The sequence below is a fragment of the Arthrobacter sp. ZGTC131 genome, assembly GCF_002929275.1.
Taxonomy (GTDB): domain Bacteria; phylum Actinomycetota; class Actinomycetes; order Actinomycetales; family Micrococcaceae; genus Arthrobacter.
Genome location: NZ_PJIK01000008.1, coordinates 1 through 216420, shown reverse-complemented (window position 1 = coordinate 216420; position 216420 = coordinate 1). Strand labels below are relative to the sequence as shown.

The following is a 216420-nucleotide window of genomic DNA, read 5'->3' as shown; positions in this document are numbered from 1 at the left end:
CAGCGCTGGGCGGACAAGGGCTGGCTGAAGCGCCCGTCCTTCCGGATGTTCGGCGCCCCCTACACCGGCTACCTCTCGCTGCTGTTCCTGGTGGGCGTGCTGGTCATGGTGTTCATCGACTCCCCGCTCACGCTGCTGGTGACCCTCGTGGCCTGCGCCCTCATGGTGGCCGGCTGGTACGCCTGCCGGAAGCGGATCCACGAAATCGCCGAAACCCGCGAGGGCTTCACGGGGACGTCTCCCGTGGTCGCAAACCGGACTCCAATCCGGTAGCAAGTCCCGCGGCCGTCCCGGTTTCCGGTGGCGCGGACCGCATCTAACCCCACCTGAGCGCCCGGTGAGCGCGAACGGACACTTGAGACCCCGGATTTGTGGGCCCCAAGTGTCCGTTCGCGCTTAGGCCGGATTCCTGAACCACGGCCGCACCGGGGGTCCCTGACCACGGAACCCGGGTACCGCCGTCGTTCCTTAAATCCTCTTGACGCATGAAGTCCACAGGTCTACCGTCAGCCCCGTCCCGATATTCAACGGCGATTCAATTCAGGGAGTGTCATCATGCCGGAATTCATGGATGTCCATCGCAATATGGCAGGAATTACCAAAGAGGACCTGCAAACGGCCCATGATGCCGACCTTGCGATTCAGGGCGAGGAAGAGGTCGAATTCAAAAGTGCCTGGGCAGATCCCGAGGCCGGAGTTGTCTACTGCCTGTCGGAGGCCCCTTCTGCGGACGCGGTGAGGCGCATTCACGAGCGCACCGGCCACCCCGCGGATGAGGTGCACCCCGTCCCGATAAGGGTCTGAACCAACAAATTCCGGCATTTCTGCACCGCTTTATGCCGCTGCCGGGCACACACGTGCTGTGGTTTCGGGCCTCTGCGCCCGGGCCGCGCGCGTAAGTGGTGCAGAAATGCCAGAGTTTCCTGTGCGACAGGCCGCTTCTGGCCACAATCGGCCTACGATTGAGGAATCCGGGGGCGCGCAACGCCGCATGCGCCCGGACGTCGAAGGACCGGGACCAATGGACGTCGTCGTCATCGAAACCCCGCAGCTGGGGGACCGCAGCTATTTGGTCCATGACGGCCGTGTCGGGCTGGTGATCGACGCCCAGCGGGACACGGACCGGATCGAGGAAGCCGCGCGCCAGGCGGGCGTGGAGATCACCCACGTCGCCGAGACCCACGTTCACAACGACTACGTCACGGGCGGACTGATCCTGGCCCGTGCGCACGGCGCAAGGTACCTGGTCAACGCCGCGGATCCGGTGGCGTTTGAACGCGAGCTCATCACGGACGGGCAGTCGGTGCAGATCGGCGGGCTCTCGCTCAGGGCCGTGGCCACCCCCGGCCACACCCACACCCACCTGGCCTATGTGGTGACGGACGGGAGCACGCAGGCGGTCTTCTCCGGGGGCAGCCTGCTCTACGGTTCCGTGGGCCGCACGGATCTTCTCGGCCCTGCTGACACAGCCGGACTCGCCCGGGACCAGTACGCCTCGGTGCGCCGGCTGGCCGATGAGGCCGGACCTGATGCCGCCCTGTTCCCGACCCACGGCTTCGGGTCGTTCTGCTCGATCGGCCCGGCGGCGAGTGCAGCGGAGTCCACCATCCGGGAGCAGCGCGCCACCAACCACGCGCTGACCGATCCGGACCCCGAGCATTTCGTGGCCGAACTGATGGCCAACCTCACCGCCTATCCCTCCTATTACGCACACATGGCCCCCATCAACATGACCGGCCCCGAGCCCGCGGACCTGAGCCTGCCGGAGTCCTTGGATGCCGCTGAACTCACCGGCCGGCTGGCCAGGGGCGAGTGGGTGGTGGATCTCCGCCGCCGGGTGCTGTTCGCGAGCAGCCACCTGCAAGGGACCGTGAGCTTCGAATACGGGTCCGGGTCCAGCTTCAGTTCGTACCTCGGCTGGGTCCTTCCGTGGGGAGAGAAGCTGACGCTCGTGGGCGACCGCAGGGATCTGCGGAACGCCATCCGGGACCTCTCCCGCATCGGCATCGACCACCCGGACGCCGCGTTCGGCAGCGAGCCCCAGGTACTCGCACCAGCGGCCCCGGTCGCCTCCTATCCCCGCGCCGGGTGGGCCGCCGTCGTCGCCGAAAAGCCGGACGGCGAGACAGTGTTGGATGTCCGGCGGACGGAGGAGTTCGCCGCCTCCCACGTGGCGGACGCGGTCAACGTCCCGCTGCACGAACTGCTGGGACGCCTGGGCGAGCTGCCGTCCGGCAGGATCTGGGTGCACTGCAATTCCGGATACCGGGCCGGCGTGGCGGCCAGCCTGCTGCAGCGGGCGGGGAGGGACGTGGTGCACATCGATGCCCGGGTCCGGGACGCCGCCGCGGCGGGAGTCCAGATGCACCTGCAACCCGCGCAGCGACTCTGAGCGGCTTAGCAAGGATCGGCATTTCAAAGGAGAACGGTGATGGATGCTGAAGGCAAAGTGGTTGTGGGCGTTGACGGCTCGGAGTCCTCCATAGAGGCGCTGCGCTTCGCGGCCCGGGTGGCGCCCGCCCTGGACGCCCGGGTCCACGCGGTGGGCTGCTGGCATTTTCCCGAGATGTACGCCGGGTATGTGCCGCCGGACTTCGACGCGTTTGAGGCCTCCGCCGCCAAAGTACTGGCGGAAGCCATCGACAAGGCCTACGGGCCGGACGCTCCCGAGGGCCTGACCACCGAACTGGTGCGCGGGCCCGCACCGGAGAAGCTGGTGGAGGCCGGCGCCGGAGCGCGGATGCTGGTGGTGGGACGCAGGGGCCACGGCGGCTTCCTGGGCCTGCACCTGGGGTCCGTTAGCTCGGCCTGCGTGGCGCATGCCGACTGCCCGGTCCTGGTGATGCATGAGAAGGAAAATCACCGCCAACACCGTCTCTGGAGGGGCTCCAAGGCCAAGAGCGACGGGACCGCCAAGCCCTGACCGGGTTGGGTGAGGCCGGTCCGCGTAACGCAACGCCGCCGCAACCCCCTGCCCGGCCGGTTCGCATATGCTCAGCAGACAGGCTCAAACTGGCTCAGCGACGAACCATCCGGGAGACACTTCATGACCAACTGGCGGATCAGGGATTTCCACTCAGCGGACCTGGACGGCATCCTGCACCTCTGGGAGTCGTTGAAGGCCACCAACGTTGAACCCGTCTACGCGCTCTCCGAGGTGCTGGCGTCCTGCGAAAAGGACCACGCCGTCGTGGCCGTGCAGGGCGATCAGGTGGTGGGCGCCGCCATCGGACGCGCCGCGCACGACCAGGGCTGGATCGTCTTCCTGGCCACGCTGCCGGAATACCGCGGCCGCGGGATCGGCACCTCCCTGCTGGCCGCCGTCGAAAACCGGATGGCGCCGCACGGGCTGAACAAGCTCTCCGCGCTCATGCCGGAGTCGGAAACCCGGGTGGAGGCCTTCCTGAGCCGGGGGTTCATGCTCAAGAAAAACCTGCGCTACTTCGAGCGCACCATCCCCGTCCAGCGCCAGGAGCTTGAGCCGCTGGGCCTGCTGGGCGGCCGGATCCTGGCCCGGGACCTGTGGGAGAACGTGGCCGGCATGCGCCGCGAGAAGGAGCTGCTGGAACGCCGGCTGGTGCTGCCCCTCGCCGAAGCGGACCTCGCGGACGAGTACGGCGTGGTGCCGCCGCGCGCCGTGGTGCTGTTCGGCCCGCCCGGCACCGGCAAGACCACCTTCGCCAAGGCGATCGCTTCCCGGCTGGAATGGCCGTTCGTGGAGGTCTTCCCCTCCCGGCTGGCTTCCGACCCCAAGGGTCTGGCCGGCGCGCTGCGTGAAACGTTCCTCGAAATCGCCGAGCTGGAGCACGCCGTGGTGTTCATCGACGAAGTGGAGGAGATCGCCTCGCAGCGCTCGGGCGAGCCGCCGTCCCCGCTGCAGGGCGTCACCAACGAGCTCCTCAAGATCATCCCGGCCTTCCGTGAACAGCCCGGGCGCCTGCTGGTCTGCGCCACCAACTTCATCCGCGCCCTGGACTCTGCCTTCCTGCGCCACGGCCGGTTCGACTACGTCATCCCCATCGGCCTCCCCGACCGGCAGGCCCGCGAGGCCATGTGGCAGCGTTTCATCCCCGCCGCCGTGGTGGACGACGTCGACGTGGAGCTTTTGGTGGAGCGCACCGAAGGCTTCTCCCCGGCGGACATCGAGTACGCCGCCCGCAGCGCCTCCCAGCGCGCGCTGGAGAAGGCAGTGTACGACGACGGCGGGCTGGCTTCCGGTGGCACCGTGGCAGTCCGCGAGGCCGTCCGGAAGGGCCCCGCGACCCAGGACTACCTCGACGCCATCGCGGACACCCGGACCACCGTCAGCGACGAGGTGCACGAAATCTTCCTCGAGGACATCGAGGCGCTGGGCCGGGTGTAGTTCCGCCCCGCCGCCGCTTCGACGGTTCCGTGCCCACTAGACGTCGGCCAGCGTCCAGCGGGGAACGCTTCCATCGAAATGGCCGCGGGAGGGGGTAGCCGTGATCCTGTTCCTGACCGTTGTGGGCTGGCCTGGACCGTGGTGTACGCCGAGGCTGTCCGGCTTGGCTTCCGCGACCGCACCTATGCCATCCCGGCGGCGGCCCTGGGCCTGAACTTCGCCTGGGAGGTCGTCCACGCCTCGCATTCCATAGCGACCGGGATCTCCGTGCAAGGCGTCTTCAACATTGTGTGGGGGCTGGCCGACGTCCTGATCGTGTATACGTTCCTCAGGTTCGGCCAGGCCGAGCTGCCGCCGTGGGTCACGCGGCGGCTCTTCATCGGCTGGGCGCTGCTGCTTGGCGCCATGGCCTTCGCGGTGCAGCTGCTGTTCGTGGTGGAGTTCGGCTGGGACGACGCCGCCCGCTACGCCGCGTTCCTGCAGAATCTGCTGATGTCCGGCCTGTTCATCGCGATGTTCGTGGGCCGCCGTGGCAGCCGGGGACAGTCGCTCGTGTGGCGGGCACGGACTGTCCCGGTGGTTACCGCTCCCGTCTCTTTGTGACCTGCTCCGGGCGGAGCTGGAGCCACTGCGTGCTCCGGCGGTATTCTTTGAGCCATGTCCAACAATCGCCTCCGGCATGCCGTTGCCCGCATGGGCGGGCGCGACCCGCATGAGCAGCACCGTGCCGCCACCCCGCTGGAGCTGTTCTTCGACCTGACGTTTGTCATTGCTTTCGGAGTCGCGGGAAGCCAGTTCGCCCACGAGATCGCGGCGGCCCACTTCGGTGCCGGGCTGCTGGCCTTCTCCTTCGCGATGTTCGCCGTCATCTGGGCCTGGATCAACTTCACCTGGTTTGCCAGCGCCTACGACACCGACGACTGGGTCTTCCGGGTGGTCACCCTGATCCAGCTGCTTGGCGTGCTCATTCTCGCCATGGGGATCGAGCCGCTGTTCCACTCGTTGGTGGAGGGCGACCACGTGGACAACGCCGTGATCGTGGGCGGCTACGTGATCATGCGCCTTGCCCTGGTGTTCCAGTGGCTGCGCGCGGGGCAGCAGGACCCGGCCCGCCGGCAGACCTGCCGACGCTACGCAACCTACCTTGGCGTAGTGCAGCTCGGCTGGATCGCGGTGCTGGTCATTCAGGCCGACCTGGTGACGACTATCCTGATGACCGTCCCCCTCTACGTGCTGGAAATGGCCACGCCCTACGTCGCGGAGCGCTCAATGCGGACCCCGTGGCACGCGCACCACATCGCCGAGCGCTACGGGCTACTCGCCATCATCGCCCTCGGCGAATGCCTGATCGGTGCGATCGAAACCCTCCGCGCCATCGTGGCAAACCATGGCTGGAGCGTCGATGCGGCGCTCGTGGGGTTCGGCGGCACGGCCTTGGCCTTCGGAATGTGGTGGATCTACTTCATGTTGCCCGCAGGCAGCGCGCTCCACCTTCAGCGGCACCGCTCCTTCTTCTTCGGCTACGGGCACATCCCGATCTTCGCTGCCATCGCCGCGACAGGCGCAGGACTGCATGTGGCCGCCTACTACATCGACCACGAGGCTCATATCAGTGCCGCCGTGGCGGTTGCCAGCATCGCGGTACCGGTAGCACTGTTCAAACTCTCCCTGACGTGGCTCTTCAGCGTCATGATCTGCGTGGACCGCACCGTCATTGCCGTTGCCGCCGGAGTGGTGGTGGTGCTTGCCGGCACCGTCGCCCTCGCCGAAGCCGGGGTTTCCGTGCCCGTCTGCCTGATGGTGATTGTCCTGGCTCTTGGCGCATCGATCGTCATTGATGAGCGCCGCGGCACTGAGCGGCTGGCCGCCGCGTTGGAGCACGTGGAACGCAGGGCTACCGGGGCGGGGCCGGCAGGGTGACCACGATTTTCCCCTTGGCATGCCCCTGCTCCAGGGCTGCGAAGGCGTCGGCGATGCTGGCGAACGGATACTCGCTGTCGATGACAGGCTGAAACTTCCCTTCATCCACCAGCGCGGCGAGGAAGCGCAGGTCATCGGCGCTGGGATGCATGAAGAGGTAACGGTAGCCAACGCCCGCCCGCTTTGCCCGCAGCCGGAGCGGAAGGCTGATGGCCCAGAAGAGCGCCGCGACCCAGCCGGGAGCGGCCAGGTCCTTCCGCGCGGTCAGTGGCTCGGGGACTCCGGCGATCGACACCACCATGCCGCCCGGTTTGAGGATCCGGAAAGACTCCTTCAGCGTTTCGCCGCCCACCAGATCCAGCACGGCGTCATAGTCCTGAAGTTCGTCGGCGAAGCTCTTCCGCGTGTAGTCGATCACCCGGTCCGCGCCCAGCCTCCGCACCAGTTCGTCGCCGCGCGGAGACGCCGTGGTGGTCACCTCGGCGCCGAAGTGCTTGGCCAGCTGGATTGCCAGCGTTCCCACGCCCCCAGCGCCGCCGGAGATAAAGAGCCTGGTGCCTTTCCGGACGGAGAGTTCGTCGCGCAGGGCCTGCAATGCCGTCAGACCGGCCAGCGGCAGTCCTGCAGCTTCGCTGAATTCCAGCGAGACCGGCATGGGGGCGACCATCCCCTGCTGTACGCACACAAGTTCCGCAAAAGCGCCGAGGGTGGACTTGTCCACGCGCGCATACACGCGGTCCCCGACGTCGAATCCGGTGGCTCCGGGGCCCACGGCGTCCACCGTGCCAGCCACCTCGCAGCCGGCAATGATGGGAAGCCGGTATCCGCTGATGACCCGCAGCTTTCCCTGCCGCAGCTTGTAGTCGACCGGGTTAAGCCCGGCGGCACCCACCCGGATCCGCAGTTCGCCGGGTCCTGGACACGGTTCGGGGACGTCCCGGAGCTCCATGGCGTCTGCCGCTCCGTACCGGGTGAGGACGTAGGCGAGCACGGCTAGTCCTTGGGTGCTCCGTCCGGCTCGGCGGCCTCGTCCGGTTCGTCCAGCACAGGCCCGGCTAGCGGTTCCCGCCCGGCCTGCGGGGCATCTTCGTAGGAGAGATTCTCGTAGTCGGTGTCGTCCTCCTCGTCCAGGCGGTCGTCCAGTTCCTCGAGCAGCCAAGGGTTCACCCTCGCCAGGATCATCCGGATCTCGGCCTCCGGAACGGCGGCGTACAGGACCGGACGGGCGTCGGCATAGCGGGTCACGGGCGGCCTCTCCGGCCACTTCTCGGCCAGGGCCTTCACGCGTTCGGGCAGGGAATTGTGCGCGTTGTCGGCGATTTTCACCAGGGCAGCGTCATGGTCCTGGGCGATGAAGCGGATGCCTTCCTGATAATCGTCGGGGTTGTCGTGGAGCCGCTTGGTGACCCGTTCGATGATGCCCACCGCCCGCTCCGAGACGCCCATGTCCAGCAGCGCCTGCCGTGTCATGGGCGTGTCCTCGGCGATGTCGTGGAGGTACCCGGCGATCCGGATGTCGTCGTCGAAATCGGCGAGCGCATCACCGACCGCAATAACGTGCTCGCGGTACGGGCGCTTGAGCTTGTCCTTCTGGCGGTTGTGCGCCACTTCGGCAAGGACCTTGGCGGTCTCTACTGTGAAGCGTGGTTGCGGCAATCCTTGTTCTGGCATGCATTCAGCGTACCCACCGCCACAAACTACACGCCCTGCCACACCCACGGATCCCGCGGCAGGGCCGCGGGATGGAACGAATCGAGCGCCGTCTCCAAGGACCCGCCGGGCAGGCCCAGCGATTCAAGGATGGTCCGGCGGACGGCGTCAGCGGGAATCCCGACGGCGGCGAGGTCGGCCAGCGTCACCGCGCCGTCCCGCTTGGCCAGCCGCGCGCCGTCGGCGTTCACCACCAGCGGGACGTGCGCATATTCTGGAACCGGCATATGCAGGAGGGAGGCGAGATATGCCTGCCGCGGCGTGGACGGCAGGAGGTCGTCACCGCGGACCACCTGGTCGATGCCTTGGTCGGCATCGTCCACCACCACGGCGAGGTTGTAGGCCGTCACGCCATCGTTGCGGCGGAGCACGAAATCGTCCACCAAGCCCGCGTAGGTGCCGTGAAGTGTGTCATCGACCGCCCACTCCGTGACCGAAGAACGCAACCGGATGGCAGCGGGGCGGGTGGACCGTTTGAACTCGAGTTCCGCCGTCGACAGCTCCCTGCAGGTCCCCGGGTAGGCGCCCTGCGGCGCATGCGGCGCGGACGGCGCCTCCTGGATCTCCCGCCGGGTGCAGAAGCACTCGTACGTGAGCCCCGCCGCCGCGAGGTCGCTGATCGCGGCCGTATAGAGCGGCTCACGGTCGGTTTGGCGGACGACGGCGCCGTCCCAGGTCACGCCGACGGCCGCCAGATCGCGGAGCTGCTCGGCCTCCGCCCCCGCGCGGGCACGGTCCAGGTCTTCGATGCGCAGCAGGAACCGCCGGCCGGTGGAACGGGCGAAGAGCCACGCAAGGATAGCCGTCCGGAGGTTGCCGACGTGCAGCTCACCGGACGGGCTGGGGGCGAATCGGCCAGCGCTGGTCATGCCCTCCAGCCTATGCCGAACAACACAAGAGCCCCTCAGCTACCGCGCGCTCCGGCGGATGGCCGGGGCTCGGTGGCTCAGGGGCTCTTGCCGTGCCGGTTCCGGGCTTCAGGGCTCCGTTCCCGGAGTTCCGTCCCTCAAAACCTGGCACTGCTTAGCGGAAAGACGATGCGTGAACAAGTGTCAATCAGCGGCGGCTTCCTTGCGGGAAGCGTGGTCCAGGGGCCGGGTGGTGTGCCGGGGTCCTGTAGCCTGCGGGCATTGGCGGTGGCCGCTGCCTTGTTGCCATAATTTGAGCAGAAGTCCTACAGTTGGCGCAACGGACAACCTCCCGGATGGTCAATCTGACTAACTCCAGCGTCCTTGATCGGCAGGAAGTGATCAGATTGCAGCAACTCGACGCCACCGACCGACGGATCCTCGCCGCCCTCGACGACGATCCGCGGGTGCCCATCATGGTGCTGGCCCAGCGCCTCGGCCTGGCCCGAGGAACCGTCCAGTCGCGTCTGGAGCGGATGACGGCGTCTGGCGCGCTCCGTCCCAACAGCAGCCGCGTGCTTCCCGCCGCCCTTGGCCGCGGCGTGGCGGCGGCGGTGAGCGCTGAACTGGACCAGAGTCACCTCAACGAGGCCATCGCCGCTCTCCGCGAGATCCCGGAAGTGCTGGAGTGCCATGCCCCGGCCGGGGATACCGATCTCCTGATCCGAGTGGTGGCCACCAGCCCGGATGACCTTTACCGGGTTTCCGAGGAGATCCGGCTGTGCCCCGGGATCGTGCGGACGTCCACCAGCATGTTCCTGCGCGAGGTGATTCCCTACCGGACCACGGGCCTTTTAGGCGATTAACGCGCGGCGGTCGGCGCGCCACTCCGATCTTGCGCAAATCATTGGATAAAACTGCGGATATTCTGCCGGGAGTCCTGCGCTGCCGGCTGTAGCCTGATCCTGCATCAGTTGCGGCGCCCGTTACCGTCAGCCGATGCGTCCTCCATCCCAGGGTCTCCGCCAGGGTTCGGTCTCAATAAGGGAACTCCATGCGCTCATTCTCCCGTTCAGTCGCCGCTGCGACCGGACTGCTGGTACTCGCCGCCGGGCTGGTTGCCCTCCCGGCCAGCCCGTCGCTTGCGGCGTCCGATCCGGCAGTGGACGGTCCCGCCGCGCAGTTCGTCGAAGGCACCCCGCACGGGGACCACATGTTCGAATCCGCCCCGGGCGTGCCCATGGACGGTCTTCCCAGTGGTACGGCGCTCCAGACGGAGGCCGGCGGGACCGCCGCTGCGGCCATGAGCGTCAAGCTGGTCATCGCCACGTTAGTAGACAACCGGTCCAAGGTGGACATGGCTGCCGCCGAACGTGCAGTGGCTGCATCCAGCAACTACTGGAAGGCGATGTCCAACGGCCGCATCTCCATGACTGTCACCGAACGCGCCACGTGGAATTCGCCCACGGCAAAGTCCACAGACTCGTACTACTCCATGATCAACAAGATCACCAATGAGCTGAAGTGGACCTACGGCACCAACAGGGCATTGGTCGTCTTCGTTCCGACTGCCACGCTCTCCGACGGCGCCCTGGGCGCCGGCTACAGCAGCAACGGCAACAGCGGACGTGTCCTGATGCCCCAGATCGGCAGCTACACCAACAGCGTGATCGCCCACGAGTTCGGCCACGTTCTGGGGTCGATGCATGCTGACGCGCTGCAGTGCAACAGCGGCGCCTCCGACGTGGGCACCACCAGCACGGGGCAGTTCACCGATTCCTCCTGCTACATCCGCGAATACGGCGACACGGCCGATCTCATGGGCGCATCGCACCCGAGCATGCCGGTGATCAGCTCCCCCTTCTGGGACTGGCGGGGCCTGGGCTTCGGCACCGAAATCCGGGATCTCGGTGTTGCTGCCGGCGTGAAAACCTACACCCTGAAACCATGGGGCGGAACCGCCGCCGGCCGTGCGGTCAAGTTCACCGATCCGGTCAGCAGGGAGGTCTACTACCTTGAGCTGAGGCAGCCGGCCGGGTACGACTCCTACCTTTCCTCTGGATCGGCAGGCAACCGGGGCGTGAAGATCGTCCAGCGCGGCGGGGCAACGTCGGCGTCCTCCCTGGCCCTGATGCCGTCCACCATTCCGTTCAGCGGCTACTACAGCCCCAACCACGCATGGCAGGCCGGCCGCACGTTCACCACCCACGCCGGGACGCGCGTGACCATCAACACCGTCACGGCGACTTCAGCCACGGTGACCATCAACGCGGACCTGGCGCTGCGCACCAAGATCCAGTTCTCCGCCGGTGACTTCAACGGCGACGGCCGCGCTGACGCGATCTCCCGGGAAGCGGACGGTTCGCTGCTGATGCTCCCGGGCCAGGTCGGAAACAAGCTGGGTGCGCCGGTCAGGATCGGCACCGGGTGGAACATCTTCAACACCGTCTTCGGCGACGGCGACTTCAGCGGCGACGGCAAGGGTGACCTCATTGCGCGGTCCTCCGACGGCGCCCTGTGGCTGTATCCCGGCAACGGAACCGGCGGTTTCCAGGCACGGAAGCAGATCGGGGCCGGCTGGAACATCTTCAGTCGCATCATTGCGGCCGGCGATTTCGACGGCGACAGGCGCCGGGACCTGCTCGGCGTGCGCACCGACGGATCATTGTGGCTCTACCCGGGCAGCGGGACCGGCGGCTTCCTTCCGGCGAAGCAGGTGGGGGCAGGCTGGCAGGGATTCACTGCCGTCGCAGCGGCCGGCGGACTCACCGGCGGGGCCCCCGGCCTGCTGGCACGGAGCAGCGACGGCACCGTATACCTGTACCCGGGCACCGGGACCGGCGGATTCCTGGCCCGCACCACCCTGGCGACCGGCTGGAACGCCGCAGCCGACCTGATGGGCGGACACGACTTCACCGCCGACGGCCACACGGACGTCCTCGTTGCCAGCAAGACCGGCGCCCTGATGGCGTACCCCGGAAACGGCGGCGGCGGCTTCGCGGCCAAGCTGAAGATCGGCGCCGGCTGGAACGTGTTCAACCAGGTCTGGGAGGCCGGCGACTTCGATGGCGACGGCAAGCCGGATGTCCTGGCCCGCTCCGCCGAAGGCGCGTTGAGGCTTTACTCCGGAAACGGTTCCGGCGGATTCCGTGGCGCCCGCCAGATCGGCGGCGGCTGGCAGGTCTTCGACCAGGTGCTCTCCGCTGGCAACTTCAACGGCGCAGGCGGCCCGGACCTGGTGGCCAGGAAGCCGGACGGCTCGCTCTGGCTCTACCCGACCGACGGGAAAGGAACCTTCCAGACCCCCAAGAGGATCGGCAGCGGCTGGAACATTTTCACGCGGATGCTGGCCCCGGGTGACTTCTCCGGCGACGGACGCAACGACATCATCGGCCAGACCGCGGACGGCAAGCTCTGGCTGTATCCGGGCAACGGGACCGGCGGCTTCCTGACTCGCAAGCAGATCGGCTCCGGCTGGGGCGGCTTTGACCAGGTAATTGCGGCAAACGACTTCAACGGTGACGGCAAAGCCGACATCATGGCCCGCGCCGCGGACGGCAACCTCTGGCTCTACCCCGGCAACGGAGCCTCCGGATTCCTTTCCCGCAGGCACCTCGGTACCGGCTGGAACGCCTTCCAGTCCATGGTCAGCGTGGGCCGGTTCGCCGGAACAGCCAACCCGAACGTCCTCACCACGGCGGCCGACGGGACCCTCTGGCTCCACGCGGGCACCGGAACGGGGTCCTTCCAGAACGTTGTCCTGAATCCCCGCTGAGCCCGGGGCTGACAACAAACGGGCCGGCCGCGGAAGTCACCTTCCGCGGCCGGCCGCATTTAAGCCAGGCTCCCGACTAACCCAAGCTCAAGGTCAGAGGGACCGCGCTCAGAGCGGCGGGCCGGCGTTCGACTTCAGGTTCTTCATCACCAGCGTCGAGGTCAGCCGTTCCACGCCCGGAAGCGACGTCAGTTCGCTGTCGTAAAAGCGCTGGTACGACGGAAGGTCCTCGGCGATCACCTTCAGCAGGTAGTCCGGGGAGCCGAACAACCGCTGGGCCTCCACGATGTTGGGATTCCCGGCAACGCGGTTTTCGAAGATCTCCATGGTGGGCCGGTCCACCTGCCGCAGCGTCACGAAGACGATCGCCTCAAAACCGAGCCCGACGGCGGCCGGGTCAATGTCCGCTTTGTAGCCGCGGATTACGCCGGACGACTCCAGGTCCCGGAGCCGGCGGTGGCACGGCGCCACGGTCAGTCCCACCTTCGCGGCGAGGGCCGTGGCAGTCATCCGCCCGTCCTCTTTGAGGTAGCGCAAAATATTTCTGTCGATGTGGTCGATCACGCAAAAACCTTACCCCCGCAGCGGCGATCTGCGCGAAAACAGTGAACACTTATGGCGGTGATTTGCCTAGGCTTTTCCTGTACCCGTCAGTCAGGAGCCCGCCGTGAACCTTCAGCTATTCCTCGCGTTCGTGGTGGTCGCCGCCGCCCTCGCCTGCACCCCCGGCGTGGACTGGGCCTACTCCATCACGGCAGGCTTGGGGCGCCGCAGTTTTGTGCCCGCGGTGGCCGGGCTCTGCAGCGGCTACGTCCTGCACACCGTCCTCATGGTGGCGGGCCTGGCAGCGCTCCTGGCCGGCATGCCGGGAGTCCTGGGCTGGATCACCGTTGCCGGAGCCGCCTACCTGCTGTGGCTCGGGACCGCCACCATCAGGTCCTGGCGAGGTGCGAGCTTCACCGCAGCGACCGCCGTCGACAGTCCCGGGCAGAACCAGCTCCGAACGTTCCTCCAGGGCATGGGGACCAGCGGAATCAACCCCAAGGGCCTGCTCTTTTACGTGGCGCTCGTGCCGCAGTTCGTGAGTGCCGAGGCGCCGCTGCCCGTGCCGGTGCAGTCGGGACTGCTCGGCCTGACGTTTGTGCTGCTGGCAGCCATCGTCTACACATGCGTGGCTTTGCTGTCGCGGAAGCTCCTGCAGTCCCGCCCGGGCGCAGCCCGCAAGGTGACACTGGCCAGCGGGATCATCATGGTGGGCCTTGGCGCGGTACTTCTCTCCGAGCAGCTGCTCCCCCTCATCGCGAGCCTGGCCTAGTTCGGGCTGTCTCAGGTCTTGCGCTCCATGAACCACTCGGTGAAGGCGCTGGCGCGTCCATCGTGGCCAAGCCGGATCACCCAGAGGTTCTCGTAGCTGGGCCTGTCATCGAGATAGGTGGTGCGTCCCTGCACGAAGGCGAGGTCCTGGTCGGTTCCGAGGACGGACCACTCAAACCTCCAGTCCTCGGGCTCGTCCGCGGAGGCGATCCACTTGTCCACGATCTGCTCGCGGCCGCGCCAGGCCTCCGGATCATAGGGGCGGGTGGCGTAGACGGCATCCTCGGTGAACAGCGCCCGGATGTCGTCGGGCGCGTTGGTGGTCCACGCCGCGATGTACTTTTCCATCCACTGCCTGATTGGGTCGGTCATTTGTCCGTTGTACCCCGGCGGCGGGCCGCTCACAAGAGGCGCCGGCTTCTCTTGGAGGCCACGGCCACGGCGGCAGCGCAGGCGTCAGTCCCCGTCCAGTTCCTTCCACTCCTGTTCCCAGAGCCGGCGCTCCTGCACGTCCTTGCGGATGACCTCGAACGTCTCGAGCTCGGCACGTCGGCGCCGCCAGTCCCGCGGGTTCAGGGACTTGCGGCCGTTATCCAGCACCAGCAGGGCCCGGTCGGTCAGTGCGTCATTGCGCAGCGCCATGCTCGTTTTGCGCCGCCGCAGGACTTCTTTCAGTGCCCGCTGGGCGTGCTCGTGGGCGCCGAGCCGGCGCAGCGAACGCGCGCGGACCAGCAGCAGGGCGGCGGAGAGGTCATCCGCGTTGAGCAGTCCGTCCGTCCAGACCACCACCTCCTGGTCCCGTCCGAGGGTGTAGGCCAGCGCGCACTTCGCAAGAGCGGTGGGCAACGACGGCGGCAGCATGGCGAGCGCTTCCAGCGCAGCTTCCGTCTGGCCCGTCTCGCGCAGCGACTGGGACAGGGCCAGGAAGACCGACTCCTCGCTGAACAGCACCGGGACCTCGACGCGTTCGGCGATTTCCACCCGGGTGACCACGCGCGTGAGGTAGCTGGCCGCGAACTGGTTCGCGTCGTCGTCGTTCCTGATGCTGAGGCCCCGCTGCAGCAGCTCCACGGCGCGCAGGTGGCCGCCCTGCTTGTGGGCGAGCAGCCCGGCCATCACGTAGCACAGGCCCGCCCAGCCGGGGTATTCGCGGGCCGCGGCAATCAGCCGGTTGGGGTCGGTGCTGGCGAAGATGGCGTCGTAGACGGCCCTGGCGGGTTTGCCGGGGAGGAGCTTGAGCCGGGGGACGCTGCCGTCCACACTGATCCGGGCGGAGTCCCTGCCGCCAAGCACGCCATGGAGCAGCCCGCCGACCCCCTCGGCAATTTCCTTCACCGGGGTCCGGACCTGGCCGCTGCCGAACGGCGTGAGGTCGCGGGTGTCGCGGTAGATCGGTCCTGGAATCTGCCCCGCGGTCATTCCTCCATGCTAGTAGCCAGGCGGACCTAGCCCGAAGCGGCGGCCACCCACACGCCGATCACCCAGGTGCTGGCGGCCAGGCAGGCCAGGCCGAACTCCGCGAGGATGCCCAGGCCGGTGGCTTTGAGCGCCGCCCAACTGGTGGTCAGGGCCGTGCGGAAGTCGCGGGTGCGGTGGAGTTCGCTGAGTAGGAGCCCGGCGGCGAAGCCCACGAACAGGCCCACCACGGGAATGACGAACATGCCCGCGATGCCCAGCACGATGCCTGCCGCGACGCTCCGGTTGGGGATCCTGTGCTGCCTGAGTTTGCGGCCGGCAAGCACTGCACTGGCCGCCATGCCGGCGAGCACGAACACCATGCCGACGCTGAAGACGACCCAGCCGGTGGTGCCTTCGCCGCCCCAGATGGCCCAGGCCAGCAGGCTGATACCGATCAGGAAGCTGCCGGGCAGCACCGGGATGACGGTGCCGGCCACTCCCACGAGGATGGCCAGGCCACACAAAACGGTCACTAGGGTCTGGGGGTTCATTACCCCAGTCTAGGGTTCCAGTCCGTGGTGGGCGGGCCGGCGGCGGCGGGACGGCGTCACTGCAGCACGGCGCGCCCCGCCCTCCGCCCGGGGGAACGGACGACGGCGGCGCCTCCCCAGCACGGGAGGCGCCGCCGTCGGGCCTTCGGTCAGCCGCGTTCAGCGGCCGTACGGGTCAGCGGTTCTCAGACTCCGTCTTCCGCCGCCGCGGCGGCCACGGCGGCGGTGACGGCCGGTGCCACCCGCGGATCCAGCGGGCTGGGCACGATGTAGTCTGCGGACAGGTTCTCCTCGGCCAGCCCGGCGATGGCGCGGGCTGCGGCAAGCTTCATGGCCGGGGTGATGCGGCGGGCGCCGGCGTCGAGCGCGCCGCGGAAGATCCCCGGGAAGGCCAGGACGTTGTTGATCTGGTTGGGGAAGTCGCTGCGGCCGGTGGCCACGACGGCGGCGTACTTGACGGCAACTTCCGGCAGAACTTCGGGGTCCGGGTTGGACAGCGCGAACACGATGGAGCTGTGGTTCATCAGTTTCAGGTGCTCCTCGGCCAGCTTCGAGGAGGAGACGCCCACGAAAACGTCCGCGCCGAGCAGGGCCTCGGCCGGGCCGCCCGCGATGCCGCGGGGATTGCTGCGCTGCGCCATCTGGGCCTTCTTGCTGGCGGGATCGGCGGCGATGTCCGGGCGAGCGGCGTTGATCACGCCGCGGGAGTCCAGCAGCACCACATCGCGGATGCCCGCGGTCAGCAGGATTTCGGCGACGGCGATGCCCGCGGCTCCGGCGCCTGAGACGACGACGCGGAGTCCTTCGAGTTCGCGCCCGGTGACCTTGGCGGCTCCGGTCAGGGCTGCGAGGACCACGACGGCGGTGCCGTGCTGGTCATCGTGCATGACGGGGCAGTCCAGGGCCTCGATGAGCTTTTCCTCCAGCTCGAAGCAGCGCGGGGCCGCGATGTCCTCGAGGTTGACGGCGCCGAAGCTGGGGCGCAGCCGGACCAGGGTCTCCACGATCTCGTCCACGTCCGTGGTGTTGAGGACCAGCGGGATGGAGTCCAGTTCGCCGAAGGCCTTGAACAGGGCGGACTTGCCCTCCATGACCGGGAGGGAGGCGCTGGGGCCGATGTTTCCGAGGCCAAGGACGGCGGTGCCGTCGCTGACCACCGCGACCAGGCGCTGCGCCCAGGTGTGGGTCTTGGCAAGCTTCGGGTCGGCGTGGATGGCGCGGCTGACCTCGGCAACGCCCGGGGTGTACGCGATGGAGAGGTCGCGCTTGTTGGCGAGCGGGACGGTGCTGGCGATGGAGAGCTTGCCGCCCTCGTGGGCGGCAAAAATTTCCTGGTCCGTCAGCGCTTCGGCTGCGGAGTTGTCGGTGGGGGCAATCGTTTCAGTGGACACGTCGTTGTCTCCTGGGCTAGCCGTGGGCGCACGGCACAGGGGGCTCAAGCATTGGAGCTCAAGATGGTCAGGTGCGCGCTTCCCTGACGGCCCAAAGGGTGGCGGGGTCCGTCCGGAAGCCCGCTGGCACGGGTTGCTAGCCACTCCGGTCCTGCCATGGTAAACACTGCGGAACCCCTCGTTTGGCCACTTGGGGCGCCGTGGGCGCCCCTGCAGCGGTCTACGGGTGTTCCTGTGGCCTAATTCACCGAATTTAGCGCTTCAGGACGCTCAATGGTCTAGACCGGTTACGCTGTGTGGCGCATGGAACGGGGACGCGGCACCAGCAGGGAGCAGGCTTTCTTCAGGTCCTCTTCGGCCTCGAACAGCGATAGGCGGCGGCAGCGGACTGACTGGACTAGACCTGTGACGGTCAGCAGCAGGACCCGTGAGACGGCGGCGTCGCCACTCGCGGCCGTGACGGCACGCTCGGCCAGGGCGTCGATCTCCCGCAGCAGCGCCGTAGTGTCCCGGTCCTGAAGGTACACGCCCTGGGTGAGGCACTGCTCGACGGCGGGCTGCATCACCCGCATGTGGAAGATTTCCATCACCACGCCGGACAGCGCATGAATCCGGACCGTCCCCGCGCCCGGCCAGCTGCCCACTTTCAGGTCACTCAACTGGTGCCTGTAGAGGGCCAGCATGAGATGAGTGGCGGAGGGGAAGTAGCGGTACAGGGTGCCGAGGGGGACGTCGGCCTTCGCGGCCACCTCGGACAGGGTGACGGATTTGAGGCCCTTGCGCGCGAACCCGGCTGCGACGTCCAGGATGCGGGCGTAGCGAAGCTGTTGTCGGGGCAGGGAGGGCGGGGCGGCCATGGGCGGAAGATCTGGATTAAATTCAAGCATCATCAGTCCGGAGGTTGAGATTCCTGCGGCAGCCAGGAGAGTCCCCATCCCGATCCCGCCGCAATTCGCAATCAACTATACGGCACCGGCCATCTGCGACGCCGGTCGGGGGCCCGGCTTGCTAGCTGTAAAGCACGCTGTCAGTCGACGCCCTTGATCTTCACCACGAACACGGCACCCAGCAGGCCGATCACCGCCGCCGCGACGTAGAGCGAGACGTAGCCGCCCCAGAGCGTCAAAAACGGCCAGGCCAGGGCCGGAGCAATGACCTGCGGCAGGGAGTTGGCGATGTTGATGACACCGAGGTCCTTGCCCCGGTCGGCTGCGTGCGGCAGCACCTGGGTGATGAGCGCAAAGTCCACCGCCAGGTATGCGCCGAAGCCGATCCCCAGGACGCTGGCGCCCACGAGGCCGCCGATCCACGTCGGCGCGAACGCCAGGATCAGTGAAGCGAGCGCAATGATCACGGAGGAGGCTATGACCAGGGGCTTGCGCTTGCCCATGCGGTCGCTGAGCCGGCCGCCGATCACACTGGTGATGATCACGAACACGCAGTAGAGCCCGGTCAGCACGAGCACTCCAACTGCCGGCTCCATTCCCGTGGTCTCCTTCAGGTGAACAGCGTCCGCGAGGAAGAACAGCAGGTACAGCGTGACCATGTGGTTGCCGATATTGACGAGCAGCCGGGTGATCCACGCCCACGCGAAATCCGGGTGCCGCAGCGGCCGGATGAAGCCGAGCAGGAAATCGGTCCAGTTCAGCGGCGGCCGGCGGCTGGCGGGGAGCGGCTCGTCGTCGCTCTTGAACAAATACATGACGACGCCGGCCAGCAGGGCAATTGCGCAGACGATGTACCCCAGGGCGAAGTTTCCGGTGACGACGGCGGCAATCACCGCGCCGATGAGGATGCCCACCGTTTGGCCCATCGCCGCGAGGCCGCCGACTGTGGCGCGCTGCGGCACGGGAACACGGTCAGGAACGGCGGCGGTGATGGCCGCGTACGCGCCGTTGCAGCCGGCCTGCACGAGGCACCAGAGCAGCGTCATGACGGCCACATTCGGCGCACCTGCCAGGCCTATCAGCGCGGCCGCCCCCAGGACCGCCCCCACCACGACCCACGGCACTCGCCGGCCGAAGCGGGACGTAGTGCGGTCGCTGAAGGCACCGACAAGGGGGTTGGCCACGAGGGAGACCGCCGCGCCGGCACCGGTGACGAGTGCCAGGATGGCTTCCTTCTGGCCGGCGTCGAAGTGTTCGGCCTGCTGTCCGAGCAGCACCTGGAGGGGCCCGAAAAACGCCGCGTTGACCCCAAGGTTGACCAGGACCACGCCGGTGGTCCACAAGGGCCGGACCCGGACTGTGGGTTCGGCGAGCGCCGCGGCAGATCGCGTCCCCACCAGCCCGGGATCGGGAACTGCACCGGGAATGTCGGACAGACTCATGGCAGGCTCCCCCTGGAACGTTTTGATCGTGTGAAATCAGACTATCGTGGGCATCACCGACCCGCCCGTCAAAACTGCGCGGCACCCACTCGGCCGCGCAATATCGCCTGAGGAGAACCCATGACTGCCAATCCCGCCAGCACGTCCCAGCCGGAACAGACAGCACAGCCCGCACCGGCGGAGGCCGCCGTCAACACGGCCGACCTCTACGACGAACGCGGCGAGGAACTCAGCTCCATCTCCCTGCAGTTCCAGTCACTGGGCGGACGCTCGCACTTCAGCGGCCCGGTCCGGACCATCCGCTGCTTCGAGGACAACGCGCTGGTCAAGTCCACGCTGGCCACGCCCGGCAACGGCGCTGTGCTGGTGGTGGACGGCAACGGCTCGCTGCGCACGGCGCTGATGGGGGACATGATCGCGGCGAGCGCCGTGCAAAACGGCTGGGCCGGCGTCGTCATTAACGGTGCCATCCGCGACCGCGAGGCCATCGCGGAACTGCCGCTCGGCGTCAAGGCGCTCGGCAGCAATCCGCGCAAGAGCGCGAAGGCCGGCGCCGGAGAGACGGACGTGGACCTGCTGATCGACGGCGTGACCATCCGCTCGGGTGCCACCATCTGGTGTGATCCGGACGGCATCCTTGTGGAGCGCTGAGAAACCTTGCGGTGATGCGCGAGATCTCGGCGCTTAGGGTGCTGCTAATGGCCGAGATCTCGCCCCTCGAAAGAGGGAGGAGGCGCAACAGCCGCCCCGATTCCGGTCCGGCCTGGAAGTTTTCGTTGCCCTAGGGAACAAATCACCACGTAAGATAGTTACTGAAAGCAACTATCAAGCTGGATCCCCTTTTTGTAATGGAGCAGTCATGTCCAAAACCGCCACCGGGCCCGTAGCCGGGGACGTCCTGACCAAGCGTCAGACCATCACAGTGATGGTGGGTCTCATGCTCGGCATGTTCCTGTCGTCGCTGGACCAGACCATCGTGTCCACGTCCATCTACACCATCGCCAACGACCTCGACGGGCTTTCCCTGCAGGCTTGGGCCACCACCGCGTACCTCATCACGTCCACGGTGAGCACACCGCTGTACGGCAAGCTCAGCGACATCTTCGGCCGCCGCCCGCTGTACCTGGCTGCGATCGTGATCTTCCTGGCGGGCTCCCTGTATGCGGGATCCGTGCACTCGATGACCGAACTCGCCATCGCCCGCGGCATCCAGGGCATGGGCGCCGGCGGCCTGCTCGCCCTCGCGCTGACCATCATCGGCGACATCGTCGCCCTCAAGGACCGGGCCAAGTTCCAGGGCTACTTCATGTCCGTCTTCGGCATCTCCTCCGTCCTCGGCCCCGTGGTGGGCGGCGCCTTCGCCGGTTCCGCGAACATCCTGGGCTTCGACGGCTGGCGCTGGGTGTTCTTCATCAACCTGCCCATCGGCCTCGCCGCCCTGGCCGTCGTGTTCCTGTACCTGCACCTGCCCGCCAAGCACGTGAAACAGAAGATCGACTACTGGGGCGCGGCCGCCATCACCCTGGCCATCGTTCCGCTGCTCCTGGTTGCCGAGCAAGGCCGCAGTTGGGGCTGGACCTCCCCGGCATCCCTCCTGTGCATCGGCCTGGGCGTTGTGGGCATCGTCGCGTTCCTGCTGGCCGAGAAGCGCGCCGGCGATTATGCCCTGATCCCGCTGCGGCTCTTCCGCAACCTCACCTTCGGCCTGTCCTCGCTGCTGAACTTCATCATCGGCATCGGCATGTTCGGCGCCATTGCCATGCTGCCCATGTACCTGCAGCTCGTGAAGGGACTCACCCCCACCGAGGCCGGCCTGATGATGATCACGTTCACCGTGGGCATCCTCACCGGCTCCATCACCGCGGGCCGGACCATCTCGTCGTCCGGCACCTACCGGATCTTCCCCATCGTGGGCACGGCGGTCCTGACCGCCGCCGCCGTCGCCATGGGCTTGTCGCTCGGCGTGGACACCGGGCTCTGGGTTCCCGGCCTGATTGCGGTGTTCTTCGGCCTGGGCCTGGGCTTCTGCATGCAGCCGCTCACGCTCGCCATGCAGGTCTCCGTTCCGCCGAAGGACATGGGCGTGGGCACCTCATCGGCCGCGTTCTTCCGCTCCATGGGCGGCGCTGTGGGAACCGCAGTGTTCATTTCCATGCTGTTCAGCCTGGCGGCGGACAAGATCGCCAACGGCATGAAGGACGCCATGCAGAACCCCGACTACCTCGAGGTCCTCAAGGATCCCGCCGTGGCCGCCGACTCCGCGAACGCCAAGCTTTACGAGTTCTTCCGGAACGGCGCCACCAAAGACTCCCTCAACGACACCAGCTGGCTGCACTCGGCGAACCCCGCGCTGACCCGGCCGATCACCGAGGGATTCGCCCAGTCGATCGACGCCGTCATGCTCACCGCGGCCGTGCTCACCGGCATTGCCTTCCTGATCAGCTTCGCTCTGCCGAACAAGAAACTCACCGACCCCAAGGCAGTCGCACAGGGAGCAGGATCAGAGTCCGTGCCGGCGCACTAGCGACCAGCCCACTCCGGCGAAAACGTCACGGCAGGCAGCCTTTCGGGCTGCCTGCCGTTTCGTGTCCGCGGAATTCGGGACGCACCGCCGCCTCGGCCGGCAAAAGCCTGCGCTGCGTGACGGCCGGAGCCAGGCCGGATGACGACGACGGCGGGACGTGCCGCCGTCGTCGTCTTCCGTGCACCGAGTGGAACCTCGGTCGGTGACATGGCACACTGTTAGGCGCGTGTGCGCCGGCCGTCTGGGCCGGTACCGCAGCCGACGACGTCCGCACCGCATCCACCCAACCCCCAAACCCAGGGAGCACCATGCCTACCGCCAAGGAGCAAACCACCGCCAAGATCCCGCAACGGGTCATATGGCTGGCCCTTGCGGGCGCCGTGGGCGGCTTCCTGTTCGGCTTCGACTCGTCCGTGGTCAACGGCGCGGTCGACGCCATGAAGGACGAATTCGCCCTCAGCGAGGGCGTCACCGGATTTGCCGTGGCTGTAGCCCTGCTCGGCTGTGCCGCCGGCGCGTACATGGCGGGCAAGGTGGCCGACCGTTACGGGCGCATTCCCGCGATGAAGCTGGGCTCGCTGCTCTTCCTGGTCAGCGCCATCGGCACGGGCTTCGCGTTCAGCGTCTGGGACCTGATCTTCTGGCGGCTCGTGGGCGGCCTTGGCATCGGGCTGGCGTCGGTGATCGCCCCGGCGTACATCTCCGAGATCTCCCCGCGGCACGTCCGCGGCCGGCTCGCCTCGCTGCAGCAGCTGGCCATCACCACCGGTATCTTCGCCGCACTGCTCTCCGACGCGCTGTTCGCAACGGCCGCCGGCGGCGCCGACCAGGCGCTCTGGCTCGGCATCGAGGCCTGGCGCTGGATGTTCCTGGCCGCCGCGGCCCCGGCCGTCGTCTACGGCCTGATCGCCTACACCCTTCCCGAGTCCCCGCGCTTCCTGGTGTTCCAGGGCAAGGAAGACGAAGCCCGCAAGGTCTTCGATTCCATCGCGCCGGACGAGGACACGGACCGCCATCTGCGCGAGATCCGTGAGGCCATCGAAGAGGACCAGCTGGCCGGCAAGAAGGGCTCGCTGCGGGGCAAGACCTTCGGGCTGCAGGCCGTGGTGTGGATCGGCATCACGTTGTCCGTGCTGCAGCAGTTCGTGGGCATCAACGTGATCTTCTACTACTCCACCACCCTGTGGAAAGCCGTGGGCTTCCAGGAGAAGGACTCGCTCACCATTTCCGTGGCAACGTCCGTCACCAACATCCTGGTAACCCTCGTGGCCATCGCACTCGTGGACCGGATCGGCCGGCGCCCCATCCTGCTGGCCGGCTCCATCGGCATGGCCGTTTCCCTCGGCGTCATGGCCCTGGCCTTCGCCTCCGCCACCGGCACCGGCTCCGAGATCTCCCTCCCCGGCGCCTGGGGCCCCGTCGCCCTCGTGGCTGCCAACATCTTCGTGGTGAGCTTCGGTGCATCCTGGGGACCGCTCGTGTGGGTGCTCCTGGGTGAGATCTTCCCGTCCCGGATCCGTGCACGCGCCCTGGGCCTGGCCGCGGCCGCGCAGTGGATCGCCAACTTTGCCATCACCCTGAGCTTCCCCGTGATGGCCGCAGGTTCGCTGCCGCTGACGTACGCCATGTACGCACTCTTTGCGGCGGCATCGTTCTTCTTCGTCATGTACAAGGTGCCGGAGACGAACGGCATGTCGCTGGAACAGGCCGAAACCCTGTTTGTTCCGAAGGGTTCCGCCAAGGTCTGACCGGCACTTGGCTCCCCCGGTATGAAAAAGACGCCCAGGTTCCCGAGGAACCTGGGCGTCTTCTGCTTTGTCAGTTCGGGTCGTGTCCATAGGTCTGGCGTGATGCGGGCACGCCCTGGGGTACCGCAGAGGCGTCAGGCCTGGTCTTTGGCGGTGCCACCGCCAGCCTTGGCGCGCGGTTCCGCCGCGGCCTTCACCGGCCGCACGGCCGGCCCAGCCTGCGCCGGATGCCCTGCCTGCCCCACCGCCTCAGCCTGCGCCGACTGCTCGGCCTGCTCAGCCTGCTCAGCCTGCTCGAGGGTCGCAGCCCAGCTCGCCAGAAGCCGCAGCGCGTCCTCGGTGGCGGAGCCGGGCTCGGCGGTGTAGACCAGCAGGGACAGGCCGGGATCGGCGGAAAGGTCCAGCCCGTCGAACATCAGGTGAAGGTCTCCGACGACAGGGTGGTGGAAGTGCTTGAGCCCGGTGTAATGCTGCCGGACGTTGTGCGCCGCCCACCTGGTGCGGAACTCCTCGCTGCGCATGGAGAGTTCGCCCACCAGGTCGGACAGGGCCCGGTCGTAGGGGTCGCGGCCTGATTCCGTTCGCAGGATCGCAACGGTATCGTTCGCTGCCCGATTCCAATCCGGATAGAAGTCGTGCGAGCGCGGGTTGAGGAACGTGAACCGGGCGTGGTTCACCGGCCTGGCCGGATCGGTGTACATCTCCGAATACAGCGCGCGGCCCAGCCTGTTCGTCCCCAGGACGTCCAGGCGTCCGTTGCGCACGAACGCCGGAGCGCCGGTCATCGCGTCGAGGGCGAACTGAACGCTTGGCCTGATCTGCTGCTTCCTCGGCGTGCGGCGCGGCCGCGGTGACGCTGCTGCAGCCCGGGCCAGGTCGAACAAGTGGGCATGCTCGGCCTCGTCCAATTGCAGGGCCCGGGCCACCGAATCCAGCACGCTTTCGGATACGCCGCTCAGGTTTCCCCGTTCCAGGCGGATGTAGTAATCGATGCTCACCCTCGCGAGCATGGCCACCTCCTCACGGCGAAGGCCGGGCACCCGACGGCTGCCGCCATAATTGGGCAGCCCCGCCTCGCCAGGGGTGATCCTGGCACGCCTCGAAGCCAGGAACTGGCGAATCTCATTACGGTTATCCACGCCTTCAACCATAGGAGCCTTCCGCAGCCGCTGGGAGGCCCTGTCACTACCTGTATCACCAGGCCCTTCCCCGCAATCACGGGTCACCGTTTGCCGGCTAGGCAGCCAAGACAAACCGACGACGGCGGTGCACGCCAGGCACACGGCCAGGCAAGCGGCGCCGCGAGCCAAAGGGGGTACTGCCAGTACCCGGATCAGCAGGGACTCCCACGCCTGGTTTGACTCCTGTTTTATTAAATAAGGGAGCTTTCGAAGGACGGAGACCGCTGCTGGACATCCTCAGTGGAACAATTCAGCCCGGCACAGTGTTTTACGGGGCTGTGGGCGCAACAACGTCACGTCCCTGCCGGCGACGCTGCCATGGCCCACCGCGAAGCACTCACAGTGCCCATCCGCCCCTAAGACTGCCGGACAGACCGGCCATGCGCCGTTCACCCGAACCAACATCCACCCAACCAAACGGATCACTCACCCAACACAGGAGAAGCATGCTTACCGTTAACGCTTACGCCGCACCGTCCGCCACCGGCGACCTCGTCCCCACCACCATCGAGCGCCGCGCCGTCGGCCCGCAGGACGTCCTCATCGACATCAAGTACGCCGGAATCTGCCACTCGGACATCCACACCGTCCGTGGCGACTGGGGTCCTCAGCAGTATCCACTGGCTCCCGGACATGAAATCGCCGGCATCGTCACCGAGGTCGGCGCCGAAGTCACCAGGCACAAGGTCGGCGACCGTGTCGGCGTCGGCTGCATGGTGAACTCCTGCCGTGAATGCGCCAACTGCAAGAAAGGCGAGGAGCAGTACTGCCTGGCGGGGATGACAGGCACCTACGGCGCCGTCGACCGCGACGGGACCATCACCCAGGGCGGCTACACCACGCACGTGGTGGTGACCGAGGACTTCGTCGTGCGGATTCCGGACAGCCTGGAGCTCGACGTCGCGGCGCCGCTGCTCTGCGCCGGCATCACCACCTACTCGCCGCTGCGCCACTGGGGCGCCGGTCCCGGCAAGAAGGTGGCAGTCGTCGGGCTCGGCGGGCTCGGACACATGGCCGTCAAGCAGGCCCACGCCATGGGCGCCGAGGTGACCGTGCTGTCGCAGTCGCTGAAGAAGATGGAAGACGGCCTGCGCCTCGGCGCGGACGCATACTACGCCACGAGCGATCCCACCACGTTCGAGGCCCTCGCCGGCACCTTCGACCTGATCATCAACACTGTCAGCGCCGCGATCGACATCAGCTCCTACCTGCAGCTGCTGTCTCTCGACGGCGCCCTGGTGAACGTGGGCGCCCCGGCAGAACCGCTCCCGGTGAACGCGTTCGCGCTCATCATGGGACGCCGCTCCTTCGCCGGATCGGCGATCGGCGGCATCCGCGAAACCCAGGAAATGCTCGATTTCTGCGCCGAGCACCAGCTGGGCGCCGAGATCGAAGTCATCCCCGCTGACAAGATCAACGAGGCCTACGAACGCGTCCTGGCCTCCGACATCCGGTACCGGTTCGTCATCGACACGGCAACCATGAGCTAACCGCACAATCCTCAGCGGAAGCGGCCCGTCAGCACTGCTGGCGGGCCGCTTCCGTCATTCCCCGCAAAGCGGCCCTCCTCAAGCGGCCGGTCGCCGTGCGGAACTATTGCGGAACTGGCTGTGAACCTGCAGGCCTCAACATGCCAAAAAGCAAGGCTGCTTAGTGTTTAATGCTAATCATGCTTACTATATTTTCCCGGGCAATATCCGGGTGGCGGGTGCCGGCTCCTGCGGGAATCCATGGCCTCACTATTGTCAGCAGGAACCGAGTAGGAGGATCAATGCGCAGAATTCTCGCCGCGCTTACGCTGGGGCTGATCGTCGCGGCCGGCACTCTTTCATTCGCGTCCGCGTCGACGGCTGCTCCGGCCAGGGCGGGCACGGTGTATTCGGCGGACGCCTTGTCATCCGTCCAGGCCGCGACCTCCGCGGCCAGCTCGCCGTCGCCGTCCGCAACGGCGCCGTCGGACAACCCGGTGAACCCCGGAACGGGCGAACCGGCCGAAGACGAGGCAACCAGAACAGACTTCGCCCCGTACGTCATCGGGGCAGTACTTGTGGTCACCGCCGTCGTGGTTCTGATCTGGTGGCGCAGGCGCGGAAACAAGACGGTGGTCTAGCTGCATGAAGATCCCTGAACCGCGGGGCCCCATCAGCGCGGGACTGCTCGCCATCCTCGCCGGGCCGCCCGGGAGCGACCCATCGGCGCATGCCGGCCTCTCGCAGCTCGTCCAAGATCGGCTGCCCCTGGTCGAAGACCTCATCGACGATGACGACATCCAGCTGGCATTGTTTTGCCTCTACGAGCTGCACTACGGGGGCCTGGACGGGGTGGACGAGCGCTGGGAATGGAACCCCGGACTGATCGGCATCCGCCAACTGCTGGAGGAACCCTTCGAAGAAGCCCTGCGAACCGCCGCGGGGCTGGCAGTCCCCGCGGCCGAGGCCATGTCCACGGAGCAGCCGGACAGCGACGGCGTTGCGGCCCTGCTGTTCGCGCTGGCGGCAGAGGACAGCGGGCCCAGCCTGTCGCGCTATGTCGCCAAGAAGGCGTCGGTGGAGCAGCTCCGAGAATTCCTGATCCACAAGTCCATCTATCAGCTCAAGGAAGCCGACCCGCACACGTGGGCCATTCCGCGGCTGACCGGGCGGGCCAAGGCCGCGCTCGTGGAGATCCAGGCTGACGAGTATGGCGGCGGCCTCCCGGACCGGATGCACAGCGCAATGTTTGCCCGGACCATGAGGGGCCTCGGGCTGGATGACCGCTACGGCGGCTATGTGGATACCGTGCCGGCACTTTCCCTTGCATCCGTGAACATGATGTCCCTGTTCGGCCTGAACCGGAGACTGCGCGGTGCCATCGCCGGACACCTTGCCATCTACGAAATGACGTCTTCGCGGCCCAATCAGCTCTACGGCAACGGCTTCCGGCGCCACGGCTTCGAAGCGAGCGTGACCGGATACTTCGACGAGCATGTTGAGGCGGACGCCGTCCATGAGCAGATCGCCGGCCGGGACCTCGCCGGCGGGCTGGTGGAGGCGGAACCCGGCCTCCTCGCCGACGTCTTGTTCGGCGCGACGGCGGCACTCGCCATTGACGCCCGGTTCACCCTGCGGATCATGGACGCCTGGGAAAGCGGTCGGTCCTCGCTGCGCACCGCCCTCCCGGCAGCGGCGTGACCGGCCCGGCGGACACGGGGGTGCCCCGACCCGTGCCGCAGACAGACGAAGGAGTTTGGATGAACCAGGAAACCGCCGACGGCTCGATAGTGGTCTGCCCCGACGGGCCCCTGATAATCCGCGGAGAGTTTGAAATTGTCACCCCATCAGGGGAACCGGTGCCCAGACAGCGGAAAACCGTGGCCCTGTGCCGGTGTGGCGCCTCGGCGATCAAACCGTACTGCGACGGAACCCACAAGATGATCGGTTTCCGCACCGAATTTCCTCCTGATTCGCGGCAGGGCAGCACCTCTTAACCCTGAGGCAGCTCTCTGCACAAAGGCGTCCCCGGAACGCCGGCCCACAACGAACGACGCCGGAACTCACCTACTTGAGTTCCGGCGTCGTGCGTTGGGTTGCGCTGCGTAGCAGCAGGGTCAGGCCGGAGCGGTGACGCCTTCTGCCTGGCGCTCCTCCACCAGGCCGCAGACGGCCGCGAACAGCGGGTGGTCCGCCGGCAGTCCCGTGATCCGCTCGGTCGCTTCGGCGGGCGCGGAGGCGGACAGGATCTGCCCGAGCTCCACGGCCTCGGCGTCGGCGGGATCGTTGAAGCGCAGGGCGGCGGCGATCGCCCCGAGGAGGGCCTCGGGCACGATCCCCCGCTCCGCCAGCTCCGCCGCCGGGCCAATGAACCGCTCATGCCGGCTGAGCTTGCGCAGCGGCGCCCGCCCCACGCGGTTCACGGTGTCCGGCAGGTGCGGATTGGAGAAGCGGCCGAGGATCTTCTGGACGTAGGCTTCCTGTTCGTCGTGGTTGAAGCCGTGCTTGGACACGAGCAGCTGCTTGGTTTCGTCGAGCACTGCCCGCACGTCCGCCGCGACGTCCTGGTCCGCCATGGCCTCGGAGATCTTCTCCACACCGGCCTGGTACCCGAAGTACGCGGCGGACGCGTGGCCGGTGTTGACCGTGAACAGCTTCCGCTCGATGTAGGGCCCCAGGCGGTCTACGAACGTGGCACCGGGAATATCGGGCGCGGCGCCGCCAAAGGGCGTGCGGTCGATGACCCACTCGTAGAAGGTCTCCACCGTGACATCCAGCCCCTGGCCGGGTTCCTGGTTGGGCACGATCCGGTCCACGGCCGTGTTGGCAAACACCGCCGCTTTGTCCAGCGACCCGGCGGCGTTATCCCAGGACTGCGCGATGGATACCCTCAGGATGTCCGTGGCGTTGATGGCGTTCTCGCAGGCCATCACCTGCAGCGGCGCCTTTCCTGCGGCCCGGGCGGCAATTCCCTTCGTAATCGCAGGCGCCACGAACTTGAGGATATGCGGCCCCACGGCGGTGGTGACGATGTCCGCCGTCGCGATTTCCTCAATCAGCTGTGCCTCGTGGGTGCCGGAATTGACCGCCCGGAAGTTGTCCACGGTGCGCACGGTGGGGTTCTCTCCCACCTCGTGGACGGCATAGCTGTCCGCGGCGGCAAGCTGGGAGATGAGGGCGTCCGCAACGTCCGCGAACACCACCTCATACCCGGCATCGTGCAGCAGCAGCCCGACGAATCCGCGGCCGATGTTTCCGGCGCCAAAATGTACAGCCTTCACTATGCGTTGACCTTTCCGAACAGCTCCAGCACTTCCTCGACGGAGGTTGCGGCCTCAAGCTGCGCCACCTGCGCCTTGTTCGTGAAGACCTTCGCGATCGAGGAGAGGATGTGGAGGTGTTCGTTGTTGATGCCGGCCACGCCCACCACGAACTTGACCTCCTTGCCGTTCCAGTCGATGCCGTCGGGGTAGCGCACCACCGAGACCGCGGACCTCTTGATGTGGTCCTTGGCGGCGTTGGTGCCGTGCGGAATGGCCAGGAAGCTGCCCATGTAGGTGGACACGGATTCCTCGCGCTCGTGCATTGCGAGGATGTAGTCGTTATCCACGGCGCCGCGGGCCAGCAGCAGCTGGCCGGCCTCGTCGATCGCGGCATCCCGGGTTGTGGCGGAGCCGGTGAGGACCACGCTGTCAGCCACCAGGATGTCCGACGGCGGGGCGCCGGCTTCCGCAGGCGCCCCGGCGGCCTGCGCCCCCGGCACGGCCGTGGCGCCGGCAGCGGCGGCGGTTGCGGGAGCAGCTGCGCCGCCGGCGTCGGCGGTTCCTTCGGCGTTGCTGCTCTTGACCAGTTCCACGATCTCGTCATAGCGCGGGCTGTTCATGAAATTGTCCACGGAATAATGGACGGCGCTGGCCGTGGCCGGCTTGGCCCGCTCGGTGAGGTCCTGGTGCGTGATCACGACGTCGTAGGTGTCCGTGAGGTTCGCGATGGACGCGTTGGTGACCTTGACGTCCGGGAAACCGGCCGCCTTGATCTTGTTCCGCAGCACCGAGGCGCCCATGGCGCTGGAGCCCATGCCGGCGTCGCACGCGAACACGATGTTCTCGACGGGACGAGTCAGGACTGCGGTGCCGCCGGCACCCGCACCCGTGAGGGAGGAGGCGACGGAGCTCTTCTTGCCCTTCATGTCCTCCATGCGGCTGGTGGCGGCGCTGAGATCGCCCTCGTCACTGTGGCGGGTGGTCCTGAGGATCACCGAGGCGACGAGGAAGGAAACTGTTGCCGCGAGCACGACCGAAAGGATCACGCCAAGGTAGCTGTCACGGGAGGTCTGCGCGATCACCGCGATGATGGAACCCGGGGCTGCGGGAGCTACGAGTCCGGAGTTGGTCACGGCCAGGGTGGCGATACCCGTCATGCCGCCTGCGATCGCGGCCAGGATCAGCAGCGGGCGCATGAGGACGTACGGGAAGTAGATTTCGTGGATGCCGCCGAAGAAGTGGATGATGGCCGCACCCGGCGCTGAGGCTTTCGCAACGCCGCGGCCAAAGAACATGTAGGCAAGCAGGATGCCCAGGCCCGGGCCGGGATTAGCCTCAAGCAGGAACAGGATGGACTTGCCCTGCTCCAGCGACTGCTGGACGCCCAGCGGGGTCAGCACGCCGTGGTTGATGGCGTTGTTGAGGAACAGCACCTTGGCCGGTTCGATGAAGATGCTGGTCAGGGGCAGCAGGCCGTTGTTCACCAGGAACTGGACCACGTTCCCCGCCCCGGTACTGAAAGCCGTGACCAGCGGAGAGATGCCATAGAAGCCAAGCATCGCCAGGAGGGCGCCCCAGATGCCGGCGGAGAAGTTGTTCACCAGCATCTCGAAGCCGGGGCGGATCTTCCCGTGCCAGATAGCGTCGAGCTTCTTCATGGTCCAGCCGCCGAGGGGGCCCATGATCATGGCGCCGATGAACATCGGGATGCCGGCACCGACGATGACGCCCATGGTGCCGATGGCGCCCACGACGCCGCCCCGGACGTCGTAGACCATCTTGCCGCCGGTGTAGGCAATCAGGAGAGGCAGAAGGTACGTGATCATGGGACCGACGAGGCCCACATTCGGCTCACCTGCGGAGTTGGTGCCGAAGCCGCCAAGCGCAGGCACCGGAAGCCATCCCTTCTCGATGAAGAGAGCCGTGATGAGGCCCCAGGCGATGAACGCCCCGATGTTGGGCATGATCATTCCGGACAGGAACGTCCCGAACTTCTGGACGTGAACCCGCACGCTGGTGCGGGGTTTTGCAACTGTCTCTGTTGCCATGTGATTTCCTAACCGTGATTCCTGCTGCACCGCAGGATGGTCCGATATTTTCGACGACTAGCTGGTGGAACTGTTGGAGATCCTGTGGAGCCATTCGAGAAAGAGCTTGAGTTCCGAGCTGGACAACTGGTCCGAGTGGGATGCCTGCAGCGCCGCGTTCAGCGCGATGGCGGCCACTACCACGGATGATTTCCCGGAATCCTCCGGTTCGGCATCCCTGCCCTGGTCGCTGGACACCGCGAAGATCATGGCGTCCCGCGTCATGGTTGACAGTTCGAGGTTCCGCTCCGCCGCCGGTTCCGCGATCAGCATGAGCGTGACCCCCACGTTGGCCGCCAGGATGCTTCTGGCAGCTTCCCGCGGCTGGACGTTCAGCTGCCCGGCCGCGGCGGCCTTGTTCAGCATCTCCTCCATAAGGGCCTCCGCATCGGCGACGATGGACGGGCGGCTCTCGGGGCGGATGTTACCGAACATGACCAGATACAGTTCCGGCTGGTTAAGCCCGAACTGCACATGGTTGTCCCACATCCGCCGGATGTCTTCCAGCGGATGCCCGGACGGGGCGAAGTCGCGTTCGCCTGCCACATATTCCTCGAATCCGGCGGCCACAACCGCGTCAAACAGGCCCTCCTTGTCACCGAAGTGGTGGTACAGGGTGGGTGCCGTGACGCCTGCCAGCTGCGTGATCTGGCGTGTTGATACAGCTGCTCCCGCGGAGTTGGCCAGCAACTCGGCTGCCGCACGCAACAGCCTCATTTTGGGCGGGAGCTGGCCATCGAAACTCATAACCGCTACCCTATCACCTATAGCAACGCTATATGAATTGCATCACATACAATTTTTTCAGGCACCGCACATCAATATCGGACGTAGCCGTTCGGAACGCCCGGACCACTGTCCTGGCAGAGACCGGCGGGCCTGGCTACCGGCAGAGAATGAGGACCTTCAGTGCAGAACTTCACAGGAGTTGGCGTCAGCCCCGGCCGCATCATCGGCACCGTCCGGCAGATGCCCAAACCCATCAGTGAACCTCCCGCCGGCGAGCAGCTGGCGGCCGGAACGTCCCCCGAAGACGCGACGGCGGCGCTGAAGGCAGCGGCGAGCGCCGTCCACGATGACCTCAAGGCCCGCGCCAGCCACGCCACCGGCGACGGCAAGGCCGTCCTGGAAGCAACGGCACTGATGGCCAAGGACACCATGCTGATCAAAGGCGCGGCCAAGCTGATCGCCCGCGGCATGTCCGGCCAGCGCGCCATCTGGGAGTCTGGTTCCTCGGTTGCGGAAATGCTGCACAACCTTGGCGGGTACATGGCAGAGCGCGCCACCGACATCCTCGACGTCAGAGCCCGCATCGTCGCCGAACTCCGCGGCGTACCCGCCCCGGGCATCCCCTCCTCGGAGACCCCCTTCATCCTCGTGGCCGAAGACCTTGCGCCCGCCGACACCGCGACCCTGGACCCGAACAAGGTCCTCGCGCTGGTGACGGCCGGCGGCGGCCCGCAGTCACACACCGCCATCATTGCCCGCTCTCTCGGCCTGCCGGCCGTGGTGGCCGCCGTGGGTGTGGACGAACTGCCGGACGCCACTGAAATCTACGTTGACGGCGCGGCAGGCACCATTACCGCCGAACCGGACGCCTCGCTGCACGCCGCGGCGGAGGCCTGGGCGGCCACCGCATCCCTCCTTGCCGAGTTCAGCGGCACGGGTACGACGGCGGACGGCCACCTGGTCCCGCTCCTCGCCAATGTGGGCGGCGCCAAGGATGCCGAAGCCGCAGCCAAGCTCGGAGCGCAGGGCGTCGGGCTCTTCCGTACCGAGTTCTGCTTCCTGGAGCGCGATACCGAGCCCAGCGTGGACGAGCAGGCTGCCGCCTACAAGGGCGTCTTCGATGCCTTCCCCGGCAAGAAGGTGGTGCTCCGGACCCTGGACGCCGGCGCCGACAAGCCGCTCCCCTTCCTGACCGACTCCACCGAGCCCAACCCGGCCCTGGGCGTCCGTGGCTACCGCACCGACTTCACCACCCCGGGCGTCCTGGAGCGCCAGCTGGAGGCAATCGCCCGTGCCGAAAAGGAATCCGCAGCGGATGTCTGGGTGATGGCACCCATGATTTCGACGGCGGAGGAGGCCGCCCGGTTCGCCACCATGTGCGCCGAGGCAGGAATCAAGACGCCCGGCGTCATGGTGGAGGTCCCGTCCGCGGCATTGACGGCCGACACCATCCTTCGCGAGGTTGCCTTCGCCAGCCTGGGCACCAACGACCTCACCCAGTACGCCATGGCGGCGGACCGCCAGCTCGGCCCGCTGGCCGGCCTGAACACCCCGTGGCAGCCCGCCGTCCTGCGCCTCGTCGGCCTGACCGTGGAAGGCTCGGCGACCGAGGGGCACAACAAGCCCGTGGGCGTCTGCGGTGAGGCCGCGGCGGATCCGGCCCTCGCCGTCGTACTGACCGGGCTCGGCGTCACCACGCTGTCCATGACCGCCCGCTCGCTGGCCGCCGTCGCCGCAGTGCTCAAGACCGTCACGCTGGCCGAGGCGCAGGAGCTCGCCAAGCTGGCCCTGTCCGCGCCGAGCGCCACGGAGGCCCGCGCGTGGGTCCGGGAGAAGCTGCCTGTCCTGGAGGAGCTGGGCCTCTAGCCGGGGAGACTGCCGCGGAGGCCGTCCGCCGTCGTTTCGGCCCAACGGGCAATGGCATGTGCCACGGCGGAGGGCGCCGTGTCCTGAACCACGTGTCCGCGGGCCGGCACTTCGGCGAACGTGCCGTGCGGTGCCTCTGCCGCGAGGTACTCGCACCACGGGCGGCGGGCAATGGGGTCCCGGCCACCGCGGAGCACCAGCACGGGCTGTTGCACGCCGCGAATCCTCGTTTCCAACGGAAAGCCCAGCATCACCGGCAGTTGGGTGAAGTACCACCGAAGCCCGGTCCGGAAATAGTCGGTAAACACCACGGCATTGGTGGTGGGCGCTTCGCAAAGGAGTGAATCCCGGGTCAGGGCGAGCGCGTGCCAGGTGGCACTCCTCCGGGAAGGATCCACCACCGGCCCCATGAGCACCACGCCACTCACCAGGTCCGGCTCCTGGAGGGCCAGCTCCACCGCGAACTGAGTCCCCATGGAATGGCCCACCACCACGCAGGACTGCACCCCGGCTTCCGCGAGCACGGCGGCCACGAAGGCGGCATATTCGCCCACTGACACCTGCCGGCCGGGGCGGGGAGTATCGCCGAAGCCGGGCAGATCGAAGGAATACACCACCGCGCCGGGCGCCTGCTTGCCGCGCGACAGTTCAAGGTGCAGCTTGGCAAAGTAGCGGTGCGTGACGCCGATTCCATGAAGCAGCACAAACACCGGCCGGTCTCTCTTGGGAGACCCGGGCCGGGAAGTCCCGTGCTGTAGAGCCGCGGGATTAAGATCCGCGGGCTTGAACGGCCCGTGCTCCGACGTACTGGGAGACTCGCCGCGCGACTGGTCCGGACCCGCTTCAGCGGCATAGAGACGACCCGTCAGGCCGTTCGCCGTCACAACTGTTCCACTACCGAGTTTCATCCGCCGAGCATACCCGTCCTGGGCGGTCCGACCACATGAGGCGAAGCGGCAGCCGCTAGGCTTCTGCCATGGCACTGATAGCTCCCAGGGTGACCCCCGCCCTTCCCGCCGAGGACTCGCTGAACCTGCAGCGTGCCCTGGATGGCAGCAACGACATCACCGTGTTCGTGGACGGCACCGTCCACCGGCTGCCGCCCCAGGCGAGGGACGCCGTCGTCGACCTTCTGGCAAGATTCAGCCGCGGCGAAGCCGTAACGGTGAGCAGCGTGGAGGAAATGCTCACCACGTCCCAGGCCGCGGAACTCGCCGGAATCTCCCACACCTACCTGCGGAACATGACGGACCGCGGCGAGATTCCGGTGGAATACCGGGGGACGCACCGCCGGATCCGGCTGGCCGCCATCATGGCTTGGCTGGAGGGGCAGAAGAAGAAGCAGGCCGCCGCGGAACCGGCCGGTGACGCCTCCGGCGAGGACCGCTGACGGCAGGTCCGAAGGCGCTAGGTCCGAAGGCGGCACAGCCCGTAATTGCCGGCACGTCCAAATGACAGGCCGCCTGCACTGGATGACGGTGCGATAAGGATCAAGCAACGATCCCGCGAACGCAGGGATTCCGGCCTGCGGGCGGGGTTACTCTTTATTCGTGGCGAGATTCAGGGGATTGCACATCGTGGCGGGTATCGTCGCCATGGGTGTCACTGCTGTCCTCGGAAGCGTCATGGGGCTGAACAACACCGCCGTTTTCACCTCGAGCTGCGTAGCTTACGTGGCCGTCTCCATGTGGGCGGAAAGCCGGTTCTCACGGCGCCGCGGCGAGATTCCCGGTCCCGCCCAGCTGCAGCCGCAGATTACGGACCCTGGCAAGCTGGACCGCACGCCAGACCAGATTCCCCGGCAGGAGGGGAACGCCGCTTGACCCGTCAGCGGCGCATGGCGCTGGCGCCGGCCTGCGCCTAGACCGGTGCGTGGGCCGGTGCATCGGGGATTGACAGTATCGGAAGTCCCCTGAAGTATTGTTAGCGGTAACATTTTGCCGGATCGCCTCCGGCCAGAAGGGGGATCATGCGCACTGCAACGACGCAACTGGGCGGCACGGGCGAACTCAACTGGGCCGGAAACTACCGTTACGGCGCCGCGGCAATCCATCGCCCGCGCACCGTCGATGAGGTCCGGGGCTTCGTGTCTGCTGCGCCCAAAGCGCGGGCCGTGGGGTCGCGGCACTCGTTCAACTCCATCGCTGACTCCTCCGGCGTCCTGATCTCACTGGAGGACCTGGAACCGGACATCAGCATCGACGCCGCCGCCCTCACCGTCTCCGTCTCCGGCGGAACCCGCTACGGAACGCTCGCCGCGGAACTGGACCGGCAGGGGTTCGCCCTCGCCAACCTCGCCTCCCTGCCGCACATCTCCGTGGCCGGCGCCATCGCCACCGCCACCCACGGATCGGGCGACACCAACGGGAACCTGGCCACATCGGTGGCGGCCTTGGACATCGTCTGCGCGGACGGTTCCGTGCGCACCCTGACCCGCGGCAGTTCCCCCGGCTTCGACGGCGCCGTGGTGGGCCTGGGCGCCTTGGGCATCGTCACCCGGGTGACCCTGGATATCGAGCCGCACTTTGAGGTGCGCCAGGACGTCTTCGAACAGCTGCCGTGGGAGACAGTCCTGGCGGACTTCGACGCCGTCACCTCCAGCGCGTACAGTGTCAGCCTGTTCACGGACTGGAGCGGGAGCACCGTGGCGCAGGCCTGGCTCAAAAGCAGGATTCCCGACGGCGGAACCTCCGCCGGCGCCCACGCCGCCGTCCGAACCGGCTTTTTTGACGGCCCGGACGGGGCAGGCGCCACTGACCCGGCGCTCCGCACGTTCTTCGGCGGCACCGCCGCTCCGCAAGGACGCCACCCGCTGCCGGGCGTTTCCGCGGAAAACTGCACCGAACAGCTCGGCGTCGCCGGCACCTGGGCGGAGCGGCTGGCTCACTTCCGCATGGCATTCACCCCCAGCAGCGGCGACGAACTGCAGAGCGAATTCTTCGTGCCGCGGGAGCACGCTGTTGCGGCCATCGGCACCATGCGCGGGCTGTCGGAGGCGGTGACTCCGCTGCTGCAGGTGGCCGAGATCAGGACCGTGGCCCATGACCGCCTCTGGCTCAGCCCGTCATACGGCCAGGCTTCGGTGGGGCTGCACTTCACCTGGAAGCCGGACCAAGAGGCGGTGGAGCGGGTGCTGCCGCTCATTGAAGAGCGCCTTGCCCCGCTGGGCGCGCGCCCGCACTGGGCCAAGCTGTTCACGGCCGACGCCGCGGCCCTGGCGCCGCTCTATCCGCGCTTTGCCGACTTCCGCAAGCTGGCGGAGGGAATGGACCCGGAGGGCAAGTTCCGGAACGAGTTCCTGGAGCGCAAGGTCTTCGGGTAAGCAAGGTTTCGGCTAAGGGGTTCGGCTAGATCCGCGGCCGGCCGGCCCAACGCCGCGCCTTGAGCGCGCCGTGGAGTTCCAGCCGGACCATGCCCTTCAACGGGTCCACGCCCAGCAGTTGCCGGATGCGGCCCAGCCGGTTGTAGATGCTGCTCCGGTGCAGGTGGAGTTTCTCGGCGACGTCCTGGACCGAGCCGTCGTTGTCATAGAGCAGCTCGAGCACCGGCAGCAGTTCCCCGTTCCGATCATGGTCCTCGAGGGTCCGGAAATTCACCGAACCCGCATCACCCCAGACGCCGGCCCCGCCGCCGGCGGACGCCAGCAGCTGGTACACACCGGCGGCCCGGCAGTCCACGAGCTCCCCCAGCTGCGGATCCACCGCCGCGGCCTGTGCCGCCAGCTTGGACTGGCGGTATGCTTCGGCCAGCTCCTTGGTGCGGGTGAACCCCTCGCTGATGCCCAGGATGATGCGCTCCACGGGACGCCCGGAACGCTTGGCGAGTTCCAGCTGGTAGTGCACCAGGACCTGCGCGTGGCTGGCGCGTCCGGTGGACTCCCGGAACAGGACCACGGCATGGGTTTCGGCCCCCGCGCTGAACAGGGTGGCGTCCACGCCGATGGTTGCCTGGAGCGCCGCTGCCCGGTGGATGAGCGTTGAGGCGATGGGATCGGGCCCGGCGGACCAGCCGTCGGCGTCGAGGACGGTCACCAGCTGCCACGGTCCCCGGTCCTGCACTTCCTTCCAGCCGGCCACGGCTGCCACGGCATTGGCTTCCCCGGCGCAGGCCGCCAGAAATTCCCGTTCGCGGCTCCGGCGGAACTCGGATTCCGCGGTATTGGAGTCCAGCAGGAGGCCGGACAGCAGATCAAGCTCGTCCCGGACGTCCGGCAGCTGGGTGAGGATCGCCGTCGCGCTTTGCTCCTCCGCGTCCTGCTGCACCCAGAGGTAACCCACGCGGAACCCGCGGACCATCAGCGGGACGCAGACGCGCCCCAGCATCCCCAGGTCCTCGTTGGCAGGAATGACGACGGGACGCACCGCGGTGGCGATCCCGTGCGAGAGCTGCCACGCCTTGACGTCCAGGGGTACGCGTTTGCTGAGCAGGAAGTTCACCCGCACCCTGTCCGCGTGCGACTGGTTTGAACTGTAGGCGAGAAGCAGGCCGTCCAAGTCCTCCAGCGATAACCCACGGCCCAGCTTCAATGCCACCCGCTCCACGAGCTGTTCCACGTCCTGCTGTTGCATGCTGCAAGACTACGTCCCGGAAGTCCTGCCGGGCGAACGGACAGCAGGCGACACCTGCCGCTCAGCAGCTCGACAAACGTCGAGCGGTGATCGCAAAAATCCGCGGAATCATGCGGTTCTTGCAGCCGGGCACCAGGCATTTGCTGTCGCCTGCCTCACAACCGGATCTATTCTGGAATCACACCTCCCCCGCAACTTTCGGCCTCAAGAGCCATCGAATATGGAGCCCAAAATGATCATCGGTGTCCCCAAAGAGATCAAGAACAACGAATTCCGCGTCGCCATCACCGCTGCCGGCGTCCACGAATTCCGCACGCACGGCCACACCGTTCTGGTCGAACGCGGCGCAGGCCTGGGCTCGGGCATCACCGACGAGGAATACGCCATCGCCGGCGCCGAGATCGTCGCTGATCCGGATGAGGTCTGGTCCCGGGCCGACATGGTGATGAAGGTCAAGGAGCCCATCAAGGCCGAATACCACCGCTTCCGCAAGGGCCTGATCCTCTTCACGTACCTCCACCTGGCCGCCGAGCCCGAGCTCACCCGCGAACTCATCAACTCCGGCGTTACGGCCATCGCGTACGAAACCGTCCAGGAAGGCCGCACCCTGCCGCTCCTCGCGCCGATGTCCGAGGTCGCCGGCCGGCTGTCCGTCCAGGTCGGCGCCACGTCCCTGATGGCCCCTGCCGGCGGCAAGGGCGTGCTCCTGGGCGGCGTGCCCGGCGTCCGCCCGGCCAAGGTTGTGGTCCTCGGCGCCGGTGTCGCAGGCACCAACGCCGCGGCGATGGCAATCGGCCTCGGCGCCGACGTCACCATCCTGGACATCAACATCAACCGGCTGCGCGAACTAGACGCCCAGTACCAGGGGCGCCTGAAGACGGTCGCGTCCAACAAGTACGAGATCGAGAAGTCCGTGGTGGACGCGGACCTCGTCATCGGTTCCGTGCTGATCCCCGGCGCCAAGGCTCCCAAGCTGGTCACCAACGAACTCGTGGCCCGCATGAAGCCCGGCTCCGTGCTCGTGGACATCGCCGTGGACCAGGGCGGCTGCTTCGAGGACACGCACCCCACCACGCACCAGGAACCCACGTACAAGGTGCACAACACCATCTTCTACTGCGTGGCCAATATGCCCGGCGCCGTCCCGAACACGTCCACCTACGCGCTGACCAACGTCACCCTGCGCTACGGCGTGGCCCTGGCCAACCTGGGCGTGAAGGCAGCGTTCGAGAACGATCCCGCCCTCGCCGCCGGCCTAAACATCGCCGCCGGCCACGTGGCACACCGCTCCGTCTCCGAGGCGCACAACCTGCCCCTCGTAGCGGACTGGCACGAGCTGGTTTCCGCATAACCTCTTGGTTGCCGTTTGAACGGCAGTCATCCAACGCGTGCTGCTCCTTCGTCGCTTTGACGCACGCTTTCTGGATGGCTGCCGTTCAAACGTTAAGCCCGGAGGTGGGGAGCGAAACCGAGCTCACCCAGCGGTTCACTTTGAGTTATTAGGCGAGCGTGCGGGCCTGCTCTATCAGTTTCAGGACTTCGACCGGGCCGGCCGGATCAACCGGGAGGGGGAGCGCGGAGGCCGTGCCGCCGTCGGAGATCTTGGCTGCGAGGATGCGGTAGAACTCCGGGTAGGCGCCGCGCTCGGTGGACAGCCGGTCGATGTGGCCGTCCCGGCCGAGCTGCCCCGCCCACTCGGGGTCCTCCACGCCGTACTCTTCATCCAGCGGGCCACCGCCGGCAACTATGTAGGGTTCCTGCGGGTCGATGCCGTGCTTGGTGTAACCGGCTTCGGATCCCAGCACGCGGTAGCGCGGCCCCTGCTGGGCGCACAGCATGTTCATCCACAGGTGGCTCTGCACCCCGGACTCGTGCTGAACCACCAGGAAGCAGTCGTCGTCCACCTTTTCGTCTGGCCGCCGCGCCAGCAGTTCCGTATGGACCACAGCCCCGGGCCCGAAGAGCAGCAGCGCCTGGTCCAGCAGATGGGTGCCGAGATCGAAAAGGACCCCACCCCCGTCGGCCGCCGTGGCCTCCGCCTTCCAGGCCTTGGACACCTCGGGCGACCACCGCTCAAACCGCGATTCAAACCGCATTACCTGCCCCAGGGAGCCGCCCTCCAGCAGCGCCTTCACGGTCAGGAAGTCCCCGTCCCAGCGGCGGTTCTGGAACACGGTGAGGACCCTGCCCAGCTGGTCGGCGAGCCCGATCAGCTCCTGCCCCTGCGCACTGGTCACGGCGAACGGCTTGTCCACCACGACGTCGAGCCCGGCCTCGAGGGCGGCTTTCGCCAGCGGGTAGTGCGTGGCGGGAGGCGTCCCCAGGACCACAAGATCAAGGTCGGCGGCCAGCGCAAGGACGGCATCGCCGTCGGGCACTGTTTTCACGCCGGGGTACCGCTCGACGGCGGCGGCCTGGCGTCCGGCGTCGGACGTCGCGATGACGTCCAGCGAATAGCCCTGGTCAGCGGCGATCAGCGGCGCGTGGAAAACGCTGCCGGAGAGGCCAAAACCCACAACTGCGGTGCGGATACGGGAGGAAGCGGCATCGGTGCTCATGGTGCAACGCTACTCCGCTGGCCGGACCAGCCGCGTAACAAGCTGGCGCCAAGATTCCTCCAGCCGCTCCGGGGACACACCCTGCACACGGACGGCATACAGGAGCCGCTCCGGATCGAGGGTCGCGCTGAGCGACATCGCCATGAGCCAGGGGTCCGCCTCCAGGCCGGCTTCGCGCAGCAGATACTCGAGGTGCCGGTGCCACAGCACGGCGGCGGGGACCTCGAAGCGGTTGTACACCGAGTGGTCGGCGGCCCGCGCAAGGTCCCCGTATTCCAAGACGTAACCGATGCGCCCGGCGCCGAAGGCGATGAGCCGCTCCAGCGGCGGCGCCCCGGGGCCGAGCGGCGGTGGCCCGAACATGAAACGCCCCTGGAATTCGGCCTCGGAGTCACTAAGGAGCGTCATCATGAGCCCGGCGCGGCTGCCGAAGCGGCGGAAGACCGTTCCCTTGCCCACGCCCGCGCGCTCGGCCAGCTTGTCCATGGTGAGGCCGTCGGCACCGCACTCCTCGATCAGCTGCCGGGCCGCGCACAGCAGCAGTTCCCGGTTCCGGGCGGCATCGCTGCGTTCGGGGCCGGAACCGGGTGTCCCGGAGCGGATTGGGATGAGGCTCACAAGAAACATTCTAGACCGGGGAATATTATCCGGACCGTAGTCCGTTTAGTATCGGTGAAGGCATTAAGCGCCTCAACACCCAGCCAGCCGGCGGACCCCCGCGGCCTGATAAAAGGAGTTCAAATGTCCAAGAACACCGTCCTCATCCTCGTCGGCAGCCTCCGCGCCGATTCCACCAACCGTAAACTGGCCGAGGCCATCCAGCTGAACGCGCCGGAAGACCTTGAAATCGTCATCCACGAGAGCCTGGGCAACATCCCCTTCTACAACGAGGACATCGACGTCGAGGGCCAGGTCCCCGAAGCCGCTGCTGGCCTCCGCGCCGCAGCCAACACTGCCGACGCCCTGCTTCTGGTGACGCCGGAGCACAACGGCACCATGCCCGCCTCGCTGAAGAACGCCATCGACTGGCTGTCCCGCCCGTTCGGCGCCGGCGCGCTTGCCGGAAAGCCCACCGCCGTCGTCGGCACCGCCTTCGGCCAGTTCGGCGGCGTCTGGGCCCAGGACGAGGCCCGTAAGGCGGCAGGCATCGCCGGCGCGAAGGTGCTCGAGGACGTCAAGCTTGCCGTTCCCGGTTCCATGGTCCGCTTCGCCGAGACCCACCCGAAGGACGACGCCGAGGTTGTTGAGCAGATCAAGGGCATCTTCGAGTCCCTGGCATCCGCTGAGCGGGCCACCGCAGCAGCCTGATCCAGTTAGCTCCGCGCACGCCCCCGGCAACCTGACCGTTGCCGGGGGCGCGCGTCGTTTAAGCCCGCGGGCGCGCCGGGCTGCACGGGTTACGGGGCGCCGGGGCGCCGGGGCGAAACCAATCCGTGACTGAGCTGCGGCCGAACTGAAACCCGCGGCGACTCCCTCCGCCGTAACGTTGATGTACCGGGCGGACCGGGGCAGGAAGTGCGGTGCACTCATGAAGACCAGCCAGGGCGGCAGGGCACGCAGGGCAGGGGCTGTTGCCTGCTGCCTTCTGCTTCCGTTGTGGCTCGGCTCCTGCACACCGCTTGCGGCGCCTACGGGAGGTTCTGCGGACGCCGGTGCCGCGGCCCCCGCTCCCCAGCCACGCCCGGTCCCGCCCGCCAGCCCGCCGGAGGAGGCCGCCGGCCCGCCTGGGGCCGCCACAGGTCCCGCCGAAGGGTCCGGATCCGCCGCGTCCGGCCCCGACATCGGCGCGGGCACCGCGGCCGACGCGCCGGCGCAGGGCTTCGGGTCACCTGCCGGCCCGCCCCCGGCGGCGGACGGCCCCGCCGTTCAGGACCTGCCGTCCGCCGGCACGCAGGAGGCGCCCGTGGGCGCGGCGCCGGAGGCCGTTCCGCCTGAGGCCGCCGCACCGAAGGCCACAGAACCGAAGGCCACCACACCCGGAGCAGGCGCCGCCGCAGGCGCACAGGCCGGCGCCGGAACCGCGGTGTACTACGTTGCCCTCGACGACGGCGGCACGTCGGGCGTGCGCTTCGGCTGCAACGACAGCCTGGTTCCCGTGCGCGACGCCGATCCCTCCATCCGGGAGCCGCTGCACGCTGCCATGAGCCGGCTGCTGTCCGGCCCGGGGGCGCCGCCGGCGTCAGGCCTCTATAACGCCCTGTCCTCGTCCACGCTGCAGTATGTTTCCGGGTACCTTGACGGCACCACGGTGGTGGTCAACCTCACCGGCTCGGTGCAGCCGGGCGGGGTCTGCGATGTCCCCCGGATCGAGGCGCAGCTCACCCAGACCGCCGTCACGGCTGTGGGTGCCACCCGTGCGGAGATTTACGTCAACGGCGTCCGTCTGGCCGAGGTCCTCAGCCTCCGCTAGCTGCCGGGCAAGCCTTCGCTAGCGCCGGGGTCCTTGACGGGCTTCCCCGCGGGTAACCCCTGCTTCATTCTGCGGTGACGCATTCTCCGGCGCCGCCTTTGCCGGCGTCTCATTTCCCCGGGTCACGCTGCCGGGCCTTCACCGGGGCAAACAGGGCGTCCATCTCGGCGTGGCTGCGCGCTCCGGCCAGTTCCGACCAGTTGCCGTCGCCGAGGACCTCCGCGGCCACCCGGGACACGGTCGCGTACGCGGCCTTCGCCGTATTGCCGCCGATACTGATCCGCCGCACGCCGGCGTCGTGCAGTTCCCCAACCGAAGCGGCCCCGACGCCGGCCAGCGCGTTCAGCGGCGCCGCGATTCTCCGCGCGAGTTCGTGCAAAACATGGAGGTCCGTGGCGCCGGGAACGAATATACCGTCGGCTCCGGCCGCCAGATAGGCGCCGGCACGCTGCAGGGTTTCTTCGAAGGCCGCTTCCGGGAAGCGGCCTGACAGATAGGTGTCCGTCCTGGCGTTGATGAAAAGCGCCACGCCGAAGTCTTCAGCCGCGTCCCGAACAATGCCGATCCGGCGCGCCTGTTCCGCCACGGCGGTGAGCGGATCCCCGCCGGAGTCCTCGAGGTTCACGCCCACGGCACCGGCCTCGAGCACCGCCGTGATGGTCTGGCGGAACATGCCATCGTCAAAGGCGCCGTCGGAGCCCGCGTACCCGGTTTCGATGTCCGCCGTGACAGGTAGGGTGGTGGCCGCCGCGATCCGCCGCACCGCCTCCACGGCAAGGCCAGTAGGCAGGTGGCTGCCATCCGGAAATCCCAGGCTCCAGGAGATGGCGGAGCTGGAGGTTGCGAGCGCCGTCGCTCCGGCCTCCTCTACGAGCTTTGCCGACGCCGCGTCCCACACGTTCACGAGCACCAGCGGCGCCGCCGCGGCCGAGTGGAACTGACGGAAGGCGGCCGCCTTGGCTGACTGGGCGCTGGCAGAAGGGTGCGGTGTCATGGCTCCATTCCATGCCCTCGGCGAACGGAGGTAAAGCCTGCCGGGAAACCTGGGGTTTCATTGTCAACAACTGTTGCCTTCCCGGCAACAGTTGGCTGTATCCTAGGGAATGTGACCCACGAAACACTTGATGCCGCGGCAGCCGTCCTGCCGGCCGAAGCCATTGATGCAATCGAACGCGCGGCCACGTCCGCCCACCGCCACGACGAACTCTTCTCGGAGCGCGCAGCAAACATCAAGCAGTCGGCCGTTCGGGACGTCTTCGACATCTCCATGCGCCCGGGGCTCGTCTCCCTCGCCGGAGGCAGCCCCTACCTGCAGTCCCTGCCCCTGGAAAAACTCGCCCAGACGGCCGCGCGGATCATCGCCGAAGACGGCCTGACGGCCCTCCAATACGGCGGTGGCCAGGGCACGGAGGAACTCCGCACGCAGATCTGCGAGGTGATGGCCGCCGAGGGTATCCTCGATGCCAAGCCGGAAAACGTGGTGATCACCGCGGGCTCGCAGTCGGCCCAGGACGTGGCCACCAAGGTGTTCTGCAACCCCGGCGACGTCGTCCTCGTGGAGGAGCCCACCTACGTGGGCGCCCTCAACACCTTCGAGGCGTATCAGGTGCAGGTTGAGGCGGTGGTGATGGACGACGACGGGCTGGTGCCCGAGCTTCTTGAGGCCAGGATCGCCGCGCTCCAGACCGCCGGAAAGAACATCAAGTTCCTGTACACCATCCCCAACTTCAACAACCCGTCCGGGATCACCTTGGCGAGGGAACGCCGGCAGCAGATCGTGGACATCTGCCGCAGGGCTAACATCATTGTCCTGGAGGACAACCCCTACGGCCTGCTGAGGTTCGACGGGAAGCCTCTGGAACCGCTGCGGGCGGCCAATCCGGACGATGTCATCTACATGGGGTCCTTCTCCAAGATCTTTGCGCCTGGCCTGCGCATCGGCTGGGCACTCGTGCCGGCACACCTGCAGCGCCGCTACTACCTGGCCTCCGAGGCCGTCACGCTGTGCCCGCCCACCCTGAACCAGATGCTGGTCTCTGCCTACCTCCGGGATTACGACTGGAAGGGCCAGATCGAGACGTACCGCGGGCTGTATGCCGAGCGTTGCCACGCCATGCTGGCCGCGCTGGAGGAGCATATGCCGGAGGGGCTCACCTGGACCCGGCCCGAGGGCGGATTCTTCGTGTGGGTGACGCTTCCCCCGGGCGTGGACACCTACCCGCTGCTGCGGAAGGCAATCGACGCGGGTGTGGTCTTCATCCCGGGCGCCGCCTTCACGCACTCGGACGAGCCGTCCAACAAGCTCCGCCTGGCCTTCAGCGCAGTGCCGCCGGAGGCCATCGCCGAGGGCGTGCGCCGCCTGGCGCCGGTGCTGCGGGAGGCAATCGACGCACTCGCGTAGGCCGCACTGCCCGCACTGCCCGCAGGGTGGCCGCACCTCAGGGGTAGGCTGAGAACGGCTGCCGGATACCGGTGCAGACGCAGGAGACAATGAGGCGCTGCGGACGCAGAGCCGGCGAACGAAGAGGAGCAGGGCATGGGCGGAACCATCGTTGTAGGCGTGGACAAGAGCGGGACCGCCAAGAAGGCGGCGGAAGCAGCCCGGGACCTTGCCCTGGCGCTTGGGGCAAGGCTGCACGTCGTGTCGGCCTTCGAAACCGACCGGACCGAGGTCTACGGCAGCGGCAGCGACAGGTGGATTGTCTCGGATGCGGGCGAAGCCGAGAAGGTGGCCAAGAACGTCGCCACAGACCTGAGCGGCGGCGACCTCAAGATCACCTACTCCTCGGCCCGGGGGAAGCCGGCCGAGGCCCTCGTCAAAGAGGCCGAACGGCTCGACGCGCGGATGATCGTGGTGGGTAACCGGCGCATGCACGGCCTGGGGCGGGTCCTGGGCAGCGTGGCGAACAGCGTTGCCCACACTGCCTCCTGCGACGTCTACATCGCCAACACCTACGGCGCCGACTAGGCTGCAGCCGGCGCGAGTAAGAGCGCGAAGCCGCCGCCGACTTGACGCGGGTCACCCCGCGTGGTGCGCAGTCTCACCCCGCTTTCCGGCAAGCCGCGACGAACCCGACGGTAAAATTGGAGGTGCCCCGATGGAGCGGACATCCGAGAATCTACCTTCAGGGGAACACTTTGCTTACACTCCAGCGGCGCCAGCTCGTGGGTCATGACATCCTTCTTGCCCGTCACGGCAACCACATCAGCGCGATGCGCATCGACCGTTCGGCGGGCCGCGTCATCGCCCTGCTGGATGACGGCTCCGTGGACAGCGCGCCGAACCTCATCTCCCCCGACCTGCAGCTGCCCGATACCATGCAGAGCGTCCTGCGCGAGGACTGGAAGTTCCTGGCTGCCGTGTCAGGCACCGTCGCCGCCGTATCCGGTGCGATGATTGTCGCGGCCGTTGCCTTGGCGGGTATGACTTCCGATCCCGTCCTGGCCCAGCTGATGACCACCTACGCGGCCTACTGAGGCTCGGCTCCGGCGGCGTCACGCGCGGCGGACTGTCAGTTCCAGGAGCAGCCACCACAGCAGCGTGGTGACGCCGCCGCCAACCACCGCGCCGGCCACCACCTGGGCCACCGTGTGCGCGCGGAGCACCACCCGGGACCAGCAGACCGCGGGGATCAGCAGCAGCACCGGACTCCACGGGGCGCCCAGCGTCAGGACCGCGACGGCCGTGGCGAAGGCGATGGACCCAGCGTGCCCGCTGATTTTCCAGAAGAGGCTGATGACAGCAAGCACCGCCACTCCGCCCACGGTCGCCAGCATCATCGCTATCACGCTGCGCGGAGCGTCGATGGCTAGCAACAGGCATAGTCCGGCCAGCAGCGACACTGCTGCCATGGCCAGCACCGGGGCGCGCTGCCGGCGGTCGCTGACGTGGTGGTCCGTCACCTTCCCCAGCCGGACCAGCAGTACGACGGCGGCCAGCGGCAGCACGCACACAAACAGCACCGCCACGGCACCGAACCACGCCGTACCCGGGAACCCCGGTTCAACGGCGGGGCTGAACAGCAGCAGCAGGGCCACAGTGACCGTTGGCTGAAAGAGCTCCGTGATCACCCTGGCCGCAAGGTTCATGGCACGAATGTTCACGAAGGTGCCGTTCCGCCCACAGTTCCGCCTTCCGCTTCCGCGACCCCCGGCCGCGGCCCTTGCCCCGGCCGTGGCCTTGGCAAGGGCCGAATCAGTCAAGCAGCAGGGCCGGCTCCTCAAGGATGGAGGCAACGTCGGCCATGAAGCGGGCTGAGAGGTCGCCGTCCACCACACGGTGGTCGAAGGAACCGCCGAGCGTGGTGATCCACCGCGGAATGACCTCGCCGTCCAGCACCCACGGCTTCTGCTTGATGGTGCCGAAGGCCACGATGGCCACTTCGCCGGGATTGATGATGGGCGTGCCGGTATCGATGCCGAGGGCCCCGATGTTCGTGACGGTCAGGGTGCCGCCCTGCATCTGGGACGGCTGGGTCTTGCCCGCACGGGCCGTGGTGGCGAGGTCGTTCAGCGCCAGTGCAAGCTCCTTGAGCGAAAGGTCCTGGGCGTTCTTGATGTTCGGGACCATCAGGCCCCGCGGCGTGGCCGCGGCAATGCCGAGGTTCATGAAGTGCTTGACGTGGATCTCCGCGGTATCGCTGCCGTCCGGGTTGTCCACCCACGTGGCGTTCACGCTGGGATTGCGCGCCGCGGCCCAGACGACTGCCTTGGCAAGAATCAGCAGCGGGGAGACCCGGATACCCTCGAAATCGCGGGAGGCCTTGAGCCGCTTGACGAACTCCATGGTGCGGCTGGCGTCCACATCCACGAAGATGCTGACGTGCGGGGCGGAGAACGCCGATTCCACCATGGCCTTCGCGGTGGCCTTCCGGACGCCCTTGACCGGGATCCGTTCGATCCGCTGGTCCTGCGGCCGGCCCGACTTGCCCCAGAACGTGTCGGCCTTGTCCAGCTCCGCGTCCCGTTGCGACTGGTAGCTGACCAGGTCCTCCCGGGTGACCTCGCCACGGGCGCCGGTGGCGACGACGTCGGCCAGGTCAATCCCCAGGTCCCGGGCGATCTTGCGCACCGGCGGCTTGGCCAGGACCTTGTTTACGAGCCCGGTGATGGTACCGCCGAGCGTGGGTTTGTCAGCCAGCCCGCTGATGGAGCCTGCCGGACCCGCCGCAACCGGGCCGCCGGTTGAGACCGGCGGAACCGGGGCGTCCAGCACAGCCTCCGCAGACCGGGGCTGGACAGGCTCGATCTCCGGAGCACCGTGGATCGGGTCCGCCGGAATCTCGGTCCGCGCCCTGCGCGGGCGGCGCTTGACGGCGTCGGCCTTGGGCCCGGACCCCACCAGCGGACCGCTGGCCAGGCCGCCGTCGGAAGCTCCGCCGTTGGAAACGGGCCCGACGTCGGCCGCAAGCTTTCCGTACATCGGTGCCGCAGGTGCGGCTGTCGGCGGGACCGGCGCCGGCACATCCGCCGGGGTGGGGTCGCCCGCGACGACGTCGGACACGCTGATGATGGCCGTCCCGACGTCGACGGTCACGCCTTCGGGGACCAGCAGCTCCGTGACGGTGCCGGCGAACGGCGACGGCAGCTCCACGAGGGACTTCGCGGTCTCAATTTCGCAGAGGACATCGTTGATGGCCACGGTGTCGCCCGGCTTGACCTTCCAGGAGACGATCTCGGCCTCGGTCAGGCCCTCGCCGACATCGGGGAGGTTGAACTTGTTCAGCGTCATGGGGTCCTCGGGTTCGAAAGCTCAGGCGGTCCGGCCAGTGCACGGAGACGCCGGTAGGCGAAGGTGACGGTAAAGGCGCAGGCTTCAGTACGTGAAGGTGCGGTCCAGCGCCTCAAGGATGCGGTCGATGTCCGGCAGGTAATCCTCTTCGACCTTTGCCACGGGGTACGGCATGTGGAAACCGCCCACGCGGATGACCGGGGCCTCCAGGGAATGGAAGGCGCGTTCGCTGATCCGTGCTGCGATTTCGCCGCCGATGCCGCCGAATGTGGGGGCCTCGTGGGCCACGATCAGGCGGCCCGTTTTCTTGACCGACGCTTCGATCGTGTCGAAGTCGATCGGCGAGATGGAGCGGAGGTCGACGACTTCGACGCTGCGTCCGTCTTCCTCGGCGGCGTTGGCGGCTGCAAGGGCCACGGGAACCAGCGGGCCGTAGACCACCACGGTGGCGTCGGTGCCCCCGCGGACCACGTGGGCCTTGAAGGGATCCTCGGCCAGGCCGGCCGCCCCGGTGTCCACCTCGCCCTTGAGCCAGTAGCGGCGTTTCGGTTCGAAGACGATCACCGGGTCCTGGCAGGCCACGGCCTGCTGGATCATCCAGTAGGCGTCGTGCGGGTTGGACGGGGTGATGATGCGGAGCCCGGCGGTGTGGGCGAACAGGGCCTCGGGCGACTCGGAGTGGTGCTCGATCGAGCCGATGCCTCCGCCGTAGGGGATGCGGATGACCACGGGAACGGTCAGGTTTCCGCTGCTGCGCGAATGCATCTTGGCCAGCTGCGTGGTGATCTGGTTGAAGCCCGGGAAGACGAAGCCGTCGAACTGGATCTCACAGACGGGCAGGTAGCCGCGCAGCGCCAGGCCGATGGCCGTGCCGACGATCCCGGACTCCGCGAGCGGCGTGTCGACCACACGGTCCGCGCCGAACTCGGCGATCAGGCCGTCGGTGACGCGGTAGACGCCGCCGAGCGGTCCGATGTCCTCGCCCATCAGGAGGGACTTCGGGTTGTTGCTGAGGGTGGCGCGCAGGCCCTCGTTGATGGCCTTGGCGATGGTCATGGTGGTCATCAGTTGCCTGCCCCTTCTGCAGCGTCCTCGCCGGCGAATCCCGCACTGTAGTCCTCGAACCAGGCCAGCTCTTCGGCCACAAGCGGATGCGCCTCCACGTACGTGTTGGCGAATGCCGTCCGGATGTCCGGGGCGTCCGATTCGTAGGTGGATTTGCGGATGTAGGCGGCGAGTTCGTTGCCGTCGGCAGTCACCTGCTCGAAGAAAGCGTCGTCGGCCATGCCCTCGGAGCGGAGGTACTTCTCCAGCCGCTCCAGCGGGTCCTTGGCCCGCCACAGCGCCTCTTCCGAGGACTCGCGGTACTTCGTGGGATCGTCGGCCGTCGTGTGCGCCCCGACGCGGTAGGTGAAGGCCTCGATCAACACCGGGCCGTTGCCCTGGCGTGCGTGCTCGAGGGCCCACTCCGTGACGGCGTGCACGGCGATGACGTCGTTGCCGTCCACCCGGATGCCCGGGAATCCGTAACCCTTGGCGCGGTTGGACAGCGGGATGCGGGTCTGCACGGCCGTGGGCACGGAGATGGCCCAGTGGTTGTTCTGGCAGAAGAAGACCACCGGCGCATTGTAGGAGGAGGCAAACACCATGGACTCATGGACGTCCCCCTCGGAGCTGGCGCCGTCACCGAAGTAGACCATGACGGCGGCCTTCGGCTCAGCCGTTCCGGACTCCGCCAGGCCGTTGGCCTCCGCGAGCCGCTGGTCGCGCTGGATCCCCATCGCGTAGCCGACCGCATGCGGGGTCTGGGCAGCAAGAACCAGCGTGTACAGGTGGAAGTTCGTGTCCTTGGGGTTCCAGCCGCCGTTGGAGATGCCGCGGAACTGCCGGAGGAGCTCGGCCAGATCCACGTTCCGGGTCAGGGCCACGCCGTGCTCACGGTACGTCGGGAAGATGTAATCCTGGGGCTGGCTGGCGCGGCCGGAACCGATCTGCGCGGCTTCCTGCCCGGTCAGTGGAACCCACAGCGCCAGCTGGCCCTGGCGCTGAAGCGCCGTGGCCTCCTGGTCGAAGCGCCGGATCGCGGCCATGTCCGCATAGAAGCCGCGAAGCTTCTCCGCGTCCAGCCGTTGGGCGTACTCGGAGAACACGGAGTCCGTGCCGAGGGTGCCGTCCGGCCCCAATAACTGGACCATCTCGGCCGCCGGCTCGCCAAGGGCGGCTTCGGCCTCCGCCTCGAGCTGGTCGTCCAACCCTGTTCCGTCGAACTCGGTGGAGGGCAGATGTGTGGCGCCCATACCGTCTCCTTGCTTGCCGCATCCGGATGCGCTGCAATGTCGCTGGGATATATGCCTCAAACGGAATGCATTCCGGGCGGGGCATATATTTCTGGCTTACTGTTCCTTACTTTATCCGGCGTAACCCCCAAGGGGCGTTTGTTAACCGCTAGGAACGCTGCGGGGGTTTTGTATAGATCGCACAGAGCTCGAGGAAGCGGGTGTTGGCCTCGGCCTCGCCGATGCTGACCCGGACGCCCTCGTTGCCGAAGGCACGCACGGACAGGGCGTGTTCCCCGGCCAGCTGGGCGAACTCGGTGCTGTTCTCGCCCAGATTCAGCCAGACGAAATTCCCTTGCGCCTCCGGAACGAACCAGCCGAGCTCCCGGAGGCCGGCCGTCACGCGGTCCCGCTCATCCACCAGGCTTTGTACCCTTTCTACAACTTGATCAAAATTCTGCAGGGACACCACCGCGGCCTGCTCTGCGATCTGGGACACGGCAAACGGCGTCGCGGCGACGCGCAAGTACTGGGTGAGTTCCGGCTGGGAGACGCTGTAGCCCACGCGGAGGCCGGCCAGGCCGTGCGCCTTGGAGAAGGTCCGGAGCACCACGACGTTCGGGTACTTCCGGTACATGCGGATGCCGTCCACGGCGTCTTCCGCCCGCACGAACTCCTGGTAGGCCTCATCGATGACCACCACCACATCCGACGGCACCGCGTTGATGAAGCGCTCCGTTTCCTCTGCTGTGAGGATGGGGCCGGTGGGGTTGTTCGGCGTGCACAGCAGGATCACCTTGGTGCGCACGGTCACGGCGGCCACCATGGCGTCGAGATCATGGCGGCCGTCCGGCGTCAGCGGAATCCGCACGCTCTCGGCTCCGGCGAGGCCGACAGAAATGGGGTAGGCCTCGAAGGAACGCCAGGCGTAGATCACTTCGTCGGCTTTGCCGTCGTCGTTCTGTCCGGCAAAGGTGGTCAGCAGTTGGTTGAGGGCCCCCAGGCTGCCGGCACCGGTGACGATGTCCTCGGCTGGCACGTCCAGGAAGTCGGCGAGCGCAGCCCGGAGCTTGGTGGTCAGGGGGTCCGGGTACCGGTTGAAGTCGGTCTGGGCCGCGATGGCCTCGGCCACGGCCGGAATCGGCGGCAGCGGGTTTTCGTTGGATGACAGTTTGTAGCTGGCCAGGCCGTCGACGGCGACGGGCGGTTTGCCTGCGGCGTAGCGGGGCAGCCGGTCAACGACCGGTCTCGGCCTGACGCTGCCCGCCGTGGTCTCTGATGAGGTCATGCCAACTAGCCTACTTCGCGGCACTCCTCTCCTGCGGGCCCTGCGCCGTTCACCAATATGTGGCCCCTTCGTCACCCAGCGCTGGTGGACTGGGGAACCCACGAGGACCAACCAGAAAGACACCACACGATGATGCGAAAACTAGCCGTGACCCTCTCTGCTGCCGCCCTGGCCGTCGCCAGTGTGCTCGCCGCCACCGCTCCGGCCACCGCCCAGGACGACGCAAACACGACCCGCCTGAGCGAGATCCGGGTCATGTCGTTCAACATCCACCACGGGGCCGACGGCGGAGATGTGCTCGACCTGGACCGGATCGCGCGCGAGATCGAATCCAGCGGGGCGCAGATTGTGGGCCTCCAGGAAGTGGACCGGCACTGGTCCGCCCGTAGTGCCTACCAGGATCAGGCGGCATGGCTGGCTGAGCGCCTCAACATGCACTACGCCTACGCCCCCAACCTGGATCTGGACCCGGAACCGGGTCATACGGACCGGCGCCAGTATGGCACGGCCGTCCTGAGCAAGTACCCCATCCTGAGTTCGGAGAACCACCTGCTCACCAACATCCAGTACGCGGAGAAGCCCACGGAGCAGCGCGGCCTGCTGGAGACGGTCATCAACGTCGAGGGCAACCACATCAGCTTCTACAACACCCACCTCGACCACCGACGCAGCGAGCAGCGCCAGCTGCAGGTCAAGGAAATCCTGGGCATCACCTCCGGATCCGGCCGGCCATCCCTGCTCGTGGGCGACCTGAATGCGATTCCGACGTCCACGGAGATGCAGCAGCTCATGACGCGGTTCACGGATGTCTTCGCAGCGCTCGGCCAGGACACGGACTACACCATGCCTGTGGAAAACCCCGTCAGCCGCATCGACTACATTCTGGGCCACGGCGACATCCGGCCCCGCTTCGCGGAGGTCCTTAGGACGACGGCGTCCGACCACCTGCCCATCATCGCCGACGTGTCCGTGGCGCAGAAGCCCAACGGCCTCGTTCGCTAGCTGTACTCGGCCTGGACTCGGCCCGTCCGGGACCACCCGGAACGCCCGGCGGAGCGGAACAACGCACCGCCGGGCGTTCGTCCGGGGGGCGCCTGCGTTCTTCAGGCCGGTGTGAAAGCATGGGCGCATGCGGTCTTTCATCGTGCGGGTCATCATCAACGGCCTGGCGCTGTGGGTTGCCAGCTGGATTCTGCCCGGGCTGGAGATCTCGACGTCCGCCACCACGGAGGCGGTGGCGAAGTCGGGTGTCAGCCAGGGAACCGATGCGGTGGGCGTCATCCTGGCCTACCTGTTCATCGGCCTTATTTTCGGGCTGGTGAACGCCTTCGTGCGGCCGGTGATCAGTTTCCTCTCCCTCCCCATCACCATCCTCACGCTGGGGCTATTCACTATCGTGATCAACGCGGCCATGCTCTACCTGACGTCCTGGATCAGCAGCAACACGCCGGTGCATTTCACCATCGACTCCTTCTTCTGGACCGCCGTACTGGCCGCTATCATCATCACCATCATTTCCCTCGTGGCCGACAGGCTTCCCGGCGCCCGTCGCCGCTAGCGGCGCGGACCGGCACAACACGGCGCCGGCGGCGGCAAAGACGGCCGCCGGACAGACAGCCCGCCGCGGAATCCGCGCTACCGGCCGCCGGGCGGGCGGACGTCCGACCATTCCGCACGGCGCCCAGCCACGTCAGATCGACCGGATTCCTGCGGCTTCGGAGCGCGGACCAGCTGGAAGCGCGTGGCGGTAGCCGCTCCGCCGGCACCCACGACGCCAGCAAGAGCGGCGGTGGACGCCACGAGGGACGGATCGTTGCTCGCCGCCACCGCCCGTGCCCCGGCCTCATAGTTGGTCAGCCTGTGGCCTGGCCCCAGACCGGGGTCCACCCCCACAGGCGTCAGCACCCGGTTCTGAAGCGTGACGGTGACGCGGTCCCGGGTGTCCGGGCTGGGCGCCCCGTCCGCTCCCGGAACCCAGTCCTGCCGGTGCTCCAGATGGAGGCTGCTGATCCCGGGCTCCGGGTTGATGCCGCCTATCGGTGACCCTGCCGTCAGCACGTACTTGAGGTCGAATTCCGCGAGGAACGCCTTGTCCTGGCTGAGGTTCATGGCGTGGATTCCGCCCTGGCTGTAGCCGACGGCCACCACCTGGGCGCCCGCCTCCGCGCCTGCCTGCCGGAGGGAGTCCCGGATCGCGGCACTCGTGTGTGCAGAGCCGTAGCCCAGGCCTTCGGCGATGCCGTGCTCGTCGAAGGGGTTCGGACCGCCTGCGTCACCCGGCTGGGTGCCGGGGACGATGACGACGAACGCCTCCTGGCCGCCGTGTTCCGTCCTGATGACCTCGATCCTGCCGCGGCCGTCCTCATCCACACCTTTGGCCCTGGCCAGAAGACCGGCAGGAGAGGCGTCAAGGGTGATCTCCATCGTCGAGGTCGCCGTCGCCGAAACAGGGCGGGGCCTGAGGTGGGGCATCACACCGCCGGCAAGCATGCGGACGACATCGGGGACGCCGGATCCCTTCATCCCGGTGGCTGCCGCCATGGTGACGGCACCGAGGACGGCCTGAGAATTCACCCCTAGCAGGGCCATGATGACCAGGTAGTTGCCCGTCAGCCCTTCCATGCTGTCCCGGTTCAACAGCCTGCTGAAGTCCGCGCGGAAGGGTTCACCAAGTCCGCCCAGATGCAGGTCCGTCAGCTGGGCCGGTAGGAGCCTGAGAGCATCGGTTCCGGAGCGGAGGTTGCCCCGGCTTCGTTGTTCGGCGACTTCATAGTCCCGCTGGCATGCCTGAACCCGGGTTGCCATGTCCTGCAGTTCCTCGCGCACAGCCGCGACCGCCCGCCGCCCTTCCCAAACGGCCGTAACCGCTTCGGTCCCGCTGGACGGCGGATCGTTCTGGTAAGAGCCCAGTTCCGTCCAGACCCGGTGGGCGTCAAGCTCCACGGATGCCAGGTCCCTGGCGAGGCCGTCCAGCTCGACCGCACCTGCTGCGAGCTCCTCCAGCTGGAAGGCGATCCCGCCCACACCGCCGCGGACCGAAAGAGCTGTGTCCGGGGCTGGCTCGACCGGCCGCGGCGGGCCTCCGCTTCCGGGCGGGATCAGTGCAGCCATCAGAACCCGCCGGCCGCAGTCCGCGGAGAGGACAAGGACACATTGTGGGCGTGCCTTCGCACGGACGCTGCGGCCGAGTCCATCTGCTCCCCGGCCCGGCGCAGGGCTGCGGCGTGCCGACCTGCGCTTTCCCGGTAGGCCCTGCCCGCCGGCGACTGCCACTCTGCCAGCTGCAACCGCGATAGCCGGGCAAGCACCTCGTCAAGCCGTGCCGCGCACGCCTCCACGCGCCCCGCCAGCAATTGGACTTCAAAGCTGCGCGACGAACACGCCGCGGCGTCAGCCGCTGTGACGCTGGCCCTCATCCGGTTACTCCTCCCCCTTTTGCCGTACCCGGCATCCGACCGGTCTTCCTCCCGGCCACGACGCTACGGACTCCGGCAGCGCACCGGAACGGCCGCCGTCGGCTATGTGGAAAGGTGTCCCCGGCAACGGCTGTTGGGGAGAAGTCACAACCGACCGCCAGCTTCAGCGGCCGCTGGAGTTCATGAAAGAATCAGGGCATGCCTGAAACTGCCGCCACAGCTGACACCCGTACGCCCTCCGGACGCCTGGCCCTCGCCGCGTCGCCGGAAAAGATTGCGCTCGGCCCGCTGGACGGCCGCTACCAGCCCGCCGTCGCACCCCTGGTGGACTACCTGTCCGAGGCCGCCCTCAACCGCGACCGCGTCGCCGTCGAGGTGGAGTGGCTCATCCACCTGACCAGCAACAACGTCCTCCCCGGCGCAGGCCCCCTGACCTCTGAGCAGCAGGAGCAGCTCCGCAGGATCGTCACGGAATTCGACGCCGCCTCCGTCGCGGAACTTGCCGACATCGAGGCCGTCACCGTTCACGACGTGAAGGCCGTGGAGTACTACATCGGCCGCCGGCTGCCGTCGATCGGCATTGAGCACCTCACGGCCATGGTGCACTTCGGCTGCACCTCGGAAGACATCAACAACCTCTCGTACGCCCTGGGTGTCAAGGGAGCTGTGGAGGACGTGTGGCTGCCCGCCGCCAAGGCGCTCGTGGCCCAGATCAGCAAGATGGCGGAAGAGAACCGCTCCGTGCCCATGCTGTCCCGCACGCACGGCCAGCCCGCCACGCCCACCACACTGGGCAAGGAACTCGCCGTCATCGCCCACCGCCTCACACGCCAGCTGGACCGCATTGCCAGGACCGAGTACCTCGGCAAGATCAACGGCGCCACCGGCACCTACGCCGCCCACGTGGCCTCCGTCCCGGGCGCCGACTGGCAGCAGGTTTCCAAGTCGTTCGTCGAGGGCCTGGGCCTGACCTGGAACCCGCTGACCACCCAGATCGAAAGCCACGACTGGCAGGCCGAGCTTTACGCCGACGTGGCCCGCTTCAACCGGATCCTGCACAACGTCTGCACGGACATCTGGAGCTACATCTCGATCGGCTACTTCGCGCAGATCCCCGTGGCCGGCGCCACCGGCTCCTCCACGATGCCGCACAAGGTCAACCCGATCCGCTTCGAAAACGCCGAGGCCAACCTGGAAATCTCCTCGGGGCTCCTGGACGTGCTCGGCTCCACGCTGGTCACGTCCCGGTGGCAGCGCGACCTCACGGACTCCTCCAGCCAGCGCAACATCGGCGTGGCGTTCGGCCACTCGCTGCTGGCGATCTCCAACGTGGCCAAGGGCCTCGACCGCCTTGACGTGGCAGAGGACGTGCTGGCCGGCGACCTCGACACCAACTGGGAAGTGCTGGGCGAGGCGATCCAGATGGTCATGCGCGCAGAGGCGATTGCCGGCGTCGAAGGCATGGAGAACCCCTACGAGCGCCTCAAGGACCTCACGCGCGGCCAGCGCGTGGACGCTGCCCGCATGCAGGAGTTCGTCCAGGGCCTGGGGCTCTCGCCGGAGGCGGAAGCCCGGCTGCTGGCGCTGACGCCCGGCAAGTACACGGGCATCGCCGACCAGCTGGTGGACCACCTCAAATAAGTACGACGGCGGTGCCGGGCTTCGCTGCCCGGCACCGTTTCCGTTACCCGGCAGCTTCCGCGGAAGCGCCCCGCTCACCTTCACGAAGACGAAAAGGAATGCGAACCATGAAGCTCCTGCTCATCCGCCACGGAGAGACCCCCGGAAACGTGCTGGGGCAGCTGGACACGGCGCACCCCGGCCCCGGCCTGACCGAGCTGGGCGAACGGCAGGCCGAGGCGTTGCCGAGGGCGCTCGTGAATGAGCCGATCAACGCGCTGTATGCCTCCACCCTGCTCCGGACCCAGGTCACGGCCAAGCCGCTTGGCCGCGAACTCGGGCTGGATGTCGAGGTGCTGGACGGGATCCACGAAATCGAGGCGGGTTCCCTCGAAAAGCTCACGGACCATGAGGCCCACCGCCGGTACATGACCACCGTCTTCGCCTGGGCCGCCGGGGACTTCGACCGGCGGATGCCCGCCGGCCCCGACGGGCACGAGTTCTTTGAACGCTATGACGCCGCCATCGCAAAGGTGGCCGCCGACGCCTCGGACGCGGGCGCAGTGGCCGTCGTGAGCCACGGTGCCGCCATCCGCGTCTGGGCCGGCCTCCGGGCGGACAATATCGACATGGAATTCGCCGCCAGGCACGTCCTGGCCAACACCGGCATCGTGGCGCTGGAAGGGGATCCCGACGCCGGCTGGCAACTGATTCATTGGGATGCCAGCCCGGTGGGCGGCCTGGCTCTGGCAGATCCCACCGCGGAGGACCCGATGGGGCGGTCCGCCGGGTAGCTCCCGCACCGCCGCGGCACTGTTCTCGAGGCGCTTACCCGCAGGAAACACCGCGGTAACGGCGCGCTCCTAGGCTTGATCTGCATAACCCTTCGGCGAATCGAGGCAGAGATGCAGACCAACCCCAGGCTCAACATCAGGAAAGTCAGCTGGAGCAACCCTGTGGGTGCGGACCTGCGGGCGGCCCAGCAGGCGGAGCTCGACGCCCGGTTCGGGCGCGCCGACCACGAGCCGGGGCCGAAGCCGTCCGAGGTGGACACCGCGGTGTTCCTGGTGGCGTACGACAAGGGTTCCGGGCAGCCCGTGGGCTGCGGCGGTCTCCGGCTGCTCGATTCGCAGACTGCCGAGATCAAGCGCCTGTACGTACTGCCCTACACGCGCGGCTCGGGCGTGGCCAGCTCGATCCTGGCGGCCCTTGAGGCGGAGGCGTTCGCGCAGGGCATCACCCGCGTCACGGCCGAGGCCGGGTCCGCCCAGCCCGACGGGCGGAACTTCTACCAGAACTCCGGCTTCGAGCCGGTGCCCAACTTCGGCCCGTACATCGGCGTCGAACACTCGTACTGCTACGCCAAGAGCATCGATTCGCACAGCGCGGCGCACACGGCCATGGCCTGAGCCCCCTCTTCCGCCGACAACCGGCTTGGCCCGCGTGACCGGCCTCGGCCGCGTGTGCGGGGCAGGGCCGCCGTCACACTCGGAGCCGGGCCGCCGCCGTCGACTAATCTCTCGGTATGGAAACTAAGGACATCACCTTCCGCACCCGCAAGTGGGTCAGGCCCGAGGACCTGAACGCCAACGGCACCCTGTTCGGCGGAAGCCTGCTGAAGTGGATCGACGAGGAAGCCGCGATCTACGCCATCCTCCAGCTCGGCAACGGCCGCGCCGTCACCAAGTACATCTCCGAGATCAACTTTGTCAGCTCGGCCGTGCAGGGCGACCTGATCGAGATGGGGCTGACCGCCACGCGCTTTGGCCGCACCTCGCTGACCATGCGGGCAGAGGTGCGCAACATGATCACCCGCCGGAGCATCCTCACCATCGAGGAGATCGTGTTCGTGAACCTCAGCCCCAACGGCAAGCCGGAGCCGCACGGCTACACGGAAATCACCTACGACCGTGACCGCATCCCCACGCATCACCTCACCGAGACGCTCGAGCAGGACTGACGGGCCGCCGTCGTCCGCCTCAGCTCGCGTCACCGGCCCCGCCCAGCTTGACCGGCCCGCCCAGAGCCATTCGTGCGGGTGAGGGCCGCGTGTATGTGGACGGCCGACGGCGGCTGCCGGACTTAGCGGGCAGCCAGCCCGAGCAGGCGGTCGCGGAGCGGCTGGGCGTGTTCGGTGAGCGCCAGGCCGGTCATGGCCGAGGAAGCAACCCGCAGCAGCTGCGTCCGGACCACCCTCTGCCGGTTGTAGGCCCTCAGTGCCTCGCCCATTGGCTGCGCGTTCAGGAGTTCGGCCAGGTTGGCGGCGTCCACGATGGCCTCACAGGCTCCCCGCCCAAGGTTGGGAGTCATCCCGTGCGCGGCGTCGCCGATCAGGACTGCGCCCGGCCGGACAAAGCTGCCGAGCGTCGGAACAGTCCAGATCCGCTGGGCGAGGGTGGATTCCGGCGCGGCCTTCGCCAAGACGCGCCCGATGGCGGGGGCGCTTCCGGCGAACCGTTCCCGGGTCCGCTGCAGCGCCTCGGCGGCGTCAATTCCGGCCGGCCCCAGGTCCGAACGGAACGACGCGTACCAGTAGGTCCTCCCGCCCGACGCCGGCGTGATGCCGAACAGCTGTCCGCGGCCCCAGTATTCGCCGCCCGCATCCGGGGCGATCGGCTCGGCGAGGACGCCCCGCAGGGCGAGGTACGGCGTCAGCTTGGCCGCGGCCCGCTTGCCCCAGAACGTGCGGCGGACCACGCTGTGCACGCCGTCGGCGCCCACCAGCAGCCCTGCCGCCAACGGGCCCGACGCCGGCACGTCGTCCACCCGGCCTGCCACCCGCTGCACGGCGTGGGGAACGGCGGCATCAAGGATCATGAGGAGATCAGCCCGGGAAACTCCGAGGACCCCGCGCACCTCCGGCGAACCCCACGCATTTCCGGCGCTGTCCCGCAGGGCCATGCCGCCGAACCCGGTGCTTGCTGCGCGGACGTCCGGCAGGATGCCGAGCAGTGCCAGGGCGGCCTGCGCTTCGGGCCACATGGCCAGAGAGGTTTCCACGGGCGGCACGCCGGGACGCTGCTCATGGAGTGTGACGTCGAAGCGCTGCGGATCGAGACCGGCGGCGAGCGCCAGGCCGGCGATGCCGCCGCCGATGATGGTGATGGGGTCCATGGACCGATGTTAAGCCCGACGGCGGTTGGCCGGCTTCTGCGGCCGGGGTGGGTGCGGACTGCCTAGGCGGACGGCCAACCGGTGTAGGCCTCGGCGAGATAGGCCTGGCCGTGGCGTGAGGAGACCACGGAGTTGAGTTCGCCGAGCTGCCGCGCCCGGGAGAAGTCATCGGCATCCACCGGGGTGTGCAGCATGGACGTCATCCAGTAGGAGAACTGCTGCGCCTTCCAGACCCGGTCAAGGGCACGGTCGCTGTACGAATCGAGGAGCGCGGTGGAGCCCGACTTGTAGAAGCTGTCCAGGCCCTCGAACAGCACCTTGACGTCGTGGATGGCGAGGTTCAGGCCCTTGGCGCCCGTGGGCGGGACCGTATGGGCGGCGTCCCCGGCCAGGAAGAGTTTGCCGTGGCGCATGGGCGTGTGCACGAAGCTGCGGAACTTCAGCACCATCTTGTCGATGACCGGGCCCTCCTTCAGTTCGAAGCCGTTTCCGTTCGCCCGGCTGCGGAAGGCGTCCCAGATCCGTTCCTCGCTCCAGTTGTTCACGTCCTCGTTCGGGTCGCACTGGAAGTACATCCGCTGCACGGTCTCGGTGCGCTGGCTGATCAGGGCGAAGCCGTTGGCCGAGTTGGCGTAGATCAGCTCGTCCGAGCTGCGCGGGGCCTCGGCGAGGATGCCGAACCAGGCAAAGGGGTACTCGTGGAAGTACCACTTGCGGTGCGCCTCGGGGATCTGCAAGCGGCAGTGGCTGCGGGAGCCGTCGGCGCCGGCGATGAAGTCGGCCTGCAGCTCGTACTCCGTGCCGTCGGCGTCCGTGAACCAGACTCTGGGCTTGGCCTCGATGTCGTGGACCGTGGTGTCCGTGACGCTGTAGCGGACGTCGCCGCCGTCGGCCTCCCGGCGTGCGGCGAGGTCCATGAAGACGTCCGTCTGCGGATACAGCCAGACCGACTCCCCCACAAGGTCCTTGAAGTCGATGCGGTGGCTCTCGCCGTTGAACCGCAATTCGATGCCGTCGTGCCGGTCGCCGTCGCGCAGAACCCGGTCGGAGACGCCGCTGTCCACCAGCATGTTGACGGTGCCGTGTTCCAGGATGCCCGCCCGGACTGTTTCGGAGATCTCCTGGCGGCTGCGGATTTCGATCACTGTGGACTCGACGCCGGCCTTGGCCAGAAGATGGGACAGCATGAGTCCGGCGGGGCCGGCGCCGATGATGGCAACCTGGGTGGTGATGACCTTGCGTGCTGGCATGACGTTCCTCGCTTCGTCGCGGGGCCCTCGGCTTGGGGGACTGGGGCCGGAAGTTCGTTCTAGCTAACAGTGTGCGCCGGGCGGTATGTCGGGCGTTACATGGATTCCATTCAACGGAAATCGGGGCCGGTGGCCGACTCGCCAAGCCTGCGCCCGATCCCCCTCGCTGCCGTCTGCAGCGCCGGCACCAGCGCCTGCATCCGCATCTCCCGCAAGGGAACGACGACGCCGAGGGCCGCAACCGCCCGCTTCTGGCCATCCAGCACGGGAACCGCGATGCCCCACGTGTCCGGATCGATCACCCCGGCCAACTGCGCATAGCCCTCTCGGGCCGCTTCACCCAGCAGGGCGCGCAGGTCCTCCGGAGTCACCTTTCCGGCGGGATCGGAGAACTGTTCCAGGTATTCCGCCTGGACGGACCTCGGCTGGTGTGACATCAGGGCCAGTCCGGCCGACGACACGTGCACGGCCATGCGGCCGGCAATCTGCGCTCGGTTCGCCACGGAGCCGCGTCGGGAGAGCCGTTCCACGAAGAGAGCTTCCCAGCCATCCAGAACGGCGAGGTTTACGTTCTGGTTGAGCACGTGCTGAATGTCCTCCATGAAGGGCATCGCGGCCTGGCGCAGCGCGAGGGTCGGTGAATTGCGGTTGACCAGCTCCCACAGCCGCAGTCCCAGCCGCACCGAACCTCCGGCCCCGGCTTCGAGGAGACCATGGGCTGCCAACTGCCTGACCAGCCGGTGCGCCGTGGTCAGGGGAAGCCCTGCGCGGTCCGCCAGCTCCGTAAGTTGAAGGGCGGTGACGCCCTCCGGGAAGGCTGCAATGAGGCGCACCACCCTGTCCACCACGGAGTCGCCGGAGGTTGAGTTGGCCACAGCACCCGCTTCCGTTCAATGGTTTTTGTTGTCACAGATTACACCCGCGAGTGATACAACTCTCATGTCGAAACGTCCCCGCGGTCCATTCGGCCGCCAACACGCCTTGCCGGTTCGGCTGCCGGATGTCACTCCGAACAAATGTGCTCGGATCAGCTGGCCGCAGCGGCCTCCATTCATGAACAGTTCTCCAAACCCGAACAATGAGGTTCCCATGTCAACGCTTTCAGTTGCCCGCCGTTCCCAGTGGCCCGTTTGGCTGTGTTGGCTGGCCATGGTGCTGGACGGATTCGATTTGGTGGTGCTGGGCACTGTCATTCCCACCCTGATCAAGACCCAGGACCTTGGCTTCGACGCTGTGGGGGCGACGTATGCGGCCACGATCTCCCTGGTGGGCGTGGGCATTGGGGCGCTCTTTATCGCGCCGCTCTCGGACCGCTTCGGACGCCGCCGGCTGCTGGTTGCCTGTGTGGCCTGGTTCTCCCTCTTCACCCTCGCTGTGGTTTTCGCGCCCAACGTCGCCATGTTCGGCATCTTCCGGCTCCTCGCGGGCGTGGGACTCGGTGCCTGCCTGCCCGCCGCCCTTGCCTACATGAACGACTACGCCCCCGCCGGCACGGCAGGTAAGTCCACCACCCGGACCATGACCGGCTACCACGTGGGCGCCGTGGCCACCGCGTTCCTGGCCATCCTGGTGGTGCCGGACTGGCGGATCATGTTCGTGGTGGGAGGAATCGCCGGGTTCGTGCTGGTGCCGTTCCTGTGGTTCCGGCTGCCGGAAACCCTGCCGCCCGTCCACGCCGAACGCGGGGCCGAAGCCAACCGCGCGGAGAGTGAACCCGCGGAAACCCACCATGCCGGGTCCGCCCGGGCGCACCGACCCATCGCTGTGCCGGCGGCCGAGCCCGAGGCCGCGCCCGCATCGCTGGTGGCTGCCGACCAGGCCGGCGAGCGGGCCAGCTTCCGCGACCTCACCCGCAAGCCGTATCCGCTGGTCGCCCTGGGAATTGCCGTGGCATCGTTCATGGGGCTCCTGCTGGTGTACGGCCTGAACACCTGGCTGCCGCAGCTCATGTCCTCCGCCGGGTATACCGTCAGCACGGGCCTGGTCCTGCTGCTGGTGCTCAACGTAGGCGCCGTGGTGGGTCTGATCGTGGCCGGCATCCTCGCCGACAAACATGGCACCAAGAAGATCGTGCTCCTCTGGTTCGGCCTGTCCGCGCTCTTCCTTGCCGTCCTCAGCATCAAGATCCAGAGCGAATTCCTTCTCAACGCTGCCGTGTTCGTGACCGGCGTCTTCGTCTTCAGCTCGCAGGTCCTCGTCTACGCCTGGGTCAGCCAGCTCTTCCCGGCCAGGCTCCGCGGCACGGCCCTCGGCTTCGCGGCGGGCGTGGGGCGGCTCGGCGCCATCATGGGACCGGCCGTTACCGGGACACTCGTGGCCGCCGGCATCGCCTACCCGTGGGGCTTCTACGTCTTCGCAGCCGCCGCGCTGCTGGCGGTACTGGCCCTGGTGACCGTCCCCCACGCGATCGCGCCGGCACCCGGCCAACCGTCCGACGTCGGGCGTTCCTAGCGGCGCGCACTGGCGACCGGCTGAGTCCCTTTTAGGGCGACCCTCCCCCGCATGACCGGCCCCGGCCAAGGCCGGTCAGGCGGGCCAAGGCCGGTCAGGCGGGCCCAGGCCGCTTTAGTGGTGCGGGTAGGCGTCCACCACAACCGCTTCGAAGGTGGTGGCATTCGCGACGCCAAATTTCGCGTTGACCACGGCGAGGGAGTCATGGAAGAGGGCGGCCGTCGTCGGAACGTTGAAGTCCGGGCTGGTGATGACCTCCCTCACGGTCCCGGTCGACTCATCGAAGTTGACACGGATGCGGCTCACCTGGTTCATGAAGTTCTGGACCACCCAAACGACGCCGTCCTTCACCACAAGACCGTCGGCGTTGGGCACAGTGATCCCGCCGATTTTCGTGCTTGCCCCGGTCCGCGGGTTGACTGTGTACAGGGCCTGGTTGGCGGAGTGGGCCACCACCAGCCTGCGCGCGTCAGGGGAATAGGCGATGCCGTTGAGGTTGAAGGCTCCGGGCAGTCCGGCCGCCGGGCCTTTGAGCGCCAGCGTGCGGACGTTGCCGAGGTCGCCGTCGTCGTCCACGGGCACGAAGTACAGCTCGGCCTGCCGGGAGTTGGTGAACCAGGCGCCGTCGTTGGTCAGTGCGACGTCGTTGATGAACGCGGCCTTGTCCGTCAGCTGGTAGGTCTTGACCGTCTTCTTGGTCTCGGTGTCATAAACGTAGGCCTGGCCGGTGGGGCCGCCGGCCACGAACAGCAGGTCGTTGCGGGTATCGGCCTTGAGACCGACGGCAACCCTGCCGTCGGGCGCGTCGATGAACTTCTTGGCCGTGTCCTTGTGGATATCGCCGCGGTAGATGTCCCCCGTGACGAGGTCGCCCGCGTAGAAGGTGCTGCCTTCGCCGGCCGTGATGCCTTCGGCGCCCTTGGCTCCGTCCAGCAGGATGACTTCGGATTCGTCTTCGGACTGTGCCTGCCCGGCCGATGCGACGGGTGCCGGGATCAGGAGGGCGGCGAGGGCAACTAACCCTGCGGCCGCACGGCGGCGTGTTTTTCCTGAAACTAATCTGGGATGCATGATGCTCTCCGGAATCGACTCTTCCGTGCGCGCTGGCCGTTGTACGGGGCTCCGCACGCTGGTCTTTTCAGTGTAGGTACGTCGGTGAGGGGCTGGCCATAGCGCCGCGGAACAGGCTTCAGGCGCCGGCCGGAAATCTTCCCGAGATCGGAACGCGGGGGCAACGCGCCCGTAACAGCTGCCCGGCAGGCTGGCATCATGAAGCCTCAAGCACCCTCCCCTGCCACGGCTGAATTAAGCTGCGAGGTCTGCGGCCAGATGCCCGAGCCTCCCAAGACCCGCCTCACGGTGGCGAATGTCGCCGTCATGCTCCCCATCGAACTGCTGGTGCACGCCCTCGTGGTCCAGACCCACCTGCCGTACCTCGCCAAGGTCCTGGTGCTCACGCTCACCGCCACCGTCCTGGTGATCTGGGTGGCCGAACCGTCCGCGGCACGGATCCTGCGGCGCTGGCTCCACGCACCCGCGCTGCGGCATCGCCGCCGGCTCGGTGCGGCCCCCGCCCTGTGGCGGGCCAGGACCGTGCTGCGCGACCAGCCAGGTTCGCTGAAGAAGATCACCCGGTCCTTGACGCTGCTGGACACCAACATCCTCAGCATCCACGTCCATCCCGTCCGGGGCGGCGTCATGGATGAATTCGTGTTGTCCGCTCCGGGTGAAGTGACCGAGCGCCAGCTCCTTGAGGCGCTCAAAGACGGCGGCGGCCGGCAGCCGCACGTCTGGCCCACCACGGCGCTGGCCATGGCCGACGGGCAAACGAAGGCCCTGAGCCTGGCGGCACGGATCGCCGCCAGCCCGCAGGAGCTCCCGCTCGCTGTCGCGGAACTGCTGTCCGCACGGATCCTGCCGGCGGACAGTGAAACCGCCCGCCATCCGGCCGAAACGAACGACGCCGGGACCGTCCTCAAGATCCCCACCGCCTGGCACGGCCCCATCACCTTCTACCGCCCCGGCGAACCGTTCACACCCGCCGAATCTGCCCGGGCGCACCGGCTCGCGGAGCTCGCCGAGATCCTCGCCCACGTGCCCGCCGACCCCCGGACCGGCAGTTCGATCCCGCCGTGATGCGCGCAGCGGCCCAGCTGCTCGCGACGGCGGACGTGGACGTCATCGCTTGGAACGGCACCTCGGGATCGTGGCTTGGCGCGGACCACGACCGCGAACTGGTCCGTGAAATCGGAGACGCCACCGGCATCCCGGCCACCACGTCCACGCTCGCGTACATGGCGGCCTTCAAGGCCTTCGGCACCGAGCGGATCGGCCTGTTCACCCCGTACACGGAGGACGTCAACCAGGCCATCGTGGCCTCCTACGAGCGGGACGGCATCAAGACCGTCGGCCAGCGCTGCCTGGGCCTGAGCGACAACGAATCCTTCGGCCGGGTCACGGACGACGAGATGCGCCCCGGCTCGCTGGCATTGGCCGCCGCCGCGACGCCCTGATTTACCTCTGCACCAACCTGTACGGCGCCAACATCGCGGCGGAGATCGAGGCCGGCACCGGCGTTCCGGTGCTGGACTCGGTGGCCGTGACCCTGTGGCACTGCCTGAAACTTGCCGGGTCCCCCTTGCTCGCACCGAGGTGGGGCCGGCTGCTCGCGGACTGATTGAGCCCGCAGGCCCTGCCAATCCCCCAAGGCACGGTCGCAGCCCAGGCAAGGCAGACGGCGGGGGCCCGCCCACTGGGAGCGGGCCGCCGCCGTCGAACTACATGCGGATCTTGAGCGCCCCGGGATCCACCCTGACGCTCAGGTGCTTTCCGGTCCCCACATGGTCGCCGTCCAGCTGGAACTCCTGCCCGTGGTGGAGGGTCACCTCGGCCGACTTGCCCTGGAAGTACTCGGCGGACTGGGTGCGGTTCTTACGGCGGCCGAAGATGCCCTTCACCACCCCGAGCCAGCCGAGCCGGCCGCGGGGCGCGAGGATGAGGACGTCCAGGACGCCGTCGTCCGCCTTCGCCTCGGGAAAAATTTCGATGCCGCCCATGATCCGCCCGCAGTTGCCGATCATCACGCTGCGGATCCTGCGCTTCACCGGATGCCCCCCGTCAACCGTGATGGTGGCCCGCACCGGCTTGCCCGGCAGCTTACGGATGCCGGCCTCCACGTAGGCGAGCCAGCCCATGCGGTCCTTGAGCACGTCCACGGTGTCGGCCATGATCGCGGCGTCGTAGCCCACTCCGGCCATGACCAGGAAGACGTTCTCGTCCTCGGACTGGTCAAACCTGCTCCTGACCACGTCCACGGTTCGCTCCGTGCCGTTTAGGACGTCATATGCGGCGGAAACGGGGTCGGCAATTTCCGCGCCCATGTTGCGCGCCAGCAGGTTGCCGGTCCCCAGCGGCACGAGTCCCAGCGGCGTGTCCGTCCCGGCCAGGACCTCCGCGACGCACCGCACGGTACCGTCGCCACCGGCGGCAATGACGACGTCGACCCCCGCGTCCAGCGCCTGACGCGCCTGGCCGACGCCCGGATCCTCTACGGTCGTTTCCAGCCACAGCGGCTCGGCCCAGCCCTGCGTATCGCAGAGCCTGACCAGGGAAGCGCGGAGGTCGGAACCCACGGCCTTGGCGGGGTTGATGACAACGGCGGCCCGTTTCGGCGCGGAGTCGTTTTTGGCTGTCATGGTGTCCTTCGACTGCAGTGGGGAGGTTGAGGCGGGAAATCACATCGTAGCGCCGTTCGCCGGCTACCCGTAGTGGTCCGGCAAGACACGGCTGGCTGGCAATGGCATCCTCAGAGCGCCTTCACGGCCCCGAGCACCTTCGTGAGGGACTCCTTCGCGTCGCCGAACAGCAGCGTGGTCTGCGGCTCGTACATGAGTTCGTTTTCGATCCCGGCGAATCCTGGCCGGAGGGAGCGCTTGAGGAACACCACCTGCCGCGCATCGGCCACCTCGAGGATCGGCATGCCGTAAATCGGCGAACCGGCGGACGTCTTGGCCGCGGGGTTGACCACATCGTTGGCGCCCACCACCAGTGCGACGTCGGCGGTCCGGAATTCGGAGTTGATCTCGCCCATCTCCTTGAGCGATTCGTAGGGCACGTTGGCCTCGGCGAGCAGCACGTTCATGTGGCCCGGCATGCGCCCCGCCACGGGGTGGATGGCGAAGTCCACGCGGATGCCGCGGGCCTCGAGTGCCAGCGCCAGTTCTGCCGCTGTGTGCTGGCCCTGCGCCACGGCAAGGCCGTAGCCGGGCACAATGATGACCCGCTGCGCGTAGCCCAGCAGCACCGCCACGTCCTCCGCGCTTGACGAGCGCACGGGTCGGTCGCTCACTGCCGTGGATCCCGCCGTCGAATTTCCCCGGAACGCCCCGAACAGGATGCCCGCAACGCTGCGGCCCATGGCCGCGGCCATGGCACGGGTGAGGATGGTGCCCGAGGCGCCCACCAGCGTGCCCGCCACCACCAGCAGCACGTTGCCCAGCACCAGGCCCGAGGCCGCGACGGCCAGGCCGGTGAACGCGTTCAGCAGGGAGATGACGATGGGCACGTCCGCGCCGCCGACGGGCAGCACCAGCAGCACGCCGGCCAGCAGTCCCAGCACTAGAAGCACCAGGGCCAGTGCGAGCGAACCCCCAAGAACGACGGCGGCACCGGAACCCACCGCCGCGAGCAGTACAACCCCCATGAGCACGGGCAGCCCCGGGAACACCACGGGCCGGGTGGTCATCAGCTCCTGCAGCTTCGCGAAGGTGACGGCGGAGCCAGCGAAGGACACCGCGCCCACCAGCAGCGTGAAGACGACGGCGAGACGCATCCAGCCGTCGTCGGCATGCGGAAGCTCAAGCAGTGCCACAAGGGCTGCGGCCCCGCCGCCCACGCCGTTGAAGAGGGCCACGAGCTGCGGCATCTGCGTCATCTTGACCCGCCGGGCCACGGGCGCGGCCACGCCGGACCCCACCGCAATGGCCCCGAGGATCCACGGGACGTTGTCCAGCCTGACCGAGAAGAACACGGTGACCACGGCGAGGAACGCCCCGAAGGCGCCGATCAGGTTGCCGCGCCGGGCTGTGCGGGGCGAGTTGAGGCCCTTGAGGGCGAGAATGAAGAAGACGGCGGCGGCGAGGTAGAGCAGCGAAGTCAGGGTGGGATCGAGGAGGGTCACCGGACGCTCCCCTCGCCCTCAGGCGCCTTGCCTTCGCGTGAGATGCCGCCCTGGGACTTACTGACCTGTGACTCGATGCCCTGCGCTTTGCCGCCCTGGGACTTGCTGACCTGCGCGTGGCTGCGGGAGGGCGTCTCCGGTCTTTCCGCCGCACCCCGGCGGCCGCGGAACATCTCCAGCATGCGGTCCGTCACCACGAAGCCGCCCACCAGGTTGGCGGTGGCGAGGACCACCGCGAGGAGCGCCACGGCGAGCACCCAGGGATGAGTGGCCTGGCCGGCAACGATGATGGCGCCCACCAGGATAATGCCGTGGATGGCGTTGGCGCCGGACATCAGCGGGGTGTGCAGTGTGCTGGAGACCTTGGAAACCACTTCGAAGCCGACGAAGACGGCCAGCACCGTGATGGTCAGGAGGCTGATGCCGTCCATCACGCCACGCCCTCGTTCTCGGACGCCTTCTCCCCGGAGAGCTCGCTCTTCGGGGGCGACGCCGGTTCGGGGACCGCCTGTTCGGCGGGCGACTGTTCGGGAGCCCCCTGTTCAGGGGCCGCCGTCTGCCCGGCAAGCGACGCGAGCGCCTCCGCCGTCGGCGCATGCCGCACCACGCCGTCGTGCGTCAGGCAGGCGCCCGCCACGACGTCGTCGTCGAAGTCGGGCGAGACGGTGCCGTCGCGGGTCATCAGGGCGAGCAGGTTGGCCACGTTCTTGGCGTAGAGTCGCGAGGCGTCGGCGGGCATGGCGGACGGGGCGTCCTTCAGCCCCACGAGGGTGACGGCACCGTGGCCGTCGGCGGTGGGGACGTGGATGTCCCGGCCAGGCATGGACCCCTCCACGTTGCCGCCGGATTCCGCGGCGAGGTCGACGACGACCGATCCGGGGCGCATGCCCTGCACCATGGAGCGGGTCACCAGGAGCGGGGCGCGCCTGCCGGGGACGGCCGCCGTCGTGATCAGCACGTCGGCGTCGGCGACATGCGGCGCCAGGAGCTCACGCTGCAGGGCGCCGCGGTCCGCGCTGAGTTCACGGGCGTAACCGCCCGACGCCTCCGCCGTCTCAAGATCGAGTTTGATGAACGTGCCGCCCATCGAGGTGACCTCTTCGGCCGACGAGGGCCGGATGTCGTTGGCCGAGACCCGCGCGCCGAGCCTCTTGGCGGTGCCGATGGCCTGCAGTCCGGCCACGCCGACGCCGAGCACCAGCACCCTCGCCGGCGGGACCGTTCCGGCGGCCGTCATGAAGAGGGGGAAGAAGCGCGGCAGCCGGATGGCGGCCTCGAGCACGCAGCGGTAGCCGGCCACCAGCGCCTGCGAGGAGAGCGCGTCCATGGACTGCGCGCGGGAGATGCGCGGCACCAGCTCGAGGGCGAAGGACGTCACGCCGCCCTCGGCGAGCGCCTGGACGGCGGCCAGCTCGGTCGACGGCGAGGCCAGGCCGACGGTGACGGCGCCCCACTTGAGGGACCGGGCGGTTGCGGGGTCGATCGGGCGGACGTGGGCCAGGACGTCCAGTTCTGCCGGGTCAAGGTCCGGGACGATCTGCGCTCCGGCCTGGCGGTAATCCTCGTCGCTGTGCCCGGCGGCCGCGCCTGCCCGCGATTCGACCAGCACCTCAAGGCCCAGCCCGGCCAGCTGCTGCACGGTTTCCGGCGTCGCAGCCACCCGCCGCTCACCCTCCCGGCGCTCCCTCGGTATTCCTAGCCTCACCCGCCACTCCCCTTTCGGACGAACGCAGCTGCGGCGCCTGCCTTGTTGCCGTACTGGCGGGGCCTGCCGTTCTGGCGGGCTTGCCGTTCTGGCGGGACCCGGCGAGCGGCGCTGCTGCACATGGTTGGCTTGAGTCTATGACCCAGCGGGGCTGTGCGGCAGTAGGGCGGGCGCAACAGACCGGACCCGCCGGGCCCATTCCGGGTGACCGGGCTGCCGGCTACGTTCCGTCGCGGTACCTGACGGTGCTGTTGCGGCCGTACTGCTTGGCCCGGTAGAGGGCTTGGTCGGCGCGGTCCATCAGGTGCGCCTTTCCGGCGTCGGCCAGTTCGCAGACACCGGCAGAAATGGTGAGCGCGCCGATGCCCGGAAACGGAGCGGTCGAGATCGACCGGCGGGCCCGTTCCGCCGCCTGGACGGCGTCCTCGCCGCCGGTTCCGGGAAGCATCCAGACGAATTCCTCGCCGCCCAGGCGGGCAAGTACCTCGCCCTTCCGGGACGTGTCCCGGAGCCGTGAGGCCACTTCGATGAGCACTTCGTCGCCTGCCGGATGGCCGAACGAATCGTTGACCTTCTTGAAGCTGTCAATATCGAGGACAACGAGGCTCAGCGGGGCCCCGCTGGTGTCGGCGGCCTCAAGCTCCCGGGCCAGGCGGGACTCGAAGGCACGCCGGTTGAGGAGCCCGGTCAGCGCATCGGTGCTGGCCTTGTGTTCCAGCATCTCCCAGGCCTCGGTGTTTCCGATGGCGATTTCCACCAGTTCCGCGAACTCCGCCAGCCTGTCCAGCATGGATCCGGACACCCCGTCCCTGGCACGGGAGGTCAGCACGATGGCGCCCCACAGCTCCCCGTGCACCCGGATGGGGGCGGCCGCACCGGCCCGGAAGCCGCCGGCAAAAAGCTGCTCCCCGACGGGACCTCTCCCGGGTTCGTACGCCACTATCGCGGGTTTCCCGGTGAACGCGACCGTAGCCGCTGCGGACGTGTCCCCCGGCGCGAATGTCTGGACCCGGTCCACTTCCGCCGGCAGGCGCGGTGCCATCGCGACGATGTCGGCTGACCTGGATCCCGTGAAACGGACCACGGCCGCTGAGTCCACGGCGAACAGGCGCTGCAGGATCGCGGCGACCCTCACGGAGATGTCCAGCGGGGCGGCGCTGCGCGCCACGGCGGTCGCTATCTCATGCAGTGCGGCCCAGGTCCGCTCGCGCTGGAGCCGGTCCGTGATGTCAACGGCCACCACCATGCCCGCAGAGATCCCGTCCGCCGCGTCCACAGGTCTTGCGGTAAGGCTGAACGTCCGCTGCCCGATCTTCCGCGTCCAGCCCACTTCCTCCCCCGCCAGCGCGGCACGGTAGCGCGGCTCAAGCTCCGCGGCGAGTTCCGGGCTGAGCACCTCGTGGATTGTCCGGCCCTCCAGCTCGGCGGGCGCGTGGCCGAAGGCGGCGAGCTCCTGGCCTTCGGCGATGATGTACCGGAGATCGGCGTCGAAGAGCAGGACGAACACGCTCGGAATGCTGCTGGCGAGCGCCCGGTAGCGTGAGGCGTCGCGATGCTCCCGGCGTTCGGCCAGCACCCTGTCGGTGATGTCGGTGACCATGACGAAGAAGCCCTGGACCTGGCCGTCCTGCACGTCCGGCATGTAGGAAATCTGGGCCTGTCGCGTCTGGCCCGATGCGTTGACAATTGTCTGGCCGAACAGCTGCTGCTTGCCGGCCAGGACGCCGGCGAGGTACGACTGGTTCTCCCGGAACGCCTCCTCGCCAACGACGTCGCGCATATGGAGTCCGCGGATCTGCTCCGGCGTCCGGCCGATCCAGCCGACGTACGCATCGTTGGCAAACCTGCTCCGCAGCTCCCGGTCCCAGTAGCCGATCATTGCGGGAAGACTGTTGAGGACCGCTGATATCTGCCGGGCCGTCGCGGCAACCGGGGCGGACGGGTCGCCGTCGGTAGGTTCTGATTGCCGCTTATCCACCCAACCAATAGTCACAGCCGGGGCCCGCGCCGACAATCTCCCACACCGGGGAACGCGGCCCGATCTGCCGTTCGCGCCTAGCGTCCCGTGGAGAAGTCCGAAGAAATCCGCTCCGCGGTGGCCACGATTTCCTTGCGCACCGAGTCCAGGTAGGCGTCCGGGTCCGGCCGGGCCGCGACGCTCTGGGCCTGCAGGGAAACGTTGACGGCGGCCACCACCTTGGGGCCGTGGTAAACGGGCGCCGCGACGGACATGAGCCCCAGCTCGAGCTCCTGGTCCAGCAGGCACCAGCCCTGGGCACGGACGGCGTCCAGGACGGCCAGGAGCTCCGGAACGGTGCCGACGGCTCGCGGCGTGAGCGGCTTGATCTCGGCCGCCGCCAGGTATTCCTTCAGTTTGGCGGGCGGAAGGGCGGCGAGCAGCACCCTGCCCATCGACGTCGCGTAGGCCGGGAAACGGGTGCCCACCGTGATGCCGATGTTCATAATCCGGCGCGTGGTCACACGGGCAATGTAGGCGATGTCCGTGCCGTCCAGCACCGCGGCTGACGTGGATTCCCCGAGTTTGAGGGACAGCTCCTCGAGGTGCGGCTGGGCAAGCTGGGGCAGGGACAGGCCGGACAGGTAGGCGTACCCGAGCTGCAGCACCTGGGCGGTGAGTGCGAACGTCTTCCCGTCCGTCCGCACGTAGCCCAGTTCGACGAGCGTGTGCAGGAAGCGGCGTGCCGTGGCCCGGGTCAGGTCGGTGCGCGCGGCCACCTCGGTCAGTGTCATGACGGAGTGGTCGGTATCGAACGCGCGGATCACGGCCAGCCCCCGCGCCAGGGACTGCACATACTGGTCGCTGGCCGCCGGAGCGTCGGTCTTCGGCGGCCGGCCGGCCCTCGATGCGGTCCCTGCTGCTGCGTCGGTCATGGTTACCAATCCTATTCGCGCGAACGAACACTTCCGGCCCCTCCCCGAAGCGCGAACTGGCAGCTAATGACCTCTAAGCGGGGATTTGAGGGCGTCTGCTGCCAGTTCGCGCGGTGGCGGGGGTTAGCGTTCGACGGCGGGGGCTGCCGTGAGGGGGACGGGCACCAGGGCCTGGAGCTCCTCGAGGGTGCAGCCGAACGTCTCGCGGACCTGGACGCCGTCCGGGCCGGTCAGGAAGACGGCCTTGTCTGTGTACACGCGGGTCACGCAGCCCACGCCGGTGAGCGGGTAGGTGCAGGCCTCGACGATCTTGGAGGCGCCTTCGCGGGTGAGCAGGGTCATCATCACGAACACGTCCTTGGCGCCGGTTGCCAGGTCCATCGCCCCGCCCACGGCAGGAATGGCGTCCGGGGCACCGGTGTGCCAGTTCGCGAGGTCGCCGGTCGCGGACACTTGGAACGCGCCGAGCACGCAGATGTCCAGGTGCCCGCCGCGCATGATCGCGAATGAATCCGCGTGGTGGAAGTAGGACGCCCCGGGCAGTTCGGTGACGGGGATCTTGCCGGCGTTGATGAGGTCGCCGTCGATCTGGTCCCCTTCGGCGACCGGCCCCATGCCCAGCATCCCGTTCTCGGTGTGCAGCGTGATGTCCTGCCCGGGCTCGAGGTAGTTGGACACCAGGGTGGGCTGGCCGATCCCGAGGTTCACGAACGAGCCGGGTTTGATGTCCCGTGCCACCAGGCGGGCGAGGTCATCGCGGCCCATCGGCTTGTCACTGGTCTGGAAAGATGCTGTCTGGATGCTCATGTCAGGCCACCTGTTCTGTTGTGCCGGCGGCGGTGTTCACGCGGACAATGCTGTTCACGTAGATGCCGGGAGTTGCCACGTTCTCTGGGTCCAGCCCGCCGGTGGGCACGATCTCCGAGACCTGGGCGATGGTGTGCTTGGCGGCGGCGGCCATGATGGGGCCGAAGTTCCGTGCAGTCTTGCGGTACACGAGGTTGCCCTTGCCGTCAGCCTTGAGTGCCTTGATCAGGGCGACGTCTGCGTGAATGGGCGTCTCGAAGACCTGCCCGCGGCCGTCGATGATCCGGGTTTCCTTGCCCTCGGCCAGCATGGTGCCGTAGCCGGTGGGGGTGAAGAACCCGCCGATCCCGGCACCTGCTGCCCGGATCCGCTCGGCCAGGTTGCCCTGCGGCACGAGCTCCAGTTCGATTTCGCCGGCCTTGTACTTGGCGTCGAAGTGCCAGGAGTCGGACTGCCGCGGGAAGGAGCAGATCATCTTGCGGACCCGGCCTTCCTTGATCAGCAGCGCCAGGCCCTGGTCGCCTTGGCCGGCGTTGTTGTTCACCACGGTCAGGTCCGTGGCGCCGCCGTCGAGCAGGGCGTCGATCAGCTCGAACGGCTGCCCGGCGTTGCCGAACCCGCCGATCATCACGGTGGAGCCGTCCTTGATGCCGGCCACAGCCTCACCCACGGTGTCAATGAAATTCAGCATGCCCTAACCCTTTACGCCAGCAGTTACGTTTTCGAGCACCACGGCCAGGCCCTGCCCGACGCCGATGCAGATCGCTGCGACGCCCCAGCGCTCACCGGAGGCCTGCAGGCTGCGGGCCAGGGTGCCGAGGATGCGGGTGCCGGAGGCACCCAGCGGATGGCCCATGGCGATCGCGCCGCCGTGCCGGTTCACGATCGCAGGATCGATGCCCCAGGCGTTGATGCACGCAAGCGACTGTGCGGCGAACGCTTCGTTCAGTTCGACGGCGCCCACCTGCTCCCAGCCAATGCCCGCCTTCGCGAGGGCCTTGTTCGCGGCCTCCACGGGGGCGTAGCCGAAGAACTGCGGATCGTTGGCGTGCGCGCCGCGGCCCGCGATCCGGGCCAGCGGCTCCTGCCCCAGCAGCCCGGCGGCGTTCTCGGAACCGATCCAGGCCGCGGAGGCGCCGTCGGACAGCGGGGAGGCGTTGCCGGCGGTGACGGTGCCGTTCTCGGTGCGGAACACGGTCTTGAGCCCGGCGAGCTTCTCGGCCGAGGAGCCGGCGCGGATGCCCTCGTCGCGGACCAGGTCCGTGCCCGGCACCGGGGCCACGAGGTTGTCGTAGAAGCCCTCATCCCAGGCCGCCGCGGAGAGGTTGTGCGAGTTGGCGGCGAATTCATCCTGCTGCTCGCGGGTCACCCCGTACTTCTCGCGGAGCCTTTCGGTGGCCTCGCCCAGGGAGATGGTCCAGTCCTTGGGCATCGCCTTGTTCACCAGGCGCCAGCCCAGCGTGGTGGAGGCCAGGGTCATGTCCCCGGCCGGGTAGGGCTTCTCGGTCTTGGGCAGCACCCACGGCGCGCGGCTCATCGACTCGGCACCGCCCACGAGCATCAGCTCGGCGTCGCCGGCATTAATCTGGCGGGAGGCGATGATCGAGGCATCCAAGGACGAGCCGCAGAGCCGGTTGACCGTGGTGCCGGGGATCGAGACGGGCAAACCGGCCAGCAGGGTGCCCATGCGCGCGATGTTGCGGTTCTCCTCACCGGCGCCGTTGGCGTTGCCGAACACCACCTCGTCGATCCGCTCGGGATCGAGCTTCGGCGCGCGCTTCACGGATTCCGTGATCACGTGCGCGGCGAGATCATCCGGGCGGACGGCGGCGAGGCCGGACCCGAACTTCCCGAACGGGGTGCGTACGGCGTCGTACACAAAAGCCTGGTTCATGACTGTTCCTCTGATTTTCGTCGGTGAGTCCCAACTAGCTCGAAGTTGATGTCGTTATGAGGGCTCAAAACGACATCTGCTGCTAGCTAGTTGGGCGGGGTGGCTGCGTCAAGCGCTGCGTTGTCCATTTCATGGAAAACCTGCTGCGCGGTCTTGAATGCGGTGTTGGCGGAGGGGACTCCGCAGTAAATGGCGGTCTGCAGCAGGATTTCCTTGATCTCGTCCCTGCTGAGGCCGTTGGTGATGGCGGCGCGGATGTGCATGGCCAGTTCTTCCCAGTGCCCGTGCGCCACCATGGCGGTGATGGTGACGGCGGAGCGCATCTGGCGCGGGAGGCCGGGACGGGTCCAGATGCCGCCCCACGCGATGCGGGTGATCATGTCCTGGAAGTCTTCGGTGAAGGCGTCCTTGTTGGCGTTGGCGCGGTCCACGTGCGCGTCGCCGAGGACTTCGCGCCGGACCACCATGCCGCCGTCGTAGATTTCCTGGCTCGTGGCGTCCGGCTGCACGACGCCATGGCGGTCCGAGTCGTGCCGTTCGGGGCCGGTCACTTGGCTGCCCCGCGGGATTCGCTCCACGTGATGAGGGTGCGCAGCAGGTCGGCAACGTGGCCCGGCGCTTCGGCGGGCGCCAGGTGGGCCACGCCTCCGAGGGTGACGGCCGAGGCCGTGCCTCCGCCGGCGGTGATGCCTTCCGCGATTTCCTCCGCCATCGACGGCGGCGCAACGGAGTCCTCCGCGCCGGCCACCGCCTGGGTGGGGACGGCGATGCTGCCGAGCTGGTCGCGGACGTCGAAGCCGGCCAGGGCCTCGCAGCAGAAGGCGTAGCTGAAGCGGTCGGTGTCGCGCAGGGAGTGCAGGAGGCGGCTGCTCAGCTCCGGTTGGCGGTCCATGAAGCCGGGTGCGAACCAGCGCCCTGCCGAGCCCTGGATCATCACGGGCGTGCCCTGGGTGCGGACGGTTTCGGCGCGTTCCTGCCAGGCTTCGGGCGTGCCGAGCTTGGCGCCCGAGCACTGCACGGAGAGGCTCTTGAGGCGGTCGCCGTGTTTGATGCCGAGCTGCAGGCCGGTGGCCCCGCCCAGCGAAACGCCTGCGTAGTGGAACCGCTCGCCGGGGGCGATCGAGTCCGCAAGCTCGACGACGGCGTCCGCCAGTTCCGCGACGCTGAACGGTTCGGTGGCGGCGGGAGAGACGCCGTGCCCGGGCAGGTCCCAGGCGATGACGTCGACGTCGCTGGCCAGCACGGAACCGGCCTGCGTCCACAGCACCGAGGAGGTGCCGAGCGACGGCCCCACAATCAGGAGGGGTTTGTCGCCGAGGGTGCGCTGGGGAGAAAGCAGCACTGCCTTCAGTGTTGGTCTAGCCACGGGAGTCTCCGTTTCCGTCTTTTTCGGTTGGGGTAGGCGCATAGTCTGGGAAGGCGGCCACGATCCGCCGCGAGATCACGGCGGCCTGGCCGAGGTAGCTGGCAGGGTCCAGCAGCTCCTCGAGCCTGCCGTCGGAGAGCCGGTCCGCCGGGACAGCCTCGCGGAGCAGCCGCCGGTAGGTTTCCGCCTGCTCGGCAGCGGGTGTCTGCAGTGTCCGGTCCACCACGGCCTGCAGCTGCTGCTTGCCGTCCTTGCCGGATCCGTCAACAGCGAGCAGCGGCGCCACGGCGGCGGACACGCCCTCGCTCAAGAGCAGCGGCCCGGACAGGTCCAGGTTGCGGCGCATGCCCGCCGGGAAAACCTGCAGCCCTTCGGCCAGTTCGCGGAGGTGTCCGGCCGCGCCGAGGGCCAGGCCGAGCAGCTCGCGCAGGGCCGGCCACTCGGTGTGCCAGGCGCCGTCGGGTCGTTCGTCGTTGAAGTTGGCGGCGGCGAGGTGCAGCTGGGCGGCCAGGGCCGGGGCCCGGAGCGCTGCGCTGCGGACCAGCACCGACAGCACCGGGTTCTGCTTCTGTGGCATGGCCGAGGAAACGCCTCGGCCGGGCACCCGGGGTTCGGCCAGTTCGGCCACCTCGGGCCGGCTCAGGAACAGGACGTCAGAGGCGATCTTGCCGAGCACATCCGTCACACCGGCCAGGGCGTCCCCCAGTGAGGTGACGGCGAGCCGGTTGGTGTGCCACGGGACCGGCGTGGCAGCGAGGCCCAGCTGCGCGGCGAGTTCGTCCGACAGTCCGAAGGGATCCGAAGCCGACCCGGCGGTGAGGACCGTGCCGGCGGCCAGGGTGCCGGCGGCACCGCCGGCCTGCACGGGCAGCTCCAGCGCCTCGAGCCGGCGCGCGGCGGCGGCCAGCCCGTGGAACCACTGCGCGGCCTTGAGCCCAAACGTGAACGGCAGCGAATGCTGCGTCAGGCTCCGGCCCACGCACAGCGTGTCCGCATGCTGTTCCGCCAGGCGGGCGAGCGCCGTCGTCGTGCCCCGGACGTCGGCCAGCAGGGCCGAAACCGTGTTCCGGGCCAGCAGCATGAGCGCCGTGTCCAGCACGTCCTGGCTGGTCAGCGAGGTGTGCACCGCACGCAGTGCACCAAGACCGCCGGTGTCCAAGATTTTGACCTGGGCCCGGAGGTCCGCCAGCAGGGGGATGACCGGGTTGCCGCCGCCCTGCGCCCGCAGCGCGATGCCGGCAACGTCGTAGCGCGACGCGTCGGCCGCGTGGGCCACCACGGCCGCGGAACCGGCCGGCGCCAGGCCGGCCTTGTCCAGCACGGCTGCCCAGCCGGCTTCGACGGCGAGGATCGCCGCCAGGACAGCCCGGTCCCCGGTCAGCGCCGCCACCAGGGGCGACGCCGATACGGGACTGAGCAGCCCGACGTCGCCGTCGGTGCCGGCTGGCTGGAAGTCGGTCACTGTGAGGCACCCTCGGTTCCGGTTCCCTCGAAGTCGAGGAAGACGGTTTCACCGTCGCCCTGGAGGCGGATGTCCCAGGTGAGGCCGCCGTCGGCGTCGCGGCGGGCGATCAGCGTCTTGCGGCGCTCGGGATCCAGCGAGGACAGCAGCGGGTCCTTGGCCAAGGCCTCTTGGTCCTCGGGCAGGTAGACGCGCGTGAAGAGGCGGTTCATCAGGCCGCGGGCAAAGACGGCCACGGAGATGAACGCCGCGGCGCCGGGCTCGGTGGGTCCGGGGTTCACCGTGGTGAACGTGTATACGCCGGTGTTGCCCACGGCGCTGCGGCCGAAGCCGGTGAAGGTGTAGCCGTCGCGGACCAGGGAGCCGGTCCGGCGAACGATATTGCCGTCGGCGTCCGGCTGCCAGATTTCCAGGATGGCGTCCGGGATCGGGTGCCCGGCGCCGTCGAACACGGTGCCCTGCAGGCGGATGGAGCCCGGGGAGCCGGGGGCGAGCAGTTCGCGGTCCTTCTCGTAGGGCAGCGCGTAGCCGTAGAAGGGGCCCACGGTCTGGCCAGGTGTTGCGGTGAGTTTACTCATGGTCATCGCCTTCCGCGCCCAGCGCCTCGTTTTCGGTCCAAGTCCGCTTGGAGCCTGTCAGGACGATGTCCCAGTTGTAGCCCAGGGCCCATTCGGGCTGGGTGAGGTCGTGGTCGTACGTGGCCACGAGGCGGTCGCGGGCGTCCTGGTCCACGATCGACTGGTAGATCGGGTCGAGCGGGAAGAGCTGGTCGCCCGGGAAGTACATCTGGGTGATAATCCGCTGGGTGAATTCCGTGCCGAACAGGGAGAAGTGGATGTGCGCCGGGCGCCAGGCGTTGAGATGGTTCTTCCACGGGTACGCGCCGGGCTTGATGGTGGTGAAGCGGTAGGAGCCGTCCGGGCCCGTGATGCAGCGGCCCACGCCGGTGAAGTTCGGGTCCAGCGGGGCGGGGTGCTGGTCGCGCTTGTGGATGTAGCGGCCGGAGGAGTTGGCCTGCCAGATTTCCACGAGCTGGCCCGCGACCGGGCGGCCGTCGCCGTCGAGCACGCGGCCGGCCACGATGATGCGTTCGCCCTGCGGCTCGCCGTTGTGCTGGATGGTGAGGTCCGACTCCAGGGCGTGCACGTCCTGGTGTCCGAACGCCGGCGAGTGCAGCTCGATGGTTTCCGGGTCCGCGTGGTGCAGGCTCTTGGTGGGGTGGCGCAGGATGCTGCTGCGGTACGGGGCGAAGTCCAGCCGGGGTTGGGTTTCCTTGGGTGCGCCGTCCTTCAGCGCCCGTGCATAGGCGTCTCCGAGTGCCTTGATCTCCGCGCTGAGATCCTGCTGCGTTTCCACGCGGGGCACTTCAGCCGGGACGGCCTGCGGTGCGGTTCCGGATGCGGCAGGTGCTGCGTCGGACAGGTCCTCGGTGAGCGCGTCGGCGTTGTACGTCGCGAGATTCACGTCGTCAGGCACGGCAGCCTCCTTTCAATCGGTGGTGCTGGTTGGTCGGTTACTTGGTCAGCTGGTGCAGGTGGTCGTACTGGACGGCGTGCCGGACCGGGGCGTTGGGCGCCCCGTAGCCGTCGTAGCTGCCGCGGCGTTCCACCATTTCGAAGAAAACGCTGCCCACGGTGGCGGTGTAGAAGTGCAGGAACTCGCCGTCGGCATCGCGGTCATAGAGCAGGTTGAGGTCCTGGAGTTTGGCCAGGAAGTCCGGGTCCAGCCCGAACCTGGCGTCCAGGTCTTCGTAGTAGTTCGCCGGGATCTGCAGGAAGTCCAGTCCCCGGTCCCGGGCTGCCCTGGCGGTGGCCACCAGGTCATCCACGGCGAACGCGATGTGCTCCTGGTAGGTCTTGTGCCGGGTTCCGTCCTGCTGCAGGAGCGGCGCCAGGTTGAGGACCAGGCGCACAGCCCGGTCGGAGGTCTGCATGACCTGGGAGCGGACCAGTCCGCTGGGGCTGGCCACCTCCGCGTAAGGCTGCGGCTCCAGGGCCAGGGCGCTCGTGTAGAAAAGGACGGCCTCGTCGAAGTGCTGCCACGGCTGGGCCAGGTTGACATGGTCGATTACGGCGCTGCGGGAACCGGACGGGACTTCCAGCCCCTCGCCGAACTCGCGGGTCCATGCGGCGGTGCCGTCGGGGCTGCCCTGGCACAGGAAGATCTCGGTGGAGTCCGGGGCTGCGAAGCCCTGGAACACTTCCTCGTTGGCCTGGCTCTTGCGCGGGACAACGGGGGCCTTGAGCTGCTGGGCGCGGGCCGAGGCAATCACGGGGGAATCGACGTCAAAGCCAATGGCAGCAATACCGGCGGCGATCGCCGGGGCGGGCGTGCCGTCCCCGGCACCCGGGCCCTGTTCGTTGATGATGACCCGGGCATGGCCCATGGTCCACAGCTGCACGTCCTTGGTCCGGTGCCGGCCGTTGAATTCGAAGCCGAGCTGTCCCAGGACGGTTTCCAGCGCGGCGGTGTCCGCGGCCTTGACCTCGGCAAAGTTGAATCCGGCCGGTTCGGCGACCTGCGGGAGCGTGGCCAGCTCCATGGGATAACGACGGCGGCCAGGGGCCGGAGGACCACCAGCAACAGTGCCCGTCGCGCCATTGGCGGCACCCCCCGCGGCAGGGTTCGCCTCGAGCCACTTGGCGCTCTGCTCCTCCAGCCAGATCAGCGAGCGCATGGCGTCAACGGCGGTGCGTTCGACGTCCGACTGGCGGAAGACGTCATTGAAGACCTCCAGGGACACGGGCCCGGTGTACCCGGCGCGGACCACGTGGCCCATGAACTTGGCCAGTTCGAACTGCCCCTCGCCGGGGAAGACGCGGTAGTGCCGGCTCCAGGAGAGCACGTCCATGGAGAGCTTGGGGGCGTCCGCCACCTGGACGAAGAAGATCTTGCCTGGGTTGAAGTCCTCGATGGGCGCGGTGTCCCAGTCGCGGGACAGGATGTGGAAGGAGTCCAGGCAGGTGCCGAGGTTGGGGTGGTCCACCATCTCCACGAGCCGGTGGGCGTGCTCGTAGTCGTTGACGTACTTGCCCCAGGCCAGCGCCTCGTAGGCCACCTTCACGCCGTGGTCCCCGGCCAGTTCCGCCAGGGCGGCGAGCTGCTTGGCGCGGAGGCCGTCGTCGTCAATCGTGGCTGTGGCGACGTTGGAGCAGACCAGGATGGTGTCCATGCCCAGCCGCGACATGAGCCGGAACTTGGCGTCGGCCCGGTGGAGGTTCGCGGCGAGCAGGTCCTCGGAAACGCCGTCGAAATCGCGGAACGGCTGGTAGAGGTCCAGGGTGAGGCCAAGGTCGGCGGCCATCTTCCGGACGTCCTCCGGGCTCAGCGGCGAGGTCACCAGGTCCTGCTCGAAGATTTCGATGCCGTCGAAGCCGGCGATGGCGCAGGCCTGCATTTTTTCCTTCAGCGTGCCGGAGAGGCACACGGTGGCGATTCCCGTGCGCATCAGACGGACACCTCTTCGGCGGCGATGAGCTCCAGGAAGTGGTCGCGCATCCGCTCCGCGTCGGCTTCGAGGCCGGTGAAGATCCGGAAGGCGTCGGCGGCCTGGCCCACTGCCATGCGTCCGCCGTCGAGAACGTCGCAGCCCTTGGCCCGGGCCTCGCGGACCAGTTCGGTTTCGATGGGGCGGTAGACGATGTCCGCCACCCAGTGGCGCGGTTCCACCAGGGCGATGTCCAGCGGAACCCCGGGGTGGGCCGCCATGCCCACGGGCGTGCAGTGCACCAGGCCGTCGGCCAGCGGCATGAGCCGCGGCAGCTCCGCCGTCGTGCGGGCCGTGACGGTCCGGTCCGGGAAGAAGCCGGCCAGTTCGGCGGCGCGTTCGGCGCCGCGCTGCGGATCCATGTCCACGAGGTCCAGCACCTGGACGCCGGCGGTGAGCAGTGCGTACGCGACGGCGGAACCGGCGCCTCCCGCACCCAGCTGCACCACGCGGTCCAGCTTCGCATCCGGAAGGCCCGAGGCGAGGGCGGCGGCGAAGCCGGAGAAATCCGTGTTGTGTCCGATGAACCGGCCGTTCTGGATGACCACGGTGTTCACGGCGCCCAGCCTGGCGGCGTCCGGGGTGATCTCGTCCAGGTGGTCCAGGACCAGCTGCTTGCACGGGTGCGTGACATTCAGCCCGTTGAAGCCCATCCGGTAGGCGCTCTGCAGCAGGTCCCCGATGGTGGCGCCGGGAAGGCCCAGCTCGTGGAGGTCGATGGGGCGGTACAGGTACCGGAGGCCCTGGACGTCGCCTTCGCGTTCATGCATGTGGGGCGTGAGTGACGGCATTACGCCATCGCCGACCAGTCCCACGAGGTAGGACTCAGTTCGATTGCTCATGCGTGCGGGCTCCTTTGGCAACGGCACTCGGCTGGCGGGGCGCCCCGTGGCGCCGGCCGCTGGCCGGGTGATAGGGATTACAGTACAGCAGAAGTTCATATGTTGCACTCTTGTTCTAGATGCGAACAATTCTGGCAGATCGGGCAGCAGATACTCAGCGCTGGGGCAGCCGGGCGGCCAGCTCCGCGGCGGCAGCCTGGAGCAGCGGCACGAGGGCGACGAGCGCCTCCATGCTGAGCCGGAACACGGGAACCGCAGTGGCCAGCGAGGCGAAGGCGACGCCCTGGGAGTTCAGGACCGGCACGGCCACGGCGCGCATGCCGAGCTCGTTCTCCTCGTCCATGACCGCGTACCCCTGCCGCCGGACCTGGTCGATTTCTGCCCGGAAGACGTCGCGGTCCGTGATGGAGAGGCTGGTGAGGGGTTCCAGCGGCAGCTCATCGAGCAGCCGCTCGCGTTCGCCGTCCTCCGCGAAGGCCACCAGCGCCTTGCCCACCGAGGTGGTGTGGAGCGCGCCGAGGTGGCCGGGGTCGCTGGTGACCCGGAAGGTCTGCGGCCCGTCCACCTTGTTCACGGTGAGGTGGTGGTGGCCGTCTCGGACGGACAGGATGGTGGCCTCACCCGTCTGCTCCGTGACGCGCCGCAGGATGGGCAGAGCGGTGCCGGCGAAGCCGTGGTGGTTGGACACGCGCTGGCCCAGCTGGAAGATGCGCAGGCCCAGGTGGTAACGGCGGCCTTCGGATTCGTAGTCCACGAAGCCGTCCCGGGTCAGCGAACCCAGGAGCCGGTACGTGGTGCTGAAGGGCAGTTCGGCCCGGCGGGAAAGCTCCGAAGCGCTCGCGCCGCGGGGTTCATCACCCAGCAGCACGAGCAGGCCCAGGGCCTTGCCCACCATGTCCGTCCGGGAATCGTCCTTGCCCGCCTTGACCGGCTTGGGCGATGCCTCGGGGCCCTCTACTGAAGCTTCTTCCGGGGACTGGATGCCGGCGTCGTTGCCTGTGGCTTCTTTCACACTCATAACTCGATGTTGCCACAATGTGAGAGCTATTTCTAGATGGTGAATAAAATTCTTGACAGGTGACTGCCCTCACAGTCATCATTGCTGTATCGCACAAGTAGCTCCCACCATGTGGCTACTTCGTCCGGGTCTCTGCAAGGACCTCCAGCCGCCCCTTCCCCATCCCGGACCGCGGCTGCAACACTCCTGATACATCCGCGACAACGTCGTCACACCGAAGGAACACCATGAGCCAGACACTCCCGTCCGCAGAGCCGGGCACCGTTGCCCCGGCCGGGACCCCGAAGAAGGCAGCCCTTGCCAGCTTCCTCGGCAGCGCCGTCGAGTACTACGACTTTTTCATCTTCGGCTCTGCCGCCGCCCTCATCTTCCCCACGGTCTTCTTCCCGAATGCGGACGCGAATGCGGCCATCATGTCCTTCGCCACCTTCGGCTTCGCCTACGTTGCCCGGCCGGTCGGCGCCGTCATCCTGGGCCACTTCGGTGACCGGGTGGGCAGGCGGAAGGTCCTCATGTTCACCCTGCTGCTCATGGGCGCCTCGACGTTCCTGATCGGCTGCCTTCCGGACTTCAACACCGTGGGCTGGTGGGCTCCCGCCCTGCTGGTGCTGGCGCGTTTGTGCCAGGGCCTGTCCGCCGCGGGCGAGCAGGCCGGCGCCTCCTCCATGACCCTGGAACACGCACCGGACAACCGCCGCTCCTTCTTCACGTCCTGGACCCTCACCGGCACCCAGGGCGGCCAGATCCTCGCCGCGCTCGTCTTCATCCCGGTCCTGGCCCTGCCTGACGAGATCAAGTACGGCATCGGCTGGCGCGTTCCGTTCTGGCTCAGCGCGGTCGTGGTGATCGTGGCGTTCTTCATCCGCCGCACGCTGCACGAGCCGCCCGCCTTCGAGGAAGCCCAGAAGACCGCCCAGATCGCCAAGCTGCCGGTGGCCGACCTGCTGAAGACCCACTGGCGCGACGTCCTCCGGGTCATCTGCTGCGCCTTCATCGCCGCCGTCTCCACCGTGTTCGGCACCCTCGCCATCAGCTACGCCAAGACCGTGGCCGGCGTGGACGGCACCACCACCCTGTGGCTCGTGGTGGGCGCAAACCTGGTGGCCCTGGGCACCCAGCCGCTGTTCGGAATGCTGGCCGACAAAATCGGCCGGAAGCCCGTGTTCATCTACGGCGCGCTGGCCAGCGCGGTCATGACCCCCGTGTTCCTGCTCAGCCTCGAATCAGGCAGCGTCCCGCTGATGTTCCTGGCCGCCATCGGCTTCTTCTCCTGCGGCTATGCAGCCTCGAACGCCGTCTGGCCGTCCTTCTACGCCGAGATGTTCAGCACCAAGGTCCGATTCTCCGGCCTGGCCATCGGCACCCAACTCGGCTTCCTGATGGCCGGGTTCGCGCCGGCCATCGTGGCTGCCATGGGCGGCATCAGGCCCGGCGGCTGGGTCCAGATCAGCATCTTCACTGCGGTCATCTGCACCATCGCCGCGGTCTCGGCCCTCACGGCCAAGGAAACCTTCAGGACCCCCACCAAGCAGCTCGGCCTGAAGTAACCCGACCGGTTTAGGTGCGTCCCGCCGTCGTGACCCCGTTTGCCCGGCAAACAGCCCACGACACGGCGCGTCCCCCGCCTATTCGGCCGGTTTAGCTCCAAAGAAGGTCACGACGGCGGCCCGCCCCTCATGAGGGGCGGGCCGCCTTGTCATGTGGCCGGCACTGTTTAGGTGGCCAGGACCTCTGCGAGGTCGAACTTCACGGGCTCCTCGAGCTGCTCGTACGTGCATGACGACGGGTCCCGATCCGGGCGCCAGCGCACGAACTGCGCAGTGTGGCGGAACCGCGCGCCCTCCATGTGGTCGTACTTCACTTCCAGCACCCGCTCGGGCCGCAGGGGCGTGAAGGACAGGTCCTTGCCGGCGCTCCAGCGGCTGCCCTCGGCATTGCGCGGGGTCCGCGCGCCTTCCTCCTGTTTGGCCCAGGCCCACGGATGCTCGTCAAAGCCGGTCACCAGCGGCTGGAGCTCCTCGAACAGGTCCCGGCGCCGCTGCATCGGAAAGGCGCCCACCACCCCCACGCTGGCGAGTTCGCCGTCGGGCCTGTACAGGCCCAGCAGCAGCGATCCGATGGCGTCCGGTCCGCTCTTGTGCACCCGGTAGCCGGCAAGGACGCAGTCGGCGGTGCGTTCGTGCTTGACCTTGAACATCGCGCGCTTGTCCGGCTGGTACTCGCCGTCGAGGGGCTTGGCGATGATCCCGTCCAGGCCGGCCCCTTCAAACTGGTTGAACCACCTCCCGGCGAGCTCCCGGTCCAGCGTCGCGGCGGTCAGGTGGATCGGCGAACGCGCGGTGGCCAGTGCCGCTTCCAGGGCGGCACGCCGCTCGGCGAAGGGCCTGCCGCTGAAGTCGTCCTCGCCCAGGGCCAGCAGATCGAAGGCCACGAACTTGGCCGGCGTCTGTTCGGCCAGCAGCTTGACCCTGCTCGCGGCCGGATGGATCCGCTGCTGCAGGGCGTCAAAGTCGAGCCGGTCCCCCGAGGCGCCCACCAGGACGATCTCGCCGTCGAGCACGCACCGCGGCGGCAGATTTTCCTTCAGCGCCTCCACCAGCTCCGGAAAGTACCGGGTCATGGGCTTTTCGTTGCGGCTGCCGATCTCCACGTCGTCGCCGTCGCGGAAGATGATGGACCGGAAGCCGTCCCACTTGGGCTCATAAATCATGGCACCGTCCGGAATGGACGTCACCGATTTGGCAAGCATGGGCGCAACGGGGGGCATGACAGGCAGCTGCATAGGCCCCATTCTTGCCCGGGGGCCCGCCCGGGCGCCACCCCCTGCCCTCGACACGGTGACCGGCCCCCGGTAGACATTAACGATGGCAGCCATCGGATTTCACGCATCGCATGAACAGATCAGCCCCGGACAGCTCCTCAAGGACGTCCAACACGCCGAGGCGGCCGGCTTCGACGCCGCCATGTGCTCGGACCACATCGAGCCGTGGTCCGCCCGGCAGGGGCATTCCGGCTTCGCGTGGTCCTGGCTGGGCGCCGCCCTGGCCACCACCGGGCTGCGGTTCGGCGTGGTCAACGCCCCGGGCCAGCGGTACCACCCCGCCGTCATTGCGCACGCCTCGGCCACGCTGGCCTCCATGTTCCCGGGCCGCTTCTGGGTGGCCCTGGGCAGCGGGGAGAACATGAACGAGCACATCACCGGTGACCCCTGGCCGCTGAAGGAGACGCGGCAGCAGCGGCTCGAGGAGTGCGTGGATGTCATCCGCCGCCTGCACACCGGCGAGGAGGTAACCCACCACGGGCTGGTCACCGTGGAGCAGGCCCGGATCTGGGACGTTCCGGAGCCCCCGCCGCCGCTCATTGCCCCGGCCATCAGTGTGGAGACGGCGGGCCGCTCGGCGGCCTGGGCGGACGGGCTGGTCACCGTGAACCAGCCCCACGACAAACTCAGGGAGATGCTCGCCGCCTACCGCGACAATGGCGGCCGCGGCAAGGCGATCCTGCAGATCCACCTGTCCTGGGCGCCCGATGAGAGGGACGCCGTCGGAATTGCCATGGACCAGTGGCGGTCCAACATTTTCGCGCCGCCCATACCCTGGGACCTGCCCACGGCGGCGCATTTCGACGGCGTCAGCGCGGACGTCGGCGAGGAACAGCTGCGGAAATCGGTGAACATATCGGCCAGCCTGGACCAGCACGCGCAGTGGCTCGGCGAGTACGCCGACCTCGGCTTCGATGAGCTGTACCTGCATTTCGTGGGCCAGGAGCAGGCACCGTTCATCGATGCTTTCGCGGACCAGGTGCTGCCTCAGCTGCGGAAGGTGCGCGTCGCATGAGAATCGCCGAAACGTCGGACCTGTGGTGGAAGAACGCCGTGATCTACTGCCTCGACGTCGAGACTTTTTTCGACGACGACGGCGACGGCACCGGCGATTTTGCCGGCCTCACCCAGCGCGTGGACTACCTCGCGGCGCTGGGCGTGAGCTGCATCTGGCTGATGCCGTTCTATCCGTCGCCGGACCGCGACGACGGCTATGACGTCACGGACTTCTACGGCGTGGACCACCGGCTGGGCACCATGGGCGACCTTGTGGAGTTCATCCGCACGGCCAAGGACCGCGGCATCAGGGTGATCGCGGATTTCGTGGTCAACCACACGTCCAACCAGCATCCGTGGTTCCAGGAAGCCCGCAAGTCCGTGGACAATCCGTACCGCGACTATTACGTGTGGCGGAAGGACACCCCGCCGGACACCTCCTCGGAAGTGGTGTTCCCGGGCGAGCAGACGTCCCTCTGGACGCAGGACGACGCCACCGGCGAGTGGTACCTGCACATGTTCGCCGAGCACCAGCCGGATCTCAACGTCACCAACCCCAAGGTCCGGAACGAGATCGCCAAGGCCATGGGACTCTGGCTGGAACTGGGCCTGGACGGTTTCCGGCTCGATGCCGTCCCGTTCTTCCTGGAAACCCGCGGCCAGCCCAAGGATGAGGCGGCCAGGATTGACCCGCACGACTACCTGTCCGCCCTGCGCAGCTTCGTCAGCCGGCGCAACGGCAGCGCGGTGCTGCTGGGTGAGGTGAACCTGCCGTACAAGGAGCAGCTGGAGTACTTCGGCGGCGCCGAGGGCGATGAGCTGAACATGCAGTTCGACTTCATGTCCATGCAGCACATTTACCTGTCGCTGGCCCGCGGGGACGCCCGGCCGCTGGCGGAGACGCTGAAGAGCCGGCCGGCGCTGAATCCAGACAACCAGTGGGCCATGTTCGTCCGCAACCATGACGAGCTCACGCTCGACAAGCTCAGCGACGGCGAGCGTGAGGAGGTCTTCGCCGCGTTCGGCCCGGAGAAGAACATGCAGGTCTACGGCCGGGGCCTTCGGCGCCGGCTGCCGCCGATGCTCAACGGCGACGCCGGCAGGATCCGCATGGTGTACTCGCTGATGTTCTCCCTGCCGGGCACACCCGTGCTCTATTACGGCGAAGAAATCGGGATGGGCGAGGACCTGCGGCAGAAAAGCCGGTCTGCCGTGCGCACGCCCATGCAATGGAACGACGAAAAGAACGGCGGCTTCTCCAACGCGCTGGTCTCGGACCTTGTGCAGCCGGTGGCTCGCGGGGAGTTCGGCCCGGACAAGGTCAATGCCGCGGCCGCCAAGCGGGACCCGGAGTCCCTGTGGAACTTCATCGCCACGCTCATCCAGCGCTACCGCGAATCACCCGAGCTGGGCTGGGGCGACTTCGCCGTCATCGACCAGCCCGAGCCGGCGGTCTTCGCGCATACCTGCAGCTCGACCGGGGCCACCCTGGTGCTGCTCCACAACCTCGGCGAGGACACTGTGAAAGTCAGCGGCAACGCCGGTCCCAAGGACGGCCCGCCCCGGGCGTTCAAGGGCGCAGTACTGCTGGACTTGTTCGACGGCGACAACGTTCCGCTGGAGCCCGACGGCGGATTCACGGTTGAGCTGGGCCGCTACGGCTACCGCTGGTTCCGGGTACACAAGACCGGCGACCGGCTCGCGCCCTGAGGGCGCGCTCTGAGGGCCACCGCTAAGGGGCCGCCCCCGCCTGGCGGGGGCGGCCCGCAGGCGGGCCGGCCGGCGGGGCGGTCGGCTGGCGGGGCGGTCGGCTGGCGGGCTACAGGCTGCGGCGGAAGACCTTGACTTCCCAGGGACGCAACCTCAGGCCGGCTTCCGGCGGGTAGTTCCCCAGCACCTGCTCGGCGGCGCCCCAGGACTCGTCAAGGCCGGGCGACTGTTTGGTGGCCGAAAAGTTTCCCAGGACCAGCATCTCCGCGTCCGGCAGTGAGCGCCGGAACGCGTAGACGTGTTCGTCGTCGGGCAGCAGCATGGTGAAGTCGCCGTAGGCCACCACGGGGTCCACGTGCCGCAGGGCGATGACCTGCCGGTAGAAGCTGAAGACCGACTGCGGGTCGTCCACCTGTGCGGCGGCGTTGATGGTGTTCGCGTTCGGATTGACCGTGATCCACGGGGCCCCGGTGGTGAAGCCCGCATGCCGGCTTGCGTCCCACTGGACCGGCGTGCGCGCGTTGTCGCGGTTCAGCGGCGCCAGGGCGGCGAGGACCTCGGCGTCCGTGTGGCCCAGGTGCGTGGTGGCCTCCCGGTGGTGGTTGAGGACTTCGATGTCGCGGTAGTCGCTGATCGCGCCGAACGCCATGTTGGTCATGCCCAGTTCCTCGCCCTGGTAGACGTACGGCGTGCCGCGGTGCAGATGCAGGACGGCGGCCAGCATTTTGGCCGACAGCTCGCGGTACAGGCCGTCGTCGCCGAAGCGGGACACGGCGCGGGCCTGGTCGTGGTTGCCCCAGTAGAGGCTGTTCCAGCCGCTCTCCGCCAGCGCCTCCTGCCAGCGGCCCAGGGACCTCTTCAGGTCGGTCAGCTGGAGCTTCTTGGGCCGCCACTTGTTGCCGCCCTCCTGGTCCAGGGCCACGTGCTCAAACTGGAACACCATGTCCACCTCATGGCGTTTAGGGTCGGTGAACAGCGCGGCGTCCTCCACCGTCACCCCGGGCATCTCGCCCACGGTGAGCAGGTCCTTGTCGCGGCCGGCGAAGACCTCCTGGTGCATCTCCTGCAGGAACTCGTGGATGCGCGGCCCGCAGATGAAGTGGGGTCCGCCGTCGCCGTAGAGCATGCCGTCAGCCCGTGGACCGTCCGGCAGTGACTCCACCTTGGAAATGAAGTTGATGACGTCCATCCGGAAGCCGTCCACTCCCCGGTCGAGCCACCAGTTCATCATGTCGTAGATGGCGGTCCGCACGTCCGGGTTCTCCCAGTTGAGGTCCGGCTGCTTCCGTGAAAAGAGGTGGAGGTAGTACTCCCCGGACGCGGGGTCGTACTCCCAGGCCGGCCCGGAAAACGCGGACCCCCAGTTGTTCGGCTCCGCACCCGCAGTGCCGGGCTCGGCACCGTCCCGCGGCGGCCGCCACCAGTACCAGTCCCTCTTCGGATTGTCCTTGCCCGAGCGGGATTCCGCGAACCACGGGTGCTCGTCCGAGGTGTGGTTGACCACCAGGTCCATCACGAGCTTCATGCCGCGTGCGTGCAGTCCGTCCAGGAGCTCATCCAGGGTTGCCAGGTCCCCGAAGACCGGATCGATGTCCCGGTAGTCGCTGATGTCGTAACCGTTGTCGTCCTGCGGTGAGCGGTACACCGGGGACAGCCACACGACGTCGACGCCCAGTTCCTGCAGGTAGTCGAGCCGGCCGATGATCCCGCGGAGGTCGCCGATCCCGTCCCCGTCCGAATCGGCGAAGCTGCGCGGGTAGATCTGGTACACCACCGCACTCTTGAACCATTCCCTGCCCGCCCTGAAGGCGGCTTCTGCCTCAGATTCCTGGATGGTCATTGCTGGTTCCTCCTGGTCGGCGCCGGTGCGGGATGCAAACCCATTGAAAGTCTCGTGGCAGATGATTCGGCGGTCAATGGCCGGGCCCCCAGTGCGGAAACCGGCCCGGCGCGGAAAGCTAACCGGGTGCTAACGGGCAGGAAACCCGGGCGCAACAATACCCCGCCACACTGGAAGTGCCGGCAATAGCAGGCACCAGCTCCAGTTCAGGAGGCCACGCCATGTTGAAGGAAGCCAAAGCCCACATAACCCGCGTCCGCGCGCTGGACCAGCTCCACCGCGGGGACGAGATCGAAGCCCGCCTCTCCGTGGGACCCAGCTACGACGACGTCATCATCCGCCGCGGCAGCGTCCAGGAGACAGCGCCGGGAATCGGCGTCGTCTGGATCATGGATCACCACACCGGCATGCGCAAGGCCATCAATACGGACGAGTGCAGCGTTTGGCGCGTCGCCTGAGCCCGCTAACCCCCGGCCACGGACTGAATGATCAGCACCTCCTGGCCGGCAGCGACCTCCGTATCCAGGCCCTGGAGACGCCGGACCTCGTCACCGTTCACGTAAATATTCACGTAGCGGCGGAGGGCACCCGTTTCGTCCCGCAGCCTCCTGGCGAGCACCGGGTAATCCCCGGTCACGGAATCCAGCAACCAGCCCACAGTCACCGTCCCGTCGGCGGGCGCAGTCAGGAAGGACTGCCCGCCGGCGAGCGGCTGGAGGACGCTGGGAAGCACCACGCTGATGTCAGCCATAACGGATCCTCATGCAGAAACCGGTGCCGTGACCTTGGCATCCGCAACCACGGCGGCCCGTACGCACAGTACGTCAGGCAGGTGGGACGCCACCTCGGCAAACGATTCACCCTCGTCAGCGCTGGCATAGACCGAGCCGCCGCGTGTTCCGAAGTACACCCCGGCGGGTTCGGCAGAATCCACCGCGGCCGCGTCACGGAGCACCGCGTTGTATTCGGCCTGCGGCAGTCCGGCGTCCAGCCGCTTCCAGGTGCCGCCGGCGTCGTCCGTGCGGTGCACGGCGAGCCTGCCCTCCGGAGGAATCCGCTCGCCGTCGGCCTTGAGGGGAATCACCCAGGCCGTGCCCGCCCGCCGCGGATGCGTCAGCATCACGAAGCCAAAATCGGCGGGCAGCCCCTCCGCGATTGACTCCCAGTTTTCGGCATTGTCATCGCTGCGGTAGACGCCGTGGTGATTTTGCGCGTAAAGGCGGCCTTCGACGGCGGCATCCGCCGCAATCTTGTGCACGCACTGGCCGAATTCCGGGTTGGGATCGGGCATGAAGTAGGCGGAAATTCCCTTGTTCCGGGGCTGCCAGGACGATCCGCCGTCGAGCGAGCGGTACACGCCGCCGGTGCTCATGGCGACGTGCACGTTGTCTCCGGACGGGTTGACCACGATCGAGTGCGCGGCGGCGCCTCCGTACCCGGCGCCCCATTCGCTGCGGTGCGGGTGGTCCCACAGTCCGCGGTTCAGTTCGAAGTGCTCGCCGCCGTCCGTGGATTTCCAAACCGAAATGGGCTCGGCACCGGCCCAGACCACTCCGGGGCGGGACTCGGCGTCGGGGTAGATCTGCCAGATGCGTTCCACGGCGGCGTCGGTGCCGTCGGGAAACTTGATCGCGCCCTGCTCGGGCTCGGTCCAGGTGGCGCCGAGATCATCCGAATGGGCAACGGTGGGGCCCCAGTGCTCGGACCTGACGCCCACCATGATCCGGGTGCGGCCGTCGCGGGTGTCGATCCCGATGCTGGGGATCTCACTCATCAGGAAATGCGGGCCGGTGAAGGACCATTGCTTCCGGTCCTGGCTGCTCGCCAGCCAGAGGCCTTTCTTGGTTCCGATCGCTAAGACATAACTCTCAGGGGTAGCCATGCACCCCATGCAACCACTCCGGCGGGGAGGCCGCAATGGTTTGGGCGCAGGAGCCTGGGCCGGGGCCCGTCACTGGTCGCTGCGTGCTGCGCCCGTCCCGATCTGCGCCGCGCGGCGGTTCCGCAACCATCTGCGGACGAGGTCAACCGCGGCGAGGAGCCCTGCCAGCGGCGACAGGACGGCCGCTGCGTAGACAAACAGCAGCCAGAACAGCGTGGCGATCGGCGGCTGGCTGGTGCTGAGCAACGACAGACCGCCGAACAGTCCCGCCGTCCAGAACAGCACGACGAACGCCAGCACTGCGGCCGCGGGAAAGTACTCGTTCCGCACCACTGCCATCAGGGTTTTCATGCCTGTTCCTCCTGCCTGCCCGTGCATACGCCGCCTCCCCGTCAGTCCAGTATGCGACCGGCGGACCGAACCGACGTGGCGCCACAGCGGCGTGTGATGAACACAACCGCGGCGGTGAAAGAATATTCCGCAGGGATGAACAGCCGGGCAAGCACAATAGCGCTGACATTGAGCCGGCCGAGACTCGCCTGAATAATCCTCCGGGCTCAGGTCCCAGCATGCCCGTTTGGCTAGTGCGGGAAGCCGGATTTGCCGACCAGGGTAGAGCTGATCAGCCGCGTTATGCCCGGAACCTTGGCCAGTCTGATCACGCTCCGGCGCACAAGGAAGAATAGCTGGTGGCGGGAACGAACCACCGCGCGGCAGACACACCGGCCCGCTGGTTTTGCTCGACCAGGGGACGAACCCGTGCCTCGAAGGTTTCGAGGGCACGGCTGACCGCGGGCTGTTTTTCGAGTTCCTCAGCCAGCACGTATGCGGCGCCCATCCCGAGGGAGGCGCCTTGTCCCGCCAGCAGCGACACCGCCGCTGCTGCGTCGCCGAGCAGGAGCACCCGTCCCGCACGCCAGCGGGGCATCCTGATCTGGGCGACCTGGTCGTAGTAGATCTCGTCGGGACAGTGGTCCAGGGCGGCTGGACAAATCCAGCCGAGGCCCCGGTATCTCGACCGCAGCAGCGCCGGCGGATCAGCCGGGAGAACGGGGTTGTCCGTACGGTGAACGGCCATGGCGGTGACCGTGCCATCACGCAACCTTTAGAAGAACATCGCCTCACTGCGCGTATCGGTGACGGCAACTCTGTCGCCGATCCGGGCGGCGAGATCGGAGTCGTGGAACGAATAGGCGCCTACCTGGAACCCCAGGTAGTGGAGGAACTCGTCCTCCGGTCCGAAAACTAGCTCCCGCACGGCCGAGTGGATCCCGTCCGCCCCGATGAGCAGATCGGCTTCCAGCGAGCCGCCGTCGTCGAGGGTGACGATTACAGATTCGCTGCTCTGCCGAACGGCCGAGACAGTGCAGCCATAGCGGAGATCCAAGTCCGGGGGCAGTACTTCGCGGATGGCCAGTTCTAGGTCGGGCCGCAGGAGGCTGATCAGTTCGCCCCTGGCAACGTTGGCGAATTTCGCGAGCGGCAGGCTGGCGCGGCTTTCGCCTTTGCGGTCCACGTAGTCCAGCCGTTGGACCCGATAGCCCAGCTCGTGGAGCCGGGGGATGATGCCCAGACTGTCGGCGGGCAGCCAGCCGGGACCGAAGAAATCGATCATGTACCCCTGCGGTCGAGGACCCCTCGCGTGATCGACCACGGTCACCTGCCATCCGTTTCGGGCCAGAAACGCGGCGCAGGACAGGCCGCTGATTCCGGCCCCGCAAATGACCACTCTTCGCAGTTTTCGCATGTCGTCAAAGTACTCCCCCAACAAACGGAGGCAGCAACTGGGAGCCGTGCGCAGCACATCCTGAGAGCGGCACGACGGCGAAACTGCTGGACGCTCAGCCGCCCCCGGACCGCAGAGTGGTGGCATGATGGGCGCATGAGCAGAGTCACGTGCGATCTGACCATTTCCCTCGACGGATTCCTCGCCGGTCCGAACCAAACCCCGGCGGAGCCCCTGGGCGAGGGCGGAGAGCTCCTGCACAGGTGGATGTTCGAGGACGCCGAGTCCAACGCAGCCGAGCTCGACGGCATCCTCGAGGCCGGCGCTTACATCATGGGACGGAACATGTTCGCCGGTCCCGGAACGTGGGATGAGGAATGGCGGGGATGGTGGGGTGAGGAACCGCCCTATCACGCACCCGTGTTCGTTCTCACGCATCACCCACGCGCCCCCTTGGAGATGCGGGGCGGCACCACCTTCAACTTCGTGAACGATGGAATCGAATCGGCGCTGGCGCAGGCGCGGAAGGCCGCCGGCAGCAAGGACGTGGCCATTGCCGGAGGAGCGGAGACCGCCCGCCAATACCTGTCGGCGGGACTGATCGACGAGCTGCGGCTCCACACCGCGCCCATCGTCCTGGGAGCGGGCGAGCGGCTGCTCGACGGCGTCACGGACCTCCAGCTTGAACCGACGGAAGTGCGCGGCACCCGGCTCGTCACCCACGTGCGCTACCGGGCAATTCGCTGACAGCTGACGCTCAATCGCCAAATCGGTTCGCCGCGGCGTCCTATGCGGACCTCATTGCTGGACGAGCGCTTGTTCCCAGGCCTCTTGATTCCGTACGACGTATTGGGCAGCTGCATGCCAGTGCTCGCCGTGGCCGTTGACATACATGTCGGCCCAGGGTTGGAAGCCGGTCTCGTACGAGGACCTCAGGAGATTGAACATCGCTGCAGTTCGTTGCGCCATGGCGGCCGGTAGTGCCTTGCGTAGTGCGTGGTCAGCTCCGTACCCGTCAACAACGGCTCGCAATCTCCATGCAGCTTCTTCCGCCGGTTGCCCATCGAACAGCATGCCGAACGACTGGGCGGCGTAAGCCAGGTCCCATAACCGCGTGCTGGGACCGGCACCATCCCAGTCGATGAATACCCAGCGGTCTCCCATAATGAGGTTCCACGGAGCCAGGTCGTTATGGCACATCAGGTTCGGATTCTCCGCCGGCAGCAGCATCGTCCAGTCGTCCGGATCGGGAATCATGACTGTTTCGCTCGCATCATGGATTTGCCGAATCATACGACCAACCCGTAGCAGATCGTCCTTCCCCAGCGGCAACTGATCCAGCGCGGGTATGCCCTCGACGAACTCGACTACATTTCGACCGTCTTCGTCCTGTCCTAGGGGCTGAGGAACATCTACCCCGGACGACCGGAGAACGCCAAGATAGCTCTGCACGGCGGCCGAGTTCTCCAACCACGGCTTTCGGACGGTGTGACCAACGCGCACAACACTTTCGGACGCATTTCCACCCGTCAGTTCTTGCTCGTCTTCGGCCATCTCAGCAGGCTACTCGATGCAAAACCCGATGGCCCAAAGGTCCGCGTCGACCTGGGGCGGTCTGTTGCAGTGATGGGCCCTGACCCCTAGTCTTCGGATCATGGCGGTGCCCGGGGGACCCGCTCGTAACGGAATACGCGCGACGCCGATACTGCTGTCCGTAGCGTTCTTGGGGGTCGACTAGACAATCGCAGCCTGCGGGGCGGCTCCGCCCCCAACTGCGGCGGGCTGCCAACAAACAACCACCAGCCGCCCGCCACTTCGGCCGCACCATCGACGGGCGCCGGACTGTCGCCAGGCGTGAGCCTCGCCCCGGTTCCGCCGGTCCCGCCAGCCCCAGCCGGGCGGGTGTGGATGAATGCCTGCCCCAGCGTGCTGCGAACGCCGCGACCAACGGACAGCCGGACTGCCAATCGCTCGAGGATTCCTAACTTTTAGCCGGCGGGTCGGGCGATGAGGAGGGCGAGGAGTACGACGAGGGCGTTGTTGGTTGCGTGCAGGAGGATCGGGGCCCAGAGGTTCTGGTGAAAGCGCCGGAGGAGGGCAAGTGCGATGCCAAATGTGAAGAGGTAGGGGAAGCTCAATGGGACGATGTGGACGGCGGCGAAGAGGGCTGCGGAGAGGATGATCGCCACGGATGGCCGGAGACGTCTGGAGAGGCCGTCGAGGAACGCACCTCTGAAGAGGACTTCTTCCCAAACGGGTGTGAGGACGGCGATGACGAGCACTGCGATGACAGCGAGAGAAGCGGGTAGGCCTGCGAGGTCTGCGAGGGGGTCATCAGCAGCTTCTGCGGTTGTCGCATCTATGCCGGTGAGGGCGAGGGAGAGGCCTTGCATGATGGCGCAAACGATGATGGCGGCTGGTATCTGCCAGAGCAGGTGGAACAGTCTGGGCGTGAACCGTCGAAATCCGAGGTCTGCTGGCGTGAGGTTGTTCCGGCGGTATAGGTGGACGTAGAGGGCGAGGATCGCGGCTGCGGTAATAGTGGTGAGCAGGACGAGAAGGAGTGATTCGAGGGTGAAGTCGATGATGCCTGGTAGGCCGAGTGCGAGGATCACGCCGACGACCAGCGCGATGTAGATGGCAACGAACATCAGCGCCCAGGCTGCCTGCCCGAGTGTCACGGGCACTGTTCGACGTGTAGGAGAGTGCATTTCACTGGCTGGCCTGGCTGACAAAAATCCCCAATTCTTGGTGCGGGCATGCTGATCTGCGGGCCGACTTCCCGGTATCCGGGTTACCCGCGGGGAGTGGGAGTTGCTTAGCTTGTTGCGGCAGTGACGGAGCGATGCTGATAGGCGCGGCATGAAAGCCTCATTTATGACGCTGGTCTGTCAGTTGCGGGTTCGCTGCTGAGGGTTTCGACCGCGTGCATGAACATCTCCCATTGCGTGCCTAGGTCCTCCAGCTGTTGACGCCCTGCGGGTGTTAGTTCGTAGACCTTCCGCGCGGGCCCGGATCCGCCCTGTTCCCATTGGGCCACGATCGTTCCCTCGTCTTCGAGCCGCACGAGTGCGGGGTAGAGCTGAGCGCCCTTGATCGGTTGGAGTCCTACTGACACGAGGGCTTGGGAGATGCCATACCCGTGCCGGGGAGCAACGGCCAGCACTTTGAGGATGAGCATCGGCAATGAAGCCCGCTGCCAGGCCGAGAGAGTCATCGCTTCATCATCCGCGGTCGGTCGCTCCGCCCCACGCTGAAGGCGACGACGGCGGACAGAGCGAAACCTACCGCGATAGGTACCGTCAACATCCCCCAGCTTTGGTTCGTGAGGATGAGAGCAGCCAACAACAGCGGAGCGCCCGTACTGGCAGTCGTGACCGCCCACCACTGTCGTGCCCGCGTGGCTCGGTCAGCTGCTGCCAGTTCACGCGCGAAGGACAACGGGTGCCCGAATTCCGTGTAGGCCGTGGTACCCGCCCACTCCAGGGCCTGTTCGACTTCAGCAACGTGATCTCGTGCGGTGACGGACGGCATCAGACGAGACCGCAGGCCGCCCCGGAAACGGCGCAACCACGCGCCGTCATCCCAAGTACTGCGCAGATCGTGCTGCGGCATTCGACTCAAAACCAGAAGTACGACGATGCCCGGACCAACTATCACCGGCGCCAGGAGGAGAACGGGCACATCACTGGCCGCGACGTGTCCGGGGCCGAGATTCGCTGCGGAGGCGATACCGGCGACAACGACCGTCCCGACAGCGATCAGTGCACCGATCGCCGAGCCTGATCGTCCAGCGGTAAAAAGCGCGCGCCCTACTTCCCAGCCCAGGAAGGCGGCAGCCACACTAGCGGCGACAAGAACATGGGAGACCTCCAGGTCCGCGGACCAGCCGTGACGCAGGGCAATGATCAGCACCGCGACGGCACCAATACCCACCCAGGTGCCTGCAATCTCCCGAAGCGCTGGTTTCAGTCCTCCTCCCAAAGAGGTTCGCACCATCTCGTCCGTAGTCGCAAGCTCAGCGGCATCCTCAGTCGCGAGTGCTTTGGCATCACCGAACAGCTCGGCCGCGGGCACGCCGGCCTCACGGATCGCATCGAGCAGCTCTTGTTCCCGCTCTACGAGCGAAGAGGCCGGGACGTGCTTATCCGTCATCGCCAGGCGGTACCGAACCACCCACCCCTGATCGCTGGCAGGCCACTCTTTGATGTCCATCAAGATTCCCCCGCATCTAGATAAGTTCCTTACCTAGATAGAACCATAAGGGCGCTGATACAGGCAACATCCCATCCGCCCGGAATGCTCAGGAGGTCAGCGCCAGAGGAGGTCCATTGGAGCAACCAGCCCATCCAGGGCCCTTAGGCGCCGTCGCTCGAGTAGTGGAGCAGAACCACGCCGTTGCCGAACCTCCGCGTCTCCTCGAGCCTGAGGTCCATCCGGACATCAGGGGCCTCGAACAGCGGCCGGCCCTGCCCCAGAACCACGGGATGGACGAGAATTCGAAATTCGTCGACCAGGCCATGCCGCATGAAAGTGGAGGCCAAGTTGGCGCCGCTCAGGGCGATGTCGCCCCCGGGCTGCGACTTCAGTTCCGCGATATGTTCAGGCACGACGTCGTGAATCACCGTGGTATTCCAGCTTGCCTGCGTAAGGGTCCGCGAAAAGACGAACTTGGGCATCTCGCGCCAGATCCCGGCGAACTCAACGAGTTCGGACGAGATGTCCGGGTCCTGGTCGGCAGTGGGCCAGTAAGCGGCCATCAGCTCATGGGTGACGCGCCCGAACATGAAGGCTCCCATCGTGCGGAACTGCCCGTTCAGGTGGCGGAGGAGTTCATCATCCACCAGGTGCCAGCTGATGTCCCGGTCGACCGACTCGAAGAATCCGTCCAAGGAGACCGACATCATGAGGATGATCTTGCGCATTCGAGTACCTCCGGTGGCGGCGAAAGGCGGCGTGGCCGTCGTCGTACTTTTCAGTGAAGCACTCCCGGCTCCGGTAGAACAGGACATGATCCAGCCGGCAGCCGAATACACCAGAGTCTGCAAACTGTCAGCCCTGAGGGCTACACTGAATCATCGAACATATATTCGAATAAAGGTGTGTTGTGGGCGTTACTGTCGGCCCCCGCGTGATAGACGCGGGACTTTCCCTGAGCCTGGTGCTGGTGTCGCCGGTCGCTGTCGCGGCTGGCTACCCCTCGCCTGCACAGGACTACTTTGACGGCCGGATCGACCTAAACGAACACCTCATCCAGGACATCACCAGCACCTACATCGTGAGGGTGTCCGGAGACTCCATGGAACAGGCCGGCATCAGCGACGGCGACGAACTCATCGTCAACCGCGCACTTGAGCCGCGGGACGGGTCGGTGGTGGTGGCGGTCCTTGACGGTGAACTTACCGTCAAACGCCTCCGGATCACGGCCGCGGGAGTGGTGCTCCAGGCCGCGAACCCGCTGTACCCGGACATCCGGGTCCCGGCCCTTGCCGAGCTCACCATCTGGGGCGTGGCCACGAGGTGCCTGCACCATGTTTAGCGCGCGCGATTGCCCTCAGCGCCCGAGGGTGAGGCAACGTTCAGAGAAGCCGCACCATGCGGATCTCGCGCACGCCGTCCTCCACATTCACGGTCCCGTCCGGCACGAACCCGTGCTTGCGATAGAACGCCTGCGCCCGAGGATTCGGATCAGCGACCCAGAGCGCTGCCGAGTCGTGCGGGCCGATGACGGCATCCAGGAGGGCAGCGCCGGCGCCGGTCCCATGCTCGGCCGCAAGGACGTACAGCACATACAGGTGCGTGCCCCACTGCGACTCGGAGCTCCGAGGGGGCCCCGCCATTACGATCCCGATCATTTCTCCGTCGCGCTCGGCCACCGCGACGCGGTTCGCGCGGTAGCGGTCATCGCTGAGCATCGCCGTCCAGAACCGCTCCCGGGTACCCGGCAGCCCCGGGTCGTCGAGGACGTGATCCGCCATCACCCCGCGGTACGTCTCACGCCACGCGCGCACATTCACGCGCGCCATCTCGGCAGCATCCTCGACGCGCGCGGAACGAACTCTCACCGGGGTATCCATAGCCGAAACTCTATCGAGTGCGGGGGCCGTCCCATGGCCGAATGCCGCACCTTACCGACCACTAGCGGGCAGCTTGGAACGGCGTCGGGTGCTGGCGGAACGGAATGAAATGAAAAACGCGCCCTACCGGCATGAGTCCCGGCCCCAAATAGCGCTCGTGGATGTGAACTGCTTCTACGCCAGCGCGGAACGGGCCTTCGATCCGTCCCTTGAGGGCAGGCCGCTGGTGGTGCTCTCCAACAATGACGGCTGTGCCGTCACACGAAGCCCGGAGGCGAAGGCCCTGGGGATCGGGATCGGCGAGCCCTGGTTCAAGCTGGCTCCCCGGGCCAAGGAATGGGGCCTCGTGGCCCGGTCCAGCAACTATGAGCTGTATGGGGACATCAGCGCCCGTGTCATGGAACTGCTTGGCCGGTACTCCGCCTGGCTGGAGGTGTACAGCATCGACGAGGCATTTCTCGGCATCAGGGGCAGCCCGGAGCAGGTGCTGAGGCTCGGACAGGACATGAAGGCAGCCGTGCAGCGCAACATCGGCGTGCCCGTGTGCGTCGGCATCGCGTCCACCAAGACACTCGCCAAGCTTGCCAACAAGTGGGCAAAAAACAACCCCGCGCTCGGCGGCGTCTGCCGCTGGGACTCCATGCCGGCCGCGGAACGGGAGCTGCTTATGAGCCGGCTTCCCGTCGTCGAAATCTGGGGCGTGGCCGCCCGCCTGTCCAAGCGACTGAACGCCATCGGAATCCACTCAATCCTTGACCTGAGCCGCGCGGACCCGGTCATGATCCGGGACCGGTTTTCCGTGGTGATGATGCGGACAGTGCTCGAACTGCGCGGAACGCCCTGCATACCCCTGGAGGAGGAGCGGGCAGGGCGCGATCAGCTCATCTTCTCCCGATCGTTCTCCACGCCCATAACCACAGTCCCGGCGCTGCGCCAGGTTCTGAGCATCTACGCCCAGCAGGCCAGTGCGCGCCTGGCCAGGCACGCACTGCAGGCCAAGGTCCTCACCGCATTCGCAGGCACGTCCACCTACAGCCCGCGGGACAAGTCTTTTCCATCCGTCTGCGTTCCGCTGCCCATGCCCACTTCCGATCCCCTTCTCCTGACCCGGGCCGCCCACGGACTGCTCCCTGCAATCCAGGAAGGCATCAGCTACGTTCGGGCCGGAATCATGGTCACGGACCTGCGACCCACCGGAAACCAGAAGCCGCTCGATCTGTTCGCAAATCCGCACGAGGAACGCAACATCGGCCCGCTGGTGGAGGAGATCAGCCGGAAGTATGGTCGAGGTGCAATCGGGCTCGGGTTTGCGGGGCTCAGGAACGGCGTCGACTGGAGCATGAAGCGCGGCATGCGCTCACCCCGGTACACGACGCACTGGGAGGAACTCCCCGTGGTCCGGGCAGCATGATCAGGGGAGGCCTGATTTGATGCGGGAGGTGCCGTCAGTCCACGAATTCGGACTGGGTCTCGATGAAATCCCACTCGGCTTCGGTCAGTACCGCCTGCGGTGTGTCCGGATGCGGCCCGCCCGCCTCAGCGATTCCCTGCATCACGAACAGCGGAAGCTCCCCGGCCCGAAGGTTTTCCCGTAGCCACTCCTTGCTTTTCAGGTCCAGATCCAGCCACCACATGTATATCTGCATGCCACGCCGCCTCTCTACGTCTCAACGCTAGGCCCGCCGTCCGCCGTATTCAAGGGAAAACGGCACCTGGCCACGGCGAGTTACGCAGTCGGCCGTCACGCGGGAAGCCGCCGCCAAGGTGCATCCCCCCGCTGGAAGTATGGTTATTCATCAGGTGCCGGGCACACAATGAAGTATGTCTCCAGAGCGCTTCAGCGGCCCCCCGCCCCTGCTCGTTGGAGTGGTGCCCGGTCAGCATCCGGAGGTCCTCCAGACAGCCGCGACTCTGGCCCAAAAACTCTCCGTGCCGCTGCTCTGCGCCTACGTTGACGAGGCAAGCTACCTGGTGGAGTGGGATCCGGCGCGCTCCGCCCACCGCCTGTCGCTCCATCCGGACAAGGACGACGACGACATCCGGTCCCTGACGAACGATCTCACGTCCGTGATCGGCTCCGCTGTACAAAGCGCGTCGCCCGAATGGACGCTCCGTACGCTCGCCGGGGATCCGGCCCGCGCCCTCGGGCGGCTCGCGGCCGAGGTCAGCGCGCCCATGATCATTGTGGGAACCCCCGAGCGGGGCTTCGGCCACCGCATCACGGAGCTCCTCAACGGTTCCGTGGCGGCCTGGCTCACCCACCACCAGAGCCGCCCTGTGCTGGTGGTGCCGTTCAGGATGGCCGCCCACCAGGACCGGCCGGAGTGACGCTGCGGCTATCTGAAACCCGCTCAATTCGGACCCGGGAAAGTAAAGCGAAAGTAGTTATTCGAGGTGGTGGCAATCATCATTACCGGCAAGTAAGCTGGTGAGCGCAGCCTGACAAGGGCCTGCCCCAAAGACTGCTCCGGAGTGCGTATCCCCCAATAACGCACTCCGGAGCTTTTTAATGCCTTCCTACCACCATTTCCGCCCCGCACGCCCGTTGACCGATACCCCCTAGGGGTATATGTTGAGGTTATGAGCATTCCCGAAAACCAGACGCCCGAGGCAGTGACCGAAGAATCGCCGCCCGAGCACGGCTACACCGCGGACAAAGATGCCTACCTGCGAAGGCTCCGGCGGATCGAGGGCCAGGTCCGGGGTATCGCCCGGATGGTGGAGGAAGACAAGTACTGCATCGACATCCTGACGCAGGTCGCGGCCGTCACCAAGGCGTTGCATGCCGTGAGCCTGGGCCTCGTCGAAGAACACATCGGCCACTGCGTCGTCGGGGCGGCCTCCGAACCGGACCCCGCTCTGCGGGCCGAGGCGATCGACATCAAAGTGAAGGAAGCGGCAGACGCAATCGGGCGCCTGCTGCGGTAACGGCAAAACAGACCAACCATCCCGCTGGCCCACCCCGTCAGCGCCCAACAAGGAGCCAGCCATGAGCACCATTTCCACCACCGTCCACGTCTCCGGAATGACCTGCGGGCACTGCGTGTCGGCCGTCAGTGAAGAGCTTGAATCACTGGCCGGCGTCGAGGACATCGCCGTAGACCTCAATGCCGGCGGAGTCTCCACAGTCACCATTACGTCCACCCAGGAGCTCTCGCCGTCCGAAATCGGCGAGGCAGTGGCCGAAGCGGGCTACCTTGTGGTGGCCAACGAGGCGTAGTCCGCCTAAGCAGAGCAGGAACAGTGATGAGCACAGAGCATCTTCCCGGGCGCCCCGCCAGCCGAGCGATCGAACTCGACATCGAGGGCATGACCTGCGCGTCCTGCGTGAACCGAGTGGAAAAGAAGCTCGGCAAACTCGACGGCGTCAAGGCCACGGTCAACCTCCCCCTGGAATCGGCGCACGTGATGGTCCCGTCCGCAATCACCGACCAACAGATCACGGACCAGGTAGCGGCAGCCGGCTACAAGGCGCGGATCAAACCCGCATTACACCAGCGTCAGGACCCGCACACCTCCGGCACGGACCACCAGACCGGCACGCCTGCTGCACCGACCACGACAGGTGACAATGCAGGGGCCGGCAGCGCTGGCGAAGACCACATGCAGCACGGCGGCACGGCCCAAACGCTGAAACCCCGCTTGATCGTCGCGGCGCTCCTGACGGTGCCCGTCTTCCTCATCTCGATGTTTCCGGCCTTCCAGTTCGCGAACTGGGGCTGGGTTGCCGGCGCCCTGGCCCTGCCCGTGGTCAGTTGGGCGGCATGGCCCTTCCACCGGGCGGCGGCCATCCATGCCCGGCACTTCACCTCCACCATGGACACGCTGGTGTCCCTGGGCGTGATTGCCGCATACGTCTTTTCCGCCTGGCAGCTCCTCGCCGATCCGCGCCTGACCGAGCACCCCGGAATGGAACAGATGGGCGGCGGAGGCTCCGGCGGCCTGTACTTCGAAGTCGCCACCGTCGTCACCACCTTCCTGCTGCTCGGCCGCTTCCTCGAGGCAAACGCCAAGGCCAAGGCCGGCGACGCCCTGAAGGCGCTGCTGAACCTGGGCGCAAAGGACGCCACCGTGCTGGTCAACGGCGCCGAGGTGGAGGTCCCGGCCGATCAGCTCGCCGTAGATGACGTCGTCGTCGTCCGCCCCGGTGAGAAGATAGCCACCGACGGCGTCGTGGTCAGCGGCTCCTCTGCCGTCGACGCCTCACTGGTGACGGGCGAATCCGTGCCTGTGGAGGTGGGTCCCGGCAGCCCGGTCACGGGCGCCACCATCAACACCGCCGGCCGGCTGCTGGTCCGCGCCACCCGGGTCGGCGCCGAGACCACACTGGCCCAGATGGGCCGGCTGGTGGCCCAGGCCCAGACCGGAAAGGCGCCGATCGCAAGGCTCGCTGACCGGATCAGTGCCGTATTCGTCCCGATCGTCCTGACGATCGCAGCTCTGACTTTTGCCGCCTGGCTGCTGGCTGCCGGCCCGGACCTCACCGGAACTGAGCTACGCTCTGCGTTCACGGCAGCGGTGGCGGTGCTGGTGATTGCGTGCCCGTGCGCGCTCGGCCTGGCCACTCCGGTGGGGCTCCTGACCGGAACGGGGCGGGGCGCCCAGCTGGGCATCCTCATCAGGGGCCCGCAGGTCCTCGAGGACACCCGCACCGTGGACACCATCCTGTTGGACAAGACCGGCACGGTCACCAGCGGGCACCTTTCCGTCGATTCCGCGATAGGGTTCACGCCGTTCAGCGAGGCGGAAGTCCTTCGGCTGGCCGGCGCGGTCGAGGCAGCGTCCGAGCACCCGATCGCCCACGCGGTCGCCGCTGCCGCGCGGGCCGCGGTGCCCGTCACCGGCCGGACGTCCGACGGCGGCGGCCTCCCCGCCGTCGCCGATTTCCGTTCCGCACCGGGCGGAGGAGTCGTGGGAACCGTGGAAGGGCGGCTGGTGGTGGCCGGCCGGACCGGCTGGCTGCAGGACAATGGCGTCGGGCCCGCGCCCGGGCAGCTCGAGGCCCTGCGTTCGGCGGAGGACTCGGGCGCCACAGCCATCTGGGTTGCCGTGGACGGGGAGGCCGCGGGCCTCATCGCCCTGCGCGACACGATCAAGCCGGGATCGGCGGCGGCCGTCGCCAGGCTGAAGTCCCTGGGGCTGCGCCCCATACTGCTGACCGGCGACAACGCCGCGGTGGCCGCCCAGGTGGCAGCCGCCGTCGGAATTCCCGCCGTGGACGTGTTCGCGGGCGTGCTCCCCGAGGGCAAGGTGGACGCCGTCCGCCGGCTGCAGGCCGCCGGCGCAACGGTGGCAATGGCCGGCGACGGCGTAAACGACGCCGCGGCACTGGCCCAGGCCGATCTGGGGATTGCGATGGGTTCCGGAACGGACGTCGCCATCGAGGCGGCCGACCTGACCGTGATGGGCAACGACCTCGGGCAGGTGGCAACGGCGATCGAGCTGTCCCGCCGGACGTTGGCCACCATCAAGGCCAACCTGTTCTGGGCGTTCTTCTACAACGCGGTGGGGATCCCGGTGGCCGCGCTGGGCCTGCTCAATCCAATGATCGCCGGCGTTGCCATGGCCGCAAGCTCCGTGCTGGTGGTGGCCAATTCGCTCCGGCTGCGAAGCTTCGGCGCGCCAAGTACCCAGCCGCCAAGGTAGGGCCGGCGCCCAGGTAGGGACCGGTAGGAGGAGGCGTCAGGCCGCGCCGAAGCGCACGGCCGCCCTGGCCCTGGCCTTCGCCGCTTCCTCTGTCCTGTCCTTGGCCGGCGCGTGCGTTACGAGGGCGTCGAGCAGGTGCTGGGTTGCGTGCGCCACCTCGTGCACGGCACGTTCGAAGGCCTCCTCGTTGGCCTTGGATGGCTTGGTGCTGCCGCTGATCTTGCGCACGTACTGGAGGGCCGCGGCGTACACCTCCTCGGACGTGGCATGCGGTTCGTAGTTGTGGAGGGTTCGGATGTTCCGGCACATACCCCCATGCTAGGCTCTGGATCGCTTGGGATCGACCCTCCGGGCACCCTTCGGGAGGGCGCCGAAACCATGGGGAGGACTGCATGGGGAGCGGTGCCCATCGACACTGTTTCGTGCCGGAGGATAGTTTGTAGGCAATGGATCTTCCGGACGAGCCGGAGGCCGCTGGGGATGCCGACTGGATCGGGTCCGTTGATTAAGGAGAAATCGCATGGCTTTTTGGGGCGCAGACACAGACCAGCTCAAGACACTGAGCACGAAGCTTCAGCAGGGTTCCGCTGAAATTGAAAAGCAGAAATCCGCTCTGTCCAGTGCGCTTATCGGCACGGAGTGGAAGGGCCCGGACGCTGACAGGTTCCGGAGTGACTGGGAAAGCCAGCACGCCGCGAACCTTGCCAAGATTGCCCAGGCTCTGGAAGAGGCCAGCAGGCAGGTGAGCCAAAACGCTCAGCAGCAGGAGGACGCTTCCCACCGCTAGGGCCAAGCAACCACAGGGGGCCGGACGCACTCGTCCGGCCCCCTGGCGTTTAACTCCTTTCCCGGACGGGGCAGGGACTTACGGGACGGGTTCGACGTCGTTCGCGTGGCGGAGGGCCGCGCATTCCGGAGCGCCGGCGCCGGTCCGCGGATCGAGTCCCCTCAGCTCGTCCAGCCGGACCAGCACCACACCGCCGACGATCAGCACTCCGCCCAGGAGCTGGATGGCGCCCGGCAGTTCGCCCAGCAGCAGCCACGCCCACAGCACGGCAAACAGCACCTCGGTCAGCGACACGAAGGACGCCACCTTCGAACCCAGGGCGCGCGCCGCCATGATGCCGGAGACGTAGGCCAGAACGGTGGCAAGCACCACCAGGCCGGCGAGGGAAACCCACCACGGCGTGATCCACGGCCCCAGTTTCGTGTCGGCCGTGCTGAACGCCATGGGAAGCAGGCCCGTGGCGGCGGACAGCCACATGACGGCGGCACCTACCATGAGCCCGCCGGAGGCAAGGACGATCGGCGGGAGGCTGTCGTTTTCCTTGGCGGTAATGAAGAAATAGATGGCCAGGCAGACTGCGGCGGCGATGCCCCAGAGCACGCCGACGACGTCGATCTTCACGGCGCCCGTCAGGTCCAGCACCAGGACCAGGCCGCCCAGCGAGAGGAGTGTTCCGGCGATGGTGAGCGGGCGCGGGCGCTTCCGGCTCGCCGCCCACATCCACAGCACGATCAGTACCGGCGCGAGGTACTCGAGCAGCAGCGCCACGCCGACCGACAGCCGGGCCACCGCGTTGAAGTAGAACAGCTGGCAGGCCGCCACGCCGATCAGGCCAAACAGCACGATGGTCACCCAGTTATCCCGCAACTGGTGCCACCGGCCCTGGAGCGCCGGGATGGCCGGGATCGCCAGGATGATCGCGGCTCCCGTCAGCCGTGCGGTGACGGCGGCACCGGGGGTCCAGCCGGTTTCCAGCAGTGCCTTGGCGAAGGAGCCGGAGAGACCGAAGACGGCGGAGGAAAAGAGGGCAATGCCCAGGCCCGACGCCATGAATCCCGGCACCGCGGGACGGGGCGGAACGGACGGCGACACGGAGGCGGACGCCGCCGTCGGCGTCGGCGTCGTCTCGGGTGCAAGAGGGAGTTGCGGTGAGGCGCCCCTCGCTGCGGGCGACTCCGGCTGCGGCATTTCGGCGCGGTTGCTGGATGCAGGCACGGCTGCCTCCTGTCAGGAGTAAAGTGGGATGTTGGTCATGACATTACGCTCGGCACTGTAAGGAGTCAAGATGGTATTTGCCCCTGACACAGAGGTGGCGCTGCGGACCGTGGTCCACCTCATCAACAGCGCAGCGAACGGCGATGAAAAACTGGCCACCGTGGAGGACCTGGACGAATTCCTCCGGGCTGAGGGGTTTAGCGGATCCCGCACGCGGAACGCCGCCGAGCTGTCCAGCGTGCACGCATTGCGGTCAGATCTGGCTGCCCTGTGGACCGCGGACGAGGATACGGCCGTGGCGGGCGTGAACCGGTTGCTGCGCGAAGCGCATGCCCTGCCCCAGCTCCTGAAGCACGACCAGTGGGACTGGCACCTCCACGCCACCACGCGCGAAGCTCCGCTGGCAGACAGAATGGGAACGGAGGCGGCCATGGCCCTGGTAGACGTGATCCGCAGCAAGGAAATGGACCGGATGCTGGTGTGTGCGGCCGACGACTGTGACGCAGTGGTGCTGGACCTCAGCCGGAACCGGTCCAAGAGGTACTGCGACACGGGAAACTGTGCCAACCGCGCCCACGTGGCGGCCTACCGGGCGCGCCGCGCCGCGGGCGGCGACTAGCTCAACTCGGCAGGACTTCTCGAGGCATGAATGCCTTCGGCTATCCGCAACCATTGCCGTCCGGCCCGCCCGCGGGGCACCATCGAGACATGACCAAATACCTCATCTCCTTCCCGAGCGAAGCCATGGTGCTCACCGACGAGGAGTTCCCGATCGTCGTCGCCGAATCCCACGCCGTGATCGCGGAGGCCAAGGCTGCCGGCGTCTATGTATTCGGCGGCGGGATCGAGGAGGAGGTCGATCCCGTGCTGGTTTCCGCCGACGGGTCGGTGAGCACCGAAATCTATCCGGGCAGCGAACTCAAGGGCGGGTTCACCGTGCTGGAGCTGCCGACGCGCGAGGACGCGGTCGAGTGGGCAAGGAAGATCGCCGTGGCCTGCCGCTGCTCGCAGGAGCTCCGCGAGTTCGGGTACGACCCGGAAAGCTAGCTTGTTCTTGGCAGGCTGCCGTTTGCCGCGATGAGTGCAGCGCAGCCAGGGGCGCAGTGCGGCTAGGCCGTACCGCCGTCGGGATTTGAGTCGTCCGCGGGACGGGGTGCAACAGGGCCCGGCTTCTGGCCGTGGCCGCCAAAGCCGTGCGACGGCTTCTTGGCCGAGCTGAGGTTGACGCCGGAGCCCTTGCCGAGGTGCTCGGCGTTGTCCTTGTAGCTCATGGACAGCATCGCCGCGATGACCAGCGTGACGATGAAGGCGATGCCCGCGCCGGTGAAGGCCAAGTCGAAGCGCGGAGCGCGGGAGCTGCCGCCGGAAGCGAAGATCAGGACCGCGAAGAAGGCCACCACACCCCAAAACGCGGAGAACATCAGGGGTCCCTTAACCGAGGTCCGCATGTTCCGCGGTTCTCCTGGCGTCTGGTGTGCCACGGTGCTTCCTCCAATGCGGGCGGCAAGGATGCGGCCTGCCCGTTGTGATGTGATTGGCCTACTGCCATTGTTCTACAGGGAGTAGAACCCTTACGTTCTAGTTTACGGCCTTGCGGCGGCCGTCCGCGCATCATGCCGGAGCGAGAGACCTGCCAGGATCCAAAGCACGCCCGTGATGATAGCCCCGCCGCCCGTGACGCCCAGCAGCGCGTGCGGGCCGAGGGAGATAAAGAACGGCAGGGCAGCCGCCGTCCCGAGGCCGATCACTCCCGAGGCGAGCCAGTCCCGCGCCAGGACATGGCGCCCCCTGAACCTGATGCCAAAATAAAGCTCGGCGACGGCCACGGCGGCGAGGCCCAAAGCGGCAATAACGGCGAACAGCAGGCTGCCCTGCAGGATCAACACGCTGGCACCAGCCCCGGTGAGCACCGATGCCGCTCCGGACATGAACCTGCCGGGCGCCGCCTCGCGGCGGAAGCCGGTCGGCGGGATGCCCCAAAGCAGGACGGCGCCCGTCGCCAGGAGGTATGCCCCTCCGGCCCAGCTCATCCCTGCTTCGGACGGCGCCGCCCAGAACACGGTTACGGCACCGAACGCCAGGGCGACGGCGGCCCGCAGCAGGACCGGCTTCCACAGTTCCGCCTGGTGGGCGGGCGCGGAGGCTTCAACGGGGTTCACGGGGGAAGTCACCGGTCCAGTTTAGTTCGCCCGCCTGTTTCCCCGAACCCGGCACCGGCCGCCAGCCCCCCGCCCCCGGGCACCGGGCCCGCCGGGCCCGCGTCCGAACACACGGGGCCACCGGGCCCACAGGGCCCGCCTCAGGAACCCAGCACCATCCAGCGGTCCGTTCGTGCCCTCAGCCCCAGCGTCATGGCCCGGGCCAGCATGTATCCCACCGAGAACGCCACCCAGACCCACACGAGCGCCGCAGCGCCGGCAGGTCCCCAGAGCGGCACTGCCAAGAGCATCGGCAGATACACGGCAAGATTGACGACGCCGGCAATCGCCAAATATTTCGCGTCACCGGCCCCGATCAGCACGCCGTCCAGGACGAACACATACCCAGCAATGGGCTGCCCTGCCGCCAGCACCAGCAGGGCGGACGTGAGGACTGACTGGACACCGGCGTCGGAAGTGAATAGGGCTCCGGCGAAGGGGGCGGCCGCAGCGAGCAGGAGGCCCGTCACCACACCAAATCCGGTGCCCCAGCGGATCATGGTGCGGGTCAGCAGCCGGGCCTTCGCCGGGTTGGAGGCCCCGAGTTCCCGTCCGATGAGGGCCTGCGCGGCGATGGCCAGGGCGTCCAGTGCAAAGGCGAGGAAGGTGAAGACCGTCATGGCCAGCTGATGCGCGGCGAGGTTCACGGCGCCCTGGGCCGTGACCACCAGAACCGTTGCCAGGATGGCAATCCGGAGACTCAGTGTCCTGAGCATCAGCCATGAACCCACCTTGGTCATGGCGCGGATCCCGTGCCAGTCGGGCAGGAGCGAAACCCCGTGCCTGCGCGCGTTTCGCTGCACTATGAGGAGATAGACGGCCGCCATGGCCCACTGCGCAATGCTGGTTCCGACCGCGGACCCTGTGACGGACCAGCCCAGACCGTAAACCAGCATGAGGTTCAGTGCGATATTCAGGGCAAACCCAGCCGTGGCCACCACCAGTGGCGTCCGCGTGTCCTGCAGCCCCCTGAGCACGCCCGTGCCGGCGAAGATCAGCAGCATGGCCACTAGCCCGGGCATGGACCAGCGGAGATAGTCCACGGCGAAGGAACGGACTTCGCCATCAGCGCCCATGAGTTCCACCAGCGGTTCGGCGGCGACGAAGCCGGCCACCGCCAGAACGGTTCCCAGCAGCAGGGCCAGCCACACGCCGTCGCGTCCGGCGGCCAGGGCCTTGGCGAACTGCCCGTCGCCGATCGCGCGGGCCACGGCCGGGGTGGTGGAGTAGGCCAGGAACACCATCAGGCCAACGGCCGTGTGGAGAACCGCCGAGGCGAGCCCGACGCCGGCCAGCTGGGCAACGCCCAGGTGCCCCACGATCGCCGAATCGGCGAGGAGGAACAACGGCTCCGCGATCAGGGCACCGAACGCCGGGACTGCCAGGCGCAGGATTTCGCGGGCGTGGCTGTTGGACTTCACGGCCGGGACCGTGGCGGAAGGTGAGTCGGGCACCTTTTCAGCCTAGCGGCCGGTGCGGTGCTGACGCCCCACCCCGGCCCGTTCACCGGACCCGGTAACATTCCTGCAGTGCCACACTCAGATTCGCTGACCCAGCCCGTGACCGTTTCCATTGCCCGCACCGTCCTTCCGGGCCGCACCCGCCAGGCCAGCGCCTGGGCCCACGCCGGCCAGGAACTTGCCCGGGAATGGCCCGGCTATCTCGGTTCCGGATGGGTCCGCTCCGCAGCCGATTCCGACGAGTGGCACATGCTCTACCGTTTCGCGGACGCCGACCTTCTCAACGATTGGGAGGAATCCGAGGAGCGGCGCTGGTGGATCGACAGCGCTGCCGGCCTCGTCGAGGTCACCAGGGTGGAGCGCCGCACCGGGATCGAGGGCTGGTTTGCCCCGCCCGGTGATGTTCACCTCGCCGTCCCGGAGACCGTGGTACCTCCGCGGTGGAAGCAGATGGTCAGCATCTTCCTGCCGTTCTTTCCCCTGAGCCTGCTGGCCAACTTCCTGCTGCACCCTCTGACCCAGGGCTGGCCGCTGGTGCTCCAGGTGCTTCTGGCCACCTGCATCCTGACCCCGCTCATGACGTACATCTTCCTTCCGGCCACCACCAGGCTGCTCGGCCCCTGGCTCCGGAAAAGACGGTCATAGGGTCACACCGGGAGTGCGAACTGTCACAATTAGTTGACACTTCAACCAATTGTGCGAGACAGTGGATTTGAAGCTGCAAGCGATCCGATCGCCGGCTGACAAGACCGAACGCAACCGATACGAACGGCGAAACTTCCCATGAACCAGCCCACCCTGACCACCACCGCCCTGACCATCCTGCGCGTCATCGTCGGATTCCTGTTCGCTGCCCACGGCTGGCAGAAGTTCAACGAGTTCACCATCGCCGGCACCCAGGCGTCCTTCGCCAAGATGGGTGTTCCGGCAGCCGAGGCCGTGGCCCCGGTCATCGCCACGCTCGAACTGGCTGGCGGCATCGCCCTGATCCTCGGCGTGCTCGCCCGGGTCTTCGCGGCACTGCTGGCACTGAACATGCTTGGCGCCTTCTTCCTGGTACACGCCCCGGCCGGCGTCTTCGCCGCCAACGGCGGGTACGAACTGGTCCTCCTGCTGGCCGCTGCCGCCCTCGCCATCGCCCTCACCGGAGCCGGCCGCCTCTCCGTCGACCGCGCCCTCTTCGGCCGCACCGGCTCGAAGCTCAGCGTCCTCGCCTAGGACGTCACCTCACGGAATGCCCGACGGCGGCTGCGCACCCACGTGCGCAGCCGCCGTTTTCGTCGGGCTACTGAAGTGACCGGCCCCCGATGACCCCGCCCGCCCAGACAAACGCCTTCCGGCCCCTTGTGGCGTCCCGCAGGGCGTTTGTGTCTGCCCGGCTCCGTCCCCCGCGGCAGTCGTCAGTAAGATCGCAGCATGAGCGAGACTGCCGCCAATTCAGTGACCCTCCGCTTCCTCGCGGCCCCTACGGACGTCGGCCACAGCGGCTCCGTCGACGCCGGAACGGTCTTGGAGTGGGTGGATAAGGCGGCCTACGCCGCAGCCGTGGGCTGGGCGAAGTCCTACTGCGTTACTGCCTATGTGGGCAACATCCACTTTGCCGACCCCGTCAACATCGGCGACATGGTCGAAGTCACCGCCACCATCGTTTACACGGGCCGGTCCTCGATGCACATCCGCACCGTCGTCTCCTCCGGCGACCCCAAGGGGGGACCGGCCACCATGCGCAGCCAGTGCATGGTGATCTTCGTGGCCGTGGGCGAGGACGGCAAGCCCATCCCCGTGAAGCAGTTCGAAGCCGCCACCGCGCAGGAACTGGAAGAGCGCGACCACGCGCTGGCGCGGATCGGGATCCGTGAACGGATCGTGGAAGCCATGAATGCTCAGGAATATACCGATGCCGGCACTGCGGAGCGTGTTGTCCTGCGGTTCATGGCAGCTCCAACGGATGTCAACTGGGGCGGCAAGGTCCACGGCGGCATCGTCATGAAGTGGATCGACGAGGCGGCCTACGTCTGCGCCTCGCGTTACTGCGGCAAGGACACTGTGGCGGTGTTCTCCGGCGGCGTCAGGTTCTACCGTCCGCTCCTGATCGGCCACGTGGTGGAGGTCGAGGCCAGGCTCGTCTACACCGGAACCAAAGGTATGCACGTGGCGGTACATGTCCGCTCAGGCGACCCCAAGAGCGGTGAACTGAATCTGACCACTTACTGCCTCACCGTCATGGTTGCCCGTGACGCTGAGGGCACCTCGGTCCCCATTCCCCCGTGGGTTCCCGTTTCGGATGAGGACAGGCGTCTGCACGCGCATGCCCTTGAACTACTGAAAATCCGCGCGGCCGCTCCCGGGAACCGGCTGCCCAACCACCTTCTGCAGCAGAATTACTGATGGCTCGCCGCTAACGCCACCCTGCTCACCCTCAACTGCCGGTCACGCATGTCCATACCTGCGCCAGAAAATTGCTATTGATAATCATTTGCATCTAGAGTCAGCTCAGAAATATAGGTGACTATGCAAAAGGAACAGAAAAATGGCTTGGCGCAAGATGAGGGCCGCCGGCGCGTCGGCCGCCGCAGTGCTGATGATGGCGGGCTGCGCCGGGGAGGGCGCCCAAGACAACCAACAACCGCACCAGCCGCTGAAGGTGGTGGGGCAGTTCGAGCTCCACAGTCTGGACCCGTCAACAAGCGGGGGGTTCTTCACGCGGCTACAGGTCGCCGAGACCCTGGTCGACGCCGATCCCCAAGGCGTGCTGCGGCCAGGGCTGGCGACGGGCTGGGATACTTCCCCCGACGGCCTCACATGGGCGTTCAGGCTCCGCCCCGATGCCCACTTCCACGACGGGACTCCGGTAACCGCTGCGTCTGTCGCTGCCGCACTGGACACGGCCCGGGGCAAGGCCGGAACGCCGCTCTCAGAAGTCCCCGTCAGGGCAATCACCGCCGACGGCCAGGCTGTGAAGGTGGCCCTGGCCAAGCCTTTCGCTCCGCTTGCCGCCGTGCTGGCTCACACCAGCACGCAGATCCTCGCCCCCAGCTCCTACACCGTGGATCGGAAGGTCACCGAGATCGTGGGTTCCGGCCCCTACCGCATCAAACGGCTGGAGCAGCCGGCGAACATCGAGTTGGCCGCCTTCGAGCAGTGGCAGGGTCAGAAGCCCGCCATCACCGAGGTGAAATATCAGGCCGTGGGGAGGTCAGAAAGCCGGGCGCTGATGGCCGAGAGCGGCCAGTCCGATGTCACGTTCGGCATGGATCCGACCAGCCTCCAGCGCCTGAAGCAGGCCGGCGAGGTGGACATCGCCGACGTGACGCTGCCCCGCACGATCCTGCTCAAGGTCAATGCGGGCCACGAAATCCTCGGCGACGTACGCGTTCGGCGTGCGCTGAGCATGGCCCTGGACCGCGAGTCGATGGCAACGGCGCTGCTCCGGGACCCCGAGATGGCCGCCACCCAGCTGTTCCCGCCCTCACTCCCGCAATGGCACCAGAAATCCATCACGGCGCTGAGTCACGATCCGTCCGGAGCACGCGAGCTGCTGGCCCGGGCCGGATGGAGCCCAGGCCCTGGCGGCACCCTGGAACGGAACGGAAAGAAGTTCACCGTCACCCTGCGCACCTTCCCGGACCGCCCGGAACTGCCGATTCTTGCCACCGCCATCCAGGCGAAGCTGAAAGAGCTGGGGATCGCCCTCGAGGTGAAGATCGGCAACTCCAGCGAGATCCCCGCCGGTCACCAGGACGGCTCACTTGAGCTGGGCCTCTACGCCCGTAATTATGCACTGGTACCAGACGCCATGGTCACACTGGCCGATGACTTCGGCCCGGACGGTGCGGACCATGGAGCGATGGGCTGGAACAGCCCGGCCCTGACGTCGACGCTGAACACCATGGCCAGCGGCAGCGACACCGACGGCTCGGCCGAGGGCCGCCGGCAGGTGACGGAAATCCTGCAGAGCGAATTGCCCGTCATTCCCGTCGCGTGGTACCGCCAGAGCGCCGTGGTGAGTCAGCGGGTGGACGGGCTCGTCCTGGACCCGTTGGAGCGCTCCTGGCGTCTCACTGACCTGACCTGGACGAAGTAGGCAGGAAACCGTTCATGACCGCATCAATAACCACACGTCGGGCCCCCGCGGCGCCTGCTGCCCGGGTCCTCCGGCAGCGCGCTGTCCAGGCGGTCGGCGTCGTTTTTCTCGTCTCGACGGCGTGCTTCGCCATCGTGCAGAGCCTGCCCGGTGACATCGCCTACCGCATCGCTGCGGGCCGCTACGGCTATGACCAGGTGACCGCGGCGTCTGCGGACACGGTCCGCGCTGAGCTGGGCCTGGACCGGCCGGCGTGGCAGCAGCTCCTCGACTGGCTCGGTGACCTGATTTCCCTGGACCTTGGCAACTCCCTGGTCACCGGCGCCGACGTGGCCGGTGAACTCGGCCTCTATTTCTCCAGCAGCCTGCAGCTCGCCGCTGCGGCGCTGGTCCTGGCCTTGGCGGTGGGTGCGACGGGCGGTGCCCTGGCCGCGGCCAGGCCCGGCGGTGCATTGGATCGAATCACGACGTTTTGGGTGTCTGGCGCGCGCGCCCTGCCGCCCTTCCTGCTGGGCCTGGTGCTGATCCTGGTCTTTTCGGTTCATCTTGGCGTGCTGCCCGCCGCGGGCCATGGTGAAGCCAGCAACTTCGTGCTCCCGGCCGCGACTTTGGCCGTGGGGCTCTCGGGGCTGTTTGCCCGGGTGACGCGTGACGCCGTCGCGCAGATCCGGCAGTCCGAGTACGTCCGGTTCGCCGCGACCAAGGGCCTGGGCGGCCGGCTGGTGTTCCTTCGGCACGTACTCAGGAATACCGGCGTCACCTTGATCGCCTATGTCGGCGTGCAGATGCTGATCCTCATCGAAGGCGTGATAGTGGTTGAAAGCCTCTTCGCCTGGCCCGGACTGGGACATGCTCTGGTGCACGCGATTTTCTGGCGGGACATCCCCATGATCCAGGCGACAGCCGTGGCCCTGGCGCTCCTCGTGGTCGTCTTGAACACGGTGGTTGACCTGGGTTCACTGGCCATCGATCCCCGTCCCCGCCGTCGGGAGGTTGTTCTGTGATGGCTCCTTTCGCTACCGGAAGAACTGGCGTGGAAACGGGCATGCCGGCACAGGGTGGGCCCCCCGCTCTTCCCTTGGTCCCGGCGGTGCGGCGCCGGCTGGTACCAGGAACGGCCGTCCAGGGCGTCGCGGCTGCCCTGCTGGCAGTGGTGGTGCTATTCGCGCTCATCGGTCCGCTGGCCTGGCCGGACCACGCCGTCCAGAACCTGTCACGGTTCCTCGAAGCACCCAGCCTGGCGGAGCCGCTCGGCCGGGATCATCTGGGCCGGAGCGTCGTAGCCCGGCTGGCCCACGCCACGCAGCTGTCCCTGATGATGGCCATTGCGTGCGTGGCTACTGCCCTGCTGGCCGGAACAGCGGGGGGCCTCATCGCGGCATGGCGCGGGGGCTGGATCGAGACTGCCCTCAACGGCCTGTCCGAGGCTTTCATGGCGCTGCCCGCCCTTCTGGTGATCCTCATATTCTCCGCCCTGGCCAACGGGGATCTGTGGACCCTCTACGCCGGGCTGGCGCTGTCGCAGTGGGTTGAGTATTTCCGCATGGTCCGGGCCCGCAGCGCCCTGGTGCTCGCCGGGCCGGCTGTGGAAGCCGCCGGCCTACTCAGGCTGGGTCCCGTCCACGTCATGCGCCGCCACCTGTGGCCTGATCTGCGGCCGCTGCTGACCACCATGGCCACCTTCGGAATCGGCTCCTCAATCCTGGCGCTGTCCACCCTGGGATTCGTCGGGATCGGCGTCCGGCCTCCCACGCCGGAACTGGGGCTGATGATCACCGAGGCCTTCCCCTACTATCACGAGGCACCCTGGATGTCCCTCGCCCCCGTCCTGGTCCTGACCACTATCCTGATCGGGCTCCTGAGCCTGCGAAGCAAGGAGGCCCGCCAATGAGCATGCGCCTAAACCACCTCGTCGTCAGCCACGCTGACAGCACCCTGGTCGACGTGGCCACCCTGAACTTTGAGCGCGGGCGCCCGGTGACGATTGTCGGCGAAAGCGGTTCGGGGAAGTCCCTGCTGGCCCATGCGATCATGGGGACACTCCCGGCGAACCTCACGGCGCGGGGAAGCCTGGCCATGGACGGCCGAACGTTCGACCTGTCCGACCGGGCAAACCGCCGCGGCCTCTGGGGCCGGCTAATGTCCCTGCTGCCACAAGAACCCGCTCTCGCCTTGGACCCCACAATGCGCGCCCAGGAACAGGTCGCCGAAGGCGCCGCATCCTTCACAGCAGACAGCAGCGGCGCCCGCCGTACAGCAGGAACACTGCTCGCTGCCCTTGGTCTCGGACATGCGTCCCGCGCGTTCCCGCACACACTTTCGGGCGGCATGGCCCAACGCGTCGCGTTCGCCGCCGCCACCATCGGCGGAGCGCCCGTGCTGATAGCGGATGAGCCGTCAAAGGGCCTGGACGAGCGCGCCCGGACCGAACTGGCTGGACTGCTGAAGTTGCACCTCGACGGCGGCGGCATCCTGCTGACCATCACCCACGACCTGGACCTGGCCCGAGAACTCGGCGGGGATGTCCTCGTCATGAAGGACGCCCACATCGTTGAGCAGGGCCGCGCCCGGCAAGTGCTCACTGAGCCGGCACATCCCTACACACGCAGGCTGCTGGAAGCCGAACCGGCGAACTGGAACCATGCGTGGGCGCGACGCGGGGCACCACCAGAAGAGGGGGGCACCGCGCTTGTCTCCGGCGAAGGGCTTTCCAAGGCCTTCGGCGGCCAGCAACTCTTCTCGGACCTCTCCGTCACGATCCGGGCCGGGGAACGGGTCTCCCTGGGCGGTCCCAGCGGCAGCGGCAAGACCACTCTGGGCAACGTGCTGCTGCGCCTGCTGCCGCCCGATGCCGGATACGTCCACCATGCCGACGCGCTCCGCGGAGGCCGGCTGCAAAAGCTCTACCAGGACCCGGCACTGGCGTTCCCCGCCCGAGTCGTCCTGTGGGACTCCTTCGGCGACGTTATCCGCCGTCACCGGCTGGAGCCGGCCCGCCTCGAGGAACTCATGGCCTCGCTCGGCCTCACACCGGCACTTCTCAACCGCAGGCCCGGGCAGGTCTCCGGCGGGGAACTCCAGCGGCTCGCGATCATCAGGGCCATGCTGCTCGAACCCGCCCTCGTCTTCGCCGACGAACCCACCTCACGGCTGGACCTCATCACCCAGGAACTGACCGTCGCCTGCCTCATGGACCAGGTGGACCGGCAGGGCTGCGCGCTGGTGCTGGTCACCCATGACAACGCCCTCGCCGACGCTGTCACCCGGCGACGCATCCCGCTGGGAATCAGGGACCTACAGCCCCAAGACAAAAAAGCCTTTGCCAGAAGAAAAAAACATGCTGAGGTTGTTATGTGATTGCAGGAGACGTCACTAGCGGGTGCCCCGCCCGGCTAGAACCCGCCGCCCCCGGCGTCCGCCGCCATGTTGGCAAAGCGCGAGTAGTGCCCCTGGAACGCGACCACGATGTCCTTCGTGGGCCCGTTACGGTGTTTTGCGATCAGGATGTCGGCCTCACCGGCCCGCGGGGACTCTTTGTCGTAGACGTCCTCGCGGTGCAGCAGGATCACCATGTCGGCGTCCTGCTCGATGGACCCCGATTCGCGAAGGTCCGACACCATGGGCCGCTTGTCCTGGCGCTGTTCGGAGCCACGGTTCAGCTGGGACAGCGCGATGACCGGGACCTGCAGCTCCTTGGCGAGCAGCTTCAGTGCGCGCGAGAACTCCGAGACCTCCTGCTGGCGGGACTCCACCTTCTTGCCGGAGCTCATCAGCTGCAGGTAGTCGAGGATCACGAGCTTCAGGTCATGCTGCTGCTTGAGGCGGCGGCACTTGGCCCTGATCTCCATGAGGGACATGTTGGGGCTGTCGTCAATGAACAGCGGCGCATCGTTCATGCGGCCCATGGTGGTGGCGATCTTGGACCACTGCTCGTCCTTGATGGTGCCCTTACGTAGGTCCTGCAGCCCGATGGTGGCCTCGGCGGACAGGAGACGCATGGCAATCTCGTTCCGGCCCATCTCGAGGGAGAACATCACCGTGGCCAGGTTGTTTTTGATGGCTGCCGAGCGGGCAAAGTCCAGCGCGAAGGTGGACTTACCCACGGCGGGGCGGGCCGCGATGACGATCATCTGGCCCGGATGCAGCCCGTGGGTGAGCTCGTCCAGCTCGTAGAAGCCGGTGGGGACGCCCACCATGCCTTCGCCGCGGTGGCCCGAGGCCTCGATCTCGTCCACCGTGGACTCCATGACGTCCTTCAGGACGACGTAGTCCTCAGCCGTCCGGCGCTCAGCGACGGCGTAAACCTCTGCCTGCGCCTGGTTGACAAGGTCTTCGACTTCGCCGTCCTGGCCGTAGCCGAGCTGGACGATCTTGGTGCCGGCGTTGACCAGGCGCCTGAGGACGGCACGTTCGGCCACGATCTCGGCGTAGTAGCCGGCGTTGGCCGCGGTGGGCACGGTCTGGATGAGCTCGTGGAGGTAGGCGGGCCCGCCAATCCTGTTGATCTCGCCGCGCTTAGTCAGCTCGTCCGAGACCGTGACGGCATCCGCGGGTTCGCCACGGCCATAGAGGTCAATGACGGCCTCATAGATAGTTTCGTGGGCAGGGCGGTAAAAATCCTGGCCGCGGAGAATCTCCACGACGTCGGCGATGGCGTCCTTGGAGAGCATCATGCCGCCCAGGACGGACTGCTCGGCCGGAATGTCCTGTGGAGGTTTGCGGCTGCCCTCGGAGCTGCGGGTGCCCTCGATTGAGTCCAGGTGCGTAACTGACAAAGCTGCCGTCCTCCATAATGTCCGCAGTTCCCGGAGGGGAATCTGCGGCGCGTGTGCCGTGTTGCCGGGTGGGCCGTTCAGCGGAACCTGCTGCGCGGCTAGTGCAACTACACCAGCCAGCCCTGACATTTTCCGTCGGATGCCGTGCCCCGCGGCGACTCCCCATCAACAGGTTATCCACAGGCAGCACGGAGCCTCCGGAGCCTGGGAAAACGTCAGCTCCGGCCTGTCGGGCCGAAGGGGAACCACGTCTTGCTGGGGTGTCTCCGCTACGTTAGCGCCCGCCGGGCAACGCACAAAGCCCGCGGTTCTGCACCTCTGTGGATAACCTGTGCACAACGTTCTCCTGCTTGTGCACAGCCTGTGGGCGAAGCTGTGGAAATCAATTTTCTTTTGGGCATATATGCGTTCTGACCTGCGGAAACACTTGTTCTGGCCTGTGGACTCAATTAAATTTTTCCGAACCTTCATCCACAGCCTGAAGCCCGTTACTGGGGATACCAGCCGGTAACTTAGGGCTTTAGGCGAGGGAAAACACTGTTCGTGCGAGCAAAGTCACCGCCGGTACGCGGACGGCGGGCGCAGGGCCGAACTACGGGAGCGCGATCAGGGACGGACGGCACACGCTGTATGCACCTCCCCGCACATGCTGTGGATAACGCGCATCTGGCCTAAGCTCTAACTATGGGCGACGTTCTGATAGTCATATTGCCTGTCCTTATTCTCATGGCTGTCCTCTGGGCCCTGTCCACGGCACTGAAGCCGCGCGATAGCGGCATGTCGGACGCAGAACGCTACCAACTGGATCTGGCCAGGCGCTCACAGGCCCACTACGCCGCCCAAGTGCAGGCCGCGACGGCCGCCCGCGCCCGGGTTGATGCGGCAACCCGGCCCAGCCAGAACGAACAACAACACACCCAGCAGCAGGACCACGCCCGTGCGGCGCTTCTGATCCAGCCAGGGCTAACCGCGGGACAAGGGCAGCACTCTTTGCCGGGAGCCGTTCTGCCCGGGGGGCAGCTCAATCAGCAGTTGGCGCTACAGCTGCAGACCATGGCGCGCAACGGGCAGAAACTCCAGGCAATCAGGCTCCTGCGCCAGGCAACCCACTCCGACCTTTTGACCGCCAAGCAATACGTAGATCGGCTTTAGCACAATGGAATCGCTCGTGATCCCCCTCCTGATCCTCGTTGCCGCTGGAGTTGCAGTGGCTCTCACGGCCCGGGCCTGGAGCCGCCGGCGGCAGTCCGCCGCGCCCGCCCCGGCCCCGCCGGAGTCCGCGGAACTGGCCAAAATGGCCGCCTCCAAGCTCTCGGAGGAGGAACACCGGAAACTATATGCCCTGATTGCACAGGGCCAGGCCATGGCAGCCATCAAGCTCTACTACGAGGTGTCAGGGCAGGGCCTCCGGGCCTCGCGGGACGCTGTGGCCGCCCTGGCGGCCCACCCCCAACCCTTCCGCTCGCCGCCAGAGGCAGCCAGCGAGCCGGATGCGGACGATGACACGCCGCAGCGCTTCCCGTACCGATACAGGGCGATCGCCAGCAAGGGCGACGTCACCAGGGAAGTCAGCAGCAACATGCTGAACGACGAGATCTACGGCCGGATCCGGACCCTCGCCAAGAGCGGCAACACGGAGGCCGCGGCCACCGCGCTGACCCGGCACTCGGATATCACCATGAAGCAGGCCCGCGAGTTCATCGCACTGCTTGACGACTGAACGGCCCGCCGGGAAACCCGAGGCCATCAGAAGTCAAACAGGTCACCCAGCCAGCCTTCCTTCTTCTTGGGCTTGCGGCGGTCGTAATCGCGGTCATAACCCTTGCCGTGGCTTCGGTCATCGTACCGGGGCTGCTCACGCCGCGGTTCGTAATTCCGGTACAGGGGAGGCGGGCCCATGCCGGCCGGCGGGGCAGGCGCCGACGGCGCCATAGGGGCTGCCGGTCCCCCGGCGGCCACGCGGTCAATGATCTTGTCCAGCTCCCCGCGGTCAAGCCACACGCCCCGGCACTGGGGGCAGTAGTCGATTTCGACGCCGCTGCGTTCGCTCATGATCAGGTCTACAGAATCAACAGGACATTTCATGTCCGGCACAACGAGCGGGTGCGGGGAATAGTTCGCCGGCCCCTTGGCCTACCGTCCGCCGGAGATGCCGGCCAGCAGCTGCTCAAAGGGCAGGGATCCCAGCGGAGCCTCCTCCCGGCCCGGCTGCGCGCCCTCCAGCAGGTGGCTGAATTCACCCGCGGCACGATCGATTCGCGCGGAAAGGGGCGTGCCGCCATCGTCCGTATTGCCCCAGTCTTGGGGGCCTGCGAAGACGGCCGTCGCCGCTGTCCGCGTGCGCAGGTAGCTGAACAGCGGCCGCATGGCGTACTCGAGGACCATCTGATGGCGGTCGGTGCCGCCGGCGGCGCCCAGCAGCACCGCCTTGCCGTCCAGCGACTTGGGATCCAGGACATCCATGAAGGACTTGAAGAGCCCGCTGTAGGAGGCGCTGAAGACGGGCGTGACGGCGACGATGCCGTCCGAGGCCTCCACCGCGGCGATCGCTTCTGCAAGGCGGGGTCCCGCGTAGCCCGTGACGAAATTATTGGCAATGTCCACGGCCAGGTCACGGAGCTCGAGCACGTCCACGGCCACCTCGTAGCCGGCCGTTTCCAGCCGCTGCTTGGCTGCGGCGGCGAGCTGGTCGGCAAGCAGGCGGCTCGACGACGGCACGCCCAGGCCGGCGGACAGAACAGTGATACGGCGGGTCTCCACAGTGGTCTCCTCAGGTTCGACTGCCAGTGACAGTACATGCGTTTGCATCTACTCGCTCAACCCGGCAGGTTCCTCGTTTATTCCGCTGCGAGCCAGGGCGGCTCCAATCCGGCGGGACCGCGCTGACGCGGGCCGGCGCCGAGGGGCGTGCAGGGCCGGCCCCCGGGGCGTGCGGGGCCGGATTCGGGCGAAGTAGACTGCGCCCATGACGGAAAACAAGACACAGGTGACCGGCGCCTCGGCGGACGAATTCGTTGCCGGCGTGGAGCATCCGGTCCGCCGCCAGGACGGCCTCCGCCTGCTGGACCTCATGGTTGAACTGACCGGCCAGGAACCGGAGATGTGGGGGCCCACCATCGTGGGCTTCGGCAGGGTCCATTACAAGTACGCCACCGGTCGGGAGGGGGACATGCCCGCCGTCGGTTTTTCGCCCCGGAAGGCCAGCCTCTCGCTGTACGGACTGACCGATGCGCCGGAATCCGCAGAGCTGCTCGCCAGGCTCGGCAAGCACAAGACCGGCGCGGGATGCCTCTACATCAACAAACTCGCCGACGTGGAAGAGGCTGTGCTGGCAGAGCTGATCAGGCTCGGCTACCGCTACGGCAGCACCGTGATCCACCAGGCCTGAACCGCAGACGCCCCTGCCCTGGTTCTTTAATGCGAAAGCCCCTGCCGTCGGTTTCCCGGAGGAATCCGACGGCAGGGGCCGTCAGCAGTTCAGGACTGCGTAGCGCTCAGGCGGAAAGCCGGAACGACTACTTGCCTGCGACTACGTCGAGTTCGATCACAGCGGCAACGTCGTCGTGCAGACGGACGTTGGCCTGGTAGGAACCGACCGACTTGATGTGTGCCGGCAGTTCAACCTTGCGCTTGTCGATGCGGCCAAGGCCAGCGGCCTCAACAGCGTCGGCCACGTCGCCCTGCTTGACGGTGCCGAACAGACGGCCGCTTTCGCCAGCCTTGACGACCAGCTTCACCGGCTTAGCGGAGAGTGCAGAGGCCTGCTTCTGAGCATCTTCCAGGGAAGCGTGCTCGCGGGCAGCGCGGGCAGCCTTGATGGACTCAACCTGCTTCTCGCCACCCTTGCTCCAGGTCAGGGCGAAGTTGCGGGGCAGCAGGTAGTTACGTGCGTAACCGTCCTTGACCTCAACAACGTCGCCAGCAGCACCGAGACCGGTTACTTCGTGGGTCAGAATGAGCTTTGCCATGTTAGTTAATCCCTTCCTTAGCCGCGGCCAGCGCCGGAGTAAGGCAGCAGAGCAACTTCGCGGGCGTTCTTGATTGCCTGGGCGATCTTGCGCTGTTCCTGCACCGTGACGCCAGTGACGCGACGGGCGCGGATCTTTCCGCGGTCGGAGATGAACTTGCGCAGCAATGCTACGTCCTTGTAGTCGATGACAGTGATGTCAGCGGCCTTCAAGGGGTTGGACTTTGGTTTGGGCTTACGGAGTTCAGCCTTAGCCATCGTGGAGCTCCTATTCTATGGAGCCCGTGGATATTGATCCACGGGATGGTGGTGGTCCGACGGCGGCAGTCGCCATGGTGCCTGCGGCACCCGGGCGGTTCCGGCGTCGAACCTTTAATGTGTTGTTTTAGAAGGGAGGTTCGGAATCCGGGCCGTTGCCCCAGCCGCCGCCTGCATTGCTGACTCCGGGCGTGGCCCAAGGGTCTTCCTGCGCTGCGGGCTGGTTGCCGCCCCATGTTCCTCCGGTGTTGCCGCCCTGGCTTCCACCCTGACCGCCACCGAATCCACCGCCGCTGTTGCCTCCGCCGAAGCCACCCTGACCACCCTGACCGCCGGAGCGCTGGGTGCGGTTGACCTTGGCATTGGCGTAGCGCAGGCTCGGGCCGATTTCATCGACTTCGAGCTCGATAACGGTGCGCTTCTCGCCTTCTTTTGTTTCGTAGGAACGGCTCTTCAGGCGGCCGTTGACGATCACGCGCATGCCCTTTGTCAGGGACTCGGCGACGTTTTCGGCTGCTTCGCGCCACACCGATGCGCGGAGGAACAGGGTTTCCCCGTCCTTCCACTCATTGGACTGGCGGTCGAAGGTGCGAGGCGTGGACGCGATGGTGAAGTTCGCTACTGCCGAACCTGACGGTGTGAACCTCAGTTCGGGGTCATTGGTGAGATTACCGATGACCGTAATAGTGGTTTCGCCTGCCATCTACTGCCTCCTTGTTCGTTCCTGCGGGGTAAAGAATGAAAGCCGGGAGCTGAAATTACTCAGCAACGACCTTCTGCTCTTCGGGGCGGGTGATCTTGGTGCGCATGATGGTCTCATTGAGACTCAGCTGGCGGTCAAGTTCCTTGGCGGTTTCCGGCTTGGCGGTGAAGTTCACCACGGCGTAGATACCTTCGGACTTCTTCTTGATGTCATAGGCGAGGCGACGACGGCCCCAGATGTCAACCTTTTCGATGGTTCCACCATCGTTGGTGATGACATTCAGGAACTTCTGAAGCGACGGCTCTACGGTACGCTCTTCGACCTCGGGGTCGATGATTACCATCAATTCGTAAGGACGCATATGTGAACCCACCTCCTTTGGGCTAAGCGGTTACGGCATTTCCGTAACAGGAGGTTCATTTGCGGTGTCATGCGCACCCGGCAGCCAAAACGGAGGCAGGGCGCAGCACAGACTTCAATATCTTAGTGCATCGGAGCGGGTTTCCGCGATTCGTGCCCTGACTCGAGGCTAGCCTGATGCGGGTCCCGGCGGCAGCAACGGGGGCGGCTATGTGGATAACTCCAACCGGACGGAATACTGGAGCCATGACGATGCTGAAATCGGTGCTGCTCTTCACGCTGGCCGCCGCCGCGGAAATCGGCGGCGCCTGGCTGATCTGGCAGTCCGTGCGTGAGGACCGGGCCTGGTGGTGGGCAGGGCTCGGCGTGGTGGCCTTGGGGATCTACGGCTTCGTGGCCGCCTTTCAGCCCGACGCACATTTCGGCCGCGTGCTGGCGGCCTACGGCGGGGTCTTCATCGCGGGCTCACTGGCGTGGGGCGTGGTCCTGGACGGCTTCCGTCCGGACCGCTGGGACCTCATCGGTGCCGCGGTATGCCTGATTGGCGTGGCCGTGATCATGTTCGCCCCGCGCCAGGGCTGAGCTGCGCCGGACCAATTCCTGCGGGACGGCAAAAACCGCCTGTCCGGCGGGCCTGGGCGGCCGGCCGGACAGGCGGTCTCATGGTGGAGCAGAAACAGCCAGGCGACGAACTTACGACGCCGGCCCGGTCCCCGCGCCGACGCCTTCAGCTGCGGGAACGGCAGTATCGGCCGGGATGGGCGCGGCACCGCCCTTGCGGTAGCGCCACAGGCCGATGCCCACCACGACGGCGGCCAGCGCGAGGGACAGCAGGAGCGATTCGCGGGTGGACTCCAGGATCATCATGCCGATGATGAGGGCAACGATGCTGCCGATCGCCAGCCAGGTCAGGTAGGGGAACAGCCACATCTTCAGCGCAAGGTCCTTGGCAGCGGCTCCCATGCGGCGGCGCAGGATCAGCTGTGAGGCGGCGATCACGAGCCAGACGAACAGGGCGATGGCGCCGGACGTGTTCACCAGGAACAGGAAGACCGTGTCCGGGGCAATGTAGTTCAGCCCCACGGTGATGAAGCCGACCACCGTGGAGGCCAGCACGGCCGCAGCCGGCACGCCGCGCTTGGAAATCTTCATCCAGGACTTGGGCGCATCACCGCGGCGGGAGAGGGAGAATAGCATGCGGCTGGCCGTGTAGAGGCCGGAGTTCAGGCAGGACAGCACCGAGGTGAGCACCACGATGTCCATGATGGTGCCGGCGCCCGGAATGCCGAACAGTTCGATGACGGCAACGTACGGGCTCTTGGCGACGTTGGCGGAGTTCCACGGCAGCAGGGTGACCACGATGGCGATGGAACCGATGTAGAAGACCAGGATGCGCCACACGGTGGACTTCACGGCTTTCTTCACCGCATCCACGGGGTTTTCGGACTCGCCGGCGGCGATGGTGGCGATTTCGGCACCGAAGAAGGAAAAGACCACCACGAGGATGCCCGCCAGCACGGCTCCCGGGCCGTTGGGCAGGAAGCCGCCGTTCTCGATCAGGTTGCTGATGCCCGGGGCCGGAACGCCGGGGATCAGGCCCAGGATCGCCGCCACGCCGAAAATGAGGAACAGGACGATCGCGGCGACCTTGATGGACGCGAACCAGAATTCGAACTCACCATAGGACTTCACCGACCCCAGGTTGGTCAGCGTCAGCAGCACCATGAGCACCAGGGCCCAGAGCCACTGGTCGATGCCCGGCACCCAGCGGTGCATGATGGCTGCACCGGCGGTGGCCTCGATGCCCAGCACGATGATCCAGAACCATGCGTAGAGCCAGCCGATGCTGAAGCCGGCCCAGCGTCCCAGCGCCTTGTCGGCGTAAGTGGAGAAGGATCCGGTCTCGGGATTGGCGGCCGCCATTTCGCCCAGCATCCGCATCACCAGGATGACCACAATGCCCGCGGCCATGTAGGCAAGCAGGATGCCCGGGCCTGCCTGCTGGATTGCGGCGCCGGAGCCCACAAACAGCCCTGCGCCGATGACGCCCGCAATGGCGATCATGGACAGGTGCCGGGGTTTCAGGGACTTTGAGAGTTGCTGGTCAGCGTGCATGGATGCGCCGTCCTCTTGTTGATTTCAGGTCTTGGCATGGGTCGGGGCCGGCTTGGGATGTGTGCGGCAGACCACATGTGCGTTTCACACTAAAGGAGCCATCGGCTGGACCGGCTGTGCGATGACACAGTTTGGCGGGACCGCAAACAGCCATACTTCCAGCCACGGGCACTCGGAAGCAACAAGCGGTGTTCAAAGGGCAATTTTGTAACGGGGCTGAAATGTTCGTTCGCGCCGGTTACAGCCCCGCGGCGGTTCCGAAGAACAGCGCCGTGACCCGGGCAAGGCGGTGCGGATCCTCCACGCCGCACAGCTCTCTGGCGGAGTGCATGGACAGCAGTGGCACGCCCACGTCCACGGTCCGAATGCCCAAGCGCGTCGCGGTCAGCGGTCCAATGGTGGAGCCGCAGGGCATCACATTGTTGGAGACGAACTCCTGATAGGGAACACCGGCCTCGCCGCACAGCCGGGCCCAGAGCGCCGCGCCCGCGGCGTCCGTGGCATAGCGCTGGTTGGCATTGATTTTCAGCAGCGGTCCGCCGTTAAGAACGGGACGGTTGATGGGGTCATGCCGCTCCGCGTAGTTGGGGTGGACGGCGTGGCCGGCATCGGCCGAAACACAGAACGACGCCGCAAACGCCTGCCGCCGCTGGCTCACCGAAGCGCCCAGTCCGTCAGAAATGCGGACCAGGATGTCTTCGAGCACGGGCCCGCAGGCCCCCGAGCGCGAGGCCGAACCTATTTCCTCATGGTCGAACGCGGCCAGCACGGCGATCGGCGCCGGTTCCGGTCCGCTGGTGGAGCCTGCCGCATCCGCATGTGCGATCAGCGCCGCCAATCCGGCGTGCGTGGCCGAAAGGTTGTCCAGCCGCCCGGAGGCGAAGAACTCGCTCTTCGCCCCGAAAACCGCAGGCGGCTGCGTGTCGGCAATGACGACGTCGTACCCGCCAATCTGTTCCGGATCGATCGGCGCCGTGCCCCCGGCGGCGCCGCCTCCCTGACCGTCACTGCTGCCGGACACCCGATCGGCCAGCAGCCCAAGGAGGTCCTCGCCGTCGGGGTCACCGAGCCCGAACACCGGGTTCATGTGCTGCTGCTTGTCCAGGGTGAGGCCCTCATTCACCGCCCGGTCCAGGTGGATGGCCAGCTGCGGAAAACGCAGCAGCGGGCCGGTGGCCGTCAGGTGCTGGGTGCCGTCGAGCATGACCAGGCGCCCCGCGAGCTGCAGTTCGCGGTCCAGCCAGGAATTCAGCAGCGGCCCGCCGTAGACTTCCACGCCGGCCTGCAGCCAGCCGAACCGGCCGGTGGTCGGCTTGGGCTTGAGCTTGAAGGACGGCGAGTCGGTGTGGGCGCCCAGGATGTTGAATCCCGTGGTGGGGCCGGCGCCTGCCGGCGTCACCCACGCAATCAGCGCGCCGTCCCGGATCACGTAGAACTTACCGGCACCGGCATCCCACGGCTGCAGCTCATCCAGGCCGGTGAATCCAGCCTCCGCCAGCCGCCGGGCCCCCTCGTGAGCGGCGTGAAAGCTCGACGGCGAGGCGCTGACGTAGTCGCCCAGGTCCCGGATGTGGTCTGCGGCAGAGGTGTGGAGAGGCATGGCTCCGAGTCTAGCGCTGCGCCAGACGGGCGCCCGTGGACGGTGCAGCCCCGGACGGGTCGTCTTAGACGGTGACGTTGAGGTCCGCCGTGTAGCCGCCAGACACGGAACCGGACATGGTGGCCAGCTGGTAGATGCCGCCGTCGTCGCCGAAGACGTTGTCCGACTTCAGCGTGGTGTTGGGGAAATTCCGGGCGCTGGTCTCGTAGCCGGCGGACGCGTAGACCTCCCTGCAGACGGCGTCCGTCAGCGCGATCTGCGAGACCGCCAGGACCTGCCCCGCTGCCGTGGCATTGGTCATGGATTCGAACACTTCGAAGTGGATGTGCGGCCAGCGGCCGTTGTAGGCGCCCGGGTAGATGGTCTTGAAGGTGACCTGCCCGTTGGCGTCGGCCTCCTGCACCCCGCGGAGGTAGTTCTCGTTTTCCAGCCCGGAATCGTACAGGGAGTACTTTCCGTCCCGGTCACAGTGCCAGGCGTAGACGGCGGCGCCGGCCAGCGGAACGCAGCCGTTGGCGTTGTCCAGCAGGGTCAGCGTGACGGTCAGCGGCACGCCGTCGACCTTCGTGGTGGACGTGCCGAAGCTGGACGAGATGTCCTGCCGCACCACGCCGGACGCCTCGAGGACGTTCGGGCCGTTGGATCCGTCACCCGGGTAGGGCCCGGCCGTTTCCTGCGGGATCTCCACGCCGCACTCGGCGATTGCCCGGGTCACTGTGGGGGACGCGCTGGCGGAGGGCGCCGTCGTCGTGGCCGCCGTTCCGGCGGGCGAGGACGACGGTGTTCCGGTGGTCGCCGGCGAGCCGGAGGAACCGCCCGGCGTGCACGCCGCCAGCGCGGCCGCCGCCGTGCCGGCCCCGAGGAACATACCCAGGGAGCGTCGGGTCATCAGCGTCGAGAGGTCGAACTCGAGGCCGCGGTCGTGGTTGGGGTGGGGCTCATCCGGAGTTTGCTGCCGGCCGGGGGTGCGAGGCGAAGAAGTCATGGATCCATGAAACTCCAGCCAGCTATGGCCTGCATAGGGCAATCCTGTGCGTACCCTGTGCGCCGGCCCTGTCAATGGTTCCCAGCCAGTAGTACGGGTCAGTAGTCCGGGTTGCTGGGCGTCACCAGGCCTGTCTCATAGGCGTAAACCACGGCCTGGACCCGGTCCCGCAGGTGCAGCTTGGTGAGGATCCGCCGGACGTGGGTCTTCACCGTGGCCTCCGACAGGAAGTACCTGTGCGCGATCTCCGCGTTCGACAGGCCCTCGGACATCGCCTCGAGCATTTCGGTCTCCCGCGGAGTGAGGTCCTCCAGCAACGGATCCCGGTGGGTCGGCGAAGCGGCGGTTACGCCCGGCGCGGGCGAACCGTTGCCCCGGACGTACGTTTCCAGCAGGCGCCGGGTAATGCGGGGAGCCACGACGGCGTCGCCGCTCGCCACCACCCTGACGGCCCGGACCAGGTCGGCGGGGGCCACATCCTTGAGCAGGAAGGCCGACGCCCCTGCCTGCAGCCCGGCGAAGGCGTACTCATCGAGGTCGAAGGTGGTCAGGATGATGATCCGCGAGCCGGAGCCCGAGCCGGTGATGGCACGCGTCGCCCCGATGCCGTCGAGGACCGGCATCCGGACGTCCATGAGGACCACGTCCGGGCTGAGCTCGCGCACCCGGCCAATCGCCTCGGCACCGTCCGCGGCCTCGCCGACCACTTCAAGGTCGTCTTCGCCCTCCAGGATCAGCCGGAAGCCCATGCGAAGCAGCGGCTGATCGTCCACCAGCAGTACCCGGATCCGTCCGGCGTCGTTCATTCGTCCCCCTTGTTTCCGTTCAGTTGCAGCACGGCACGCACCCGCCAACCGCCGCTGACGGTACGGCCTGCCTCCACGGTACCGCCGTAGATCCCGGCGCGTTCCTTCATCCCCGGCAGGCCCTGTCCGGTGCCGAGCGTCGCGGTGCCGATTGTTCCGGTGCCGGCGGAGCCCTCGGAGGTGCCCCGGCCGTCGTCGATCACTTCAATGGTGACGGTGGAATCATCCCGGACCACCACGACGTCCACCCGGCTCAGCGCCCGGCCGTAGCGCAGGACGTTGGTGAGCGACTCCTGGACGATCCGGTACACGGTGAGCTGGAAGGCGGCGTCCTCCGCCAGCGCCGGACCCGTGTGCGAGTAGTGGACCGGCAGGCCAGCCGTGCGGAAGCCGTCCAGGAGCTTGGCAAGATTGTCCCCGGCGGCTAACGGCTCGCGGGGCGCCTGTCCGGCGGCCGTGTCATCACGAAGGACTCCCAGCACGCGGCGCATGTCCGCCAGGGCGGTCCGCCCGGTCCGGGACAGCTCGGCCAGCACTTCCGCGGCGCGTTCCGGATCCTTGCGGACCACGACGGCGGCCCCGTCCGACAGCGTGACCATCACGGTCAGGGAGTGTGCCACGACGTCGTGCATCTCCCGCGCTATCCGGTTCCGTTCGCTGACGGAGCCGAGTCGCGCGGCCTGGGCCGCCCAAACCGCGACTTCCTGCTCGTGCTCCCTTCGCTGGCGGACAGAGATCCCGATTCCGGTGGCGATCACGTTGGAGAGCGCGATGCTGATGCCCGCCGCAATGCTGGAGATGAGCTGGAATTCCTCCGGGGACGCCCCGGAGGCCGGCAGTTCCCGCTCCAGGGGACCCACCGCCGCGAAGAAGTACAGCAGCGCCAGCGGCGCCGTCGCGAGGGCCAGCGTGACCAGGGCGAAGCGCCTGGTGTGCACCACGGCAACCGCGTACAGGGAGAACCACAGCCCCGCCGAAACGTTGGAACCCCACGGATGCAGCAGGGTGACCGCCACTTCCACGGGCGCGATGACGGCCACCACGGGAACGGGATAACGCCGACGGAAGAACAAGGCAAGCGCTGCGCCGGCGAGCAGCGCGGGTGCCGCCCAGTCTCCGGCCGTCACGGCATCCACTGTCGTGGGCGTGACCAGCAGGACATAGCAGGCCACCACCACTGCATCCATGACGCGGGGATGGCCGTGCAGGTACCGGCGGACGCGTCCGCGCCGCCTGGCGGCGATCTCGGCGAAGGACGCGTCAGCCTGAGTGGATGACGCGTCCTTCACAGATACAGCTTCACTCATGCGATGAGCCTCAACGGATGCTCCGGACTACACGTCACGCTTCTTGAGCAGGACCATGGCCAGGACCACCGGCACCACCACCCAGGCGCCGAGCACCAGGGCGGCCTGCCAGACTTCGAGGGTCTCCGGGACGTGTTCCACGGCCGTCAGGGGGTTGATGGTGTTGCCGGGCAGGTACTTGCGGGCTTCCACGAAGAAGTCGCCCGGGATCAGCTGGAACGCAATGGGCGCCACGAAGAACAAGCCCACCAGGCTCATGATGCCCCCGGCCGAGTTGCGGATGAGGGTGCCGAGCGCCATGCCGATCGCTGCCACTGCGGCCACGTAGGCGCTGTTGACGAGCAGCAGTTTGATCGACTGCGAGCTGCCGAGGTCCAGTTTGAGGCCGTAGTTGTCCAGGATCGGCACCGACACGAGCCCTGCCACATAGGTGGACACGGCCGTCAGGACAAAGGCGCTGACCATGACCACCACGAGCTTGGCGGTGAAAGCCGGGATCCGTTTCGGGACCGCAGCAAACGTGGAGCGGGCCATTCCGGTGGTGAACTCCGAGCTCATCAGCAGCACGCCGAGGGAGCCCAGGATCAGCTGCGCGAAGGCAATGCCGGACGTGGGAACGGTCACGGCGAGGTCGCCGCCCTGGGCGGCCATGGCTTCGGCCGCCTGCGGATCGGAGGCTGCCGCGTCCGCGAACTGGCCTGTTCCCCAGGCTGACAGCGCGCCGAACCCCACCATGACCACGGCCGTGGAGGCGAGGAGGATCAGGGTGGACAGCAGCGTGCGGAACTTGATGAATTCGGAGTTCAGGACCCGAAAGAACGTGGGGCCGGGACCGATGCCCGCACCGGCAGGGCGGCCGGCGCTGCCGGAGTCCGCACCGTTTGCGGTGTGCGCTCCGCCTCGGGAAGGGGTGGAATCCAAGGTTGTTGAGCTCATGACTGGTTGCCTCCGGACTGGGCGGGAACAGGGGCTCCCGTGGTGATCAGCGAGTGGTATTCGACCTCATCCTTGGTCAGCTCCATATACGCCTCTTCAAGGCTGGCCTGGAGCGGAGTGAGCTCGTAGACCATGACCTGGTGGTCCAGGGCCGTCCGCGCAATCTGGCGCGGATCGAGGCCCTTGACCTCCAGCAGTTCGTAGTCCTGCACCTCAACGGAAACACCGGCTCCCGCGAGGGCGTGCATGAGCTGGTCGGGCCGGTCCGTGCGGACGCGCGTGCGGCTCTGCCCCTTGCCGGTGATGATGTCCTTGATGGGCGCATCGGCGATGATCTTGCCGCGGCCGATCACGATCAGGTGGTCCGCGGTCAGGGCCATCTCGCTCATGAGGTGGCTGGACAGGAACACGGTGCGGCCCTCCGAGGCCAGGAACTTGACGAGGTTGCGCACCCACACCACGCCCTCCGGGTCCAGGCCGTTGACAGGCTCATCCAGGATGATGGTCTGCGGATCGCCCAGGAGCGCGGCGGCGATGCCCAGCCGCTGCCCCATGCCGAGGGAGAAGCCCTTGACCTTCTTCCGGGCGACGTCTGCCAGGCCCGTCATCTCAATAACCTCGTGGACGCGCTTCTTGGGGATGCTGTGGGTGGCTGCCATCGCCAGCAGATGGTTGTAGGCGGAGCGGCTCGTGTGGACTGCCTTCGCGTCCAGCAGCGCCCCGATCTCGCGCAGCGGCGCGACGTGGCGGGCGAACGGTACGCCGTTCACGGTGACCGTCCCCGCCGTCGGCGTGTCCAGTCCCATGATCATGCGCATGGTGGTTGATTTGCCGGCCCCGTTGGGGCCCAGGAAGCCAGTGACCTGGCCAGCTTGGACAGTGAAGTTGACGCCGCCTACGGCGGTTTTGTCGCCGTAGACCTTCGTCAGGCCTTGTGCCTCGATCATGGAAGCGTTCCTTTGCGTAGCTGCGGGATGCTGTCTCGTGTGCACGTTCCACGCTACATACGCGGACTGCCGAATTCGCCGGTCTCAGGGATGATTCAGGGGCCAACCAGGGTAACCCCGCGTCATCCGATCGGATGAGGCACCGGGGGCTCAGCCGTCGCTGTGCGGAGAGTAGTACCGGAGCGCACCGCGCTTGAGCGTGAATTCCGCGGCCCGCACCCCCGGCATGGCTTCGCCGTCCACGGCGAGCACCAGCGGCCCCGCATCGGCCTCAACCCTCACCCGCGTGGCCTCGATCAGGTGGGTGATCCTGGAGGTTGCCACGGTGCCGGTCAGCACTGACCAAAGCATGCGGAGGCGGGCGAAGGATTCGTCCGCGGTGATCAACCGGACGTCCAACACGCCGTCGTCCAGCACCGGACGGATCAGCGGGGCGTGGTCGCGGGGATAGTAACGGCCCCGGCCGATGTACATGATCCACACCTTGTGGCGCACACCGTCCACCGTGAGCGTGATGGGTTTCTCCACCGCGAACGTCCGGAACATCGCCACCACACCGGCCAGCGGTTTGCCGAGGGCGGGCTGCAGGTGCTCGCGGCGCCGGACGAGATTGGGGTACAGCCCGATGCTGGCGGTGTTGAGCATGAGGCGCTCCACCTTTTCCGGGTCATCGGCGAGACCGCGCTCCACCGCGACGACGCCCACGTCCGCCAGTGCCGCCTCGCCGTTCCTCGCGGCCGCCACTGCTTCGATGAGGGAGGGGGTCCCGGCATCCCGGGCGAAGTGGTTCAGGGTTCCGCCGGCGAGTACCAGCAAGGGAAGGTCATGCTCGACGGCGGCGGCAGCGGCAGTGCCCACCGTCCCGTCGCCGCCCCAGACGCCCAGCGCACGGGTGCCCGGCCTTGTGGCAGCGGCCTCCACCAGGGCGGCAACGTCCTCATTAGGCGCAATCGTCGCTATATGCGCGAGTGGGAATACCTCCAGCAGGGCGGCGGAGGTTTCTTCGGTAAAAGACCCGCCCAAGGTGTTCACTGCGATGCTGAGACCTTCGCCGCGGGGGACTTCTGCCGCTCCCACGCGGCACCGCGTCGTGGATGGAAAGGGCGCCCGGACGGGCCACCATTTCCTTGTCACGAGCGCTGCCGCGGCTCCGATCGCCGAGCCGAAGAGCACGTCGGTCGGCCAGTGCGCCCCCGTATGCACCCTGGAGTATGCAACGCCGGCGGCCACGGGGGCTACGGCAGCGCCTAGGAGCGGCTGGACGAAGCCGGCCCCGAGGGCGAACGCGACGGCTGACGCCGAGTGGCCGGAGGGCATCGACGAGCTGGTTGGCTGCGGGTTCACGAATCGGAACACGGGCAGGTGTTCCGGCAGCGGCCTGGTGCGGGGCAGCAGAGTTTTGAAAACAAGGTTGGTCACCGCGGACGCAACGCCCTGGGCCAGCAGGCCGTGAAGCGCGGCGCGCCTGGTGCGGCCGGGAACGGCCGCCGCCACGGCGGCTACTCCAAACCAAAGCTTGCCCTTGTTGGCCGCGGCCGAGAGCCGCCGGAAGAAGGTGTCATGGTGCCCGCCCGGAAAGGCAGAGACGGCGCGCATCAGCGTCCGGTCCAGTCCTGCTACCCAGCCCGGTCCCCTCCGCAGCATTGTTCGCATTTCCCCACCCTACCGCCGGGTATCCCGCCGGACACGGACAGTCCGTGTGTGCGGGGGCGGGGCGCGTGCAGCGCGGAGTCCGCTACCGGAAGCTCATCGCCTGCCGGACAGCGGCTTCGCGGCCCCGGCGAGCAGCAGGGCAACCAGGATCGGCACTCCGATTGCCAGGAGCGCAAGGTGGATCCCTGTCAGGTCGCCGAGGTACCCGAGCAGCGGTGGCCCGGCCAGGAAGGCCACATAGCCGATGGTGGAAACCACCGAAACCCTTGCAGCCGCGTGCTTGGGGTCGTCCGCAGCGGCAGACATCCCCATCGGGAACGCGAGGGCGGCCCCCACTCCCCACAGTGCGGCTCCGATGGCCGCAAGCCAGATGTTGCCGGCGAAGACGAACAGCGCCAGGCCCGCCGCGGCTGCGGCCATGCTGGCGCGCAGCACTGCCACCCGTCCGTACCGGTCAATGGAGGTGCCGCCAAAGAAGCGCATTCCGGTCATGGCCAGCACAAACAGTGCGAAGAGCAGGGCACCGGTGGATTCAGAGGTTCCGAGGCCGTCCACCGCCGCTTTGGCGATCCAGTCATTGCCCGCGCCTTCGGTCAGCGTGGCGCCAAGCACCACCACTCCGATCAGGAGCGTGCGGCCGTCGCGCCAGGCGGACGGGCCGCGGGCAGGCTTGGGCTCACCCTCGGCGCGCTGCTCGGGGACGGCATGCGGCAGGAAGTAGCGCGGTGTGACGAAGGTCAGCACTGCCACTGCGGCGGCGATGACCAGCAGGTGCTGGGGCAGGCCCACACCGATGCCGGACAGCCCTGCCCCGATGAGCGCACCCACGAAGGCCCCGCCGCTGAACGCCGCATGGAACTTGGGCATGACGGTCCGGCGGAGCCGGTGCTCGACGTCGGCCCCTTCAACGTTCTGGGACACATCCCACAGCCCGATGCCGATGCCGAAGAAGAAAAGCGCCGCCGCCGTGGCGGGAACGGACTCCGCCAGCAGCGCAAGCGCGATGCCCACGCCCGCAAGCGAGGCGAGGAATCCGCTGGCGCGGACGCTGTTGGCGGTGCCGATCCGGTTGATCACCAGCCCCGCGGTGGGCAGGGCGATCAGCGAACCCACTGCCGTGCACAGCAGGAGCGTCCCCATCTGGCCGGACGATATGTGCAGGATCTCCGTGACTGCCGGAATGCGGGCGGCCCAGCTGGCAAACACCAGGCCGTTGGCGCCGAAAATGATGAAGGTCGCCGCCGCTGCGGCGGAAACCCTGCGGTCGGCGAGCTGCTGCGTGGACGTCATTGGACAACTCTATCGATGCCCCGCGGGTTGGCCTGCCCAAACCCCCGAGGCTCTCCCACTTCCCGCATTAAAAACGCCAACGCTCTCCCGCCGGTGGAAGAGCGTTGGCGCAAAAACGTGCAGGAGTGAGCGATGCGGGTTTAGCGGGCGCGCTGCACGCGTTTCTCGTCCCACACCGGCTCGGCGGATTCGTACACCCGGCCGTCGGAGCCGAACACCAGGAAGCGGTCGAAGGTCCGGGCAAACCAGCGGTCATGCGTGACCGCCAGGACGGTTCCCTCGAAGTGGTCGATCGCCCGCTCCAGCGCCTCGGCGGAGTGCAGGTCCAGGTTGTCCGTGGGCTCGTCGAGCAGCAGCAGCGTGGCCCCGGACAGCTGCAGCAGCAGGATCTGGAAGCGGGCCTGCTGGCCGCCGGAAAGGGATTCGTACTTCTGCTCCGACTGTCCCGCCAGCCCGTAGCCGTCCAGGGCACCGGCCGCGGCCTCACGGCCTAGGCCGGAGCGGTGCTCGTCCCCGCGGTGCAGGATGTCCAGCAGCGTGCGGTTCAGCAGATCGGGGCGGACGTGGGTCTGCGCAAAGAATCCCGGGCGGATGCGGGCGCCGAGTTTCACGGTCCCCTCGTGCGGTACCTCGGCGATTTCGACGTCGGACACCGGCAGGTGTTCGCGTTCCGGATCGGTGCCCCCGGTGGCGAGCAGGCGCAGGAAGTGGGACTTTCCGGAGCCGTTGGAACCCAGCACGCCCACACGGTCGCCAAACCAGATCTCGGTGGAGAAGGGCTTCATGAGGCCGGTCAGCTCGAGCCCTTCGGCCACCACGGCGCGCTTGGCGGTGCGCCCGCCCTTGAGGCGCATCTGCACGTTCTGCTCGATGGGCAGCGCCTCCGGGGGCCCGATTTCCAGGAACTTCGCCAGGCGGGTCTGCGCGGCGTGGTACCGGTTGGCCATGTCAGAACGGAACGCCGCCTTGTTCTTGTACATGTTGACGAGTTCCTTGAGCTTCACGTGCTCCTCGTCCCAGCGTTTGCGCAGCTCTTCGAAGCGGGCGTTGCGGTCCGCCCGGGCTTCCACATAGGAGCCGAAGCCGCCGCCGTGGATCCAGGCGCCGGCGCCGTTGATGCCCGGCTCCAGGGTGACGATGCGCCCCGCGGCGTTGTTCAGCAGCTCGCGGTCGTGGCTGATGAAGAACACTGTCTTCTTGGAGTCGTTGAGCTTGCCTTCCAGCCAGCGTTTGCCGGGGACGTCCAGGTAGTTGTCCGGTTCGTCCAGGAGCAGCAGCTCGTCGGGGCCGGCGAACAGCGCCTCCAGCACCAGGCGCTTCTGCTCGCCGCCGGAAAGGCTCGACGCCGGGCGGTGCTGCGCGCGGTCAAACGGCAGTCCCAGCGCGGCCATGCAGACTTCGTCCCACACGGTCTCGACGTCGTAGCCGCCGGCATCTCCCCAGTCCACGATCGCCTGGGCGTACCGCATCTGGGTGGGTTCGTCGTCGTGCTCAATCATGGCGAGCTCCGCGTCGTCGACGGCACGGGCAGCGGCGGCCAGGGCAGGCGGGGCGGCGGACACCAGGAGGTCTTTGACGGTGGAATCGTCCCGAACCTGGCCGACGAACTGGCGCATGATGCCCATGTTCCCGGAGCGGCCGATGACACCCTCGTCAGGGGTGAGGTCACCGGCGATGATGCGGAACAGGGTGGTCTTGCCCGTGCCGTTCGGCCCGATGAGCGCCGTCTTGGTGCCGTCCGGGACCTTGAACGTCACCCCGTTCAGCAGCTGGGTGCCGTCGGAGAGGAAGTAGTCAATGCCGGAAACGTCAATATGGGCCACGCCGTCCATCTTCCCACGGCGGCCGCCCGTGCCCTTATCCGGGCCCTCTCAGCTGGCCGCTGCCAGGAACTTCTTCAGCAGCGGGCCGGACGTTGTGGCGCCGAGTCCGCCTTCTTCCACGAAGACGGCCACGGCCAGATCGCCATGAACAGCGATGATCCAGGCGTGGGTCTTTGGCGGAGTGGCGTTGCCGAACTCTGCCGTGCCGGTCTTGGCGCCCACAGGTTCACCCGCAATCTCGGCCAGGAAGCCGGCGTGGCCGGACGTCACCACTGCGCGCATCATGTCGGCGAGCGAGGCGGCCTCCGCTTTGTTGATCGGCGTTTCAACGGCTTTCGCCGGCGCCTCAGCAGTGACGGTCGACGACGGCGACCCGCCTTCCGCTGGCTGTGTTCCTGCCGCTCCACTGGCCGAGGGTGATGCGCCCGGAGCGGCCTCCTGGACCAGCACCGGCGAAACCGGCGAACCCTTCGCGACGGAGCCGGCCATGATGGCTGCGGCCAGCGGGGACATCAGAACCTTGCCCTGCCCGATCATGGCCGCGGCGTGGTCGGTGCCCTCGGCCTCGCCCGGGACGGAACCAAGGAAGGCGTCGGCGCCCAGCTTCGGGGCCTCAACGGCAACGCCGAGCGACGTTGCCGCTGATTCCAGCTGGGCCTGCGTTACTTTGTCCCGCACCGAGATGAAGGCTGTGTTGCACGAGTGCGCAAACGCGTCGCGGAGCGTGACGGAACCGAGCGAATCGGCGGGGTATCCCTCGGCGTTCTTGAACTTCCGTCCGTCCACGGTGAGGGTGGGCGTGCATTGCACCTTTGAATCGGGGGTGAACCCGTTGCGCAGCATGGCCAGCGAATCCACCACCTTGAACGTGGAGCCCGGCGCATACTGACCCAGCATGGCGGTGTTGTACCCGTTGCTGCCGGGGCCGGATGCTGCGGCCAGCACGGCTCCGGTGGACGGGCGGAGCGCCACGATCGCGGACGCAGGCTTGACGTCGGCGAGGGTGTCTTCGGCGAGCTGCTGCAGTTTGAGGTCGAGGGTGGTCTTCAGGGCTGTCCCCGGGGTTGCCTGGACCTCGAATACCGTGCGGCGCGGATCGGCGGGTGCGGCCTGGATTTCCTCTTGGGTGAGATCCGCGCGCTGCACCCGGACCACGGTGCCGTCAGTGCCCCTGAGCTGGGCGTCGTACTGCTGCTGCAATCCGCCGGTTCCGATGACATCGCCGGCGGTCAGGGCGCCGTCGGACTTTTCAATCTGCTCCGCGCTAGCCTCGCCCACGGTGCCAAGCACGGCCCGGGCGAAGTTCCGCGTGGGGGCGAGGGGCAACTTGTCCTGGATGGCCCGGCCGCCCGGAATGGCCTCGATTTCCGCATCAGTGACGGTGCGGTTGCTGGTGTCCCGGAGAGTGATGGCCGGAACGAAGGCCTCAGCCCCGGACGCTTCCACCTGCTGAACGTAAGCGGCCGGATCAATGCCCACCAGCTTGGCCAGCTTGGTGGCGGAATCGGCGGCGTCAGCAGTTCCAAGCTGCGGCTTGTCGATGCCTACGTTGACCACGGGACGGTAGGTGACCAACTGGGTGTCCTGCGCGCCAAGGATGTCGGCGCGCTGCGGGGACTGTGTGGACTTGCTGAGGATCTCGCCTTCGGCAAGATCGGGCACCAGCATCCCGGGCGACCAGATGGTCAGCCACTTGTCTCCTGATTTCCGCATGTCCGCTGAAACGGTGTACTTCCACTCGCCGGAAGCGATCTTCCAGCTGTAGTTGAGCGGGACGCGCGCGGTGTCGCCGTCGAGCTGCAACTCGCCCGACTCCACAGACGGCTTCTCGGGTTCGAGTGCCTTGAAGACCTGGTGCAGCTGGTCGTTCGCCACGCCGGAGTCACGGCCGTCGAACGCCACGGGACGGAGGTCCAGCCCGGCGACGGCCGAGGCGAGCTGCTTCGCCGCGGCTTCGGCCCCGCCGCGACCGTCGTCGCACGCCACCAGGGAGGCGCCGAAAATCAGACCAATAAGGGCAAGTGAAAGTTTTTTAGAGTTCCCCACCGCGCTATTATGCCCCTTTCCCGGGACCCGTGGCGGTCACATGAGCCCAGCCCAAGACGTGAACGGGCACTCAAGCCCCCACCCCGGAGCGCGAACGGGCACTTAACGCCCGAGCCCGGAGCGCGAGGGTGACCGGCCACTCAAAGGCCCAGGGCAGGCACATCCAGGCCGAATATGTCCTTAAGCGCTTGTTTCGCGGCGTGGAAGCCCGGCATGCCTGTCACTCCGGGGCCGGGCGGCGTGGAAGACGAACACAGGTAAACCCCGCCTGCCGGTGTGCGCCAGGGAACCGGTGACACGGCCGGCCGCTGCAGCAGCCCGCGGATGTCCAGCAGGCCGGCGCTGAAGTCCCCGCCGATGTAGTTCTGGTTGTAGGCGGCCAGCCCTGCGGCCGTGGTCACCTTGGACCGGATCACGAGGTCCCGGAATCCCGGGGCGAAGCGTTCCAGCTGGTCCATGACGGCTTTGCCCATATCAACGGTGGACCCGGCGGGAACGTGGCAATAACTCCACAGGATATGCCGGCCGCGCGGTGCCCTGGTGGAGTCAACCAGGGACGGCTGCGACGCGAGGACATAGGGCCGCTCCGGGTGCTTCCCCTGGGCGACGTCCGCTTCGGCCTGGGCAATCTCCGCACGTGTCCCGCCGACGTGGACCGTGCCGGCATTTTCCAGCCCGGGCCCGGCCCACGGGACCGGCCCGGACAGGATGAAGTCCACCTTGCACGCGCCGTTGCCGAAGCGGAACGCGTCCAATGTGCGGAGATATCCCGCCGGCAGCCGGGCTCCGGCGATACGTGCCAGGGCCGGCGGGGCCACGTCCAGCAGCACGGCCTTCGCGGGTTGCAGCTCTGAGAGCGATGAAACCGGGAAATCCGTTTCAATCACGCCACCGTGAGCCTCGATGTCGGCGGCCATGGCAGCGGCAATCGCCGATGACCCGCCCACGGGTATGGGCCAGCCTCCCGCATGGGCCAGCGCATTAAGCAGGAGGCCCGCGCCGGCCGACGCGGGGGAAGGCAGCCGGGACACGGCGTGGGCCGCCACTCCCGTGAGCAGGGCCGGTGCCCGGTCTTCCCTAAAACGGAGGTTCCACAGCGGCGACCCCTGCTCCAGCGTCCGGAGGCCCATGGTGGCGGCCGCCAGTGGCCGGCGCGGAACACGCAGCAGCTGATCCGATGTCGTTTCCACAATGCCGTCAATGTGCCGCAGGAGCGGAGCCATGAGCCGGCGGTAGGCATGGCCGTCGTGCCCCAGTTCGTCTGCCGTCCGGTCCAGCGACCGGTAAGCCAGGGCTGACCGGCCGCGGTCCAGCGGCGATCCGAACTGCACGGGGGGAAGCTTCAGTTCGATCCGGCGCGGCAGCTCGAAGGCCCGGAAGAAAGGTGAGGCAAGCGCCATGGGATGCACGGCGGAGCAGACGTCATGCCAGTGGCCCTCCTCAATGACCTCGGAGGTCCGGGTTCCGCCGCCAATGTCCGGGGCCGCCTCGTAGACATGCACCTTCAACCCGGCCCGGGCCATCACGACCGCGGCTGCGAGCCCGTTGGGGCCGGACCCGACGACGGCGACGTCAGCCACAGCGGGAGACCGCCCGCCAAGGCACCACGGACGCGGACGGGCGCAGCAGATCCACTCGGATCCAGTCACGGGCGTTGTTGAACGGCCCGCCGTGCGGATCGTCCATGGAGTGCCGGCGGATCGGATCGTACTGCGGGTCCCAGATATCCCAGGAAACGCGCAGCATCAAATATGCAGTGGCGAGCATATGTGCCGCGACGGCCAGGACGTAGTAGGGCATATCGATGTTGTGCTGTGAAACGCCGCCGCTGGTCACTTGGCCAAGATACATCCAGATCGCAGCCCAGTGCAGCCCTTCGATGCCCTGCCAGATGAGGAAGTCCCGCCATCTCGGCCGTGCCAGTGCCAGCAGGGGGACCAGCCAGATCACGAACTGCGGGGAGTACACCTTGTTGGTAAGGATGAAGGCCGCAACGATCAGGAAGGCCAGTTGTGCCAGCCGCGGCCGCCGGGATGCCGTCAGCGCCAGCACGGCGATAAGGACGCAGGCCAGAAGGAATACGTTCAGCGCAAGCGTGTTGATGGCCTCGGGCGTGAGGATAGTCCACCGCAGGCGTTCAGCCACCAGGTTGTAGGCGAACCAAGGCGAACTGAACCCGGCCGGGCGGTCCTGCGTGAACTCGAAGAAGTATTTCCAGCCGGCGGGGTCCCGAGCCGCAAAGGGCAGGTTAACGGCGAGCCACGCCAGGGTGGCAGCCACCGCAGTGACCAGGAGGGCGCGGATCTTCCCGGTGCGCAGGGCCAACAGGAAGATCGCGCCGAAGACGAGGACGGGGTAGAGCTTCGTGGCCGTCCCCAGGCCGATCAGGAGTCCAGCGAGAACCAGCCGCTCCCGGGAAAAGAAATACATGCCGAGTGCCAGCAGGGCCACGGCCCACATGTCCCAATTGATCACGCCGGCGAGGACGATTCCCGGCGCCAAGGCCACCATGGCCGCGTCCCAGGGGCGCCTCCGGGTCATCCGTGCCGTTGCCAGGACGGTCACGATCCAGACAGCAGCGATCAGGGTTGCATTGACGTCGAAGTAGCCGAGGATCCGGGCATCGGTCACGCCCTGGCCCGGGACCAGCATGGCCGTGATTCCGGCGATGAGCCCCATGAGCACGGGGTACTCAAACAGCGCGCCCGGAGTGACAAACGGGAAGGCTCCATCGCCGATCCCGCGGTTGCGGAACAGCTCCGGAAAATCGGAGTAGCACGTGGAGTAGAACTGGGAGGGCGTCTCCCAGCCGTTGGCCCGGCAGTAATCCTTGATGGCGATTCCCAGCAGGGCGGCCAGGACGGTGAGGATGATGAGCACGCGCTCCACCGTGAAGAAACCGGGGGAGACGATCCCCGGCGCCGAGCGGTGGCCCATGGGCCCGCCGATCAGTTCGGTGAAGTTCCGCAGGAACCGGTCGCTGCGGCTTGGAACGACGAGGCGCGCCCGCTTCCGATGGGGCGGCGTCTGTGTCTCCTGCATGTGTTTGAGCTTACCGGTGGACATGCAGGGCGCGGCGAAGCTAGGTCCTCGGAACCGGTGGAGTTGAACAGCGCCCGTAAGCAAGGCGAGAGCCCGCGCGTAGCCGCGCGGGCTCCCTGCGGAGTGTGCCGGGCAAGGCCATCCATCAGCTTCTCCTTGCTGGACAGAAAAGTGGTGGACGCGTGGTCAGCGCAAGTTGCTCATTTGCTGGTGCATCAGTACGTAGACGTCCTCCCGTTTCTGGTCAAGCAGCCGGTCGTTGAACTGCGGTTGCTGGTTCAGTTCTGAGTTCCGGCCGGAAAGTACTTCCCGGAGTTTGCGGAGCATGGCGTTCACCTCCTTTCGCTTCTGGCTGGTAGTGCGGCGTGCTGCGCCGGCGTCGACGGCGGTACTGCTGTTGGGTGTCACGGGCGGGTCCTTGGTCTTCTGGATAGAAAGGGGACGGCAATTCGGGCATGACAAATAAAGCCATTTGAATTGCTCAAAGAATGGCCATGAATAGGCATAGAAATGCCAGGAGTAAAGAAATGAAAATCCGCAAAAAGCGGCAAAGGGCCCCCGAAGCGGTAGCGCCGCAGATCCCAACAAGAAGCAGGGTTCCGAATTATGGGGGTGCTGCGCAACCGCGTGGTTCCGCTACATCAGACCGCCGTGGCCGAGAAAATCCCCTTAGGAAGGGGATCGGTTTCCTGCTGACGCTCCACTGGTGCAGTCACCGGGAGCGTGAGGATCAGGAGCGGGCGAATCCGTGAAGAGGGCGCGGGTCAGCAACGAAGGCCGGGAACGCGGTGATGGTCAGCTTCCATCCGCTAGTCAAAGTAATCATTTTCCCAACCTCCTTTTCTGCTCTGCCGTTGCACCAGCTGACTGGCCGGACAACGCGCGCCGTGACCCTGGCAAGCCGCACTGGGGTCAGAAATAAAATTACACCAAGAATGCCGAACTTGACTACTTAATTCTCAAACAAATTCGGGAGTCACCGGGAATCTATTTTTAGAGGCCCCAGCGGACAATGGCAGGAGTCCGTTTGTCCCAGCCGAGTGTGCACACTTTCGCGGTGCCGAGAATGAAGTGCCGGCCCTCTTCCGGGGCGAGTTCGAGCCACCGTGCCGTGAGGATCCTCGAGAAGTGGCCGTGGGCCACGATCAGGACATTGTCCAGGCCCGACTCCAGGACCCGGGCCACGATTTTGTCCGCCCGGGCAGCCACGTCACTCAGCTTCTCCCCGTGAGGAACTCCATGTGTCCAGATCAGGTACTCCGGGTTGTCCTTGCGGATCAGGTCCGAGCTGATGCCTTCGTAGTCGCCGTAGTCCCATTCGACGGCCAGCGGTTCGTGGACGGCATCGGGGAAGCCGGCGAGTTCCGCGGTACGGCGTGCACGGCGCAGCGGTGAAGTCAGCACGAGGTCGAAATCCACGCCGTCCAGGATCTTGCGGGCCTCAACCGCCTGCTGTTCGCCCTCCACCGTCAGCGGAAGATCCGTCAGCCCCGTGTACTGGCCGCTCTTGGACCATTCGGTTTCACCGTGCCGCAGTATCCAGAGCTGGGGACGGGCGATGTTGACGGCGTTCACTTAGGACTCCTCGGTTGGGGAAGGTTCGACGGCGGCGGGAGACTTTGCGGGGTCCGGCACCGCAGGGCCCAGGGCGGCGGACTCCGGCGCTTCGGGAGCTGATTCGGGCTGCTCGGCCCACCAGGCACGCAGCCGGGACTCTGCAACGGCCGCATCCAGCGGTCCGTGCTCCATCCGTTCCTCCAGCAGGTACTTGTATGCTCTTCCCACAACAGGTCCGGGTTTGAGCCCCAGCAGGGCCATGATCTGGGCACCGTTCAGGTCCGGCCGCACAGCCTCCAGGGATTCCTGCTCACGCAGTGCCTCGATCCGCGATTCCAGATCGTCGTAGGCGAAGGACAGCCGCTCGGCCTTGCGCTGGTTCCGCGTGGTGACGTCCGAGCGGGTCAGGCGGTGCAGACGCTCCAGCAGGGGGCCGGCGTCGGTGATGTAGCGGCGGACGGCAGAGTCGGTCCAGCCCGCCTCTCCGTAGCCGTAGAAGCGCATGTGGAGTTCCACGAGGCGGGCGACGGCCTTGATCGTGTCGTTGTCGAAACGGAGGGTCTTCATCCGCTTCGCGGTGAGTTTGGCCCCCACCATGTCGTGGTGCCGGAAGCTCACCGCGCCGCCCGGTTCGAAGCGGCGCGTAGCCGGCTTCCCGACGTCGTGCATCAGCGCCGCGAACCGCAGGACGAAATCCGGGCCGGGCACCGGACCGTCGAGGTCCGTTTCCAGGGACGCCGCCTGCTCCAGGACCTGGAGGGAGTGCTGGTACACGTCCTTGTGGCGGTGGTGTTCGTCGGACTCGAGGCGCAGGGCGGACACTTCGGGCAGCACGAACTCGGCCAGGCCGGTGTCCACCAGCAGGTCCACGCCCACGCGCGGGTGCCTGCCGGAGATGAGCTTGACGAGTTCATCGCGCACTCGCTCGGAGGAGATGATGCTGATGCGTTCGGCCATCTGCGTCATGGCAACCCTGACGTCCTCATGAACGGCCACGCCCAGCTGGGACGCGAACCGCGCGGCGCGCATCATGCGCAGGGGATCGTCAGAAAAGGATGCCTCGGGGGCGCCGGGCGTGGCCAGCACGGAGGCGTGGAGGTCGCGGACGCCGCCGAAGGGATCGATCAGCTCCATTGACGGCAGGCGGAGGGCCATGGCGTTGATGGTGAAGTCACGGCGCAGCAGGTCATCGGTCAGGGAGGAGCCGAAAGCCACCACGGGTTTGCGGGACTCCGGATCGTAGGCCTCGGCGCGGTATGTGGTGATCTCGATCTGGAAGCCGGCCTTGCGCATGCCGATCGTTCCGAAGGCGCGCCCGATCTCCCAGAAGTTGTCGGCCCACTTCTTGATCAGCGCGACTGTCTGGTCCGGCGTGGCGTCAGTGGTGAAATCAAGGTCAGGGGACGTGCGGCCCAGGAAGAGGTCGCGGACCGGTCCGCCGACGAGCGACAGCTCATGGCCGGCATCCACGAACCGCTGCCCGAGCTCCAGGACCACCGGGTCCACCTGGAAGTCGACGGTGTGGAGATCAGTCTTTTGATGTGCGTGCGCCATAGTTACTTAAGCTTGTCAGAAAACCATCCCCAACCACACCAAATCGCGGTCATTGCGGGACGGCACCGGGAAAGTCCGTCACATGCAGTCCACCTGTAAGTCATGTTCCGGTCATCACGACGGGGCAAGAGTCGTTAGAGTGGACTTCATGGCCCATCCCGTACCGAGCGCTCCCGGCAGGAGGACGAACCCACCGTTGCCATCGGCAATAGGTGCCCACGTCGCGCCCGCCCCGCACTCGGCGCCGGCCTCCCTGCCCACCGTTGAGGAAATCTCCGCCGGCGGCGTCGTGGTGGACACGTCCGACGGCGAACTGAGGGTGGCGATTATCGCCCGCCTTAACAGGGGCGGACGGCTGGAATGGTGCCTGCCGAAGGGACATCCGGAAGGCCGGGAAAACAACGAAGAAGCCGCTGTCCGCGAGATCGCCGAGGAGACCGGCATCGATGGCATGATCCTGGCCCCGCTGGGCAGCATCGATTACTGGTTCACCGTCAGCGGGCACCGGGTTCACAAAACCGTGCACCATTATCTGTTGCAGGCCACGGGCGGCGAGCTCACCATCGAGAACGATCCTGACAAGGAAGCGGTGGATGTCGCCTGGATTCCCATTCACGAGCTTGCCCGCAAACTGTCCTTTCCCAATGAGCGCCGCATCGCGGACCTGGCCCGGGAAGTCCTGCCCGAGCACCTCTGACGGGCGAGGCCCTCGTGCCGGGACCGGCGAAGGTTACGGCGTTCTGCGCCCGCGGGTGAGACGATGAAGACGATGTCAGCAGCCAACCCACCTTTCGAGCAGCCCGCGCAGCCAGGCGAAACACCTTCCGGTGTGGCGCCCGCCAGTGAGGCTGCTTCCAGTGCCGCCCAGCCCGGAGGGGCTCAGTCAGGGGGCGCTCAGTCCGGAGGCGCCCAGCCCGGGGAGGCGCGCTCCAGCGCCGTCATGGCCGCGGGCACCTTGGTCTCCCGGATCCTCGGCTTCGGCAAGACCTGGATGCTCACCGCCGCCCTCGGCCTGGGCTCCACGGTCAATGACACGTTCATCAACGCCAACAACCTGCCAAACCTGATCTTCCTGCTCGTTGCCGGCGGCGTGTTCAACGCTGTGCTGGTCCCGCAGATCATCAAAGCCAGCAGGGCTCCCGACAGGGGAGCGGAATACATCAGCAGGCTACTCACGCTGGCTGTCCTGGTCCTGTTGTCCCTGACCCTGCTGGTCACGCTGCTGGCCCCCTGGGTCATCGAACTGACCACCCAGGGTTACTCGCCGCAGCAAAAGTCGCTGGCTGTTGCCTTCGCCTTCTGGTGCCTGCCGCAGATTTTCTTCTACGGCCTGTACGCCCTGCTGACCCAGGTCCTCAATGCCAACGGCGCCTTTGGGCCTGCCATGTGGGCGCCCATCTTGAACAACATCGTGGCCATCGCGGGCCTCGGCATGTTCATCTGGATTTTCGGCGCCAACGAGGTCAATCCGCATTCGCTGGACAACTGGGGCGACTCCCAGACGTTCTTTATCGCCGGTTTCTCCACGATCGGAGTGGTCGCCCAGACGGCCATCCTGCTGATCCCCGTGTTCCGGCTGAAGCTGGGACTCCGCCCGCGGTTCGGCTGGCGCGGTGTGGGACTCGGCCACGCCGCAAGGCTGAGCGTCTGGACGCTCCTGACTGCCGCGGTAGGGCAGTTGGCGTTCCTTTATGTCATGCGCATCGCCACCATTCCCGGCACCGAGCGGCTTCGCCTCGAGAAGGCGAATGACTTCGGTGCCGCCGCCATGCTGCCCGGCAACGCCGTGCTCGAGGTGGCCAGCCAGCTGTACCTGCTGCCGCACTCCATCATCGCGCTCTCGCTGGCCACCGTACTGTTCAACCGGATGACCCGGGCCTCCCAGGAAGGGAACCGTGACGAACTGCGCAATGCCCTTTCCCAGGGCTTGCGGACCATGGCGGTGGCGACCGTTTTCGGAGCGCTGGCGCTTTTCGCCCTGGCGGGCCCGCTGGGCATGTTCTTCTCCGGCGGGCGCCCCACGGACGGCGTCCTGCTGGCGCAGACCCTCACCATTTTGGCTCTCAGCACGCCGTTCATGAGCGCGAACTTCATGATGTCCCGCGTCTTCTATGCCAATGAGGATGCCCGGACCCCGTTCTACATCCAGCTGGTCCTAGCCCTGGTCAACGTTGTGGCAGCGTTCTTCATCCAGTTCCTGCCGTACAACCAGATCATTTTCGCGATCGCCATCCTTTACACCGCCGGCAACATCCTGTCCGTGATCGTGAGCGCGTTTTTCCTGCGCCGGCTCCTGGGGCACCTCGACGGACCACGGATTGCCAACTCCTACATCCGCATGGGCTATGCCGCCCTCGGTTCGGCCGTGGCCGGCGTGGGTGCACTGTGGCTCCTTGGCAGCTATAGCCCCGTGGGCTTCGCCTGGAGCAGCCGCCCGGCCGCACTGGTCACTATCGCCGTCGTCGGGCCCATCATGCTGGCCGCTTATCTGCTCCTGCTGAAGCTGTTCCGGGTCACCGAGCTGCGCGACCTTCTGGGGCCGCTGCTGGGACGCCTTGGCCGTGGCACGGGCACCCCGGCGGCAGGAGCCCCGGCAGCCACGACGGCGGCCGCGGCGCCCGCCGGTGCGGCTTCCGGCGGCGGCGCTGCTGCGTCCGCTGTAAAGCGCCCGACGCCGGAACGCGCCACAGTCTCCCTGGACACCGGCCTGATTCCCAGAATCTCCGGCGAATTCGATGCGGCTTCGTTCCGTGCCGGGCTGGCGCCCCAGCCGGAACCGGAGCCGGCAAACCATGGCGGATCCGCGGACGAGGCCCCCTCCTACTTGCCGGAGGAGGACGTGCCCAGCACGGCCCGGGGGAACGCGCTGCGCGAACAGATCCCGCTCCCCGGACGCCGGACGTTCCAGGGGACAGCCGGCCAGAACCCATATTTCAAGCGCGGGCGGAAGAAGAAAAAGTGACCGCAGGGGGATTCGTCCAGCCCTGTCTCCCGCGGCCGTTGCACAGCATCGGCTAGGATCGAAAGAGAACAAGGGTAGTTGCAGGTCAGGGATCAGCCGGCTTGCTGGAGGTCTTCCCACGGTGAGAAATCGCCGGGCCGCGCAATTCCCGGACAGCCTAGGAGGAACACGTGTCCCACCCGATCGATGTCGGATCAGTAGTTGGCGGCCGCTACAAGGTCACGGCCACAGTACTGACCTCGCATGACCAGGATCAGGTGCTGGACGGTGTCGACCAGGTCCTGAACCGCCCGGTCAGCATTCTGGTGGCTGGCCCCCACAATGCGGACCAGGTCGCCCAGAGCGCCCGCGAAGTGGCCACCGGCGAACGTCCGGGGAGCGTGCAGATTCTGGACCTGGGCGTGAGCGATGCCACCACTTACCTCATCACCAACCATACTTCCGCTGCTGATCTGCTGGATCTGGTGGTCGCTTCCAGCCCGCCGTACGTCGAGCCGTTCTTCACGGACACCCTGGGCAGCGAGATCTTCGGCCAGGCCCGCTCGCACGAACCGGAAACGTACGACGACGACGAAGAGGTCGACGCCGGCTACATCAACTACGGCGACAACCAGCACAGGCAGTCCGACCAGTACCGCGCGGCTGTCCCCAGCCCTGCGGCCGGACGCGCTCCGGCGGGACGCGCTCCGGCTGGCACCGCAGAACACGGAACGGGAGCGCCGGCTCCCACTGCGCCCGTGCGCAAAGCCCCCGTGGTTCCTCCGCTTCCGCCGGCCCGTCCGTCCGCCAGTCCTTCTGCCGGAGCCGCTGCGGCCGGGGCTGGAGCCGCTGCAGGCGTAGCCGGTGCGGCCGCCGCCGGGCAGGGCAGGCAGCAGTCGGGTGCCCCCGAGACCACCGCTCCCCAGCCCGTCCAGCGTGAGAACGTGGAACAGGCGCTGCTGCAGCGTGAGAGCAATCGCTCCGCGAACGCGGGATCCGGCTCACGCGACAACGCCGGTCCGGGAACGGGCCAGGACGCCCCCAAGGTGTCGCTGTGGTCCGAGGACGATTACGACCACGCCCCCGAGAACCAGTACGCCGACGACGACGAACAGCGCGAAGCTGACAGGCGGGCGGGGAATTTCCCGGACGTGGCAAGGACCAGCAGTGTTCCCGCTGCAGGCGGCTACGACTACGACGATGACGACGACGAGCCGCAACGCGAACCCCGTTCCATGCGCTGGCTCGTCGGCGGCCTGCTGGCTGCGGTGCTGATCGTCGGACTCATCTTTGCCGTGACCAACCTGGGCAGCCTCTTCAAGACCACGCCGCAACCTGACGCAACGGCAGGGTCCACAGTGCCGCCGTCGTCCGCTCCGGCGTCCGGTACCGGAACACCGACCCAGAGCACGGCTCCGGCAGCAGGACCGCCGGCCGTTGAGAGCATCACCCGCCAGGGCAGCTTCGATTTTGCTTCGACCTACGACGCCGATCTTACGAAGACTTTCGACGGCAACGCGGCGAGCTACTGGTCGGACATGGAGTTCGCCACGGACAACTGGGGCGGCCTGGCTCCTGACGGCGTTCCCCTCGTGGTCAAGCTGAAGGGCCCCTCCAAGGTCTCCTCCATAACGTTGAACCAGTTGGGTGCATCCGGTGGAAGCATCAGCGTGTTCACCAATGACCGCCCGTCCCTGGACGGCGCCAAGCAGGTGGGTTCCAACAGCTTCACCTCGCCGGATCTCACTATGCCGCTGGCTGAACCCGTCACGGCGCAGTACGTGATCGTCACCATCAAGAGCCTGCCCAGGCTTGCCGCACCAAAGACCCGTTACGGGTACGGCCTGCGGCTTGCCGAAATCAAGGTTCAGTAGGCAGTTTCGTAGGCAGTTCCGTAGGCAGTTTCACAGGCCCGGCGTTCCGGGGCGCCGCATTGCTGTGGCGGCCCTGCTGTGCCCGTCCTCGCCGTCTGCTGTTCGAGGTAACAGGAAGGCCTTGACACTCCGCAAGACGGTAACCTTGGGGAACGTCTTGTGATGGTGTGTGCGTGGAGGCCCTATGTGCCTTCACCGGGCCTCCACCACGTCCGGAATATTAGGCACCGTCAGACGGTTGTGCCATGTGGCCGGCCGCAAGGCTGGCGCATCGACTAAGGAAGAGGTTCACCGTTCAGTGAGCAACGCAGAAAACAGCGCGTCAGAAGTACGTGATGTCATCATCGTCGGCTCGGGTCCGGCAGGCTACACTGCCGCCGTGTACACGGCACGCGCCAATCTGAAGCCACTGCTTCTGGCCGGTTCCGTCACAGCCGGTGGCGAGCTGATGAACACCACGGACGTCGAGAACTACCCCGGTTTCCCAGAAGGCATCATGGGACCGGACCTGATGGAGAACTTCGAAAAGCAGGCTGCCCGCTTCGGTACGGACATCCAGTTTGAGGACGTCACGGCCCTGGAGCTCGACGGCGACATCAAGACGGTCACCATCGCCACGGGGGAGACTTTCCGGGCACGAGCCATCATTCTTTCCACCGGTTCGGCGTACCGCGAGCTTGGTCTAGCCAACGAAAAGCGCCTCTCGGGCCACGGCGTGAGCTGGTGCGCAACCTGCGACGGTTTCTTTTTCAAGGACCAGGACATCGCCGTCATCGGCGGCGGCGACTCCGCGATGGAGGAGGCGCTGTTCCTCACCAAGTTCGCCAAGTCCGTCACGGTCGTTCACCGGCGCGACACGCTGAAGGCCTCCAAGATCATGGGCGACCGCGCCCAGGCCCACGAGAAGATCAACTTCGTCTGGAACACGGCCGTTGAGGACGTACTGGGCGGGGACAAGGTCACCGGCCTGAAGCTGAAGAATCTGATCGACGGCTCCGAATCCGAACTCGACGTCACCGGCGTCTTCGTCGCCATCGGAAACGATCCGCGTACGGAACTGGTCAAGGACACGCTCGAGATGACGGACGCGGGAACCATTGCGGTGGAGGGCCGCAGCTCCCGGACCAGCGTCAAGGGTGTCTTCGCCGCCGGCGACGTCGTGGACCCAACCTACCGCCAGGCCATCACGGCTTCCGGCTCGGGCTGTGTCGCCGCGATCGACGTCGAACACTACCTCGCTGACCTTCACGCCTGACCGGCGCTGACCACCGTTCGAAGAGAGAGACAAGGGTTATGAGCAACGCAAAAGACGTAACAGATGCAAGCTTCAGCACGGACGTGCTGGCCGCCGACAAGCCGGTAATCGTGGATTTCTGGGCAGAATGGTGCGGACCGTGCCGCAAGCTCGGCCCCATCCTGGATGAGATTTCCGTGGAGTACGGCGAAAAGGTGAACGTCGTCAAGGTGAACGTCGACGACAACCCCGCCATCGCTGCCGAGTACGGCATCACCTCTATTCCGGCCGTGTACCTGTTCCAAGGCGGCGAAGTGAAGAGCACTGTCATCGGCGCCAAGCCGAAGCAGTTCTTCGAAAAGGAATTCGCGGACGTCCTGTCCTAGTAGCGTCGAGCTGCACTTCGCAAGCGGCGGTTGCCGAGCTGCGGTGCGCATCTGACACCGAAGGCAGACATGCATGCGGCCACCACTCCAAGGGAGTGGTGGCCGCAGTCGTTTGCACTGGGGCTCGGGCAATGCGTCTTTGTGCCGGGGCATGTTTGTGCGGGGCCCTCGTTCTGTGCAGGGGCTTGTTCTATGCCGGGCCTTGTTGTGTGCAGGGCTCTTGTTTTGTGCAGGGGCTTGCACAAGGCGCTGGCTGAACTGGCTTCGCGGCGGACATGGCAGGCGTTACTGCATTCGCGGACCAACGGTCGGAGCAAGCTGTGATTGGCGAGCCTTGGTGGACGCTTGCACTGGTCACCTTGGACGCGGGTGAATTTTCATCCGCGAGCGTCCTTTTGCGGCCCGTACTGCGCTAATTTCCATAGCCCCAATACAAGTGGTGGGAGCTCCGCCCGGCCGCGAACGTTTTTGCAAACAATATGGGTTTGGCGATGAAGCAATATTCCCGGAGATGCGCCAGAGGGGCTGGAAATTCATCCGTGAGCCCTGGCAGTGGTGCCAAGGGCCCATTTAGACGCCGGTCGCGAGGCCGCGAACTGATCCGTCCTGGTCAGAGACCAAGGATGCATAGGCACGGTTCGTTTCACGTGAAACATCGGGTGCCAAGCCCGTGCCCTAATGCGAGTGTGAGACCACGCTGTAGAGATCTGATCATTCCTCAAAAGGACGGTGCGACCAATCACAGCCTCGAGGCGCTACCCGGGGTCCATCAGCTAGGGCGCATGTTCATTCGCTCGGCAGTGGCTCTGACAGCCGCCCCTCTGCGCTCTTCCGTGTCACACGGAAGTTTTTGGTGCCCAAAGAAAGCTCCTCGCTTTGCCGCAGCCATCCGACCTGCACGGGTCGGCGAGCACGCTTCGCCAAGTCCATCCGGTCGGCTGGCTCGTGGCAGACCACCACGGCGTCGAAGCCCGGAGGGCAACATTTCGAAGGGCCAGCGGCCATACGCTGCCTGCAGTGGATGGCCCCTCATGGCGCCCGGGACGACACCGGGATTCTTGCATGACGTCCGCACGGGCGTAACACCCAACGACCATCAGGCGCAGAGCGCGAAAGCGCGGTCAGCGGGCGCTTCATGGATCTTCTGAGATCCACCGCGAGGGCGCCACGAAAGAGAAATACAGCATGTGGCCCGAAGTGTTTCACGTGAAACATGCGGGTCGGAGGCGGCGGCAGTCTGCTGTAGGCGTTCTTCTTCCGCTGGACCTCCGCGACGGGCAGGTTCCGCGAAGGTACGGCACTGGAGATGCACAGGTCTACGGAATCCGCTCAGCCGCTGCCATCAGCCCAACTTCCCAGGCTTCCGCGGCATCAACAACTACAGATCTTCCTCATTGCAACCGCGAAATTCTCGCCCCGCGCCGCTAGGCAAATATGAAATGAAGCGGTCATAAACCTTTATAGTATGAAATCGGATGTGCCAGGGGGGCCTGCAACTTGGTGCAACTGACGTCGCCTCAAGCAAACATGAAGAGCGATGCGCGGGGAGGCTCAACTCGCGCCGCCTCGCCCGTACTGGTGCAAGCACCGGACCTGCGGCCTTGCGCTATCACGCCACTGCGTCCCCATGGCTACTGCGCTCACGAAATCGGCGGTGCCGGCACGTCGTAGGCCCCGGATTGCGGCTTTAACATTTTCCGCCCCTCAGGCTCTCCAAGTTCAACCCATGAGCCAGGACCCGTGGCCATGACACCAGGCGTGACGGACGAACCATCTCTGTGCGGTACAAGCCATCGGAATAGCGTTGCTGACTGAGCCGAGGCCATCTGGCATGATCCGGAGGCTGAAACCCCAGGGAACCCGAACGTTGCGTCCTTGTCTGCCTCCAAGATGTGGCTACGAGCGCCCTAGACTCTGACGATTCAACGTTGCGATCCGTATTGCTCCTTCTAGGTACCTGGAGATCCAGACCCTGTGGAGCCATTCACAATCGAGTCATCGCAATACGCAGCAGTGTGCCGATAATGCCTGCGCTAGGAGGCCCGTCGGCGACGACCCAAGTTCGCGGGCCATCCAAACTCATTAGCCCACACCTCATCCCACTGAGGACCAAATGGTGCCCGGAACGGGCCCAGCGAGCCTCGGTGTTCTGCTCTAGTCAGCGTGATCATCGCTCGGGTCTTCGAACCGTGTGCGTGCGGACGGGCTCGGGGGAGTGTATGCCTGCCTCAGCTAGGGAATGGGCCAGTTTCACGTGAAACACATGGCAACGTCCCGTGGCGGCTATTGGCACCATAGCCATGTCGGCTACTGCTCGTAAAGTGGAACCCTGCCTCCGCCAGCGCCATTTCTCCAGTGCTACCCCTCGCTGCGTGCCGCCGGCCTGGAAGATCCCACAGGCGACGATCGAGCGCCAACGAGTCGACCCAATACGCTGTCGATGGAGCGGCAGGGGGCTGGCTGGATATACGTCGACGCCTTCCGGGAGCGTTTAGCCAGGGCACACGCCCCTCCGTTGACCGGCAGCAGGCCTCAATCCTGTAGGTGCGCCGGTCACGTTTCACGTGAACGTGACACTGCGCTGTTTCACGTGAAACGGTCTCTGCTACCTCAGCCCCCGATTTCGATCACGCCACTGACTCCGGAATGGGCTCCTAGTCGCCTGGACTGTGGCTGCGTCAGCAGACCACCCGAGCTACGCCAAAATCCTCCGAGCCCGGCATAGCCCAGAGGGCGCCTCTATCAGACCGTCGCGGCGCAGCCCGCAACAGCCGATCAAGGGCGTAACCACAAGGGCCCATGGGAGCCTGCATTATTCCATAGGGAGATAGGACGAAGCCCCACGTGTGGTGTGACTGAGCCCTTCAGCTCCTACGGCATGATGCTTCTCCCTGTCTAGACGCGATGCCGCGACGCTCGCGGTGAGGCCGGACACCGGCCCACGCTTCATCGCCGGTTCGGTCCAGTGTTTGAAGTACGACCTGGGCCACTGTAGCTGCGCCCTACTTGGCGCTTGGGTGCCTGAAACAACGGACAAAACATATCTCCTCCTTGCACTGTCTCAGCCGGCCTTATCTCTTATGCGAGCCGACCGCCGAGCTACTAGACGCCACCGACCGTCGTGCGACGACTGATCGTGCCTGCCAGAACGATGGTTGGGCCGGAGCGAGGTGCGTCGGGTTCATGAGTCCGACGATGCTCATGGGTGTGTCGCTGGACGATCGCTCTCGGGCCCGGCGCATCCACAGCGGCAGCCTCCGATGACTGGCCGCTTCTTCTCGCGCGGTCCGCACGGCGCTCTACCCAGCCCCTTGTTGGCTTGGCGGAACATGGCCCGCGCGTATAGGGGCACTCGTGGCGCTGTGACTCATCAGTCGCCAATCGGTGTCTCAGACAGATGGATTTCGGCAGCACGCGGCCGGGTGTGAAATCACGACGGGAAGGACAAGCTTCGGAAAGGCCACCCCGGAAATAGCGGCCATACCCACCCTTGTCACCCACTTTCCCACAGGTCAGGCTTCAGGTTATTCACAGACTTATCCACAACGGAATCCACAGGCTTTTCCACAGTGGACTAGCATGTGACTTTCCACACTATTGGTGGGCGCTAGGAAACCGGTCCAGTCCCGCGCCAGAAGCTCAGGCTGCTGTTCCCGAAATGGACGAGCGGCGAAGTGTCCGTCCAATACTTGAGCCTTGTCCGACACCCTGTTAGTAAACTGAATCGGCTTAATTTCACCCCGTTTTCCCCGACGAGCGCCGTTCTGGAGGACTCCACATCTCCAGTCTCGCGTTTCACGTGAAACACGATGACGAAAGAAGAATGCCGCCTGCCGCGCCGACGTCGTTCTCAAGCCGAGCTGGAGCCATGAGTGGTGCGACCCGGCGTGCGAGCCGGTCAAATTGCCAACAGAGTTATCCACAGCTTTATCCACTGTGATATCCACCGCACTATCCACCGGACTGTGGGCAATTCTCATCACATCAACGCAGGGCACCACGGCCCTACCGAACCGTCTCTTCTAGTTCCGGGGTCACGCGTGCTACGAATCCCAGCTCGAGAGTTCGTAGTCACTGCAACGGGTGATCCCGGCCGCCGCGGTTCAATGCCGGCAACGGACGCCCGTCCTTCGATAGTCTGACGGCCGAATGTCGCGACCAGGGCCGTCGCCGAAGCGGAGCGACGTCAAGGACAGCTGGCGGTCGTCAGCTCGGGGAGCCGAACTCTGGATGTCGCCTAAGTCTCAGCAACGCGCGTCCGAACGGCTGGGAACGCTCTCTGCCCAGTTGCTGCCCTTGGCAGAAACAGCCCGAGGAAGGCGGGGGAGCAGACATGTGCAGTGTGTCGTTATGCCGTCCTGCAGAAGAGACAAACGTGGCTCACGCGGGTACCTACCCGCAGTGTCTCTGCGAACCGACCGCAGGTTCTCAGCGACCGCAGCACCCATCGTTTCACGTGAAACAGTGGAAGCACTGCGCCGCACTGCCCTGCCTAGGCTGTAGTAAGAGCCAAAGGTGAGCCGACGACACCAAGCGGTCGTCAATACCGTGGGCGGTCGCCAGGGAGCCGCACGGCACGGTTCCGTGGCCACCTGGATCCACCTGGAGCTGGCACCTGGCACGTGGCACACCCTGCCTGGCAGTGAACCCGCCCTCTGCAACCGCGCCTGCAGCCAGCCTCACCTATGACTCTCAGGCCTGCGCTTCAGCATGTTGAGGACGCCTGTTCCATTGCCTCCTACGGCTAGGGCCATCAGCGATCGTTGTGCACGCTTGACCAGCAGGCCTTTCGGCCGGCGATCCGTTTGCCGCTGGACACGCGACAGCTCACAAGTAGTCAGAATCCTGGACCTGCCATGAGGGGCATCATCGAGGACTCCGCTATCGCCGATCATCCGACCCGGCTCCCTAAACTTCCATACCTCCCCTTGAGCGCATGGCCGGTTGCCCGTGAATCGAGTCCAGCCGACGACTGCGCCAATCACATCCTCCGCCAACGGCCAGCACCGGGCTCCATGGCTGCCGTTCTGGGACGGGAGCATGACCGGCAAGCGTCTGTTGAGGCGGCCCCAACCGACGTAGAAGTGGTGTGCGGGCATCGCAAGGATCCGGTGCATCGCCGGCTATGCAGAACAACGGCACCCTCCCACCAATGGTCATTCCGGGCGTCGGCCTTTGCCGCACCGAGCTTGCGTTGCAGCTGGGGGTCCTGCGCCCAAGTCAGGGAACGCAAAAGCGGGCTTGGTCTCCTGTTTGAGGGCGGTGACCACACACGAGGCATACGTCATGAGTGGCCACAGGCTTCCACACATTGGCACACAACGGCACACGACAGCGCACGATGAATGTCGCACAGACTTTCTGTGGTCAGACTTTTATACGGGCAACGGCTGCCGCGCGTTGCACGGCTGAAGCTGCAATCTGACAAAGATTGGCAAACTTTGGGCCGACGGACCGCTACCTGCGTGGTCGCCATGGGCAAGGAGCAAAGTGCCGCGGTCCTCCTCGGAAAGTCGATTTCACTCCCAGCCTGGGCGTTTCACGTGAAACAATCCGGGGACTGGCGAACATTCACCCCTGCCGCAAGACAGGCAGGAAACCCGACCGGACCGGATCCGCGGTAGTGCGCGAGATCCTGCCAATGGACGAGCCCCTATCCGCTGCTTCGGACTGACTGCCCGATCTTGCAAGCCGCCATCAGATCACATTGGCTTCTCGAACCCCACGGGTTCAATACGAGAAGAAGACGCAGATCCGTGTCGGCGGAGCACCCAGGTCACCACCCGATCATGTCCCTAGTTCGCTGAATGAATACCATGTAGCGTCCCCCAGCCCCGGATCGTACAAAATGAACGTTCCGGTAGAGCGCACCTACCGCTAAGCAACTTGTCGTCCGCCCGAAAAAACCCAAAAGGCGCCCCAAGGTGCCGACCCCCGAAGCAGGTTCCCTGGATCTCCGCCAGACCCCTGGTAAGCCGCCCCCTACCCGATGGGGCGAGGAAGACACCGCCCCTCACTCAGGGACCGCGCTAATCCGCGTGGACGCATGAAAACCCGTGGCCAGCACACGTTCCATGCCCCGTGACCGTACGCAACCGAAGGGAGACAGTCGCGTCTGAGCACTGACAAGTACATTGCCACTGTTCAATCCTCTGCTTCGCTACGAACTCGTCTCAGGGGAGGGCGCCCACCCGCACCGGAGTTGACCTACCCTGGCTCCTCTACTGCAGCACTCGCGGTGAGTACAGCTCGCAACCCGATGGCGACGCGGATTCAAATTCAGCCTCTATGGTCACGGCCCTCGCTGCGGTCAATGCACACGAATTTCAGGCATCGCACGGTTCAGTTCGCAAATCCAACCGCACAGGGCCGACTGTCCAGCCGATCGACAACTTCCCCGCAGTGCCGGCGCAGGGGTGTCCGCCGTGGCATGCGGATTGCAGCTATCTCGGTTCGTCGTTCCATCCAAGCAGAAGCGGTGTGCCCCAGTCCTAAGCCAAGTCATATGCCGGAAACCGTAAGCAGTTCGGATACCGAAAGCAGTTTGCGTGCCGCTCCTCGAACACCGGAAGCACTTGTACTCCGCCCGCCAAGGACTTCGGCCAAAGGAAGAGGGCCCGTTTCACGTGAAACGGGCCCTCGAAAGTTCGCAAGTTCCTAGTTTTCAGCCTTGCGACGGAAACTCTTAGCCTTCGGCCCCGGGGGCCAGAACATCCATGATTCGGTTGAGATCTTCCACGCTGGCAAACTCAATGCTGACGCGTCCCTTCCGGGCACCCAACGAGATCTTCACGTTGGTGTCGAGGCGATCCGACAGCGAGGAAGCGAGGTAATCCAGACGTTCATGGCGGGCACCTGGACGGGGAATATTGTTCTTCGACTGCGAGGCAGGCTCGCGGTGAAGAGTAACAGCCTCTTCGGTGGCCCGGACGGACATGCCCTCGGCCACGATCTTCTGGGCAAGGCGCTCCATTGCCGCTGCGTCCGGCAGAGACAGAAGTGCACGGGCGTGCCCCGCAGAGAGAACGTTTGCGGCCACCCGCCGCTGCACCAGCGGCGGAAGCTTGAGCAACCGTAGAGTATTCGACACCTGGGGGCGCGACCGGCCGATCCGGTCAGCGAGCTGCTCATGCGTCGTGCCGAAGTCTTCGAGGAGCTGCTGGTAGGCCGCAGCCTCTTCCAGCGGGTTCAGCTGGCTGCGGTGCAGGTTCTCGAGGAGTGCGTCCCGGAGCAGGTCGTCATCAGTGGTGTCACGGACGATTGCGGGGATGGTATCCAGGCCGGCGGCCTGAACCGCACGCCAGCGGCGTTCACCCATGACCAGCTCGTAGGGTTCACCACCCTTTTCGGTTGATGTCCGCACCACAATTGGCTGGAGAACGCCTATTTCGCGAACTGAGTGAACCAACTCGGCCATGTCGTCCTCATCGAAGACAGTACGGGGCTGTTTCCGGTTGGGGTGAATGTCGCCCACGGGGATCTCGGCAAACCGCACGCCCGGAACCTCGACAAGCTCGACCTCGTTGCCGGCTGCACGGGAAACCGCGGCAGGCCTTTCGTCTGTCCCATCAGCAGCTTCAGCCTGAATCTCATCGGCCGAAGCGTCACGGCTGGTCTTCCCGTTGGAGGACGCGGCGGCTTCAGCCTTCTGTCCGGGAGCGCGTCGCTTGTCCGGCGTCTTCTCGGTCACCTCTTCGGCCCCGGCAGCCGCCGACCCACCAGCAGGGGACCCAGCGGATGAACGCCCGCCGGCGGCTTTCACCGGAGCGGCCTTGACCGGCGCCTCCTCGGAGTGCGAATCGGAAGCGGCAGAAGCCTTGGTTCCAACGGCTCCTCCGGCAGGCGTCGTCGCAGAAGGTTCAACTGCGGGAGCAGCATCTGCCGGCACAGTCTTGCGCGCTTCCGGAAAGAAGAGGTCCACGGGGCGTGACGGCGCTGTTCCGCTACCCGAAGCGTTTGTCGAGGCGGAACTTGGAATGAGTGCGCCAAGACCGCGACCGAGCCCGCGTCGCTTATCGCTCATGGATAAATCCCTCCATTGGAAGAGCCCGGCAATGCCTGGCTCCGGCTGTGCAGTGTTTGGAAAATTCTAGCGTTCAGCGATTTCCGCTGCGGCTTCCAGATAGGAAAGGGCGCCGCTGGAGGATGGATCGTACGTCATGACGGTCTGCTGATAGCTGGGTGCCTCGGAGATGCGCACGGAGCGCGGAACAACAGCGCCCAGTACCTGGTCCGGGAAGTGCTGGCGCACCTCAGCGGCGACCTGCGCGGCAAGATTTGTCCGGCCGTCGTACATGGTCAGCAGAATGGTGGAGACTTCCAGATCAGCGTTCAAGTGCTTCTGGATCATCTCGATGTTTTTCAGGAGCTGGCTGAGGCCCTCCAGCGCATAGTACTCACACTGGATGGGAATGAGGACCTCGCCCGCGGCGCAGAACGCGTTCACCGTCAGCAGGCCGAGACTCGGCGGGCAGTCGATGAAGATGTAGTCAAGCCGCTCTTCGCCCTTTTTCTGGCGAGACTTGGCGTAAACGTCAATTGCGCGGCGCAGCCGCTGCTCCCTGGCCACAAGAGACACCAGTTCGATTTCGGCACCCGCCAGGTGAATGGTCGCGGGGGCACAGATCAGGTTGTTGATGTCGGGGCACGGAGCCACGACGTCCTCCAGCGGCACATCATTGATCAGGACGTCGTAGATGCTGTCGACCTCGGCATGGTGCTCGATGCCCAAGGCGGTGGAGGCGTTACCCTGCGGGTCAATGTCGATCACCAAGACGTTCAGCCCGGCAGCCGCCAACGCGGCCGCGATGTTGACCGTCGTGGTGGTCTTACCCACGCCGCCTTTTTGGTTTGAAACCGTGAAGACGCGCGTTTTCTCGGGTTTGGGGAGGTTGCGGCCCAGGAGCCTTTCCCGGCGCTTGTTCTCGTGCGCGAGCTCGCGGGCGATGGGGCTTGAATCGTCCAGGGTGTCCAGCACGTTCGCGCTGGCAGCTGTTTCACGTGAAACCTTCGAAGCAGACACCGCAACCGAATTCAGGTGATTCGATCCCGTAGCGACCGAGGGTGCACCAAAGGTGCGTGCCGACCCCAAGGACACGAACGGGGGAATCCGCTGCGTGGAGGTTTCGCTACTGGTCACTGGGACACACTCACTCTCGTTCGGCTTTTGCTGCCGTTCTCTAGCCTAACCGCTACGCCCTCAAGACCTGTGGCACCGGGCCTGGACTAGGCGATCTTTCGGCTCTTCTTCACTACAATTCGCACCACGGTGGTGGGTTCCTCCAGCAGATCCTGCCCAACGGTCACCACGGAAGTCTGCACGCCGCCGAGCTTGCGGATCACCTTGGCGGCCTTCTCAATTTCCTCGGCGGCGCTACGTCCCTTGATGGCCACGACTTCGCCGTCGCCATCCAATAGCGGAATGGTCAGGCCAGCCAAATTGCTCAGCGCCGACACCGCCCGAGCGGTCACGACGTCAGCCTTCACCATCCCGACCGCCAATTCAGCCCGGGTGCGCATAACCGTAACATTGCTCAGTCCGAGATCGTCAACGACCTCCTGCAGCCAGATGACCCGCCGTTCCAGCGGTTCAATGAGGGTCAGCTCCAGATCCGGGCGGGCGATGGCCAGGCACAGGCCCGGCAGGCCAGCTCCGCTGCCGACGTCGGCCACATGGCTTCCGTGCGCGATTTCGCTTTCAATAACCGCACAGTTCAGGACGTGGCGTCCCCATAGGCGCGGTATTTCCCGCGGCCCGATAAGTCCACGCTCGGTTCCCGACGTGGCGAGGTGCTCAACATACCGCTCGGCCAGGCCAAGGCGGTCACCGAAAATCTTTTCCGCTGCCTGGCGCTCGGCCGCCGTTATTTCCACCATCAGTAGACCAGCCGGCGATTCAGTCGGCAGAGACGACGATGTGCCTGCCGGCGCCTTCGCCCTCGGACTCGCTGACCAGTCCCAAATCGGCAACGGCGTCGTGCACGATCTTGCGCTCGTAGGCACTCATCGGCTCAAGCGCTACAGCCTTACCGGTTTCCTTGACCGAGGCCACGGCATCCTCGGCGATCTTCTGCAGGTGTCCCGCGCGCTCCTTGCGGTACCCGTTGATGTCCAGCACCAAACGCGACCGGTTGTCCGTTGCGGAAAGAACCGAGAGACGGGTCAGCTCCTGGAGTGCTTCCAGTACTTCGCCGTCGCGGCCAACCAGGCTCTCCAAGCCAGCAGACTCTTCCTCTGTGACGATCGAGATGTACGTCCGTCCGTTGCGGACCTCGATGTCGATGTCGCCGTCGATGTCGGCAATGTCGAGCAGTTCCTCAAGGTAGTCAGCTGCGACGTCGCCTTCTTCTTCCAGACGGCTCGCAGACGTACCCTTACCGGCGTTCCCTGCCTCGGCGGCGTCGTCCTGGTCTTCGCTGACATCAGCGGAAAGTGCGTGCTCAGAGCTCTCAACAGACATTACTTCTTCTTCCTGTTCTTACGTTGTGGCTGAATGCGCTGGCTGCGGGCTTGCGCAACCGCAGCGGCGGCAGCGGCCTCAGCCTCGGCGTCGACTTTCTTGCCACCCAAGATGGGCAGGGCCGGCAGGCCCTTGGCGGCACGGCGCTCGGCGAGGGCCTTCGCGGCCGGGGATCCCGGCGTCGGCATGCGGCGGATGACGAAGAACTGCTGCGCCATGGTCCAGAGGTTGGTGGTGGTCCAGTAGATGAGGACACCGATGGGGAAGTTGATGCCGCCCACGCCGAAAACGATCGGCAGGATGTAGAGCATCATCTTCTGCTGGCGCATGAACGGGCTGGCCATGGCCTCTTCGGACATGTTCTTGGCCATGATCTGCTTCTGCGTGATGAACTGCGAGGCCGTCATGGCCAGGATCATCACGATCGACAGGATCCATACGGACGTCAGGTTTCCTTCGCCGCCGTGCAGAAGTGAAGCGGACAGCGTGGCCCCGAAGATGGTGGACTCATCGAACTGCACCACCTGCTCGTGGCTCATCGCGCCGATGCCGAGGCCCTGGTCACGGGCCGTGCTGATGCCGGACAGCACCGTGAACAGCGCAAAGAAGAAGGGCATCTGGATCAACATGGGGAGGCAGGCGGAGAACGGGTTGGTTCCGTGCTTCTTGTACATGGCCATCTGTTCCTGGGCCATGGCCTGGCGCGACAGCTGATCCGTCTTGCCCTTGTACTTGTCCTGGAGCTTCTTCAGGTCCGGCTGCAGCAGCTGCATGCCGCGCTGCGCCTTGATCTGCTTGACGAAGACGGGAATCAGGGCGGCACGGATCACCAGCACGAGCCCGATGATGGACAGCGTCCAGGTCCAGCCGCTGGCGGCGGGCATCCCAATGCCGCTCAGGCCCTCATGGAAGCCCACCATGATGATGGACACAAGCCATTTGAACGGAAACATGATTGTTTCAAAGAAGTCCATACGATATCCCTATTCGTTAGGCCGCAGCGCGGCCTTCTCCATCAGTCTGAGCAGCCAGGTATTTATCCGGGTTGTTCAGCACAACAATTGTGGGGGTCTGGTTGTTGGGCCATTCGCGGCGGCCGGCGGGGACGTGGTCCACGCCACCGGCGTTCCAGGGGTGGCAGCGCATCAGGCGCCTGGCCGCGAGCCAGCTTCCCTTAACGGCTCCGTGAACCGTGATTGCCTCGAGCGCGTAAGCCGAGCACGAGGGAAAGAAGCGGCAGACCTGCCCGTACAAGGGGGAAATCACCTTGCGGTAGGCCTTTAGCAGAAGAATGAGGATATTGCGCGGCAGGTTCCAGACGAATCTGCCGGCAGCCGCAGCTGCGGACTTGAGGGAAGGGACGACGGCGGCAGTCAGGTCAAGCACGCTGTGTCCCTTCCTGTGTTGTTCCGTTCGATCGCGTTGCGGCCGACTGTGGTTGGCGGCCACCCAAACGCTTCATGGTCACTTCCAAGGCAGCGTTATAATCCGCCAGCAGTTCCTGCCAGTTGGCAGATGCCGCGGCGGGCAGGGCACGCACCACAATAGCGAACCCGGTGCCGTACTCGCGCAGCGAGAGAGCACCGGCTTCCCTAAGTCTCCTCTTAACGAGGTTCCTTGCAACAGCGTTCCCGACACCTTTGGAAACGATGAACCCGATCCTGCTGGGTTCATCGGCCCCGATAGTTGCCGTATATAAGACTACGTTCCGGCGTCCATTGCGGACGCCGGAACGTACAGTTGTTGAAAAATCGGTTGAAGTCCTCAGACGGTTCCTGGTGGCCAGCACCGTTAAACTCGCAAAGGGAAGATAACCGACGAGTCAGTATTTAGGCCGACAGTTCGACGCGGCCCTTGCCGCGGCGGGCAGCCAGGATGGCGCGGCCGGCACGGGTGCGCATACGAAGGCGGAAGCCATGCTTCTTGGCCCGACGGCGGTTATTCGGCTGAAAAGTCCGCTTGCTCACGTTAGTTACTCCAGTGGATCAAAGGTGCGCCCACCCGATCAAAAAGGGGAAGAACTGGCCGACGCTAAGTTTTGTATATGTCTGCTTCCCCCGATTCCCGAAACGCTGGGCGTCTGGAAGGTCCAAATGGGGTCAGAAAGCAGGCACAAAGGACTCCACAACGTTAGGCCAAAACGCGACCCCGAGTCAAACCGGCAGGTGGCCCGCCGCGTTTCCCCAACTGTGGTTAACCGGCGTCCCCAGCCTGTGGATGAAGTGCATCACAAGCCGCTTTTTCGAACCACAACGGTGTAATTATCCACAAGCCACTTCCCAGCTATCTTCTAGCCTTTTCATCCCCTAGAGTGGCCCAGTAGCCGATTATCCACGGACTGTGCATAACCCTGTGGATGATGCCGGGACAGTACCCTGGATCCAGGCTTGCGGCTGCATGTAATGCAGGTAAGCAAGCTTTGAGGAACCCGATTGATGACAGTAGACGAAGCCAACCACGCCAATACTGTCGGAAGTTCCTGGCGGCGCGTGGTGAACCTGCTCGAGCAGGACGACCGCGTATCCCCAAGACAGCGCGGGTTCGTCATCCTCGCCCAGGCCCAGGGCCTCATCGGATCCACCCTTCTCGTGGCGGTACCCAATGAACTCACCAGGGAAGTGCTCCAGACCCAGGTCAAGGACGCGCTAGACGACGCGCTCCGCAATGTTTTCTCCGACGACATCCGCTGCGCAATCGACGTGGACACCGATCTGGTGCCCATCCACGAAGAGCCGGAACCCGCCGTCGAGCTTTCCCTCGTTGCCGACCCCTCAGTGGAACTGAAGCCGCAGCCCATGCTGCCGAGCACTTCCCACGAGTTCGGCCGGCTGAATCCCAAGTACGTCTTTGACACGTTCGTGATCGGCTCGTCTAACCGGTTTGCGCATGCCGCCGCCGTAGCGGTTGCCGAAGCGCCCGCGAAGGCCTACAACCCGCTGTTCATCTACGGGGACTCCGGACTGGGCAAAACCCACCTGCTGCACGCGATCGGCCACTACGCCAGGCGGCTCTACAGCGGCATCCGGGTCCGGTACGTGAACTCTGAGGAATTCACTAACGACTTCATCAACTCGATCCGTGACGACGAGGGCGCCAGCTTCAAGACCACGTACCGCAACGTGGATGTGCTGCTGATCGATGACATCCAGTTCCTCGCCGGCAAGGACCGGACCTTGGAGGAGTTCTTCCACACCTTCAACTCCCTGCACAACAACAACAAGCAGGTCGTGATCACGTCCGACCAGCCGCCTAAGCTGCTTGCCGGATTCGAGGACCGCATGAAGTCCCGCTTCGAATGGGGCCTGCTGACCGATATCCAGCCGCCGGAACTCGAAACCCGCATCGCCATCCTCCGGAAGAAGGCCCTCAGCGAAGGCCTCTCCGCGCCGGACGACGCCCTGGAATACATCGCTTCAAAGATCTCCAGCAACATCCGCGAACTCGAAGGCGCACTCATCCGCGTCACGGCGTTCGCCAGCCTCAACCGCCAGCCGGTGGATGTTGCCCTGGCCGAGATGGTCCTGAAGGACCTCATTACCGACGACGGCGCGCAGGAAATCACCTCAAGCCAGATCCTCACGCAGACGGCGGAGTACTTCAAGCTCAGCATGGAGGAACTCTGCAGCAAGTCACGGACCCGGACGCTGGTGACTGCCCGGCAGATCGCGATGTACCTGTGCCGCGAACTGACGGACATGTCGCTCCCCAAGATCGGGCAGGAACTCGGCGGCCGCGACCACACCACGGTGATCCACGCCGACCGCAAGATCCGCGAGCTCATGGCCGAGCGCCGTGTGATCTACAACCAGGTCACCGAGCTGACCAACCGGATCAAGCAGCAGCAACGCGACTCCTGAACCCCGGCTCTTAACCTTATTAACAGGCACGTGTGGATAAGCCTGTGGATAGTTAAGGGGACAACCGCGGTTAATGGGCTTAAAACCCTTAAGGCATCTGTGGATCAGGGAAACGGCCAAAAATGTTATCCCCATCCACAGGCTGTTTAAAACCTGCTCCGCCCACAGTCCATGAACAGGGCTTAACCGCGGATTCCCGCCCTCAGATGGAGTTATCCACAGTTTCCACAGCAGTTATTAACACTACTAATCCCAAAAAATTGAAGTTCCCTCAAACAACAATCTCTTTCCCTGCCCCACACGACTCCGGGACCCTGGCCCCAAAGGGCGGCCGTCCTTGGCGGGGATGGGGAAATCCTGAATCTTCCGGCTAAGCTGTCAGCAGCGCTCCCATCCTCGGGTCTGCCACTGGTTCAGCAAGTGCGGACCATGCAGGTTCCGGTGTTCGGAGGGCAATGGTTTGCGGACTCCCTGCGGGAGTTCCCGTTCAGAAAATGGCAGCAGCAATGAAAGGCGGCACCCTTCCGTGAAGTTCAGAGTCGAACGGGACGTCCTGGCAGAAGCCGTAACGTGGACAGCCCGATCGTTGTCTCCGCGGCCGCCGGTACCGGTCCTGTCCGGGCTGCTCCTCAAGGCCGAGTCGGGAACGGTAAGCCTGTCGAGCTTTGACTACGAGACGTCGGCCAGGCTGGAAATCCCCGCCGACATCGCGGAGGAAGGCACCATCCTGGTTTCCGGCCGGCTGCTCGCCGACATCTGCCGCAGCCTGCCGTCCGCCCCCGTTGAGTTGACCACCGACGGCAACAAGGTAACACTCACGTGCCGCCGAAGCAGCTTCCACCTGGCGACCATGCCGGAGGCCGAATACCCTCCGCTGCCTGCCCTGCCCACCATCAGCGGCACGGTAGCCGGCGACTCCTTCGCCCAGGCTGTTTCCCAGGTGATTATCGCCGCCAGCAAGGACGACACCCTGCCCATCCTCACCGGCGTCCGGATGGAGATCGAGGACGACCTCATCACCCTCCTGGCCACGGACCGTTACCGCCTCGCCATGCGGGAAGTGCCCTGGAAGCCGGTCACCCCGGGCATATCCACCAGTGCCCTGGTCAAGGCCAAGACCCTCAACGAGGTTGCCAAGACCCTCGGAGGCAGCGGGGACATCAACCTCGCCATTGCCGACGACGACAGCCGCCTCATCGGATTTGAGAGCGGCGGCCGCACCACCACGTCGCTTCTGGTCGACGGCGACTACCCCAAGATCCGTTCCCTGTTCCCGGACTCCACCCCGATCCATGCCACCGTGCAGACCCAGGAACTGGTCGAAGCGGTCCGCCGCGTGTCGCTGGTGGCCGAACGCAACACGCCCGTTCGCCTTGCCTTCACCCAGGGCCAGCTCAACCTTGACGCCGGCACCGGCGAGGATGCCCAGGCCTCCGAGGAGCTCGAATCTCAGCTGTCCGGCGACGACATCACCGTGGCGTTCAACCCGCACTATCTCGTTGAGGGCCTGAGCGTCATCGAAACGAAGTACGTCCGTTTCTCCTTCACGACGGCACCCAAGCCGGCCATGATCACCGCCCAGGTTGACGCCGACGGCGAAGACCAGGACGACTACCGCTACCTCGTGATGCCGGTCCGCCTGCCCAACTAGGCGGCAGCTGATGTCGTTATGGGCACCCAAAAACGACATCTGATGCGACCCAGTTGGGCTCAGCACGGCAGCCACACCACCACACCAGCGCAGAAAAGAGCTCACACCGTGCACATCGGACTGATCGGCCTTGGCAAAATGGGTTTCAACATGCGCGAACGGCTGCGCAAAGGTGGCGTTGAGGTCACGGGCTACGACCGCAACCCCGACGTGACCGACGTGCCTTCGGTCGATGAGCTCATCGCGGCAGTTCCGGTTCCACGGCTGATCTGGGTCATGGTCCCGTCCGGGACTATCACCGACGCGGTCATCACCGAACTCAGCGAGAAGCTGCAGCCCGGCGATCTGGTGATCGACGGCGGTAACTCGCGCTTCACAGAAGACCAGAAGCACGGCGCCGCACTGGCCGAAAAGGGAATCCGCTTCGCCGACTGCGGCGTTTCCGGCGGCGTCTGGGGACTCCAGAACGGCTACGGCCTCATGGCCGGCGGAGACGCCGAGGACATCGAGCGCGCGCTGCCCGTCTTCGACGCCCTCCGGCCGGAAGGTGACCGCGCCGACAGCTTCGTCCACGTGGGCGGCATCGGTGCAGGCCACTACGCCAAGATGGTGCACAACGGCATCGAGTACGGCCTGATGCAGGCTTACGCCGAGGGTTATGAACTCCTCGCGGCGAAGGACATCATCACCGATCTGCCCGGCACCTTCCGCGCTTGGCAGAAGGGCACGGTTGTCCGCTCCTGGCTGCTGGACCTCATGGTGAAAGCCCTGGATGAGGATCCGGGCCTGGCCTCGATTGACGATTACGTCGAGGACTCCGGCGAAGGGCGCTGGACTGTGGAGGAAGCCATCGCGAACGCTGTCCCGGCTCCCGCTATCACCGCCGCGCTGTTCGCGCGCTTTTCATCCCGCGAAGACAATTCACCGGCCATGAAGATGGTGTCCGCGCTGCGTCAGCAGTTTGGCGGCCATGCCACCCGCCCGGCCAAGTAACACCGACCCCGGGAGCCGCAGCATCCCGGGATTAGGGCTCCCGAGAATTTGAAGATCGCGTGTACCTAGAACACCTGTCCCTGACCGATTTCCGCAGCTACGCCCAGGTTGACCTCCGGCTGGAACCCGGCGTCACCGTCCTGGTCGGCTCCAACGGAATCGGCAAGACCAACCTCATGGAAGCAATCGGCTACCTGGCCACGCTGAGCTCTCACCGGGTCAGCGCTGACGCCCCGCTGCTGCGTTTCGGAACCGAGCGCGCCCTGATCCGGGCCAAGCTGGTGCGCGGTGAACAGTCCACCGTCCTGGAGCTTGAGATCAACGGCGGCCGCGCCAACCGCGGACGCATCAACCGCAGCAACCCGGTCCGGGCAAGGGATCTCCTGGGCATCTGCCACACCGTCCTGTTCGCACCCGAAGACCTGGCACTCGTCAAAGGCGATCCCTCCAGCCGGCGGCGCTTCCTCGATGAGCTGCTGGTGAGCCTTGTCCCGCGGCATGCCGCCACCCGCAGCGACTACGACCGTGTGCTCAAGCAGCGCAACGCCCTCCTGAAATCTGCCCGCGCCGGGAAGTTCACGGCCGGCCACGAGGCCACCCTCGATGTCTGGGACCAGCACATGGCACGCGCCGGTGCGGAGCTGCTGCATGCCAGGCTGGAACTCGTGGAGCGCCTGCGCCCGCATCTGAACAGCGCATACACCCAGCTGACGGACGGGTCCAAGGCCGCGGACGCGATTTATCGGTCCACGCTCCAGAACATGATCGACGACGACGGCGCACCGGCCAGCGCGGGAGGCGAACCGCCGGCAGCGGGAGACCCGGTTGAAGACCTGCGGCTGCTGTCCGTCGATGAGCTCACCGAACGCTATGTTCGCGCCTTTGCGGCCTCCCGCCGCAAGGAACTAGAGCGGGGCATTTCGCTGGTGGGCCCGCACCGCGATGAACTGGAACTGATCCTGGGCCAGGCTCCGGCTAAGGGCTATGCCTCCCACGGTGAGACCTGGTCCATGTGCCTCTCCCTGCGGCTTGCCTCTTACTACGTCATGCTGGACGATGCCCGCACGGGAGGTTCGGCGCCCATCCTGATCCTGGACGACGTTTTTGCCGAGCTCGATGTGCAGCGGCGGCGTAAACTGGCCGCAATAGTTTCCGGTGCCGAGCAGGTGCTGGTGACTGCCGCCGTCGATGCCGACATTCCGGACGAGTTGACCGGCCGGCGGGTGAAGGTTATCCCGGGAGGAATCGATGAACAGGGATAAGGATGCCGGCCTGCAGCCCGGCCGCGATCCCGATGAAATCGATGCCGCGCAGGCGGCCCTGAACAGGATGCGGGAAGCAGCCGCTGCGCGCGGCGAGGTCCGCCGCGCGGCGCCGCGCGCCGGCAGCAGCCAGAAGCCACGCGCCTCCGGACGGACCAGCCGCGGATTCAGCCAGTTCCATTCCACCGGCAGGGATCCCTTGGGTCTGGGCAAGGTGGTGGGCCGGCTGGTGGCCGAGCGCGGCTGGACCTCACCCGTTGCCGTCGGTTCGGTCATGGCGGAATGGCCCGCCCTCGTGGGTCCCGAAATCGCCGCGCACTGCACGCCCGAAAGTTTCACCGACACCACATTGCACGTGAGGTGTGACTCCACGGCCTGGGCCACCCAGCTCCGGCTGCTCAGCATCAGCCTGCTCGACAAGTTCCGGACTGAACTGGGTGACGGTGTGGTCACCAGCATCCAGGTCCTCGGTCCGGCGGCGCCGAACTGGCGCAAAGGCGGGCGAAGCGTTAACGGCCGCGGCCCCCGCGACACGTACGGATAGCCTGCTCCCGCAAGGGATCGTCGGCCGGTCCGGTGCCGGATCCCTTGAAAAATGCACAAACGGCGTGTAGGGCGTTCAAACCGCCGTGAGCCGTATAGGAACCCAAAGACGGGACCGCTGGAGCCTTGCAGGCGGGGCCAATGGCCAGCGAGAGGCACATTGCCTGCCGCTCAAGGCCCCGGAATGCGGGAATCGTGCCTGTTTCACGATAGAATCTCTGTAGATAACTGGGCGCCGGTGAAACGTTGACTGAGTCCGTTTTCCCGCGCGTTTCCAGCGGCGGAGAACGGGTCCGCAGGTCAATCGAGTAGCCGGCGCTATCAGTGACGTGCCTGTTGGCGGAAGCCTTTCCCTTGGGATACGGCATCAGCCGGCCATCATCGAATACAGAGGAGTCGACAGCGCCTGTGGCTAACGACAATGCAGATATCCAGGCAGTGGAACCCGCAACGGAGGATGCCCGGACGCCTGACACGCCGGCGGAAGCGGTGACACCGCGCGAATACGGTGCCAGCGACATCACCGTTCTCGAAGGCCTCGAGGCCGTGCGCAAACGGCCCGGCATGTATATCGGCTCCACCGGCCTGCGCGGCTTGCACCACCTGGTTTACGAAGTGGTGGACAACTCGGTCGACGAGGCCCTCGCGGGATACTGCACGCACATCGAAGTTGTTCTCCAGACCGACGGCGGCGTCAAGGTGTCTGATGACGGCCGCGGCATTCCCGTGGACATCCACCCGAGCGAGGGCAAGCCCACCGTTGAAGTGGTCATGACCATCCTGCACGCCGGCGGCAAATTCGGCGGCGGCGGCTACGCCGTGTCCGGCGGCCTCCACGGCGTGGGCATCTCCGTGGTCAACGCGCTCTCCAGCAGGGTGGACACGGAGGTGCGCAGGCAGGGCCACGTCTGGCGGATGTCTTTCGCCGACGGCGGCAAGCCCCAGGGCGATCTGGTCATGGGCGGCGAGACGGACGAGACGGGCACCACCCAGACGTTCTACCCCGATGACAGTATCTTCGAGAGCACGGAGTTCGACTTCGAGACGCTCCGTGCACGCTTCCAGCAAATGGCCTTCCTCAACAAAGGCCTCCGCATCACGCTCACGGATGAGCGGGTCACGACAACCCCCGGCGACGACGACGACCTCGACCTCGACGCCGTGCGCACCGAGGGTGAAGTCAACGCTGAGCACCGCACCGTGGTTTACCAGTACAACGACGGCCTGCTGGACTACGTCAAGTACCTGAACTCCGGCAAGAAGGTTGACGTTGTCCACGAGGACGTCATTGCGTTCGAAACCGAGGACACGGAACGCAAAATCGCCGTGGAAATGGCCATGCAGTGGACCAGCGCGTATTCGGAGAGCGTCCACACCTACGCGAACACCATCAACACCCACGAGGGCGGCACCCACGAAGAGGGCTTCCGCGCCGCGATGACCTCGCTCATCAACCGCTACGCGCGGGAGAAGAGCATCATCAAGGAAAAGGAAGAGAACCTCACCGGCGACGACATCCGCGAGGGCCTGACGGCGGTCATCTCCGTGAAGCTTGCCGAGCCGCAGTTCGAGGGCCAGACCAAGACCAAGCTGGGCAACTCCGAGGTTAAGGGCTTTGTGCAGCGCGTGGTCACCGACCAGCTCGGTGACTGGCTGGAACGCAATCCCGGCCCCGCCCGCGACGTGATCCGCAAGGCCATTTCCGCGGCCCAGGCACGCATGGCGGCCCGCAAGGCACGCGACAACGCCCGGCGCAAGAGTCCCCTGGAATCCTTCGGCATGCCGGGCAAGCTCTCCGACTGCTCCTCGAAGGACCCGTCGAAATGCGAGGTTTACCTGGTTGAGGGTGACTCCGCCGGCGGTTCCGCCAAGCGAGGGCGTAACCCGGAGACCCAGGCGATCCTGCCGTTGCGCGGCAAGATCCTGAACGTCGAGCGTGCGCGCCTGGACAAGGCCCTGGGCAATAACGAAGTGCAGTCCATGATCACGGCCTTCGGCACCGGCATCGGCGAGGATTTCGACCTCAGCAAGCTGAGGTATCACAAGATCGTGCTCATGGCCGATGCCGACGTTGACGGGCAGCACATCACCACCCTGCTGATGACCTTGCTGTTCCGCTACATGCGGCCGCTCATCGAAAACGGCTACGTCTACCTTGCCCAGCCTCCGCTGTACCGGATCAAGTGGTCCAACGCGCCGCACGACTACGTGTTTAGCGACCGCGAACGTGACTCCGTGCTGGTCTCCGGGCAGGCCGCCGGGCGACGCATCCCGAAAGACAACGGCATCCAGCGCTACAAGGGCCTCGGCGAGATGGACTACACCGAGCTCTGGGACACCACGATGGACCCCGACCGGCGGACCCTCCTGCAGGTCACCATGGAGGACGCCGCTGCTGCCGACCAGATTTTTGGAGTCCTGATGGGCGAGGACGTCGAATCACGCCGGAACTTCATTCAGCAGAACGCCAAGGACGTCAGGTTCCTGGATATCTAGCGGTATTCCGCGCTTGATATTCCAGATCCGACATATACCTGAAACGGAAAATACAGATAATGAGTGACGAAACCCCCGAGGTTCCCGTGGAGTCCGCAGATGCCGCGGAGCCGGTGCTGGAAGGCGACGTGCTGACCGACCGCGTGGAGCAGGTGGATCTCCAGACCGAGATGCAGCGGTCCTACCTGGACTACGCCATGGCCGTCATTGTGGGCCGTGCCCTCCCCGACGTCCGGGACGGACTCAAGCCCGTGCACCGCCGCGTGCTCTACGCAATGTTCGACGGCGGCTACCGCCCCGACCGTTCCTTCAACAAGTGTGCCCGTGTGGTGGGCGAGGTCATGGGCCAGTACCACCCCCACGGCGACACCGCCATCTACGATGCCCTGGTCCGTCTGATCCAGGACTGGACCATGCGGTATCCGCTGGCCCTGGGCCAAGGCAACTTCGGCTCACCCGGCAATGACGGGGCGGCTGCGCCGCGGTACACGGAAACCAAAATGGCGCCCCTGGCCATGGAGATGGTCCGCGACATCGACGAGGAAACCGTCGACTTCCAGGACAACTACGACGGCAAGAACCAGGAACCCACCATTCTCCCGGCACGGTTCCCCAACCTGCTGGTCAACGGATCCTCGGGCATCGCCGTCGGCATGGCCACGAACATCCCGCCGCACAACCTCCGCGAGGTTGCCGACGGCGTTCAGTGGTACTTGGCCAACCCCACAGCGAGCCGGGAGCAGTTGCTTGAAGAACTGCTGCTGCGCATCAAGGGACCCGATTTTCCCACCGGGGCCACCATCTTGGGGCACAGGGGCATCGAAGACGCCTACCGCACCGGCCGTGGATCCATCACCATGCGGGCCGTGGTCAATGTGGAGGAACTGCAGGGCCGTACCTGCCTCGTGGTCACGGAACTGCCGTACCAGGCCAACCCGGACAACCTCGCCATCAAGATCGCCGAGCTCGTCAAGGACGGCAAGGTCCAGGGCATTGCCGACCTCCGCGACGAGACCTCCGGACGCACCGGCCAGCGCCTGGTGATTGTGCTGAAGCGCGACGCCGTGGCCAAGGTGGTGCTCAACAACCTTTACAAGCACACGCAGCTGCAGGAAAACTTCGGCGCGAACATGCTGGCGATCGTGGACGGCGTGCCCCGCACCCTCAGCCTCGACGCCTTCATCCGGCACTGGGTCACCCACCAGCTCGACGTCATTGCCCGCCGCACGCGGTACCGCCTGCGCAAGGCCGAGGAAGAGGCGCACATCCTGCGCGCGCTCCTGAAGGCCCTGGACATGCTGGACGAGGTCATCGCCCTGATCCGCGCCTCCAACACCACGGAGGCCGCACGCGATGGCCTGATGGAACTGCTGGACATCGATGAGCTGCAGGCCAGGGCCATCCTGGACATGCAGCTCCGCCGGCTGGCCGCCCTGGAACGCCAGAAAATCCAGGACCGCCATGCCGAACTCGAGGCCATGATTGCCGAATACAACGCGATCCTCGCCTCAGAAGAGCGCCAGCGCGAAATCATCAGCACCGAGCTCGCGGAAATCGTGGCCAAGCACGGTGATGACCGCCGCACCAAGATCCTCATGGGCTACGACGGTGACATGTCCATGGAAGACCTGATTCCTGAAGAGGAAATGGTGGTCACCATTACCCGTGGCGGTTACGTCAAGCGGACCCGGAGCGACAACTACCGCTCGCAGCAGCGCGGCGGCAAGGGGATCAAGGGCGCCCAACTGCGCGGCGACGACGTGGTGGAGCACTTCTTCGTCACCACCACCCATCACTGGCTGCTCTTCTTCACCAACCTGGGCCGCGTTTACCGTGCCAAGGCTTATGAACTGGCCGAGGCCGGACGCGACGCCAAGGGCCAGCATGTGGCCAACCTGCTGGCCTTCCAGCCGGACGAGCACATCGCCCAGGTGCTGGACCTGAAGGACTACCAGCACGCGCCCTACCTGGTCCTGGCCACCAAGCGAGGGTTGGTCAAGAAGACCCGGCTGGAGGACTACGACACCAACCGGTCCGCTGGCGTCATCGCAATCAACCTGCGTGACGGGGACGAGCTCGTGTCCGCCCAGCTCGTTTCCGAGACCGACGATTTGATGCTCGTGTCCCGCAAGGGCCAGTCCATCCGTTTCACCGCAACGGATGATGCGCTCCGTCCCATGGGCCGGGCAACGTCGGGCGTCACGGGCATGAAATTCCGTGAGGACGACGAGCTCCTCGCGGCGAATGTCATTACCGAAGGCTCCTACGTCTTCATCGTGACCGAAGGCGGCTACGCCAAGCGCACCGCCGTCGAGGAGTACCGTCTCCAGGGCCGCGGCGGCCTGGGCATCAAGGTGGCCAAGCTCGCCGAGGAACGCGGCGATCTGGTCGGGGCCCTGATTGTCCAGGAGGAAGATGAAGTCCTCGTGGTGATGGGCGGCGGCAAGGTGGTCCGGTCATCCGTGGCGGGAGTCCCCGCCAAGGGCCGCGACACCATGGGCGTCATCTTCGCGAAACCGGACAAGAACGACCGCATCATCGAGGTGGCACGTAACAGCGAACGCGGCATTGAGGGAGAGGAATCTCCGGAGGATGACGTAACGTTGGCTGAAGGTGCCGGGCCTGGAGACGGGTCCGCAGAGGCAGAAATAGCAGAGGCAGAGTCGGAAACCGCCACAGCATCCGAGGATGCGGGCAGCGACGAGCTGAACGAAGACAACACCGGAGGTAACGAGTGAGTAATTCCGACTCATTTCCCAAGCCGAGCAGCAATGGTCCCGGCGGGATACGGCAGCCGGCATCCGCTCCCCGAGTGAATGCCCCGGTGCGTCCGCAGCAGAGCCCGGGCACGCCGTCGGGCCTTCCGGGACAGCGCCCCGCTGCCCCCGGGCAGCGTCCAGCGGGCGCGGGCCAGCGGCCCCCGCAGGGACAGCGTCCTGCGGCCCCCGGGCAGCGTCCTGCGACACCGGGCCAGCGGCCTGGCCAGAGCGCTCCCGGCCTGGTCAAACCGGCACCGAAGGCCAAGGTCCGGCGCGCGCGGCTGCTGGTCAGCAAGGTGGACCCCTGGTCCGTGCTGAAGATGGCGTTCCTGCTGTCCGTGGCCCTCGGCATCGTCACGGTGGTCGCCGCCATCGTACTGTGGACGGTTCTGGACCTCACCGGCATCTTTGACCAGGTGGACAGCCTCCTGGGAACGCTGGCCGGCTCCGAGGGTGGTGGCTTTGAACTCAAGAAGGTCGCGTCCTTGGGCCAGGTGGCCTCCTTCGCCACGATTATCGCGGTGGTCAACGTCGTGCTGCTTACGGCACTGTCCATGCTGTCCGCCGTGCTGTACAACATTTCCGCGACCCTCGTCGGTGGCATCGGCGTCACGCTGACAGACGACTAAAAAGCCCGAGATTCCGCGGAAAAACTCCGCTGGAATGCCTCGATTTGAGATCGGGCCGGGATGTGCTGTAAAGTCATGTCTCGGCCCGATGAGGCATCGGGGCGTATAGCTCAGGCGGTTAGAGCGCTTCGCTGATAACGAAGAGGTCCCAGGTTCAAGTCCTGGTACGCCCACGGAACCTGCACAGGTTTCAAGTAGTTGAGGTGAGATTCGAATGAATCTGGCCGGAACGGGGTGCGTGTGAAGAAGTTGCTGGCTATTGCAGCTGCGGTCGCAGGCGTTCTGCTCTACAAGAAGGTGCAGGCATCCGAAGCCCGGAAAACGGTCTGGAGTAAGTCAACCGATACGGTTGAATAGTCCGGATCCCCGGTACGGAAGCTGGTCAGACGGCCTCCGGAACTAGGGTATGATTGACGGGTTGCTTCTTATGGGGGCATGGCGCAATTGGTAGCGCACCTGCTTTGCAAGCAGGGGGTTCGGGGTTCGAGTCCCCGTGCCTCCACCATAGGAAAGTCCCGGCCAGGAATGGCCGGGACTTTTGCTTTAGCGGGATTGCGCAGCCCTGAGCCGCCGCCCTCCGCCCTCAGCCGCCCCCTCCGCCCGCGGCTCTCGGCACTTGGCCGGCCGGACGCACAAGCGGACTCCCGGCCAGCTCAGTCAGCGGCCGCGGCCCACTACTGTGGAAGCGTGAACTTTTTCCTTGCAGCCCTGGGTGTCCTTGGCGTCGCGTCGTCGGGACCGCTCATCGCCGCTACGCTCGGTGCAACCACGGTGAGCGCCCTCGCCATCGCCTTTTGGCGCAACGCGATCGGCGCCGCCGTCATGGCCTCTCCCACGCTGATCAGGGAGCCCGCGCAGTTCGGCCGCATCACAGGCAGGGAATTCCGCTGGTCGCTCATTGCGGCGGTGGCGCTGGCCCTCCACTTCGCCTGCTTCATCACCTCCCTCCAGCTGACCTCGGTGGCTGCTGCCACTGCGCTGGTCTGCCTGCAGTCAGCGTGGATTGCCGTCATACAGCTCGTGCGCGGCGTCAGGCATCGCTGGCAGGTCCTGGTGGGGCTCGGGATAGCCTTCGGCGGCGTCGTGGCCATCACCGGCTTCGACATGGGCGCCTCACCCGAGGCGCTGCTGGGCGACCTGCTGGCGATGGCCGGCGGCCTCCTGGCCGGGATCTACACGCTGGCCGGCGGGAAGGCCCGCCAGAGCATGACCACGGGAACCTACACCGCGCTCTGCTACGGGATGTGCGCGGCGCTGGTGGCGGTGCTGGCGCTCTTCGCCGGCCAGCCGCTGGTGGGGTTCGACGCCGGCGGCTGGCTGGGGATCATCGCGATCACCGTCTGTGCCCAGTTGGTGGGGCACACCGCGTTCAACCATTTGCTGGCCACCATGAGCCCCCTGCTCGTCTCCATGATCATCCTGCTCGAGATCCCCGGGGCGGCCCTGCTTGCGGCGTTCTTCCTGCATGAGACGCTGCCGGCCGGTACGTACGGCGGACTCGCGCTGATCCTGGTGGGGCTCGCCGTCGTCGTGCTGGGCCAGCGGAACGGCAAGGCGGGGCGCGGCAGGCCCCCGGCGGAGCGCCCGCTGGCGGAGCTGGGCACCGACTGATTCCTGCTTGCGGGCGCGGCCTGAAGCTTTCCGAAGCGGGCCGGCTCAGACCGTGGTTGCGGCTACTGCCCGCCGCGGCGGGCGGGCTGGCTGGTGTTCACGGTGTGGATGGCGCGCAGCAACTTGGCCGGGAAGTAGACCGAGAAGAACACCACCATGGGTGCCTTCAGTGCCATTTTCTTCACATTATGGGCCTTGTACGTACGGTCAAAGCGGGTTACGTAATAGCGGTAGTCCCGCGGCGAGTCTTCGAGCCGGCGGGCCGACATGCCGGAGACCATCTGCGGCCAGTACTGGACCTTGAGGTCGTGGTCGGCCAGATGCAGGGACAGATCGATGTCCTCGTGCATCTCGTCCTTCTCATCACGGCAGGTCTCGTCCCGGATGGTCTCCCAGGCAGAACGCCGAAGCGCCATGTTCGAGCCGAACAGGAAGTGATACTGGTGCTTGGCCAGTTTCAGCATCAGCTGGCGCATCTTGTCGTCGGCCTTGAGACCGAAACGGCGCATGGGCATGTCGTAGTAGACCACCGGCCCGGTGGCGGCCTGTGTGGACGGGTCCGCAAACGCCTTCTGCACCTGCTCCACCCAGTCGGGCTCCACCACGGAGTCCGCGTCGATGCGGCCGAGGATTTCACCGGTGGCGTGGTTGAGGCCAAAGTTGCGTGTGGGGATGAGACCCTGGCTCGTGTCCTGGCTCAGCAGGATGATGGGGCTCTCCGGGTACTCCTGCTGCATCTGCAGCACGATAGCGGCCGTGCGGTCCTTGGACATGTTGTCCACCACGATGATCTCGTGGGCGGGCACGGACTGGTACACCGCGGCGATGAGGCACTGCCGGATGACGCTTTCCTCGTTGTATGCCGGTATGACGATGGATACGCCCGGCGGATGCGGAGCGTCTCGCGGGGAGTCCTCTGAAGATCTATCGGGTGACATCACCTCAAATTTAGCACCGATAGTTTTTCGCCCCGGCCGGTTCCGGCAACGTTGCTGTCTATTGCGGCCAGAGTTCGCGACTGGCTCCGCGGTGATATGGCAGGAGGGGCCCCGCCACCAGGCGGGACCCCTCCGGTTACTGCCCTACGGGCGCTTGACTAAGCCTTCTTGTCGGCACCGATCTCAGTGTTGGACGCGATGTTCTGACCTGCGCTCTTCGCGTCGGTGGCAACGGCGTCGGAATCCGCGTCCTCAGCTACGTGCTTTGCCTTGTCGAAGCCTTCAGCTTTGTCCTCCTCCAAGGAGGCCAACTCTTCCAATGAAGTCGACGTGGTTGCTGCCGGAACCGGGGCCGGCGTTTCAGCTGCCGGCGCGGATGCAACCGAAGCCGACGCAGCCTGCGTTGACGGCGCCGGGGTGACGGGTGCCGGAGTTTTCCAGGGATCTTCCACAGGCTTGGAAGCTTTCCAGGCCGCTACGCCGGCGGCCACCGCCGCGGCGATTACACCGACGATCAGGAGCCCGCGCTTCTTGGGCTTCTCCGGTTCTACCAGCGCCTTGCCGGTCACGGCCCTGCTGGCTTCGGAGGCTGCTGACTTCCAGTGGCCACCGGCCGCCTGCGCCTGTTCCTGCAAGGCGTGGATGATGCCGGCGTCGCCGAGCCTCTGGGCCACGGCGTCAACGCGGGCAGGAGTGCCCTCCAGCGTGCGGTGCACCACCTCGGAGGCGGTCCCGATCTGGTCCGAGAGGCGGGGAAGGTATTCCACCACCACGCGGTCGCGGGCTTGGGCAAGGACGGGAGTTGCCTTGTCCAAGGCCTCGTGCAGCCGCGGCGGGGTGCCCTCGACGACGTCGTGGATCTTGGGTGCCAGCTGCGCCAGTCCATCCTGGAGACGGGGTGTCACCGTTGCAACGCCGTCCGCCAGGTTGTGGGCTGCCGATTTGAGCCCTTCCTGGATCTTGGGGGAAGCGGTGTCAATGCCGTGCTGCAGGCGGGGCACAGCCCAATCGACTGCAGCCTCTACCTTGTCTTTTGCGGTCTCTACCGCTGAACTGACCGACAACTCCAGTTCGCGGGCAATACGATCCGATTTCTTCACAACTACCTCCCGATTAATGTGACGGCTCTGTCGCTAGCCTACGTTGATGATTGCCCGGGCTGCTATCGTTCCGGCGGATTCAAGGCCGATTTCACCCAACGCGGAACTGCCCTGCCAGCCCCTTCCGCGTTGACCCGCCGTGGAAGAATGGCCGTATGACTGCCACAGCAACTGCAAAAGCAACCATCCACACAAGCCTCGGCGACATCGTCGTGAACCTCTTCGGCAACCACGCGCCCAAGACCGTTAAGAACTTCATTGGACTGGCCACGGGCGAGCAGCCTTGGACTCACCCGGAAACCGGCGAAGACAAGACGGGTACGCCGCTGTACGACGGCACCATCTTCCACCGCATTATCAAGGACTTCATGATCCAGGCGGGCGATCCCCTGGGCCGCGGCGTCGGCGGACCGGGCTACAAGTTCGACGACGAAATCCACCCGGAGCTGACCTTCAATGCCCCGTACAAGCTGGCCATGGCGAATGCTGGCATCCAGATGGGCAAGGGAACAAACGGTTCGCAGTTCTTCATCACCACCATCCCCACCGACTGGCTGCAGGGCAAGCACAGCATCTTCGGTGAAGTTGCTGATGAGGACTCCAAGAAGGTTGTTGACGCCATCGAGAGCGTCCGCACCGGAATGGGCGATCGTCCGGTTGAGGACGTCAAGATCAACAGCATCGACGTCGAGCAGCTCTAGCCACACCATGAGCTATGGGATACCGGCGGCTGAGCCGTCCGCACAGATACCCGTGTGCCCACGGCACCCGGACCGGCCCTCCTATGTGAGCTGCCAGCGCTGCGGGCGCCCGGCATGCCCCGAGTGCCAGCGGGCGGCCGCCGTCGGATTCCAGTGCGTTGACTGTGTCAACGAATCAAAACGTACGACGCCGGCGGTCAGGACCGTCTACGGTGGCGCCGTTGCGTCCGATAAACCTCTGGTGACGTACGCGATTATCGCGCTGTGCGCCGTGCTGTATGTGCTGCAATGGCTCATACCCGGTGATGAGGTCTACCAGAACCTTGCCTTCGCCACCGTCTATGCCACCCCGGAGTACGGGGTGTTCGAACCCTGGCGCATGCTGACATCGGCCTTTCTCCATTCACAGGGCTTCATCCTGCACATCGCGCTCAACATGTACATGCTGTGGATGTTCGGCCAGGCCTTGGAACCGCTCCTCGGACGCATTCGCTTCCTTGCCGTGTATGTCCTGTCGGCGATCGGCGGCTCTGTCGGTTACCTCCTGCTGACACCGGGCTACGTGCCTGGCCAGCCGCTCACCGGCGTCGTCGGCGCCTCGGGAGCCATCTTCGGGCTGTTCGGCGCCATGCTCGTGGTGCAGCGCCACCGCGGCGGTGACACCAGACAACTCTGGGTGCTCATTGCCATCAACGGAGTCATCGGCTTCGTGGTCCCGCAGATAGCCTGGCAGGCCCACCTAGGCGGTCTAATCACGGGCGGTCTCTGTGCAGCCGCGATCGCCTACGCCCCGCGTGGACCCCGCCGAAACCTCATGCAGGCAGCTGGGCTGGCCCTGGTTGGGGCGCTGCTGATGGCGGCCACCTGGTACCGCGTCATGGCGGGCTGACCGCGGCCGCTCGCTCCACACGCGCATCTCAATCCCCGCCTACTTGCTCCGCAGTCCCGCGTAGACCCCGCTTCGTCTGAGGCGGGGTTTGTGGGTTAAACCCTGTTTTCCACAGGGGTTATCCACACTGTTGGTAACTTACACTGCTGTAGTTCAACCAGTGGAGTCCCAAATTCCGCGCGGACTGGCGGCTCGGCCAGCTCACGTTCCCGCGGGATCCACACATGTGGATAACTAGCTGTGGTGCGGTTGTGGTTAAGTGGACAACTTTGCTCGGGCATTCCTGTCCCGCCGCGCCGGAAGATAACGATCCCGGAAACGACGGGCAGCGAGCCCTGAACCACGGGCCGTGAGCCGTGCGCCCAGACTGCCGGGGAATAACGAGCGGGTAATGCCCGACAGAACTACGGGTGAACCCAAGGTCGCAGGCGACGATTGTCCACATTTTCAACAGGGTTATTCACAGTGTTAATAACTTACAAGCATGTAGTTCAAGGCTGGCATCGGCCTTGGGTGTCTACATCGCGGCGATCCCCCGCGGCTAGCCCACAGGTTATCCCCATCTGTGGATAACTTGTGGGTAGCTGCCTGTTGCTAAGTGGATAACTTCTCCGCGCGTGTAGTCTCGGACTAAGTTCCCGGCCGCGTGGACCCCCGCAGGCCGTGACCCGATATTGCGAGGAGTAGCCCGTGAGTAACCACGTCACAGAACACGTCTTCCTGGACAAGCAACACCCTGCAGCCTGGCGGGCGTTGAACGGCCTGGGGCTGAAGGCCAAGGAAGCTGCCCTGGAGGCGGGTCTAGATCCCAAGGTCATTGAACTACTGAACGTCCGCATCTCGCAGATCAACGGCTGCGCCTATTGCCTGGACATGCACGTGGCTGATGCTCTGACGGGCGGCGAGTCCCTCCAGCGGATCGCTGTACTGTCCGCTTGGCGCGACACGGCACTGTTCGACGGAGTTGAGCGCGCGGCGCTGGCTCTGGCAGAGAGCATCACGAACCTTCCTGAGGCCCGGGAAAGGGCCCTGGAGGACGGCTACGCTCGGGATCACCTGTCCGTCGAGCAGTACTCGGCCGTCAGCTGGTTGGCTATCGCCATGAATGCGTTCAACCGGGTGTCGATCACCAGCCAGCATCCGGTGCGCCGCCAACAGGACTAGTTATTCCCGCGTTATCCACAGACTTTCCACAATTGTTAATAACCCGCCAGCGACCCGGCGGTGGCAGGGAAGGCCTTGGTTCGCCATTGAGGGCGAAGGGGGCCTCGCGGCTTATCCACAGTGTGGATATCTTTACCAACATATGTGGACGGCGCTCTGGTTTGGATTGCAGCCCGGGTTGGGCGGAGCCCGTGTGTGGACGGCGCTCCGTTGTGGATGTGCGCTTGGGTCGGATTGATCGCGGGCCGGACGGCGCCGAAGCCTGGACAGGGCCGCCTCGCGCGCCGGGCGCGGTGGGAGCCACCAGCCGGTACGGCTAGCGCCAGACTCCGGACGTGCCGCGGCGATGGCTGTCCACGAGGTGGGTGTCCACCATGCCGATGGCTTCCATGAGGGCAAACATCGTGGTGGGGCCGACAAAGGCGAAGCCCTTTTTCCTCAGCGCCTTGGACAGCGCGATGGACTCCGGGGACGTCGTCGGCACATCGGCGTAGGTAACAGGCTCAGGAGTGGAGGCTGGCTGAAACTGCCAGATGAAGTCCACCAGCCCGCCCTCGGCACGCAGGGCGATGGTCGCTTGGGCGTTGGTGATGGCGGCGCGGATCTTGAGCCTGTTGCGCACGATCCCCGGATCCTGCAGGAGCCGTTCGACGTCGGCTTCGGTGAACGCAGCAACCGTCTCCGGATGGAAATCGTGGAAGGCAGCACGGAAGGCCGGACGCTTGCGCAGGATGGTGGCCCAGGACAGGCCGGCTTGGAATGCCTCTAGGCTGATGCGCTCGTAGAGACCCTGTTCGTCCCGGACGGGCAGGCCCCACTCGGTGTCGTAGTACTCGCGCATGAGGGGGTCCGACGACGCCCACAGCGGACGCGCCAGGCCATCGTCACCGATGATGATGCCTTCCACTGTTTTGGTGGTGGCGGGTCAGGAACGCCAGCGGGTGGTCATCAGGAAGCCGATGATGGCGATGCCGAAACCGGCCAGGATGTTCCATGATTCCCATGCCTGGACGGGAAGCTGCCCTTCGCTGATGTAGAACGTGATGATCCACAGCAGGCCTATGATCATCAGGCCGAACATGACCGGCTTAAACCAGACGGGATTCGGCTTGTAGGCCTGGGCGGAGACCGGCTCGGCCGCGCGGGCAGTCTTCTTACGTGGCTTTGACTCGGGCACATGTCCTCCTTGGCGGGCTGAATCAAGAGTGTGGACCGGGGCTTGATATCCTGCAAGGAGGAAATCGCCGGCGGTCGGGGCGCTCTTGGTCAAGTCTGAAGTCTTACTAGCAGCCAATTCTAGCTGTAGTTCAGGCCACCCAGGCGCCCGCCGCAACCGCCTTGGAGGAGAACGCGTGGTACTGCAGGAGAAGGTGGCGCCCGCCGCCGCGCCGGCCCCCGGCGTCGTGATCCTGCGCAGAGCAGTCCAGATCGTCGGCGAGCTGCTCATCACGGCCGGCATCGTGCTCCTGCTCTTTGTCGCGTGGCAGCTGTGGTGGACCAATGTGGCGTCGAACGCCAAGCAAAGCGAAGTGATCAAGGACTTCGCGCGGGAACTGGGCGGGCCTGTGACTCCTGCACCGGCCCCCAGCCCGTCAGCGTCTACACCCGGCACCACCGATTACGGGGCGCCAGTGGTCTCCAAGGCGCCCGGGCATGGCGGCACGATCGGCATCATGTATATTCCCCGGTTCGGTGAAAACTACACCCGGCCCATCGTCGAGGGAACCACGGGGGACGTGCTGGACACCCTCGGCCTGGGCCATTACGGCAGCACGTCCATGCCCGGGGCCGTGGGGAATTTCGCCGTGGCCGGCCACCGGCAGACGCACGGTGCCGTGCTGGACAACATCCACACCCTGGTGCCCGGCGACAAGATTTATGTCCAGACACGTGACGGTTACTACGTCTACGTGTACCGCAACAACCGGATCGTGATGCCCTCCGCCGCCGACGTCCTCCTGCCTGTGCCGTCGCAGCCGGGAGTCAAGCCCACGGAAAGCTTCCTCACCATGACCAGCTGCAACCCCCGGTTCGGGTCCCAGGAACGGATCATCGCGTACTCCCTGTTGGACCACTGGCAGCCGACCTCCGCAGGCCCGCCGGCGGAAATCGCGGCCCAGGTGGCGCGTGCCCGGGGGGAAGGCTGACATGTACGGTTGGATTTTCCGCCATCTGCCGGGCCCTCTCTGGCTCCGCATCATCACCTCAGTGGCGCTGATCGCCGGTGCCCTGTTCCTGATGGTCGAGTACCTGTTCCCTTGGATGTCCCAGTTCACCCAATTCACCGACTCAACGATTGGTGCGGCAAGCAACCCATGAGCACAACCAAGATCCTCGTCGTGGACAACTACGACAGCTTCGTTTACACCCTGGTGGGCTACCTCCAGGAACTCGGCGCCGAAACCACGGTGGTCCGTAACGATGACGTGACCCTTGCCGAGGCGACCGAAATGGCGGAAACGCGCGACGGCATACTCATCTCTCCCGGTCCGGGCTCGCCGGCCGAGGCAGGCGTCTGCATCGAGCTGATCAAATGGTGCGGGGAGCGCAGCAAGCCGATGTTCGGCGTCTGCCTCGGGCACCAGGCCCTCGCTGAAGCCTACGGCGGGATCGTGACACACGCGCCGGAGCTCATGCACGGCAAGACATCGCTGGTGCAGCACGACGGTGCCAGCGTTTTCGCCGGGCTGCCCTCCCCCGTCACCGCCACGCGCTACCACTCGCTTGCCGCCGTGCGGGAGTCAATTCCCAACGTCCTCGAAATCACCGCCGAGACCGCTACCGGTGTGGTCATGGGCCTGCAGCACCGGACCGCCCCGCTGTGCGGCGTCCAGTTCCACCCGGAATCGGTCCTTACCGAGGGCGGCTACCAGATGCTGGGCAACTGGCTCGAATCGCTCGGCATGAAGGGCGCGGCCGAACGCGCGGCCAAGCTCAGCCCCCTCATCCAGCACTAGGGCTGGCCGGACGGCCTGGCCGGCGGCCTGCCCGCGAGCCTGGCCGCCTGCACAGGCGCCATCTGGCAGCCGGTCAGCTCTTGGTCGGCGACGGGCTGGGCGTGGCTGACGGGCTGGGCGTGGGCTTCGGTGCGGGAGCCTTCGAAACCGTCACGGTGATGGATTTCCCCTGTTCCACGAGGGTATTGAGCGGATCGCTCTGGCCGGTCACCTTGCCGGGAACAACCTGGGAGTTCTCCACCTCACTGATCACAGCGCTCAGGCCGATCGCCTTGAGGGCAGCTTCCGCTTCGTCCCTCGTCATGCCCCGCAGTTCGGGCATCGCCACCTTGCCCGTGGAAACCACAATCTCCACCGTGCTTCCGACTGCCACCTGCTGGCCCGGCGCCGGCTTGGTGGTGATCACGAGGCCTCCCGGCACCGTTGCGCTGTTGGCCATGGTGGTGGACGGCGCTCCCACAAGTCCTGCCTGCCGCAGGATGTCGCGGGCGGCGGCCTCCGTCCGGCCAGGCAGCGTGTCCGGTATTTTGACGGCACTCGGACCCGCCGAGATATTCAGGACCACTTCAGAATCCGGTTCCAGCGTTGATCCCGCCGGCGGCGCTGTGCCGATCGCCGTGCCCTTTGCGATGGTGTCGTGCTGGACCCGCTTGATCTGCGGCCTCAATCTCGCGTCGTACAACAATTGCAGTGCTTCAGTTTCGGTCCGGGCCTCCACCGAGGGGATGGCCACCGTCACCGGCTGCGCCGGCGGCTGGTTCATCATGTTGTACAGCCACAGGCCGCCGCCAGCCAGGACCAGGAGGGTGAAAATCACAAAGGTGGCCATCCAGGCGCGACGGCGGGACTTCTGCACCCCGGTGCGCTCCCGTTCTCGGGGGAGGCCAAGGGGCAGGTCCTCCTGCTCCGCCGTCTCATAGACGGAAGCAGCCTGCGCCGGCAGCACGGCGTCGTCTCCGGTGCCGTGGGGCGGACGGAGCCGCCCGCCGGGAGCGTCATCAAGGAAGCTGGCACCGGTCACGGAAAAAGCTGCGGTAGGCGGTGTCCCGTGGGGCTCCGGGATGTGGTCATTGGGGTCTGTCGGCGCCTCACTTGCTGACAAGGCGGGCACGGCAATGCCGTTCTTCGCGGCCCGGAGCGCGCGCCGGAAAGCTGCAGCATCCTGGAAACGGTCCGCGCGGTTTTTCTGCAACGCCTTCGCCAGGACGCTGTCCAGGGCCGCGGAAACTTCGGGATTATGGCTGCTGGCCGGTTCCGGGATCTCGCGGACATGCTGATAGGCCACCGAGACGGGACTCTCACCAATGAACGGCGGCCGGCCGGTCAGCGTTTCGTACAGCAGGCAGGCCGCCGAGTACAGGTCGCTGCGCGCGTCCACGGTTTCACCGCGGGCCTGTTCCGGGGAGAGGTACTGTGCCGTGCCCACCACTGCCTGCGTCTGGGTCATGGTGGCGGAGGAGTCCGCCATTGCCCGTGCAATGCCAAAGTCCATGACCTTGACCGTGTCCGAGTTCTCGCAGAACATCACGTTGGCCGGCTTGATATCCCGGTGCACGATTCCGGCCTTGTGGCTGTACTCCAGCGCTGACAGAACGCCCAGGGTGTAGTCGACGGCCTGGTCAATGGTGATGTCCTTTGACCTGATGAGGTCACGGAGGGTCTTGCCGGATACGTATTCCATCACGATGTAGGGAACGCGTACCTGGTCATGGGCATCGCCGGGCACCGCATGGTCGCCGGTGTCGTAGATGGCGACGATGGAGGGGTGGTTCAGGGCAGCGACGGCCTGCGCCTCACGCTTGAACCGGGCCTGGAACTGCGGGTCCCGGGCAAGGTCGGGACGCAGCAGTTTGATGGCAACGGTCCGTCCCAGGCGTGTATCGACGCCACGGTGGACGTCGGCCATGCCTCCGCGGCCTATGAGCTCCCCGAGCTCATAGCGCCCGTTGAGGACACGCTGTGTCGTCACAGGGATGCTGTCCTCCCGGTGCGACGGAGTTCTTGGCGGCGTGGTCACGGCTTACCTTTGGGTTGGAACGGTGCTGGGCGTGGTCCCTGGCGGGGAAACCAGGGGGGCGGTGGCGAGGTGGTAAGTCACCACAGAACCGGACTCGACCTTGCGGCCGGCGTCGGGCTCGGACCTGACGAAGGTGCCCGCTTCCTGACCCGGGTCTCCGTCCTCGTCAGCGCCCTTGGCCCAGCGGAGCCCGGCCTTTTCGATGGCGGCCTGCACCTCGGCTTCGCTGCTGCCCACGCTGATGTCCGGAACGGTGACCGACTCAGGTCCCTTGGAGTAAGTCACCGTGATGGTCTCCCCGGCCTGGACCGGTCCGGCGGGGTTGATGTCGGTGACAGTGCCGGGGGCCGCGGGATTGAATACTTCCTTGCCGTCCACCTGGAGGCCGAGGGCGATGAGGTCTGCGCGGACCTGGGTGTACGGCCGGCCAAGGTAGCCATCGGGAATCAGGTTGATGGCCTCCGGAGTGATTTCCGTAGGAGTCGGCGTGGGGGTGGGCGTGGGACTTTCCGACGTCGGCGTTGGCGTCGGGCTGGCACTGGTGGTCACGGTGCGGCTTGGCGAGCTAGACGTGGTGCCCGCGGGGGTCTGCGGGAAAAGGATGCCCGCCTGCGTCAGCAGGATGCCCACGAGGGCAAACAGGACTAGGAGGATCAGCGCGATCAGCGGCCAGGTCCAGGGGCTGCGCCCCCGCCGCTGCGGCTCATCCGCCGGTTCCTCGTCGTATTGTTCCTCTTCCTGGACCCAACTGCGTTCGGCGGCCAGGGCGTCGGCCCGCGAGAGCGTGTTGCCGGCACGCGTTGCCGCGTCCCCGCCCGCTCCTGCTCCGGCTGCCCCGGCAGCGCTTCCTGCGGCAGCACCGGCAGCCGCGGCGCCCAGCACCGGCAGTGCGGAAGTCGCCGTCGTTGAGCTTTTCTCTGTGCCGATGACGCCGGTAGGTGCCGTCTGCGTCTTGACCGGGGCTGTGATGGCCCCGGTGGCGCCCTCGAAAAGCAGCATGCCGGGAACGGCGGCGTGGGCCGCGGAGATATCGCCGTTGCGGATTGCCTCTGCGGCCTCGGACAGTTTGATGGCGTTGGCCGGGCGGTTCTTCGGGTCCTTGGCCAGCATGGACATCAGGAGGGCCCGGACCGGCTTCGGCAGGGTCTCCGGCAGCGGCGGCGGGGCGTCGTTCACCTGAGCCAGCGCAATGGCGATCTGGGATTCACCGGAGAACGGCCGGTGACCCGAAAGGCACTCGTAGCCGATCACGCCGAGTGAATAGATGTCCGAAGCGCCGGTGGCCGTCTGCCCCGTTGCCTGTTCGGGCGCCAGATACTGGGCCGTTCCCATCACCTGGCCCGTCTGCGTCAGCGGAACCTGGTCGGCCAGGCGCGCGATGCCGAAGTCGGTGACCTTGACCCGCCCTTCCGGGGTGATGAGCAGGTTACCCGGCTTAATGTCGCGGTGCACCAGCCCTTGGGCGTGGGCCACCGACAGCGCGCGGGCCGTCTGGGCGATCATGGACAGCGTGCGGTCGGGCGAGAGGACCTGTTCGTGTTCGATGATGCTGCTCAGCGGCTGGCCGGGGACCAGCTCCATAACCAGGTAGGCCGATCCCTCCTCCTCGCCGTAGTCGAACACATTGGCAATGCCGACGTGGTTGAGCAGGGCGGTGTGGCGGGCCTCGGCACGGAAACGCTGGAGGAATCCGGGATCGCCCGTGTACTCCTCTTTGAGCACCTTGATCGCCACGATCCGGCCGAGGATGAGGTCCTTGGCCTTCCAGACTTCGCCCATGCCGCCGATCGCAATACGCGTGGTCAACTGGAATCTGCCGCCGAGGGTGATTCCTGATGTAGGCCTCACTTATTCAACACCGCCTCAAAAATCTTCTTTGCGTTCGGACTGGTTAGCTGTGCGCCGGTGGTGATGTCCACGCCTTGCATGACGATGGTGACAGACACCTGCGGGTCGTTGGCCGGGGCGAACCCGGTAAACCAAGAGTTGTTCAAGCCGTCGGTTCCGAGTTCCGCGGTGCCGGTCTTTCCGGCGACCTGAACACCCGGGACAGCGGCGCCGGCACCGATGCCATCGCTCACCACACTGGTCATCCATTCGGTGATCTGGCCGGCGATTTCCGGCGTGGTGGACGTCCTCAGTGCCGAGGGATTGGGTTCGTCGAGCACGCGCAGATCCGGGGACCGTACGGCCTTGATCAGGTTGGGAGCCATCTGCACTCCGCCGTTGGCGATGGCCGACGTCATCAACGCGACCTGCAACGGTGTGGCCCGGACGTCCCGCTGCCCGATGGAGGACTGGGCCAGTCCGGCATCGTCCAGGTTCCGGGGGAACGTGCTCTTTTGGTAGTCGAGCTTGAGCTGGTCGCCGAGTTCCTGGCCCCAGCCGAACTTGGCTGCCTGTTCGACGATGGCGCTCTCCCCGAGGTCGAGGGCGATCCTGGCAAAAGGCGTGTTGCAGGACTGCTGGAGCGCAAAGGCGAAGGTGGCGGTATTCCGCGTGTAGCAGTTGCCGCCGGCGTAGTTCGGCAGTTTGTACTGAATGCCGGGGAAGGACATCTCCGCCGGATTGGGCAACTGGCTGTCCGCGTTGTACTTCCCTGAGCCCAGTGCTGCCGCGGTGTCCACGAGCTTGAAGACCGAGCCCGGGGCCAGGAGTGCGCCCGTGGGGCCGCTGACGGACTGGTTCAGGTTGATCCCGGGAACCTTGATGATCTCGTTGTACGCAGCCTGTTCTTTGGTTGCGTCCTGCGTGGCGATCAGGTTGGGGTTGTAGGACGGCTTGCTGACCATGGCGAGGATGTCGCCGGTCTTGGGATCCGTGACCACGATCGAACCGCGCTGGCCGTCCGGAATGAGGTCGTACGCCAGCTTCTGGATCTTGGGGTCGATGGTCAGCTCCACGGAGGCGCCCTTGGGCTGGTTACCCAGGAAGAGCTGCCCGATGCGGTCCAGGAACTGCTGGTCCGAACTGCCCGCGAGCTGCGCGTCCATGGCGCGTTCGAGCCCGGTCACGCCGTAGTTCTTGGAGAAGTAGCCGGTGATGCCGGCGTACAGCTCGGGCTGGGTGTAGGTGCGCTGGAATTTGCACGTCTCGTTGCCCGGCACGGACTCCGCAATAGGAGAGCCAGCAACGAGGATAGCCCCGCGGTCATTGCAGTAGTTCTGCAGGATGGCGCGCTTGTTCCAGGCGTTAGCCTTGAGTTCGTCGGCGCCAACCACCTGAACGTAGCTCAGGGCACCGAAGATCAGTGCGAACATCGCGATCGCGGCAATCCACGAATGTCGAATGGCCTGGTTCACAGTTGTTTCACCGCCTCGGTGGGAGCGTCTGGAAGGGTTTGGGTGCTGTTCCTGCCCGGTCGTCCGCCGGCAGCGGAGGCAGGCCCGAATTTCTTCGCCTCAGGAGCACTGCCCGGCTGCAGGGGCGTCGTGTCCACCGGTCCGCGGGCCGTGTGGGAGATCATCAGCAGAAGGCCCACGATGATCCAGTTCGCCAGCAGGGATGATCCTCCGGCCGCGAGGAAGGGTGTGGTGAGGCCTGTCAGTGGGATGAGCCGGGTCACGCCGCCGATGACCACAAAGCACTGCAGTGCCACCGCGAAGGAGAGGCCGCAGGCCAGGAGCTTGCCGAAGGCGTCGCGGGTGCCGAGCGCCGCCCGGAAGCCACGGGTGAACAGCAACAGGTACATGAGGACAATGGCGAAGAGCCCGATCAGGCCAAGTTCTTCACCGAAGGACGCGATAATCATGTCGCTGTTGGCAAACGGCACGAGGTTCGGACGGCCCTGGCCGAGGCCGGTGCCCACCAGTCCGCCGCTGGCCATGCCGAACAGCCCTTCGACGATCTGGCCGCTGCCGCCGGGAGACCGGCCGAAGACTTCTTCCGTAAACGCATTGAGCCAGCCGTCGATGCGGAGTGCGACGTGCGAAAAGACCTTGGAGGCCACAAAGCCGCCGCCGAGGATCAGTGCCAGGCCAATGACCACCCAGCTGATCCGGCTCGTGGCAACGTAGATCATCACGATGAACAGGCCGAAAAAGAGCACGGAGGAGCCGAGGTCGCGCTGGAAGATGAGGACGCCGATGCTGACCAGCCATGCAGTGATCATGGGGCCCATGTCCTTGAACCGCGGGAACTGGAGCGGACCGATCTTGCGGCCCGCCAGCATGATGAGATCGCGGTTGGACGATAGATATCCGGCGAAGAATATTGCCAGCGTGATCTTGGCGACCTCCCCGGGCTGGAAGGTCATGGGGCCGAGCCTGATCCAGACGCGGGCACCCAGGATTTCGCCGGCAGAGATGCCCGGCACCAGGGGCAGGATCAACAGCAGCGCACTGACGGCCAGGGATATGTAGGTGAAGCGGCGCAGGACGCGGTGGTCCTTGAGGAACCAGATCACCGCAATGGCAACCGCCATGGCGATCAGCGTCCAGCGGAGTTGGTTGTTGCCGGTGTCTTCTCCGGGAGCGTCCAGACGGTGGATCATAGCCAGGCCAAGGCCGTTGAGGGCCACCACGATGGGAAGCATCACCGGATCGGCATATTTCGCCCGGAGGCGGAGAACTACGTGGAAGACGAGGGCAGCCAATGCCAACAGGCTGGATTGGAACCAGAAGTCGGTATCCAGTGCGGTTTGCTCGTCGACGCTGATCAGCGCGTTGGCGCCGATGCTGACGCACAGGGCCAGCAGGAGCAGCAGAAGCTCGACGTTGCGCCGGGGTTTGGGCATGGTATCGGCGTTGGTCATTGGCCCGCCTCACAGGTCGCGGTTGGGGTGGGTACGGCCGACGCTCCGCGGGTTGCCGTTGGCGACGTCGTCGGCCTCGGGCTGGTGGTCGCCGTGGGTCTTGGGGTTGCCGCAGGTGCCGTGCCCGTGGCTCGCGGCGATGCGGAAGGGGTGGGGGACGGAGTGATGCATTCGTCCGAGGGGGCGGTGGTGCCCGTACGTTCCAGGTTTTTGACGATGCGCTGGGCATCGTAGAGATCGCGCGCGGGCACTGTCTGGCGGACGCGCTGCTGGGAGAACTGGGGCAGCGTATCCATCCGGATGTCCGTGACCGCCTCCAGGGTGGACAGCTGGATGGGGCCGAGGCGCTGGGATACGCCGTTGAAGATGGCCACCCGCTGGTCGAATTCGCCGATGTAGTAGCGGGTCTGCGTCCAGGCGTACCCCAGCCACAGGCCTATGGCCAGGACAACAAGCGCCGCGGCGGCGATTCCCATGGTGATCCAGTGGCGCGGACGCCTCTCGGGCCCTAGCTCTTCGGCGCCTTCGCGGTCCTGGTCGGATTTGTGGGTGAGGACTGTTGCTGCCCGGCGCGCCACCGTGCGGCCTGCGATGGTGGGAATGGAACCCGTTGCGGCTGCCGTTACGGCTGCACCGACGAGGAGGTGCGGCCGGGAAGACAGCTCCTGGCGCAGCACTTCAGCTGTGAGGTGTTCGCCCAGATGGGGATCGGTGCTGGTGCCGGGTTCCTTGGCCGCAGCAGATTCGGAATCGTCGGCGGCTGCCGCGTCCGTTTCTTTGCCCTCAGCATCCGTTGTGGCCGCGTGCGTGGTGTCGGCAGCCGATGCCGCGGCTGGGACGGGCTTCGCGGGCCGGTCGGCCGGTTTCCCGGAATCAGCCGATGCTGCCGCGGGGGCCGGGGGCGTTGCCCCGGGCTCCCCGGCGAGAGGAACGACGTCGACGGCGGCTGTTCTGACGTCGTCGGCCGTTTCCTCGACAATTTCCGCCATGACGACGGTGACGTTGTCCGGAGCGCCGGCTTCGAGGGTGAGGTCCACGAGGGTTTCCACGCACTCGCGGAGGTCCTTGGTTTCCCGGACTGTCCGCTCCACGACATGGCCCGCAACGTAGTTCAGTCCGTCGGAGCACAGCAGCCAGCGTTCGCCGGGCTGCACGTCCAGGGTGGCGAGGTCCAGTTCAGGGCTCGCGTCAACATCCCCGAGGACGCGCATGAGGACGTTCTTGTGCGGGTGGGTTTCGGCTTCTTCGGGGCGCAGGCGGCCTTCGTCGATCAGCCGCTGGACAAACGTGTGGTCCACGCTGATCTGTTCAAATTCGCCGTCGCGCAGGCGGTAGGCGCGGGAGTCGCCGATGTGGGCGAAGTGAAGCTTGCCTTCGGCCAGCAGCAGGGCCGTTACCGTCGTGCCCATCCCGGCAAGCTTGGGATTGATGTGGACCAGTTCGGAGAGCAGGGAATTGGCGGTCTGGATTTCGTCGGCCAGGACGGTGCCGGCGTCGCCGTCGTATTCGTCCGTGTCCAGGTGGATCATGTCCAGAACCGTGGCGGCCGAGGCAACATCGCCGCCGGCGTGCCCGCCCATGCCATCGGCCACGACGGCCAGATGCTTGCCTACGTATGCGGAATCGTCATTCTTGGCACGGATGCGGCCGACGTCCGACCGGGCGGCGTAACGCAAGATGAGCGGCCGCTTCGAGGCTGGTGCCTTCTCCGCGGGAATGTCCGGAGCGGCCATGGCTATGGCCTCAATTCGATGACCGTCTTGCCGATTCTCACGGGTACACCAAGGTCCACGGGAAGGGCCCGGGTGAGCTGCTGGTCGGCCAGGTACGTGCCGTTGGTGGAGCCGAGGTCCTCAATGAACCACCGGCTTCCTTGCGGGAAGAGCCGTGCATGCCTGCCGGAGGCATAGTCGTCCTCAAGCACGAGGGTGGCCTCCTGGGCACGGCCCAGCAGGATGGGGCTCGCAGCCAGCGGAACGGTGGTCCCCTTGAGCGGGCCTTCGGTCACCACCAGTTGCCGCGCCTGTTGCTTAACGGGGGCGGGGGGCGGCTCGGCGAGTTCGGGGTTCTTGCGGACTTGCCGTGCCGTGGGCGCACCCGTGGCGGCCTTGCGGCCGATCATGAGGTCGCGGCGCATAGCGGAGACGATGCTGAAGATGAGAACCCAGAGAAGCAGAAGGAAGCCGAAGCGCAGGGCGGTAATGGTCAGTTCGCTCATGGGCGGCCGCCAGTGTTGGCGGGCAGGAGGCGGAAGATGATTTTGGTCCGTCCCATCGTGATGGTGGAGCCGTCAGTAAGCTCCATGCTGCCGGCCACTTTGTGTCCGTTGACGTAGCTGCCGTTAGTGGAACCCAGATCCACGGCCGTGGTGGTGCCGCCGGCGGTCTGGATTTCCAGGTGGCGGCGCGAAACTCCGGTGTCGTCCACCAAAATGTCAGCTTCTGATGAACGGCCCAGGACGATTGAAGGTGCATTGAGTGAATACCGCTGGCCGTCGATGTCCAGGACCGGCTGCAGGCGGACCGGCTGGCGGCTGGGCGCTGCAGGTACATTGGTGCGCGGCGCGGCCGGCGCGGGGGCGGAGGATTTTTCGGTCTTCGAGGTGATCTCGAAGTCTCCGGCACGGTGTGCCTCATCCCGCCGGAAGGAAATCCGGACAGGGCCCTGCAGTGTGTAGCCCTGGCTGCGGACATGGTTGATCACCACATCACAGAGTTCCTCGGCCAGCGGCGTGCCCCACTCCTGGGCCCGTTGGAAGTCGTCGTCGCTGAGCATCACGTCAAAGACATTGGGGGCAAGGGTGCGTCCGGCGGCAACGGTGATGGCCTTGTGGTCCACTTCGCGGCGCAGGCGGCTGGCAATTTCCACAGGCTCAACCTGGGCCTTGGAACCGGTGGAGAAGACGCCGCGGACGGCCTTTTCGATGCCACGCTCGACTTTGTCCAGCAAACCCATGGTCCCTCTCCTTTCCTTGCAGCTGCAGGGCAGCACATCTCGTGGAACTCAACTGGCAACGCAGGTCACAACAGAACAGCGGGCCCGCAGGAAGCGGACGCCTATACATTTGATACTACTTGCCACGCCTGCGAATGACCTTAATCCACAACGCGCCGGACGCTCGATTCGTTCACACCGGAAGCCCGGGTGTTGGCGGGATCACACGTCATTGGACGCAGTCCCGCCGGTGCGAAGAGGGCGAAGGGGCCTATGGCAATGACTGGTGACGGGGCCGCTGCCGCGCCCCGGAAAGGCCCGATTGGCATTTTGCCCGGATTGTCCGTTATGCTTGATCTCGCTGCTTTTACGAGGTTGAAACTCCGGATTCCGGGGCTAAAACCAAGTGGAGGAAGTTGCGCGCGAGTGGCGGAACGGCAGACGCGCTGGCTTCAGGTGCCAGTGTCCGAAAGGGCGTGGGGGTTCAAATCCCCCCTCGCGCACGCATCAGAAACACCCCGGACTTTGGACCGGGGTGTTTCTTTTTGCCCTGCCGCTTGGGAGCACGGGCTCCCAGGAAGCCGTGCGGCCCGGAAACCCTGCCTCTCGGAGCCCTGCTGCTCGTAAGCCCGCCCGCTCGGCGGCGGCTCAAACGCCGCCCAAGCTCGGATGGGAGGGGCAGATCAGGAGACCGGCGTGACCAGGGTTCCGTCGGCCGCGAACTGCGCGAGATTCGCGAGCGTGAGTTCGGCCATGGCGGCCCGCGTCTCGTGTGTTCCGCTTCCCAGATGAGGCAGCAGGACCACGTTGTCCATTGCCAGCAGGTCCTGGGGGACCTTCGGCTCATCAGCGTAGACATCCAGGCCGGCGCCGGCCAGCTTACCGGCGAGCAGGGCCGCCACCAGAGCCTGTTCGTCCACGACTGAGCCCCTGGCGATATTGATGAGGTAACCGTCAGGGCCGATCGCCTCGATGACGTCACTGTCAACCACATGCACGGACTCCGGCCCGCCGGCTGCTGCCACGATGAGCACATCCGAATTCCGGGCGAGTTCCACCGGGGACGACGCATATGCATACGGAACGCCGGCAGCCTCGTTCCGATTGTGATAGCTGATGGTGCAGTCGAAGCCTTCGAGCCTGCGCGCGATCACCTTTCCGATCCTCCCCAGCCCGAGAATTCCCACGCGCTTTCCGCTCGCCTTGGTGGCGAGGGGAAAGTTGCCTTTACGCGTCCAGTCAGCCCTGCGGACGTAGCGGTCTGCGGCGCTGGTGCGCCGCAGCACGTCCACGTACAGGGCCACGGCGGTGTCCGCCACGCAGTCGTTGAGGACATCCGGCGTGTTGCTGACCGAAATTCCCCGTTCTGCTGCCTGCCTGGTATCGGTTGTGTCGTAGCCAACCCCGAAGTTCACCACAGCTCGGAGATTAGGGAGGGCGCGCATCAATTCAGATCCCACGCCAAAGCGCCCCGACGTGACGGCGACGTCAAACGTGCTGCCGTGGCGTTCCAGGAACTCCGCCTGGTCAGCCGCGGAATCGGGGAGCCTGACGGCCCCGTACTCGTCGACCACCGCATCTTGGACGGTTTGCATTAGTGGGCCTACCTGCAGGACAGCGACGTTGTTGTTCATACCCTGCACAGTAGGTTCGGTGATCCATACGAGTCCAACAGGCAATATGCATCGATCGATCCAAGATGTGTATTGGTCCGCCTAATTTCGCGGATTCGCGGGGCCAGCGGGGATGCGTGGCGTCCGTCACATCCATCCGGTGCGCGGCAAAGGGCCCGACGCGGTGGTGGGCCGGCCCTCCGTCCCCTTGTGGTGTTTTTGAAAGCTCCACTAGCTTGAGTCCAGCGCGGCTCCCAGCTCCCTGTCCACATCATCGGCATAGCTGCAGCCTGCCGCGCTCCACTAATCCGGAGGATCCAATGACGTCTTCTTCAACACCCCTATTCCCCGCATCGGCGGTCAAATGGCCGGCCCTTGCGGCCGGAGCACTTCTTGCGCTGAGCGGCTGCGCCGTTTCCAACTCTGAGGCTGCACCTGCATCCGGAAGCGCACTGCGCGTGGTCCTTGGCCAGGAACCGCCGACGCTGGAGGCCTGCGAATCAAACCTCACGTCCACCGGTGTAGTGGTGCGCTCAAACGTCACTGAGCCGCTGGTAGAGCGAAATCCCCAAACCGGCGAACTTGAACCGCTGCTGGCAACGGAGTGGAAAGCAACGTCAGACACGGAATGGACGTTCAAGCTGCGCGAAGGCGTGAAATTCCAGGACGGCACACCGTTCAATGCGGAAGCTGCGGCGTTCACCATCGACAGGGCCGTCAACTCCAAGCTCGGCTGCAACGTGGAAGGCTACGTGTTCGGCGATGCCGACCTGAAAGTGAAGGCCGTCGATGCCACGACCCTCACCGTCACGACGCCGGAGCCGGACCCCATTCTTCCGCTGCGTCTTTCCTTCCTGGAAGTGGTGCCGACATCCACGAGCACCACCGCGAAGGTCCGCGAACCGATCGGCACCGGGCCGTACAAAATCGAGAAGTGGGACGCCGGCCAGAAAATCACGCTGAGCAGCTGGGACGGCTACTGGGGCGATAAGCCTGCCTATGCCAAGGCCGAGTACCAATGGCGCTCCGAGAGCTCCGTGCGGGCGGCCATGGTTACCAGCGGCGAGGCCGATGTGGCCATGGGCCTCAGCCCCGACGACAGCGTGGGGGAACTCGGCGTTGACTACCCCAATAATGAGACGGTTGCCCTTCGGCTGGATGCCACCAAAGCGCCGCTGAACGACATCCGCATCCGCCAGGCAGTGAACTACGCCATCGACAAAGAGGGAATCGTGAGCTCCCTCTACCAGGGCAAGCACAAGGTGGCGGCCCAGCTGGTCCCCGAAGGCATTGTGGGACACAACTCCGCGCTGAAGGGTTGGGCCTTCGACCTGGACAAGGCCAAGGCACTCGTGGCCGAGGCCAAGGCCGCCGGCGTGGACACGTCTGCGCAGATCTCCCTCGTGGTCCGAAGCGCACAGTTTCCCAAAATCACTGAACTCGCGCAGGTCCTCCAGGAGCAGCTGAGCCAGGCCGGACTGAATGTGAAGCTGAAAATGCTGGAAACGAGCCAGCACCTGACGTACCAGGTCCGCCCGTTCGCTGCCGATGAGGGCGCGGTAGCCCTGATGACCCAGCACGGCAACCAGGCGGGCGACGCGGCCTTCACCGTTGACCAGTACATGCTGTCCACCGGAGCGCAGAGCTACTTCGGCACCCCGGAGTTTGATGCCTTGATCAAGAAGGGGGATGCGGCGTCGGGTGATGAGCGGAAGAAGGCCTTCGAGGACATCTTCGCCTACCAGAACGACAAAGTCGTCCAGTTTGCCCACATCTCGCACCAGACCGGCATCATCGGCAAGTCCAAGTCCGTGAACTACACGCCGAACTCCTCCAGCGGCGATGAGCTGCGTGTTTCGGAAATGACCCCGGCAAGCTAGCCCCGGTCTCCAGGAAAAGAAGGACAGCCATGCTGATCTACTTGAGAAAGCGGATAGCCTCCAGTGCGCTGCCGTTGGTGGTGGTCATCGTAGGTGTTTTCGCACTAGCGCGAATGACCGGAAATCCGGCGGGCCTGTATCTGCCCCTGAACGCAACACAGCAGATGCGCGATGACTTCACCGCACGCAATGGCCTCGACCAACCCCTGCTGGTGCAGATGGCGGACTATTTCGGCGGGGTGCTGAGGCTCGACTTTGGCCAGTCCCTCCGGACCGGCCAGGACGCGGCCGCCATGGCACTGCGCGCCTTTCCCGCCACCTTGCAGCTGGCCGCCACCACCATGGTGCTGGCCGTCCTGCTGGCACTGGTGGTGGGATGCTGGGCCGCGCTGAAGCCGAACGGCGTGGCCGACCGCATCTCCAGTTTCGTCTCCATGGCTGCGGCTTCGATTCCTGATTTCTGGCTCGCCATCGTGGGCATCTGGGTTTTCGCGATAACCCTGGGCTGGCTCCCGACATCCGGTGTATCGGGGGCCGGCGCCTGGGTCCTGCCCATCGCAACCCTGCTGCTGCGGCCTTTTGGCGTCCTGGTCCAGATCGTCCGGGGATCCATGGTTTCCGCATTGTCTGAGCCCTACATCAAGCTGGCGCGCAGCCGCGGTGCCGGCGAACTGCGGGTAGTCACGCATCACGCACTGCGCAACGCCGCCGCACCGGCGCTGACGGTGGCAGGCGACCTGACGGTGGGCCTGGTCAACGGAGCGGTGGTGGTGGAAACCATCTTCGGCTGGCCGGGGATCGGCAAGCTCATGATCGATTCCATCCTGCAGCGCGACTTCGCCGTGCTGCAGGCGGCAGTGCTGCTCACCGCCGTCGCGATCTTTGCGTTGAACATCCTGATTGACATGGGCTACGCGCTGCTGGACGCACGCGTCCGGCCCGTCACGGCAAGGGCTTAGGAGTAGGCATGAAGAGTTCATTCACAGAGCCCGCAGTACAGGAGCGGCCGCCGGCGGACGCGCGGCCGCAACCAAAGAAAGAGAAGGGAAAGCAGGACGGGAACCTCAGCCTTTTCCGGCTCCTCCTGAAGGACCGCTTTGCCGCGGCATCCGCGCTGGTCCTGATCATCATTGGCCTGACCGCCATCATTGGTCCCTCCCTCATGGGTGACCTGGCAACCAAACAGAATCTTCTCTTCGCCAACAAGGCTCCCTTTTCCCTGGCCAATGGCTGGGAGTACTTCCTGGGAAGCGACTCGTTGGGGCGAAGCATGCTCGCGCGGCTGGTCGTGGCCAGCCGCACCACGTTCTCCGTCGCGTTGCCTGCAGTGGCCGCGGCCCTCGTGATCGGTTCCCTGTGGGGCGTCTGGGCCGGCTACCACCGCGGCTGGCGTGAAAACGTGTCGATGCGGATCGCGGACGTCATCATGAGCTTCCCGTCGCTGCTGCTCGCCGTCGTCGTTCTTTACGTGTTCAGCCCCAGTGCCGGAAACATCGTGCTGATCCTGGCCCTTACCCGTATTCCTATCTATCTCCGTACGGCGCGGGCCGAATCGGCCGAGCTGCAAAGCAGGACGTTCGTGGATGCGGCCCGGACGTTTGGCGCAAAGCCCAACGCCATCATCGGCCGCCACGTCATCCCGGTGGTCCTGCCGACCCTTCTCACGCTCGCCACGCTCGAATTCTGCTACGTCATGCTGGCCGAATCGTCCCTCAGCTTCCTCGGCATCGGGATCCAGCCGCCGGACGTCAGCTGGGGTCTCATGGTTTCGCAGGGCAGGCAGTATCTGCAGACCGCATGGTGGCTTTCCATCTTTCCTGGCGTCGCGATTGTGGTCACCACCATCGCCGCCAACGTCCTGGCCGCGTGGCTGCGGATCGCCACCGATCCGGCCCAGCGCTGGCGCCTGGCACTTCCCCGCAAGCGGCTGATTGTCCGCATTCCCGTCAAGGAGGCAAAGCCGTGAAGACTGCTGCCCAAACCGTGCTCACCGGACAGTCCCGGGCACGTGATGTTGTCCTTAGTGTCCGGGACCTGGCTGTGGACATCCGGACGCACCGGGGAACCGTCCGGGCTGTCAATGGCGTGGGCTTTGAGGCCCGTGCGGGCGAGACCCTGGCACTGCTCGGGGAATCCGGTTGCGGAAAGTCCATGACGGCCAAGGCCCTCGCCGGCATCATGGACCCCGTCTGCGATCTTGCCGGCGGAGAGATCGTGCTCAACGGAACAGACCTGGCAGCCCTGACGCCCAAGGAACGGCTCAAGTTCGCCGGGCCCGAACTGGGGATCGTCTTCCAGGACGCCCTGACTGCCCTCAACCCGGTCTATCCGGTCGGCACACAACTCGGCGAGGCTTTTCGGATCCACCGGGGACTCAGCGCCAAGGAAGCCAAAGCCGAGGCGATCGAGTTGATGAAGCGGGTGGGGATTCCCGAACCCGAGTCCCGGGTCAATTCGTATCCCCACCAGTTCTCCGGCGGCATGCGCCAGCGCATACTGATCGCCATGGCAGTGGCGCTGAATCCGCGCCTGCTCATAGCGGACGAACCCACCACGGCCCTGGACGTCACCGTCCAGGCGCAGATCATGCAGCTCCTGCGGAAGCTGCGCGAGGAGGGGCAGATGGCCGTGGTGCTGATCACGCACGACCTCGCGGTTGTTGCCGAGGAAGCCGACACAGTGGCCGTGATGTACGCCGGAAACGTGGTGGAGAGCGGACCGGTTTCCGAGGTCTTCAACGATCCGCGGCATCCGTACACGAAGGGGCTGCTCGAGTCCGTTCCCGTCCACGTGGAGCGCGGCGCCCACCTGAAGTCAATCGCCGGAAGCCCGCCCGAGCTCCATGACATCCCTTCCGGCTGCGTCTACCAGTCACGCTGCCCCCTCGCGCAGGACATCTGCCGGGCCGAACGTCCCCGGCTGCTGCCGGTGAACGGAAGCGTCGCCGTCGTCAAAAGCGGCGCCGAGAACGACGCCGACAACGGCTTGGGTGCCGACGCCGACCTCGGCGGTGGCGACCCTGCCGGCAACTACGCCGGAACCCGGCCGCCGCGGCCGGGCCGGGTTGCAGCCTGCCACTTCAGCAAGGAGTCAAACAATGTCTGAGCCGCTTCTGCAGATCGACGGCCTGTGCAAAACGTTCCACGTGGCCAAGAGCGCCAGCGGCAACACTCGCCTTAAAGCCCTGGACGGAATCAGCCTCACGGTCGGGCGCGGGGAGACCCTCGGCCTGGTGGGTGAATCGGGCTGCGGAAAATCCACCCTGGCCCGGACCCTCATGATGCTGGAGACGCCGGACGCTGGGACCGTGACCTTTGAAGGCACCAACCCGTTCGGGCTCCGCGGCAAGGAGCTGCTGAACTGGCGGCGACGGGTCCAGATGGTGTTCCAGGACCCGTTTGCCTCCCTTAACGCGCGCATGAGCGCCGGCGACATCATCGCCGAGCCCTGGGCCACCCACCGGAGCCTCTACCCGTCATCTCGGGAGCGCGAAGCCCGCGTGCGCGAGCTGCTCGAGATGGTGGGGCTGCGCCCAACTGACGCCCGGAAATCACCGCAGGAATTCTCCGGCGGACAGCGGCAAAGGATCGGCATTGCGCGTGCCCTTGCCCTGAATCCGGACGTCATCATTCTGGACGAACCGGTCTCCGCGCTCGATCTCTCCGTCCAGGCACAGGTCCTCAACCTGCTCAATGACCTCCAGCAGGAACTCGGCGTCTCCTACATCTTCATTTCCCATGATCTGACCGTCGTGCGGCATGTGGCCGATCGTGTGGCAGTGATGTACCTGGGCAGAATTATCGAAACGGGAGACACCGAGGAGGTCTTCGACCATCCGCGGCACCCGTACACTGCTGCGCTTATGTCCGCCTCGCCCAGGCTCGATGTCACGGGGGCGAAGCGGGACCGCATCGTCCTCCAGGGTGAGCTCCCGTCCCCGTTGGACCCTCCGTCGGGATGCCGCTTCCGTACCAGGTGCTGGAAGGCGCAGGACATCTGCGCCGAGGTGGCACCCGAGCCGCGGGTGGCGACTGCCGCCGATGGCACGCTGCACCTGGCCGAATGTCACTTTCCGCTCGAATCCGTCAGGGGCCTCACGGGCGCCACAGCCGCCGCCGGGTGACGGGCGCGGAGTGCGCCGTCATCGCCGTCGTGATCTTCCTGGCCGCCTGCCTGCAGGCGTCAACGGGGTTCGGCTTGGGGATGCTGGCCGCGCCGGTGGTGGCCATGGTGGATCCGACGCTGTTGCCGGCCACGCTTATTCTCCTGGCGCTGCTCGTGACCGTCATGGTGACCGTCCGGGAACGGCAGCACCTGGATCTTCGCGGGACCGGCTGGGCCCTGGCGGGCAGGATCCCCGGAAGCTTCCTGGGGGCATGGCTCGTTGCCGCGCTGTCCAAGGAGGGACTGGCCTGGGTGGTGGCAGTGGTGGTGCTCAGCGGTTTGGTTCTGGCCATCAGGGGGTGGGCTCCCAAGCCGGTGCGGCTCAATCTCATCGCTGCAGGCGCCGCTTCGGGCATCATGGGCACCGCCACATCCATCGGAGGCCCGCCCATGGCCCTGGTCTGGCAGGGCCATCAGGGATCGCGGTTGCGGGGCACCATGAGCGCGTTCTTCATGATCGGCTCCGCAATTTCCCTGGCGTCGCTGGGGGTCGCGGGCGCCGTGACGCCGGAGATTTTGACGCTTGCGCTGTGGATGGTGCCTGCGGTGCTGGGAGGCTATCTGGCCTCGCGGGTCGTGAACCGCTTCCTGAACGCCGCGCGCCTGAAGTTACTGGCGCTGGGGGCGTCAGCACTGGGAAGCCTGCTGCTGACGGGGCAACTGGCCCTGGCTGCCTTGCTGCCCTGACCGGCCCGTCTTCGCTGGGACGCCCGCTGTCCCGGGCGCCCCTGCCCCGACTCAGACCCGTGGCACCACGTTGAACAGCTCCCGGCCTTCCGCCAGCCGCCTGATATTGGAAGCGATGTCCGCCGCCCGGCGTTCGAAGGTGATCCGCGCATGGCCGGAGTGGTGCGGTGTCAGAACGGTATTGGGCAGCGTTCCGAACGGCAGTTCCGCCGGGGGCACCACGCCGTCAGCCGGGGATCCCCACCACACGTCAATGCCCGCCCCGGCGATGCGACGGGACTGCAGGGCGTCGAACAACGCACGCTGGTCCACCACCGGCCCCCGCGCAACGTTAATAAGGAACGCCGTTGGCTTCATGGCTGCGAACTCCGGCGCCCCGATCATGCCCTTGGTCGAAGAATCCAAGGGCACGGTGACCACCACGACGTCGGACGCGGCCAGCAGCTCCGGGAGCTGGTGGATGCCGCCCACCCAGCTCAGCTCAACCCCCTCCGCGACGCGGGCATCCGGATTCCTGCGGACGGCGCGGACGTCCATGCCCAGCAGTCCGGCGACGCGGGCCACTTCGGTGCCGATGGAGCCCAACCCCACGAGTCCCATGGTCATACCTCCGCCCAGCGTCGGGTGGAAAGGCGCCTCGGGATCGGTGGCAATGGTCCGCCAGGTGCCGCCGCGAACTGCGTGGTCGGAGACCACCACGTTACGCGACAGCATCAGCGTGACCATGAGGACGTGTTCGGCGATGGGCCGCGCATGGTGGAAGGTGTTGGCCACCATGGTTCCCGGAGCAAGTTCCGCTAAGGAGATCCTGTCGTAGCCGGCGCCCGTGACGTGCACGAGCTCCGCCCCGCTGGCGGCGGCCGCCTGGGCCGGACTGAGTGCTGAACAAACGACGACGTCGGCACTCGCCAGCGCATCCAGCTGGCGGTGGGGAGTCCAAGCCGCCGCCATGTCCCAGTGGTGGGTGCCGCCGTCGTGCTTGAGCTGATCCTCAAAGCGGCTGATGATGGGGTCGGTGACCACGATCCTCAGGCTTTTTCCGGAAGTCTCCGGGGCGCTCACCAGCGCGGGCTCTGGAGTTCATAGGAGGGGTGCAGCCGTTTCATGTAGCCGGTGTCATCCCGGCTCCTGAGCCCGCAATCCAGATACTGGAGGTGGAGCCGCTCCAGCGCGTCACGGTCCAGCTCGATCCCCAGCCCGGGGCCGGTGGGAACCTGAACAGCCCCCTTGGCGAAGGTGAAGGTCCCGGCAGGGATGACGTCCTCGTCCGGATCCTTCCACGGCCAGTGCGTGTCGCATGCATAGTCGAGGTTGGGCGTCGCTGCTGCGAGGTGGACCATCGCGGCGAGACTGATGCCCAGATGCGAGTTCGAGTGCATGGACAGGCCCAGGCCGAAGGTTTCGGTGATGCCGGCCAGGGACTGGGAGCGGCGCAGGCCTCCCCAGAAATGGTGATCGGAGAGGATGACATCCACCGCGCCCGCCGCAACGGCAGGAGCCACGTCAGCGAAGCTCACCACGCACATGTTTGTGGCGAGCGGCATCCCCACTTCGCGACGGACGGCGGCCATTCCCTCAATGCCGGGCGTGGGATCCTCGAGGTATTCCAGGATGCCGTCCAGTTCCTTGCCCACGCGGACGGACGTGTCCACGGTCCAGGCACCGTTGGGATCGATCCGGAGCGGCATTGCGGGGAATTCGGCGCGCAGTGCTTTGACGGCCGCCACTTCCTCCTCGGGCGGGAAGACGCCGCCCTTGAGCTTAAGGGCGGAAAAGCCGTACTCGTCCACCATCTTCCGGGCCTGCCGGACGATGCCGGCGGGGTCCAGTGCCGAACCCCAGGAGTCGTCTTCCTGGCCGGGGTGTTCGGACCACTTGTAGAACAGGTAGCCGCTGAACTGCACGGTCTCGCGGACAGCCCCGCCGAGAAGGTCGCTGACGGGGCGGCCGAGAAGCTTTCCCTGGATGTCGAGGGCAGCGACATCGAAGGCAGATAGGACGCGGTCGGTGGTGCTGGAACCGGTCACAATTCCGCTCATGCCGTGGCCGCCCTGGACAATATCGTGCTGAAGCGCCGCTGCGACGCGGCGCCGGAGTTCGTTGATGCTAAAGACGTCAGTGCCGGTAAGGGCTGCGGCTGCGGCGTGGAGGCGGGCCAAGTGGCCGGCGTCGCCATAGGTTTCGCCCACTCCGGTGATGCCGGAATCGGTGTGGACTTCCACGATGGCGCGGAGGGCATAAGGCTCATGGACCCCCACGGTGTTCAGCAGCGGCGGGTCCTTGAAAGCTACGGGTGTGATGGTGACGCTCGTGATGATGACCTGGTCCAGGTGTTCTGCCTGCTTGTCCACGGGGTTCACTACGGTGTGCTCCTAGGTTCTGCTTGGTGATGCTGTTCCGTCAGGGTTTTCCGCAGCTGGTCCCGGCCCCGCAGGGGAAGTTTCGCAACTGCCGTCCCGATGACCATAATGGGATCAATTGATCCACGTCCAAGCTAATTTGTGCACCCGATCATCCACGAAAGGTATTGATGTTTACCTTGCCCCAGCTCGAGGCGTTCGTTGCCGTTGCCGAGGAGCTGCACTTCGGCGCGGCGGCGGAGAGGCTCAATATGACGCAGCCTCCGTTGAGCCGGCAGATTCAGATTCTGGAGAAAAAGCTGGGGACGCAGCTGTTCGGCCGCACCAGCCGGAAGGTCGAGCTGACGCCCGCCGGTGCCCTGCTGCTGCCCAGGGCGCGGCAGATCTTGGACATGTGCATCAAAACGGAGCTGGATGTGCGCAGGGTTTCGTCGGGTGAGTTGGGTGCCATCACCGTGGGCTACACGGCGATCGCCGGCCAAAGTGTGCTGCCGCTACTTTTGCGGCGTGCAGCTGACAGCATGCCAGGGGTCTCGTTCATGCTGCGGGAACTGGTCTCCACGGACCAGATGGACGGGCTGGTGAAGGGCAGCGTGGACATCGGCCTCCTGCGGCCCATTGTGGCTCGTCCCGGGATCATGTCGCGGCCCCTCATGAGGGACCGCCTGGTTGTGGCGCTGCCGGCAGGCAGCTCCATGCTGGGAAGCATGCCCCTCAAGGAGGGCGCCCCGCTGCCGTTGGGAAAGCTCGACCGTCTTCCCCTCCTGATGTACTCCACCAAGGAAGCCAGGTACTTCCATGATCTGGTGCTCAGGCTGTTCGCCAGTGCCGGGGCCCATGCCAACATCACGCAATATGCCAGCCAGATTCCGGCGTTGCTCGCCTTTGTGCAGGCCGGGCTGGGAGTGACTCTTGTGCCGGCGTCCGCCATGGCCTCGGCGCCGGCCGGCGTTGAATTCCACGAAATTGACGGGAGCCTCGGCATCCAGGAGCTCAACCGCGTGGACCTTGAGCTGGCCTGGAACGAAGAGACCGCCAACCCCGCCGTGCGGCGCCTCCTTGAGCTGATCGACTCCGCCGGGCTGGTGGCCCCGGACGGCGGCAGCTAGGCACATCACCGGCTGCCAGCCGCCCGGCCGCCAGTCTGGTTCCGTCGCCGCCCCGCCGTTGGCCGCCTCAAGCGGGGGCTATCTTGCCCCCGCGGCGGCAAGCCGGGTTTCCGTCTCCGCGGGCGTTTCTGCTGCGGCCGTCGCGGGAGGGGCTTTGCGTTCCTTGAGGAAGTAGACGAGCCCTGCGGCAACTGTGGACGCCGCCGCCAGCGCGAAGAGGCCCGGCACGACGCTTCCGGTCTGTTCCTTGATGATGCCGAATCCGAACGGGGCCACGAAGCCGCCTAGGTTGCCCAGGGAGTTGATGATGGCGATGGCCGGGGCGAGGACCAACGGGTGCAGTCCGGACTGGGGGATGGTCCAGAACAGCGGTGATGCGCTCTTGAAGCCCATGGCTGCGACAGCCAGGAAAACCAGGGCCAGGACCGGGGAGGCGATGGCCGCGGCGAACGTGCCCACCGCAGCGACCAAGAGTGCAACCACCAGCAGCGGGCGCTTCGACTTCGCCTTGTCCTGCCACTTGGCCGCGAAGTACATGGCGAACACGGCGCAGACCCACGGAATGGCCGAGAGGAAACCGACGCTCAGGTCCGTGGTGCCGGGGATCTGCTTGACGATGCTGGGCAGCCAGAAGGTGTTGGCATAGATCGAGAGCTGGACCGAGAAGTAGATTCCGCAGAGGAGGAGGATCTGCGGGTTCAGCAGCATCTTCCAGCGGTTGATCTTGGCGCCGCTGACGGTGGCGTGCTGGGCGTCCTCGTCCGCGATGGCCTTGGCCAGAGCGGCTTTTTCGTTGACCGAGAGCCACTTGGCGTCCTGGATCTTGGCGTCGAGGAGGAAGAACACCACGATGCCGACGACGACAGACAGCAGGCCCTCAAAGCCGAACAGCCACTGCCAGCCGCGGATGCCCAGTACGTCGTGGAGGCTGAGAAGCATTCCGGCGATCGGACCCGAGAGTGCGGCGGCGACTGACGAGCCGGCGATGAAAATCGCGGTCGCCTTGCCCCGCTGGCCGGCCGGGACCCAGCGGGCGAAGTAGAAGATGACGGCGGGGAAGAACCCGGCTTCGGCTGCCCCGAGCAGGAAACGCAGTACGTAGAACATCGTCTCGTTCTGCACGAAGGCCATCAGGAATGAGACGATGCCCCAGCTGATCATGATCCGGGTCAGCCACACCTTTGCGCCGTACTTCTCCATCATCACATTGCTGGGAAGTTCAAAGATGGCGTAGGCGATGAAGAACAGGCCGGCTCCGAAGCCGTAGGCGGCAGCGCCGATGCCCACGTCCGCTTCGAGGTGCTCATGGGCGTAGCCGATGTTGGACCGGTTCAGCTGGTTGCATACGAGCATGACCAGCATGATGGGCAGCACGCGCTTGAAAAACTTCTTCGAGGCGAGGGCCACGTCCGTGACAGCGGTGTCTACAGACTGCATGGGTAGTTCCTTTGAATAGGCGACGCAGGTCGACTGGCGACGGGCGAAAGTCCTGTGGTCCGTGCCACAGCGACGTCATTCACTGTATTTGCCGCTGGTGATGCGCGTCCAACACACAATTTGCATTACGGAATACCTTGGAGGAATTACGGGTTCGTCTGATGCTTGCCGGAACGCATTCGCTGTGTCAGCCGGCGGCCGGCGCCGGGGCGCGCAGGCGGCGTCGGGAGTTCGCCAGGTGGCTACGCATGGCTGCTGACGACGACGATTCGTCACCTTCCGCGATGGCCGCATAGATCGACTCGTGTTCATGGACGACCTGGTCGAAGTGGTCGCGGGCGTATTGCTCGACGCCCGTCATTAGCCGGGTCCGCGGCATGGCGATCATGGTCTGGCCCAGGGACGCGAGGCAGTCGGAATAGAACGGGTTTCCGGACGCCGCGGCGACGGCACGATGGAACTCGTAGTCGGCCTTCATGGCGTGGGCCGGGTGCCCGACGCTGGAGGTGAACTCCTCGAGGGCCTTAAAAACTGCCCTCAGCTGCCGGTCTGTGCGGTTCCTGGCTGCGAGTGCCGCGGCCTCGGACTCCACGCCCGTCCGGAACTCGAGCAGGTGAAGGCGGTCCTCCATGGTGACCACAGCACGCGTGCCTCGGACCGACGTCGGGCCGTCCGGGGGCGGGGTCAGCGCAAAGCTGCCCCGCCCCCGTTCGGTTTCCACGAGTCCTTCGGCCTGAAGCCGGGTGAGTGCAGAACGGACCACTGTGCGGCTGACGCCGAACTCGTTGATCAGGGTGTTTTCGCTCGGTAGCTTGTCTCCGGGCTGAATGGCGCCGTCGACAATGCGGGTGCGAAGATCAGCGGCGAGGTCCGCGGTGAGGTTCCGGCTCATGGGTTCAAGGTTACGCGCCGAACTCCACCGAATCCGTGGTCCAGGCGCGTGCCTGGTCGCTCAGGCTTACGCCCAGCCCCGGGCGGTCCGGAACGATCATGCGGCCGTTCTTGGTTTCGAGGCGTTCGTTGAACAGGGGATCGAGCCAGTCGAAGTGCTCCACCCACGGTTCACGCGGGTAGGCGGCGGCGAGGTGCAGATGGATCTCCATGGCGAAGTGCGGGGCAAGACCCAGGCCGCGTTCGTCAGCGAGGGCGGCGAGGCGAAGGAACTGCGTGATGCCGCCGACGCGCGGAGCGTCGGGCTGGATGATGTCGCAGCCGTTGGCGTTGATGAGGCCCTTGTGTTCGGCAACGGAAGCGAGCATTTCGCCGGTGGCGATGGGTGTGTCCAGGACGGAGGCGAGGTGGGCGTGGCCCTCGAAGTCGTAGGCGTCCAGCGGTTCTTCAATCCACACGAGGTTGAATTCCTCGAGCTGGCGGCCCATACGCAGCGCGGTGGCGCGGTCCCACTGCTGGTTGGCATCCACCATGAGCGGAACGTCCCAGCCGATGTGTTCGCGGATTCCTGCCACGCGGCAGAGGTCCTCGGCGGTGTCGGGCAGGCCCACCTTGATCTTGATGCCGCCGATGCCCTCTTCGACTGACTGGGTGGCGCGCGCCTTGACCTCGTCGAGGGTGGCATTGAGGAAGCCGCCGGAGGTGTTGTAGGTCTGGACGGAGTCGCGGTAGGACCCCAGGAGCTTGGCCAAGGGCAGGCCGGCGCGCTTGGCCTTGAGGTCGTAGAGAGCGATGTCGATCGCGGCCAGGGCCTGCGTGGCCACGCCTGAGCGGCCCACGGAGGCGCCGGCCCAGAGGAGCTTGGTGTAGATCTTGCCGATGTCGTTGGGATCCTCGCCGATGATGCCTTCGGCGACTTCCTTGGCGTGGGCGTACTGGGCCGGGCCTCCGGCGCGCTTGGAGTAGCTGAAGCCGATGCCGCTGTGTCCCTGCTCCGTCGTGATTTCGGCGAAGAGGAAGACGACTTCGGTCATCGGCTTCTGGCGTCCGGTGAAGACCTTGGCGTCGCTGATTGGAACGGCCAGCGGGAGCCTCGCAGTGGAAAGTTTGACGTGCCGGATGAGATCGACCGTGCTCATGGGTTCTCCTTGAAGACTAGGGGGCAACATGGCCCGCGCTTCTTAGGTTACAAGTAGCAAACTTGTATTACAAGTAAAGCGCCCAATTCACACCGGGGAGACTGCGCTAAGCCGCACAGTGCCCCTCCGCACTTCCTTGCTTGACAGCCGTTCCGGTGGTGGTTCTCAGTTTCGGAGTTGGTGGTTTCTTCGAGGTATCTGGCGGGGGTCGATGTGGGGTGGCGGGATGAACCAGGGGATTCCTGATCGCATGTGGATGGTCCATTGTTCTTTGTGGATGAGGTGGTGGTGATGGGAGCACAGGAGGGTGCCGTTTTCGGTGCTGGTGGGTCCGCCGTGTGACCAGTAGGTGGTGTGGTGGGCTTCGCACCAGGGGGCGGGGATGGTGCAGTTGGGGAAGGTGCAGCCTTGGTCGCGGGCGGTGATGGCTTTGCGGATGTGGGGCGGGAAGATGCGGGTGGTGCGGCCGATGTCGAGGATGCGGCCTTCGCTGCCGAGCAGGATGGGGATGATGTCGGCGTCGCAGGCGATTTTGCGGATGGTGGCGGGGGTGACGGGCCCGGTGTAGGTGAACGTGCCGGTGCCGGTGCCGGGCGGCGGGTTAGTGGCGGGCCCGGGGCCGGGGTTTCCGGTGGTGGTGTAGCGGGGTCCGTTGGTGGCAGCCGTTTCGAGGCGGTTGAGGAGGTCCTGGTAGCTGATGGTGGCCATGATCTGGGGCCGGAGTCCGCCGGTGGCGGGCAGGCATCCCGCGGCCAGGGCTGCCTTGCAGGCGCCGACGAGGCCGTCGAGGAGTTGTTGGGGCCGGGTGCGGCGTTCGAGGTGGACGTTTTCGGCGGCGTTTTCGGCCGCGGCGCCGAACCCCGGCCCGGCGTGAGCTCCCGCAGCCGTGCCTTCACCGGTGTCGGCGCCCGTGGTGGTGGTGGTGCCGTCTCCGCCGTCCTCCGCGTTTCCGGTGCCGGTGGTGGGTTGGGTGCGGGGGTTGGTGGCGGTGTTCATGACGGTGAGGAGGTGTTCGTACTGGTCGGG

At 66.3% G+C, this 216420-nt stretch carries 203 protein-coding genes, 3 tRNA genes and 1 pseudogene; 92 read left to right on the top strand and 115 right to left on the bottom strand.

Annotation, left to right across the window (positions count from 1 at the left end):
• From CXQ90_RS12355 to CXQ90_RS12325, 7 genes and pseudogenes are all read left to right on the top strand, one after another.
• Positions 1 to 273, top strand: a pseudogene (locus tag CXQ90_RS12355) (L-asparagine permease); the annotation flags it as partial.
• Positions 274 to 555: 282 nt separating this feature from the next.
• Positions 556 to 804 carry an SCO4226 family nickel-binding protein gene (locus CXQ90_RS12350; RefSeq protein ID WP_104139484.1) on the top strand — a complete coding sequence of 83 codons (249 nt, stop codon included), beginning with the start codon at positions 556 to 558 and terminating at the stop codon, positions 802 to 804.
• Between the two features lie 217 nt (positions 805 to 1021).
• A complete protein-coding gene (locus CXQ90_RS12345) occupies positions 1022 to 2392 on the top strand; it encodes a rhodanese-like domain-containing protein (RefSeq protein WP_104139508.1) in 1371 nt (456 codons plus the stop codon).
• A gap of 39 nt (positions 2393 to 2431) precedes the next feature.
• Positions 2432 to 2923: a universal stress protein gene (locus CXQ90_RS12340; protein ID WP_104139483.1), complete on the top strand. Its 492-nt coding sequence runs from the start codon at positions 2432 to 2434 to the stop codon at positions 2921 to 2923.
• Between the two features lie 123 nt (positions 2924 to 3046).
• A complete protein-coding gene (locus CXQ90_RS12335; protein ID WP_104139481.1) occupies positions 3047 to 4363 on the top strand; it encodes an ATP-binding protein in 1317 nt (438 codons plus the stop codon).
• A gap of 138 nt (positions 4364 to 4501) precedes the next feature.
• Positions 4502 to 4966, top strand: a complete 465-nt coding sequence (locus CXQ90_RS12330) for a hypothetical protein (protein WP_146068893.1) — start codon at positions 4502 to 4504, stop codon at positions 4964 to 4966.
• Between the two features lie 54 nt (positions 4967 to 5020).
• Positions 5021 to 6283, top strand: coding sequence for a low temperature requirement protein A (locus CXQ90_RS12325; protein WP_104139478.1), 1263 nt, complete (start codon positions 5021 to 5023; stop codon positions 6281 to 6283).
• On the opposite strand, the gene CXQ90_RS12320 is transcribed toward CXQ90_RS12325, so the two are convergent.
• The 3 genes from CXQ90_RS12320 to gluQRS are packed head-to-tail and all read right to left on the bottom strand — an operon-like array spanning position 6258 to position 8862.
• The gene (locus CXQ90_RS12320; RefSeq protein ID WP_104139477.1) at positions 6258 to 7274 is read right to left on the bottom strand and encodes an NADP-dependent oxidoreductase; all 1017 of its coding nucleotides are present in this window, start codon (positions 7272 to 7274) and stop codon (positions 6258 to 6260) included. The two genes, CXQ90_RS12325 and CXQ90_RS12320, sit on opposite strands and share 26 nt — an antisense overlap.
• A gap of 2 nt (positions 7275 to 7276) precedes the next feature.
• A complete protein-coding gene (locus CXQ90_RS12315; protein ID WP_258064512.1) occupies positions 7277 to 7954 on the bottom strand; it encodes a phosphohydrolase in 678 nt (225 codons plus the stop codon).
• Positions 7955 to 7980: 26 nt separating this feature from the next.
• Complete coding sequence (gene gluQRS, locus CXQ90_RS12310; RefSeq protein ID WP_104139475.1) at positions 7981 to 8862, bottom strand: tRNA glutamyl-Q(34) synthetase GluQRS; 882 nt, start codon at positions 8860 to 8862, stop codon at positions 7981 to 7983.
• A 335-nt stretch (positions 8863 to 9197) separates the two neighbouring features.
• Here gluQRS and CXQ90_RS12305 point away from each other — a divergent pair, with 335 nt between their 5' ends.
• A complete protein-coding gene (locus CXQ90_RS12305) occupies positions 9198 to 9707 on the top strand; it encodes an Lrp/AsnC family transcriptional regulator (protein ID WP_181038543.1) in 510 nt (169 codons plus the stop codon).
• A gap of 188 nt (positions 9708 to 9895) precedes the next feature.
• Positions 9896 to 12616, top strand: coding sequence for an FG-GAP-like repeat-containing protein (locus tag CXQ90_RS12300; RefSeq protein WP_104139474.1), 2721 nt, complete (start codon positions 9896 to 9898; stop codon positions 12614 to 12616).
• A 108-nt stretch (positions 12617 to 12724) separates the two neighbouring features.
• Here the strand turns inward: CXQ90_RS12300 and CXQ90_RS12295 are convergent, their stop codons facing one another.
• The gene (locus tag CXQ90_RS12295; RefSeq protein WP_104139472.1) at positions 12725 to 13180 is read right to left on the bottom strand and encodes an Lrp/AsnC family transcriptional regulator; all 456 of its coding nucleotides are present in this window, start codon (positions 13178 to 13180) and stop codon (positions 12725 to 12727) included.
• A 103-nt stretch (positions 13181 to 13283) separates the two neighbouring features.
• On the opposite strand from CXQ90_RS12295, the gene CXQ90_RS12290 reads away from it, so the two are divergent.
• Positions 13284 to 13931, top strand: coding sequence for a LysE family translocator (locus tag CXQ90_RS12290; protein WP_104139471.1), 648 nt, complete (start codon positions 13284 to 13286; stop codon positions 13929 to 13931).
• Between the two features lie 11 nt (positions 13932 to 13942).
• On the opposite strand, the gene CXQ90_RS12285 is transcribed toward CXQ90_RS12290, so the two are convergent.
• The 6 genes from CXQ90_RS12285 to CXQ90_RS12260 all read right to left on the bottom strand — a co-directional run bounded on the left by CXQ90_RS12285 (position 13943) and on the right by CXQ90_RS12260 (position 19599).
• Positions 13943 to 14302, bottom strand: a complete 360-nt coding sequence (locus tag CXQ90_RS12285; RefSeq protein WP_104139469.1) for a nuclear transport factor 2 family protein — start codon at positions 14300 to 14302, stop codon at positions 13943 to 13945.
• Between the two features lie 84 nt (positions 14303 to 14386).
• Entirely contained in the window at positions 14387 to 15349 is a 963-nt protein-coding gene (locus CXQ90_RS12280; protein ID WP_104139468.1) for a hypothetical protein, read from the bottom strand.
• A 26-nt stretch (positions 15350 to 15375) separates the two neighbouring features.
• On the bottom strand, positions 15376 to 15879 hold the full coding sequence (locus tag CXQ90_RS12275; protein WP_104139466.1) for a DUF456 domain-containing protein: 504 nt from the start codon (positions 15877 to 15879) through the stop codon (positions 15376 to 15378).
• 185 nt (positions 15880 to 16064) lie between these two features.
• Complete coding sequence (locus CXQ90_RS12270; protein WP_104139465.1) at positions 16065 to 17270, bottom strand: NADP-dependent malic enzyme; 1206 nt, start codon at positions 17268 to 17270, stop codon at positions 16065 to 16067.
• Positions 17271 to 17557: 287 nt separating this feature from the next.
• Positions 17558 to 18127 (bottom strand): TetR/AcrR family transcriptional regulator, encoded by a 570-nt coding sequence (locus tag CXQ90_RS12265; protein ID WP_258064511.1) that lies wholly within the window; start codon positions 18125 to 18127, stop codon positions 17558 to 17560.
• 170 nt (positions 18128 to 18297) lie between these two features.
• Entirely contained in the window at positions 18298 to 19599 is a 1302-nt protein-coding gene (locus CXQ90_RS12260) for an MFS transporter (protein WP_104139463.1), read from the bottom strand.
• A 120-nt stretch (positions 19600 to 19719) separates the two neighbouring features.
• On the opposite strand from CXQ90_RS12260, the gene rraA reads away from it, so the two are divergent.
• The 3 genes from rraA to CXQ90_RS12245 all read left to right on the top strand — a co-directional run bounded on the left by rraA (position 19720) and on the right by CXQ90_RS12245 (position 23871).
• Positions 19720 to 20250: a ribonuclease E activity regulator RraA gene (gene rraA, locus CXQ90_RS12255; protein ID WP_104139462.1), complete on the top strand. Its 531-nt coding sequence runs from the start codon at positions 19720 to 19722 to the stop codon at positions 20248 to 20250.
• Positions 20251 to 20458: 208 nt separating this feature from the next.
• Positions 20459 to 22123: an MDR family MFS transporter gene (locus CXQ90_RS12250; protein ID WP_104139460.1), complete on the top strand. Its 1665-nt coding sequence runs from the start codon at positions 20459 to 20461 to the stop codon at positions 22121 to 22123.
• Between the two features lie 308 nt (positions 22124 to 22431).
• Positions 22432 to 23871 carry a sugar porter family MFS transporter gene (locus tag CXQ90_RS12245; RefSeq protein WP_104139459.1) on the top strand — a complete coding sequence of 480 codons (1440 nt, stop codon included), beginning with the start codon at positions 22432 to 22434 and terminating at the stop codon, positions 23869 to 23871.
• Positions 23872 to 24005: 134 nt separating this feature from the next.
• Here the strand turns inward: CXQ90_RS12245 and CXQ90_RS12240 are convergent, their stop codons facing one another.
• Positions 24006 to 25010 carry a helix-turn-helix transcriptional regulator gene (locus CXQ90_RS12240; RefSeq protein ID WP_104139503.1) on the bottom strand — a complete coding sequence of 335 codons (1005 nt, stop codon included), beginning with the start codon at positions 25008 to 25010 and terminating at the stop codon, positions 24006 to 24008.
• A 488-nt stretch (positions 25011 to 25498) separates the two neighbouring features.
• Here CXQ90_RS12240 and CXQ90_RS12235 point away from each other — a divergent pair, with 488 nt between their 5' ends.
• The 4 genes from CXQ90_RS12235 to CXQ90_RS12220 all read left to right on the top strand — a co-directional run bounded on the left by CXQ90_RS12235 (position 25499) and on the right by CXQ90_RS12220 (position 28518).
• Positions 25499 to 26542, top strand: coding sequence for an NAD(P)-dependent alcohol dehydrogenase (locus tag CXQ90_RS12235; RefSeq protein WP_104139457.1), 1044 nt, complete (start codon positions 25499 to 25501; stop codon positions 26540 to 26542).
• 281 nt (positions 26543 to 26823) lie between these two features.
• Positions 26824 to 27162: a LuxR family transcriptional regulator gene (locus CXQ90_RS12230; protein ID WP_104139456.1), complete on the top strand. Its 339-nt coding sequence runs from the start codon at positions 26824 to 26826 to the stop codon at positions 27160 to 27162.
• Between the two features lie 4 nt (positions 27163 to 27166).
• The gene (locus CXQ90_RS12225; RefSeq protein WP_104139454.1) at positions 27167 to 28222 is read left to right on the top strand and encodes an iron-containing redox enzyme family protein; all 1056 of its coding nucleotides are present in this window, start codon (positions 27167 to 27169) and stop codon (positions 28220 to 28222) included.
• Between the two features lie 59 nt (positions 28223 to 28281).
• Positions 28282 to 28518, top strand: a complete 237-nt coding sequence (locus CXQ90_RS12220; protein WP_104139453.1) for a CDGSH iron-sulfur domain-containing protein — start codon at positions 28282 to 28284, stop codon at positions 28516 to 28518.
• Between the two features lie 120 nt (positions 28519 to 28638).
• Here CXQ90_RS12220 and CXQ90_RS12215 read toward each other — a convergent pair whose 3' ends face one another.
• The 3 genes from CXQ90_RS12215 to CXQ90_RS12205 are packed head-to-tail and all read right to left on the bottom strand — an operon-like array spanning position 28639 to position 32618.
• Entirely contained in the window at positions 28639 to 29802 is a 1164-nt protein-coding gene (locus CXQ90_RS12215) for a mannitol-1-phosphate 5-dehydrogenase (RefSeq protein WP_104139451.1), read from the bottom strand.
• Complete coding sequence (locus CXQ90_RS12210) at positions 29802 to 31832, bottom strand: PTS mannitol transporter subunit IICBA (RefSeq protein ID WP_104139450.1); 2031 nt, start codon at positions 31830 to 31832, stop codon at positions 29802 to 29804. The genes CXQ90_RS12215 and CXQ90_RS12210 overlap by 1 nt, the downstream gene beginning before the upstream one ends.
• A 57-nt stretch (positions 31833 to 31889) precedes the next feature.
• Complete coding sequence (locus CXQ90_RS12205; RefSeq protein WP_104139448.1) at positions 31890 to 32618, bottom strand: TetR/AcrR family transcriptional regulator; 729 nt, start codon at positions 32616 to 32618, stop codon at positions 31890 to 31892.
• 162 nt (positions 32619 to 32780) lie between these two features.
• On the opposite strand from CXQ90_RS12205, the gene ptsP reads away from it, so the two are divergent.
• On the top strand, positions 32781 to 34466 hold the full coding sequence (ptsP, locus tag CXQ90_RS12200; RefSeq protein WP_104139447.1) for a phosphoenolpyruvate--protein phosphotransferase: 1686 nt from the start codon (positions 32781 to 32783) through the stop codon (positions 34464 to 34466).
• Here ptsP and CXQ90_RS12195 read toward each other — a convergent pair.
• Positions 34463 to 35374 (bottom strand): alpha/beta fold hydrolase, encoded by a 912-nt coding sequence (locus tag CXQ90_RS12195; RefSeq protein ID WP_104139445.1) that lies wholly within the window; start codon positions 35372 to 35374, stop codon positions 34463 to 34465. The two genes, ptsP and CXQ90_RS12195, sit on opposite strands and share 4 nt — an antisense overlap.
• A 68-nt stretch (positions 35375 to 35442) precedes the next feature.
• On the opposite strand from CXQ90_RS12195, the gene CXQ90_RS12190 reads away from it, so the two are divergent.
• The 3 genes from CXQ90_RS12190 to CXQ90_RS12180 all read left to right on the top strand — a co-directional run bounded on the left by CXQ90_RS12190 (position 35443) and on the right by CXQ90_RS12180 (position 37788).
• Positions 35443 to 35856 (top strand): helix-turn-helix domain-containing protein, encoded by a 414-nt coding sequence (locus CXQ90_RS12190; RefSeq protein ID WP_104139444.1) that lies wholly within the window; start codon positions 35443 to 35445, stop codon positions 35854 to 35856.
• Between the two features lie 160 nt (positions 35857 to 36016).
• The gene (locus tag CXQ90_RS12185; RefSeq protein WP_104139442.1) at positions 36017 to 36289 is read left to right on the top strand and encodes a hypothetical protein; all 273 of its coding nucleotides are present in this window, start codon (positions 36017 to 36019) and stop codon (positions 36287 to 36289) included.
• Positions 36290 to 36435: 146 nt separating this feature from the next.
• The gene (locus CXQ90_RS12180; protein WP_104139441.1) at positions 36436 to 37788 is read left to right on the top strand and encodes a D-arabinono-1,4-lactone oxidase; all 1353 of its coding nucleotides are present in this window, start codon (positions 36436 to 36438) and stop codon (positions 37786 to 37788) included.
• A 25-nt stretch (positions 37789 to 37813) separates the two neighbouring features.
• On the opposite strand, the gene CXQ90_RS12175 is transcribed toward CXQ90_RS12180, so the two are convergent.
• Entirely contained in the window at positions 37814 to 39034 is a 1221-nt protein-coding gene (locus CXQ90_RS12175; protein WP_104139440.1) for a CdaR family transcriptional regulator, read from the bottom strand.
• Positions 39035 to 39266: 232 nt separating this feature from the next.
• Between CXQ90_RS12175 and ald the strand changes: the two genes are divergently transcribed.
• Positions 39267 to 40385, top strand: a complete 1119-nt coding sequence (gene ald / locus CXQ90_RS12170) for an alanine dehydrogenase (protein ID WP_104139439.1) — start codon at positions 39267 to 39269, stop codon at positions 40383 to 40385.
• 148 nt (positions 40386 to 40533) lie between these two features.
• Here the strand turns inward: ald and CXQ90_RS12165 are convergent, their stop codons facing one another.
• The gene (locus tag CXQ90_RS12165) at positions 40534 to 41592 is read right to left on the bottom strand and encodes a Gfo/Idh/MocA family oxidoreductase (protein WP_104139437.1); all 1059 of its coding nucleotides are present in this window, start codon (positions 41590 to 41592) and stop codon (positions 40534 to 40536) included.
• 9 nt (positions 41593 to 41601) lie between these two features.
• The gene (locus CXQ90_RS12160; protein WP_181038542.1) at positions 41602 to 42210 is read right to left on the bottom strand and encodes a TetR/AcrR family transcriptional regulator; all 609 of its coding nucleotides are present in this window, start codon (positions 42208 to 42210) and stop codon (positions 41602 to 41604) included.
• Positions 42211 to 42333: 123 nt separating this feature from the next.
• On the opposite strand from CXQ90_RS12160, the gene CXQ90_RS12155 reads away from it, so the two are divergent.
• Together CXQ90_RS12155 and CXQ90_RS22940 are read left to right on the top strand one after the other, a co-directional pair.
• Complete coding sequence (locus CXQ90_RS12155) at positions 42334 to 42900, top strand: NAD(P)H-dependent oxidoreductase (protein WP_104139434.1); 567 nt, start codon at positions 42334 to 42336, stop codon at positions 42898 to 42900.
• A gap of 220 nt (positions 42901 to 43120) precedes the next feature.
• Positions 43121 to 44002 carry a GerMN domain-containing protein gene (locus CXQ90_RS22940; protein WP_258064510.1) on the top strand — a complete coding sequence of 294 codons (882 nt, stop codon included), beginning with the start codon at positions 43121 to 43123 and terminating at the stop codon, positions 44000 to 44002.
• 109 nt (positions 44003 to 44111) lie between these two features.
• Here CXQ90_RS22940 and CXQ90_RS12145 read toward each other — a convergent pair whose 3' ends face one another.
• Positions 44112 to 44996 (bottom strand): isocitrate lyase/phosphoenolpyruvate mutase family protein, encoded by an 885-nt coding sequence (locus tag CXQ90_RS12145; RefSeq protein ID WP_104139433.1) that lies wholly within the window; start codon positions 44994 to 44996, stop codon positions 44112 to 44114.
• A gap of 111 nt (positions 44997 to 45107) precedes the next feature.
• On the opposite strand from CXQ90_RS12145, the gene CXQ90_RS12140 reads away from it, so the two are divergent.
• From CXQ90_RS12140 to CXQ90_RS12130, 3 genes are all read left to right on the top strand, one after another.
• On the top strand, positions 45108 to 46403 hold the full coding sequence (locus tag CXQ90_RS12140; RefSeq protein ID WP_104139431.1) for a PLP-dependent aminotransferase family protein: 1296 nt from the start codon (positions 45108 to 45110) through the stop codon (positions 46401 to 46403).
• A 135-nt stretch (positions 46404 to 46538) separates the two neighbouring features.
• Positions 46539 to 46970, top strand: coding sequence for a universal stress protein (locus CXQ90_RS12135; protein ID WP_104139430.1), 432 nt, complete (start codon positions 46539 to 46541; stop codon positions 46968 to 46970).
• Positions 46971 to 47140: 170 nt separating this feature from the next.
• The gene (locus tag CXQ90_RS12130; RefSeq protein ID WP_104139428.1) at positions 47141 to 47479 is read left to right on the top strand and encodes a hypothetical protein; all 339 of its coding nucleotides are present in this window, start codon (positions 47141 to 47143) and stop codon (positions 47477 to 47479) included.
• An 18-nt stretch (positions 47480 to 47497) separates the two neighbouring features.
• Here the strand turns inward: CXQ90_RS12130 and CXQ90_RS12125 are convergent, their stop codons facing one another.
• The 5 genes from CXQ90_RS12125 to hisC all read right to left on the bottom strand — a co-directional run bounded on the left by CXQ90_RS12125 (position 47498) and on the right by hisC (position 53297).
• Entirely contained in the window at positions 47498 to 48091 is a 594-nt protein-coding gene (locus tag CXQ90_RS12125; protein WP_104139427.1) for a phosphatase PAP2 family protein, read from the bottom strand.
• Positions 48092 to 48197: 106 nt separating this feature from the next.
• A complete protein-coding gene (locus CXQ90_RS12120; protein ID WP_104139425.1) occupies positions 48198 to 49733 on the bottom strand; it encodes a dihydrolipoamide acetyltransferase family protein in 1536 nt (511 codons plus the stop codon).
• Positions 49734 to 49817: 84 nt separating this feature from the next.
• Positions 49818 to 50798 carry an alpha-ketoacid dehydrogenase subunit beta gene (locus tag CXQ90_RS12115; protein WP_104139423.1) on the bottom strand — a complete coding sequence of 327 codons (981 nt, stop codon included), beginning with the start codon at positions 50796 to 50798 and terminating at the stop codon, positions 49818 to 49820.
• The gene (gene pdhA, locus CXQ90_RS12110) at positions 50798 to 52030 is read right to left on the bottom strand and encodes a pyruvate dehydrogenase (acetyl-transferring) E1 component subunit alpha (protein WP_104139422.1); all 1233 of its coding nucleotides are present in this window, start codon (positions 52028 to 52030) and stop codon (positions 50798 to 50800) included. Before pdhA ends, CXQ90_RS12115 begins: the two co-directional genes overlap by 1 nt.
• A gap of 148 nt (positions 52031 to 52178) precedes the next feature.
• On the bottom strand, positions 52179 to 53297 hold the full coding sequence (gene hisC, locus CXQ90_RS12105; RefSeq protein ID WP_181038541.1) for a histidinol-phosphate transaminase: 1119 nt from the start codon (positions 53295 to 53297) through the stop codon (positions 52179 to 52181).
• Positions 53298 to 53426: 129 nt separating this feature from the next.
• Here hisC and CXQ90_RS12100 point away from each other — a divergent pair, with 129 nt between their 5' ends.
• Both CXQ90_RS12100 and CXQ90_RS12095 read left to right on the top strand, forming a co-directional pair.
• A complete protein-coding gene (locus CXQ90_RS12100) occupies positions 53427 to 54299 on the top strand; it encodes an endonuclease/exonuclease/phosphatase family protein (RefSeq protein ID WP_104139420.1) in 873 nt (290 codons plus the stop codon).
• A 127-nt stretch (positions 54300 to 54426) separates the two neighbouring features.
• Positions 54427 to 54855 (top strand): phage holin family protein, encoded by a 429-nt coding sequence (locus CXQ90_RS12095; protein WP_104139419.1) that lies wholly within the window; start codon positions 54427 to 54429, stop codon positions 54853 to 54855.
• Between the two features lie 77 nt (positions 54856 to 54932).
• Here the strand turns inward: CXQ90_RS12095 and CXQ90_RS12090 are convergent, their stop codons facing one another.
• The gene (locus CXQ90_RS12090; RefSeq protein ID WP_181038540.1) at positions 54933 to 56408 is read right to left on the bottom strand and encodes a hypothetical protein; all 1476 of its coding nucleotides are present in this window, start codon (positions 56406 to 56408) and stop codon (positions 54933 to 54935) included.
• Positions 56408 to 56713: a hypothetical protein gene (locus CXQ90_RS12085; protein ID WP_104139417.1), complete on the bottom strand. Its 306-nt coding sequence runs from the start codon at positions 56711 to 56713 to the stop codon at positions 56408 to 56410. Before CXQ90_RS12085 ends, CXQ90_RS12090 begins: the two co-directional genes overlap by 1 nt.
• Before the next feature lie 198 nt (positions 56714 to 56911).
• On the opposite strand from CXQ90_RS12085, the gene purB reads away from it, so the two are divergent.
• From purB to CXQ90_RS12065, 4 genes are all read left to right on the top strand, one after another.
• The gene (gene purB, locus CXQ90_RS12080; protein ID WP_104139416.1) at positions 56912 to 58354 is read left to right on the top strand and encodes an adenylosuccinate lyase; all 1443 of its coding nucleotides are present in this window, start codon (positions 56912 to 56914) and stop codon (positions 58352 to 58354) included.
• A gap of 107 nt (positions 58355 to 58461) precedes the next feature.
• Positions 58462 to 59127, top strand: coding sequence for a histidine phosphatase family protein (locus tag CXQ90_RS12075; RefSeq protein WP_104139414.1), 666 nt, complete (start codon positions 58462 to 58464; stop codon positions 59125 to 59127).
• A 111-nt stretch (positions 59128 to 59238) separates the two neighbouring features.
• The gene (locus CXQ90_RS12070; protein ID WP_104139412.1) at positions 59239 to 59742 is read left to right on the top strand and encodes a GNAT family N-acetyltransferase; all 504 of its coding nucleotides are present in this window, start codon (positions 59239 to 59241) and stop codon (positions 59740 to 59742) included.
• 116 nt (positions 59743 to 59858) lie between these two features.
• Entirely contained in the window at positions 59859 to 60293 is a 435-nt protein-coding gene (locus CXQ90_RS12065; RefSeq protein ID WP_104139411.1) for an acyl-CoA thioesterase, read from the top strand.
• A gap of 122 nt (positions 60294 to 60415) precedes the next feature.
• Here the strand turns inward: CXQ90_RS12065 and CXQ90_RS12060 are convergent, their stop codons facing one another.
• The 3 genes from CXQ90_RS12060 to CXQ90_RS12050 form a co-directional block, all read right to left on the bottom strand.
• Complete coding sequence (locus CXQ90_RS12060) at positions 60416 to 61447, bottom strand: FAD-dependent monooxygenase (RefSeq protein ID WP_104139409.1); 1032 nt, start codon at positions 61445 to 61447, stop codon at positions 60416 to 60418.
• Between the two features lie 62 nt (positions 61448 to 61509).
• The gene (locus tag CXQ90_RS12055) at positions 61510 to 62697 is read right to left on the bottom strand and encodes a 4-hydroxybenzoate 3-monooxygenase (RefSeq protein WP_104139408.1); all 1188 of its coding nucleotides are present in this window, start codon (positions 62695 to 62697) and stop codon (positions 61510 to 61512) included.
• A 110-nt stretch (positions 62698 to 62807) separates the two neighbouring features.
• Positions 62808 to 63572 carry an IclR family transcriptional regulator gene (locus CXQ90_RS12050; protein WP_104139406.1) on the bottom strand — a complete coding sequence of 255 codons (765 nt, stop codon included), beginning with the start codon at positions 63570 to 63572 and terminating at the stop codon, positions 62808 to 62810.
• A 214-nt stretch (positions 63573 to 63786) separates the two neighbouring features.
• Here CXQ90_RS12050 and CXQ90_RS12045 point away from each other — a divergent pair, with 214 nt between their 5' ends.
• A complete protein-coding gene (locus tag CXQ90_RS12045; RefSeq protein WP_104139405.1) occupies positions 63787 to 65148 on the top strand; it encodes an aromatic acid/H+ symport family MFS transporter in 1362 nt (453 codons plus the stop codon).
• Between the two features lie 114 nt (positions 65149 to 65262).
• Here CXQ90_RS12045 and CXQ90_RS12040 read toward each other — a convergent pair whose 3' ends face one another.
• Positions 65263 to 66219 carry an SMP-30/gluconolactonase/LRE family protein gene (locus CXQ90_RS12040; RefSeq protein WP_104139403.1) on the bottom strand — a complete coding sequence of 319 codons (957 nt, stop codon included), beginning with the start codon at positions 66217 to 66219 and terminating at the stop codon, positions 65263 to 65265.
• A 198-nt stretch (positions 66220 to 66417) separates the two neighbouring features.
• Here CXQ90_RS12040 and CXQ90_RS12035 point away from each other — a divergent pair, with 198 nt between their 5' ends.
• A complete protein-coding gene (locus tag CXQ90_RS12035) occupies positions 66418 to 67284 on the top strand; it encodes an amino acid-binding protein (protein WP_104139402.1) in 867 nt (288 codons plus the stop codon).
• Positions 67284 to 67661, top strand: coding sequence for a hypothetical protein (locus CXQ90_RS12030; protein ID WP_258064514.1), 378 nt, complete (start codon positions 67284 to 67286; stop codon positions 67659 to 67661). Before CXQ90_RS12035 ends, CXQ90_RS12030 begins: the two co-directional genes overlap by 1 nt.
• 264 nt (positions 67662 to 67925) lie before the next feature.
• Here CXQ90_RS12030 and CXQ90_RS12025 read toward each other — a convergent pair whose 3' ends face one another.
• The 17 genes from CXQ90_RS12025 to CXQ90_RS11945 form a co-directional block, all read right to left on the bottom strand.
• Positions 67926 to 68843, bottom strand: coding sequence for a diacylglycerol kinase family protein (locus CXQ90_RS12025; protein ID WP_104139400.1), 918 nt, complete (start codon positions 68841 to 68843; stop codon positions 67926 to 67928).
• 110 nt (positions 68844 to 68953) lie between these two features.
• The gene (locus CXQ90_RS12020) at positions 68954 to 70327 is read right to left on the bottom strand and encodes an NAD(P)(+) transhydrogenase (Re/Si-specific) subunit beta (RefSeq protein WP_104139399.1); all 1374 of its coding nucleotides are present in this window, start codon (positions 70325 to 70327) and stop codon (positions 68954 to 68956) included.
• A complete protein-coding gene (locus CXQ90_RS22935) occupies positions 70324 to 70758 on the bottom strand; it encodes an NAD(P) transhydrogenase subunit alpha (protein ID WP_258064509.1) in 435 nt (144 codons plus the stop codon). Before CXQ90_RS22935 ends, CXQ90_RS12020 begins: the two co-directional genes overlap by 4 nt.
• Entirely contained in the window at positions 70758 to 72032 is a 1275-nt protein-coding gene (locus CXQ90_RS12010; RefSeq protein ID WP_104139397.1) for a Re/Si-specific NAD(P)(+) transhydrogenase subunit alpha, read from the bottom strand. Before CXQ90_RS12010 ends, CXQ90_RS22935 begins: the two co-directional genes overlap by 1 nt.
• 220 nt (positions 72033 to 72252) lie before the next feature.
• Positions 72253 to 74010 (bottom strand): diguanylate cyclase, encoded by a 1758-nt coding sequence (locus CXQ90_RS12005; protein WP_146068892.1) that lies wholly within the window; start codon positions 74008 to 74010, stop codon positions 72253 to 72255.
• 77 nt (positions 74011 to 74087) lie between these two features.
• Positions 74088 to 74924: an IclR family transcriptional regulator C-terminal domain-containing protein gene (locus CXQ90_RS12000; RefSeq protein ID WP_258064508.1), complete on the bottom strand. Its 837-nt coding sequence runs from the start codon at positions 74922 to 74924 to the stop codon at positions 74088 to 74090.
• A gap of 123 nt (positions 74925 to 75047) precedes the next feature.
• On the bottom strand, positions 75048 to 75731 hold the full coding sequence (locus tag CXQ90_RS11995) for a 3-oxoacid CoA-transferase subunit B (protein WP_104139394.1): 684 nt from the start codon (positions 75729 to 75731) through the stop codon (positions 75048 to 75050).
• A 1-nt stretch (position 75732) separates the two neighbouring features.
• The gene (locus CXQ90_RS11990) at positions 75733 to 76422 is read right to left on the bottom strand and encodes a 3-oxoacid CoA-transferase subunit A (protein ID WP_104139392.1); all 690 of its coding nucleotides are present in this window, start codon (positions 76420 to 76422) and stop codon (positions 75733 to 75735) included.
• Positions 76423 to 76425: 3 nt separating this feature from the next.
• Entirely contained in the window at positions 76426 to 77625 is a 1200-nt protein-coding gene (locus CXQ90_RS11985) for a thiolase family protein (protein ID WP_104139391.1), read from the bottom strand.
• Between the two features lie 86 nt (positions 77626 to 77711).
• Positions 77712 to 78176: a 4-carboxymuconolactone decarboxylase gene (gene pcaC, locus CXQ90_RS11980; protein ID WP_104139390.1), complete on the bottom strand. Its 465-nt coding sequence runs from the start codon at positions 78174 to 78176 to the stop codon at positions 77712 to 77714.
• Complete coding sequence (locus CXQ90_RS11975) at positions 78173 to 78991, bottom strand: alpha/beta fold hydrolase (protein ID WP_104139389.1); 819 nt, start codon at positions 78989 to 78991, stop codon at positions 78173 to 78175. Before CXQ90_RS11975 ends, pcaC begins: the two co-directional genes overlap by 4 nt.
• Entirely contained in the window at positions 78984 to 80453 is a 1470-nt protein-coding gene (locus CXQ90_RS11970) for a lyase family protein (RefSeq protein WP_104139387.1), read from the bottom strand. The genes CXQ90_RS11975 and CXQ90_RS11970 overlap by 8 nt, the downstream gene beginning before the upstream one ends.
• The gene (pcaG, locus tag CXQ90_RS11965) at positions 80450 to 81031 is read right to left on the bottom strand and encodes a protocatechuate 3,4-dioxygenase subunit alpha (RefSeq protein ID WP_104139386.1); all 582 of its coding nucleotides are present in this window, start codon (positions 81029 to 81031) and stop codon (positions 80450 to 80452) included. Before pcaG ends, CXQ90_RS11970 begins: the two co-directional genes overlap by 4 nt.
• Complete coding sequence (gene pcaH, locus CXQ90_RS11960; RefSeq protein ID WP_104139384.1) at positions 81024 to 81929, bottom strand: protocatechuate 3,4-dioxygenase subunit beta; 906 nt, start codon at positions 81927 to 81929, stop codon at positions 81024 to 81026. The genes pcaG and pcaH overlap by 8 nt, the downstream gene beginning before the upstream one ends.
• Positions 81930 to 81966: 37 nt before the next feature.
• Positions 81967 to 83901 (bottom strand): bifunctional sugar phosphate isomerase/epimerase/4-hydroxyphenylpyruvate dioxygenase family protein, encoded by a 1935-nt coding sequence (locus CXQ90_RS11955; protein ID WP_104139383.1) that lies wholly within the window; start codon positions 83899 to 83901, stop codon positions 81967 to 81969.
• Positions 83901 to 84782, bottom strand: a complete 882-nt coding sequence (locus CXQ90_RS11950) for a shikimate dehydrogenase (RefSeq protein WP_104139381.1) — start codon at positions 84780 to 84782, stop codon at positions 83901 to 83903. The genes CXQ90_RS11955 and CXQ90_RS11950 overlap by 1 nt, the downstream gene beginning before the upstream one ends.
• 154 nt (positions 84783 to 84936) lie before the next feature.
• On the bottom strand, positions 84937 to 85800 hold the full coding sequence (locus CXQ90_RS11945; RefSeq protein ID WP_104139380.1) for an IclR family transcriptional regulator: 864 nt from the start codon (positions 85798 to 85800) through the stop codon (positions 84937 to 84939).
• A gap of 227 nt (positions 85801 to 86027) precedes the next feature.
• Here CXQ90_RS11945 and CXQ90_RS11940 point away from each other — a divergent pair, with 227 nt between their 5' ends.
• A complete protein-coding gene (locus CXQ90_RS11940; protein WP_104139378.1) occupies positions 86028 to 87347 on the top strand; it encodes an MFS transporter in 1320 nt (439 codons plus the stop codon).
• Between the two features lie 167 nt (positions 87348 to 87514).
• On the opposite strand, the gene CXQ90_RS11935 is transcribed toward CXQ90_RS11940, so the two are convergent.
• The gene (locus CXQ90_RS11935) at positions 87515 to 88582 is read right to left on the bottom strand and encodes an ATP-dependent DNA ligase (RefSeq protein WP_104139377.1); all 1068 of its coding nucleotides are present in this window, start codon (positions 88580 to 88582) and stop codon (positions 87515 to 87517) included.
• A gap of 82 nt (positions 88583 to 88664) precedes the next feature.
• Between CXQ90_RS11935 and CXQ90_RS11930 the strand changes: the two genes are divergently transcribed.
• Both CXQ90_RS11930 and CXQ90_RS11925 read left to right on the top strand, forming a co-directional pair.
• The gene (locus tag CXQ90_RS11930; protein WP_104139375.1) at positions 88665 to 89636 is read left to right on the top strand and encodes a TIGR03885 family FMN-dependent LLM class oxidoreductase; all 972 of its coding nucleotides are present in this window, start codon (positions 88665 to 88667) and stop codon (positions 89634 to 89636) included.
• Positions 89633 to 91327 carry an alpha-amylase family protein gene (locus CXQ90_RS11925; RefSeq protein WP_104139374.1) on the top strand — a complete coding sequence of 565 codons (1695 nt, stop codon included), beginning with the start codon at positions 89633 to 89635 and terminating at the stop codon, positions 91325 to 91327. Before CXQ90_RS11930 ends, CXQ90_RS11925 begins: the two co-directional genes overlap by 4 nt.
• Before the next feature lie 109 nt (positions 91328 to 91436).
• Here CXQ90_RS11925 and CXQ90_RS11920 read toward each other — a convergent pair whose 3' ends face one another.
• Positions 91437 to 93167 (bottom strand): alpha-glucosidase, encoded by a 1731-nt coding sequence (locus CXQ90_RS11920; RefSeq protein ID WP_104139372.1) that lies wholly within the window; start codon positions 93165 to 93167, stop codon positions 91437 to 91439.
• Positions 93168 to 93388: 221 nt separating this feature from the next.
• Between CXQ90_RS11920 and CXQ90_RS11915 the strand changes: the two genes are divergently transcribed.
• On the top strand, positions 93389 to 93625 hold the full coding sequence (locus tag CXQ90_RS11915; protein ID WP_056623862.1) for a hypothetical protein: 237 nt from the start codon (positions 93389 to 93391) through the stop codon (positions 93623 to 93625).
• A gap of 5 nt (positions 93626 to 93630) precedes the next feature.
• On the opposite strand, the gene CXQ90_RS11910 is transcribed toward CXQ90_RS11915, so the two are convergent.
• The 5 genes from CXQ90_RS11910 to CXQ90_RS22645 all read right to left on the bottom strand — a co-directional run bounded on the left by CXQ90_RS11910 (position 93631) and on the right by CXQ90_RS22645 (position 96796).
• Entirely contained in the window at positions 93631 to 93918 is a 288-nt protein-coding gene (locus CXQ90_RS11910; protein ID WP_104139371.1) for a MoaD/ThiS family protein, read from the bottom strand.
• A gap of 9 nt (positions 93919 to 93927) precedes the next feature.
• The gene (locus tag CXQ90_RS11905; RefSeq protein WP_104139369.1) at positions 93928 to 95058 is read right to left on the bottom strand and encodes a sialidase family protein; all 1131 of its coding nucleotides are present in this window, start codon (positions 95056 to 95058) and stop codon (positions 93928 to 93930) included.
• A gap of 60 nt (positions 95059 to 95118) precedes the next feature.
• Positions 95119 to 95400 (bottom strand): hypothetical protein, encoded by a 282-nt coding sequence (locus tag CXQ90_RS11900; RefSeq protein WP_104139368.1) that lies wholly within the window; start codon positions 95398 to 95400, stop codon positions 95119 to 95121.
• Positions 95401 to 95707: 307 nt separating this feature from the next.
• A complete protein-coding gene (locus tag CXQ90_RS22650) occupies positions 95708 to 96127 on the bottom strand; it encodes an FAD-dependent monooxygenase (RefSeq protein ID WP_219816681.1) in 420 nt (139 codons plus the stop codon).
• Positions 96128 to 96154: 27 nt separating this feature from the next.
• The gene (locus CXQ90_RS22645; RefSeq protein ID WP_219816680.1) at positions 96155 to 96796 is read right to left on the bottom strand and encodes an FAD-dependent oxidoreductase; all 642 of its coding nucleotides are present in this window, start codon (positions 96794 to 96796) and stop codon (positions 96155 to 96157) included.
• 135 nt (positions 96797 to 96931) lie between these two features.
• Between CXQ90_RS22645 and CXQ90_RS11890 the strand changes: the two genes are divergently transcribed.
• On the top strand, positions 96932 to 97522 hold the full coding sequence (locus tag CXQ90_RS11890; protein ID WP_104139366.1) for a dihydrofolate reductase family protein: 591 nt from the start codon (positions 96932 to 96934) through the stop codon (positions 97520 to 97522).
• A gap of 51 nt (positions 97523 to 97573) precedes the next feature.
• Here the strand turns inward: CXQ90_RS11890 and CXQ90_RS11885 are convergent, their stop codons facing one another.
• The 5 genes from CXQ90_RS11885 to CXQ90_RS11865 all read right to left on the bottom strand — a co-directional run bounded on the left by CXQ90_RS11885 (position 97574) and on the right by CXQ90_RS11865 (position 101700).
• The gene (locus tag CXQ90_RS11885; RefSeq protein WP_104139365.1) at positions 97574 to 98329 is read right to left on the bottom strand and encodes a phosphotransferase; all 756 of its coding nucleotides are present in this window, start codon (positions 98327 to 98329) and stop codon (positions 97574 to 97576) included.
• Between the two features lie 434 nt (positions 98330 to 98763).
• The gene (locus CXQ90_RS11880; RefSeq protein WP_258064506.1) at positions 98764 to 99462 is read right to left on the bottom strand and encodes a CPBP family intramembrane glutamic endopeptidase; all 699 of its coding nucleotides are present in this window, start codon (positions 99460 to 99462) and stop codon (positions 98764 to 98766) included.
• A 188-nt stretch (positions 99463 to 99650) separates the two neighbouring features.
• The gene (locus CXQ90_RS11875) at positions 99651 to 99992 is read right to left on the bottom strand and encodes a PadR family transcriptional regulator (RefSeq protein ID WP_258064505.1); all 342 of its coding nucleotides are present in this window, start codon (positions 99990 to 99992) and stop codon (positions 99651 to 99653) included.
• Entirely contained in the window at positions 99989 to 100990 is a 1002-nt protein-coding gene (locus CXQ90_RS11870) for a hypothetical protein (protein ID WP_104139362.1), read from the bottom strand. The genes CXQ90_RS11875 and CXQ90_RS11870 overlap by 4 nt, the downstream gene beginning before the upstream one ends.
• A gap of 143 nt (positions 100991 to 101133) precedes the next feature.
• Entirely contained in the window at positions 101134 to 101700 is a 567-nt protein-coding gene (locus CXQ90_RS11865) for a dihydrofolate reductase family protein (RefSeq protein ID WP_104139360.1), read from the bottom strand.
• A gap of 182 nt (positions 101701 to 101882) precedes the next feature.
• Here CXQ90_RS11865 and CXQ90_RS11860 point away from each other — a divergent pair, with 182 nt between their 5' ends.
• Positions 101883 to 102314, top strand: a complete 432-nt coding sequence (locus CXQ90_RS11860) for a LexA family transcriptional regulator (protein WP_104139359.1) — start codon at positions 101883 to 101885, stop codon at positions 102312 to 102314.
• A gap of 40 nt (positions 102315 to 102354) precedes the next feature.
• On the opposite strand, the gene CXQ90_RS11855 is transcribed toward CXQ90_RS11860, so the two are convergent.
• The gene (locus CXQ90_RS11855; protein ID WP_219816679.1) at positions 102355 to 102852 is read right to left on the bottom strand and encodes a GNAT family N-acetyltransferase; all 498 of its coding nucleotides are present in this window, start codon (positions 102850 to 102852) and stop codon (positions 102355 to 102357) included.
• Between the two features lie 109 nt (positions 102853 to 102961).
• Here CXQ90_RS11855 and CXQ90_RS11850 point away from each other — a divergent pair, with 109 nt between their 5' ends.
• Positions 102962 to 104263 carry a Y-family DNA polymerase gene (locus CXQ90_RS11850; protein WP_104139496.1) on the top strand — a complete coding sequence of 434 codons (1302 nt, stop codon included), beginning with the start codon at positions 102962 to 102964 and terminating at the stop codon, positions 104261 to 104263.
• A gap of 34 nt (positions 104264 to 104297) precedes the next feature.
• Here the strand turns inward: CXQ90_RS11850 and CXQ90_RS11845 are convergent, their stop codons facing one another.
• Positions 104298 to 104498: a hypothetical protein gene (locus CXQ90_RS11845; RefSeq protein WP_104139356.1), complete on the bottom strand. Its 201-nt coding sequence runs from the start codon at positions 104496 to 104498 to the stop codon at positions 104298 to 104300.
• Between the two features lie 175 nt (positions 104499 to 104673).
• Here CXQ90_RS11845 and CXQ90_RS11840 point away from each other — a divergent pair, with 175 nt between their 5' ends.
• The 4 genes from CXQ90_RS11840 (at position 104674) to CXQ90_RS11825 (ending at position 108498) form a co-directional block, all read left to right on the top strand.
• A complete protein-coding gene (locus CXQ90_RS11840) occupies positions 104674 to 105180 on the top strand; it encodes a universal stress protein (protein ID WP_104139354.1) in 507 nt (168 codons plus the stop codon).
• A 252-nt stretch (positions 105181 to 105432) separates the two neighbouring features.
• Entirely contained in the window at positions 105433 to 105780 is a 348-nt protein-coding gene (locus CXQ90_RS11835; RefSeq protein ID WP_104139353.1) for a metal-sensitive transcriptional regulator, read from the top strand.
• Between the two features lie 61 nt (positions 105781 to 105841).
• Entirely contained in the window at positions 105842 to 106072 is a 231-nt protein-coding gene (locus CXQ90_RS11830; protein ID WP_104139351.1) for a heavy-metal-associated domain-containing protein, read from the top strand.
• A gap of 26 nt (positions 106073 to 106098) precedes the next feature.
• Positions 106099 to 108498, top strand: a complete 2400-nt coding sequence (locus CXQ90_RS11825; RefSeq protein WP_104139350.1) for a cation-translocating P-type ATPase — start codon at positions 106099 to 106101, stop codon at positions 108496 to 108498.
• Positions 108499 to 108534: 36 nt separating this feature from the next.
• On the opposite strand, the gene CXQ90_RS11820 is transcribed toward CXQ90_RS11825, so the two are convergent.
• Entirely contained in the window at positions 108535 to 108807 is a 273-nt protein-coding gene (locus CXQ90_RS11820) for a DUF2277 domain-containing protein (RefSeq protein WP_104139348.1), read from the bottom strand.
• 211 nt (positions 108808 to 109018) lie between these two features.
• Here CXQ90_RS11820 and CXQ90_RS11815 point away from each other — a divergent pair, with 211 nt between their 5' ends.
• Positions 109019 to 109285 carry a WXG100 family type VII secretion target gene (locus CXQ90_RS11815; RefSeq protein WP_104139347.1) on the top strand — a complete coding sequence of 89 codons (267 nt, stop codon included), beginning with the start codon at positions 109019 to 109021 and terminating at the stop codon, positions 109283 to 109285.
• A 78-nt stretch (positions 109286 to 109363) separates the two neighbouring features.
• On the opposite strand, the gene CXQ90_RS11810 is transcribed toward CXQ90_RS11815, so the two are convergent.
• Entirely contained in the window at positions 109364 to 110335 is a 972-nt protein-coding gene (locus CXQ90_RS11810) for a DMT family transporter (protein WP_104139345.1), read from the bottom strand.
• Between the two features lie 235 nt (positions 110336 to 110570).
• On the opposite strand from CXQ90_RS11810, the gene CXQ90_RS11800 reads away from it, so the two are divergent.
• Both CXQ90_RS11800 and CXQ90_RS11795 read left to right on the top strand, forming a co-directional pair.
• On the top strand, positions 110571 to 111119 hold the full coding sequence (locus CXQ90_RS11800; protein ID WP_104139342.1) for a CGNR zinc finger domain-containing protein: 549 nt from the start codon (positions 110571 to 110573) through the stop codon (positions 111117 to 111119).
• An 89-nt stretch (positions 111120 to 111208) separates the two neighbouring features.
• Positions 111209 to 111547: a YciI family protein gene (locus tag CXQ90_RS11795; protein WP_104139341.1), complete on the top strand. Its 339-nt coding sequence runs from the start codon at positions 111209 to 111211 to the stop codon at positions 111545 to 111547.
• Between the two features lie 62 nt (positions 111548 to 111609).
• Here CXQ90_RS11795 and CXQ90_RS11790 read toward each other — a convergent pair whose 3' ends face one another.
• The 3 genes from CXQ90_RS11790 to CXQ90_RS11780 form a co-directional block, all read right to left on the bottom strand.
• Entirely contained in the window at positions 111610 to 111981 is a 372-nt protein-coding gene (locus CXQ90_RS11790; RefSeq protein WP_258064504.1) for a hypothetical protein, read from the bottom strand.
• Positions 111982 to 112083: 102 nt separating this feature from the next.
• Complete coding sequence (locus CXQ90_RS11785; protein WP_104139338.1) at positions 112084 to 112671, bottom strand: hypothetical protein; 588 nt, start codon at positions 112669 to 112671, stop codon at positions 112084 to 112086.
• 128 nt (positions 112672 to 112799) lie between these two features.
• Positions 112800 to 114152 (bottom strand): MATE family efflux transporter, encoded by a 1353-nt coding sequence (locus CXQ90_RS11780; protein ID WP_258064503.1) that lies wholly within the window; start codon positions 114150 to 114152, stop codon positions 112800 to 112802.
• A 75-nt stretch (positions 114153 to 114227) separates the two neighbouring features.
• Between CXQ90_RS11780 and CXQ90_RS11775 the strand changes: the two genes are divergently transcribed.
• The 7 genes from CXQ90_RS11775 to CXQ90_RS11745 all read left to right on the top strand — a co-directional run bounded on the left by CXQ90_RS11775 (position 114228) and on the right by CXQ90_RS11745 (position 121599).
• Positions 114228 to 114803 (top strand): antibiotic biosynthesis monooxygenase, encoded by a 576-nt coding sequence (locus CXQ90_RS11775; RefSeq protein ID WP_219816678.1) that lies wholly within the window; start codon positions 114228 to 114230, stop codon positions 114801 to 114803.
• 138 nt (positions 114804 to 114941) lie between these two features.
• Entirely contained in the window at positions 114942 to 115376 is a 435-nt protein-coding gene (locus CXQ90_RS11770) for a DoxX family protein (protein ID WP_104139336.1), read from the top strand.
• Positions 115377 to 115574: 198 nt separating this feature from the next.
• On the top strand, positions 115575 to 116546 hold the full coding sequence (locus tag CXQ90_RS11765) for an acyl-CoA thioesterase (protein WP_104139335.1): 972 nt from the start codon (positions 115575 to 115577) through the stop codon (positions 116544 to 116546).
• Between the two features lie 142 nt (positions 116547 to 116688).
• Positions 116689 to 118242 carry an ABC transporter substrate-binding protein gene (locus CXQ90_RS11760; protein ID WP_219816677.1) on the top strand — a complete coding sequence of 518 codons (1554 nt, stop codon included), beginning with the start codon at positions 116689 to 116691 and terminating at the stop codon, positions 118240 to 118242.
• A gap of 14 nt (positions 118243 to 118256) precedes the next feature.
• Positions 118257 to 119246, top strand: coding sequence for an ABC transporter permease (locus tag CXQ90_RS11755; RefSeq protein WP_104139333.1), 990 nt, complete (start codon positions 118257 to 118259; stop codon positions 119244 to 119246).
• Between the two features lie 41 nt (positions 119247 to 119287).
• Positions 119288 to 120133, top strand: a complete 846-nt coding sequence (locus CXQ90_RS11750) for an ABC transporter permease (protein WP_104139332.1) — start codon at positions 119288 to 119290, stop codon at positions 120131 to 120133.
• On the top strand, positions 120130 to 121599 hold the full coding sequence (locus tag CXQ90_RS11745; protein WP_104139330.1) for an ABC transporter ATP-binding protein: 1470 nt from the start codon (positions 120130 to 120132) through the stop codon (positions 121597 to 121599). The genes CXQ90_RS11750 and CXQ90_RS11745 overlap by 4 nt, the downstream gene beginning before the upstream one ends.
• Before the next feature lie 35 nt (positions 121600 to 121634).
• Here CXQ90_RS11745 and dnaB read toward each other — a convergent pair whose 3' ends face one another.
• Positions 121635 to 123017, bottom strand: a complete 1383-nt coding sequence (gene dnaB, locus CXQ90_RS11740; protein WP_078028396.1) for a replicative DNA helicase — start codon at positions 123015 to 123017, stop codon at positions 121635 to 121637.
• Positions 123018 to 123701: 684 nt separating this feature from the next.
• Here dnaB and CXQ90_RS11730 point away from each other — a divergent pair.
• Entirely contained in the window at positions 123702 to 124169 is a 468-nt protein-coding gene (locus tag CXQ90_RS11730; RefSeq protein ID WP_104139327.1) for a hypothetical protein, read from the top strand.
• Positions 124170 to 124173: 4 nt separating this feature from the next.
• Entirely contained in the window at positions 124174 to 124737 is a 564-nt protein-coding gene (locus tag CXQ90_RS11725; RefSeq protein WP_104139325.1) for a hypothetical protein, read from the top strand.
• A 26-nt stretch (positions 124738 to 124763) separates the two neighbouring features.
• Here CXQ90_RS11725 and CXQ90_RS11720 read toward each other — a convergent pair whose 3' ends face one another.
• Positions 124764 to 125102, bottom strand: a complete 339-nt coding sequence (locus CXQ90_RS11720; RefSeq protein WP_104139324.1) for a zf-TFIIB domain-containing protein — start codon at positions 125100 to 125102, stop codon at positions 124764 to 124766.
• Positions 125103 to 125150: 48 nt separating this feature from the next.
• Positions 125151 to 125777: an FMN reductase gene (locus CXQ90_RS11715; protein ID WP_104139490.1), complete on the bottom strand. Its 627-nt coding sequence runs from the start codon at positions 125775 to 125777 to the stop codon at positions 125151 to 125153.
• A gap of 205 nt (positions 125778 to 125982) precedes the next feature.
• Here CXQ90_RS11715 and CXQ90_RS11710 point away from each other — a divergent pair, with 205 nt between their 5' ends.
• Entirely contained in the window at positions 125983 to 126405 is a 423-nt protein-coding gene (locus CXQ90_RS11710; protein WP_104139322.1) for a DUF1801 domain-containing protein, read from the top strand.
• 127 nt (positions 126406 to 126532) lie between these two features.
• On the opposite strand, the gene rplI is transcribed toward CXQ90_RS11710, so the two are convergent.
• The 4 genes from rplI to rpsF form a co-directional block, all read right to left on the bottom strand.
• A complete protein-coding gene (rplI, locus tag CXQ90_RS11705) occupies positions 126533 to 126985 on the bottom strand; it encodes a 50S ribosomal protein L9 (RefSeq protein ID WP_104139320.1) in 453 nt (150 codons plus the stop codon).
• Positions 126986 to 127002: 17 nt separating this feature from the next.
• Positions 127003 to 127242, bottom strand: coding sequence for a 30S ribosomal protein S18 (gene rpsR, locus CXQ90_RS11700; RefSeq protein WP_003800144.1), 240 nt, complete (start codon positions 127240 to 127242; stop codon positions 127003 to 127005).
• Positions 127243 to 127369: 127 nt separating this feature from the next.
• Complete coding sequence (locus tag CXQ90_RS11695) at positions 127370 to 127945, bottom strand: single-stranded DNA-binding protein (protein ID WP_104139319.1); 576 nt, start codon at positions 127943 to 127945, stop codon at positions 127370 to 127372.
• A 55-nt stretch (positions 127946 to 128000) separates the two neighbouring features.
• Complete coding sequence (rpsF, locus tag CXQ90_RS11690; protein ID WP_015939036.1) at positions 128001 to 128306, bottom strand: 30S ribosomal protein S6; 306 nt, start codon at positions 128304 to 128306, stop codon at positions 128001 to 128003.
• A 245-nt stretch (positions 128307 to 128551) separates the two neighbouring features.
• Here rpsF and CXQ90_RS11685 point away from each other — a divergent pair, with 245 nt between their 5' ends.
• Entirely contained in the window at positions 128552 to 128887 is a 336-nt protein-coding gene (locus tag CXQ90_RS11685; protein WP_104139317.1) for a YnfA family protein, read from the top strand.
• A 111-nt stretch (positions 128888 to 128998) separates the two neighbouring features.
• On the opposite strand, the gene CXQ90_RS11680 is transcribed toward CXQ90_RS11685, so the two are convergent.
• The 16 genes from CXQ90_RS11680 to CXQ90_RS11605 all read right to left on the bottom strand — a co-directional run bounded on the left by CXQ90_RS11680 (position 128999) and on the right by CXQ90_RS11605 (position 149966).
• Complete coding sequence (locus CXQ90_RS11680; RefSeq protein ID WP_104139315.1) at positions 128999 to 130420, bottom strand: amino acid permease; 1422 nt, start codon at positions 130418 to 130420, stop codon at positions 128999 to 129001.
• A gap of 238 nt (positions 130421 to 130658) precedes the next feature.
• A complete protein-coding gene (locus CXQ90_RS11675; RefSeq protein WP_104139313.1) occupies positions 130659 to 132020 on the bottom strand; it encodes a M18 family aminopeptidase in 1362 nt (453 codons plus the stop codon).
• A gap of 64 nt (positions 132021 to 132084) precedes the next feature.
• Positions 132085 to 133005, bottom strand: a complete 921-nt coding sequence (locus CXQ90_RS11670) for an intradiol ring-cleavage dioxygenase (RefSeq protein WP_104139312.1) — start codon at positions 133003 to 133005, stop codon at positions 132085 to 132087.
• A 98-nt stretch (positions 133006 to 133103) separates the two neighbouring features.
• Positions 133104 to 133811 carry a response regulator transcription factor gene (locus CXQ90_RS11665; protein ID WP_104139310.1) on the bottom strand — a complete coding sequence of 236 codons (708 nt, stop codon included), beginning with the start codon at positions 133809 to 133811 and terminating at the stop codon, positions 133104 to 133106.
• Positions 133808 to 135118, bottom strand: a complete 1311-nt coding sequence (locus tag CXQ90_RS11660; RefSeq protein WP_104139309.1) for a sensor histidine kinase — start codon at positions 135116 to 135118, stop codon at positions 133808 to 133810. The genes CXQ90_RS11665 and CXQ90_RS11660 overlap by 4 nt, the downstream gene beginning before the upstream one ends.
• A 27-nt stretch (positions 135119 to 135145) precedes the next feature.
• A complete protein-coding gene (locus tag CXQ90_RS11655; protein ID WP_181038539.1) occupies positions 135146 to 136054 on the bottom strand; it encodes an ABC transporter permease in 909 nt (302 codons plus the stop codon).
• A complete protein-coding gene (locus tag CXQ90_RS11650; protein ID WP_104139307.1) occupies positions 136051 to 137001 on the bottom strand; it encodes an ABC transporter ATP-binding protein in 951 nt (316 codons plus the stop codon). The genes CXQ90_RS11655 and CXQ90_RS11650 overlap by 4 nt, the downstream gene beginning before the upstream one ends.
• Positions 137002 to 137151: 150 nt before the next feature.
• The gene (locus CXQ90_RS11645) at positions 137152 to 138654 is read right to left on the bottom strand and encodes a bifunctional phosphatase PAP2/diacylglycerol kinase family protein (protein WP_104139306.1); all 1503 of its coding nucleotides are present in this window, start codon (positions 138652 to 138654) and stop codon (positions 137152 to 137154) included.
• 93 nt (positions 138655 to 138747) lie between these two features.
• Complete coding sequence (locus CXQ90_RS11640) at positions 138748 to 139944, bottom strand: MFS transporter (protein ID WP_104139305.1); 1197 nt, start codon at positions 139942 to 139944, stop codon at positions 138748 to 138750.
• A gap of 140 nt (positions 139945 to 140084) precedes the next feature.
• Positions 140085 to 141767 (bottom strand): ABC-F family ATP-binding cassette domain-containing protein, encoded by a 1683-nt coding sequence (locus CXQ90_RS11635; protein ID WP_104139487.1) that lies wholly within the window; start codon positions 141765 to 141767, stop codon positions 140085 to 140087.
• A 48-nt stretch (positions 141768 to 141815) separates the two neighbouring features.
• Positions 141816 to 143813, bottom strand: a complete 1998-nt coding sequence (locus tag CXQ90_RS11630; protein WP_104139303.1) for a penicillin-binding transpeptidase domain-containing protein — start codon at positions 143811 to 143813, stop codon at positions 141816 to 141818.
• A gap of 140 nt (positions 143814 to 143953) precedes the next feature.
• Positions 143954 to 145393, bottom strand: coding sequence for an NAD(P)/FAD-dependent oxidoreductase (locus CXQ90_RS11625; RefSeq protein ID WP_104139302.1), 1440 nt, complete (start codon positions 145391 to 145393; stop codon positions 143954 to 143956).
• Complete coding sequence (locus CXQ90_RS11620; RefSeq protein ID WP_104139486.1) at positions 145386 to 146855, bottom strand: glycosyltransferase family 87 protein; 1470 nt, start codon at positions 146853 to 146855, stop codon at positions 145386 to 145388. The genes CXQ90_RS11625 and CXQ90_RS11620 overlap by 8 nt, the downstream gene beginning before the upstream one ends.
• Before the next feature lie 186 nt (positions 146856 to 147041).
• Positions 147042 to 147263: a hypothetical protein gene (locus CXQ90_RS11615; protein WP_104139300.1), complete on the bottom strand. Its 222-nt coding sequence runs from the start codon at positions 147261 to 147263 to the stop codon at positions 147042 to 147044.
• Positions 147264 to 147848: 585 nt separating this feature from the next.
• On the bottom strand, positions 147849 to 148430 hold the full coding sequence (locus CXQ90_RS11610) for a histidine phosphatase family protein (protein WP_104139299.1): 582 nt from the start codon (positions 148428 to 148430) through the stop codon (positions 147849 to 147851).
• On the bottom strand, positions 148431 to 149966 hold the full coding sequence (locus CXQ90_RS11605; protein WP_104139297.1) for a CCA tRNA nucleotidyltransferase: 1536 nt from the start codon (positions 149964 to 149966) through the stop codon (positions 148431 to 148433).
• A 148-nt stretch (positions 149967 to 150114) separates the two neighbouring features.
• On the opposite strand from CXQ90_RS11605, the gene CXQ90_RS11600 reads away from it, so the two are divergent.
• From CXQ90_RS11600 to trxA, 5 genes are all read left to right on the top strand, one after another.
• On the top strand, positions 150115 to 150663 hold the full coding sequence (locus CXQ90_RS11600) for an NUDIX hydrolase (protein WP_258064502.1): 549 nt from the start codon (positions 150115 to 150117) through the stop codon (positions 150661 to 150663).
• A gap of 72 nt (positions 150664 to 150735) precedes the next feature.
• A complete protein-coding gene (gene murJ, locus CXQ90_RS11595) occupies positions 150736 to 152928 on the top strand; it encodes a murein biosynthesis integral membrane protein MurJ (protein WP_104139294.1) in 2193 nt (730 codons plus the stop codon).
• A gap of 170 nt (positions 152929 to 153098) precedes the next feature.
• On the top strand, positions 153099 to 154781 hold the full coding sequence (locus tag CXQ90_RS22405) for an ABC transporter substrate-binding protein (RefSeq protein WP_181038538.1): 1683 nt from the start codon (positions 153099 to 153101) through the stop codon (positions 154779 to 154781).
• 298 nt (positions 154782 to 155079) lie between these two features.
• Positions 155080 to 156036 carry a thioredoxin-disulfide reductase gene (gene trxB / locus CXQ90_RS11575; protein ID WP_104139289.1) on the top strand — a complete coding sequence of 319 codons (957 nt, stop codon included), beginning with the start codon at positions 155080 to 155082 and terminating at the stop codon, positions 156034 to 156036.
• A gap of 38 nt (positions 156037 to 156074) precedes the next feature.
• Positions 156075 to 156401 carry a thioredoxin gene (gene trxA / locus CXQ90_RS11570; RefSeq protein ID WP_003800194.1) on the top strand — a complete coding sequence of 109 codons (327 nt, stop codon included), beginning with the start codon at positions 156075 to 156077 and terminating at the stop codon, positions 156399 to 156401.
• A gap of 6685 nt (positions 156402 to 163086) precedes the next feature.
• Here trxA and CXQ90_RS11565 read toward each other — a convergent pair.
• From CXQ90_RS11565 to rpmH, 8 genes are all read right to left on the bottom strand, one after another.
• Positions 163087 to 164424 carry a ParB/RepB/Spo0J family partition protein gene (locus CXQ90_RS11565; RefSeq protein WP_104139288.1) on the bottom strand — a complete coding sequence of 446 codons (1338 nt, stop codon included), beginning with the start codon at positions 164422 to 164424 and terminating at the stop codon, positions 163087 to 163089.
• 66 nt (positions 164425 to 164490) lie between these two features.
• Positions 164491 to 165540, bottom strand: coding sequence for a ParA family protein (locus CXQ90_RS11560; RefSeq protein WP_104139286.1), 1050 nt, complete (start codon positions 165538 to 165540; stop codon positions 164491 to 164493).
• 86 nt (positions 165541 to 165626) lie between these two features.
• Positions 165627 to 166277 carry a 16S rRNA (guanine(527)-N(7))-methyltransferase RsmG gene (rsmG, locus tag CXQ90_RS11555; RefSeq protein ID WP_104139285.1) on the bottom strand — a complete coding sequence of 217 codons (651 nt, stop codon included), beginning with the start codon at positions 166275 to 166277 and terminating at the stop codon, positions 165627 to 165629.
• Between the two features lie 19 nt (positions 166278 to 166296).
• Entirely contained in the window at positions 166297 to 166860 is a 564-nt protein-coding gene (locus CXQ90_RS11550; RefSeq protein WP_104139283.1) for a R3H domain-containing nucleic acid-binding protein, read from the bottom strand.
• Positions 166860 to 167834 (bottom strand): membrane protein insertase YidC, encoded by a 975-nt coding sequence (gene yidC / locus CXQ90_RS11545; protein WP_104139282.1) that lies wholly within the window; start codon positions 167832 to 167834, stop codon positions 166860 to 166862. The genes CXQ90_RS11550 and yidC overlap by 1 nt, the downstream gene beginning before the upstream one ends.
• 16 nt (positions 167835 to 167850) lie before the next feature.
• Entirely contained in the window at positions 167851 to 168246 is a 396-nt protein-coding gene (gene yidD, locus CXQ90_RS11540) for a membrane protein insertion efficiency factor YidD (protein ID WP_181038537.1), read from the bottom strand.
• Positions 168239 to 168649, bottom strand: a complete 411-nt coding sequence (rnpA, locus tag CXQ90_RS11535) for a ribonuclease P protein component (RefSeq protein WP_104139279.1) — start codon at positions 168647 to 168649, stop codon at positions 168239 to 168241. Before rnpA ends, yidD begins: the two co-directional genes overlap by 8 nt.
• A 40-nt stretch (positions 168650 to 168689) precedes the next feature.
• Positions 168690 to 168827 (bottom strand): 50S ribosomal protein L34, encoded by a 138-nt coding sequence (gene rpmH, locus CXQ90_RS11530; RefSeq protein WP_011776797.1) that lies wholly within the window; start codon positions 168825 to 168827, stop codon positions 168690 to 168692.
• 468 nt (positions 168828 to 169295) lie between these two features.
• Between rpmH and dnaA the strand changes: the two genes are divergently transcribed.
• From dnaA to CXQ90_RS11475, 12 genes are all read left to right on the top strand, one after another.
• Positions 169296 to 170717 carry a chromosomal replication initiator protein DnaA gene (gene dnaA / locus CXQ90_RS11525; RefSeq protein ID WP_104139277.1) on the top strand — a complete coding sequence of 474 codons (1422 nt, stop codon included), beginning with the start codon at positions 169296 to 169298 and terminating at the stop codon, positions 170715 to 170717.
• A gap of 526 nt (positions 170718 to 171243) precedes the next feature.
• On the top strand, positions 171244 to 172368 hold the full coding sequence (dnaN, locus tag CXQ90_RS11520) for a DNA polymerase III subunit beta (protein ID WP_104139276.1): 1125 nt from the start codon (positions 171244 to 171246) through the stop codon (positions 172366 to 172368).
• Positions 172369 to 172410: 42 nt separating this feature from the next.
• Positions 172411 to 173361, top strand: a complete 951-nt coding sequence (gene gnd, locus CXQ90_RS11515) for a phosphogluconate dehydrogenase (NAD(+)-dependent, decarboxylating) (protein ID WP_146068890.1) — start codon at positions 172411 to 172413, stop codon at positions 173359 to 173361.
• A gap of 59 nt (positions 173362 to 173420) precedes the next feature.
• Entirely contained in the window at positions 173421 to 174623 is a 1203-nt protein-coding gene (recF, locus tag CXQ90_RS11510) for a DNA replication/repair protein RecF (protein WP_104139273.1), read from the top strand.
• A complete protein-coding gene (locus CXQ90_RS11505; protein ID WP_104139271.1) occupies positions 174610 to 175167 on the top strand; it encodes a DUF721 domain-containing protein in 558 nt (185 codons plus the stop codon). Before recF ends, CXQ90_RS11505 begins: the two co-directional genes overlap by 14 nt.
• A 407-nt stretch (positions 175168 to 175574) precedes the next feature.
• Entirely contained in the window at positions 175575 to 177662 is a 2088-nt protein-coding gene (gyrB, locus tag CXQ90_RS11500) for a DNA topoisomerase (ATP-hydrolyzing) subunit B (protein WP_104139270.1), read from the top strand.
• Positions 177663 to 177721: 59 nt separating this feature from the next.
• Positions 177722 to 180400 carry a DNA gyrase subunit A gene (gene gyrA, locus CXQ90_RS11495; RefSeq protein WP_104139268.1) on the top strand — a complete coding sequence of 893 codons (2679 nt, stop codon included), beginning with the start codon at positions 177722 to 177724 and terminating at the stop codon, positions 180398 to 180400.
• Positions 180397 to 181050: a DUF3566 domain-containing protein gene (locus tag CXQ90_RS11490; RefSeq protein WP_104139267.1), complete on the top strand. Its 654-nt coding sequence runs from the start codon at positions 180397 to 180399 to the stop codon at positions 181048 to 181050. The genes gyrA and CXQ90_RS11490 overlap by 4 nt, the downstream gene beginning before the upstream one ends.
• A gap of 99 nt (positions 181051 to 181149) precedes the next feature.
• A tRNA-Ile gene (locus CXQ90_RS11485) sits at positions 181150 to 181223 on the top strand.
• Positions 181224 to 181284: 61 nt separating this feature from the next.
• Positions 181285 to 181407 carry a DLW-39 family protein gene (locus tag CXQ90_RS22640; RefSeq protein WP_308470551.1) on the top strand — a complete coding sequence of 41 codons (123 nt, stop codon included), beginning with the start codon at positions 181285 to 181287 and terminating at the stop codon, positions 181405 to 181407.
• Between the two features lie 72 nt (positions 181408 to 181479).
• Positions 181480 to 181555 (top strand) — tRNA-Ala (locus CXQ90_RS11480).
• Positions 181556 to 181737: 182 nt separating this feature from the next.
• Positions 181738 to 182661, top strand: coding sequence for a DMT family transporter (locus tag CXQ90_RS11475; RefSeq protein ID WP_181038536.1), 924 nt, complete (start codon positions 181738 to 181740; stop codon positions 182659 to 182661).
• Positions 182662 to 182723: 62 nt separating this feature from the next.
• On the opposite strand, the gene CXQ90_RS11470 is transcribed toward CXQ90_RS11475, so the two are convergent.
• Together CXQ90_RS11470 and CXQ90_RS11465 are read right to left on the bottom strand one after the other, a co-directional pair.
• On the bottom strand, positions 182724 to 183599 hold the full coding sequence (locus tag CXQ90_RS11470) for a glycosyltransferase family 2 protein (RefSeq protein WP_104139264.1): 876 nt from the start codon (positions 183597 to 183599) through the stop codon (positions 182724 to 182726).
• Between the two features lie 158 nt (positions 183600 to 183757).
• Positions 183758 to 184699 carry a hypothetical protein gene (locus CXQ90_RS11465; protein WP_104139262.1) on the bottom strand — a complete coding sequence of 314 codons (942 nt, stop codon included), beginning with the start codon at positions 184697 to 184699 and terminating at the stop codon, positions 183758 to 183760.
• Between the two features lie 155 nt (positions 184700 to 184854).
• Here CXQ90_RS11465 and CXQ90_RS11460 point away from each other — a divergent pair, with 155 nt between their 5' ends.
• The 3 genes from CXQ90_RS11460 to CXQ90_RS11450 all read left to right on the top strand — a co-directional run bounded on the left by CXQ90_RS11460 (position 184855) and on the right by CXQ90_RS11450 (position 187453).
• Positions 184855 to 185400, top strand: coding sequence for a peptidylprolyl isomerase (locus CXQ90_RS11460; RefSeq protein WP_104139261.1), 546 nt, complete (start codon positions 184855 to 184857; stop codon positions 185398 to 185400).
• Positions 185401 to 185407: 7 nt separating this feature from the next.
• Complete coding sequence (locus CXQ90_RS11455; RefSeq protein ID WP_104139259.1) at positions 185408 to 186289, top strand: rhomboid family intramembrane serine protease; 882 nt, start codon at positions 185408 to 185410, stop codon at positions 186287 to 186289.
• A 690-nt stretch (positions 186290 to 186979) separates the two neighbouring features.
• Positions 186980 to 187453, top strand: a complete 474-nt coding sequence (locus CXQ90_RS11450) for a carboxymuconolactone decarboxylase family protein (protein WP_104139258.1) — start codon at positions 186980 to 186982, stop codon at positions 187451 to 187453.
• 316 nt (positions 187454 to 187769) lie between these two features.
• Here CXQ90_RS11450 and CXQ90_RS11445 read toward each other — a convergent pair whose 3' ends face one another.
• Positions 187770 to 188360, bottom strand: coding sequence for a DNA-3-methyladenine glycosylase I (locus CXQ90_RS11445; protein ID WP_104139256.1), 591 nt, complete (start codon positions 188358 to 188360; stop codon positions 187770 to 187772).
• A gap of 18 nt (positions 188361 to 188378) precedes the next feature.
• The gene (locus CXQ90_RS11440) at positions 188379 to 188630 is read right to left on the bottom strand and encodes a cell division protein CrgA (RefSeq protein WP_104139255.1); all 252 of its coding nucleotides are present in this window, start codon (positions 188628 to 188630) and stop codon (positions 188379 to 188381) included.
• Between the two features lie 175 nt (positions 188631 to 188805).
• On the opposite strand from CXQ90_RS11440, the gene CXQ90_RS11435 reads away from it, so the two are divergent.
• Genes CXQ90_RS11435 through CXQ90_RS11430 form a run of 3 tightly spaced genes read left to right on the top strand, consistent with a single transcriptional unit; the run spans position 188806 to position 190410 of the window.
• Positions 188806 to 189600, top strand: coding sequence for a class E sortase (locus CXQ90_RS11435; RefSeq protein ID WP_104139253.1), 795 nt, complete (start codon positions 188806 to 188808; stop codon positions 189598 to 189600).
• A 1-nt stretch (position 189601) separates the two neighbouring features.
• On the top strand, positions 189602 to 189772 hold the full coding sequence (locus tag CXQ90_RS22400; protein ID WP_181038535.1) for a hypothetical protein: 171 nt from the start codon (positions 189602 to 189604) through the stop codon (positions 189770 to 189772).
• Positions 189769 to 190410: an aminodeoxychorismate/anthranilate synthase component II gene (locus CXQ90_RS11430; protein ID WP_104139252.1), complete on the top strand. Its 642-nt coding sequence runs from the start codon at positions 189769 to 189771 to the stop codon at positions 190408 to 190410. The genes CXQ90_RS22400 and CXQ90_RS11430 overlap by 4 nt, the downstream gene beginning before the upstream one ends.
• Before the next feature lie 73 nt (positions 190411 to 190483).
• Here CXQ90_RS11430 and pknB read toward each other — a convergent pair whose 3' ends face one another.
• Genes pknB through CXQ90_RS11395 form a run of 7 tightly spaced genes read right to left on the bottom strand, consistent with a single transcriptional unit; the run spans position 190484 to position 200135 of the window.
• Positions 190484 to 192379, bottom strand: a complete 1896-nt coding sequence (gene pknB / locus CXQ90_RS11425) for a Stk1 family PASTA domain-containing Ser/Thr kinase (protein ID WP_258064501.1) — start codon at positions 192377 to 192379, stop codon at positions 190484 to 190486.
• A 51-nt stretch (positions 192380 to 192430) separates the two neighbouring features.
• Positions 192431 to 194275 carry a protein kinase gene (locus CXQ90_RS11420; protein WP_104139249.1) on the bottom strand — a complete coding sequence of 615 codons (1845 nt, stop codon included), beginning with the start codon at positions 194273 to 194275 and terminating at the stop codon, positions 192431 to 192433.
• Positions 194272 to 195729 (bottom strand): penicillin-binding protein 2, encoded by a 1458-nt coding sequence (locus tag CXQ90_RS11415; RefSeq protein ID WP_104139247.1) that lies wholly within the window; start codon positions 195727 to 195729, stop codon positions 194272 to 194274. Before CXQ90_RS11415 ends, CXQ90_RS11420 begins: the two co-directional genes overlap by 4 nt.
• A complete protein-coding gene (locus CXQ90_RS11410) occupies positions 195726 to 197180 on the bottom strand; it encodes an FtsW/RodA/SpoVE family cell cycle protein (RefSeq protein ID WP_104139246.1) in 1455 nt (484 codons plus the stop codon). The genes CXQ90_RS11415 and CXQ90_RS11410 overlap by 4 nt, the downstream gene beginning before the upstream one ends.
• Complete coding sequence (locus tag CXQ90_RS11405; protein ID WP_104139244.1) at positions 197177 to 198913, bottom strand: PP2C family serine/threonine-protein phosphatase; 1737 nt, start codon at positions 198911 to 198913, stop codon at positions 197177 to 197179. The genes CXQ90_RS11410 and CXQ90_RS11405 overlap by 4 nt, the downstream gene beginning before the upstream one ends.
• Before the next feature lie 2 nt (positions 198914 to 198915).
• Positions 198916 to 199398, bottom strand: coding sequence for an FHA domain-containing protein (locus tag CXQ90_RS11400; protein ID WP_104139243.1), 483 nt, complete (start codon positions 199396 to 199398; stop codon positions 198916 to 198918).
• Complete coding sequence (locus CXQ90_RS11395) at positions 199395 to 200135, bottom strand: DUF3662 and FHA domain-containing protein (RefSeq protein WP_104139241.1); 741 nt, start codon at positions 200133 to 200135, stop codon at positions 199395 to 199397. Before CXQ90_RS11395 ends, CXQ90_RS11400 begins: the two co-directional genes overlap by 4 nt.
• Before the next feature lie 399 nt (positions 200136 to 200534).
• Here CXQ90_RS11395 and CXQ90_RS11390 point away from each other — a divergent pair.
• Positions 200535 to 200617 (top strand) — tRNA-Leu (locus CXQ90_RS11390).
• A gap of 180 nt (positions 200618 to 200797) precedes the next feature.
• Here CXQ90_RS11390 and CXQ90_RS11385 read toward each other — a convergent pair.
• Positions 200798 to 201748: a 2-hydroxyacid dehydrogenase gene (locus CXQ90_RS11385; RefSeq protein ID WP_104139240.1), complete on the bottom strand. Its 951-nt coding sequence runs from the start codon at positions 201746 to 201748 to the stop codon at positions 200798 to 200800.
• Between the two features lie 299 nt (positions 201749 to 202047).
• Here CXQ90_RS11385 and CXQ90_RS11380 point away from each other — a divergent pair, with 299 nt between their 5' ends.
• From CXQ90_RS11380 to CXQ90_RS11355, 6 genes are read left to right on the top strand one after another with little or no spacing between them, the layout of a single operon-like run.
• Complete coding sequence (locus tag CXQ90_RS11380) at positions 202048 to 203607, top strand: ABC transporter substrate-binding protein (protein ID WP_104139238.1); 1560 nt, start codon at positions 202048 to 202050, stop codon at positions 203605 to 203607.
• Positions 203608 to 203636: 29 nt separating this feature from the next.
• A complete protein-coding gene (locus CXQ90_RS11375) occupies positions 203637 to 204566 on the top strand; it encodes an ABC transporter permease (RefSeq protein WP_104139237.1) in 930 nt (309 codons plus the stop codon).
• Positions 204567 to 204574: 8 nt separating this feature from the next.
• Positions 204575 to 205573: an ABC transporter permease gene (locus CXQ90_RS11370; RefSeq protein WP_104139235.1), complete on the top strand. Its 999-nt coding sequence runs from the start codon at positions 204575 to 204577 to the stop codon at positions 205571 to 205573.
• Positions 205570 to 206712 (top strand): ABC transporter ATP-binding protein, encoded by a 1143-nt coding sequence (locus CXQ90_RS11365; RefSeq protein WP_258064500.1) that lies wholly within the window; start codon positions 205570 to 205572, stop codon positions 206710 to 206712. Before CXQ90_RS11370 ends, CXQ90_RS11365 begins: the two co-directional genes overlap by 4 nt.
• Complete coding sequence (locus CXQ90_RS11360) at positions 206705 to 207730, top strand: ABC transporter ATP-binding protein (RefSeq protein WP_104139234.1); 1026 nt, start codon at positions 206705 to 206707, stop codon at positions 207728 to 207730. Before CXQ90_RS11365 ends, CXQ90_RS11360 begins: the two co-directional genes overlap by 8 nt.
• Positions 207727 to 208458 carry a sulfite exporter TauE/SafE family protein gene (locus CXQ90_RS11355; protein ID WP_104139232.1) on the top strand — a complete coding sequence of 244 codons (732 nt, stop codon included), beginning with the start codon at positions 207727 to 207729 and terminating at the stop codon, positions 208456 to 208458. The genes CXQ90_RS11360 and CXQ90_RS11355 overlap by 4 nt, the downstream gene beginning before the upstream one ends.
• A 51-nt stretch (positions 208459 to 208509) precedes the next feature.
• On the opposite strand, the gene CXQ90_RS11350 is transcribed toward CXQ90_RS11355, so the two are convergent.
• Entirely contained in the window at positions 208510 to 209481 is a 972-nt protein-coding gene (locus CXQ90_RS11350) for a 2-hydroxyacid dehydrogenase (RefSeq protein WP_258064499.1), read from the bottom strand.
• Between the two features lie 35 nt (positions 209482 to 209516).
• A complete protein-coding gene (locus CXQ90_RS11345; RefSeq protein WP_219816675.1) occupies positions 209517 to 210818 on the bottom strand; it encodes a glucarate dehydratase family protein in 1302 nt (433 codons plus the stop codon).
• Between the two features lie 170 nt (positions 210819 to 210988).
• On the opposite strand from CXQ90_RS11345, the gene CXQ90_RS11340 reads away from it, so the two are divergent.
• On the top strand, positions 210989 to 211927 hold the full coding sequence (locus tag CXQ90_RS11340) for a LysR family transcriptional regulator (protein WP_104139229.1): 939 nt from the start codon (positions 210989 to 210991) through the stop codon (positions 211925 to 211927).
• A 78-nt stretch (positions 211928 to 212005) separates the two neighbouring features.
• Here the strand turns inward: CXQ90_RS11340 and CXQ90_RS11335 are convergent, their stop codons facing one another.
• The 4 genes from CXQ90_RS11335 to CXQ90_RS11320 form a co-directional block, all read right to left on the bottom strand.
• Positions 212006 to 213364 (bottom strand): MFS transporter, encoded by a 1359-nt coding sequence (locus CXQ90_RS11335; protein WP_104139227.1) that lies wholly within the window; start codon positions 213362 to 213364, stop codon positions 212006 to 212008.
• Positions 213365 to 213551: 187 nt separating this feature from the next.
• Complete coding sequence (locus CXQ90_RS11330) at positions 213552 to 214256, bottom strand: FadR/GntR family transcriptional regulator (protein ID WP_104139226.1); 705 nt, start codon at positions 214254 to 214256, stop codon at positions 213552 to 213554.
• A gap of 10 nt (positions 214257 to 214266) precedes the next feature.
• Complete coding sequence (locus CXQ90_RS11325; RefSeq protein ID WP_104139224.1) at positions 214267 to 215394, bottom strand: mandelate racemase/muconate lactonizing enzyme family protein; 1128 nt, start codon at positions 215392 to 215394, stop codon at positions 214267 to 214269.
• A gap of 165 nt (positions 215395 to 215559) precedes the next feature.
• Positions 215560 to 216420, bottom strand: an 861-nt coding sequence (locus CXQ90_RS11320; RefSeq protein WP_146068889.1) for an HNH endonuclease signature motif containing protein, incomplete at its 5' end; no start/stop codon positions are given.

What these genes read in the sequence shown, in the direction of transcription:
- CXQ90_RS12350 (WP_104139484.1), top strand. Translation starts at nt 556, where the DNA reads ATGCCGGAATTCATGGATGTCCATCGCAATATGGCAGGAATTACCAAA.
- CXQ90_RS12345 (WP_104139508.1), top strand. Translation starts at nt 1,022, where the DNA reads ATGGACGTCGTCGTCATCGAAACCCCGCAGCTGGGGGACCGCAGCTAT.
- CXQ90_RS12340 (WP_104139483.1), top strand. Translation starts at nt 2,432, where the DNA reads ATGGATGCTGAAGGCAAAGTGGTTGTGGGCGTTGACGGCTCGGAGTCC.
- CXQ90_RS12335 (WP_104139481.1), top strand. Translation starts at nt 3,047, where the DNA reads ATGACCAACTGGCGGATCAGGGATTTCCACTCAGCGGACCTGGACGGC.
- CXQ90_RS12325 (WP_104139478.1), top strand. Translation starts at nt 5,021, where the DNA reads ATGTCCAACAATCGCCTCCGGCATGCCGTTGCCCGCATGGGCGGGCGC.
- CXQ90_RS12315 (WP_258064512.1), bottom strand. Translation starts at nt 7,954, where the DNA reads ATGCCAGAACAAGGATTGCCGCAACCACGCTTCACAGTAGAGACCGCC.
- gluQRS (WP_104139475.1), bottom strand. Translation starts at nt 8,862, where the DNA reads ATGACCAGCGCTGGCCGATTCGCCCCCAGCCCGTCCGGTGAGCTGCAC.
- CXQ90_RS12305 (WP_181038543.1), top strand. Translation starts at nt 9,198, where the DNA reads ATGGTCAATCTGACTAACTCCAGCGTCCTTGATCGGCAGGAAGTGATC.
- CXQ90_RS12300 (WP_104139474.1), top strand. Translation starts at nt 9,896, where the DNA reads ATGCGCTCATTCTCCCGTTCAGTCGCCGCTGCGACCGGACTGCTGGTA.
- CXQ90_RS12285 (WP_104139469.1), bottom strand. Translation starts at nt 14,302, where the DNA reads ATGACCGACCCAATCAGGCAGTGGATGGAAAAGTACATCGCGGCGTGG.
- CXQ90_RS12280 (WP_104139468.1), bottom strand. Translation starts at nt 15,349, where the DNA reads ATGACCGCGGGGCAGATTCCAGGACCGATCTACCGCGACACCCGCGAC.
- CXQ90_RS12275 (WP_104139466.1), bottom strand. Translation starts at nt 15,879, where the DNA reads ATGAACCCCCAGACCCTAGTGACCGTTTTGTGTGGCCTGGCCATCCTC.
- CXQ90_RS12265 (WP_258064511.1), bottom strand. Translation starts at nt 18,127, where the DNA reads ATGGCCGCCCCGCCCTCCCTGCCCCGACAACAGCTTCGCTACGCCCGC.
- CXQ90_RS12260 (WP_104139463.1), bottom strand. Translation starts at nt 19,599, where the DNA reads ATGAGTCTGTCCGACATTCCCGGTGCAGTTCCCGATCCCGGGCTGGTG.
- rraA (WP_104139462.1), top strand. Translation starts at nt 19,720, where the DNA reads ATGACTGCCAATCCCGCCAGCACGTCCCAGCCGGAACAGACAGCACAG.
- CXQ90_RS12250 (WP_104139460.1), top strand. Translation starts at nt 20,459, where the DNA reads ATGTCCAAAACCGCCACCGGGCCCGTAGCCGGGGACGTCCTGACCAAG.
- CXQ90_RS12245 (WP_104139459.1), top strand. Translation starts at nt 22,432, where the DNA reads ATGCCTACCGCCAAGGAGCAAACCACCGCCAAGATCCCGCAACGGGTC.
- CXQ90_RS12235 (WP_104139457.1), top strand. Translation starts at nt 25,499, where the DNA reads ATGCTTACCGTTAACGCTTACGCCGCACCGTCCGCCACCGGCGACCTC.
- CXQ90_RS12230 (WP_104139456.1), top strand. Translation starts at nt 26,824, where the DNA reads ATGCGCAGAATTCTCGCCGCGCTTACGCTGGGGCTGATCGTCGCGGCC.
- CXQ90_RS12225 (WP_104139454.1), top strand. Translation starts at nt 27,167, where the DNA reads ATGAAGATCCCTGAACCGCGGGGCCCCATCAGCGCGGGACTGCTCGCC.
- CXQ90_RS12220 (WP_104139453.1), top strand. Translation starts at nt 28,282, where the DNA reads ATGAACCAGGAAACCGCCGACGGCTCGATAGTGGTCTGCCCCGACGGG.
- CXQ90_RS12210 (WP_104139450.1), bottom strand. Translation starts at nt 31,832, where the DNA reads ATGGCAACAGAGACAGTTGCAAAACCCCGCACCAGCGTGCGGGTTCAC.
- CXQ90_RS12205 (WP_104139448.1), bottom strand. Translation starts at nt 32,618, where the DNA reads ATGAGTTTCGATGGCCAGCTCCCGCCCAAAATGAGGCTGTTGCGTGCG.
- CXQ90_RS12195 (WP_104139445.1), bottom strand. Translation starts at nt 35,374, where the DNA reads ATGAAACTCGGTAGTGGAACAGTTGTGACGGCGAACGGCCTGACGGGT.
- CXQ90_RS12190 (WP_104139444.1), top strand. Translation starts at nt 35,443, where the DNA reads ATGGCACTGATAGCTCCCAGGGTGACCCCCGCCCTTCCCGCCGAGGAC.
- CXQ90_RS12180 (WP_104139441.1), top strand. Translation starts at nt 36,436, where the DNA reads ATGCGCACTGCAACGACGCAACTGGGCGGCACGGGCGAACTCAACTGG.
- CXQ90_RS12175 (WP_104139440.1), bottom strand. Translation starts at nt 39,034, where the DNA reads ATGCAACAGCAGGACGTGGAACAGCTCGTGGAGCGGGTGGCATTGAAG.
- ald (WP_104139439.1), top strand. Translation starts at nt 39,267, where the DNA reads ATGATCATCGGTGTCCCCAAAGAGATCAAGAACAACGAATTCCGCGTC.
- CXQ90_RS12165 (WP_104139437.1), bottom strand. Translation starts at nt 41,592, where the DNA reads ATGAGCACCGATGCCGCTTCCTCCCGTATCCGCACCGCAGTTGTGGGT.
- CXQ90_RS12155 (WP_104139434.1), top strand. Translation starts at nt 42,334, where the DNA reads ATGTCCAAGAACACCGTCCTCATCCTCGTCGGCAGCCTCCGCGCCGAT.
- CXQ90_RS22940 (WP_258064510.1), top strand. Translation starts at nt 43,121, where the DNA reads ATGAAGACCAGCCAGGGCGGCAGGGCACGCAGGGCAGGGGCTGTTGCC.
- CXQ90_RS12145 (WP_104139433.1), bottom strand. Translation starts at nt 44,996, where the DNA reads ATGACACCGCACCCTTCTGCCAGCGCCCAGTCAGCCAAGGCGGCCGCC.
- CXQ90_RS12135 (WP_104139430.1), top strand. Translation starts at nt 46,539, where the DNA reads ATGGGCGGAACCATCGTTGTAGGCGTGGACAAGAGCGGGACCGCCAAG.
- CXQ90_RS12125 (WP_104139427.1), bottom strand. Translation starts at nt 48,091, where the DNA reads ATGAACCTTGCGGCCAGGGTGATCACGGAGCTCTTTCAGCCAACGGTC.
- CXQ90_RS12120 (WP_104139425.1), bottom strand. Translation starts at nt 49,733, where the DNA reads ATGACGCTGAACAAGTTCAACCTCCCCGATGTCGGCGAGGGCCTGACC.
- CXQ90_RS12115 (WP_104139423.1), bottom strand. Translation starts at nt 50,798, where the DNA reads ATGACCACCATGACCATCGCCAAGGCCATCAACGAGGGCCTGCGCGCC.
- pdhA (WP_104139422.1), bottom strand. Translation starts at nt 52,030, where the DNA reads ATGGGCGCCACACATCTGCCCTCCACCGAGTTCGACGGAACAGGGTTG.
- hisC (WP_181038541.1), bottom strand. Translation starts at nt 53,297, where the DNA reads ATGACCTCATCAGAGACCACGGCGGGCAGCGTCAGGCCGAGACCGGTC.
- CXQ90_RS12100 (WP_104139420.1), top strand. Translation starts at nt 53,427, where the DNA reads ATGATGCGAAAACTAGCCGTGACCCTCTCTGCTGCCGCCCTGGCCGTC.
- CXQ90_RS12095 (WP_104139419.1), top strand. Translation starts at nt 54,427, where the DNA reads ATGCGGTCTTTCATCGTGCGGGTCATCATCAACGGCCTGGCGCTGTGG.
- CXQ90_RS12090 (WP_181038540.1), bottom strand. Translation starts at nt 56,408, where the DNA reads ATGGCTGCACTGATCCCGCCCGGAAGCGGAGGCCCGCCGCGGCCGGTC.
- CXQ90_RS12085 (WP_104139417.1), bottom strand. Translation starts at nt 56,713, where the DNA reads ATGAGGGCCAGCGTCACAGCGGCTGACGCCGCGGCGTGTTCGTCGCGC.
- purB (WP_104139416.1), top strand. Translation starts at nt 56,912, where the DNA reads ATGCCTGAAACTGCCGCCACAGCTGACACCCGTACGCCCTCCGGACGC.
- CXQ90_RS12075 (WP_104139414.1), top strand. Translation starts at nt 58,462, where the DNA reads ATGAAGCTCCTGCTCATCCGCCACGGAGAGACCCCCGGAAACGTGCTG.
- CXQ90_RS12070 (WP_104139412.1), top strand. Translation starts at nt 59,239, where the DNA reads ATGCAGACCAACCCCAGGCTCAACATCAGGAAAGTCAGCTGGAGCAAC.
- CXQ90_RS12065 (WP_104139411.1), top strand. Translation starts at nt 59,859, where the DNA reads ATGGAAACTAAGGACATCACCTTCCGCACCCGCAAGTGGGTCAGGCCC.
- CXQ90_RS12060 (WP_104139409.1), bottom strand. Translation starts at nt 61,447, where the DNA reads ATGGACCCCATCACCATCATCGGCGGCGGCATCGCCGGCCTGGCGCTC.
- CXQ90_RS12055 (WP_104139408.1), bottom strand. Translation starts at nt 62,697, where the DNA reads ATGCCAGCACGCAAGGTCATCACCACCCAGGTTGCCATCATCGGCGCC.
- CXQ90_RS12045 (WP_104139405.1), top strand. Translation starts at nt 63,787, where the DNA reads ATGTCAACGCTTTCAGTTGCCCGCCGTTCCCAGTGGCCCGTTTGGCTG.
- CXQ90_RS12040 (WP_104139403.1), bottom strand. Translation starts at nt 66,219, where the DNA reads ATGCATCCCAGATTAGTTTCAGGAAAAACACGCCGCCGTGCGGCCGCA.
- CXQ90_RS12035 (WP_104139402.1), top strand. Translation starts at nt 66,418, where the DNA reads ATGAAGCCTCAAGCACCCTCCCCTGCCACGGCTGAATTAAGCTGCGAG.
- CXQ90_RS12030 (WP_258064514.1), top strand. Translation starts at nt 67,284, where the DNA reads ATGCGCGCAGCGGCCCAGCTGCTCGCGACGGCGGACGTGGACGTCATC.
- CXQ90_RS12025 (WP_104139400.1), bottom strand. Translation starts at nt 68,843, where the DNA reads ATGACAGCCAAAAACGACTCCGCGCCGAAACGGGCCGCCGTTGTCATC.
- CXQ90_RS22935 (WP_258064509.1), bottom strand. Translation starts at nt 70,758, where the DNA reads ATGGACGGCATCAGCCTCCTGACCATCACGGTGCTGGCCGTCTTCGTC.
- CXQ90_RS12000 (WP_258064508.1), bottom strand. Translation starts at nt 74,924, where the DNA reads ATGACCGACGCAGCAGCAGGGACCGCATCGAGGGCCGGCCGGCCGCCG.
- CXQ90_RS11995 (WP_104139394.1), bottom strand. Translation starts at nt 75,731, where the DNA reads ATGAGCATCCAGACAGCATCTTTCCAGACCAGTGACAAGCCGATGGGC.
- CXQ90_RS11990 (WP_104139392.1), bottom strand. Translation starts at nt 76,422, where the DNA reads ATGCTGAATTTCATTGACACCGTGGGTGAGGCTGTGGCCGGCATCAAG.
- CXQ90_RS11985 (WP_104139391.1), bottom strand. Translation starts at nt 77,625, where the DNA reads ATGAACCAGGCTTTTGTGTACGACGCCGTACGCACCCCGTTCGGGAAG.
- pcaG (WP_104139386.1), bottom strand. Translation starts at nt 81,031, where the DNA reads ATGAGTAAACTCACCGCAACACCTGGCCAGACCGTGGGCCCCTTCTAC.
- CXQ90_RS11955 (WP_104139383.1), bottom strand. Translation starts at nt 83,901, where the DNA reads ATGCGCACGGGAATCGCCACCGTGTGCCTCTCCGGCACGCTGAAGGAA.
- CXQ90_RS11950 (WP_104139381.1), bottom strand. Translation starts at nt 84,782, where the DNA reads ATGAGCAATCGAACTGAGTCCTACCTCGTGGGACTGGTCGGCGATGGC.
- CXQ90_RS11945 (WP_104139380.1), bottom strand. Translation starts at nt 85,800, where the DNA reads ATGAGTGTGAAAGAAGCCACAGGCAACGACGCCGGCATCCAGTCCCCG.
- CXQ90_RS11940 (WP_104139378.1), top strand. Translation starts at nt 86,028, where the DNA reads ATGAGCCAGACACTCCCGTCCGCAGAGCCGGGCACCGTTGCCCCGGCC.
- CXQ90_RS11935 (WP_104139377.1), bottom strand. Translation starts at nt 88,582, where the DNA reads ATGCAGCTGCCTGTCATGCCCCCCGTTGCGCCCATGCTTGCCAAATCG.
- CXQ90_RS11930 (WP_104139375.1), top strand. Translation starts at nt 88,665, where the DNA reads ATGGCAGCCATCGGATTTCACGCATCGCATGAACAGATCAGCCCCGGA.
- CXQ90_RS11925 (WP_104139374.1), top strand. Translation starts at nt 89,633, where the DNA reads ATGAGAATCGCCGAAACGTCGGACCTGTGGTGGAAGAACGCCGTGATC.
- CXQ90_RS11920 (WP_104139372.1), bottom strand. Translation starts at nt 93,167, where the DNA reads ATGACCATCCAGGAATCTGAGGCAGAAGCCGCCTTCAGGGCGGGCAGG.
- CXQ90_RS11915 (WP_056623862.1), top strand. Translation starts at nt 93,389, where the DNA reads ATGTTGAAGGAAGCCAAAGCCCACATAACCCGCGTCCGCGCGCTGGAC.
- CXQ90_RS11910 (WP_104139371.1), bottom strand. Translation starts at nt 93,918, where the DNA reads ATGGCTGACATCAGCGTGGTGCTTCCCAGCGTCCTCCAGCCGCTCGCC.
- CXQ90_RS11905 (WP_104139369.1), bottom strand. Translation starts at nt 95,058, where the DNA reads ATGGGGTGCATGGCTACCCCTGAGAGTTATGTCTTAGCGATCGGAACC.
- CXQ90_RS11900 (WP_104139368.1), bottom strand. Translation starts at nt 95,400, where the DNA reads ATGAAAACCCTGATGGCAGTGGTGCGGAACGAGTACTTTCCCGCGGCC.
- CXQ90_RS22650 (WP_219816681.1), bottom strand. Translation starts at nt 96,127, where the DNA reads ATGGCCGTTCACCGTACGGACAACCCCGTTCTCCCGGCTGATCCGCCG.
- CXQ90_RS22645 (WP_219816680.1), bottom strand. Translation starts at nt 96,796, where the DNA reads ATGCGAAAACTGCGAAGAGTGGTCATTTGCGGGGCCGGAATCAGCGGC.
- CXQ90_RS11890 (WP_104139366.1), top strand. Translation starts at nt 96,932, where the DNA reads ATGAGCAGAGTCACGTGCGATCTGACCATTTCCCTCGACGGATTCCTC.
- CXQ90_RS11885 (WP_104139365.1), bottom strand. Translation starts at nt 98,329, where the DNA reads ATGGCCGAAGACGAGCAAGAACTGACGGGTGGAAATGCGTCCGAAAGT.
- CXQ90_RS11875 (WP_258064505.1), bottom strand. Translation starts at nt 99,992, where the DNA reads ATGACTCTCTCGGCCTGGCAGCGGGCTTCATTGCCGATGCTCATCCTC.
- CXQ90_RS11870 (WP_104139362.1), bottom strand. Translation starts at nt 100,990, where the DNA reads ATGGACATCAAAGAGTGGCCTGCCAGCGATCAGGGGTGGGTGGTTCGG.
- CXQ90_RS11865 (WP_104139360.1), bottom strand. Translation starts at nt 101,700, where the DNA reads ATGCGCAAGATCATCCTCATGATGTCGGTCTCCTTGGACGGATTCTTC.
- CXQ90_RS11855 (WP_219816679.1), bottom strand. Translation starts at nt 102,852, where the DNA reads ATGGATACCCCGGTGAGAGTTCGTTCCGCGCGCGTCGAGGATGCTGCC.
- CXQ90_RS11850 (WP_104139496.1), top strand. Translation starts at nt 102,962, where the DNA reads ATGAAAAACGCGCCCTACCGGCATGAGTCCCGGCCCCAAATAGCGCTC.
- CXQ90_RS11845 (WP_104139356.1), bottom strand. Translation starts at nt 104,498, where the DNA reads ATGCAGATATACATGTGGTGGCTGGATCTGGACCTGAAAAGCAAGGAG.
- CXQ90_RS11840 (WP_104139354.1), top strand. Translation starts at nt 104,674, where the DNA reads ATGTCTCCAGAGCGCTTCAGCGGCCCCCCGCCCCTGCTCGTTGGAGTG.
- CXQ90_RS11835 (WP_104139353.1), top strand. Translation starts at nt 105,433, where the DNA reads ATGAGCATTCCCGAAAACCAGACGCCCGAGGCAGTGACCGAAGAATCG.
- CXQ90_RS11830 (WP_104139351.1), top strand. Translation starts at nt 105,842, where the DNA reads ATGAGCACCATTTCCACCACCGTCCACGTCTCCGGAATGACCTGCGGG.
- CXQ90_RS11825 (WP_104139350.1), top strand. Translation starts at nt 106,099, where the DNA reads ATGAGCACAGAGCATCTTCCCGGGCGCCCCGCCAGCCGAGCGATCGAA.
- CXQ90_RS11820 (WP_104139348.1), bottom strand. Translation starts at nt 108,807, where the DNA reads ATGTGCCGGAACATCCGAACCCTCCACAACTACGAACCGCATGCCACG.
- CXQ90_RS11815 (WP_104139347.1), top strand. Translation starts at nt 109,019, where the DNA reads ATGGCTTTTTGGGGCGCAGACACAGACCAGCTCAAGACACTGAGCACG.
- CXQ90_RS11810 (WP_104139345.1), bottom strand. Translation starts at nt 110,335, where the DNA reads ATGGCGTCGGGCCTGGGCATTGCCCTCTTTTCCTCCGCCGTCTTCGGT.
- CXQ90_RS11800 (WP_104139342.1), top strand. Translation starts at nt 110,571, where the DNA reads ATGGTATTTGCCCCTGACACAGAGGTGGCGCTGCGGACCGTGGTCCAC.
- CXQ90_RS11795 (WP_104139341.1), top strand. Translation starts at nt 111,209, where the DNA reads ATGACCAAATACCTCATCTCCTTCCCGAGCGAAGCCATGGTGCTCACC.
- CXQ90_RS11770 (WP_104139336.1), top strand. Translation starts at nt 114,942, where the DNA reads ATGAACCAGCCCACCCTGACCACCACCGCCCTGACCATCCTGCGCGTC.
- CXQ90_RS11765 (WP_104139335.1), top strand. Translation starts at nt 115,575, where the DNA reads ATGAGCGAGACTGCCGCCAATTCAGTGACCCTCCGCTTCCTCGCGGCC.
- CXQ90_RS11760 (WP_219816677.1), top strand. Translation starts at nt 116,689, where the DNA reads ATGGCTTGGCGCAAGATGAGGGCCGCCGGCGCGTCGGCCGCCGCAGTG.
- CXQ90_RS11755 (WP_104139333.1), top strand. Translation starts at nt 118,257, where the DNA reads ATGACCGCATCAATAACCACACGTCGGGCCCCCGCGGCGCCTGCTGCC.
- CXQ90_RS11750 (WP_104139332.1), top strand. Translation starts at nt 119,288, where the DNA reads ATGCCGGCACAGGGTGGGCCCCCCGCTCTTCCCTTGGTCCCGGCGGTG.
- CXQ90_RS11745 (WP_104139330.1), top strand. Translation starts at nt 120,130, where the DNA reads ATGAGCATGCGCCTAAACCACCTCGTCGTCAGCCACGCTGACAGCACC.
- CXQ90_RS11730 (WP_104139327.1), top strand. Translation starts at nt 123,702, where the DNA reads ATGGGCGACGTTCTGATAGTCATATTGCCTGTCCTTATTCTCATGGCT.
- CXQ90_RS11725 (WP_104139325.1), top strand. Translation starts at nt 124,174, where the DNA reads ATGGAATCGCTCGTGATCCCCCTCCTGATCCTCGTTGCCGCTGGAGTT.
- CXQ90_RS11720 (WP_104139324.1), bottom strand. Translation starts at nt 125,102, where the DNA reads ATGAAATGTCCTGTTGATTCTGTAGACCTGATCATGAGCGAACGCAGC.
- CXQ90_RS11710 (WP_104139322.1), top strand. Translation starts at nt 125,983, where the DNA reads ATGACGGAAAACAAGACACAGGTGACCGGCGCCTCGGCGGACGAATTC.
- rplI (WP_104139320.1), bottom strand. Translation starts at nt 126,985, where the DNA reads ATGGCAAAGCTCATTCTGACCCACGAAGTAACCGGTCTCGGTGCTGCT.
- rpsR (WP_003800144.1), bottom strand. Translation starts at nt 127,242, where the DNA reads ATGGCTAAGGCTGAACTCCGTAAGCCCAAACCAAAGTCCAACCCCTTG.
- CXQ90_RS11695 (WP_104139319.1), bottom strand. Translation starts at nt 127,945, where the DNA reads ATGGCAGGCGAAACCACTATTACGGTCATCGGTAATCTCACCAATGAC.
- rpsF (WP_015939036.1), bottom strand. Translation starts at nt 128,306, where the DNA reads ATGCGTCCTTACGAATTGATGGTAATCATCGACCCCGAGGTCGAAGAG.
- CXQ90_RS11685 (WP_104139317.1), top strand. Translation starts at nt 128,552, where the DNA reads ATGACGATGCTGAAATCGGTGCTGCTCTTCACGCTGGCCGCCGCCGCG.
- CXQ90_RS11680 (WP_104139315.1), bottom strand. Translation starts at nt 130,420, where the DNA reads ATGCACGCTGACCAGCAACTCTCAAAGTCCCTGAAACCCCGGCACCTG.
- CXQ90_RS11675 (WP_104139313.1), bottom strand. Translation starts at nt 132,020, where the DNA reads ATGCCTCTCCACACCTCTGCCGCAGACCACATCCGGGACCTGGGCGAC.
- CXQ90_RS11670 (WP_104139312.1), bottom strand. Translation starts at nt 133,005, where the DNA reads ATGACTTCTTCGCCTCGCACCCCCGGCCGGCAGCAAACTCCGGATGAG.
- CXQ90_RS11665 (WP_104139310.1), bottom strand. Translation starts at nt 133,811, where the DNA reads ATGAACGACGCCGGACGGATCCGGGTACTGCTGGTGGACGATCAGCCG.
- CXQ90_RS11660 (WP_104139309.1), bottom strand. Translation starts at nt 135,118, where the DNA reads ATGAGTGAAGCTGTATCTGTGAAGGACGCGTCATCCACTCAGGCTGAC.
- CXQ90_RS11655 (WP_181038539.1), bottom strand. Translation starts at nt 136,054, where the DNA reads ATGAGCTCAACAACCTTGGATTCCACCCCTTCCCGAGGCGGAGCGCAC.
- CXQ90_RS11650 (WP_104139307.1), bottom strand. Translation starts at nt 137,001, where the DNA reads ATGATCGAGGCACAAGGCCTGACGAAGGTCTACGGCGACAAAACCGCC.
- CXQ90_RS11645 (WP_104139306.1), bottom strand. Translation starts at nt 138,654, where the DNA reads ATGCGAACAATGCTGCGGAGGGGACCGGGCTGGGTAGCAGGACTGGAC.
- CXQ90_RS11640 (WP_104139305.1), bottom strand. Translation starts at nt 139,944, where the DNA reads ATGACGTCCACGCAGCAGCTCGCCGACCGCAGGGTTTCCGCCGCAGCG.
- CXQ90_RS11620 (WP_104139486.1), bottom strand. Translation starts at nt 146,855, where the DNA reads ATGCAGGAGACACAGACGCCGCCCCATCGGAAGCGGGCGCGCCTCGTC.
- CXQ90_RS11605 (WP_104139297.1), bottom strand. Translation starts at nt 149,966, where the DNA reads ATGGCGCACGCACATCAAAAGACTGATCTCCACACCGTCGACTTCCAG.
- CXQ90_RS11600 (WP_258064502.1), top strand. Translation starts at nt 150,115, where the DNA reads ATGGCCCATCCCGTACCGAGCGCTCCCGGCAGGAGGACGAACCCACCG.
- murJ (WP_104139294.1), top strand. Translation starts at nt 150,736, where the DNA reads ATGTCAGCAGCCAACCCACCTTTCGAGCAGCCCGCGCAGCCAGGCGAA.
- trxA (WP_003800194.1), top strand. Translation starts at nt 156,075, where the DNA reads ATGAGCAACGCAAAAGACGTAACAGATGCAAGCTTCAGCACGGACGTG.
- CXQ90_RS11565 (WP_104139288.1), bottom strand. Translation starts at nt 164,424, where the DNA reads ATGAGCGATAAGCGACGCGGGCTCGGTCGCGGTCTTGGCGCACTCATT.
- rsmG (WP_104139285.1), bottom strand. Translation starts at nt 166,277, where the DNA reads ATGGTGGAAATAACGGCGGCCGAGCGCCAGGCAGCGGAAAAGATTTTC.
- CXQ90_RS11550 (WP_104139283.1), bottom strand. Translation starts at nt 166,860, where the DNA reads ATGTCTGTTGAGAGCTCTGAGCACGCACTTTCCGCTGATGTCAGCGAA.
- yidC (WP_104139282.1), bottom strand. Translation starts at nt 167,834, where the DNA reads ATGGACTTCTTTGAAACAATCATGTTTCCGTTCAAATGGCTTGTGTCC.
- dnaA (WP_104139277.1), top strand. Translation starts at nt 169,296, where the DNA reads ATGACAGTAGACGAAGCCAACCACGCCAATACTGTCGGAAGTTCCTGG.
- gnd (WP_146068890.1), top strand. Translation starts at nt 172,411, where the DNA reads ATGCGACCCAGTTGGGCTCAGCACGGCAGCCACACCACCACACCAGCG.
- CXQ90_RS11505 (WP_104139271.1), top strand. Translation starts at nt 174,610, where the DNA reads ATGAACAGGGATAAGGATGCCGGCCTGCAGCCCGGCCGCGATCCCGAT.
- gyrA (WP_104139268.1), top strand. Translation starts at nt 177,722, where the DNA reads ATGAGTGACGAAACCCCCGAGGTTCCCGTGGAGTCCGCAGATGCCGCG.
- CXQ90_RS11470 (WP_104139264.1), bottom strand. Translation starts at nt 183,599, where the DNA reads ATGTCACCCGATAGATCTTCAGAGGACTCCCCGCGAGACGCTCCGCAT.
- CXQ90_RS11460 (WP_104139261.1), top strand. Translation starts at nt 184,855, where the DNA reads ATGACTGCCACAGCAACTGCAAAAGCAACCATCCACACAAGCCTCGGC.
- CXQ90_RS11455 (WP_104139259.1), top strand. Translation starts at nt 185,408, where the DNA reads ATGAGCTATGGGATACCGGCGGCTGAGCCGTCCGCACAGATACCCGTG.
- CXQ90_RS22400 (WP_181038535.1), top strand. Translation starts at nt 189,602, where the DNA reads ATGTACGGTTGGATTTTCCGCCATCTGCCGGGCCCTCTCTGGCTCCGC.
- CXQ90_RS11430 (WP_104139252.1), top strand. Translation starts at nt 189,769, where the DNA reads ATGAGCACAACCAAGATCCTCGTCGTGGACAACTACGACAGCTTCGTT.
- CXQ90_RS11410 (WP_104139246.1), bottom strand. Translation starts at nt 197,180, where the DNA reads ATGACCAACGCCGATACCATGCCCAAACCCCGGCGCAACGTCGAGCTT.
- CXQ90_RS11405 (WP_104139244.1), bottom strand. Translation starts at nt 198,913, where the DNA reads ATGGCCGCTCCGGACATTCCCGCGGAGAAGGCACCAGCCTCGAAGCGG.
- CXQ90_RS11400 (WP_104139243.1), bottom strand. Translation starts at nt 199,398, where the DNA reads ATGAGCGAACTGACCATTACCGCCCTGCGCTTCGGCTTCCTTCTGCTT.
- CXQ90_RS11395 (WP_104139241.1), bottom strand. Translation starts at nt 200,135, where the DNA reads ATGGGTTTGCTGGACAAAGTCGAGCGTGGCATCGAAAAGGCCGTCCGC.
- CXQ90_RS11385 (WP_104139240.1), bottom strand. Translation starts at nt 201,748, where the DNA reads ATGAACAACAACGTCGCTGTCCTGCAGGTAGGCCCACTAATGCAAACC.
- CXQ90_RS11380 (WP_104139238.1), top strand. Translation starts at nt 202,048, where the DNA reads ATGACGTCTTCTTCAACACCCCTATTCCCCGCATCGGCGGTCAAATGG.
- CXQ90_RS11375 (WP_104139237.1), top strand. Translation starts at nt 203,637, where the DNA reads ATGCTGATCTACTTGAGAAAGCGGATAGCCTCCAGTGCGCTGCCGTTG.
- CXQ90_RS11370 (WP_104139235.1), top strand. Translation starts at nt 204,575, where the DNA reads ATGAAGAGTTCATTCACAGAGCCCGCAGTACAGGAGCGGCCGCCGGCG.
- CXQ90_RS11360 (WP_104139234.1), top strand. Translation starts at nt 206,705, where the DNA reads ATGTCTGAGCCGCTTCTGCAGATCGACGGCCTGTGCAAAACGTTCCAC.
- CXQ90_RS11340 (WP_104139229.1), top strand. Translation starts at nt 210,989, where the DNA reads ATGTTTACCTTGCCCCAGCTCGAGGCGTTCGTTGCCGTTGCCGAGGAG.
- CXQ90_RS11335 (WP_104139227.1), bottom strand. Translation starts at nt 213,364, where the DNA reads ATGCAGTCTGTAGACACCGCTGTCACGGACGTGGCCCTCGCCTCGAAG.
- CXQ90_RS11330 (WP_104139226.1), bottom strand. Translation starts at nt 214,256, where the DNA reads ATGAGCCGGAACCTCACCGCGGACCTCGCCGCTGATCTTCGCACCCGC.
- CXQ90_RS11325 (WP_104139224.1), bottom strand. Translation starts at nt 215,394, where the DNA reads ATGAGCACGGTCGATCTCATCCGGCACGTCAAACTTTCCACTGCGAGG.